A 230,686-nucleotide genomic window follows, 5' to 3' on the forward strand; every position below is an offset into this window, starting at 1 on the left:
CATAATGCGACCCATTGTTTAGACGAGGATGCTTTTAGCGGAATCGTCCCAGTCAGTGTAATTTTGTTTGTACCGTGAGAGCGTTTAAAAGATATTTTCTTCTTTCCACCTTCTGGCACAGTTTTCACTTGATTGACAACTTGAGCGACGTCAGTCTTCGGGATCATCTCATAGCTGGCCTTCTGCCCTGCTTTCTTTCCCGGCTTGACTTCGAGAATGATCGTTCCTGCATCATAATCCTCATTCGGTGAAGCAGTAAGAGCAGATATTTGAGCGCCGTAATATTGATCTTCATCACTCCACGGCAGATCGATGGAATACCTTGTGTCATCAAACCAAGTATCATCAGCTGCAAGCTGTCCACGAATCGTATGTATTCCGGCCTTTTTGACTTGTTTGGCTAATGCGGCAAAATCGCTTTCTAACAATGTCGGGTCTCCAGAGCCTCGGAGATAAAGATTGCCGTGCAATGTTTTTTTGTGAATTGAACCATCTATCCAAACGTCTGTTGGAAAAGTGTGTGTTTCACCCAGTAGATCGAGTGCGATAGCAGATGTGAGTAATTTCATATTAGAAGCAGGAGTCAGACGGATGTCCGCTTGATGTTCATAAAGAAGAGAAGTGTCAGAAGTATCGCGTACGCTGATGCCAGCAATTGCGCCCTCTAAATCAGGTGCTGTTCGAATGAATTCGTCTAAAGAAGTGATCCATTTTGATTGATCATCATGAGCTGTTAGTTGTTCATCTTTCACTGAAAAAGGGAGAAATAACATCGACAAAATACATAGTTGTAAAAACATGACCTGTGAGAAACGTTTCACGCAATCCCTCCTTTTTAGAAAAGCAGCCAAATTTAGCAGATTATGTTCATTATACACAAAAGAACGTTTGTTCTCAAAGGTTTTTTAAACAGAAAAGTCAGCTTTCTTTGACGAAAACTGACAAGCCTCTTTTACCTTTTTTCAGGATTCCAGCCATCGCTTCCGCTAAGCACGGATTGAACGGTGATTTGACTTGCTTCGTTTTTTGTTAATATCGTTGACCACTTCACCCGGTTTGCCACATGACTCCCTGCGCCCGTTGATCCATATTCTTGATATCTAGCCGTTCTTTCGTTGTCTTTGTTCTCCCAGTTATGCCATCCCTCAGCTTTAATATGTTCATCCATTTTTGTTTGGAGGAACGTGACAGCCGAATGAGGTCTCCACGGACGACCTAAGTACACAGATTGGGACGCAGATGTTCCTTTATTTAACATGGAATCAATAAAAACGTAGCCATACTTTTGCGCTTCTGTTGTGGATGCCGCTGTAATATACCCATTTCCAAGACTTTTTATTTCAGCTCTTTTAAATACAGCCGTTGCTGAACCAAAGATGAAGTCAACCGTGCCCTCGATATAGCAATCTTCATAATATTGTCTCCCTGTGCCTGTGGCATATAGTGTATCTTGATAACCGAGAACACGTACGTGTTTAAACACAGCCCGGTCCCCGGATACATAAAGGGCAACCGCCTGCCCTGCGTTTCGGCCAGCTGTATTTTGAAACGTGATATTTTCTGCGTAAAAATGATTTGCCCGAATCATTGTACTAGAGCTATTGGTTGTGCTCCCGCTGCTTGCATTTGTATCATCATACGTCAGAATCGTCTGATACTGATTTTCTCCAATAAAGGACACATACGGCTTATTTTGCGGAAGGAGAATCTTTTCTTTATACACACCATTTTTAATATATATCGTCGTTTGCTGTTGATTGTTCACTGGTATCGCATCAATGGCAGATTGAACCGTTCGAAATGTCCCATTTCCTTTTTGATCGACAATAAGCACGCGGTTTGTTTGATGGTTGTGTCCAGCTGCTTGCGCATAAGCTGAGTCAAAAAGCAGTAAGGCCAATACCATCATCAGCAGTCGTTTTCCATACTTCATCACACATCTCCCCCTTATATTGTGAACGTTTTCATTGACGTATTCTTTTTGATCCTATTCAGTTATAAAACAAAAAAACACAAAAAAACATCCACTGTGTTAGGTTGTGGATGTTTTTTCATATTTCATCGCATAAATTCCTTCATTTTCAATCCATTCACAAAATAGGACGTCTTTATAGGAGGATATGTGCTGCTTTTTCAATTGCTCTCTCAGCCACGCTTCATCAAATCCAGCTTCCTTTAAATCTTTTTTTAAAATCTCTCCGTCGATAATAAACGTTCTAGGCAATGTGACTTCTTTTCCTTTCACGTTCACATCTTCGGCTGTAGCTGGTGCATATTTCATTTTCGGAAGCACACTCACAGACCCATCCGTTTCCAAAATGGCAAATTCAATTTCATTAAGAGCAAAATGCCCTTTCGCTCGAATCAGCGTCTGCAACTGATTTAAATCGAGCATATTTTTCTTTAATCGATTGTAGTGAATCTTTCCTTTATCAATCACAAGAGTGGGTCTTCCCTCTAAAAAAGCGCGAATGGATTTGAATTTTTGTGAAAGCCATTCAACTGTGTAGATTAAAACGCCCCAGACTGCAACTGCAAAAAGGATATGTAGCACGCTGACTTCTGGATCAAAAATGGCGTTACCGACCATCTCCCCTAAAATCAGTGCAGAAATAAAATCAAACGGCGTGATTTGTGCAAATTGTGTTTTCCCTAATAGCTTTGTAATGGAAAATAAAGCGAAAAATCCGATAAAGAGTTCAATCAAAATATTAAAAAATGGCACACATATACCTTCCTTTCTCACTGCATGTACTTACAGCATGTACAGGAAAGGAAGGTTCTAAACCATTTATGAAGGCAGTAAAATAAAGACGTCGTCTCCCTCAACCAATGCTTCATATGTTTTCACGCATCCATGATCTGGTTCTTGAACATTTCCTGATGAAAGATTGATTTTCCAATCATGCATTGGACAGAAGACATGATCTCCGCTCACCATTCCTTCAGCTAGTACACCGCCTTTATGAGGACAGCGATTTTCAATGGCTTTGAACTGCTTGTTAGAGGTTTGAAAAACAGCTAATTCAAGTGGACCGGCTGCGACTGTTTTCCCTAGCTGCAACGGGAAATCTGATATTGTACCAATATGAACTTTTACAATTGAAACTGTCATCTGGTCTCATCCCTTCAATTGATTTAGACGGAAGCAGTTGCCTTTTGAAATAATTGTCTTGTTTCTGTTTCGTTCTCTCGAATCTCTTGCCACGGTTCTTCATAAGTTGAAAGTGCGATGTCCATTCTTTCGATGAGTGCTGCACGCCTCTGGTCATCTAGCAGTACCGTTTGGATATGATTCAATCCAAGCCGTTCAACCCAAGCGGATGTTCTCTCTAAATAATTTGCGGTTTCTCTGTAATATTGAAGGTAGGCTGCGGCCATTTGTTCTACTTCTTCTGCTGTACTTACTTTCATTAATAAGTCTCCAGCTCGTAAATGTGTCCCTCCATTCCCGCCAGCATACAATTCAAATCCCCCATCGATACCTACGATGCCAAGATCTTTAATCCCAGATTCAGCACAGTTTCTCGGACAGGCTGATACGGCCATTTTGACTTTGTGCGGTGTGGCAAGTCCTTCAAATTTCTTTTCAAGTGCGATCCCAAGAGAAATGGAATCCTGCGTTCCGAATCTGCAAAATTGTTCTCCAACACAAGTTTTGACGGTTCTTAATGATTTTCCGTAAGCATAACCAGACGGCATATCTAAATCAGCCCATACTTTTGGTAAATCTTCTTTTTTGACACCTAAAAGGTCGATTCGCTGACCTCCAGTCATTTTCACAAGCGGTATCTCATATTTGTCAACGACATCCGCTATTTTTCTCAGGTCATTAGCATTAGTCACGCCCCCGTACATACGTGGAACGACCGAATAGGTACCATCGTTTTGGATGTTGGCATGCATTCGTTCATTCACAAATCGCGAGCTTTTTTCATCTTTGTAGTCAAGCGGATACATCATCCCTAAATAGTAATTCAGTGCAGGCCGGCACTTTGAACAGCCTTCTTCTGTTTCCCAGTCAAGTACACTCATCACTTCTTTGACATGCTGCAAACCTTTCTCTTTTATTTCATGAATCACTTCATCTCTTGATAAGGTGGTGCAGGCGCAGATGGTTTCTTTTTGCGCAGTGCGGTTTGCATCATCGCCTAAAGTGTGCCATAAAATCTCTTCCACAACAGGTTGGCAGCCTCCGCATGATCTAGAAGCACTTGTACATTGCTTGACCTCTTGTATAGTCGTTAGGCCTTCTTTTTGAATAGCTGCCACTATTTGACCTTTTGAGACACCATTACAGCCACAAACGATATGGTCGTTTGCCATTTGTTCAATCGTGTTTTCTTGCGCCAGCTCATTTGATGTTAAGACAGATACTTTTTCCATATCTGACATATCAACACCTTCTCTAATGTACGAGAATAAACGTGGTCCATCGCTTGTTTCTCCAAACATGACGGCGCCGACTAATCGGTTTTGCTGGAAGACTAGTTTTTGATAAATACCTTGCTGTTCATCAAAAATTTTAATCGCTTGTTTCTCATCGTTTTCGATAAAATCTCCAGCTGAAAATACATCAACCCCTGATACTTTTAGCTGTGTCGATAGTACAGATCCTTCATAAGGCGTCGGGGCCATATCACATACATGCTTCGCAAGCACGTTTGCTTGATCGTATAATGGCGCAACAAGACCGTACGTTTGTCCTCTATGTTCAACACATTCTCCGACTGCGTAAATCCGCGGGACACTTGTTTCCATGAAATCATTGACGATAATCCCCCGGTTCACTTCAATGCCGCTCGTTTCGGCAAGCTTGTGATTCGGTTTAATTCCTGCTGCCATGACCACCATATCTGTCTCTAATGTAGAACCATCTGAAAATGTTAGCCCTTCTACTCTTGTATCTCCTAAAATTTCATTTGTCTGTTTTCCTAATAAAAAGCTCATGCCTTGTTTTTCTAATGCTGTTTGCAGAAGTTGACCTGCCACCGGATCGAGCTGCCGGTCCATTAGATGAGGGCCAAGATGAATGACGGTCACTTCCATACCTAAGTTTAATAGACCACGTGCTGCTTCAAGTCCAAGGAGCCCGCCTCCAATGACGGCTGCTTTTTTGTACATCATAGATGCTTTGACCATTTCCTCTGTGTCTTGTAATGTACGAAAAGCTGTTACCCCTTTTTTATCGCTCCCTGGAATGGGCGGGATGAACGGGAGTGACCCTGTCGCTAAAATTAAACGGTCATAATGCACGGTCCGTCCTTGATCACTCATAACGGTTTGATTGTCTGGATCGATCTTCACAATGGTCTCATTTGTAAACAGCTGAATATGATGTTCCTTGTACCAATTCCAATCGTTTAACGTAATATCCTCTGTCTTTGTATCCCCTTGGAGAACTTTCGATAAAAGAATCCGATTATAGTTAGGATACGGCTCAGTTCCAAATACAGTCATGTCGAATCGTTCATTGTCTGTTTTTAAAATGTTTTCGAGCGTTCGGATACCAGCCATACCATTCCCTACTAATACGAGTTTTTCTTTCATGAAAAACACCCCTCATGTGATCGTTTTTTAGAAAGTACCATAATCTAAACAAAGATGGAAAATACATGTTAAAATTTCTCACATAGTTTTCAATTCTTGTAGGCTGACAGCTGTACAGGACAATATTTAAAACCTGGCATTTTACTGTGTGGATCTAACTGTTTACCAATTAATAGGTTAATTGATTGATGTTTATTCCAGTGAAACGGAACAAACACAGTATCTTTTCGGATGCTATCTGTTATGTGGCACCTCATGATGACACTACCTCGTTTTGACTGGATGGTGACGAGCTCCCCGTGCTGAAGTCCATAAGCTTCGGCTGTGTCAGGATGAAGCTCTACATAAGCTTCAAACTGCCGGGCAACAAGAGAGGTGCTTTTTCTTGTTTGAACGCCCGTTTGGTAATGAGCCATCACCCTGCCGGTCGTTAAATAGAGTGGATATTCTGGACTGACTGGTTCTTTTGCACCCTGTTGTCCATGTGCAACGACTGCAAATTTTGCTAATTGATCAGGATGTGAGAATTGATGCTTAAATAGTCTTTCTGTTCCTCGGTCTTCCAAATGAGAGCAGGGCCATAATATGCCTTGCGTCTTCCTTAACCTGTCATAGGTCATACCGGAATAATCGGCTTTGGCTCCTTTCGTTGCTGTTCTCAATTCCTCAAAGATGTCTTCTGCAGATGAAAAAGAAAAAGAGCCGCCTTTGCCTAATACTGCTGCTATATCACAAATGATTTGCCAATCGTGCTTTCTTTGGTGTTTGAGTGGATAGGTTGCTTCTCTCAGCGTAACGCGTCCTTCTATGTTCGTCATGGTCCCTTCGTCCTCTAAATATGACGAAGCTGGTAAAATAACATCTGCGAGTGCAGCCGTCTCAGAGATAAATAAATCAATTGCGACAAAAAAGGACAGCTGCTCGATGGCTTTTTTGATAAAACTTGCATGCGGACCTGATTGAACGGGATTAGAACACATTAAAAAGAGCGCTTTTATCTCTCCTTTCTGCATTTTTTCAAACATTTCAAAAGCAGATACACCTTTTCCAGGCAGTTCTTTTTCATCGATCTTCCATATTTCAGCCATTTCTTTTCTATGTACTGGGTTTGTGATATCACGGTAACCAGGAAGCTGATCTGCTTTTTGTCCATGCTCTCTTGCACCCTGTCCATTTCCTTGCCCAGTAATCGCGCCATAGCCACACCCAATCCGGCCAATTTTCCCAGTAACAAGCAGAATATTCAGGAAATTGCGAACGGATGCTGTCCCGTCTATTTGCTGCTCAATGCCTCTTGCAGTCAGAATCATGCCTGTTTTTTCGCGGGCGAATTTTCTCGCTATTTTTTGAATGACTTTCATCGATACACCGGTTTGCTGCGTAATGTCTTGCAGGGACATGTGTGAAATATGCTGTTTCATTTCTTGAAAACCTGATGTTCGTTTTTTAATAAATTCTTCGTCTAGTAACTGTTCATGAAGCATGACGTGTAAGATTCCATTTGCGAGTGCAGCATCTGACCCAGGCCTTAAGCTGACATGTAAGTCAGCTAGTTTGGCTGTTGCTGTTTTTCGCGGATCGATCACGATGAGAAATGCCCCGTTCTTTTTAGCTTCTTCCAAGTACGGCATGAGGGTCGGCTGACATTCCGCTATATTGGTTCCAACCAATAGTAAAACCCGGGCATGCTTGATGTCACGAAGCGGAAAGGTTAGACCCCGATCAAGTCCAAATGTTTGGTTAGCTGCTGTTGCTGCTGAAGACATACACAGTCTTCCGTTGTAATCAATGTATTTCGTTTTAAGGGCGACCCTTGCAAATTTTCCGAGTAAATAAGCTTCTTCATTTGTAATCGATGCACTACCATACACACTGATAGCATCGTGTCCATGCGCCGCTTGAAGGGTTTGAGTGCGTTTTTTGATTTCATCAAGAGCCTCCTGCCAAGTCGCTTTGACAAATTGACCGTTTCTTTTGATGAGGGGGTGATTTAATCGTTCCTTGTGCAGTGCGTGCTGGTGGGCATGCTGCCCTTTCATACAGATCCTGCCGAACGTGGTTGGATTATGAATACCTATCGTCTGGTAGCGTGTTCGCCCTTCTGCGTGCTGCTCGACTAATTGCATTTTGCACTGCATACTGCAAAACGGACATTGAGATGGGAACACCCTTTTTCGCTCTTGCTGCTCTGATGTTTGCTGCACATATTGTAAGAAAGATTGATTCATACATTCACACCCTTTTGTCTACTTTGCTCAAATTGTTCGCAGAGCTCTTCTCTCATTTCCTCATCGAGCAATTTTTCTCGGATGGAAATGATGCCGTTTTTTTGGATCCAGTCTCCAATAGATTCTTGAAAATATGCACGTTTTCTATAGTCTTCAAGCAGTGCTTTTAAAAAAGGAATCAGCTCATCCGTTCGGCTCACAGAATAAAAAAGCTGACCTGCCTTAGGTTGACGTATGCTGCCTCCTATATAAATGTCCCATTCATCCAGCTGCTTCTTGATGCAGATGTCATAGATGGGGCTGAAATGACATACGCAGGAAGGACCAGCGATATGAATCGATGTGACTGCAGGTAAAAGCGTGTTTTCTAGTTGTCTTTCGATCTCCATGACAAGTGTTGTGACAGATGGATCGTGACGACAATCACATGAAAGAACATGAGAAAGTCTCTTGCTTTCCTGTGGCATGATGTGTCCATGTTCTTTTACAATATGGGCGGCCTCTTGTGAAATACCGATCAGCCGAATTCGTTTATTCTCCGTTAGTTCTACGTGCTGAATTTGCTTTTGCTCTAATAATCCGGTTATCATCTGTAAAAATGTCAGATCAAGACGGCCACCATATAACTGAGGCATTAGTATGTGCTCATGATCTGATGGGCTGTCTTTTACGAAAAGATCTTGAAACTGCTCAAGATAGTATGGAATGGCTGCTCGGCACTTGTCACAGCCGTTATCTGTCATCCAATTAAATTGTCTTCTTACTTGCTCTTCATTCAGCGGCTGCTGATTTTTGATATACGAAAAAATGGTCTGTTTCTCTACATTTGTGCACGAGCAAAACGTGTCCAGTGCTTCCGTTAGCTGATTTGATGAGACATGGCAGCAGGCACGAACAAGCTCTTGACAGCCTCCGCAGCCCGTTGCGGCCCCTGTCTGTTTTTTTATCTCTTCTAAATTTGTCAGCTGATGGGCCGATATGCTTTTGAATATCGCTCCCTTCGTCACCGTGTGGCATTGGCAGATGAGGTCCTCTGTTTTTAATGAATCTAAAGGGGATATCTGCTCTTCATTCAGTGATTTCATGACTACGCTTTTATCACGCCCCACTTTTACATCCTGCAAAAGCTGCTCAGCTCTCTCAAGTTGACCAACTAATACAACGCCTGTGAGCACATCATGTTCAAACACTAGTTTTTTATATACTTCTTGTTCTTCATCTAAGTAAGTCACCACTGAAGCGGAGGGGGATCGGTTTACAATACTGCCAGCAGAATAAATAGATATGTCATTTGCTTTCAATTTTGTTGAACAAATGGCAGGAGGTAAATTCGTGACCAGTTCATCTAATAAATGATTCGCAAGCACGTTTGCTTGTTCATAAATAGGCTGCACAAGACCGTGCACCATCCCCTTATGCTCTGCACATTCTCCAATAGCATAAATATTCTCAACGTTTGTCTGCATGACATCATTTACAACAATGGCTTTTCTTGTATGAATGCCGTGCTGTTTTGCAAGCTCTATATTCGGACGGACCCCTGTTGTGAAAACCACGAGATCAGCATCCACGATGTCTCCACTTTTTAACAGAACGCCTTCTACTCTCTCGTTTCCTAAACATGCAATCGTATGAGCATTTGTTTTTACCTGAATCCCCTTGCGACTTAATTGTTGAGACAAAAGCCCTGCAGCTGTTTCATCTAATTGGCGTTGCATAAGCCAATCCGTGTGATGAATCAAGGTTGTCTTCAGTCCAGCGATCTGTAAACCAGCGGCCACTTCCACACCAAGTACACCACCTCCAATGACTGCTGCACGTTCATAGCGTAAAGAATCAGCGTAAATGGCTTCATAATCGTCAATCGTACGAAAAGCATAGACCCCTTTTTTGGGTACGCCTTGTATAGGCAGAAAATGAGGCGATGAGCCTGTGGCGATAACCAGTTTGTCATACGGGATATTCCGGCATGCTTCTGTCATGAGCAATTGACGCTTTGTATCGATGTGGACAACTGCTTCGCCTGTTTGGATGGTGATGTCATGTTTGGTGTACCATTCTTTTGGCTTTAGTTCAATTTGAGACAATGATTCACTTTTTTGTAAAACCGATGAAAGTTTTATTCGGTTGTAGGCCGGGTGCTTCTCTTTTCCAATGATTGTGATGGAATAGCGTTCTGGCTGATTCTTTACGATATGCTCGATACATTTCATACTCGCCATGCCGTTTCCGATAAACACGAGTTTACGTTTTGCCATGTGAGATCAACCTTTCTAGCTTTTTGCGCCAAAGCAATGTTTGCCTAGATTATGGCACACATTTGTAAAAAAGTGTTTATCCATGTCATTTTTTCTAACACAATACTTCCATTCCTTCTATCAACTCGCTATCTTTAAGTCAGAAAATTCAAAACAAAGGAGGGGTTTTGTGAAACTCTCAGAATTGACTTCTAGTGGTCATCCTAAGACATTGTTTGGTTCATTTTTATATTTTGACGTGAGTTTCATGATTTGGGTTTTGCTGGGGGCACTCGGTGCTTTTATTGCACAAGATTTTGCCTTATCGACAATAGAAAAAGGCATGATTGTAGCCATTCCGATTTTATCCGGATCTTTTTTTCGAATTGTGCTAGGCCTATTAACAGACCGAATGGGACCTAAAAAAACAGCGATGATGGGCATGATTTTGACCACCATTCCGCTTATATGGGGGTTTTTCGGTGGTACAACCCTTTCAGAGCTAGTACTGATCGGGATTTTATTAGGGGTTGCAGGTGCGAGTTTTGCGGTCGCTTTACCGATGGCAAGCCGCTGGTATCCTCCTCATTTACAAGGGGTAGCGATGGGAATTGCCGGCGCCGGAAACAGCGGAACACTGATCTCGACACTCTTTGGACCAAGGCTTGCGGAGATGTATGGCTGGCATACAGTGATGGGGCTCGCTCTTATTCCTTTAAGTTTCGTCTTTTTGTTTTTTATTTTCACAGCAAAAGATGCACCAAACCAGCCCGCCCCTCAGCCGCTTCGGTCCTATTTTTCAGTCTTTCAAGTGAAAACAACGTGGTTTTTCTGCCTGCTTTATGCGATTACATTCGGTGGTTTTGTCGGCCTTTCAAGTTTCTTGAGTATTTTCTTTGTGGACCAATATGCGATTTCAAAAATTCATGCCGGTGATTTTGTAACGCTTTGCGTGGCGGCAGGCAGCTTCTTTCGACCAGTTGGCGGTTTGATTGCCGATAAAATTGGCGGGATGAAAGTACTGCTCGGTTTATTTGCTTTGATTGGTATCTGCTTAGGGGCAGTGAGTAGTCTACCTGCTTTACCAGTGGTCATTGCGCTTTTATTTGTCGGAATGATGTGTCTTGGTATGGGGAATGGGGCGGTGTTCCAGCTTGTGCCGCAAGTGTTTCATAAGGAAATTGGGATTGTGACTGGAATTGTAGGGGCTGCAGGAGGCATTGGGGGATTCTTTTTACCAAACGTTCTTGGCAGTTTAAAAGAAATGACGGGCTCCTATACGTTTGGCTTTTTGACCATTTCTCTTTTTGTTCTTGCTGTCTTCCTCTGTTTGGTTGTCTCCCAGTTCAAACGTAAAAAAGTCATTATCCAGCCAACCATGTCTGAATCATAAAAAGCCATGACCACTCTTTGGTCATGGCTTTTCTCTATATATGGTAAACACCCTTTGTTTGACCTATTTTGGCAGAACCGAACTCCCCATTAAATAACGGTCTACCTCATGCGCCACTTGTCTGCCTTCGTTAATTGCCCAGACAATCAAGCTTTGACCGCGTCTTGCATCTCCCGCTGCAAATACGCCTTCTACATTCGTTGTATATTCCCCATATTTTGCGTCAATCCGATTGTTTTTGCTGTCCACGCCAAAGTGTTTCACTAGTGGCTGTTCAGTTCCCTCAAAACCAATCGCAATAAAGACTAGCTGAGCTGGCCATACCTTCTCTGTTCCTGGAATCTCATGAAATTCAAACTTCCCTTGTTCGTTTTTCACCTTTTCCATTTGAATGGTATGAAGCTCTTTTAACTTCCCATTTTTATCAGCCACAATCTTTGTGGTTTGAATCGAATATTGGCGCGGGTCTTCTCCAAATTTTGCTTGTGCTTCTTCGTAAGCATAATCTAGAGAGAAGACATAAGGTTGTTCTGGCCACATGTTATCCCCTACACGTGTATCTGGAAGCTTTGGATGCTTTCCGAATTGAACAACACTTTTTGCTTTTTGGCGAAGTGCAGTTGCGACGCAGTCAGCGCCTGTATCTCCTCCGCCAATCACAATGACGTCTTTCCCTTTTGCGTCAATAAAGTTTTTATCTTTGAATCCTGAATCAAGCATGCTTTTTGTTGCGAGTGTTAAATAATCCATTGCCAGGTGAATCCCTTTTGCTTCCCTGCCTTCAATTAACAGGTCACGCTGCTTTTGTGCGCCTGTACAAAGGATGACCGCATCAAATTGCTCTTTCAGTTCATCAGCCGTGATATCCACACCAATTTCTGTATTGGTCACAAAGTCAATGCCTTCTTGTCTTAGCAGTTTAACTCTGCGCTCAACGACTTCTTTGTCGAGCTTCATATTCGGAATACCATAAGTGAGCAGTCCGCCTAGACGATCAGATCGTTCAAACACGGTTACAGCGTGTCCTGCCTGGTTTAGTTGGTCTGCACTTGCCAGTCCTGCTGGTCCTGATCCGACAATGGCGATCTTTTTCCCTGTACGGCTTGAAGGAATTCTTGGTGTAATCCAGCCATTTTCAAAACCTTTATCAATGATCGTCCGTTCGATATTTTTAATCGATACTGCTGGATCATTGATCGCGACGGTACATGAGCCTTCACAAGGTGCTGGACATACTCTTCCAGTAAATTCAGGGAAATTGTTCGTTTTTTGTAGTCTTTCAAGCGCTTCTTTCCATCTGCCCCGGTAGACAAGGTCATTCCATTCTGGAATTAAATTGTAGATCGGGCAGCCAGAAACGCCGCCCCTGATCTCCATCCCAATTTGACAAAACGGTGTTCCGCAATCCATACATCTAGCACCCTGCTGTTTCAATACCTCATCTGTATAAGGAGCTGAATATTCTTTCCAGTCATTTTGACGAGTGAGAGGGTCACGTTCATTTGGCTTTTCTCTTTTATAATCCATAAAACCTGTTGCTTTGCCCATTGTCCTCTCCCCTTTCTTAATGAGCGACGGCTGCTTTTTGCCCGTTTGCCGTTTCTTTATTTTTCGGTTTTGTGTTTGCTTCAAATGCGAACATAACAGCTTCCTCGTGGCTGAGGCCTGCTTGTTTTTGTTCCTCAATGCTTTGGAGCATCATTTTGTAATTTCTCGGAATGATCTTAATGAATTGATTCTTTTCTTGTGCCCAGTTCTCGAGAAGCGCTGCTGCTTTTGAGCTGTTTGTATAATCAAGGTGTTCCTGAATCATTTGCTTCACTTCTTGTTCTTCTTCGTGATCTGTGAGTTTTTCAAACATGATCATTTCCATGTTACACATTCTTTTGAACTGTTTTGCATCGGATGTATGCACGTAAGCGATACCGCCAGACATCCCTGCACCAAAGTTCTTCCCAACGTCACCTAAAATGACAACACGTCCGCCAGTCATGTATTCACAGCCGTGATCACCGATTCCTTCAACGACCACATTGACACCTGAATTACGCACGGCAAATCGTTCACCTGCACGACCGTTAATATACGCTTTTCCGCTTGTCGCGCCGTAAAATGCAACGTTACCGACAATCACGTTCTCATGTCCATTTTGTACAAAGTGATCAGATGTTTTGACAGCAATTTTGCCTCCAGAGAGTCCTTTGCCGATATAATCATTTGAGTCACCTGTTAAATATAAAGACATCCCCTTTGGAACAAATGCGCCGAAGCTTTGTCCAGCTGAACCAGTGAACCGAAGTGTGATCGTATCCTCTGGCAGACCTTCTTCTCCGTAGCGCTTAGACACTTCACTGCCCGTAATCGTTCCAGCTACGCGGTGAATGTTGCGAATGTTTAGTGACAGATCAACTGGTGTTTGATGATCGAGCGCTTCCTGTACATAAGGGAGAATCTCATTCATATCCAGTGATTCATCAATTTTATGATTTTGTGGCGTTCTGAATGTGCGTGGTCCCTCTGGCTGATAAAGCAGGGTTTCAAGGTTCAGCTGTCCTGCTTTCCAGTGTGCTTTTGCTCTTTCACTTACTGATAAGACATCCGTACGCCCTATCAATTCATCCATTGATGTAAAGCCAAGTTCAGCTAAGATTTCTCTTACTTCCTCTGCAATAAACATCATGAAGTTGACAATGTGATCAGGGTCACCCATGAATTTTTTGCGAAGTTCAGGGTTTTGAGTAGCGACACCGACTGGGCAAGTATCTAAATGACATGCTCTCATCATGACGCATCCTAATACGACAAGTGGAGCTGTCGCAAAGCCGTATTCTTCTGCTCCTAAAATCGCAGCCATGACAACGTCGCGTCCTGTCATTAATTTGCCATCCGTCTCAAGAACGACTCGCTCTCGAAGGCCGTTTAAGACAAGGGTTTGATGCGCTTCTGCCAATCCAAGCTCCCAAGGAAGTCCTGTATGTTTAATACTTGTTTTCGGAGAAGCTCCAGTACCGCCATCATATCCACTAATTACGATGACATCCGCTGTCCCTTTTGCTACACCTGCTGCAATCGTACCAACTCCAGCTTTAGAAACTAGCTTGACACTGATGCGTGCATCACGGTTTGCGTTTTTCAAATCATGGATCAATTGAGCCAAATCCTCGATTGAATAAATATCATGGTGAGGCGGTGGTGAGATTAGGCCAACACCTGGCGTAGAACCACGTACGTCTGCGACCCAAGGATATACTTTATTTCCTGGCAGCTGTCCGCCTTCTCCCGGCTTTGCACCTTGCGCCATTTTAATTTGCAGTTCATCTGCATTGACTAAATAATGACTTTTCACGCCAAAGCGGCCAGAAGCAATCTGTTTAATCGCACTTCTGCGATCATCTCCGTGCTCATCTACTGTGAAGCGTGCAGGGTCTTCCCCGCCTTCTCCGCTGTTGCTTTTGCCGCCAATTCGGTTCATCGCAATCGCTAGTGCTTCATGCGCTTCTTTACTTAGTGAACCAAATGACATCGCACCTGTCTTAAAGCGGCGTACAATGGATTCAGCAGATTCAACTTCTTCTAGACGAACTGGCTTTTGTTTTGAACGAAAAGCAAATAGATTTCTAAGGAAACCAATTCGTTCTTCATCCGCCGCCTTCGTATATTGCTTAAATAGATCATAATCTTCGTTGCGGCATGCCCACTGAAGGGTATGAATGGTTTTTGGGTTAAAGGCATGATGCTCTCCATTTTTTCTCCACTGGAACTCACTGCCTGATTCTAGCGTTTGATCAGTTGATGCCTGATACCCAGCCTCATGACGAAGCTTTGCTTCACTTGCAATGGTATCAAGATCAATACCGCCTAGCTGAGAAGCTGTTCCTGTGAAATACGCCTGGATGACATCTTCACTAATGCCGACTGCTTCAAAAATTTGTGCGCCTCGATAGCTTTGGACAGTGGAAATTCCCACTTTAGACATTACTTTAACTACGCCCTCAGTCACACTTTTCCCAAACTTTGTGACAGCTTCATCAAAGCTAATCGCAATCGCTTCTTCAGCAATAAGCTGTTTGTATGTTTCGTAAACGAGGTACGGATGGATCGCATCTGCACCGTAGCCAATCAGTGCGGCAAAATGATGAACCTCTCTTACTTCTCCAGATTCGACGATTAAGCTCACCTTTGTTCGTAAGCCTTGACGCACAAGATGCTGATGAAGTGCACTTAATGCAAGAAGTGGTGGAATCGGCACTTTTTCTTCCGTCATGTCACGATCGGAAAGAATTAGTAAAGATACCCCTTCACGAATGGCTTTTTCTGCCTCTTCAAACATCGCATCAAGGCCACGTTTTAGGTCATCAGTGAAAAGTGTATGAATCGTTTTGCTTTTAAAGGCGTTATGAACAATCGTTTTCAAGCCGTTGAACTGCCCGCTTGTTAAAACGGGTGTATAAAGTTTAATTCTTCGGCATGAATATTCATTTGGATGTAAAATATCTCCCTCAGCACCTAACCAAGTCATGGTCGATGTAACAAGCTGCTCACGAATGGCATCAATTGGCGGGTTCGTCACTTGAGCAAACAGCTGTTTGAAATAAGAAAACAGCGACTGCGCACGATCTGATAACACAGCAAGCGGTGTATCACTTCCCATTGAGCCGATTGGGTCCTTGCCTTCTTCTAGTAAAGGAATTAAATACTTTTGAATGTCTTCGTACGTATAATGGAAGGCACGCTGACGTGTTAACAAATCACTCATTATACTAGAATTTTCTGAATTTTCTTCAGAGCGATTGACGTGAACCATTTCTTCATCGAGCCATTTTTGATAAGGAAGTTCATTCGCAATCGAAGATTTCACTTCTTCATCCGAAATAATGCGTCCTTCTTCTAAATCGATTAACAGCATTTTACCTGGTTCAAGACGGTCTTTATACTTCACATCTTCTTCATTTGTGTCGATGACGCCGACCTCAGATGAGAAAATGATGTGATCGTCATTTGTCACGTAGTATCTCGCAGGTCTTAATCCGTTCCGATCTAAGATGGCGCCGATTTGTTTACCATCCGTAAACGAAATCGCTGTCGGGCCATCCCACGGCTCCATTAACGAACTATGATATTCATAAAATGCCCGTTTCTCTTTAGACATGTGCGTATTCTCCGTCCAAGGCTCAGGAATCAGCATCATCGCTGTATGAGCAGGAGTACGCCCTGCAAGCACGAAAAATTCAAAGGCATTGTCTAAAATGGATGAATCACTTCCGTCTGCATTCAGCACTGGCAAAATCTTGTCTAGATCTTCTCCGAAGGCTTCAGACACGAATTGTTGTTCTCTTGCTCTCATCCAATTGATGTTTCCTCTTAATGTGTTGATTTCTCCGTTATGAATTAAGTAACGGTTTGGATGCGCTCGTTCCCATGTCGGGAATGTATTTGTACTAAATCTTGAATGAACGAGTGAAAATGCAGAAACAAATGTTTCATCCTGTAGATCAAGATAAAAAGCATCAACTTGATCTGATGTTAAAAGCCCCTTATATACAATGGTTTGACTAGACAGACTGACAAAGTAAAATTGTTTTTCCTCTGCTGTTCCCCAGTTTTCAGCCTGCTTACGGATGACGTATAATTTTCGTTCAAATGACAAACGGTCTGTTACGTTGTCGTTTGCTCCGATGAACACTTGCCGGACAACCGGACAGCTCTTCGCTGCAACCGTTCCAATTTTCCCAGCATCAACAGGGACCGTTCTCCAGCCAATTAATGTTTGCCCTTCTTGTTTAATGAAGCCGTTGATCTTTTGTTCGATCGCTTGACGCGATTTGGCATCATCATCTTTTGAAAAGAACACCATTCCTACCCCGTAACGGCCCTTTTCAGGAAGTGCAAAGTCTTGGCAGTTCTTTCTAAAAAAAGCGTCTGGCAGTTGTACCATTAATCCGGCACCATCACCTGTATACGGATCACTGCCTTGCCCGCCGCGGTGATCAAGCTGGCACAGCATTTGCAATCCCTTTTTGACGATGCTATGTGTCGCCTCCCCTTTTAAATGGGCGTACAGTCCGATTCCACATGCATCATGTTCAAATTCAGGACGGTAGAGACCTTGTGGTTGTGGTAGTTGATTATAAGTCATCGTTTCTCTCCCCCGTTTAAAAGATCCGTTTTTTCACAGTAATAAAATCTCACAAACTCTGTAACTTATTTTAAGTTTTCAAATTAATATAAACAATATATAATTTAGATCAAAACAATCTCTTTTTGAGATAGATGGGTGTGAAGTGCAAAAATGGAGCTTCGTCAATTACGTTATTTTGTAGAAGTTGCTGACCGTGAACACGTGTCAGAAGCGGCTGAAAACTTACACGTTGCCCAATCTGCCATCAGCCGGCAGATTGCCAATTTAGAAGAAGAACTTGGAGTGGCTTTATTCGAACGAGAAGGACGAAATATCAAATTAACGAAAATCGGCAGACAATTTTTGGACCATGTCAGAACCGCCCTAAAAGCGATAGATTACGCCAAAGAACAAATTGATGAATACTTAGACCCCCACAAAGGGACAGTGAACATTGGATTTCCTACAAGTCTAGCAAGCCAAGTGCTCCCTTCTGTCATTTCCGCATTTAAGCTGGAATATCCAGAGGTCGATTTTTTACTTCGTCAAGGTTCCTATAAGTTTCTGATTGAAGCTGTCAAAAATCGAGACATTGATCTTGCCTTTTTAGGACCCGTCCCGACAAACGATCCTCAAATAGAAGGAAATATCTTGTTTTCCGAAAGCATTTATGCCCTTTTACCTATTAGTCACCCCTTTAGCGGGCAAAGAAGTATTCATTTAAGTGATTTGAGAAAAGACCATTTCGTTTTATTTCCTGAAGGATATGTGCTGAGACAAATTGCGGTTGATGCCTGTAAGCAGGCTGGCTATGAGCCAACTATCTCATCTGAAGGAGAAGATTTGGATGCCATTAAAGGTCTTGTGTCAGCGGGTATGGGCGTTACTTTATTACCCGAAAGTGCTTTTTATGAAACAACACCGCGATTTACAGTGAAAATTCCCATTGATTTCCCTCAAGTGAGAAGAACGGTCGGAATTATTGCTTCTAAATCGAGAGAGATGTCTCCTTCTGCCCATGATTTTTATATGTTTGTAAAGGACTTCTTTTCAAAAATTGAACAATATAAATAATTCATTAAAACAAGACATTTCATTTGTAGAAATAATCCCTCTTTGTATATGATGAGTTACAGAACAACAGACTATATGGAAGAAAGGTAATCGTATGAAATCAATTTTATCGTTTTTAAAGCCCTATCGGCTATCCGTTGTGTCCATTGTGATTCTCACCTTTTTAAGCAGTATGCTCCAGCTGTATTTACCGACGCTTACGGCAGATATCGTTGATGTCGGGATCGTCCAAGGAGATGTCGCTTATATATGGAAGGTTGGGGGCTGGATGGTGGCTTGTTCTTTACTTGCCATCTTGCTCACGATTTGGAAGTCCTACTTGTCATCTAAGACAGCTCTAGGCTTCGGGCGTGATATGAGAAGACAGCTGTTTGTGCATGTCGAACAATTCTCATTAGAAGAATTTCAAAAAATCGGGACATCTTCCTTTATTACAAGATCAACAAATGATGTGAAACAAGTTCAAGATGTCACGATCATGATCTTACAAATGATGACACGGGCGCCTCTTATGCTCGTTGGTGGAATTATTTTGGCTGTATCTAGAGATGCTGTGTTATCTCTCATCTTTTTAGCAGCTCTTCCCCTTCTTGGCGGGTTCATTTATTTGGTGTCAAGAAAAGCAATCCCCCTCTTTGGCCAGCTTCAGAAAAAAACGGACCGGCTGAACTTGATTATGAGAGAGTCGCTTTCAGGCATTCGGGTCATTCGAGCGTTTAACCGAGTAGATGACGAAAAAGAACGTTTTCAAGAAGCCAATACATCGTATAAGGATACTGGCCTTAAAGTCAATCGATTAATGGCGTACTTGTTCCCTTTTATGCTCATTATCATGAACTTCACGAATATCGGCATTGTCTGGATTGGCGCTAATCGGATTGATGCCGGACAGATGGAAGTCGGGAATCTAATCGCCTTCATTCAATATGCGATGATGATTTTAATGGCACTCATTATGCTGTCTATGAGTTTTATTATGGTGCCTAGAGCTCAGGCATCCGCTAAACGGATGAATGAAGTGTTAAATCTAGAACCAAAAATTAAAGACAAAAAAGAAGCTGTCACTAAACTTGATCAGCCAGCCCAGTCCATTCGCTTTGAGAATGTGTCATTTTATTATTCAAATGCTGAAAAACCAGCCGTTCAAGACATGACGTTTGAAGCCAAAAAGGGTGAAACGACGGCGATCATCGGCAGTACAGGTTCCGGGAAAACGACCCTTCTTCAGCTGATGACACGTTTTTATGAAGCAACAGAAGGAAAAATTACATTAGATGGTGTCGATATTAGAGAATTGCCTCAAGAGAAACTGAGAAGTCAGATGGGTTATGTTTCTCAAAAAGCCATTTTATTTAGCGGAACCATTGCTGATAATGTGCGCTTTGGCAAACGCGATGCAACAGATGACGAGATTTGGCAGGCACTGCGGACAGCACAGGCCGAAGAATTTGTTTTGCAAAAAGATGGCGGAATTCACGCAGAGATAGACCAAGGGGGTTCGAATCTCTCTGGCGGTCAAAAACAACGTCTTTCGATCGCAAGAGCACTCGTAAGAAAACCTGCATTCTACCTGTTTGACGATAGCTTCTCTGCCCTTGATTACAAAACGGATGCAAAACTTCGGTCAGCGCTAGAAGCTGAAAAAGAGCATGCTGCTTTGATTATTGTGGCTCAAAGAATCAGCACAGTGAAGCATAGCGATAAAATCATTGTGTTAGATGATGGAAAAATAGCAGGTATCGGTACACATGAACAGTTACTGAAAGATAACCTTGTCTATCAAGAAATAGTCGCATCACAGGAAGGTCAGGAGGTGGAGCAAGGATGAGTAAAAAAATGTCTTCTGGAATGGGACATAAAGGCGGTCACCCAAGGGGCCCAGTACAAAAACCGAAGGAATTTAAAAAAACACTTCTTCGTTTAACGGGCTATTTAAAACCGAGGAAATTTCAGCTGATCATTGTCCTGATTGCAGCGATCGGTTCAACCGTTTTTAATGTCGTCAGTCCAAAATTACTTGGGGATGCCACCTCTTCCCTATTTGAAAGTTTTACACAAGGAACTGGCGTTCAATTCGATGTCATTTCACGCATTTTATTGCTGCTTGTTCTATTATATGTCGTAGCATCTCTCTTCTCATTCGTGCAGCAATATGTAATGGCGGGTGTCTCGCAGCAGACCATTGCTGAATTAAGGCAAGAAGCAAATGACAAGCTCACACGTCTCCCCCTTCGTTATTTTGATAAAACAACACACGGAGACACGCTGAGCCGGGTGATGAACGACATTGATAATATTAATACTTCTTTACAGCAGGCACTCACGCAAGTGATCACATCTGTTATTACAGTCATTGGAATTGTCGTCATGATGCTTTTCATCAGTCCGCTGCTGACGCTGCTTGTTTGTTTGACGCTGCCTCTTAGTTTGTTTGCGATTCGAGGCATTACATCATTTTCGCAAAAGCATTTTAAAGCACAGCAAAAAGAACTAGGGATGATCAATGGACATATTAATGAAATGTTCACAGGACATCAGACGGTTCGTGCGTATGGCTATGAAAAGAAAGCCATTGATACATTTGATCAATTAAACGAACAACTATATGAATCTTCAAGAAAAGCACAATTTATCTCTGGCTTAATGATGCCGATGATGACCTTTATTGGGAATCTTGGCTATGTGGCGGTAAGTGTTGCTGGCGGAATTCTTGTCATTAATGGGAATATTCGTGTTGGGGATGTGCAAGCATTTATCCAATACACACAACAAATGTCGCAGCCGCTTGTGCAAGCATCCAGTGTTGCAAACTTAGTTCAATCTGCTATCGCTTCTGCTGAACGGGTGTTTGAAATTCTGGATGAAGAAGAAGAACATGCGCAAGAAGATGCAGCGATTGATCTTAAATCCCTTTCCGGAGATGTGGCCTTTGAGCACGTTCACTTCGGTTATGAGAAAGATCAACCCATTATTAAAGATTTGAATTTACAAGTCCGAGAAGGACAAACGGTGGCCATTGTTGGGCCAACAGGCGCTGGAAAAACAACGATTATTAATCTGTTAATGCGCTTTTACGAGCTAGATCAAGGCTCCATTCGCATTGGCGGCGTAAAAACAACCGACCTCAGCCGAGAGCAAGTGCGTGACTTATTTGCGATGGTTCTTCAGGATACATGGCTCTTTGAAGGCACAATTTATGACAACATCGCATATGGCAGACCAAATGTTTCAAAAGAGGATGTGTTGAAGGCCGCTAAACATGCCTATGCAGACGATTTCATCCGCACCCTTCCAGATGGATATGACACACTCTTAACAGAAGATGCCGGCAACCTCTCACAAGGTCAGCGTCAACTGTTAACCATCGCCCGTGCCATCTTATCTGATCCGAAGATATTAATCTTAGATGAAGCAACAAGCAGTGTCGATACACGGACAGAGATGCATATTCAAAAAGCGATGAATGAATTAATGAACGGCAGAACAAGCTTCGTCATTGCACATCGACTTTCAACGATTAAAGATGCCGATCTCATTTTAGTCATGAAAGATGGCACGATCATTGAAAAAGGAACTCATCGTGAGCTTTTGAAAGAAAAAGGCTTTTATGCCGACCTCTATATGAGTCAATTTGCCGAAAACCAAGTCGGTTAAACAGCACCAAAAAGGATAGACAGCATGTAAAAATGCCTGTCTATCCTTTTTGTGATGCCTTAAGCTTCCCGTTTTTTGACTTTCACACTAAGTTTCGTCATGTAATCCGCTTCATTTTTAGACATCAGAGAATGAAGTAAATACTCCTCAAAGACATCTCCATCCAGTATCATATCCTCTGCTTCGATTCGATCTAATAAACGTGAATAGGCAGTCTCCATCTCTTCATATGTTCCTTGTTGATACATGACTGCATATAGACCCGCTGGCTTTTTGACTGCATCCGGCCCTTCCATTCGGCAAAACAGCCTATCAGATTGATGATAATGACGCTGCAAAAACTGCTCCTTGTTTAAAACAGAACCATTTGCCGCGGCACCTTTAATACCAATCCCTTTCAGAAATTCTCCTACAATTCGAGAAATTTCTTCTATAGGTGTGTTTGAATCAATCGGGTTTGATGTACTGAGGACGATCGGTTCTTCTGGCAGTTCTTGAAACAAGACCTCCCCTGTTTTCACTGATGATAATTCATTCGTTGTCTCGATCACACGAAAAAGAAAAGATTGAATATCCTGTAGTTTTTGGATCTCCTCCCCGACCTTTTCTGCTTGCTCAACCGCCAGGCTTTGCAATTTTTCCTGAGAAGGCTCAGTAAAGTATTGTTTTAATTGCTTGATCGGAAATTGAACAGCACGAAGAGATTGAATGGCCATGAAATGATCAAACTGTTCAAATGTATAATAACGGTACCCATTTTCCTGAACACCTGCCGGCTTAAACAAATCGATCTTATCATAATAGAGCAGTGTATCTTTTTTCACTTCAAATAATGCCGCAAATTCTCCAGTTAAAAATGTTTTTTGAACATCGTTCATCATTTTTAGGGCTCCTTTCTTGACTATGGAGTTACTCCATCCTTTATGATAACATGCAGAAACACCACATATGTGGAGAAAGGATTTACACATGAACAAAATCGCACAAGATCAAGTCACATTATCACTTGCAAATCAAGAAGACTTCCCTTTGATGAAAAAAGAACTGCAAGATGCTTTCACAGCTGGCATCATTGATGCATTTGGCGATGCAGAAGGTGGACCAATTCCTCCTGATGAGTCGATTGATGAATCTTTTTATTCGACTGAGAACCTTGTCTATCATATTTTACTAAACGGTCAAAAGGCAGGAGGGGTTGTTTTAAAAATCAACCCTCTCACACACCGCAATTCGGTGGACCTATTATACATTTCTTCATCATCTCACAGCCGAGGCATTGGTCAGGCAGCATGGAAAGCCATTGAGGCGCAATATCCAGAAACGAAGGTGTGGGAAGTTGTCACTCCTTATTTTGAAAAGCGCAACATTCATTTTTATGTGAACAAATGCGGGTTTCAGATTGTTGAGTTTTATCACTTGCACCATCCAGATCCGAGCTTGCCTCATGAGAACGATCAAGAAAATGACCCTTTAGCGCCTGAGACATTTGAATTTTTCAAATTTGAGAAAGTCATGAAAAAAGACCGTTCAAGTTCATAAAAAAACTCCCTCTTATGGGGAGTTTCAGATTGTTGACAAAGGGCTAAAATGGACTTTATTTTAGCCCTTTGTCTTCTTTTTCAAGAGTTGTCAGTGCTTCAGCATCGTTTCCATGTCGTTCCCTTTTTTCTCTCTTCTTTCATCAGTCACTAAAAAACACTACCTCAAGTTAGAAAGGTAGTGTTCTTTACATTCATTCTAGCTTCTAATCTGACCATCACCAGATAGAAGCAGCTTTGTTGTTGTCAGTGCAGGAAGTCCCATTGGCCCTCTTGCGTGCAGCTTTTGAGTAGAAATGCCAATTTCAGCGCCATATCCTAGTGCACCGCCATCTGTAAAACGTGTAGATGCGTTATGATAAACAGCGGCCGCATCGACTTCGTTTAGAAAGATTTGTGCGTTTTTTTCATCCTCTGTTACGATGGCTTCTGAATGTTTCGTTCCGTACTGATCAATGTGGTGAATGGCGTCCTCAATTGAGTCAACGACTTTCACCGCAAGATCAAGACTTAAATACTCATCTGTCCAATCTACTTCCTCCGCAGGAACCGCTTCGGAAAAGAAAGATTGAGCGTCTTGATCTCCATGCACAGTGACATGATGCTGAAGGAGTGCTTCATTCAATGCTGCACCATTTTCTTTCAGCCAATCGCGATGAACGATCAGAGTCTCAAGCGCATTACAAACGGCCGGACGATTTGTTTTCGCATTGATGACAATCTGAATGGCTTTTTCTACATTCGCTGTTTGATCAATAAAGATATGGCAGTTCCCTGTCCCTGTTTCAAGAACTGGAATGGTCGATTCTTCTACAACTGTTTTGATTAACGAAGCCCCGCCTCTCGGAATTAAAACATCGATCCATTCTTTTAGATGAAACATCGCTTGAACCGATGAACGGTCTGTTTGTTCAATAAACTGTACCGCATCACGAGGGATCTTTGTTTGATCCAATGCCTCATGAATGACGCGGACGATGGCTTTGTTGGAAGAAATAGCGGAGGAACCGCCTTTTAAAATCACTGAGTTGCCTGCCTTGAGGGCAAGCCCTGCTGCATCGACAGTGACATTCGGTCTCGCTTCATAGATCATCCCGATCACGCCGAGCGGTACTCTTCGGCTTTTCACATGTAAGCCGTTTTCAAGAGTCCATTCATCCAATATTTCTCCAACAGGATCTGTTAATCTCGTCACAAGCCGCAAACTTTCTGCAAACTCATGAATTCTCTCTTCATTTAACATTAATCGATCCATTAATGCTTCAGAGAAGCCCTTTTCTTTTCCTGCCTCTAAATCCTTTTGATTTTCCTGTAAAATAAAATCACTTTGCTGTTCGAGTGTTCCTGCTATTTTCAGCAGCGCCTCATTTTTTTCCTCTGTTTGAAGTAAACCTAGTTTTTTTGATACGTGCTTTGCTTTTTTCGCTTTTTCTTTGACCGATGTGACAACTTCAGCTGTCAGTGTCATGAAATTCCTCCCTTATGATTAGCAAACTGGTATTGATAAATCTAAATGACAAACAAACGCTTCAAGATCTACGACATGCACCACTTCATCCTGTAGCAAGTCACCGTTCAGTGCGAGTTCGTCGGACGCATAATTGACAATGCCAAGCCCTATTTCTCTTTCATCTTGATCTAAAATACGGACAACATCGCCTTTTTTAAACGAACCCTTTACATCGACTATGCCGTCAGAATCCAGACTTTTCTCACGATGCATGAGAAGCTCCTGTGTTTTCTCTCGAACAACGATTTCGCCTTTTGGGCCAGAATGAAAAGCAATCCACTGTTTTTTATAATTCAGCGGCGCTAAATTTTCGTCAGCTGTAAAATAAGTGCCGTCCTCTGTCCCGTTGATGGCTTTGTCTAAAATGTGAGGTGTATCGGCTTTTCCCAAAAAGCCATTGATGCCTGAGGCCATTGAAATTTTAAAGGCGTCGAGTTTTGATTTCATTCCGCCTGTGCCAACGCTGCTTCCCGCATCTCCAGCGGCTGCTTCGATGTCTTCTGTGATTTCTGTGACTTCTAGAATTCTCTTCGCATTCGGATTTGTATGAGGGTTATCTTCATACAAGCCGTCAATATCAGATAAAATAGCGAGGAAATCCGCATCAATCAGTCCAGCTACTTTTGCAGACAATGTATCATTATCTCCAAATTTCAACCGATTGATCGTCACTGTATCATTCTCATTAATAATCGGGATGATCCCTCGATCTAATAACACATTCATTGTATTTCGCACATTTTGATAGCGCGTTTCATCTGAAAAATCGCTTCTTGTAATTAATAGCTGTGAAGCAATATAACCGTGCGATAAAAATAAAGTAGAATATGACTCCATTAAAAGCCCTTGCCCTATTGAGGCAGACGCCTGTTTTTCTGGCAGTGTTTTCGGTCTATCAATAAACCCTAATTTTCGGTAACCAGCTGCAACCGCACCAGATGAGACCAAAATGACTTCGTGTCCTTCATCTTTGAGTTTTACAATTTGATTGACGAGGTTTTCTAGTTTTTTTAAACTAATCTCACCTTGAAAGCTAGTAAGAGAGCTGCTTCCGATTTTCACAACAATTCGTTTTCTCTCTTTATCTGCGTACACCTTATCACTCCTGTATTGAGGCTCTATTTATATCGTTACTTTTTGTTTTTGCTGTTCACTTATTTCTTTTGATCGATTGGCAGCATGTTTGACAGCCTGTTTGATGGCTTCTCCTCCGCCAAAATCATCTAATGCATCTAGTCCTGCAGCAGTTGTTCCATTAGGTGACGTAATTTTTTCTCTGAGGACAGAAGGATTTTCAGCTGTTTCTTGCAGCATCTTCGCTGCACCGAGAAGTGTCTGTGTACCGATTTGACGGGACATTTCTTTTGATAAGCCAGCTTCTTCTCCAGCCTCTTCGATTCTTTCCATTAAGAAATAAAAATAAGCTGGACCACTTCCGGCAATTCCTGTGAAAATATCCATTTGCTCTTCCTGAATGGTATACACTTCTCCCATTTCAGATAAAAGAGCCCGACTCATGCTTACATGTTCATTTTTCACATAACGTCCAGCAGATAAAGCGGTCGCCGACGCCCCAATCGTACTTGACGTATTTGGCATTACTCGCATAACAGGCTGCCCTTCATGCAGCATGTCTTCAATATACGATGATTTCACACCTGCAAGTACAGACAGGATGAGCTGATCTTTCTGAATATGAGGTTTTAATGATTCAAGTGCTGTTTCAGCATCCTTTGGCTTCATTGCCAGGATCAACATATCCATTTCTTCAAAAGGAAATGAATCCATTGTGGCTGTTTGGATTCCGTAGCGTTTCGTTAGTTCGTTTAATCGCTGCTTATTTTGCTTGTTTGTTGCGTAAATTTGGCTGAGCGGCATCTGACCTGATCGCACAATACCTGCAATCATTCCTTCCGCCATAGAACCTGCTCCAATGAAAGCAACTTTCTTTTGATCAATGATATTGATCCTCTCCCTTGTTCGCTTTTTGTTCGTGTTTTTCGCACGTAAGTTATCGTAACATGATGAAAAATCGTGTCAAGAAAGAGCCAGCGCTTTTCAAAAGTCCCGAATACACGCTGAACAGCTTGCGGTATGTATGTTAGCCGTGTTTTTTTAAATCATCAATTTAGATCAAAAGAACTATTCGGATTTGAATCATAGTACCCTTTCGTTCGACTGAATTCACCATTTTATTTTTGGTTTCGGTGACTTCAATTCTAGTTTTTAGAAAGCGCTATCATTTTGATGACTTTCTATTTTCCTATAGGAAGAATGTGTTTGAATCTTTCGATTAGACTATTGACATATTTTAGAAAACATGTCCGTTGAAATGCGTTTTTCGTGGTGATACCGTGAAAGGGAATCAAGAGAAAAAGGAGCGTTCATAATGAAAGTAAAAGAAAATTACGTCAATGTCATCCCAATGAAAGAAATCCGATCTACAGATGACCTTCTTTTCCCATTCCCTATCTACAATGAATTAAGATCGCAGGGTGATATTCGATACGACGAAACGAGAAAGTGCTGGGATCTCTTTCGATATGCTGATATTCAGTCCGTTCTGAAGCAGCCAAAAGTGTTTTCATCACAGCGAGGAAGAAGTACATCTAAAACGAGTATTTTAACAATGGACCCTCCAAAACATACCAAAATGAGAGCACTCGTCAATAAAGCCTTCACGCCAAAAGCGATCAAACAAATAGAAGAAAAGATCAAAGACTTGACCCATGATCTATTACATCAAGTAAAGGATCAACGGACCTTCGATATTGTGCAAGATCTGGCCGCTCCCCTACCTGTCATGATCATCGCCGAGCTTCTCGGTGCAGAAGTGAAAGACAGAGAGCTGATCAAAAAACATTCAGATGCTCTAGTTGCAGGAGCCAAAGATGATTCAAAAGAAGCTGTTCAAGCCGTTGTCGACATGCAAAAACAAGCAGAAAAAGAGCTATCGGAGTACTTTGCTCATTTGATCCAAAAGCGAAAAGAAACGCCAGCCGATGATTTAATCTCCCTTCTCATCCAAGCGGAAATTGAAGGTGAGCGTTTATCAGAAAATGAACTGCTTGGCTTTTGTATACTCTTACTCGTTGCTGGTAATGAAACAACAACGAATTTAATCACAAATGCCGTACGACTTTTAACAGAGCAGCCGCATATCGCCGAATCAGTGCGGCAAGACCTGTCTCTCATTCCTCAATTGACAGAAGAAACGCTACGCTATTATCCGCCTGTTCAAGCGATTGGGCGAGTTGCAGCAGAGGATGTTCAGATTGCCGGTTCTCACATTGAAAAAGGAGACTATCTTATCAGCTGGGTGGCATCTGCGAATCGTGATGAACGGAAGTTTGACAATCCAGATACGTTTCGTCTTGACAGAAAATCAAATCCACATTTGAGCTTTGGCTTCGGCATCCATTTTTGTCTTGGTGCCCCTCTCGCCCGGCTTGAGGCTCATCTAGCACTTGAGATTTTACTCCGTACGTTTCGAGAAATCACCTGTGCGGCAGATCAGCTGAAACCGATTCAAAGCACGTTTGTGTTTGGGGTCAAGGAATTCCCTGTGCAGGTCACCCGTTTTTAAAAGTCCCTTCCATTAGGGGCTTTTTTTCATATGCTTATCCTTACCTTCCTCGTCTGAACATGCTAAAATAAAATCCATATGTACAGTGATCACGGAATTCGGAAAGGAAGCTAAACGTATGACCGATTACACAGCAATGAAAGACGGAATATTCAAATCAGTTTGTTCGTTAGATTGCCCTGATCAGTGCGGTCTTTTAATACATAAAGAGAACGGAAAGATCGTTAAAGTTCAAGGAGATCCAGATCATCCAGTCACTCAAGGAAACATTTGCAATAAAGTGCGGAATGTCACAGCTCGTTTATATGATGAAAAACGTCTGACAACACCCTTAAAACGTGTAGGTCAAAAAGGTGACCGGCAATTTGCTCCAATTACGTGGGAAGAAGCGATTGAAACGATTCGTCAAAAATGGACAAAGCTGATCGAAGAAAAAGGACCAGAAAGCATTTTGCCTTACAGCTTCTATGGGAATATGGGGAATCTCAATGCAGAAGGAATGGACCGCCGCTTTTTCTATCGACTTGGCTCAAGTCAGCTAGACCGAACCATTTGTCAGTCAGCCGGAACAACTGGCTATAAATATACAATGGGCGCAAGCATCGGGACAGATCCAGAAGATACCATTCATACGAAACTATTTATCTTTTGGGGCATCAATGCGGTTTCAACCAATATGCATCAAATCACGTTGGCACAAAAAGCTCGAAAGCAAGGGGCTAAAATTGTCGTCATTGATGTGCACAAAAACCAAACGGGCCGGATGGCAGATTGGTTCATTCCGCTTCGCCCTGGCACTGACAGTGCGCTAGCTCTTGGGATCATGCATGTCCTTTTTAAAGAAGACCTCACAGATACGTCATTTTTAGAGACTTACACGGTCGGTCACAATGAACTTCGCGAGCATGTGAAGCAGTACGATCCAGAAACGGTTGAACAGATCACGGGTGTCCCTAAAGAAGACATCATCACACTTGCGAGAATGTACGCAGAGACAACGCCGTCTCTCATTCGTATTGGCAATGGGCTTCAGCATCACGATAATGGCGGTATGAGTATTCGAACCATCTCCTGCCTCCCCGCCCTCACCGGTCAATGGTTGCACAAAGGCGGCGGTGCGATGAAATCGAACTCTTCTTTTCTTAGTTATAATGAAATCGCTCTTCAGCGGCCGGAATTATTAAAGGAACGCGAGCCTAGAACATTTAATATGAATCAGCTAGGCAGCGTGCTAACGAACGCAGAACCTTCTATTGATTCTCTTTTTGTCTACTCTTGCAACCCGGCTGTTGTGACACCTGAAGCAAATAAAGTAAGAGACGGTTTGATGCGGGAAGACTTATTTACGGTTGTCCATGACTTGTTCATGACAGAGACAGCCTCTTATGCGGATATTGTTCTGCCAGCGACCTCTGCCTTTGAAAATGAGGATTTTTATACTTCTTACTGGCATCATTACATTCAAATTCAAGAACCTGTTATAGAACGTTATGGAGAAAGCAAATCAAACACAGAAGTGTTTCGTCTTTTGGCTCATGCGATGGGCTTTGAAGATGAAGCCTTTAAAGACACAGATGCGGAACTAATGGAACAAGCTCTTCATCATCCTGAAAATCCGCACTATGAAAACATTTCATATCAAGCGTTAAAAGAGAAAAAGTGGATCAAAGCAAAACGAGGGCCTTTCGAAGATTTAAAGCTCCCTACCCCAAGCGGGAAAATTGAGCTTTACTCTGAACAAATGAAAAAAGATGGATATCCAGCCCTTCCAACCTATGTACCTTTATTCAAGGAAAGTGATTATCCACTAACGTTTATACCGGGACCAAACCATAATTTTCTTAATTCCACCTTCTCTCTTCATGAGAAGCATCAAAAGCTTGAGAAATGTCCGAAGCTTCATATGAATGAACAAGATGCAAAAGAAAGACAGATTGAAGATGGGGACATGGTTCGTGTGCTGAATGATCGAGGAGAATGCGAGCTCATCGTGTCAGTCGGACAAAATGTGTTATCTGGCGTTGTTGTCAGCCAGGGATTATGGGCAGACCAAAAAGGCAAAAAACATTTGGTGAATGGCCTCACACCTGATCGTTTGGCAGATATGGGCGGTGGTGCGACGTTCTTTTCCGGCAGAGTCGAAGTTGAAAAATTATGATAGAAAGAGCCAGGCGTTTTGCTCCCGGCTCTTTTCTTTGACTTTTTTAGTTGCCAATAAACAGCTGATTGGTCATCACATTTGCACTTCCGCTGCTTTGGTAGCCTTCTACAGTAAATGCCGTTTCATACATTTTCCCCATTGGCATCCCTAAGCTTTCCCATTTTTTAAAATGCGCACTGACGGAGACCGTTCCGCTTGTACGTTTCGTTTGACGTACACTCCAATATTGCTTGAAGGTTGCGATCCCGATAATGGAAGGCTGATTGACACGGGTTGTTTCATAAATGTCATATGTGCCCCCGTCTGCATAAAATGTTCCTTTATGTGTGCCTGTTGGACGATATGTGCCCCATGAATCAACAATGTAGTATTCTGCTAATGGAGATTGTGTCCAGCCATAGACACATAAATAGGAATTCCCGACTGGGTTAAAGCTTGCGTTGTAATTGATGGAGATGTTGCCAAGTTGATGGTGAGTTCTAGTGGAATCAAACTTTTTTCCTTTTCGAAATAAAGCATTTCCGATATTGTTCCAGCCTGCACTAAATGCCCCGCCGTTATTGAGTGTCATCGAGGTGTTTCCATAATCCTTCCATAATTCATAATCGTACCCGCTATGGTTACCCATTTCATTATTCGTAATGGTTCTCGCATGGGCTGGTACAGCCGTCAGTATAAGCGTCAGTCCAATACACATCACAAACAACAGTCTTAATTTTCTCAAATTCATCTTCCATTCCTCTCCTTTTTCATCCTTTTGATTCTGTCATCTCTAAGATGAAACGAATTCATCACCTCCTTTCATGCCCCCACTCACTACTAGATTATCGATACTGTGCAAGACCCGCATGAATGTCTCTTGTGTTTGTATAAATGCTTTGATACAAACGAAAGAGATGATCATATACATCGACATGCTGTTGATTTGGTGTAAATACGGCCGCTTGATGGATAAACTGATCCGCGCACGCCTCAAGTGACTCGTACCAGCCGGATCCAACTGCTGCAAGCATCGCTGCACCTAACGCAGGCCCTTGCTCATTTTCAAGCTGAATCACCTTAGCTTGAAAAATGTCTGCCTGCATTTGAAGCCATGTATGACTTCTCGCACCTCCACCAATGGACACAATAGCATCTATTCTTTTTCCGGCCTTCCTGAATAAAGCGATCGATTCATTTAATGAAAAAGTGATTCCTTCGAGCACAGCTCTAACCATATGCGCTTTTTCATGCCGGCTGTCTAATCCAATGAAGCTTCCACGAATGACTGAATCTGCATGAGGCGTTCTTTCCCCAACTAAATATGGCGTAAACAGCAATCCATTTGCGCCTGGCGCTATATCCTTTGCTCCGGCTAAAAGGGCTTTAAACGAATCATTTGGAGCAAGTAAAGATTTAATCCAATCGAGGCTATAACCTGCTGATAAAGTGACTCCCATTGTATAAAAAGCGTCTTTTTTGGCATGATGGAATAAATGCAAGTTTCCATTCAGCTCTCTGTTATGATTTTCTTCATAGGAAAGAATGACACCTGATGTGCCAATGCTGCATAGTGTGTGATCTGATGATAAAATGCCGGCACCAATGGCACCGCAAGCATTATCCGCTCCACCCGCAAAAACCTTCGCCTTTTCTGTCATCCCGGTTTCCTTTGCGATCTGCGGCAAAAGTGTTCCAACCTCCGCCTCCGATGAAACGAGCGGCGGGCAAATACGAATCGGAATATCAAAGGTTTGACAAATCTCCTCACTCCATGTTTGTTCTCCAATATCCAACAGTAACGTACCAGCCGCATCAGAATAGTCCATATGAATAGCGCCGGTTAATCGATATCTGACATAATCTTTTGGAAGTAAAAACAAATGGATTCGCTGATCAATTTCTGGTTCATGTTCCTTTACCCATAACAACTTTGGCAGTGTAAACCCTTCTAACGCCTGATTTTTTGTGATCGCTTGCAGCCTGCCTCCTAGCTTTTCTGTCATGCGCCCGCATTGCGATGTTGTTCTTGTGTCATTCCACAAGATGGCAGGCCTGAGCACCTGAAGGGATTCATCCAATAAAACAAGTCCGTGCATTTGTCCAGAAAAACTGATGCCTTCTACCTGCATTGACTGAACAGGCTTTCTCTCCATAAGTTCTGTCATCGCGGCCATCGTCTGCTCTACCCAGTCTTCAGGATTTTGCTCACAATAACCTGGTTTGCTTTGAATGAGGCGGTAAGATTTAGTCGTCTCGTAGCATACCTTCCCGCTCTCATCTACTAATATCGCTTTGACTCCGCTCGTTCCAAGATCAATTCCCATCACATACTTCATGTGTTCACTCCTTCAAAACAGCAGCTCGCTCAATTAATCTTCTAACAAATATTGATTCAATCTGGCTTTCAGCTGTTCCTCTCTGCCAGATTCGTTTCTGATGAGCGGATGTTTCAGTGCATATTCTTCTAATGTATGAAAATTTGCCGTTCCTTCTGAAATCTCCCGTCCAATTCCTTCAGAAAAACTACGGTACCGGTGCTTGATCACATCTTCAAACACACGGTCTTCTATGAGTCTATGAGCCACCCGCAGCCCTTTTGCGAATGCATCCATCCCCGCAATATGGGCATACAGAAGATCTTCCAGTTCAAAGGAGGCTCTTCTGACTTTTGCATCAAAATTGAGACCGCCTGTTCCAAGTCCGCCATTTTGCAAAATTTCATACATGGCGAGTGTTGTGGCATATAAATCCGTTGGGAATTCATCTGTGTCCCAGCCTAGAAGGGAGTTTCCTTGGTTGGCATCAACGGAACCGAGCAGTCCATGAATTCTTGCTACACGCAGCTCATGCTCAAACGTATGACCCGCTAATGTCGCATGATTGGCCTCGATATTTAATTTAAAGTGTGTATCCAATCCATATTGTTTTAAAAAGGCGATCGATGTCGCTGCATCCGTATCATATTGATGAGTTGTCGGTTCCTTCGGCTTTGGCTCAATTAAAAATTGACCTGTAAATCCAATTTCTTTTGCATAATCGACTGCCATATGCAAAAAGGTCGCCAAATGGTCAAGCTCTCTTTTCATATCTGTATTCAGTAGTGTGTCGTAACCTTCTCGTCCTCCCCAGAAAACATAATTTTCTGCGCCGAGTTCCTTTGCTGTTTCGATGCCCTTTTTCACTTGTGCAGCTGCATAGGCAAATACATCTGCATGACAGGATGTCGCTGCACCGTGAACAAATCTTGGATGCTTAAACATATTAGCCGTGTTCCATAGAAGCCGAACCCCGCTTTGCTGCATGTAATCTTTCATTCTTTCTATGATGATGTCTAACTGCTGATTGGTCTCTTGAAGCGTGTCGCCCTCTGGTGCAATATCACGGTCATGGAATGAAAAATACGGAACATCCAATAGATCAAAGAGCTGAAAAGCCACTTCCAATCTAGCTTTCGCCAAATCCATTCCACTATAAGAATCCCAAGCTCTTTTCATCGTGCCAGTTCCAAACATGTCTGTTCCATCAGCAGTCAGTGTATGCCAATAAGCGACGGAAAATCGAAGGTGGTCTTTCATTGTCTTTCCGCCAATCATTTCGCTCGGATTATAATATTTAAATGCGAATGGGTTCTTTGAATGTTTTCCTTCATATTGAATGTTGCCAATCCCCTGTAAACTACTTAACGAAGTCATATTTGATTTGACCATAAGTGATTCCCCCTATATATTCACTTAGTAAGTTGATTCAACAAACGAACAAACGAGTTTACCAACTAATCTCTTTGAATTTTCCATATTTTTTAGTTTTTTAGAAATATTTTCGTTATAATAAAATAAAAAGCATGTTTTATAGAGAATGAACACGATAAAAAGTGGCTTTTCTTCACTTAATCTAAAGACGAAACAAATGGAGTGGATACAATGGATATTGCGGATCAGAACTTTGTGAAAAAAATAAATCAAAAGCTATTGCTAAACGAAATTCTGCACCATGCACCAATTTCCAGAGCAAAATTATCTGAACGCACTGGGTTAAATAAATCGACCGTTTCTTCTCAAGTGAGTACATTAATGAAAGAACACCTTGTTTATGAAATCGGTCAAGGCGAATCTAGCGGCGGAAGAAGACCCGTGCTTCTCATGTTTAATAAACGTGCAGGTTACTCTATCGGCATTGATGTCGGTGTTGATTATGTCAACGGCATTTTAACAGACCTTGAAGGGTCGATTATTCATGATGAGCAGCTCAAGCTCCCATCCAGCACACCTGATGTGACCGTCCGTATATTAATTGAATTGATTCAGCAGTTACGTTCGCACATTCCTTCTTCTCCATACGGGCTGATTGGTATAGGGATTTGTATACCAGGTCTGGTCGATGCAGATGAACAAATTGTGTTTACGCCTCATTCAAAATGGAAAAATGTCGATCTGAAAACAAGTCTCCAAGACACATTCCAAGTACCGGTTTTTATCGAGAATGAAGCAAATGCCGGTGCGTACGGTGAAAAAATCTTCGGTGCCGCTAAACATTATGACCATCTGATCTATGCAAGTATCGGCACTGGTATTGGAATAGGCATCATTATCAATCATCATTTATATAGAGGCACAAACGGTTTTTCTGGTGAAATGGGACATATGACGATCGACTTTAATGGACCGACATGTAGCTGCGGAAATCGTGGTTGCTGGGAACTGTATGCATCTGAGAAGGCACTGTTCCAATCGCTCCAAACAGATGGTCAGCCATTCACCTATCAAGATATTGAGCGGCTGGCGAAGTTAAATGATATGAAGACACTCAATGCCTTGCGTAACTTTGGCTTTTACATTGGGGTAGGTCTCACAAACGTTCTGCATACCTTCAACCCACAAGCCGTTATTTTACGAAACAAGGTCATTGAATCTGAGCAGGCCGTTCTAAGTGTCATTCAAGATGAAGTATCCTCTAGAATGGATGCACAATTCAGCTCACGGGTGGAGCTGCTCCCTTCGTCATTAGGACAAAACGCACCAGCCTTAGGGATGACATCTCTTGTCACTGAAGCTTTTTTGCGTGATGTCACGCCTTCACCATAATGGAATACATGTTAAAGAGAGACAGCCTTTAAAGTGTTGTCTTTTTTTATTCAGTTGTTTCTTCGTATCGAAAATACTTAAAATCGGCAGGCAGACGTTCGCCGCTTGTGTCTTGGCACTGCATTCCGACAAAAGCCCCTGTAAAGAACCCCCCTCCCCGAATAAAATCATCTGATAAATGGGTCGATTCAAGCGGTACATCTATTTTTTCCCACTCTTGTTGATCAAAAGAATAAGAATACGTGTACGTCTCTCTCTGAACGGTCACTTTTAAATACACATACGGAATCTCGTCTGGGATGATGATTTTTTTGATTAGCGGCTGAGAAAAGGCCAGATTTTCACACACAGATAACTCAAGGATACGGCCAAGCGCCTCGTCATAAGTCACCTGAAGTGCAGTCCAATTTTCCGTATTATAATAATTCACAAGACCTGCCGCTTGCTGAAAGTTTTTCGGAAAGAAGGAAACCGCTGTCTCTGCTTCAAAATAAAAGCTTTGCCAGCGCCTCGCAACAAACGCTTGGGTAAATTTAGACGTTAAAGATTCCTGCCCATACAGCCTTAAATGATGAGGATTTTCCGTCACTGAACCAATCTGATCCGTAAATGGGATTCTTAATGTTTGAAAATGTCTATTTAACGATGAATCTTTAAATTCATCGACTATGTGATAGGTTGGAGAGAACTCTTTTACGCTCATCGCAGGCGCTTCAACCTCTAGGAGCCCCTCTTTTCCGCCTACCACATACGGCCAGCCATCTTTCCATTCAAGCTTTTGTATGGCTGTCTCTCTTCCTAAAGGGCACCAGCCTCTTTGCTGAAAAATGGATTCCTTACTTGAATGAATTGGGCGGCCAGTCAGATGAGCCATATACCATTCATTTGTATGCGTTTGTACAATGGAAGCATGCCCGCATTTTTGTAGTGGATGGCTAGGCGCATGAAAAGCCGTTAAAATTGGGTTGTCAGGATGAACCTCGTACGGCCCATCAATACGCGAGGAACGGGCGATTGTGGCTGCATGTTCGTAACGTGTTCCCCCTTCAGCTGTTAATAAATAATAGACATCATTGATGTAATAAAGATGCGGGGCTTCTGTCAGTTTGATTGGCGTGCCTTTAAAAATGACCTTCCGCTCACCGACCAGTTTTTTTTCAGATACACTATATTCCTGCAAGGCTATACCTGCAAAGGAGTGATGTTTTTCTCGATGGTCCCACAGCATATTCAACACGTATTTCTTTCCGCTTGGATCATGGAACAAGGAAGGATCAAACCCAGAACTATTGAGCCGAACCGGATCGCTCCACTTGCCATCTACTTCGTCAGCTGTGACCAAATAATTATGACCATCCTTAAACGGACCATCTACTACTTTAATATCTGAATAGATGAGCCAAAACTGACCATCCGCATAACTTAAACACGGTGCCCAAACCCCGCCGGAATCAGGATTTCCTTTCATATCGAGTTGAGAAGTTTTTTGCAATGGACGCGCGACGAGCCGCCAATGGACGAGATCCTTCGAATGATAAATTTGCACCCCTGGGAACCATTCAAATGTAGAAACCGCCATGTAATAATCCTCTCCCGCACGGCAAATACTTGGGTCAGGGTTAAACCCTTTGAGCACTGGATTGGTAATATTCATTGAATTTCCTCCTTTTTCAGAGAGCTACATTTTAAAGTCGTCCATATGATCGATATACACCTTGTCTCTATTCTCAAGCTCTCGTATGACTTTTTTATGTTTTTCTTCATCTAGGTTATAAAAATTAATATCAACCATCGCTAAAATTAGTAAGCATACAGGAATCACCGTTGTCGTGATTAAAATGCCCAGTAAAGCTTCTGGTGTTTGCACTTGGTTTGCAATATAACCAAATCGGTCAAGGACAAGCCCTGGAACGATGCCGCCTAAGGCCATCCCAAATTTAAAGAAGAAGCCAATCACTGCGTAGATCAGTCCGCCCATCCTTTTCCCTGTTTTATATTCGCCATATTCAACAGTTTCAGGAATGAGTGCCCACATGTAAGCACCTGCTGTAATACTCCCTGCAGCCGCAACGAGCCTGAAAACAAGTATTAAAGTGATTTGACTCGGCGGGATCACAAGTAAGGCAAGAAGGCCTACAATATTCAGCAATAATGAATAATTCAGCAGCTTTTTCTTTCCTAACAACTTGTGCAGCTTAGGAATAAACGGCAACACCATTAAAGCTGGCAGACTGCCAATCAGGCCGTACCACTTCACTAAATCTTCTCTGCCGAGGTTATATGTCACATAATAGATCCCGACTGAGTTGCTGATCGAGTTCACACCAAAGATAATGATAAAGAAAATGCTTAACACAACAAGCGGACGATTCACTCGTAACTGGACAAAGAGATCACTGAACTTGATCTTTTCCTCTGGCTTTTGAAGCGTGACGCGCTCATTCGTACTCTTAAAACAGAAAATCAGTAATCCGCCCCCAAGTACACCGAGAAATGCCATTGTGATCTGCCAGCCAAGTGCTGTATTTCCTGTTGTATCACTCAAAAACGTCGCAAGAAACGGAACAAAAAAAGCAACAACTAAACCACCGAGATTTGCAAAAAGCATACGAACAGACGTAATACTGACGACCTCTTGGTTATTTCTTGTCATTGCGGAAGTTAAAGCACCATAAGGAACATTGATGAACGTGTATGTAAGCGATAAACCAACATACGTGATGTACGCATAAATGAGTTTTCCCATTTCGGAAAAATCCGGTGTCGTAAAACAAAGAATGGCAAGAACGGCAAAAGGTAATGCACCAAATAACAAATAAGGTCTAAACCGGCCAAAACGGCTGTTCGTTCGGTCAACCATCGCCCCAATAAACGGATCTGCAAGCGCATCGATGGCCCGAACCACCAAAAACATCGTCCCTGCTGCTGCTGCTGATAATCCATAGACATCCGTATAAAAAAATAATAGATACGTAGAGACAGTTGCATAAATTAAATTACATGCGAAATCTCCTGAAGCATACCCCACTTTTTCAGACATACGAATCTTCTTTAAATTCTCACTCACCATGAGTTTTCTCCCTTCTTCACTTAGCCTCTTCTAACGGACAGATGGTGCAGGGCAGCAGCAATCAATAGGTCGAAAATAAAGCGCTTTCAATTCGTTGTAAAAATGAAGCTGAACATCTCTTTCTTTCAGCTTAGCCCACATAGCAGCAAATCATTCGCTTTAAACAATAGATCAATAGATGATCACCATCTTAGTTTATCGATTAAACAAACTAAGATGAATTCATTTTATAAAATATGATCTGACTTTTCAATATTTTTTGAAAAAATAATCCAAATAATTGATTTCTTGTCATTTTTTCTATGATATGAGGATATGAACCTTCTTTTTTTCTTCCAAAAACAAAGAGAACTCAAATAATGGTTGCATTCATACCAATCCCATGCTATATTAATCAAGCGATGAGCTGAATTGTGTAAGTCGGGTAACACGTCTCTTTGAGACACACACGAATGTGGCGTGTGGTTATTCCGCCTCAATACGCAAAAGACATCTTCTGATGAAGATGTCTTTTTTCTTACCCTATTTTGGTGCCATTTTCAACCGGCTCATCAGTGGCAAGCAGGACAACGTCTTCTTTTGACGGCATGCCTCCTAAGACAAGCACCTCTGATTTAAACCCAGCAATTCTTCTTGGCGGGAAATTGACCACTGCAATAATTTGTTTCCCAGTGAGATTCTCAGCCTGATAACGTTTTGTCAGCTGTGCACTAGATTGTTTTATGCCAATCTCATCCCCAAAGTCAATCTTCAGCTTGAAAGCAGGCACTCTTGCTTCTGCAAAAAATTCTGCTTCTACTATCGTCCCAACGCGAATGTCTAACGCTAAAAACTGTTCAATATCTGCCATTAAAATCTCTCTCCCTTTCAATCTTTCATAAAAAAGGTCACATTTTTCTTCTGCTAGATGACCACTTGTTTTCCACTAATTTCTTAATTGTAGCACACCCTACTCTTCTAAAAGAAAGGGTTAAAAAGCCTATTCATTGAAAATCCTTTTTAGTTTACATAATGATTTTATAGTAGTCTATTAAATGTTTGCATCATGAAAATGAATTCGGTAAAATGGCAAATAATCCTACTGCTTCCTCTCGAATATTTCGGGGAGGGTTAACACTTGTTTACATTATCAGATATGTGGACGTTTTGCTGGTCGTTTTTCGTCATTCTTCCTATCGTTGCCATCTTGCATCAGCTGGGTCACATTGTAGTCGCCTGGCTGTTTGGAGCAAAGGTTTCGTTTGCGCTTGGCAGAGGCAAAAAAGTATTGAAAATAGGCGTCGTTGAAATTAGAAGAATCTATTTTCTAGATGCATTTTGCCACTATGAAGAAATGAGGAGAAATAACCGTTTCTCACACATTCTTGTCTACTTAGGCGGATCATTATGCAACCTGCTCAGTGTTCTCATATTGAACACAATGATCGCCAACGATTTCCTGCCAGAACATCAATTTTTCTATCAATTTGCTTACTTCTCAGTCTACTATGTATTTTTTGCTTTACTGCCAGTACAGTATGCAGATCATCATCCGAGTGATGGGCAAGCGATTGTGAACATCATTCGTCACGGTGAACCATGCGACATCATTGATTAAGATGAGTGGCTTTCACTGTCGATTTGATACTGAATCGTTAAAAAAGGAATACCGAATAGCTTCATTTGATGAATTGCTGTGAGACTTTTTTCCGTCTCCGGTTTCATATGAAAGCTTTCTTCCATTGGCAGTTTCATGGTGATGAAAGACGTATGCAAATACAATCCTTCATCACCCGTACTGCCATTTGAACTTTTACTTTTTAATAGAAAATCTTCCTTTTCATTAAAAGGTTTTAAAATAGCCGTAAGCTGTGAAAAAGGAAGCGGCAAAGCAATATTCATATAGACTGTCTCTTCATCATGGTGCTGGGCATAGAGCGCATAAAAGACTTGCTCGCCTTTCTCATTGCGCCTGATCCACACACGTACATTCTTCCTTTCTTCAAGAGGATGTTGAAATCTTGAAAGACTCCCCGGCATTTCATATGGCATTCGTGATGACCCTAAATAGAGCTGTCCTATTTGTCTAAAAACAGGTTGAAGCAAAAAGACAAACGGCCTTACCCACCAATGAAAACAGACGGCTGCTTTTAACGTAAAGGACATCGGGTCCTCATAAAATCTGCGAATAACCGGTGACACACTCTCTGCTGAAAATGCCTTTCCATTTAATTGGTCAAGAGAATCGACTAAACCAATCTTCTCATCATGCTGCATGTCGTCATGTTGAAAAGACATGATCTGAAAACGACCGTGAACTCTCGATACCGGAAAATCCTTCTGTTTCAATCGATCAGCTGGTCTTTCAATCAACCATCCAATGAGGCCTGGTAAAATAACCAAACTTGCATTGATACTGCCATGAAACCAAATCATTTGATCCATGCTGATGTAGGTAACATGTAAAAGCATTCCGGCAGAATAAAGGAATGATAGGACGATCGTTCCCATTAACATGATGCTAGAAAACACAACAAACCCTTTTGCGACAGTTGAACGAAAAGAAGTTTTCATACACAAAATTCCATACAAATAAAGTGCGATCACATACAAAATGACGCTGAACGTATCAAACAGGCGAGAATAGCTGATTCCAACAGCTATCATCACTGGCGACAGTAAAATAACCCAGCCACCCACTTTGTATAGCGTCGTCTCTTTTTTCCGCTGCCTTCCTAATAAGCCATAAAAGATTGGGATAAAAAAAGCCGAATAATGAAAATGAATAGCTGTCAAAAGAACAATCATCGGTGAAAATGTCATCACTTGTATATCTGCTATGTACAGCCAGAACCAAAGCCCACCTAGAGCGATATACATACATGCGCCATCGATCATCAGCTCATGAAGCGGATGAGCCCCTCTTTTCAGCAAACGGGTGAAACCAAATAAAGCCAGAATCATTGTAAAGAAAAGCCATCCCAATGCAAGCCAAAGAGAATGATAGATGAATGCGCCTGTTGCACATAGAGCTGCTACTGGAAAGGCTTTCATTATGAAGCCGATCAGCCCCTCCTGCTGCCGTTTCTTCTCTTCCTGATAAAAAAAGTGTAAGAAAGCGGGAAGAAAAAATAAAATCGCAATCAAAACAAAAAATTCTGGTATGGGAGCTGTCGTCAAACTTGTAAAGAGAAAGCAGGACATCAACACGATGCTACACATCAAATGCCATTTATTCATAAGGTGACACCCTTTCCGTAAACCGGCCCTTATAAGTAAAAAGAGTGCCAAAAAGGCGATTTTTCACTTGAACATCAATCGTATACTCACCTGCACGCTCGTCGTACCCTTCTGTTACATCAGATTCACCGTAAAGCCAAGAAGGCAGTGGCCACTCCCGCCCAAACAGCAAAAACTTTTGCTTACCTGATTGAATGTGCAAGAACCCTTTTTCCGTGACTGTAAAATGAAGCTCTGACACAAGAAGCCTAGGTTTTCCAAAGTAGTCCAGTACTTGATGGCTCTTCTGATCAATGATCATATCTGCATCAAAATGTCTTTCCTTGTCAGGAAAATAGAACGTTCGAAACCAGTGCATCCCTTCTTCTCCCTTACTTGTCGTAAAAGGCTTGTTCACAATTTGGAAGGGAATATTTCGCCCTCTTTCAGGAAAAAAAAAGCGAAACAATGGGCCGATTTTGAATAACAATCGGATGAGCTTTGTCCCGCCTCCTATTTCCTCCATGATGCCTTCGGCCGTAAACGCGCGGTTATAACGTTCTTTTAATGTTGGATGCAGCTTATCGTAGTCCTTTACTTGATGATGATGAACGACCATGTCTACCTCCCCTTTTTCGTTTGATCGAAAACACATCTACACAATCTTTTAAGTTGATCATTCCTGCAACAGATAAAATCAAAAATGCACTCAGCACCAGCGGCTCGTGCAGAGTCGTTTCTGGCGATAAAATCCCTATACCAAGCATCAGCAACAGAAAGATGCTTTGAAGGATGAATATATATTTCTTTGGCAGTTTAGGCATGAGCCATGATACACCTAATAGCGCATAAAACAATCGAAATCCGGTGCTATGTTCAAAAGCAGAAGGTGAAAAAGGAATGATCGCTTGACATAACCAGACGATAGCAAACAACAAACAAATGCCATAATGGGCAAGTGTTCTCTCTAGCAGCAACCGGGGATGCGTGCCCTTTTCAAGCCACGTCTTTAATGCGCCAAAGCTAAAGGCAGTCATAAACCCCATCATTGGTCGAAAAAACAAACGGTCTGCCCATTTCCACCCTTTTCCTTCCTTTGTTTCATAATCAAATTGCGTTTGAAACACAATGTGATCATTCGTTTTCATGTATTTCCAGTACCCTCCGCCTTCTTTGATGAAAGACAAAGGGTGTGATGATTTAAATTGAAGTGAGGATGCTCTTTCATGACGCTCATCCTTCACGCTCGTTCGATACGCTCCTGTCCCAGTTACACTAATGCCGAATCCAAGGTGTTTCTCATACAAAAAGGATTGGGGCTGTTCATCACTAGGTCCATTTAATGAAATGGTCGAAAATCGCAAATCCCATTGTTCATGAAGCTTTGGATTTTGCGTATACTCCCATACTTTTTCAATAGGTGCTTGAATGGTTGTTTCCACATAAACAGGCTTTCTTTTCATCTGCCTCTACTCCTCTATGTGAATTATTTCACATAATAAGCATACCATGTTTCACAAAACTGTCAAATCTTTATTGGTTTTTTGCCCAAAAAATGTTTTGATTTGTTTACGTCTCCTTCATCATATCGGTTCGATACATAAAAAAGACCTGTCAATGAGACAGATCTTCTTGCTCTTTGATGCCTGCAATATAAAGACGGACCGCATAGCTCACACTATCTTCAAGCTGTTCTTTCCGTTGAAATCCTTTTTTGTTTGAAATATCTCCAAAACCGTGCAGTAAGCTTCTGAGCCCTCTCACGACATGCGTCATGTCCTCTTCTTTTACACCAAAACGAGACATGATGGATTGGACAAAATCAGCAAGATTCTCTGCAGCCACACTGACTTCTTTTTCATTCATATGTGAAAAAGCAGCCTCATAAAGACCGGGATGCTGACGAACAAATTGAACATATTGTCTTGCAAATGCTAAAACAGCGTCTTCTTTTTCCAGCCCCGCTGTTACTTGTTTGCCGGCCTCACAAAGCATTGTCAGCCCCTTGACAGCAAGAGCTGCCTGTATTTCATGAAGACCAGATATATGGTTGTAAAGAGATGGTGGTCTGATGTTAAGCCGTTTGGACAATGTAGCAATAGTCAAAGCGGAAAAGCCCTCTTCATCGACAAATTCGATGGCAGATTCAACAATTTTTTCTTGTGTGATACCCATTCTTGGAGACATGGCTTACTGTCCCCCCTTTTGTAGCTGCTGCTTCCTTTTTTCGATAGCGGCTCTGAGCTTTGCCTCAGGCTCTATGATGAGATCACCATGCCCTGCTGCGAGACAAGACAAGGGAAGTGCCAGTAATTTTTCAGCGCTTTTTAGTGCTGTTTCTGCATCCCAAGTGGCAAAAGCCGGGAATGGGAAGGTGAAGCGAAACTCACCCGTTACAAATAAACCGCCTTTTGTCACAACTGCATCACCCGCAATGACAACCCCTGACTTTTCATCGTATAAAGAGATGCTTCCTGGTGTATGTCCTGGTGTGGCAATGACTTTCAGGGACCCAATCTCGTCCCCTTCTTCAACAAGCACGTCTAGTTTTGTGTGAATGTCTTTTGAAAAACTGCCTTTGACTTTTTTCTCTGGCTCACCAGGAAGTAAAGAGAAATCGCCAGCAAACAGGCGAGCATCTCGTTTCGATAAATAAACAACTGCCTCTGGAAAAGCCTTTTTCACTTCATCTAGTGCGCCAATATGATCCATATGACTATGAGTCAGAATAATTTTTTTAATGGGTTTGTTTAATTGATGTGCCAATTCAATTATCGAGCTTGCTGCCATTTTCAAAGCTGCATCAATTAAGATGAGTTCATTCTCTTCCTCAAATACATAACAATTTACCGGAAAAATACGCGGCATTAATGTAAGCTGGTGCAAACGGTCAAATGTTGTCAATCTCATCTTGTTTTCCCCCTAAAACTAATGTCGTTAGTTTTATATTAACTAATATCATTAGTTTTAGCAACTATTTTTTCATCGACAGCAATATAAATATCAATTTGCGCTTCTTTTGGATCAATCGATCGTTCGTCGTACCATTCAAAATCGCCAGTATATGTTCGCAAATAACGCTGATCCCAACTCCAAATCTGCTGCCATGTTTCAAACACAACTTCTTCAATCGGGCCCTTTCTCGTTTGAAATCTTGCGTAGGTGGAGCCTGGAATCTCTTTTGCATCTTGTGCTAGCTGCTGGTCAACCAATTGCCCCGCTGTGAACAAATAAGCGCCATTTTCATCCTTTTCATAATCTGAATACAGCCCTATGACTGGCGCATGTCCTCCGCGAAGCTGCTGCGTGAAAAATTGCTGCCAAAGCGGTGCAATCTTCCGCTCGTTTGTTTGCTCCATTTCGTTTGTTGTTCGAACAGATAATCCCTTGATCCATTGTTTCTGTAAAATCACGATATCGTACATACATTCTCATCTCCTTTTTTCCATCATATAAAAAGAAACCTGACAACATTGTGTCAAGTTCCTTTTGGTTTTTGAAATTGTTTCAACTTGAGATCAAACGCTTCCCGAACGGATGGCGGAGAGACAATCTCGATATCTGGCCCTAAATAAAAAAGAAAGCTATATAACCAATCATCCTGAGGCAACGTGATTGTGGCAAGATACGTACCATCTGCACATACGGTGAATTCATTTTCATCTATCCATTCCTTCACTTTACCAACAGAATCTTCAGTCAACCTGAGCGTTAGTGTACTGACGGAAGGTTCTTCGTGCCAAGAATCATTCCAAGGCTTTTCTTCATTTTTTATTCGTTTAGAAAGAAAGGATACTGAATGCGTGATAAGGTCTGACATTCTTTTGAGTTTAAACAGGCGAAACGCTTTTTTCACGCAGCAATACGCATACAAATACCAGTGTCTTCCTTTTAAGACAAGTGTATAAGGCTCTACTTTTCTAGGAAGTGTTTCGCCTTTTGCATTGCGGTAGGTGAACTGGATATATTGATGCGCTGAGGCAGCGGTATGAATGAGCTGGAGCTTCTTTTCTAAGTAGCTGTCTTTCCCCCAAGAGCTTAAATCAATAAATACATGTTGCTGTTTTTCATTTTGAGACGGAATCAGGGATTTCATTTTCTTTAGTACATGTTCACTTTCTTTAAAGGTGTATGCACTCGTAATGCTTTCAAGAGCTGTTAAAATCAGTTCAATATCATCATCGGTGAATAATTTTTTCTCTAGACGATAGTCGTCAACGAGTGAAATTCCACCCCCTGCGCCTTGTTTTGTGACAACTGGAATCCCCGCTTGATTAATCGTATCAATGTCACGGTATATGGTTCTTACGCTCACTTCATGTAGTTCAGCGAGGTCTTTCGCCTGTACTTGCCGTTTGCTAATCAGTATCATCACAATGGACAAAATGCGATCAATTTTCATGACTTTTCCTCTTTTTCATAAATATAGGTTTTGATTTGATAAAAAAAGAAAGAATGGTAATGATAAGTAACAGCCAGCATTCGTTTACATCCCTGCCTGTGCAGGAGGAGGTTGCATCATGACACATCACGTATGGCAGTTGTTCATGATCGGGATCGTCATGCTCGTCTGGATCATCATTCGAATGAATCGAATGAGACGCTATCAGCTTGTGCGCCCGGTAAATCTTTTCATGAGAATGTATGTATTTAGTCTCACTGCCCTTATTCTCTTATCAGAAGGATGGCAAAATCACAGTATTTTTATCTATGCCGTCATTGGCATGATTTTCGGGAGCAGTCTCGCCGTTCACGCCTATCAGACGATTCAGATGAAATTAGAAAATGGCCGGCTGTATATGAAAACAAGTAAATGGATTGAAAGCTTTATTTTATGTTTGTTTTTATCTAGGCTTGCATTTAAATCGGTCAATCTGACAACACATGCGATCACCAAAATGGATATTGTTGAATTGTATCAGCATATTGTCAGCGATGATGCGCTGACAATACTCAGCTTTTTCCTTCTAGCGGCTTACTATATTGTGTTTTCTTATCAAATGATGAAAGCAAATAAACGATCAACCCAAGTACATCATGCATAAAAAACCTTCCTATATAAAAGTAGGAAGGTTTTTTCTCAATCATGCTGTGCATGGTGTATCATTTGTTCAAGCACTTCCATCACATGCTGATCTTCAGGACTGTAAAAAATCGAGGTCCCTGCTCGTCTAGATTTCACGAGACGAAGATTTTTTAAAAAGCGCAGCTGATGAGATACGGTTGATTGCATAAGGTTTAGTGTTTCTGCTATATCATTTACTGAATGTTCACCTTGAGACAGCAAATGCAGAATACGAATACGCGTCGGATCAGATAAGGCTTTAAATGTTTGGGAGACAAGAAATAGACTTTCTTCGTCCAGCTCCATCCGTTCCTGTTCTTGATTTGTATTCAGTTCTTCCTTCATTTCGCTTCACCTTTCTTGTCAGTCAACTCACGACTTATTCTATGTATCATCATATACCAAAACGTGTAGCATGCAAAGCTTCCACACCTTTTGAAAAAAGATTTATTCAAATAGCATTGACACGTGGTAGCATTCTTTTTAAAATGAGCATTATTTATTCATTTTTTTAGAGGAGCTGATAGGCAAATTGACTGAAGAGCCAAGACTAAAACGCAGCCTGACTGTTTTTCCACTTGTTGTGATCGGGCTTGCTTATATGGACCCACTTGTCGTATTTGATTCATACGGCATTGTTGCTCAGCTGACGAAAGGACACGTTGCTGCAGCTTATATCTTTACTTTACTGGCATTACTATTGACAGCGCTTAGCTATGGGAATATGGTGAAGGCTTTTCCAAAAGCAGGATCTGCATATACATACGCGCAAAAAAGTATTCATCCTCACGTCGGTTTCCTTGTAGGCTGGACACTATTGCTGGACTATTTATTTTTGCCTATGGTGAATTTTGCAATCGGAAGTGCATATTTAACCGCAGCCTTTCCTGATGTACCTCATTACATTTGGATCATCATACTTGCTATCGCCATAACGACTGTCAATGTGATCGGTATACGTCTTACAGCCAACATTACAGCGCTATTTGTGACCTTTCAGGTGATTGTCGCTGTGACATTTGTTGGGTTTATTATTTATGGGCTCACGCAGCATGCAGGCACGGGAGAGATACTGTCAACCCGTCCGTTTTATTCAGCGAGCTTAGATCCCGCCCTTATTTTTTCCGGCGCGACGATTTTATGTTTTTCTTTTCTAGGATTTGATGCGATTTCGACCATGTCTGAGGAAACAATTAAACCAAAAAGAACGATTCCTCTCGCCATATTTTTAACGGTCGCTATTGGAGGTGTGCTGTTTACCCTCACCTCTTATTTTTTACAGCAGGTGTTTCCAAATTTTCAACAGTTCAAGCATCCAGATGCGGCATCACTTGAAATTGCAGAATTTGTGGGCGGCGCGTTTCTCCACTCATTCTTTTTAGCCGGCACCATGGTCGCTGTCATCTCTTCCTCCCTATCATCACATGCGAGTGCCGCAAGACTCTTGTATGCGATGGGAAGAGATCAATCATTACCAAAGCGTTTCTTCGGTTATATTCACCCAACATTGAAAACGCCTGTATTTAATATTTTATTAATTGGTGTTTTTTCGTTAACCGCAGTTGTTGGTGAGCTTGAGGTCATTTACTCGTTTATCAGCTTCGGGGCATTAATTGGATTTACGTTTGTTAACTTGTCTGTTTTCGCTTACTATTTCATCAAACAAAAACAAAGAGGTGTATTAAACACACTGAGGTATGCCATCATCCCTCTTTGCGGAACGGCTTTTTGTATTTGGCTCTTAACAAGCATCAGTACAAATGCATTAATCATCGGCATGGTGTGGCTCATGATCGGTTTTGTTTATTTCTGCTATAGACTGAAAACAAGAACAGAATTTACGTTTGGCTATGATTGAATATAAGGTTTTCACTTGGTATCCTGTGCAGGATATGGCATAATATAAAGGCTGTACTTCCCTTTTAAAAGCGGGGCAAAACAGGGGTGAACTGACCTTGAAAAAGAAAAAAACAGGATGTTTTGCCATTTCAGGCTGTTTCACGATTTTTCTGTTTGTTTGCGTATTAGCGGCCATTGTCATTTCCTTTAATCAAAAGGAGTTAAAAAAGCTGCCGATTGATACGGAATCAATTGTTTTGTCGAGACTGGATGATTACAAACCGCTTGTAGAAACAGAGTTAAGAGATCAAGATTTAGATCAATATACCGCGTTAATTCTCGGTATGATGTATCAAGAATCAAAAGGCAGAGGCGGAGATCCAATGCAGTCCTCTGAATCTCTTGGTTTGAAACGAAATGAAATCAATGACCCTCAGAAAAGCATTAAACAAGGAGTCCATCATTTTTCGACCATGTACAAGCATGGGAAGAAAAAAGGCGTTGATTTGGAAACCATTATTCAAAGCTATAACATGGGAATCGGCTATATTGATTTTGTTGCAAAAAACGGGGGAAAACATTCCGAAAAATTGGCAAAGCAATACTCCAAAAAGCAAGTGAAGCGAAACCCTGAAGTCTATACATGCGGGGGCGACAAAGATAACTTCCGCTATCCGTATTGCTACGGTGATTTCACTTATGCTGAAAAAGTAAAAGAAAAAACGAAAACAGTTGAAGAAAAGATGAAATTGGCTTCATCATCCACACCATCATCGTAAAAAAAGCACTTCCGTTTAGGAAGTGCTTTTCATTTTATGAATGCTCTTTCCCGATTTCCGGCAGGATCGTTTTGGCTAAATGCTGATCCATTTCTTCATATTCATCATAATGAATCGTTTCATATAGCTCCTTTCTCGTTTGCATGTCCTCCAGCATCCCCTGCTGCGTCCCCTTTTCCTTAATCTCTGTAAATAAACGCTCATACGCTTTTGCAGCAACTCTCAGGGATGACACTGGATAAATCACCATTTGAAAGCCAAACATAGAAAATTCGTCTGTATGATAATAAGGTGTTTTTCCAAACTCCGTCATGTTTGCAAGGAGCGGCCCTTTTATATTGTTTGAAGCATACGTGAAATCTTCTGCTGTAATCAGCGCCTCAGGAAAAATGGCATCTGCTCCTGCTTCTAGATAGAGATTCGCCCGGTGAATGACATCCTCCATCCCGTTTACTGACTTCGCATCCGTTCTTGCGATGACGAGAAGTGTAGGTGCCGCTTGTTTGATCGCTTTGATTTTCGCCATCATGTCTTCTACAGAAACGAGTGATTTTCCGTTTAAATGTCCGCATTTCTTCGGCATTTGCTGATCTTCAATTTGAACAGCCGCTACCTTGCTCTCCACCATTTCTTTTGCTGCCCTGGCTGCATTTAATACACCGCCATAGCCAGTATCCATATCAACTAAAAGAGGCAACTGAGAAGCTCGAATGATTTCCTTTGCCTTTTCTGCCATTTCAGTGGAATGAATCATACCGAGGTCAGGAAGCCCTTTGCTTGCGCAAAAAGCGGCACCCGATAAATAAAGCCCTTGAAATCCCATTTTCCTCGCATAGAGCGCAGACATTCCATCATGAACGCCTGGAATTTGAAATAAAGCGGATTTGTGCATTTGCTCTTTAAAAGCTGCGGCTAAGTCAGCTTGATTTACTTCATCATTCACGATCCACACACTAGCTCCCCCTTATATGACAAATAAATCCATAAATGCTGGTACTGTCGTTGTTTTTAACTGATTTGGATTTTGACAAAGTGAAACAATTTGATCGACTTGTTTTTGTGGAAATCTCGTTTTCAAATGATACACCCATTTCTTTTCAAGCAGCGGGATCCCTTCCTGCCTTCTTCTGCGATGACCAAGCGGATATTCAATTTCAATTCGATCTGTCATCGTTCCGTCTTTAAAGAAGATTTGAACACAGTTTGCAATTGATCTCTTTTTCGGATCTAAATAGTCTTCTGTATACCGTTTATCTTCTTTGACGATCATTTGATCACGCAAACGGTCTATGAGCGGATTCTGCGCCGTCTCTTCTTCATAATGATCAGCAGTCAGCTCACCATAGATTAACCCAATGGCCGTAATATACTGCAAGCAATGGTCACGGTCTGCCGGGTTGTAAAGCGGTCCTTTTTTATCAATAATTCGAATGGCTGATTCATGTGTCGTAATCTCAATTCTGTCAATCTCATCTAAACGGTCTTTTACCGCATCATGTAGAATGACAGCGGCCTCAGCGGCAGTTTGCGCATGAAATTCTGCTGGATAGGCAATTTTAAAAAGTACATTTTCGATCACATATGACCCGAGCGGCTGGGCAAGTGTGAGTGGTTTTCCTTTCATTAACACATCTTCAAATCCCCACTTTTCTGCACTGAGGGGCGTCTGATAGCCCATTTCTCCTTTCAATGTCATCATCGCTAGTCTCACCGCACGGCTTGTGGCATCCCCTGCTGCCCACGATTTCCTTGATCCTGTGTTCGGGGCATGCCGGTACGTTCTAAGTGGTGAATTATCCACAAATGCTTGTGATAACACATGCTGCACATCTTCTTTCGTTCCGCCAAGCATTGCACAAACGACTGCACTTGATGCCACCTTGACAAAAAGAACATGATCCAAGCCATTTCGATTCAAACAATTTTCTAAAGCAAGCACACCTTGTATTTCATGTGCCTTTACAATCGCATGCAGTACGTCATTCATCGAAAGCGGTTCTTCTCCGTTTGCAAGCCTCGTTCTGCTGATATAATCGCTTACAGCCAATATCCCGCCCAGGTTATCTGAGGGATGGCCCCACTCCTGTGCAAGCCACGTGTCATTATAATCTAACCAGCGGATCATACATCCTATATTAAAAGCCGCTTGAACAGGATCTAATACAAATGAAGTGCCGGGCACTCTTGCTCCGTTAGGCACAACAGTTCCAGGTACGATTGGTCCAAGATGCTTCGTGCATTCTGGAAAGTTGAGCGCCAGCATACCGCAGCCGAGTGTATCCATGAGTACATACCGAGCTGTTTCAATGGCCTCTTTGCTCGTAATTTCTCCATCCACGGCATAGGCTGCGATATCTTCTAATAGTTGATCTGTTTGATTGGCTACTGCTGTTTTATTCATATTCATTCCCCCGTTTTTCCATCATCATTTGAGACTTTTAATCCTCTTGGTCCTAAATATCTTACTCTCGGTCTAAAAATCCGATTGTGTGAATGCTGCTCGATGACATGCGCTGCTAATCCGCTTGCTCTCGCAGCAAAGAAAATCGGTGTATAAAGTGAAATAGGAATGCCGAGCACGTAATAAATAGGTGCTGCGTAATAATCAAGGTTTGGATAGAGGTTTTTCTTTTCTTTCATGTATGCCTCGCCTGCGACGCACATGTCATAAAGCGTCGTATCTCCTTTTGATTCGGTAAGCGTTTTCAATGATCGTTTTAAAAGAGCCGCTCTTGGGTCCATTTTTCTCATATATACCCGGTGTCCAAAGCCCATCATTTTTTCTTTTGCGGCTAATTTACGTTCGATGAGCGCAAGGAAACCTTCTGTTGTTTTGCCTTCGAGCAGCATGTGCATGACTGCTTCGTTTGCGCCTCCGTGTAAGTCACCTTTTAATGAAGAAATCGCTCCAGTAAAAGCACCATACATGTCAGAATGAGTAGATGCAATGACTCTTGCTGCAAATGTTGAATTCGGCAGCTCATGCTCACTATAAAGCGTGAGCGTTTGGTCAAATGCTTGGATTTCGTCTTGTGCCGGAGTGCGGCCTGTTAACATCGCTAGAAAGTTTTCAGTGTAGGATTTGGTCTGGTCTGGAGTAGGTGTGGTGTCTTGTGTGAGAATATGATAGCTTCCCGCAACAATCGCTGGTAGCTGGCCAAGTAATCGAACGGCACGCGCTTGTTGGCATGCTTCTGATCGATCATTCAGTTGTTCATCGTACCCTGCAAGAGCAGATAAACACGTTCTCATGGCATCCATTGGGTGAGTGGTTTTTGGCAGTTTTGTCAAAATGCTTTGAATGGTTGGATGTAAGCTTGTTTGTGAGGAAATATCTTGCTGAAATTGGTGATATTCCATTGCATCTGGTAATCTTCCATAAATGAGCAGATAGGCTGTTTCTAAGTACGTCTTGTTTTGTGCCAGCTCGATGAGGTCATAACCGCGAATCACAATTTCTTCTTGCTGGACATCTAGGAACGAAATTGACGTTTCGCTTGCCACAATGTCTTCAAGCCCCGGTTTGTACTGCAATTGTTCAGTCATCATATAACCCCCGTTTCGTTCAATTGTGTTCTCCAAACGAGCAAACGGCCAGACATGATGTGATTCTATAGGTGGGAAGATACCGTGCAAGTCGGATACCCAATTCCCATTTTATCCAAAGCACTTCATCTTGTAAATAAAAGAACGTATGTCCAGATGGACATACGTTAGCTGTAGTATGGAGAAATCATAATATATACGATGACACCTGTTAGACTGACATAGAGCCAAAGGGGCATGGTCCATCTGGCAATTTTACGATGACGTTCGACTTGCATTTGTGCGCCTCTAAAGAGAGTGATCAGTGCAAGCGGTACAATGACGGCAGATAAGACGATATGTGTGATGAGAATAAAGAAGTAAATCGGACGAATGATTCCTTCTCCCCCGAAGTGTGTATCAGCTGCCATTGAATGATACGTCACATACGAAATTAAAAAGACAAGTGTTGTTGAAAAAGCCGCAAAGATAAATCGTCTATGGGCTTTAATGTTCTTTTGTTTAATCATAATGAGCGCTGAAAGTAAAAAGATAAACGTAAAGCTGTTCATCACGGCATTCAGTAACGGCAGAAATGTAATATCCAGATGACTAAATTTATCTGTTTTTGGCATGAAAAATAATAAAGCAATTAAGCCGTTTATGGCAATTGTTAAAAAGACAACAATGCCGGTGAAATTTTTCGGTTTTTGATTCTGTTCGTTCATGTTTGAAAACCTCTCTTTATTAGTTCCGACTAAGAGTATGTTATTTAACTTTCTCTCTAAAGTCAATGAATTCGCTGTCTTCGTCGAATTTTAGACAAACTTGCCGATTGCCTGCCTTCTAGCGGCTTGAAAGATCCACTCACTTCCTTTAGAATGGGAATTTGTGTGGTTTTTATCAACTCTTCTATGAAAGGAGCAATAGACTTGTCAATCTTACAGGAAACAACAAAAGATGTGAAGACATTAGAACAAGAATTACAGCAGTTGCAGTTCCAAATGTATCGAATGCAAGAAAATATAAAAGATATTTCAAAAAAAGCAAAGATTATTGGCATTGATCAAGCGAAGGAAGATGAATGGATGATCGTATCTGCAATTGAGAATGCAGATACGTGCAAAATCATGTTAAGCGATTGCGAAAAAGCTTTTCGTGGACAATCTGATTTTTCCTTGATCGTGGAATATCCTGAAGAAGGAAAGATTCACATTGCCGATATTAAAGGCCCGCCTGATAATGGCTATGGATCAATTTGTATGAAGCATTTAAAAGAAATCGCAAGAGAGCAAAACATTCCAGTCATTACTGGGGATCTCGTCAAAAGAGATTGGAACCATGTGGACCGCCTGATTCATTTTTATGAAAAACACCATTTTGATGTCCAAATTAATTGGAAAGAGCAAAGCGGAGAAATTTATTGGGTGGATAGCTAACGACACAAAAACCAGCGTTGAGATGGGCTTATACGCTGGTTTTTGTCGAAAATGCGAATTTTTCAGAAAAATATGTGTATTTCCGGCCAAAAAAAGGTATAATAAAAGCATCAGGCCGCCACCTGATGCTTTCTTCCAAAAACAATAGACTACTAGTTAAGTACTTTCACTTTGACTGATTTTACTCCCCAATTTTTAGCTTGGGATTTGCTTGGTACGTGTACATCAATTTTGTTACCTTTAATTGCGCCGCCAGTATCTGCTGCGATGGCTTCACCGTAGCCTTCAACATAAACCTTACTTCCTAATGGAATGACATTAGGATCTACTGCGATTACTTTTGCATTTGGGTTTTTGTTTAAGTTTACCCCTGTTGCAGTGATACCTGAGATGCCACCATCATTTGCTGTATAAGCCGTAGCCGTTACAGTCATTTCTTTTTGAACACTTTGACTAGCAGAAGATGATTCTGCTTTAGCTGTTTCCTTTTTAGGAGCAGCTTTTTTCGTTGTTTGCTCTTTTTGGACAGGTGCCTGTTTTTGAACAGGTTCTGAGCTTACCGGAGCTGAGCTTTGACCAGCAACACTTAATGTTGAACCAATCATAATTATATCTGAGTTTAAGTTATTCCAAGACTTAATATCGCTAATTGACACATTGAATTTTTGAGCGATTTTCCAGAGGCTGTCCCCCTTCTGGACTTTGTACTGCTCCTGAGTTTTCTCTTTTGAAGAGATTGTCAATTTATCTCCTACATAGATCATGTCTGTAGATAAATTGTTCCAACCCTTTAGGTCCTTTAGAGACACATCATTTTTTTGAGAGATTCCCCAAAGTGTATCACCTTTCTGTACAGTGATTTCCTTTGCAGAAGCTTGCTGTGCTCCTAATGCTGTTGTTGAGATTGCTGCAACAGCAACCAAGGACATAATAGTCTTCTTCATAAAGTAAATCCTCCCTTGTTAGCTTTTTATGGCGGCTAACGAGTGCTATCGTAACATATGTAAATGTCATTTCAATAACAAAACGATATGTTTTAGATTACAGTTCCTTTACATGAAACATCTCTCTCCATTGGTAAATCAGCCCACTAAATGGCTCAATTCCGCATCATATCAAGGTTTTGTAGGGATGGAAATCATCATGATGAAAACGCGTCCAAGTGAAACGAAAAAAATTTATTTTCCTTCTTCAAACTCTTTATTTTTTCTCTTTTTCTATAAATAAACGTATTTCTTCTAAAAAAACATCTCCATATTTCTCTCTTTTTTGTGCGCCGACACCTTTAATATTTAAAAGTTCTTCTTCTGTTTTAGGCTCTACTGCTGACATTTCCTTCAATGTTTGATCAGAAAAGACAACAAATGGCGGAACGCCCTGCTCTCTTGCCAACTTCATTCTGACCATTCTTAACTGCTCAAATAATGCATCATTTTCTTGAATAGCCTCTGCCTTTATCGCCTGCTTTTTATAGACGGTCTCCTGCCCCACTAGCACTTTCTTTCCTTTTTGTGTCACTTTTAGTGTTGGAAAAGCTCCTTCAGACATGTGTAAATACTCTTCTGTAATTAAAAACTCAATGAAATCACTGATATGTTGGGCTGAATGCTGTTTCATTAAAGCATAAGTAGGAAGCCGGTCGAAACCAAAATCAAGCACTTTTTTGTTTTTAGAGCCGGCTAATACTTGAGCAATCATCATTTTTCCGAATCGTTCGTTCATTCTAACGGTACACGACAAAACCATTTGTGCTTCTCTCGTGACGTCTTCACGCTCTCTCTCGTCTAGACAGTTGCTGCATTTTTGACAAGGGGCACTTGATGATTGGTCAAAGTAATCCATCACAAATTGCTGAAGGCACTGTTCCGTATGACAGTAGTCTACCATTTGTCTCAACTTGAGCAATTCATGCTGATACCGCAATTCATCTTCTGTTGATTGTTCAATGAGAAAGCGCTGCACGCGTACGCCTTGCGGTGAAAACAGTAAAATGCATTCACTTTCAAGCCCGTCTCTCCCGGCACGTCCTGCTTCTTGGTAGTAACTTTCAATATCTCTTGGAATTTGATGATGAATGACAAAACGTACATTAGACTTATTAATCCCCATACCAAATGCAGATGTAGCTACCATTACTTGAATATCATCATTTAAAAAAAGATTTTGCTGTTCTTCTCTGACTTCATCATCTAATCCTCCGTGATAAACACCCGCTTTGATCTTTTGCTTTTTTAGACGATGATAAATTTGATCTGCTTCTTTTCGTGTGGCTGTATAAATAATGCCTGACTCAAGACTGTTTTTCTTCATATATTGTGTGATGAATTGGTCGCTGTTTTGCCCTTTCACCACTTGAAAAGACAAATTTTCTCTAGCAAAACCAGTAAAGATTGTTTCTTCTTCGTCCATGCCAAGTTGCTCACATATATCCTGTTGGACCTTCTTTGTAGCAGTGGCTGTTAATGCTACAATAACAGGCCTTTTTGAAAGCTTGTTTACACATTCTTGTATAAAGCGATAGCTCGGTCTAAAATCATGTCCCCACTCAGATATACAGTGCGCTTCATCAATAGCCATTAAAGGAATCGTCAATCGATCAAGCAGCTGAAAAAAACGTTCATTTTGTAAGCGTTCAGGGGTGATATAAAGCAAATCATACTCCCCCTGTTCACATTTTTTCAGCCTTGTATTCATTTCACCTGCTGAAAGTGTACTATTTAAAAAGGACGATCGTATTCCCATCTCATTTAACGCATCAACCTGATCTTTCATTAAAGAAATTAGCGGAGATACAACGATTGTCGTTCCTTCCATCATAAGGGCAGGAATCTGGTAGCAAACCGATTTCCCTCCGCCTGTCGGCATAATGCAGACCGTATCCTTCCGTTTATTCACAATCGATTCAATGGCTTGTTTTTGTCCTTGTCTAAAAGCATCAAAGCCATAATATTGTTTAAGAAGTGCTTCTGCTTGTTGTAACATCCAATTCCCTCTCCGTCGTTTGTTTTGTCTATTTTAACATACATTTGTACATCCACATTCGGTCTGTTCAAAATCGTATTTTGGACAAAATAAAAAGCCATTTTCCAAAAATGGAAAATGGCTTGAATCATCCTAGGAAAAGCTGCGGATGCCGTAATCTAAGTAAGAAAGTTTTAAACCACCACTCCTCAAAGTGGGTGTTTGCAGAAACGTTCCTGTCTTCCTCTCGAAGGAGGCGTGACATTCCGGCTTCAATATAAAACTCCCTATTACAGCTTAAAGGTTAAAACTTAATTAACATTACGCGCATCGCAGCCTTTAAACTATACTACACGAAAGTTTATTAAATTTCAAGATATGTTTTTTCTAAAAAAATACTCATGTATACAAGATTTTTGTCCATGTAGACGTGGGAAAACATTATGGTGAGAAAACATAAATTCCTCTCATCATGTTATTTTTCCTCATCTACATCAACATCTTGCTCTTCTTCTAGCCTTTCATACGTATCTGAATGTAATTGATCCATTGTTTCACTATTTGTTAAATCACGCATTTGCTCAGAGAACGAACGGTCAAATTCATTTGGATCTTGATTGGTTTCTTCATTTTTCTTTGCATCAATTGAATAACGAGTATAGGGTACTGCTTTCAAACGTTCATATGGAATGTCTTTTCCTGTTTTTTCACAAATTCCATATGTTCCGTCTTCCATCCGCTTAAGCGCCGCATCAATTTCACCTTCGAGCTGATCGTCGACTTGATCCAGCGTCTGTTCGGTCATGCGATCTAAATAGATGCTTCCGTGATCTGCGATATGGTTTCCAACACCATTTGAAATCTCATTCGATTCGACCAGCATGGATTCTTCTTTCTTTTTTGATCCTTTCACATCTTCTTTTAATTGAATAAGTCTTTCATATAAATCAGCTTTTTGCTCTTTCGTTAAGCTCACGGTCAATCACTCCTTTCTCTTTACCTTCCCGCTCCATGCGAAATGAAAACATCAAAAAAGCCGCCGCCTTTGGCAGCAGCTTTCTTCATTTAAAGATTACGAAGTGCTTCTTCTACTGGTGTATCACCTTTGATTAAGTCAAAGGCTTTATTTTTAACATTGGATTCCGTTAAGCTTTCCACTAAGACAGTGGCTACATCTTCTCTTGAAATCTCAATGTCACGATAGTCTGGAATATGAGCCGCCGCTTCTATTTTCCCTGTCTTCTCCTCATGCAGCAGTGCTCCTGGCCGCACAATGGTGTAAGAAAGACCAGACTGTTTTAAATGTTCATCGGCTTTTCTTTTCGCTTCATAATAAATCTCCATACTGCCTTGTCCTTTTCCTTGATGAGGATCGTCGGCATTATAAGAACTCAGCATCACAAAATGCTGAATATTTTCTTTTTTGGCTGTATCAACGAGGCGTTTTGCCCCCTCTTGATCAACAGCGATGGTTTTATCTGCACCTGTTTTTGAGCCTGAACCAGCTGCAAAGATGACAGCTTCTGCTTGCTTCACAGCATCTGTCACATCCTTTTCAAGATCACCGATGACAGGCGCTGCACCAAGTTCTTTTAGTGCATCTGCTTGTTTTTCATCTCGAATGAGAGCAAGCGGCTCATGTCCTTTTTCTTTTAAATATCGAATGACAAGTCTCCCTGTATGTCCGTTTGCTCCAGCAACTAATACTTTCATTGTTCATTCTCCTTTCTGTATCTGTTTCATCTTTATCCTTTTTTGATGTGATTCAAACACACGAATAGAAAAAAGCCTTCCCCACTGTGATGGGAAAAGCTCAAGGGATATGCGATAGATAAAAATAAGAACAAAGAATGAGAAAAGTGCATGTGATCTATGTAATCGCATCGTTGATCAGCAAAGATGTTTTGTTAAAATGGCCTGCACGTCACTCAAATCTGTATCTTTAGAAAAATCGAGTTCAAATACTTTTGAGCTTGTAACAAGCAGCATACCAGTGTCCTGATCAAACACGCCAGCTTCTTGAATGGCAAAACTTTCAATTGATCGATACGGCAAGGAGACCCTGACTTTCTTTTTAGAAAATACGCGGTTATCGCCAAAGATCAGTCGTTTATTGGTAAAACAAATTTGGTCGTGACGCAGTCTGTAAACAGCCTCAATTCTTTCTCCTTCAATTAATAAGGATTCGAATTTTTTATGATCATTTTGTTTACTGACAGAAAAAATACCCACGTAAACCCCCTCTTCCTGCATCAAATTCCTTTATGACAAAACGGCCACACGGCTCTGTGGGTACGTTTTATTCTCACTTATAGAATACGCTATAAATCGTCGTTATTCCATTACGAATAGATTAAATTTCATTTAACTTTTTCTTTTTGATCCGATGCTCTTTCCTCTACTTATTTAGACTGTTAAAGCAGGAAAAAAGTTTCAGTTTTTTTCAAGAAATCATTCGTTATGAGACCATAAAAAAACAGTGATTATGTAAAATCACTGTTTTAAATGACTATTCATCTTTCGGGGTATCAATCGTTCCTTCGGCATACACGTCAGAAATTTGCTCAAGTGTCATCGCCATATCAGCATCTTCATTGTCATGCCAAGCATTTTGATGTTTCTGCTCTTCTTGCTGCTGCTTTTTCATCATCATCACCCTTTACTGTTTTTCTTAGTATGAGTGATGACCATCAAAATCATTCAGCAGAATTGTCTTCGAAATACTCTTTGTAGTACCCGCCTACTTTACCCGTATTATCAACAACAAAGAGAAATTCCTCTGTTTCATTTTTCACATCATATGTGTGTCCAACCGTTAATGCCCGGTCAACCATATATTTTTTCGCATTTGTATGTACACATTTTACTTGTTTTACCGTTTCAGCCGTTTGCCAGTTTTGATGGATCATGATTTAAAAACTCCTTTTTTCATCTATACATTTATTGTAGCCAATTTTTCGTGAAATGCAATGAGTGTTATCGATTGCTTTCAAAGATGTCGTGTAATATGATAAATGTATACGTTTACATGCGTGTGCGTATACAAATGGCTTCATGTTCACTTTTTCCACCTAGAACTCGCAGAACAACCCATATCTTTAAGGAGGTTTGTTTATTTATGAGCTCTACAACACTTCAAATCAGTTCAAAACTCGAATCTTTTCTCCAAGGGACGAAAAAACTCTACATTAACGGTCAGTTTGTCACAAGTCATGATAACAAAACATTCTCTACGCCTAACCCTGCCACAGGAGAAACCCTTATTGATGTATATGAAGCAGGTGCAGCCGACATTGATGAGGCAGTAAAAGCTGCTAAAAAGGCGTTCCATGGACCTTGGCGTTCTATGTCTGCAGCCGAACGTGCCCGCTTGATGTTTAAGCTGGCAGATTTAATGGAAGAACACCAAGAAGAACTGGCTCAGCTTGAAACACTTGATAATGGAAAACCAATTAATGAAACAACCAATGCGGATATCCCTCTTGCCATTGAGCACATGCGCTATTATGCAGGGTGGACCACAAAAATGACTGGACAAACCCTTCCTGTCAGTCAGGGATATTTTAATTATACCCGCCATGAGCCTGTGGGCGTTGTGGGACAAATCATTCCTTGGAACTTCCCGCTGCTCATGGCCATGTGGAAAATGGGTGCTGCACTAGCAACAGGCTGCACCATCGTTTTAAAGCCAGCCGAACAAACGCCACTATCTGCTTTATATTTAGCTGAATTAGTGGATAAAGCCGGATTCCCAGAAGGCGTGATTAACATCGTTCCTGGATTCGGCGAAACAGCCGGTGAAGCATTAACCGATCACCCTGATGTCAATAAGCTGGCTTTCACTGGATCAACAAGTGTTGGGAAATTGATCATGGAGAAAGCAGCCAAATCCATCAAGCGTGTTACTTTAGAGCTTGGCGGAAAATCGCCGAATATTATTTTACCAGATGCCGATTTAAAGAAAGCCATTCCAGGTGCATTAAACGGCGTGATGTTTAACCAAGGCCAAGTGTGCTGTGCAGGATCAAGGGTCTTTGTGCACCGGAGCCAATATGATGAAGTCGTCGATCAAATGGCTAAATATGCGACATCATTAAAACAAGGAGCTGGTCTTCATCATGATACCCAGATTGGGCCTCTAGTGAGTAAAGAGCAGCATGAACGTGTGTTAGGTTATATTGAAAAAGGGAAGTCAGAAGGTGCAACAGCCGTAGTCGGTGGTGACTGCCCTTATGAAGCAGGCTATTTCGTCTCCCCTACTGTCTTTAAAGATGTAGAAGATGAAATGACAATCGCAAAAGAAGAGATCTTCGGTCCAGTTCTATCTGCGATTCCTTACGATTCCATTGATGAAGTGGTCGAACGGGCCAATCAATCTGACTATGGGTTAGCGGCAGGACTTTGGACAGAAAACTTAAAGCATGCTCACGATATCGCTGCACGCCTAGAAGCAGGAACCATTTGGGTCAACTGCTATAATGTCTTTGATGCCGCCTCCCCGTTTGGCGGATATAAACAGTCAGGCCTTGGCAGAGAAATGGGATCATATGCCCTTAACAACTATACAGAAGTCAAAAGCGTGTGGATTAATCTGCAAGACTAATCATTTAAGAAAGCCGATGACGATGTCATCGGCTTTTTTTGTGCTGGCATGTGACAGGCCGACTCCTGAATATAGTGATAAAGGAAAGGAGCATGGCCGAATGCAAGATTTTAAAACGAGAGTCAACGAATATATCGATGAACTGCACATGCAGGTAGAACGCAGACAAAGAGAAGATGGCGCATTTATTTTCTGCTTTGAAGGACCTATGATGACAAATGCTTTTTTCATTATGCTGTTAAAAGCCGTTGGTGACCCTGATCAGCAATTGATCCATCAATTGGCCGAAGCAATACATGCCAAACAAAATGAAGATGGTTCCTTTTCTTTGTATCATGACCAGTCGGGACATCTCACAGCTACAGTACAAGGTTATTGCGGCATGCTCGCATCTGGCAGATTTCAAAAAGACGAGCCCCATATGGAAAAAGCAGCACAATATATTCGCTCAAAAGGTGGACTAAAGAGCGTTCATTTTATGACAAAGTGGATGCTTGCCGTAAATGGCATGCACCCTTGGCCCTACTTCTATGCACCTCTTTCTCTTTTACTCATCCCTACTTCTTTTCCGCTGCACTTCTACCACCTTAGTGCCTATGCAAGGATTCATTTTGTACCCATGATGATCGCACTGAACAAACGGTACACCTCTCATGCTACGTTTCCATCATTAGCCCATCTTGATGAAAACATGTCTAAAAATCCATTTGACTGGTTTATGGCAAGAGAAGAACGTTCGACTGATCACTTCCTCATGTATATGCGGTCATATACAGCCCTCGACAGCCGGCTCGACTTTTTCGGATATGAAGCGGCAAAGCGATACATGTTTGACCGTCTTGAAAAAGATGGGACGCTGTATAGTTACTTAAGTGCAACCATCTTTATGGTCTATGCCCTCATGAGCCTTGGGTACTCCCCTGGACATCATCTCATCCAAAAAGCAGTCAGAGGTATGAAAAGGCTCGTCACCTCCTGTCAAGGCAAGATATATGCTGAGAATTCCACCTCGACTGTGTGGGATACAGCGCTTGTCAGTTACGCTTCTCAAAGAACAGGAAGAAAACGAGAAGATCCCATGATCATGAATTCCTTCACCTATTTGCTGGACCGGCAGCAAATGAAGAAAGCGGATTGGGCAGTTCATAACCGTCATGCTGCTCCCGGGGGCTTTGGTTTCTCACATATCAATACGAATAATCCTGATTGTGATGACACGCAAATTGTGTTAAAAGCGATCCCAAAAGAATACGCTCCACTTCAGTGGAAACGAGGATATGACTGGCTTCTCTCCATGCAAAACCGTGATGGCGGCTTTTCTGCTTTTGAAAAAAATCAAGATCACTTTCTACTTCGTCACCTTCCGCTTGAATCTGCGGAGGATGCGGCGATTGATCCGTCAACTCCTGATATTACTGGTCGTGTGCTCCGTTTGATTGGTTTAGAAGAAAAAGATACTGCTTCACCCTCGATTCTCAGGCAAAAAGATCGATGTGTAAAATGGCTCATTGACCACCAAGAGAAAAACGGATCATGGTTTGGCAGATGGGGTGTTTGTTATATTTATGGAACTTGGGCAGCGTTAACAGGACTGAAAGCGGCCGGCGTTCCCTCCTCACACCCTGCTGTGCAAAAAGCGTGCCGTTTTCTAAAGCAGATTCAGCTTGAAGATGGCAGTTTCGGAGAATCGTGTAAAAGTGCAGAACTGAAAACCTATGTCCCGCTTCCCTTTGGCACAGTGGTTCAAACCGCATGGGCGACCGAGGCGCTCCTCCAATATGAGAAAGCAAATAACGCAGCCATTTTGAAAGCTGTCTCCTTTTTAGTGAACCATCACCATACTGAAGAAGCCATGTACTATCCAGTCGGCATTGGACTACCAAAACAATTTTACATCACCTATCATAGCTACCCATTTGTGTTTCCGATGATGGCTTGTTCTACATTTTTAAACGAAATGAGGCGTATACATGAATAAAGAAGAATATCGCTCACAGCTCAAAGAGTGGCTTAGCACCATTCAACATGTGTGGCAAGATGATAAAATTCATCGAAAAGTGGAAAATTTACGACTCAAAATGGAGGAAGATCATTCGAGTGAACAAGAATGGTACGAACTAGCCGAAAGGATTGCAGAAGACATGCAGCCACACGAAGAAGTGCGCGATGTAGCAGCTGGAAATCATCAGTTACCACCACTGCCTTATCGGTATGACGCGCTCGAACCTTATATTTCAAAAGAAATTATGTACTTGCACCATCAAAAGCATCATCAAACTTATGTTAATGGTCTAAATCAAGCTGAACTTGCGCTAAAAAAAGCAAGAAGAACCAACGACTTTACGATGATCAAGCATTGGGAACGTGAACTTGCCTTTCATGGGGCAGGACATTATTTACATTGTATCTTTTGGTTTTCAATGAGTCCTTCAGGAAAAAGAAAACCTACTGGTCAAATGCTTCGTCTCATTGATCAATCATTTGGCAGCTATGAGGCGTTCAAGTCACATTTTTCAGCTGCTGCCAAACAAGTAGAAGGTGTCGGATGGGCGATCCTTGTATGGTCCCCGAGATCTCAGCGTTTAGACATTTTACAAGCAGAGCGCCATCAGTTCCTCTCGCAATGGGACATCATCCCCCTTCTTGCTCTTGATGTGTGGGAGCATGCCTATTACCTCCAATATCGAAATGAGAAGGCGCAATATGTAGACCAGTGGTGGAATGTCGTTGACTGGCGTGAGCCAGAAGCAAGACTAAAACAGGCTCAACAAGTGAAATGGACACCTTTTTGATCGCATACTCCACGTAGTTCATATACTATGTGGTTTTTTTATTAGTTTACATAATAATATTATGAGCGCCAGATGTAAAATCATAGGTTGTTTTTTCAGAAAATTCATTTAAAATAGAAAAGATATGAAAAGAAAGAGAGTTGAATGATAGTATGAAGACCCTTTTACACATTAGTCACTTTGCAGGAAGAACATTTGCTATATGGGTCATTGTCTTTGCTTGTCTAGGCTTTACTTTTCCTGCGACATTTTCTTTGATTGGACCTTATATCCCTTTTTTACTTGGCATTATTATGTTTGGCATGGGGCTGACACTGTCTTCTGAAGATTTTAAAGAGCTTTTTAGAAAGCCTCTTTATGTATTGATAGGGGTTTTAGCGCAGTATACATTAATGCCACTCATTGCATTTTTATTGGCCTATGGGTTACATTTGCCTTCTGAAATCGCTGTCGGTGTCATTCTCGTTGGCTGCTGTCCAGGCGGGACTGCATCCAATGTAATGACCTTTTTGGCGAAAGGAAATACGGCCTTATCCGTTGCCGTGACAACGATCTCGACACTACTTGCTCCCATTTTGACCCCTGTTTTCATTTATATCTTTGCAAAATCTTGGTTATCTGTATCACCGGGTGCTTTGTTTTTGTCGATTGTCCAAGTTGTCTTAATTCCGATTATTTTAGGGGTCATCGTCAAATTGTTTTTTAAAAAACAAGTGACGTATGCTGTACAAGCACTCCCGCTTGTATCTGTTACTGGCATTGTCGCCATCATTGCAGCTGTTGTCAGCGCAAATAAAGAACAGATTCTGCAATCTGGACTGCTTATTTTTGCCGTTGTTGTTTTACATAATGCTCTTGGTCTATTATTGGGTTACCTCATTGCAAAATGGTGTAAAATGGACATTCCTTCTCAACGAGCAATTTCAATAGAAGTAGGGATGCAAAATTCTGGACTTGGCGCAGCCCTTGCAACCGCACATTTTTCTCCACTTGCCGCCGTTCCCAGTGCCATTTTTAGCGTATGGCATAATTTATCTGGCTCTTGGCTGGCAACATTTTGGTCAAAAAGAGGCTACCCAGAAAATAAAGACCAAAAAAGCTAGTACCCTCATCGGTACTAGCTTTTTCTTTCGATTATCCTTCAAGCAATAGCTGTTCAGGATCTTCAAGTAGATTTTTAATCGTGACAAGGAACCCAACAGCTTCTTTACCATCGACAATACGGTGGTCGTATGAAAGAGCTAAATACATCATTGGACGGTTTTCAAAGCGTTCTTCATCAATTGCAACAGGACGAAGCTGAATTTTATGCATACCTAAAATTCCAACTTGAGGACTGTTTAAAATTGGTGTTGAAAGCAGAGAACCAAATGTTCCTCCGTTTGTGATCGTGAATGATCCACCTTGTAATTCATTGAGCGATAATTTGTTATCTCTTGCTTTTTTCGCAAGATGACCGATTTCTTTTTCAATTCCAGCAAATGATAGTCTGTCTGCATCACGGACAACTGGTACCACAAGCCCTTCATTGGCGGCTACAGCAATACCGATGTCATAGAATTTTTTAATGACAAGCTCATCACCTTGAATTTCTGCGTTGAGAAGTGGATATTTTTTAAGTGCTGCTACCACTGCTTTTGTGAAGAAGGACATGAAGCCCAGTTTCACATCGTTTTGTTCAAGGAAGGCATCTTTGCGACGCTTTCTTAGATCCATGACAGCTGTCATATCGACTTCATTAAATGTTGTCAGCATCGCTGCCGTTTGTTGAACTTCAACTAAACGTTTTGCAATGGTTTGTCTGCGGCGTGACATTTTTTCACGCTCAACTGGTTTCCCTGCTTGATCATTTTGCACCGCAGCATTTGCTTTTGGCGCGGCTTTCGGTGCACTTGCAGGAGCTTCATTCTTTTGGTAAGAAGCTACATCCTGCTTTCGTACCCTGCCCAGCGGATCTGCGGTTGGAATCTCAGATAAGTCTAACCCCTTCTCTCTTGCTAGTTTTCTAGCTGCTGGAGAAGCGATCGTTCTGCCATTACCAGATTTCGGCTCTTCTTTTGCTGCCTCTTCTTTTTGTTCAGCTGCTGGTTCTTCTTTCGAAGCTGATGCAGAATCTTGCTCAGGTGCTGGAGCTGCGGACTCGCTTCCGCCAGCTTCACCTGCTGCAATCGTTCCGATGACTTCTCCAACTTGGACAGTGTCACCAGAATCTTTCAGTACTTCTTTTAGAACACCAGATTCTTCAGCTGTCAATTCGACATTGACTTTATCTGTTTCAAGTTCTAACAGGTATTCCCCCTGCTCAACATAATCGCCCGGCTGTTTTAGCCACTGAGCAATTGTTCCTTCCGAGATTGATTCCGCTAATTCAGGTACTTTAATTTCCGCCATTTTTCATTTCCCCCTTAGTTTTTGCGAGTCAAGCTATCAGATACAATTCGTTCTTGTTCTTTTTTATGAACAGTTGGATCACCCTCAGCCGTACTTGAACGTCTTCTGCGGCCGATGTAACGTACTTTCACTTTTTCAGATGCAATTTCACGTAAATATGGCTCAATATATCCCCAAGCGCCCATATTTTGCGGTTCTTCTTGCACCCATACGATTTCTTCTAAGTTCGTCAGTTTTGATAAAATGGCTTTAATATCTTTGGCTGGGAATGGATATAATTGTTCCACTCTCGCAATATGAAGCCAATCTTTTGAGTCTTCCATTTGAGTAAAACGATCACTAATATCGATCGATACCTTCCCGCTCGATAGCACAAGGCGTGTTACTTTTTCATGATCATGCACAAGGCCCGGCTGTTCAAGAACTGGACGGAACTGTCCATCTGTTAGTTCTTGGACTTCGGATAATGTGTTCGGGTTACGAAGCAGACTCTTCGGTGTCATGATGACAAGAGGACGAATCTCTTCACGAAGCAGCATTTTCGCCTGTCTTCTAAGAATATGGAAGTATTGAGCTGCACTTGTCAGGTTCGCAACTGTCCAGTTATTCTCAGCAGCTGATTGCAAGAAGCGTTCTGTTCTTCCACTAGAATGTTCTGGACCTTGTCCTTCATATCCATGTGGCAAGAGCATCACAAGCCCTGACTTTTGTCCCCACTTGGCGCGGCCTGCTGAAATAAATTGATCAAAATACACTTGAGCCGCATTTGCGAAGTCTCCAAATTGAGCTTCCCAAATCACTAATGTTTCAGGAGAATAGACATTATAACCATATTCAAACCCGATGACAGAGCCTTCTGACAGTGGACTATTATGGACTGTAAATGATGCATTTGCATCACTCAGTTCATGAAGAGCAATGAATTCATCTCCCGTTTGACTGTCGTGAAGAACAAGGTTTCTTTGAGCAAATGTGCCTCGCTCAGAATCCTGTCCGGTCATTCGAATTGGTGTACCGTCTTTTAATATAGATGCAAATGCCAGTGCTTCACCAAGTGACCATTCCACTTTGCGATCATCTGTAAACACTTTTGCACGTTTTTCAAGGATCCGCTTTAGCTTACCGAATACTTGGAAGTCTTTCGGCCAGCTAATTAATTCTTCATTCAGCTTTCTTAATACATCAAACTCTACCGATGTATCAACTGCAGGGAAGCCGTTAGATACAGGCTCTGGCAGTTCGATTTCTTGAATCGTATGTTCTTTCTTTGAAGGTACTTTTTTATAAGCTTCTTCAATTTTTGCCGTGACAGCCTGCTCAATTTCTTCTCTTTGTTCTTTTGACAGAAGGCCCTCAGTGACAAGCTTATCTGCGAAGATATTCTTGACCGTTTTGTGCTTTCTGACCGCATCGTACAGCATTGGCTGAGTAGTAGAAGGCTCATCCATTTCGTTATGGCCATATCTGCGGTAGCCAATCAAGTCAATTAAGAAATCCTTTTTAAACCGTTTGCGGTATTCTACCGCCAGCTGAACAGCTGCTAAACAAGCTTCTGGATCGTCTGCATTGACGTGAACAATTGGAATCTCGAAACCTTTTGCAAGGTCACTAGCGTATTTCGTTGAACGAGATTCATTGCTTTCTGTGGTAAATCCAATCATATTGTTGGCAATGATATGGATTGTTCCCCCCACTTGATAGCCGACTAATTGACTTAAATTTAATGTTTCTGCGACAATTCCCTCTCCAGGAAATGCAGCATCCCCATGAATTAAGATGGCTAACGCTTTTTCAACGTCTTGAACTGGATAGCCTTTTTGAGTACGCGATTCTTGAGCTGCACGAGTGCTTCCTTCAATAATCGGGTCAATAAATTCCAAGTGACTTGGGTTATTGGCAAGTGTGACTCTTGCACTCTTTGTATCTTCATCTTTGATTTGGCGGTCAGCACCGAGATGGTATTTTACATCCCCTGTCCATCCGTAGCTGATGCCGATAGAGCCTTCTGATGGTACAAGCTCTTTATTAGGCGCATGCTGGAATTCTGAGAAAATGATCTCATATGGCTTTCCTAACACATGTGCTAATACATTTAAACGGCCTCTATGTGCCATTCCAATGTTAATATTTGAAGTCCCTTGTGTAACAGACTCGGATATAATTTCATCAAGTACTGGAACAAGTGCGTCTAATCCTTCAATAGAAAAACGCTTTTGTCCAACAAATGTTTTATGAAGGAACTGCTCAAATTGCTCGACTTCTGTTAATCTTTTGAGTACAGAAACTAGTTTATCTGCTGGTTTTTTCTTAAATAATTCGCCAGACTCAATAGATTTAGAGAGCCAGTTGCGCTCTTCGAAGTCATGTACGTGATCAAACTCAAATGAAATGGTACGCTTATACGTATTTCTCAAATGGTTAATGGCTTCTATGCCGTTTGAAATGTGTTTAGGTGCATCTGGACTAATAATTGATATTGGAATATTCTTAACGTCTTCTTCAGTTAAACCGTATTCCTTTAATGGAAACAGCTCTTGTAATTCCTTTTCTTTACGAAGAGGATTGACGGAAGCATTTAAATGGCCATACGTTCTGATGTCTTCTGCCAGTTTAACGACTGATGCTATCTTTTGGATTTGTTCAGAAGTAACTACGCTATTTTCTTTTTTCCCAATTTCCTCCTTCATTTCACTCGGTGGTGCACCAAGTTCATCAAATATGCCTCTTATGTCTTCATCAACACTAGTAGGATCCTGGACATATTGATCGTAGAGCTCGAGCACGTAGCCGAGGTTCGGACCATGAAATTCTTCCCAACTCAACGGTTGTTTCACATCATTTTGAAACATTTTGAACACTACCCCCAACTTTGATCATCAAGTGATTGAACACTATCTCGATATAACTTCCAGAACACAATGACCAAATTTATGTAATAAAACGCTTCCAATCATATTCTACCACTGTTTCGGATTACTTTCTACATTCTTTGTTCAATTAAAGATAAAAAATTCAAAGAAAAACAAAAAATTTAAATCATTCCGAAAAATATTTTAAAGAAAGGGGCAAAACCTTATGCCCCAATGCTTTTATGCAGCAATTTCTTGAGTAATGGATATAGCACATCTGGCAATGTATCGACATCCGGTACAAAAATGCTGAACTTGCCATACATATCTTGGATCGTTTTCATCTGCGCCTCTTCAATCGGAGAATTGGATAAAAACACATTGATCACTTCAATTCCCTTTTTTCTCGCTTCGAGAACCGCTTCATGTGTATCCACGATCCCATTTTGTTCGTAGCTGAATGCAGCCGGCTCTCCGTCTGAGAAAACAATGAGGAACTTTTGCTCTTCTCTTCGTTTTAAAATCATTTTTGTCATTTGGCGAATTGCATAGCCATCCCGGTTATCCTCTTCTGGCTCAAGTGACATAATGGATGGGCCTGCGTCAAATAAGGAATCTTTGAACGATACGACGGTGTTAAAGTAGTTCGGCTGACTAGTTTCAGTTGCGTCATTTGTATCTTCCCAGAACCCTACAATTTGATGAGGTACCTGCACTGATTTTAAAGCTTCATGAAACAGAACAATCCCTTTTTTTGTCTCATCCATCTTGTCAAACATACTTGCAGAACAGTCAACTAATAAAGTGAACACAGCATCAATTTGAGAAGATGGCGCTTGTTTTTTATAAAATAGTCGAGGATTGGACTCTGTAAAATAACGAATGAGCTTTTTACTGAGACGTCCTGCATGAAGATCTGTTTTTGGCCATGTTTTTTTATGCTCAAGTGTTTTTTGAATCATTTGTTTTAAGCGTTTCTGATAAGGCTCGATTGCCTTTGCGTGCTGATTGTACACATCTATTTGCTCTGGTGAAGGAGGTTCTGGTGAAATGATGACTGGAAATGCATATTTGTTTTCTTTTCCATTCTCATGCGCATCTGCCCCGCTTTCTTCTCCTTCTGCCTCTTCTAGTGCTTCAAGCTTTGAATAGTCTTTTCGATGGGTTTGTTTGGCTGAACCTTGAACCGTTCCAAGCGCCTGATCTCCATCGTCACCTTCTCTTGCCGCATCTTTACCGAGATCGCTTTTACCACCGTGTTCTAAATCAAATTGAAGGAAACTTTTAGATGGTGCTTCCGTTTCTCTATGCCATACTTCCATATATTCATTATGGATGTCTTCATCCCCCTCTTTTTCCCGATCGACTTTTATATCCTCACTTAATTTTGGCTTTCTTTTGAGGTCATGGAAAAGCGGTTCTTTTGCCGCTTTTTCATAGTCCAATTCTGGGAAGAAAAAGTATGTGTTCAGCATATCCTTTTCAAGGAGCTCATCGAAGCCTTCTGTCAATTCCTTCACAATGATGGCGATATCAGATGTCGAGCGTGCGTCATATACACGTTCAAGACTTGACTCAATAAACGGAATCATTGGATCTATCCGCTCATGAAGGGGTGGAATTTCTTCAAGCGGAGATTCGGCTGTCAGCTTCACGTATATCGCACAAAAGAGTGCATCTGTTAAAATACTGCGCTCTTGGTTAATCGTTAATTGTGTTTTAAAGTGACGTCTGTAAAGCTCTCTTCTCCGTTTAAATACCTTTTTTGTTCCTGGGCGGTCACGTTTAATCCGCTCTTCAATGCGGATATCTTCAAACAGCATAAACAATTGTTTGCACACATCAGGAATGGATAATGTGTGGGCATAGCGAATGATGTCTTCAAATACTGTAAGATCGCTATACACTGTCCCTACTGCTCGCAGGAACACATCACTTTTTAGGCCTGCCATCATATCCTCTTGATGACGATCATCCCAAAAATGGCTGATGAAAATTTTCTTTTCAAACGGTTCATAGTACGATTGAACACCGTATTCAAGCTCCACATCATCACTTTTGGCAAGTGTTTTGGCTAAATCCGTTAATTCCATAAATAGAAATGAATCGATTCTGCTGTCATTAAATTTGATGAATTTCAAAAGTCAGAACCTCACTCGAATAATGTTTGAGCGATATTTCTTACCGCTGCTTTTTCCCGGTCATCTTCTAGCTTCTCTACAATTCCTCGTTCAATTGCACGAAGCGGCGGGATATATTGCGCAAGATCACATGTATCTAACAGTGCGCGAATGGATGCGGCTTCTTCACTGACCTGTCCATTGTGTGCTTGGACGATGAGATCTGATGAGAGCTGTACGAATTGATCGATTAAACGCTCATCCTTTAATACAGATTGAGTGTGCAGTACTTCTTTTAAAATGCCACCGCCAATGTAAGGAACTTCAATGACGACAAAACGGTTTTTCAGCGCTTCATTGAGCGGCACTGTCCCCACATACCCCTCATTGATTGCTGCAATCACGCCAAAGCCTTCTTCTGCTCTAACGACTTCACCTGTAAATGGGTTTGTCATCATTTTTCTGTAATCAAGCACACCGTTTAAAATAGGCAGTGTTTCTGGTTTTGCCATGTTGATTTCATCAATATATAAAAGGTGTCCTTTTTTCATTGCTTTTGTAACGGGTCCTTCAATGAATTCTATAGAAGCAACTTGTCCATCATTATGGATGGTTTTATAGCCAATTAGACTTTCTGCATCAAGGTCAACTGAGCAGTTTACACTGTGCATCGGCTGTTGAAAAAACGCGGATAAAGTTTCTGCTAGTTTTGTTTTACCTGAGCCTGTCGGTCCTTTTAACAGAACATTTTTTCCGAGGGCAAGTGCAATCATGGCATCTTGAATAATAGACGTATCTTGTGATTCATAGCCGCCTGTTCCGATAAGCGGACGAAATTCTTCTTCGAGAACTTTTCCTTTTGCTTCGATCATTGCTTGAATTTCTTCTGGGAGTGCTGGTTGGTTAAACATATATGATTAATTCCTCTCTTCGATCATTTTCCTCACCAAGTATACTAAAAAAACCTTTATGCACTCAATACATAAAGGTTCGTCTTCTGTTATTTTACCATTTCTTTTGTGATGGCTCCGCAAGCAATGCGTTTCCCTGAGTTGCCAGAAGGGTTGCTTAAGTAATCATCTGCTTCTGCATGGATGATGAAACTTCGCCCGTTTTGATCAACCAATTGATTCGGGCCTCCTTTGACCGTCACATTCGGAACATTCACAACGACGTCAATTTGACCATCTGCCCCTACTTCTAAATTAGGCATATCTCCAGCATGATGCCCTTTTGGGTTGTCGAAGCCATGCTCTCTATGGGTCGGATTAAAGTGAGCCCCCGCCGTTTCAAAATCTGGCGTTTCACATATTCCTGTTTCATGAATATGAAAGCCGTGAGGACCTGGCGGCAGTCCTTTCGCTTTCACATGCAGATCCAGCCCATTTTCTGAGGACTCTCTTATTTCAATGCTCCCTATTTTTTGCCCGCTTTCGTTTATGAGTGACGTTGTGACTGGTGCTTGTTTAGGTGCGGCAACTTCTCTTGTTTCTTCTGTCGTTTCTTTTTTCGGCGGTGCATGACATGCTGATGCGGTAAAGATCAAACATATCATGATCATCCACACTGACTTTTTCATTTATGACTGCCCCCTTTTGTTATCAGTATGGACAAACTGATGAGAAGGCAAACAAAAAAAGCCGAAAATCGGCTTTTTTAGAAGAAACGTTTCGCACCTAGATAGGCTTTTTTCCAATAAGGATTGCTTAAGTTTGAAATTCCTACTCCGCTGTCACTTGCATGAAGGAAATCTCCTCCACCTAGGTATAGTCCCATATGAGAAGGACCTGCTTTGTACGTTGTGAAATAAACAAAATCTCCAACTTGTGGTGTGCTGACAGGCGTCATCATATTCCAGTATCCTGCTGTACTCAATCTAGATACTGATGAAACCTTATTAATGAGATAGTAAACAAAGCCGCTGCAATCAAATCCAGCTGGTGTATTGCCGCCCCATCTGTAAGGTATGCCTGTGAGCTTTTTACCTTCTTGAATCATTGTCGTGATTTTCGCATTCATTGGAACGTCATTTTTATTATTGTTGACCGGTGTTGTTGAACCGTTTGACGTAGAACCATTAGATCCAGTTGAACCGGAAGCTGTTCCGTTGATTTTTAATACTTGTCCAATTCTCAGCACATCACTTTTCAAGCTGTTTGCTGTGCGGATTGATTGAACCTGCACCTTAAACTGATTCGCAATTTTCCATAATGAATCACCTGATTTAACCGTATAAGATGTGGTTTTACTACTTGAAGACTGATTGCTGTTTGAAGGCGTGCTAGGTTGAGCAGGTGCTTTCGGCTGACTTGGTTTTGACGTCACCGTTCCTTTTACCTTCAATACTTGATTTGGATAAATCGTATCAGATTTTAGCGAGTTCAATGTTTTAATTTCACCAATCGACATATTTAACGAATTGGCAATTTTCCAAAGTGAATCGCCTAATTTCACTTTATATGTACTAGATGCTGACGACGAACTATTAGAATTCGTTGATTTGTTACTTGAGCTAGAATTAGATGTTGAGTTTGAATTTGAGGACTGGCTGCCGCTCGTTTTCGCTGTTCCAGACACTTTCAGCTTTTGTCCAGGACGAATGAGGTCACTGTTTAAGCTGTTCAAACTTTTCAAACTTGCAACTGACATTTTGTGATTCTTCGCAATCAGCCATAATGAATCCCCAAGCTTGACTGTATAGCTAGATGTTGTTGAAGCACTTGATTTCGTTGCTTTTGAACTTGTTGATGAGCTGGATTTTGAACTTTTTGCACTAGGAATCTTTAAGCTTTGTCCTGCAAAAATCATCGTCGTTTTTAATTGATTAAGAGATTGAAGTTCCGAAATACTTGTGTTGTACTGTTCGGCAATCTTCCAAAGTGAGTCACCGCTTTTCACCTTGATCGTCTGTGCTTCTGCCGGTGCAGCAATAACAGCTGAGCCTGCGATCGCTGAAACTGTGAGGCCGGTTACTACTTTTTTCTTCATAGATGAATCTCCGCCTTTCATGATTTCGTACCATAAGACTTATGTACTAGTTTTGAGTTTAGCATTTAATGGTTCTGCTTCTCTTGCACTATTTTATCTTTATTTCTATAATATTACTCGACATGAAGACGTTGGGCAATACTAAATAGGTTTTAGAGCAGCAAACTCAAAATGCTAAAACAAAGCCATATCGTTTCTATCGGCTGTTTGCTGTATTTATAAACATTTTTTAAGGAATTTTTAAGTTGACGTTTAGAAATTTGTCAAAACAAGCACGTTGCTAGTTTCATAGTTCTATTCTACATGACAAATTTTTCTGTATCAAATGACTTTTTACTTAATTGCCTGTTTTTTCTCCTCAATAAAAAAAGCACCCTTCCCCATGAAGAATGCTGTGTTCATGTTTACTTTCTGATTTCTTGATCTTTTACAGTTAACGGATAGAGGACGCCTTCTTTCGCAAACGACATTTTCCCTGTTTCTTCTGATACAACAAGAACAAGGGCATCAGTCATGCCAGAAAGTCCAATAGCTGCCCGGTGTCTTGTGCCTAGAGAAGGGCTGACTTTTTTCGAGGTGAGCGGTAGGACGTTTGCAGCGGAAACAAGCGTGTTTTCTTTCACTAAAAGGGCGCCATCATGAAGTGGGTTTCCAGGATAGAAAATGCTTTCTATTAATGATGCGCTAATTTTCGCATGGAGGTTTGTCCCTTTTTGTATATAATCCTCCACCTCATCTCTCCTTTGAATCACAATCAGTGCGCCATGCTTTTGTTTTGATAAGTTCTCAATGGCTAAAGAAAATTGAGCAAAACCTGGTGTGAATTCTTCCATATATGCTTGTAAATAAAATGAGGAAGCCTCTGCATGCATTTCATTAAACTGATCATGCAATGATTCGAGTTCACAAAGAAGGCATTGTTCCGTCTGGTCAAGCGAATCGACGATTTTCCTTGCATCCATCATAATTTGCGTTAAATGAGATTTCATTTCTAACTTAAACATCGCTTCTTCATTTGTGCGATTGATCATCTCACCATGTCCCTCCTTCTTTCGCTTGTGTCATAAAATAACAAATTGTGCACATTCTATTTGTATGGAGGTGAATTCAATATGACCATTCAAAAAGTGATTCAATATGCTTGCAGCATTTTAGGTGTTGTCAGTCTTTCTTTTATTTATGCCCAAATGTTCAAAAAAACGAAGCCCTCAAAGAAAAATAATCCGACGGAGAATTGATTTTTTTACATAGCGTGATATAATTCCTCTCGTTATTTCTGTTCAGAGAGGAACTTATGATGAGAGAAACGAATAGTATTCGAGCAAAGTTGGCACAATTTTTAACCATATTGATTCCGATTTTAATTACACAAGCAGGTCTTTCGCTCATCACATTTTTAGACACGGTGATGTCTGGAAAAGTGAGTGCAGAAGACCTAGCAGGTGTAGCCATCGGTTCGAGCATTTGGACACCTGTTTATACTGGTCTCGCTGGTATTTTAATGGCTGTTACCCCTATAGTGGCTCAGCTGATGGGCGGCGGTCGCAGGGAAGACGTTCCTCGTGCAGTCTTTCAGGCCATTTATTTATCTTTTCTTTTAAGTATCGTGGTGATTGTCATTGGATCGTTGTGTGTTCCTTTTATTTTAGGGAGACTTGGGCTTGAACCATCCGTAGAAACCATTGCCCGTCATTTTCTCAGCTTCCTTGCTATTGGGATCATCCCGCTTTTTGGTTATTCAGTCATGAGATCTTTCATTGATGCATTAGGAAAAACACGTGTGACGATGTTCATTACGTTAACCGCACTTCCTATTAATTTTGTTTTAAATTATCTCTTTATTTTTGGAAACTTTGGGTTTCCAAAGCTTGGCGGTGCAGGGGCAGGTCTTGCATCTGCGCTGACGTATTGGGCGATTTTCATCATGAGTATTTGTATTGTCATCAAAGCCGAACCGTTTGCATCCTTTCGGTTGTTTCAGACATTACCTCGTTTTAACGTCTCCCGAATGGGTCAAATACTGAAAATCGGTATCCCTATTGGGTTTGCGATCTTTTTTGAAACAAGTATTTTTGCAGCTGTCACGCTCTTAATGGGTCACTTTGATACCGTGACAATCGCCAGTCACCAAGCAGCGATGAACTTTGCTTCTATTTTATATATCCTGCCGCTTAGTATCTCAATGGCTTTAACGATTGTTGTAGGTTTTGAAGCCGGTGCCATGCGTTATAAAGACGCAAAAAGCTACAGCTATATTGGTATTGCAACAGCTGTTTTGTTCTCATTATGTACCGCAGCACTCATCTTGTTATTTAGACCTGAGATCGCTGGTTTATATACAACTGAATCAGCTGTTTTACAAATGACACAGCACTTTTTGATGTATGCGATCTTTTTCCAGCTGTCTGATGCGATCGCTGCACCCATTCAAGGGGCTCTGCGCGGCTATAAAGATGTGAATTATACACTGATTGCTGCGTTTGTCTCTTACTGGGTCATCGGCCTTCCAGCTGGCTACTTGATTGGCACGTATACCTCATTTGGAGCGTTTGGTTATTGGATTGGTCTGATTACTGGGCTTGCCGCAGGTGCCATCGTCCTATTTGTTCGTCTCAGGTTGATTGAAAGACGTATGCATTCTGATACAACAGGAAAAGGCAGCTGACTGAAGTCAGCTGCCTTTCATTTAGTCATTCCATTGATACGTCCAGAAAATTTCTTCATCAAACCATTTTTGGACAACTGGTTCTTTGTTTTTCAACTTTTGTTCAAGCTCTCTTAGCATGCCTTCTGTTTGTGTTCTATGCGCTCTTAGTGCATTTAATTTGATATCGGCTACATCCGTAATATCAATCACAATATCGGCATTTCCTAGCACTTCTTCTCGATTTTTCGTAATGGCCATGCAGTATGTGACGGGACGGTCTTCTTTTTTCTTGCGGTATAGAGCACGAATAACCGCTTCACCTGTCGCGTCATGATCAGGGTGTACACCATGACCTGGATAAAATGTGACAATAAGTGTTGGTTTCACTTCATCAATAATACTTTCCATCACATCCGCTAAATACTCATCATCTTCAAATTCCAACGTTTTATCCCGAAGACCAAGCATTCGCAAGTCTGTGACATCCATTTCTTTACATGCATTGATTAATTCCTGTTTTCTTAATTCAGGAAGTGTCTCACGGTTAGCATATGTTGGACTTCCCATATTTCTTCCCATTTCTCCAAGTGTCCCGCATGCATACGTCACTGGAATTCCACGTTTTCTGCTTTGCGCGATGAGCCCTGCGACCCCGAAGGATTCATCGTCGGGGTGAGGCAGCATCACAAGTACATGTTCGTTCATCACTGTTCCCTCTCTCCTACACCTGAAATGGTGTTTCACTAATTTGTAATGAGATCGCTAGTTTTCCGTCTGGCAGGTGTCCTGCTAACAGCAGGCGGCCTTGTTCATCAAACACGTAATCGGTTAAACCTTCTGCGTAAATCCAGCCATCTTCTGTTTTCATCCCGACACGGTATGGACCTTGTCCTTTTATTTTTGCCTGTGAATAAACGACTTTTGCGTTGCGGATATACGCCACGACCGTCATATTTTGCTCATTCACATGAGCTGAATAAGAACCAGTTGTCGTTTCAAGATGAACGAAGACTGGCCGATTTAAAAACGATTCAAGATGTGCTGTGACATCTTCCGTTTGAATTGGTTTCATGAGTGGTTCCTTCCTTCATTTTGAATTAGTTCTCGCAGCTTTTTTGTATGTAAGCTGATCAGCTGTAGTTGATGACCCTGCTCAATCGTGCTTTCTAAAATTCTTTCCACAGCGAGTACATACTTTTGATGCAATGACTTTCTTGCGCGAGGATGGGTGCGTGCATCAAGCAAATCATCTCGTATCGCCTCGTGTAATGAAGTCATATCCACTACATCAAGCTGCCGATTTTTCCATAAAGATTGATAAGCGTGTGCAAGCTCATCGACTGATGACATGTGATCACCTCTACAGTTTTGGTAACAACTTATTATGACATGATCCGCCTGCAAAAAAAAGCAAACTGCTTCGTCTCTTTAATGAGAATTCGCTGTTTTTTTCATTCGGAGTTGAGAGGTTGTAAATAGTAAAATCGCCACCCAAATACAGAGGAATGTCACGATTTTTGCTGCAGATAAGTGTTCGTGATACACAAATAGCCCCAAAAAGAGTGTAATGGTCGGTGCAATATACTGCAAAATACCAACTTGGTATAAAGGAATTCTTTTGGCTCCTTCAGAAAATAAAAGAAGCGGTACAGCTGTAAAGACACCTGCAAAAAATAATAGCCCAAGAGAGCCGAAGCTGCTCGGATTCATCGTGACAACAGGTTCTTTTAAGAAGAAGAATAAGTAAACAAGCGCAGCTGGTGCAAGAAGCAGTGTTTCAATGGTTAATCCAATGGCACTCGTAAAACTCATTCTTTTTTTAATCAGTCCATAAAACCCAAAACTAAAAGCCAATACGAAAGCCACGACAGGAAATGAGCCGTACTGAACAGTTGAGATGATGACCCCAGCTGCAGCAATGAGAATGGCGGTGGTTTGCATTTTATTCAGTCGTTCTTTTAAGAAAATGATGCCTAGTAAAACTGATACAAGCGGATTAATATAATACCCTAAACTCGCTTCCAGCATAAGATCGTGATTTACAGCCCAAATGTATACATACCAGTTGACCGAAATTAAAATAGCCGATAAAAGTAATGAAAAAAGTGCTTTTCCATCTATCATCAGACCTTTCACAGTCTGCATCGCTGGACGGACTTGCTTTAAATATAAAAGAATACCGCACATAAAAATAAAGGACCATACTATTCTGTGCGCTAAAATTTCGCCTGACGAAATATGCTCCATCAGTTTCCAATATAATGGGAACAATCCCCATAATGTAAAAGATGCAGCCGTATATAAGGCACCTTTTGATTGTTGTTCGTTCAATCTAACCATTCCTTTCTAAACCTATCGTATATTATAGCACGCACATCACTTTATGGGCATATACTAATTCAGGGCATTTAGAAAGGATGATTTGCATGTTTGACTGGAACCGATTATTTCCTTTTCAAAAGCAATTTTCAAAAGAAGCGTTAAAAAATTCAGATCCTAAAGACGTTGAGCAATATGTCAATCAAGTCATGGAAAGTGTTTTCGGCTCCAATTATTCTGCTCAATTCCCCTTTCAGGATCCGCTGTCTCAGCAGCAGAAAACAAGAGAGACAGACGATAAAAAAAAGAAAGAGCCGAATGTTGAAGTATTTGAGACGACAGATCACGTGTTTGTCAAAATAGAGCTAGATCGTCCGAACACGGAAAAAGTAAAAATCAAACATACAGCCAATCTGCTGTTTATTGATCATTTTCCTGAAGAGAATAAACAAAAGAAGGTTGTCCTGCCTGCTGCTGTGAAAAGAAAAGGAACGAAGGCTTCGTATCAAGATGGTATTTTAGAAATTATGTTTTTAAAGCATGATGATCCAGGCATTTCTGAAATTGATATTCCATTATAAAAAGCCTGCTTTGAAATGGAAGCAGGCTTACTCTTTTTTCTTAATAATATGGTGGATATCCGCCGCCATAAGGTGGTGGAACAGGCGGTGGTGGTGGCGGGTAATATGGACGAGGATAATTAAAAATCGCACTTCCTAGAAATCCGCCAAGCAGTCCGCCGACTAAAGGAGCGCCAAAACCAAAAAACAAAGGGACTCTAGATTCATATGGCGGAATGCTAGGGGCACCGCCTCGAAAATACGGAGTATGAGGGTACATGCTTTTCTCCTCCTTTGTCATGTGCCTAACATCAGCATATTCATTAGGAGACAAAACGTTTGGGCAAACCTAAAACTAGGCTTGCTCCTTTTTTACATGAGATCCAGCATACTCCCCTGCCCAGCGCGATACTTCTCCGAACACACCATGTAATGCACTCCCTTTTTCGGTTAGACAATAGATGACTTTGACTGGCGTTTCAGGAAGTACAGTGCGCTTTATGATTCCTTCTTGCTCAAGCTCTTTTAAGCGTTCTGCGAGCATTTTTTGACTGATGGATGGAATAATGTCCGTCAGGTCTTTAAACCGCTTCGGACCATCAAGCAATACATGAATGATGAGACCATTCCACCTTTTGCCAAGAAGCAAAAAAGCTTGCTGAATGTTTGGACATAATTGAAATTCCATATATTTCAGCCTTTCTTTTCATAATCGTTTGACAAACTAACGGTGTACAATTTAAAATATATCTCTAGTTACAATAAGTAAGTTTCTCACTTTTTTATTTATTGTACCATACTATTTGCAAAAACGGGAGGAAATATCCATATGGCGAGCGATCAAAAAACGATTGACATTTTAAAAGAAAGAGCTTCAGTAAAAGAGTATGATACAACTCATGAAATGACAAAAGAAGAGTTAACAGAGCTTCTTGATATCACAACAAAAGCACCATCTGCTTGGAACCTTCAGCATTGGCATTTCACTGTTTTCCATAGTGCTGAATCAAAAGCAAAACTTCTTCCAATTGCTTACAACCAAAAACAAGTCTCACAAGCATCAGCTGTGATTGCTGTGCTAGGTGACCTTGAAGCCAATCTAAAGGGTGAAAAAATCTACAGTGAGCTAGCAGAACAAGGCTTCATCACAGAAGATATTAAAGAAACACTGATGACGCAAATCAATGGTGCTTACCAAAGCGAGCAATATGCACGTGAAGCTGCGTATTCAAACGCTTCGTTAGCTGCTATGCAGTTAATGATTGCGGCGAAAGCAATGGGATATGATACATGCGCAATGGGCGGTTTCAGCAAAGAAGCGTACGTGAAAGAATTCAATGTGAGTGGTCGATACGAACCAGTGATGTTGATTTCTGTCGGGAAAGCAGCAAAAGAAGCTCACAAAAGCAATCGTTTTGACATCGAAGAAGTATCTGATTTTCTATAAAAAACGGCACAGTCTCAGCGTCATGCTGGGGCTTTTTTATTTGCTCTAAATATTATTTTTCCATACTTATTTTCAAGTCTTCCTTTCTCATTCATCAGTATTTACCTCTTTTTAAAAATGAAAGCGTTATATTAGTATGATATTCATAAAAATGATTGTTTTTTCTGAAAATGGTCTTGTGATCTAATCTGACAACTGCTATTATTATGAAATTACAAAATATTAGAGGAGGAAAACATGAACAAAAAACTGATACTGGCGCTACTCATCGCGATTCCATTCATAGGACAGCTTGCACTGCTCCCCTTTGTGAATCGTATTCATCCATTTGTCATCGGGCTGCCTTTTTTCCACTTCTGGCTCTTACTATGGATTGTACTCACACCCGTTTGCACATTTATCATTTACAGGATGCAACATTCAAATGGAGGAACTGACGAATGCAAGGAAACTTAACAGCTTTATTGATTACTGCAAGTATCATTTTCATCGTCGTGGTCATCGGTTTTGCCGCTGGTCGTGATAAATCATCAAGACAATCAGTCGAAGAATGGTCTGTTGGCGGGAGAAAATTTGGCGGGCTTCTCGTCTGGTTCCTTGTTGGCGCAGACTTATATACTGCTTATACCTTTTTAGGGCTCACAAGTACAGCTTATACAGCAGGAAGTGTTGCTTTTTTCGCTATCCCCTATTCCGTTCTTGCTTATTTTATTGCGTATTTCTTCTTACCAAAACTTTGGACGGTTGCAAAAAATCACAAGCTGACAACACTTGCTGATTATGCACGTGAGCGATTTGACAGTAAACTGTTATCCAGTTTGATTGCCATTGTTGGTGTACTTATGCTCATTCCATACATTTGTCTTCAGCTAAGCGGGATTCAAGATACGTTAACTGTCGCTGGAACGAGTTATATTAATGTGAATGCAGTTGTTATGATTTCATTTATTTTAGTTGCACTTTATACATTTTTCAGTGGTATTAAAGGTCCTACATATACAGCCATTATTAAAGATATTCTTGTTTGGGTGATCATGCTCTTTATGGTCGTTTCCCTCCCGATTATTCATTTTAACGGCTGGACACCAATGATGAATACGTTAGCTAAGGAAGCTCCACAGCTTCTGACGATTCCTGAAAGCGGCCCTAAAGGCATTTTGTGGTTTATTACCGCATCAGGTGTTTCTGCACTCGCATTATTTATGTGGGCTCATGCAGCAACTGGTGTTTTCACAGCCAAAAGCGCAGATGCCATCCGTAAAAACAGTATGTTTTTACCTCTTTACAACATTGTATTGATTTTGGTCATCTTCCTTGGCTTCATTGCCTTTTTAGTCTTACCGGAAGATACAAATCCAAGATTTGCTCTTCTTCATTTAATTCAGACGTCATATGGCGGCGTGATGCAGGGGCTTGCGTATTCAACGATTGCACTTGCTTCTCTCATTCCATGTTCGATCATGGCCATTGGGGCATCGAATTTATTTGCCAATAATTTGTACCGTGATTTAATCCATCCAAATGTGTCACCTAAACGGTTAACGATCATTACACGTTCGATGGTATTTATCGTGATCGGTCTTGCTCTTTTATTCGGAATGCTGTTCCCGACTGCGCTTGTCACGCTTCAGCTGATCGGTGTTTCTGGAATGGTTCAAATTTTCCCAGCCATTGCCATCAGCTTGTTCTGGAAAAAACAATCGAGAGAAGCAACGATTGCAGGGCTCATCGTAGGAATTATCGTGACCTTTACAGCGAATATGACACAAATGACATTCGGCCTTTATGAAGGCTTTCTCGGTTTACTAGCAAACGTTGTGGTCATCCTGATTTTGAATCCATTCTTCCAGAAGAATGTCACATCTAATTCTGTGACAAGTGATTTGTTTGAAAAGAATGGGAAAACAACGGAACCTGTGGCTAACAAAGCGTAACACAAGAAAAAAGCAGTCCCCTGATGAGGACTGCTTTTTCTATTTCATTTCTTTTTTCAACACTTCAATGGCTTTTTTCATTTGCGTATCATTTTTCTTGAGCTTATCTTGGATGTTTGTCATCAGTACCGTCGTTGTGTCCCCTGTCAGAATACCATCAGCCTTCAGATCGTGATCTGATTGGAAACTTTTCACGACCGACTGGAATGCTTGATCATATTCTCCATTGGCTTTTGCTTTGTAGCCAAGCGCTTGGAACATTTTTTGAGCCGCTTTGACTTCATCTCCATCATCATTCAGTTGATACGTCTTTTTCGGACTTAAGTATGGCAGCTTCGCATAACTCGGCAGAGATGCTTTCACCTGTGGCTCAATTCCTTTTTTGTGAATCCAAGACCCGTCTGGTGTCAGCCACTTGGCAATGGTTAATTTCACACTAGAACCATCATTGTAGCTTTGGGCATTCTGAACAGTCCCTTTACCAAATGTCTTTTCTCCAACAAGTTGAATGCTGGAGGATTGGTGCAGAGCTGCCGCCATGATTTCAGCAGCACTCGCTGAACCGCCGTTTACAAGAACAACTGTCGGCTGATGAACTTTGCGTTCTTTTTCCGCTTTGTACACTTGTTTCTTTCCTTTTTCCTCAACCTGCATAATGACTTTTCCTTTATCGATAAAGTCATTGCTCATTTCAATTGCTTCTGTCATAATGCCGCCTGGATTATCTCTCAGATCAATGACAAAACCTTTTGCCCCTTTTTTCTCGAGGTCATCAATCGCTTTATCCAACTCTTTAGATGTCGTTTCAGCAAAAGACGTGATTTGGATTTCGCCAATTTTATCTTTTGTTAATTTAGCATACACCGTTTCAAGCGGGATGGTATCTCTTGTGATTGTCACATCCACATTTCCAACACCTTGTCGGTTCAAATGCAGTTTGACATCCGTTCCTTTTTTCCCTCTGATAAGAGAAACGGCTTTATTCACTGACATGCCTTTTGTACTTTTACTATCCACTTTTAAAATACGATCATGAGGTTTCAAACCAGCTTTTTCAGCAGGAGAGCCTTTAATCGGTGCGACAATTAAAATTTGTCCATCCTTCTCTTCTACTTGTGCACCAATTCCTTCAAATGAAGATGAAATGGTGTTGTTAAACCCTTCGGCTTCCTCCTGATCCATATATGTAGAGTATGGATCATCAAGTGATGCAATCATGCCTTGAATCGCACCGTCTACTAGTTTTTGATCATCCGTTTTTTCGTAATACTCGTTTTTTACCTTCGTATATGCAGCCATGAGTTTACTAAACTTCTCATCTCCTGAAACGCTGACAGCACCTTGTTTTGTGATCACAAATGTAATCGCTGAGGAAAGCGCTGCTGTCACCAGAATGGCTATCACGAACTTGAATTGTTTTTTCAAAAAAACACCACCTTTATCTCCTTTCATTATTATCAAGGACGATTCTTCATCCGTCAACCAAAGGATCAAACTTCTATTTGAAAAGATAAGCCATTTCGCCCTGCAATGCATAATCTTTAGAGAGAAACATGATAAAGAAAGAAGGGATTCCATGAGTGACTATGTAGAAATGCTTGCCTATTTTGGTGTATCAGGTGCCCATCCTGGTGGAATTGAGCTAACTAAAACGATGATTGAGCATCTCAACCTGGCGTCTGACGATCGTATACTGGATGTTGGATGCGGCACAGGACAAACAGCAGCCTATTTAGGACATTTAGGTTATGAAGTAGAGGCGATTGATACACACCCTTTGATGATTGAAAAAGCCAATCTGCGATTCGAGCGGGAACAACTACCTTTCCGTGCACAGCAAGCATCGATCGAACACCTGCCATTTGCGGATGACTCGTTCTCTCTACTGATCAGTGAATCTGTTTTAAGTTTCACCCATTTACCTGCTGCGCTTGCTGAGATAAAACGGGTGCTTGCTCCTGGAAAACAATTGATCGCAAATGAGGCTGTGTTAAAAGTGCCGCTTTCCTCAAAAGAACAGGCAGCCATCCGGGAGTTTTATGGGTTTCACTCCCTCTTTTCATTTTCTGAATGGAAAAGGCAGTTAGCGTCCGCAGGATTCCGTGACATTCAGATTCTCTCATTCGATGAGCACATGGTGCAAGAGGAGCCGACCGAAATGGAATTATCAGATCAAATACCACCTTCTCTTTATGATACATTGCAGACACACTATGACCTGATTCAAACACACCGAGAACATCTGAGTCACCTTGTATTTGAATGTACAGTATAAAATGAGCGAATCTCCTATATGTTTTGTCCAAACTCTATGAAGTCTTTCGCATAGGATAAGAGTGAAAAGAGTTTGTCATAAGGAGGAAAAACATGGAGCGCTACTACAAACTTTGTCAGCAGCATATGGGGAAAGTAGCTAGAATTACTGATCGTCATGGCAGAGTACATGTTGGACGTATTGAGCGGGTGACAAACCGCAAAGTTTATATCCGACCAGTCGGCGGGTCCCGCGGGGGCTTAGGATTTGGCTATTACGGAGGTTATTATGGCTGGGGTCCAGCTTATGGCATTGGACTCGGTTTTATTACCGGCTTCGCATTAGCAGGTTTGCTCTTTTTTTAAAACGGCGTATAAAAGAAGGCCTCCCAGCTTCGGGAGGCCTTTTATTTGTTTATATTTTCTTCACTTTGTTCATGTACTCTTCGAATGTTAAATCATGATCATGCATCGCTTTTGCAGCTTCTTTCCCTACATAGCGCAGGTGCCACGGCTCATATTCATATTTCGTGATGTCTTCTTTCCCTTTTGGATAACGAATGATAAAGCCATATTTATAAGCATTTTTGGCTACCCATTTACCATCAGGTGTTTCACCAAATTTTTCAGAGATTTCAAAGCCGGCACTTTTTGAGGAAATATCCATAGCTAGACCTGTTTGATGTTCACTTTCCCCTGGTAAGGCTACGGCTTCTTGGGCTTTTTCTTTCCCTTTTAGTTTCACTTCACTATCAAAAATGACTTTTTGACGGTCATAGGAACGATAGCCCGATACTGCAGCAAGCTCAAAGTTTTCCTTTTTAGCACCTTTGAATAACTTCGCAAGTGCCTCCGCTGCTTCTTTTCGAATATATCGTTTTTCAATATCCTCTGAAAAAGAGAATTCCACTTTTGGTACAACGAGATCAGAAGGTTTATAGGTTCCTGGCAGTGCATATTCTTTGTTCACTAAAGCAAGCACATTTTCAGGGTTTTGAATGGTCTTCAGTCCGCTCACTACCTTGATGTCATTGAAATATTCACTCTTTAACGTCAGCTCTTGATTAGATGAATCTGCCGTATCGTTTGAGTTTTGCTGGGGTGATGAACTTGCTGCGTTCTTTTGTTCGTTTGTTTTGTTAGATTCAGTGGTACCGCTTTTCTGATCCAGCAACTGGCAGCCTGATAATGCGGCCGTCAAACCAAGAATCGATGCGATTGAGAGTATTTTATAGCTTTTCTTCATGACATACCTTCCTTTTGCTCTACTAAAAAAATAAAGATGCGCTACATCGTAGCACACCCATTATACTATTATAAAACAGAATCTAGTGCAATTAAGATCATTTCGTCAAATGTCGTTTGACGCTCTTCAGCAGTTGTTTCTTCTCCTGTTAGCACATGATCACTCACTGTCAGAATCGACAACGCTTTTCTGCCAAATTTTGCAGCAAGCGTATAAAGAGCCGTTGTCTCCATTTCGATCGCTAGAATTCCATATTGGTCCATCAGCTCAAGTGGTTTTTCATTATAAAATTGGTCTGCTGTAAATACATTCCCAACACGCACAGCTACATTTTTCGCTTCTGCTGTGTCGTAGGCTTTTTTCAGTAAACCAAAATCAGCACATGGTGCGTAATCAATCGGTCCAAATGCCACACGGTTCATTTGAGAATCTGTTGATGATGTTTGAGCTAAGATGACGTCACGTACATTGACATCTTTTTTGATCGCTCCGCAAGAACCGACACGGATTAAGTTTTGAACATCATAGCTTTGGATCAGCTCATTCACATAGATCGAAATAGACGGTACGCCCATTCCAGTACCTTGTACAGAAATGCGTTTTCCTTTATATGTTCCAGTATAACCATACATGCCGCGCACTTCGTTATAGCACACAACATCTTCTAAATATGTATCTGCAATATATTTCGCACGAAGCGGATCGCCTGGCAGCAATACCGTTTCTGCAATTTGTCCTTTTTCTGCTCCAATATGTACACTCATTTTTTAGCCTCCACTTACGTTTAACATGTGTTTAGTCCCATTTATTATAAACGATTGAGATCAAAAAAGAAAATACCAGCTGAAAGTAAAGCTGGCATCGTCGTTTATATTTAACTCATCGTCATTAGCCGTTCACTGCGTTTCCATCCTGCCGGAAAGAGCTGGTAGTAGCACTTCCCTTTTTTCTGGTCATCAATCACAACGATATCCCCTGTTGTGATAAACCGTGCATTGTAATCATTAGGGACTGTATCTTGTACATTAAATGTCGAGAATGCTTTTTCCAGTACATCAAGGTGTGTCCTGCCGCCAATCTTTGTCCGGTACACAGGCTGATGCCCGCTTTCTGCACCATATTCAGGTGTTTGATAAATGGTTAAGTGATAAGCTGAAGGTTTCTTTTGAAAAAATCTCAACGTCAATTGCATTCAAATCCCTCCCCTTTTATATAAAATTGGCTGGGATCTATGAATTTCCTTCTTCTATTTTTGTCGAATGACGGACAATTTTTCGTCAATCTTTTTACATATGAGAAATAAAGCTAGTCCTATCGCAAAGCCCCCTGCTACATCAGTGACATAATGAACACCGATATACATCCTGCTGATGCCGATCATCAGCACACAACACCCTGTCACCATGTAGACTGCTTTTTGTCTCTTTTTCAACCACGGAACCATTTCAATTAATAGATAGGCGATAAATGGATAGATCGTTGCTGCATTCATAGAATGACCGCTCGGAAAGCTGTAATAGGTCTCATTCACTAGATGATCAAAGGCTGGACGCTCTCTAGCAAACAGTCCTTTCAGTTCATGATTGACCGTTTTTTCTGCTATATATAGTAGAAAAAGCAGCATAATAGAGTGGTAGCGTTTATACATAAACAGCACCACGCTAAAGATGAGCATGATTGGGACAAGCAGCGCACTGATACCAAAGTCAGTCAAAGTCAGCATGACATCATTTAAAAAAGGAAGTCTGATGTTCTCAAACGATAAGATGATCTGGTTGTCCAATTCTTGAAACTTACCAGATACCATAAGCGCAGCGATGGCGCCAAACAAAAGGAAAAAAATGATGACATACACGCGAAACAATTCCCCTCCCTTTCTACTCAGAATCTCTTCAAAGTATAGTGCCTACCGCGCCTCTTCTTCAACTATCATTGCTTTCCTCAGCATATATTCAAATGTAATATCGGCAAGCTCAAACGTTTCCAGCTCAGATGGTATGTACCCTCTTTTGACCAGCTCCGTGTAGAAGAATTCTGCAATTTCCTCTGTATCAATCACCAAATCTGCTTCTTTCATTGCTTTCCGCCTCCTTTTTTATGATGTATGAACGCTGCCTTATTTTTATTACAGTTTGTCATAATGGCTTATTCCATACATATAAATGCAGTAAACGAAAAGAAAAGGGGCATGAGGCAATGAAATGGTTAAGCATTTTAGATGGACATACTTTTGATCAGGTGATGGGCCGTATCTTGAGGGGATGGTTTTATGTGATTGCTTTTTTCTGTGTTCCTTACTTTTTATTCGTGTTAGGACAAGTCTTCTTTTAACCAAAATGTTCGTTTAAACTTTCCAAAATAAAGTCCATCATATCCTTATATTCTGGGTCTTTGAAAAATTCATAGAGAATTTTATAATCATTGTAAATATCAAGAAGCTCATCCACTATAGATACAGCTAGAAATTCTAGTGATGCTTCGCTTTCTTGTTTCTCTTCTAACTGTAATAGAGCGGTTTGCACCATATCTTCCTCTATTTCTTTTGAGGTTTCTCCAACGTAATGCACAAAAAGAAGCTGATGAACAAACTGATCCATCTCATATTTCCTTAGGACAAGCGTCAAGTCTTCTTCTTCTGTTTCCAGCCATTCTCCGTCTTTTAACCTTGTCAGTTCATAAATGACATCTTCCCAGCCATCTTCAAGGTAGCGCCATATCTCAGTCCGATGGCCAATGATTTTAAATAGCTCTTTCCCGTAATCCTTTACATATACAACATCGCCAATGAGGAACTCATATTCAATGTCCAGCTTTTCTGTATCTACAATCACCCCGTCGTACTCATCGTAAAGCTGAAGTGATGTTTCAAAATAAAGCACCTCATTATGATTGACCTCATATAGATAATGCTGGTCAATTTGATGGACTTTTGTTATCGTTCCAACTGTGCCGTACATGACAACGACGACAATATCCCCTACTTTATATTTTGGTGCTTTCGCCTTCATTCTGTCTCCCCCTTGCCCGACTTTTGGTCTTAACGTATCGTATGCCGGCGCAAGGAATTCTGCATGGGCAACCACACCATGCAAAACGCCATTTTATTTCTTCATGAAAAAACCGCTTCTTCCATACGGAACAAGCGGTTGTGTGTGTTATTTTTTTTTGACTTCTACTTCGTATTGCTCAAAAGCCTCATCAAATGTCGTCATGGAGCTTAAATAGTCCCCATTTAACTCTAAATAGGCACATAGCTCATGATAATCAGTGGATGCTTTAGGAAAGCTGTGATCTTCATAAGCAGCATTTGCAAAATGACTGATTTCATCCTTCGGTTTTGGATGTCTGTACTTCATTAAATAATGGTAAAACGACTTCACCTGTTTTTCCCTCCGCGACACTCTATTTTGTTGTTATATTATACAGGAATTTGATGACTTGTATAGGCGGAGGTACAACTTATGAAGAAAAATCAAAGTAATTACGCTTTAATAACCGCTCCATGCTCATTAATTCTTCATATGAAATTTTTTCTGGAAGTTTTGTTTGATCGACTAAAATTAATTGATCTTCTATCTCTTTTACTGTCTCATCCTTCTGATACGTCATCCCGCAATGCGTGCAAGAAATCGAAGGCGTTTCCAAAATCTCAATCGATTGTGTGCCCGTGATGAGTTCCCAATAGACTGTGGTCTGTCCTGCGTTCGCTTTCTTCTCCTCACACCAATCACATGTCAGCAACGTTATTTCTCCTCCTTTACGGTTTGTTCTTTTTTGAGCTGGGCTTGATATTTCTTCTCTTTTAATTCATCTCGTTTTTCACGTTTGTTTTTGAGCGTATCATGTTCAGGATTCGTCTCATAAGACTCTCTTCGTTTCATTCGGCTTAAATTTTCAGGCGTAAAGGATCTTGCTTCGTCCTCAAATAGAGCTGTTATGCCAATGGCGGGTTCTTTCTTTTCTTCATAGATTTCATTAAAATACGCATCCGCTTGGCCGGCGACGTAATGTTCCGGCTCTGGATAAGAGGTGATCACACCTTCAAAGTTACGCAGGACCACTTTCTCTGGGCTTTGAGATAATAAATAATTTGGCTGTAAGGTGATCTTACCTCCTCCGCCTGGTGCATCTACAACAAAGCTTGGCACAGCATAACCACTCGTATGTCCTCTTAAGCCTTCAATAATTTCAAGACCTTTTGAAACCGGTGTTCTAAAGTGGCCGATCCCCTCAGATAAATCACATTGATAAATATAATAAGGTCTGACGCGAATCATGACGAGATCATGCATCAGCTTCTTCATAATTGGAACACTGTCGTTAATTCCTGCTAGGATCACCGCCTGATTACCAACAGGCACGCCAGCATTGACAAGTCGCTCACACGCTTCTTTCGCTTCTTTTGTGATTTCAATGCTTGTATTAAAGTGCGTGTTCAGCCAAACAGGATGATATTTTTTTAAAATCTCACACAATTCATCTGTAATTCGCTGTGGAAACACGACCGGCGCACGTGTTCCAATTCGAATGATTTCAACGTGAGGAATGTCTCGTAAGTTTTTCAAAATGTATTCAAGCACTTGATCATTAATTAACAGCCCGTCACCGCCTGAAATTAACACATCCCGCACTTCAGGGGTTTCTCTAATATATCCAATGGCGGCATCTAATTGCTTTTTCGGCACGCCCATCCCGATCTGACCAGAAAAGCGCCTTCTCGTACAATAGCGGCAGTACATGGAGCACTGATTTGTGACAAGAAACAGCACACGATCTGGGTAGCGGTGCGTTAAACCTGGAACAGGTGAATCCTCATCTTCATGGAGCGGATCTTCGAGGTCATATTTTGTTTTATGAAGCTCCTCTGCAATCGGTACAGACTGCATACGAATTGGACATCTTGGATCGTCTGGATTCATCAGTGAGGCATAGTAGGGTGTTATGTTGAGTGGAATGGTTTTCGTAGAAATCTTCACCCCTTCTTTTTCCTCTTCTGTTAAGTTCACGACTTTTTCTAAATCTTCAAGCGTTTTGACCGTATGCGTCAGCTGCCAAATCCAGTCGTTCCACTTTTCCTCGGGTACGTCCTTCCAAAGTTCAATGTCCTTCCAATGTCGCGCAGGTTGATACAGTTTTTGATTCATATCCATTCCCCCTATCAGCATTCACTTTATACTATGCAAGTTATGTGCCAACATGGGAAAATGCCCCTATTCTTTACAAAAGGAGCTTTTCCGTCACATTCACCTGTTTGAAGTGCCTACTTTTCGGCATCTGTATATTTTTTTAGTTTATACTGCAATGTTTGTCGAGGAATTTTTAAAGCGGCTGCCGTTTGCTTAATATTCCCTGCGTGCTGTCTTAAAGCTTCTTGAATCAGCGTTTGTTCAAATGACGTCACTTGACTTTTTAATGAGGACTCTGGCGGATGACTTTCTATCTGATGCGTCCGCAAATGGGCAGGGAGATATGCTGGGGTGATTTCTTCTGCTTCCTTTGGCATCATCAAGACGGCATGCTCGATCGTATGTTTTAATTCTCTGACATTCCCTGGCCACTGATGGGCCATAAATACTTGGACGGTTTCTTCAGAAAGGCGGTTGACGTTTTTAGAAAATTGCTGATGATACGTTTGAATAAAGTGGCGGGATAACAGCTGGATATCATGCTTCCTTGTGCGAAGCGGCGGGATATGAAATGATGACACATGCAGTCTATAAAATAAGTCTTCTCTTAACATTTGTTTTTTAACGGCTTCAAATGGGTCGATATTGAGGGCAGTAATCACTCTGACATTTACTTGTACCGCCTTTGCATCACCTATCCGGCGGACAACACCATCCTCTAACACACGCAGTAATTTTGTTTGAAGCGTAAGCGGCATCGCTTGCAGCTCATCAAGAAAAAGCGTACCGCCATCTGCTAACTCAAACAGCCCCTTGCGATCTATTGCGCCCGTATAACTTCCTTTGACAGACCCGAATAAAAGACTTTCAAGCAGCGATTCTGGAAGAGCAGCGCAGTTTTGCGGGATAAAGACTTGATCTTTCCGATCAGATGCATGAACAATCGCTTGTACGAGTACCTCTTTTCCTGTCCCAGTTTCCCCGAAGACCATAACCGATGAAGGATATGCAGCAGCTTTTTTCGCTTTCTCCAGCATCTCTTTTAAGTGTGGATCATTTGTTAAAAATGAAGAAAAATCGAGCATTTGAGTGGTCTCTGCGGCACCATCCGTTCGTTTTTTTTGATCTAAACGATTCGAAAGCGCCGACAGCTTCGACACATCCTTCGCTACTTCTACCGCCCCAATTAACTTACTGCCTTCCATAATGGGCAGTGTGGTGTTGACGGTCTCAATTTTTTCTCCATTTTTATTCAAATAGGTTTGCAACGAATGATAAATGGGTTTTCCTGTTCTAAGTACATGCATGAGTGTACTTGTCTTTTCAGTTAATGAAGGATACACATCCAGTATGTACTTGCCAATCACCTCTTCTTTCGCTAAACAGTCGAACTTCGCTGCATTATGATTATAAAAGATGGTGACCCCTTGATCGTCTACAACGTGAATCGCTTCATCGATGGCTTCTAAAATTAATTCAAACCAATCCGCTCTTTCGACAACCTTCCCCACTATTTCCCCCTCACTTTCTATGCCGAAAATCCGGCACTGTATTGCCCAATTTTCAGCGGTTTGATGATATTCAACGTGTTCCCCTATCCTTTTCACGTTTCGCTTTTTCCTTTCGATCTCCTGCTTTTTTCGTCAATTCTAAAAAAAGCACTCCTCTTATGAGGAGTGCTTTCGCCCTGACGTTTGATAAAGAGACAAGTCAAATTCCTGAAGTGACTCCATATATAGCGGCACAATTGGCTTTCCTTCTTGAAAAAATGCAAATTGAGAAGGTTGTAGTTTGATTGGCTGATGGTAAAACGCAAATATTTTCACTACCTCAGGGACAATTCGGCAAAAGGTATCATGCACAAATAAATAGACATCTTGTTTCCATTTAAACAGCCGTCTATTTGGCGGGCTGAATATAGGAGATACTTGAATGATCTTGCCATCCTCAAACGTCTCCAGCTGCTGTTTTGTGACCGTGTATATCTCCTTTTGATGAAACTGAAAATATTGCACATCACGTTTTGAAGCAAACCGTCTTTTTGTCTGATGTTCAATATAATAAAATGTTCTGCCGTTATCTGCGGTGACGACTGTATAATTTGGGACTGTCAGCGGCTCGTTCATTTCATATTTCATCGCACATAACGAGGGAACACGAATCGCACGCCTGTTCTTTTCATTCACCCAGCGCTTGTCAATGCGATGAAGATATCCGCTAGCGATTTGATAATAAGCGCCTTCTCTGTCAATCACAGCTCCGTCAATTAAATCGTAGGGCATACTCGCAAACATATGATGGAATGATTGTGGTGTTTTATATGTGGTATCAAGTACTTCTTTTAATGGAAAGAACGCAGCAAAATGATTCAGTCTCATCCAAAACACAGAGTCAGCATGATGCCAATGTTTTGGTTCGTCGGCCCAGTATTGTCCGTATTTTTCATGAATAAGCGGAAGCAGCCGGCTTCTATGCATAACAGAGCAATGGTCGACTTGAAAGGATGCATGCTCCAACACTTGATCTGCTTCTCGAACGAAGCTCGCCGTTTCCACCAAATGCTGATTCACATGCACGACACACTGCGAGGAATAGACGATATCTATGTGAGGCTTCGATTGAAAAACCTCGACCATTTTCTCTAAACGATCTTTTCTGTAGACTGTATCATCAGTTACATAACAAACCAGCTCACCTGTTATACGTGTTAATGCTTCATTAATTAGCGTTGCATAACGTACAGTCTTCAGCCGGTTTGCAGGATGAATTTGATGAGAATACAATTGAATGCGCTTATCCACTAAATAAGGCTGCATCTTTTGGATCGTTTCTTGTTCAGAGCCATCATCCATGATCAAAAGCTCCCAATGCTGATACGTTTGTTCTACCACACTCTTTAGCACACGTTCAATGAAATCAGGTTTGTTGTAGCTTGTTAATATCACTGATACTTTCATGACCATTATCCTTTTTTAAATAGATTAAAAAGCCCCCCAGCTGACAATGTTCACATAAGGAACACTTACTCTTAGTTGATTTGTCGCATTTTTAAAGACTGCTACTGAGTCAAACAATTGTACGACAACCACGTTTTGCAGCACATCTCCATTGACTAAATGAACACGCGGCAGCGGAATGCCGAGCTCAAGCCACGGGCGCAGCAATTCTTTAATCTCTGACGCACTCCCTTCCTCACTTTCCTCTAAAAGATGAAGAAGAAGTATAATCAACACAACTTCAAGTATTCCTTCTGTTTCTAGTAATTCTTCGTTCCAGCCATTTAATAGTTGTTCAAATTCCATTCAGATTCCCTCTTTCTTCTCGTTTGATCTTTACTAGAGTATGAGGATCACTTCATTTAGCATCAGCATTTGAAAACATTTTTCAAAAATGTGTGAAGTCATTAAATGAAAAAAAGAACAAGGAATGAGCATTCTGCTTATACCAAAAAAAGAGAACGGCATATACATAGTGGTGTGTTTGAATGGATGAAGAAAGGATGGGGAAAACATGAGCGAAAAGCGTGCCGAATTAAAAAAAGAGCTATTAAAGCTGTTTTTCAAACCGCTTAGTCATGCGTTAACAGTTAATCTCGAAGAAGGAGGAGTTCAAGTGGAAGAAAAATTGAACGATTTATTTAGTGAGGTAGCTGCTGAAGCATCACCTTCAGATTCTGCTACAACACTCGACGTATCTCAACCAGCAAGATGGATTTTCGCAAGACTTGCACCTGGAACAGTCATTAGCATTGTCATGGACTCAGGTGACTTAATCGGACCCGTTCAATTCGTATCATTCGATGCTTCAACAGGTGTTGTTTTCGTCACACAAGAAAGCTCTGTGACACCTACAGGCTCTGCAACGACTCTATTAGATGTAGATAAAGTAGAAAGTGTTACGTTCACATCTTAATGTGAGAGGGCCATCATGAAGCTTCTTTATATCAGCTCTGGCTACGGTGGAATCTATCGGATGTTCGATCAATGGATAGAAGAGAGCTTCATTGATTCCCCCTTTTCATGCGTCAAGGTGGATAGGGAAACTCTACCCGCTCATATGCACAAAATCCGGACATTTTCTCCGGATTTTGTTTTCATGATGATCGGTGATCATATTCCAACAGAACTGCTTCATCAATTCAAACAAGAAAAGATCCCCATTGTACTGTGGATGACAGAAGACCCTTTTTATATAGATGTGTCAGCTGCATGTGCAAGTGATGCACAGCTGATCTTAACGATTGACGAAGGTGCTTTGTCATTTTACAAACAACTAGGCGCTAATCACACGCACTACTTTCCCATTCCGACCAATACACACGTATTTCAGAAAAAAGAATCACCACATGAGTCGTGCATCTATGACATTGCACTTATTGGCTACCCTTATCCAAACCGCATTAAAGCCATTGATACACTCTTACATCAAAACAAATGGCGCATTCTCGTAGCAGGAAAAGAGTGGCATCGCGTGTTGAATAAATCACGCAGACGATATCGCGATCTCACACTGATGACCCACTGGCTGAGTCCCGAGCAGATGGCAGACATCTATCAAACATCAGCCATTGTTCTGAATCCGCACAGGCCCGCGCAATTTGCCTATAATCAAAACAAAGCCAATGTTCAAAATATGAGCCTCAACAACAGAGCATTTGATATCGCTGCAAGCGGAGGCTTTCAGTTGACAGATCTACAACCGTCACATGCATTTTCAAGCTTCGCTTTTTACACACATGAAAACGATTTGATTAAGCAGGTCGAGCACTATGTAAAAAACCCTCAACAAAGACAAACGGTTGCAGAGAACAATTACGAGCAAGTCGTTCGCTGGAACACATTTGATACGCTGCCTTACAGACTTTATGAAATAGTCAAAAGCGCCCTATGACCGGGCGCTTTTTCTAATTGCCATCATCTTATGCCGTTCCTTCTGCATCTTGTCGAGCCAATAAAATCTTCTCTGCCTTTTTCCGATCTTCCTCACTTTTCACAACAAGCGATTGCGCATGATCCATCATATATGCACCAACAGATCCTTCTAAAAAGGAATGAATGCATTCTTTTGCATATGGAACATGAAACGCATAGACAGTTCCATTTAAACGTCCATACGTATAAGGGTGCTCCTGAGTTGGTACAAAAAAATAATGATTGTCCTTATACAGGCTGGCTTCATTGGTGTCATGAAGTGTCCAAGTTTCATTTGGATTTTCTAACGCCTCTGTAAAAGAAGCCGCACAATCATATCCCCCCTCTACTAGAAGCTGCAAGCAGTTCTCAATATCTGCCGTCTGCCTTAGTGGTGATGCTGGATGCAAATACAAAACAATATCAAACGTCTTTCCCTCTCGTTCTAAATAAGCAAGTGCATGCTTCACAGCTACTAAAGAAGGTGTTTGTTCCGTCACATGTGTGCTTGGCAGTTCAATCACATTTGCTCCGTAGTGAGATGAAATGATTTGAGTATTCACATCCTCTGAAGATACGATGACTTCATCTAATTCAATCATTTGTAATAATGGCTGAATGGTCCAATAGATCAGCGGCCGCTCCGCCAATACGCGAATGTGTTCAGCATGATGTCCCTGCTTGCTGCTAAAAGCTGGTATCATAGCTAAAATACGATTTCCCCTATACATGTATGATCTTCTCCCCTCGCGCAGCTCAGTATCAGAGAATAAATTCTGAGAGCTGAACTGATCACCGTACTGAAGTTCTTCAGGTGCCTCGCTATTCTACTTAATCTTCTATCTCTACATATTCTATTAAGTCGTCAAGCAGATGGTTATAATTGGTTCACCTAATTTATGCATAAAGTGGTTCTTTTCCTCAAACGTCTTCCACTCTTTCACATATGATGCAAAGTAGAGAAATGAGAGTTGGGGGATTAGATATGTCCAAACAAATAGAAACGAGTTTGAAGACCTTTTTTCGTGACAAAATCATCTTGGTCACAGGCGGTACGGGTTCGATTGGCCGGCAGATTGTGAAAAAATTAACAGCCTGCTCTCCTAAAAAGGTCATTGTCTTCAGTAAAGATGACAGTAAACAATACATGATGAAAAACGAATATGCGGCGCATCCAGAGGTCGTATTTGCACTTGGAGATGTGCGGGATGCCAGCCGCGTCAGGCAGCTTGCCAAAGGGGTAGATATCATCTTCCATGCAGCTGCACTCAAACAAGTACCCACCTGCGAAGATAATCCGTTTGAAGCTGTCCAAACCAACATCATCGGCGGACAGCATGTCATTGAAGCAGCACTTGAACATGAAGTCAGTCATGTTGTCAACATTTCAACCGACAAAGCGGTTTCTCCGACAAATGCCATGGGAGCTACAAAATTAATTTCAGAAAAATTGTTTTTTCAAGCGAATGAAAGTATTTCAAATCAGAAAACGAGGTTTTGCTCTGTCCGGTTTGGCAATGTGCTTGGATCAAGGGGTTCCGTCATCCCCATCATGCTTCAACAGTTGTTAAATGAACAACCTCTAACTGTAACTGATCCTAAGATGACACGCTTTTTTATGTCTATCGAAGAAGCTGTATCCCTCACGCTTGAAGCAGCTATCATGATGAAAGGCGGCGAAACATTCATTCTCAAGATGGAGTCATTACAGCTGGCTGATCTATTGAAAGCATTTCATGAATATGCCGGTCAGATTAATGTTCCTTCTCCTGATATTCTCGTTGTCGGAAAAAGACCTGGAGAAAAACTTCACGAGGAGCTCACATTCCCTCACGAGGCAGATGCACTGTTTGAACATGAACAATTTTATGCCATTTTACCAAGACCACATCTTCACCCTCATTTTCAAAAAGTCCATTTGACCCATTACACATCAAACGAAGCACCGCTCATTACAAAAGAGAAACTGTTTCACATCATTGAACAATTACATCATACCCACCATAAAAAATAAAAAAATCGTCACACGGAAGCAGCTGACTTCCATGTGACGATTTTTAAATCAATTATTGAAAGATGTGTTTCAAATGACCGTAGCCTTCTTTTTCAAGATCATCCTTCGGGATAAACTTTAAAGCGGCAGAATTAATACAATACCGAAGACCGTTTGGCCCTGGGCCGTCAGGGAATACATGACCAAGGTGAGAGTCGGCCGTCTTGCTGCGCACTTCAGTCCGCACCATGCCATGGCTCGTATCTACTTTCTCTTCTACCTCTTGATCTTCAATCGGCTTTGTAAAACTTGGCCAGCCGCAATGGGCATCAAATTTATCTAAAGAAGAAAACAATGGTTTGCCTGAAATGATATCTACATAAATGCCCTCTTCCTTATGATCCCAAAATTCATTTTGAAATGGCGGCTCAGTGCCATTATTTTGCGTCACTTCGTACTGCATTCGGTTTAATTCTTTGATGCGCTGCTCTTTTTCGTTAGCCATTATTTATCACTCCAATGAGATTGAATAAAACCTGCTCTGCCCGAACCGACATGGTATCGTTCGTAGTGCATTTTGTTCTTTTTATAATAATGCTGATGATATTCCTCAGCAGGATAAAAAGGACTAGCCTCTAAAATTTCTGTCACGATTGGCTTTTGGAAAATTCCACTTTGGCTCAGCTGCTCTTTTGATGTTTCTGCAAGTTGCCTTTGTTTTTCATTGTGGACATAAATCCCTGTACGGTAGGACTCTCCTCTATCACCAAATTGTCCTCCATCATCTGTTGGGTCTATTTGCTGCCAATATAGTTCTAATAGCTTCTCATACGGAAAAACGTCTGGATCAAAGGTAATTTGAACGGCTTCTCTATGGCCTGTCGTATTTGTACATACTTCCTCATAGGTTGGATTCACTGTATGTCCGCCAGTATACCCTGATTCAACTTTGATAATGCCTGGCTGTTCATCAAAAGGTTTAACCATACACCAGAAACAGCCTCCAGCAAATGTGGCTAATTCTTGTTTTTCAGACATATTAGTGCCCCCTTCATTTAAAAAATGGTATCATCATATTATAACATGATAAAAAATAATGAAAATGATACGACTTGTATACCTAAAAACAAATGAAAGCATTCTGTCGTATCTTAAAATATAATGGGGGTTTAATGATTGGAACAAAGAAAACAAATGATGTATGAAATGGATACTTTACTGAGAACCGTATTTAAGCAAATACGTTATGAAATTAACAGCTTGCTTGAAAACGAATTATCTCGGAATGAATTTCTCATTTTAAATCTGCTGCGTGAACAAGGCGCAAAAAAAGTAACGGAATTCGCCTCAATTCTCGGTGTATCAGCAAGCCATATTACAGCTGTAACCGACACACTTGTAGAAAAAGGCTGGATCACTCGTATCCGTTCAAAAGAGGATCGACGCATCATCAAAATCCACTTAACCGATAAGGGTAAGGAAATTACTGAGCATTTTGAGAAAAAGAAAACAGAATACTTCATGGAACGATTTGAATCATTTGATGATGAAGAACTGAAAACGATGATCAAGTTATTTAAAAAGCTGGATAAAAGTCAAAAGGATTAAGCATAGATTTTAGCGTGGAGGACATGCTACGGATAAAAAGGTGGAATGAACCATGACAAGTCCATATCTTTGTCCGAACTGCAAAACCAACAGAACGCGTTTTAACCTCATCGAGCAGCATTCAGAACCTGTGAAACTTGATCCAGCAACTGGAGCTATTGTCGAAACATATGAAGGAGATCAGCTTTCTCCTTTTCACATGAACTATCAAGGACCGAAAATCAAAGTCCAGTGCGGCGTTTGCGGATTAATTGAGGATGAAAAAACGTTCATTAAGTTGGCTGAATATCATCAATATTCATCTCCTTCTTAATACGAGAGCCTGACACTTTTTGTCAGGCTTTTTTCTATGTTTCTTTTGCCTATACAGATCGTCCCTTTCTTGCATACGCTACAAAAAACACATTGCAGAGAAAGAAGGGATAAAGACGTGCAGCAGCTCTACGAGATGAATCAATTTCTATATCGTCCATTAGCTACCTTCCCCCCATACCATCCGAAAAACACCATTTCCAAAGCTGTTATTCGATTATTTCACGCTGCACCGGATTTAAGTGAGCTTGCTGTATTTGTAAATCAGCAGCCAATCCAAAAAAAGCTGCCATACGGTCAGCTGTCTGCTTATATGGAATGGGATGAGGGTGTTTATGAGATAGAAGTATTTAAGCTGGCTACAAAAGAAAGAATTCTTTCTTCTCGTATGATGATTAATGGAAACGAGACTTACACGCTATGTATCACAGGAGCTCGTACCGGCTTTGCGCTGCTCACAGAAAAGCAAGACTCGCTGATTAAGCAAGATGAGCTATCAGCACTCACGTTTATCCAGCTGTCACCAGACCTCCCTTTCATTGATATATATGAACGAGATCAAGGCATCTTATCAAAGGAGCTCGGATATGTAAACGGCACCCAAACCCACCACTTCTCTCCGAATAAGTATCACTTTGAATTAAAAGCTGCCGGTACTCAAAGTGTACTGCTAGATATTCCGAAAGTTCACCTGCAAACAAAGCGGGCCTATCTTATTTTACTTCATGGATTTGCAAACGGAGAGCCAGAGCTAATGGCAAAAGTCGTCTTGTCTCACCAAATGTAAAAAGAGCCTTTCCAAATGGAAAAGGCTCTCAGCGTGTAGACAAAGCCTCGCATTCGGTGTCAGTCCTGCGTGCCGGTGCTCACGAATGTCACATTCACTCTGCGCCAGTACTCGTCCTTCCTAGAATGCAAAGGTTTTCTATTCCGCTGAAAAGAAGACAAATAGCCTTTCCAAATGGAAAAGGCTATTTACGAGACATCTTCAGCTTTTTCTTGTTTTTGAAAATCAAAAGCAAGAATCATGGTACCTAAAAATAATGCACAATAGGCGATATTTAAGTAAAACTGGTCGATATTTTCTGCTTTTAAATGAGAGGCAGCTGTCATGCCAAAGTATGCAGCAAATAAGAGCGACAGTAAACTAAAATATTGATAGACTCGCTTCATAGTTTCACTCCTGACTTACACGTTCTATTGCTTTGGATGATAATATGAGAATTCAATTTCATCATTCTCAAGATCAATTTTGTTCGCTTTGACATACATATCATTCGTCAGCGGCATTTCTGAAAGGCGCACTTCCACCGTTTTTTGGTCTGGTTTCACATGAACGAAATCAGGCAGTTCATAGAATTGACCCATGTAGCTTAAAACAAAACTGATTGGGATGCTTAATTGTCCAATTGAAAAGTCATCTACTTTCAGCAGAACATCCCCATTATCTTCAACAGATGGTGTAAATGATACATTTGCATTAATCGTTGAAGAAAAAGCTTTGATTGCACCTGTTACTTTCACATCTTGGTCAATCGCAACATGAAAATCGGGCATATCGCTTGATCCTTGGTTTTTCAAATAATCATTGACAAAGCTGGTAAGCGACTCTTTTGAACTAGAAATGTTAAAAGCATACTCGCTGTTTACTTCTTTTTTCGAAGCGGATTGATCGCTCGGCAGCAGCATGAAAATACCGCATACAAGAACAATCAATAGATTAATTGACAGTAAAATAAAAAATAAACTCTTCCATTTTTTCATCTTTTCACCCTATTCCTTCGGCAGTCCTTCTTTTTTCACTTCTGAGAATAAACGATTTGCCATAAGAGAGTACCCCTTTTGGTTTGGGTGGAAATCATCATCTGCCAGTAATTTTTCATCTTTATCATCTTCAAATAAATCTGCTACATCGATCATATCAGCATTGCCGTCTTTTTTTAGTTCTTTTTCGGCAGCAGCATTCCAGTCTTTGACGACCTCATCAATATCTCTCAGCTCAGACAAGCTGAATTTAAAAGGATTGTACATACTGACATACATGATCTTTGCATGGTCATTATGCTCTCTTAATTGAGCAAGAATGGTCTTAAAACGCTCTTCAAAAGGACCTTGCTCTTTTTGAAAAGGAGCAAATGTCAAGTTGAGCACATTTTGACGGACGACATGCATTAAGTCATTTCCGCCGATCGTAAAGAAAATATAATCAGCGTCTTTCAGTCCATCCTGCACTTTTTTTTCTTTTAATCTTTTTAATAAATCTACCGTTCTACTGCCTTTAATGGCATAGTTTTTTAATGTAACAGACTGTACACCGTCCACCGCTTCTATCTTGTCACGGGTGATGCCGGCATATCCTTTTTTATTTTGATCTCCGATTCCTTCTGTTAAGGAATCTCCAACCGCTGCGATCGTAATATGTTCTTTTACGTTTTGTGTGTCTTCTAGTTTATCCTTTATGCCAGCCTCTTGTGCGGAACATGCAGAAAGAACAAAAGCTAGAGACATCACAATCAAAATCAAACGAGCCTTCAAACGATGATGTCCCTCCTTTTTCTGATTAAAAAAGTGTATCATGTTTTCGCTCATTTGAACATCCTTATACTAGCTTCGATTCAGTGTTTTGATGTCCTTGATGATTTCATCATATGGCGTATTTTGAACACCATCATAGTTTTTCATCACTTTTCCTTCTTGATCAACGAGGAAAAACAGAGATTGGTGTATTACTTGGTCTTCGTCTTCAGGTTTTTTCACAATCGTCTTAAAGCTTTTCATTGCAAATTTTTCAATCGCTGACTGCGAGTAACCAGTGAGAAAATCCCAATTTTTAAAGGATAATGGATATGCTTTTGCAAATTCCTTTAGCTTTTTCGGTGAATCCACCTCTGGGTCGACGCTAAATGAAATGATGTGCGCATCCAATTTTTCTTCTTTTAACCGTTTTTGTAGCTCTGTCATATGTGCGGTCATCGGCGGGCAAATCGTTTCACAGCTTGTGAAAATAAAATCTGCCACCCAGACTTTCCCCTTTAAATCGTCGAGCGACACCTTTTGACCATCCTGGTTTTGATACTCAAACGGCTGGATTTGATAATTTAATGCATCCTTGATTTGTCCATTTGAACATGAGACTAAAAGAAGCACGCTTATAATCGTAAGCGCACCAAATAAGGCTCCCCTTTTTGTATACATGACAATTACATCCCCTTTTCAATCAATCGGTATAAAAAGTAAAGCCTATAGCGCCCTTACCAGTATGACAGGAAATAATCGGTGTTGTATAAGCGATGTCAACTAGTGCATCAGGTGTGTGATCAAGCAGTGCTGCTTTAAGCTTTTCTGCAAGTTCTAATGCGTCTGCATGTGCAATCCCAATTGCCTGAACGGTTTTCCCTTTCACCGCCTGTACATACTGTTTTGTCAAATAGCGGACAAGAGCGGAGTAACTTCTCACATTCGCTTCTGGTGTGTATATGCCGTCTGTTAAGCTGGCAATTGGTTTAATATGAAGAAGTGAACCGATCAGCGCCTTTCCTCTTCCAATTCGTCCACCTTTCACGAGATTTTCTAATGTATCGATTGTGACAAATAGCTTTGTTTTAAGACGAATTTTGTCCATTTCTTTGAGGATGTCATCACGGCTTGCCCCTTTTTTTGCAAGCTCTGCTGCTTTGGTGACTTGAAACCCTAAACCATAGGAAATAAAATTCGAATCGATGACAGTAATATTTCCGTCTACCATTTTAGAAGCGCTTTCAGCAGTTTGAACCGTACCACTCATCCCACCAGTTAAATGGATACTAATGACTTCGCTTCCATCTGCCGTCAGTTTTTCATATAATTCGACGAATTGACCGATGGCAGGTTGAGACGTTTTCGGCAGTTCCTCAGCGGCCTCCATTTTTTCAATAAATTCATCTGGCTGTATGTTCACTCGGTCAATATAATCAACCCCAGAAATGGAGATATTGAGCGGAATGACATGAATGGAAAGATCATTGATTTTTTCTTGCGGAAGGTCCACAGTTGAATCTGTTACAATTTTAATTTGTTTCACTATCGTCTCATCCTTGCTGTCTTAGTCTTTACATATGATATTACCTTATTTCGTGCATACTTGAAAACAACTGTCAGAACGTTTTTGAAATTGTCACATTTTCTTCTTTTCATGTAAAAAATCCTTGCCAAGATGAGTAGCCGCCATTTGAAAATGGCCGCTCACTCTCTTTAGCAAAGATTCCAATTTACGCATTGTGTTTTAGTGTAGGCTCTTGGTAGATCTGTTCATATGTGCTCCACTTGACGTTACGTTTCACATCCTCCCTGAAAGAGTACACATGCCTCTTTCCCTTAGATACATAGACTTTTTTCAAGAAAGCTTCAAGTCTAAAGGTGAGCATGAAACCATAGGATTCATCTCCCTTTAAAACAGGGACTTCTGTTACCTTGATCTGAGCTCCATCCATCCGTCTAAAACATATTGTTTTGAGCAGCACAAACGATCAATCCTCTTTTCCAATTATCTGTTAAGCCTAAATAAATAGGTGGAATAAATCTTGATCTTTATTCACTTCAACATAGTGGAAGCCTTTTTTATTCATTCGGTCAATCAGCGCTGCATAGTCATCTCTTTCTTTCAATTCGATCCCAACAAGCGCAGGTCCTTTGCTTCGGTTATTCTTTTTCGTATATTCAAAGCGTGAGATATCATCATTTGGCCCTAACACTTCATCTAAAAATTCCCTGAGAGCACCTGCTCTTTGCGGAAAATTAACGATGAAATAATGCTGGAGTCCTTCATAAATCATGGAGCGTTCTTTGATTTCTTGCATTCGGCCAATGTCATTATTGCCTCCGCTGACAATACAAACGACATTTTTCCCTTTAATCTCCTCACGATGTGCATCTAAAGCCGCGATCGGTAACGCACCCGCTGGCTCAGCTACAATTGCACATTGATTATACAGCTCTAAAATGGTTGTACATACTTTTCCTTCTGGTACAAGACTAATCTTATCGACAACAGACTGAAGCGATGTAAACGTCTTTTCGCCAATCCGCTGAACCGCTGCTCCGTCTACAAACTTATCTATTGAATCAAGTGTGACAACCTCCCCTTTCTCGTGGGAAGCATGAAGTGAGGCGGCACCAAGCGGCTCGACTGCAATAATTTCTGTTTCTGGTGCGATATTTTTAATATACGTGCCAACGCCAGATAACAAACCTCCGCCCCCAACACTTGCAAATAAAAAGTGAGGCTCCACTTCGATATCATTTAATATTTCTACAGCAGTTGTTCCTTGTCCTGCCATGACATCTAAATCATCAAATGGATGGATAAATTCCCGCTTTTCCTTATCTCCGCATTTGACTGCTTCATGATACGAATCATCAAAGGTATCTCCGGTTAAGATAATGTCAACATATTCTTTTCCGAAAAGCTCCACTTGCGATACTTTTTGCCTTGGTGTGGTAGCAGGCATAAAGATTTTCCCGTGGATACCTAAATATTTGCAAGAATAGGCAACGCCTTGTGCGTGATTTCCTGCACTGGCACAAACAATGCCGTTTTCTAGTTTTTCTTTTGGCAACTGGCTCATTTTATTAAAAGCGCCTCTTAATTTAAAAGAACGAACAACTTGCAGGTCCTCTCTTTTTAAGTAGACATTACATTCATATCGTTCAGAAAGTCGCTCATTTTTTTGAAGTGGTGTATGAATCACTACATCCTTCAAATTTTGATGGGCTTTTAAGATGTCTTTCACTTGAATTAGCGTGTTTTCTTTGAGCAACGGTTTCATGTACAAGATCCTTTCTCTTTAACCTTATTTAATTTGTCATTATAACATGAATATTCAAAAAATAAACCAATAGATCATGGATCGGAGATAAATTTCATGAACTTTTTCGTTTTTCTATACATTTGTTCTAATTGGGTGTTATAATAAAACCAATTAGAACCAAAAGAAAGGAATCGCTCGATGACCACACATCCGTTTGCTAATATATATGGAGAACACCAAGATATAAAACACGCCATTCATTTGGCAAAACAATTCACGAAAAACGATCAGCCTGTGTTGATCACAGGTGAAATTGGAACAGGCAAATCACGCTTTGCACAAGAAATGGCCCATTCATTTGCTGCGCAGGCTTCGATGAAATATATCTATTGCCCCATTGTAGATGAAGTGACTTTGCAGGAAGCATTTACTCATGCGGCAAATCATGTGCTTTATTTAGACGAAGTCAGCGCACTCAGTATTCCTATGCAGCATCAGGTCATTCGTTTTCTCGAAGTTTCTCCTGCAACAAAAATTATTGCTTCTTCGTCTTTATCATTAGAGGCGATGAGCGTTTTGTCCAGTTTTTTACCTGAGCTGTTTTATCGGCTCAATGTGCTTCATATCCCTCTCCCGCCTTTAGAAGATCGAAAAACAGATATTCCTATTTTAACCGCTGCTTTCTTTCAAGAACTGAACATGACGCCTGATATCGACTCAAGTGTGTGGGAAGTCTTACAGCAATATTCGTTTGAAGGGAATGTCCAGGAGCTCAAAAATATCGTTCATTATGCAGCCGCGATTCTCGAAGGGCAAACAGTTTTCTTGCATCACTTGCCACCTTTTGTATTATTACCTCAACAAACAGCTGGTAAAGGAAAAAAAGAAGAACACCAGCTCACGCTTATGGAGAAACAAGAATTTGTTTTCTTACTCGAAGCCATTAAGTCTCTAAATGAAAAAGGAGAAGCAGCCAGCAGACGTATCTTGTCTGAGTTAAGCAAACAAGGCGACATCCCGCTGACCCCTCAGCAAGTCAGGAGTCGATTAGATGATCTTGAGAAAAAAGCCTATGTGACAAAAGGGAAAGGCAGAGCTGGAACGAAGATTACACTTGAAGGTCTCTCATTTCTGAAGTCGCTTGATGGTTATATACCGGTTCAATAAAGGAGGACATCCATTGTTTACTGTAAAAGAAGAAATTGCCAACGCAATTACACATGGCATTGGCGTCATTTTATCCATTCCCGCCATTGTTTTTCTCGTTTTATTCGCTGTTCAATACGGCACTGTCACTGACATTATTAGCTTTTCGATATTTGGCGCGTCGATGCTGCTGCTTTATTTAAGCTCTACTTTGCTTCATAGCATTCGGCACAAAAAAACAAAAGATGTATTTGAAATCCTTGACCACTCTGCGATTTATGTATTGATTGCTGGTACATATACGCCATTTTTGCTTGGCCCATTAAAAGGCGCACTTGGCTATACTCTTCTTGCAATCGTATGGGCGCTTGCTGCAGGCGGTATCGTTTTTAAAATCTTTTTCGTCAAACGGTTTATCATTGTATCCACCCTTGTTTATTTATTAATGGGCTGGATGATTATCATCGCAATTAAACCTCTGTACGTTCAATTAACAGGAGCTGGATTCAGCCTCTTACTATTAGGCGGTATTTTGTATTCAGTCGGAACGATCTTTTATATTTGGCGGAAAATTCCCTATCATCATGCGATTTGGCACAGCTTTGTTCTCGGCGGAAGTGCATCCATGTTCTTCTGCATTCTATTTTATTGCGTCAACATCCCAGCATGATCAAAAAACCAGCATCCACACTCGGATGCTGGTTTTTTCTATGCGCGCTTTTGTGCGTAATCACTCATCTTGACCGGTGCTTTTATATGGATATCGACATTAACTGGACGAAGTCTTTTGACGATCTTCCCTGTTAAAAGACGGTCTGTGCCGCTTGTTTCAACCGGAACAAGTGAGCAGTTACATTCTTCAGCAAGCGTTTCTGCCATGACACGATACTGTTCAGAAAGCAACAGACTCTGGCCAGATAGAACTCTTTCTCTTGCTTCTTCTAATAACGCCTCATCAGATTGATTCTGCTTGATCACCGCCATCTTCTTCAACCATTGTTTTAAGATGGGATAGCGAAACAGATGCGGTTTTGCCATAAAAGCAAATGGCTTCTCTAAGTGACCAATCAGCAATGTCGTCGTCACTGGGTGATGTGCTTCTGTGACATAAATAACAGGACCATCTGGCAGCTTTTTTTGCTGATGAATGGTCATGACCGATCCTGATTGATCAATACACCCTCTGGCAAACCTTTTTGCATGCTCATGGATGAGATGCATTCGTTTCGTATAGGAAATGCGTGGATCCGTTAATTCATGATCATACAAATGCCTTATACTTTTAAAAAAGGATACAACAACATAAATCGTTAAAAACCAATAACGAAACAACCGTACTCCTCCTACTCACTTATCCTTCTTTTCTGTCATAGACGACAAATTCATAATTGTAGGGGTTCTTTTCGTCACGATGGCCTTTTTCACGTGATACAACCGTCCAATTCTCTTCATCGTAATAAGGGAAGAAACGGTCGCCTTCAAATGAATGATGGATGTGCGTGATATATAGACGATCTGCGTATGGCATCATTTCCTCATACAGCTTAGACCCGCCAATGATCAATAATTCTTCCTCGGTCTTCGCAATGGTTAAAATATCATCGATTGAATGAACTACCTCGCATCCTTCAGCTTGAAAAGAAGAACTTGTGGTTAACACGATATTCCGGCGGTTAGGCAGTGCTCGTCCAATTGATTCAAACGTTTTTCTGCCCATGACAATGGTATGGCCACTTGTGACTTTTTTAAAATACGCTAAATCAGCGGGTAAATGCCAAGGCATTTGATTATCTTTGCCAATGACTCTGTCTTTTCCTGTCGCCACTATCATGGAAATCATACACTGACTTCTCCTTTAATATGCGGATGTGGATCATAGTTCTCGAGCACAAAATCATCAAACGTAAAATCAAAAATACTTTTGACATCTCTAGTGATGCGAAGCTGCGGAAGTGTGCGCTCCTCACGCTCTAACTGCATTTTGACCTGCGGAAGATGATTTTGATAAATATGAGCATCTCCTAGCGTATGAATAAACTCTCCTGGCTCAAGGTTTGTCACTTTGGCAATCATCATCGTTAGAAGTGCATACGAAGCAATATTGAAAGGCACACCTAAAAAGATATCTGCCGAACGTTGATAGAGCTGGCACGATAATTTACCGTTTGATACATAAAATTGAAACAAGCAATGACAAGGAGGCAGCGCCATCTGATCAATTTCTCCTGGATTCCACGCACTGACAATCAATCTTCTCGAATTAGGATGATTCTCTATATCATGGATCAGCTTGCTGATCTGATCTACTGTCTCTCCGTCTCCACTCGCCCATGATCTCCACTGCGCACCATACACACGCCCTAGCTCTCCATTTTCATCTGCCCATTCATTCCAAATACGGACACCATTTTCTTGAAGATATTTGACATTTGTATCACCTTTTAAAAACCACAGTAACTCATGAATGATTGATTTCAGGTGTAATTTCTTTGTTGTTAATAAAGGAAACCCTTCCTGTAAATCAAATCTCATTTGGTAACCGAACGTGCTGATAGTGCCTGTTCCTGTTCTGTCACCTTTTTCATCCCCGTGCTGTAATACATGACGGCATAACTCTTTGTATTGTTTCATTTTTTTCATCCTTTATTTATGTTCTTGTTGTAGTTTACCTTATTTCTGCTTTTGTTGAAACCAAAAAAACATGTCTGCAAGATGAGCAGACATGTTTTTCTTTTTATGCTTGATTCACTCGATCCTGCTCTTCGTCCTTAATATCTTGGTGTGAGTGAGCTATGCGACTTGCTGCTGCAGCCGCAAGCGCAGCGACAAGGTCATCGAGGAAGGTGTGTACTTCACCAGGACGACCTTCATCTAATTCTCTAATGATACCAAATTTCTCTTTGTCTAGATAACCGAAGTTGGTCAAACCGATTGATCCATATACATTGACAATGGAGAGCGGAATAATCTCATCAATTCCATATAGCGGTTCATCTGTTTCAACTAAATGCTGCAAAGGTTCTGGCAAAAGTTTTTTTTCTGCCAGCTGATCAAGAGCAAGTCCTGTCAAAACTGCGTGGACAATTTCCCTTTTATTCAGCACTTTTTCAACATTTTCAATGCAGACACTAAGTGGAAGATTTGGGTTGTATTTCTCTTGGAGTTTCAGCACAATGTGTGCAATATCTTCTATTTTCACTCCACGCTCGTTTAACATCTGTTTTGTAATGCGAACCATTTCGTTCATTGTATACTTTTTCAATTGGCATGACATCTCCTTCTAGTGGCTCATCCAGCTCGGCGGGGTGTTTTTATCCCAGTAAATATTACCGAGTTCATGATGCGTCTGGAATCCATCTTCTGCTGTATGGTAGTGAAAGTTAAACCAATATCCGCTGTGAGGCGGCTGATCTCTCCTGACATGAAAACGAAGCAAATCTTCTCCAGTCTTTCTATTATAAATGTGGAAGATTTTTTCCCCATTTCCGCTTGAAGGCTGATCAGTTAAAACAACATCTTGAAATTTTTCGTCATCTTTGAAATTTGTTAAAAAGTCGGTTAACACTTGTTCAATTTTTGGTTGAATCTCTTCTCTATACTCGTCCTCAATGACAGGTGTGATTTTACGACCAAATTTGAGAAAGGATTGGTTTTCTGCACTTGATAGAACCTCTTGCTTATATTGCTCAAAGGGGTCTACCCGCTCTTTGTTGTCTTCTTGCGAAAATTCCCAGCTGCGCGTATCATCTGATGTATCATAAACTGCTGTATAAGGTGATTTATCAGATGAAGAAAGTTCAGATGGCTTGTCTGTCATCAAAGCTGATGGAGGAGAGATTAAACCAAAAGTCGCAATCGTAAAGAGTGCAACGAGCGTTTTTCTCATCCACATTTTCATGATATCTAATTCCTTCCATAAGTTATCATACTGCTATTCTAGCATATAATGAATTTTCAGTCATTCAATTTGGTCATTGAGTTGAGACTTTCTTTTTCATGATAAAACGTTTACAATGACAGTAACGACGACTAAAATTTGGGAGGAATGGATATGCTTGAAGGATTTTTCATCACAGCTTCCTTGCTGACGTTATTTTATTTTGTCTATATGGAGATCACCGATTAAAAGCCCTGAAATAGGGCTTTTTTAATTGTTAAGAGTGATTAAAGTTTTGTTGATTTGTCTTCTTCTATTGAGATATATCCGTAATGGAATTGGGCGGTTTTACGTTTCATCACCTGAAATTGATAGGAATCAGTGGTAAATCGTGTGCTTTTCCAATGATCTTTTAAAACCACTCTTTTTCTAGCCACTCTCATTGCTTCTTTCACAGCGGTTTCATGGTCAAAATGATGCTCAGCTGCATGACGAAGCGGCATCATACTAGCAGACTCTTGTATGGTTTCTTCAAACATCGGGTCAAAATAGACGATATCATAGGATCGATCAGGGAGCTTCTTTAACTGCTCAATACTATCCCCGCTGATGACAGATATCCGTTTCATCGCTTCGTCTGCCTCTTTCACACCCGTTTCCCAAGTGCTGAGTCCTTCTCGAACAAGCAATGCCGTCATCGGATTTTTTTCAATACCGGCCACTTTTCCATTGGCTCCTGTAGCGCAGCTTGCGGTAATCGCATCAGATCCTAAGCCAAGCGTACAATCTAAAAAGGAATCGCCCGGCTTTAATTGTGCTGCTTCTATTAACGGATCTTTTTCCCCTCGCAGAACCCGCTTCACCCTAAACATCGCTGAGCTTGGATGGAAAAAGAACTTTTCACCATTTGGCTGATACCATTCAAATCGTTCTTTCCCAACAACCAGTACATCCCCCCGCTTGATCGCAAGCTGTTTGACAGATTGTTTGCGCCGCTCGATATACTCACCATGCAAGTCCTTTGCGAGGGCCTTTGCCGTTTCAATTGTTTGTTCATTTGCTCTAAAGCTTGTTGTAATGAGCATGTCGTTCCTCCATTATAATCAAGAAAAAATGCCCTGATGGATCACAGGACATTTCAACATTTGTATTAGCAATGTTTTTCAAATGCAGATAAGACGTTCTTCATAATATCTTCCATTTCATGACCCTCAATTTCGTCACGCGGGATAAAATGAACAAGTTCATTTCCTTTTAAAAGTGCCATAGATGGAGAAGATGGCTCCTCACCTGTGAAGTATTCTCTCATTTTAGCCGTAGCTTCCCGGTCCTGACCAGCAAAGACCGTCACCATTCGATCTGGTGCTTTTTCTGCTTTCATGACAGCTTGAGTAGCAGCAGGGCGTGCTAAACCGGCAGCACATCCGCATACGGAATTGACGACAACAAATGTTGTTCCTTCTGCTGCCTGCATCGTTTTTTCTACTTCTTCTTCAGTCGTCAATTCTTGAAACCCTGCACTTGTCAGTTCTTGGCGCATTGGTACGACGAGCTGACGCATATATTCTTCATATGCCATTGACATAAAAAAGCCCCCTCTATAATCCTTATGTTGTGAATAAAGGATACTATAGAGAGAGCCAATTTTCAAATGTTCAATTTCACATTAAATTTTCATGATTCCACCTGTATTGGCTGATGTCACAAGTTTTGAGTATCTGGCAAGGTAACCTGTTTTTACTTTTGGCTCAAAGCCTTTCCAGTTTGCTTTTCTTTTTTCCCATTCTTCTTCCGGGACATCTACGCTTAAAATGCGTTTTTCGATATCGACAACGACATGATCACCATTTTCAACAAAGGCAAGCGGGCCACCTTCTGCTGCCTCTGGAGAGACGTGTCCAATAGACAATCCGCGAGAAGCACCGGAGAATCGTCCGTCTGTAATTAAAGCAACCTTTGGACCAAGTCCCATTCCAACAATTTGTGAAGTTGGTGCAAGCATTTCAGGCATGCCTGGACCGCCTTTAGGTCCTTCATAACGAATAATGACAACATGTCCTGCTTCTACTTTTCGATTAATGATTCCTTCAAGTGCTTCCTCTTGGGATTCAAATACGATCGCAGGTCCTTCATGACGCGTAATGCCGTCTTGTACACCGCCTGTTTTAATGATCGCTCCATCTGGCGCAAGGTTTCCAAATAAAACGGCTAAACCGCCCTTTTCAGTAAATGGCTTGTCAATTGGATAAATGACGTTATAATCTTTTACCTCATGCCCCGCGATGTTCTCACCTAACGTTTTCGCTGTGACGGTCATGGTATCTAAATGAAGAGCCCCCTCTTTTTTGGACAATTCATTTAGTGCAGCGGTCACTCCGCCAGCTTCATGTAAATCTTCAATATAAACATCTGAAGCTGGCGCAAGTTTCGATAAATGAGGCACTCGTTCTGCGACTTCATTGATACGCTCAAGTGAATATTCAACGCCTGCTTCATTTGCAATCGCCAATGTATGAAGAACTGTATTTGTTGAACCACCAAGTGCCATATCTAAAGCAAATGCGTTATCAATCGCTTTTTCAGTGACAATATCACGTGGTTTAATGTCTTTTTTGATTAGCTCCATCAATTGTTTTGCTGACTTCTTCGCAAATTCTCTTCGTTCTGGTGAAGTCGCCAAAATGGTTCCATTTCCAGGAAGAGCAATCCCTAGCGCCTCTGCTAAACAGTTCATTGAGTTTGCTGTAAACATACCAGAGCAAGATCCGCATGTTGGACAGCCAAATTGCTCTAATTCGTTTAATTCCTCTTCATTAATTTTCCCTGATTGGTATGCGCCTACGCCTTCAAAGACAGAAGAAAGAGAAATTTTTCTGCCATCACTTGTTCTACCAGCTTCCATCGGTCCACCACTGACAAATACAGTTGGGATATTCACACGCATGGCAGCCATCATCATACCTGGCGTGATTTTATCACAGTTAGGAATACAAACCATGCCATCAAACCAGTGTGCCGACACCACGGTCTCTACTGAATCAGCAATGATTTCACGGCTTGGCAATGAATATCTCATCCCAATATGCCCCATCGCAATACCATCATCTACCCCAATTGTATTGAATTCAAATGGAACACCGCCAGCTTCACGAATGGCTTCTTTCACAATTTTTCCGAATTCCTGAAGATGGACATGCCCTGGGACAATATCAATATAGGAATTACATACGGCAATAAAAGGTTTGCCAAAATCCTCATCTTTTACCCCAGCTGCTCTTAGTAAGCTTCGGTGAGGTGCTCTGTCAATTCCTTGTTTAATCATATTACTGCGAAGTTCTGCCATCTGTTTAAAAAGCCTCCTATACTACTAGTCTTGTTGACTGTATGATTTTGAGTTCATTTTATTTTACAAATTTTCTGTTTATTTAGCCACCTATAATAGATAGTGACTGATTTCTCTGCTGAAGCAAGTGCTCAGCAAGGATTGTGTCATAAAATCTGACCTCCAATATTCTATATTGGTACTACTATATAGAGTTTTTTCTCATATTTCAACAATATTCAAAATAATTTTTCTAAAAAAATTTTTCTGCCAATAAAAAAGCCATTTTCAGAAAACAAGCTGCCTTTTATTGGCAGCCCGCTCGTCTTTCTTATGATTCTGATGCATTTTTTCTACTTTCTGTCATTTGCTTCCACACAGAGCCTTTTGCTTCTTCTCCGTGCTCAATTCGTTCGATGGCCATTTTCACTTGAAGACTCACTTCAAATTCAGGGTCCTGCTCCGCTTCTTTTAAAGCTTCTAGTGCTGTTTCGTCACCTTCTTCATAAAGGAACATGGCCGCACGCCAGCGGACAAGCTTACTTGGGTCCTTTAAGGCTTGGATCATCGCTTCAATCGCACTAGGATCACCAAAATCCGAAATACAATCTCCAGCAGTTCTTCTAACCGTCACTGTTTTATCTTCAAGCCCTTTATACAAAATAGGCAAAATGGCTGGATCTTCAATCATGCCAGCATTCACAACAGCTTGTCTGCGAATCGATGTTTTTGGATCCTCCATCGCTTTCATTAAAACAGGTATATCTTTTTTCTCTGGCTGCATTTGCTCTAAATGAGCAAAACGTTTCTTCCAATCTTCATCGCGCAGCATCTCTTCTGTCACATCATATGCTTTTCGGTTCACTTGTTTATCTACAGCCTCTTGACCTTCCTTCACTGCCTCTGTTAAACGGGATAAACGCTCGTCGTCATATGCAGCTTGCAGCTCTTCTGTGACTTCTTGACCGATATCAGCGAATTCTCCAAAACGTACGCCATGTTCTTTCCACACACGTTCAAATACAACATTATCTGAACTGCTTCTTAGCTTTAAAATCGCTGCCTGGAAACGTTCAGGCATTCCAAATCGTTCTTCTCTTTCACCGTCTGTCAGCTTCACCTGCATCGGAATCCCATTAAACATTTGAACAAACACTTTGACTTCTCCAAATGTGTCATCACCTGACTGCGATTCTCCCTGAAGCCCTTCTGTTTCTTGTCCAAAGGCTTCTCTGACTTGCTGTAAAATACCTTGCCAGTCAAATTTCGCATTGCGCTCAACCGCTAAGAAATCGGCTACATGGTAAACACCTTTTACACCTTCAATGGTTAAAATGCGCTTGATCATCTCTGGCGCTTCATCTTTTTGATCTTTTTTGTAGTTATTGCTTTTACCGCCTGCAAGCGCTTCTGTCAAAATGACTTTCATTGTATTCGGGCTTGGCGTTGGTTCTATGGCAGTTATTTTCATCTATACATCCTCCTTACACACATAAAGACCCTACTCATCTGTAAGGCCGCATTCTTCTTTCCATGTCTTAATAAATAGACACATAAACTCATGTCGCTCATGAGCCAGCTGCTTTCCAGCACGTGTGTTCATCAAGTCTTTTAATTGAAGCAGCTTTTCTTGCATATGCAAAAGTACTGTGCCTTGGTGAGCACCCTCTGTATAGTGAGGCTCCCCTTTTGCACCTGCATATGTAAACACCCTTGCAATTCCGGTTGCACCTATTGCATCCAGTCGATCTGCATCTTGAACAATGGCCCCTTCTAATGTCACTGGCTTATGTTGCATATGCCGGTGACGAAAAGACATCGTTGTAATGATATCCATGATATAGCGAATATCTCGCGTGTCCACTTCCCACAAAAGGAGCTGCTGCTTGAGATCATGCGGTGAAAGCTTCCATTCACTAGACAGCTTGTCATCAATTACATCATGGACAATCGCTGCCATTTCAATGACAAAAAGCGACCCGCCCTCCTGTTGTGCAATATGGACGGCAAGCTGGCGAACACGATTGATATGAGCTTCATCGTGTCCAGTCGGTTCATTCTTTAGCTGTTTTGAAACAAAGGAGGCAGCTGCCTCCAATTGTTCTTGCTGCTTACTCGAATACATGCTTATTTCTCCAAAAGAGCGATAATGGAGCTTTCTAATTCTTTTGGTGGTGTTTTAGGAGAGAATCGTTCAGTCACTTCTCCGTTTTGGTCAACGATAAATTTTGTGAAATTCCATTTCACCGTTTTTGTACCAAGCACACCTTTCGCATGACTCGTTAAGTATTTGAAAAGCGGATGCGCATTGTCACCATTGACATCTACTTTTGCAAACATCGGGAAGGTCACACCATAGTTTAACGAACAGAATTCTTGAATTGCTTCTTCCCCTTCTGGCTCTTGATTCATAAATTGATTGCACGGAAATCCTAAAATTTCAAGGCCCTTTTCATGATATTGATCGTATAACTCTTGTAATTGTTTAAATTGAGGGGTCAGTCCACATTTGCTCGCTGTGTTCACGATGATCAGTACTTTCCCTTTGTAATCTGCCATTGATTTTTCCTGACCGTTAATGGTCTTGACCTGAATATCATAAATTGACATCTCATAGCCTCCTAGGATTCACTTTTTCCTATCGTAACATGCTTCTTTTAGAAAATCGCTTTTTATGCTTCCTGCTAAAAGAGTCCAGTCACACTGCCGTCTTCTAATAAATCCATCTCAAGTGCCGCAGGTTTTTTAGGGAGACCTGGCATGGTCAGAATGCTTCCCGTTAGTGCAACGATAAAACCTGCTCCTACAGATGGTTTTAACTCCCGAATCGTAACGGTGAAGCCTTTTGGTCTGCCGATTAAAGCCGGATCATCCGATAGTGAATATTGCGTTTTTGCCATACAAACCGGCAAATGGGCCCAGCCATTTTTCTCAATTGCAGCTAGCTGCTTTCTTGCTTTTGATGTAAGGTTGACGCCGTCTGCACCATAAACCACTTTGGCGACTTTTGACAACTTTTCTTCAATGGAATCTTGCTCCTCATATAAATAAGAAAAGCTGTTTTCATTCTTTTCAATGAGTGTCGTGAGCTCTTCGGCAAGTGCTACGCCGCCAGCTCCTCCTTCTTCCCATACATTGACGGCTTTGACTGGATGTCCATTCGTTTCGCACCAGTTTTCTATTGCTTGAATTTCTTCTTTTGTATCGGTAATAAAACGGTTCACTGCAACGATGTATGGTAGACCGAAGGCTTGCACTGTTTCAATATGTTTCTCTAAATTATGTATACCTTCTAATACAGCCTGTGCATTTGCTTCCTTGAGCTCTGTTTTCTGCATTCCGCCATGCATTTTAAGCGCCCTGACAGTTGCTACAATGACAACAGCGCCTGGTTTAAAATCACCGGCTCTTGTTTTAATGTGAAGAAATTTTTCCGCGCCGAGGTCTGCACCAAATCCCGCTTCTGTTACGACGTAATCTGCTAGTTTTGCCGCCATTTTTGTGGCAATTAAACTATTGCATCCATGTGCAATATTGGCAAAAGGACCACCATGAACAAGGGCTGGAGTTCCTTCAATCGTTTGAACAAGGTTTGGTTTCAGCGCATCTTTTAAAAGCAAGGTTAATACGCCTTCATATCCTAGATTTCCAACTGTGACCGGTTCACCTTCTTGATTGTAGGCAACAACAATAGAAGAAAGACGTTTTTTTAGATCGTTTAAGTCGTCTGCTAAACAGAGGATGGCCATCATTTCGGATGCAACCGTAATATCAAATCCATCTTCTCTAGGGTACCCATTTAATTGACCGCCAAGTCCTACGACCACTTGTCTTAGAGCACGATCGTTTAAATCTAACACTCGTTTCCATACAATTCGGCGTGCATCGATCCCAAGCTCATTTCCGTGATGGATATGATTATCAATAAAAGCAGATAAAGCGTTATGTGCAGATGTAATCGCATGAAAATCCCCTGTGAAATGAAGATTGATTTCTTCCATAGGTAACACCTGTGAATATCCGCCGCCAGCTGCACCACCTTTAATACCCATTGTGGGACCTAGTGAAGGTTCACGCATGGCAATGATCGCTTTTTTCCCAATTTTCTCGAAGGCTTGACCGAGGCCAACTGTTACGGTGGACTTCCCCTCACCTGCTGGCGTTGGGTTGATCGAAGTCACAAGAATCACATTTCCTTCTTTTTGTTCCTTCAAACGGTCAAAAATAGTCAAAGATATTTTCGCTTTTGTGAAACCATAGCATTCTAATTCTTCGTCATGTATTTGTAATTTTGCTGCGATGTCTTGAATCGGTCTCAGCTTTGCCTTTTGGGCAATGTCAATATCTGATAAATGCTTTGTGATCATGATTAATGGCCTCCTTTTTTGACAGAAACAGCTTTCTTTTTTGCTCTATTTTTCATTGTAACATAATTGAAACATTGAAATATCGCCAGAAAGTTCCTATAATGAAGTGAAATTAGCTTTGGTTCAGGGGGTGGCGAGTTGCCTATTAACATACCAGTTCATCTGCCGGCAAAACAAATACTAGAGAGCGAAAACATTTTCGTCATGGATGAGACAAGGGCATTCAAACAAGATATCCGTCCTTTGAATATCGTGATCTTAAATTTAATGCCAAAAAAAATACAAACTGAAACGCAGCTGCTGAGAATGCTCGGAAATTCTCCTTTGCAAGTGTATTTTACATTTTTGATTCCAAGTACACATACACCGAAGAATACATCGAGAGAGCATCTAGATGAATTTTATACGACCTTTGACTCGATTCGCCATAAAAAATTTGATGGCATGATCATTACAGGTGCACCAATTGAGCATTTAGCTTTCGAAGAAGTTTCCTATTGGAAAGAACTGCAGGACATTTTGGACTGGAGTAAAACGAATGTGACGTCTACTCTCCATATATGCTGGGGGGCACAGGCTGGTCTTTATCATCATTATGGCATTGAAAAAATCAAGCTTCCAGAGAAAAAATTCGGTGTTTTTGAGCATCTTGTCAAAGAGAAAAAAGAAAGATTAGTAAGAGGTTTCGATGAAGTATACTATGTCCCACATTCTAGGCATACAGATATTAATACAGAACAATTAAAAAACACGCCGAATCTAAAAGTATTGAGCACGTCTGAGGAAGCTGGTGTTTGTTTAATTGTTTCAGATGATGATAAACAAGTATTTTTAACTGGACATCCTGAATACGATACAGATACATTGAAGCAGGAATATGAAAGAGATTTGTTGAAACATGATACAGTCAAAAAACCCGTCCACTATTTCATCGAAGATGGAGACACATTAGTTCCAGTGAACCGCTGGAAAGCCCATGCTACTTTGCTGTTTATGAATTGGCTTAATTACTATGTTTATCAAGAAACACCATATGTGTGGGAATAAAATAGACTGTAGTCTGATGATAAATGCTTAAAATGTGTTAAAATACAAATGGCTCTGTCTTCCATTATCAATTTAGTCTGTTTGTTTTTTAAAATTAGTTTAATTCTTTCGTAACGAATGATATGCTCTCGCTGTTTATATGTTATCTTTATGTATATGTAGACCTATGAGATTTATAGTTTCGTACGAAGTTTTGTTGTTGTTGATTACATTTGAGGTGAATATTCTTGAATACCAATAAAAAAATATTAATCTTGACCGCAAATTATGGAAATGGACATATGCAGGTTGCAAAAACACTGTATGATGAATGCAAATCCCAAGGGTTTGAACATGTGATAGTTTCTAATTTGTATCAAGAATCAAATCCCATTGTGTCCGAAGTGACTCAATATTTATATTTAAAGAGCTTCTCCATTGGGAAACAATTTTATCGCTTGTTTTATTACGGTGTAGATAAAATTTACAATAAACGCAAATTTAACATTTATTTAAAGATGGGAAATAAGCGTCTAGATGAATTAATTCAATTACACAATCCGGATATCATCATCATTACATTCCCGATGATTGTTGTACCTGAATACCGAAACAAAACAGGTAAAGTCATTCCAACATTTAATGTGATGACAGACTTTTGTCTTCATAAAATTTGGGTACATGAAAACATTGACCGATACTATGTTGCAACCGATTATGTGAAACAAAAGCTAGTAGAAATCGGCACACATCCAAGCGATGTCAAGGTAACAGGCATTCCGATTAGACCACAATTTGAAGTAGACGTGCCTAAATCGATCATCTATAAAAAATATGGATTATCATCAGACAAAAAAGTCCTTCTCATTATGGCGGGTGCCCATGGTGTACTAAAAAATGTGAAGGAACTGTGTGAAGCACTACTTCTTGACAGTGAAGTACAAATTGTTGTTGTGTGCGGTAAGAATGCAGCGCTGAAGCAATCGCTTAGCGAACTTGAACAAGCACACCCAAATCAATTGAAGGCGCTTGGATATGTGGAACAAATTGATGAATTGTTCAGAGTAACGGACTGTATGATTACAAAACCGGGCGGAATTACATTAACAGAAGCAACAGCAATTGGTGTCCCAGTTATTCTTTACAAACCTGTTCCAGGACAAGAAAAAGAAAATGCTCTTTTCTTTGAAGATTACGGTGCTGCCATTGTCATCAACAGACACGAAGACATTTTAGAATCTGTCACCAACTTGTTGCAAGACGAAGAAAAATTAGAATCCATGAAACAAAACATCAAAAAATTACACTTAAAACAGTCTTCTCAAACCATTTTAGAAGATATCGTCGAACAATCAGATCTGATCATGAGCAACAAATCGTATGCTCAAGCATTATCATAAAAAGGTGTCCGTCATTGACGGACACCTTTCTTCTTTTAACCTTGATTCCCATTCGTTGTATACACTTCTTCAAACGGCTGCACGACAACAAAGCCGCTTCCGCTAAACTTCATTTGAATAGACTCTCCGCTTCCCCTGCCAATAAACGTTTTGAACGATACATCTGTCACAAATTCAGTCTGCAAATCTCCTGACCATGCGACCGTCGCATTCGGATCTGTATAAACAGAATCACCTGGCTGAACAATCAGCGTCAGCGGTTCGTAATGACTTGTGATTGCCACAAGACCTGGTCCTTCAAGTTTGACATTAAATAATCCGCCTGCAAGCATGCCAGACACCTTTTTCATTAATTTAATATCCCACCGAACAGACGGTTCAAATGCGAGCAAGTCGTTTCCATTAACGAAAATAGACTCCCCTTGAGCCAATCGAAGAATCGAGATTTTTTTCCCTTGGTCTGCTACATATAATTTCCCATCACCTGTGGCCTTCATCAAAGAAGTTCCTTCTCCTGATAACATTTTTTTGAACATCTTTGACACACCGTGTTCAAACACACCTTCACGTTCAAACTTTATTTTCCCGCGATATGAAACCATGGAGCCTGTTTTTGCCCAAATGGTATCCGTTAAATTAATTTCTAACAATCTTGGTGTTTCAAGTTCAAAAACCCCTTCCCCTTTGTCTTCTTGCTGCGTATTCTGAACAAACTCCTCAATTGTGTAACGATTCATGACGCACCTCTTTCTGTATTTTTACTATATACGGACAAGTTATACGTTAGGTTTCATGAGATTAGGACGTTTTATAGATAAATGTCATTCACTAAAAAAACAAAAAAATCAAACATTCTGCTCAAAATTTGGCTTGCCTGCTTGACGCTTTACTTTTGATGGTGTATAGTGGAACCATCATTTAACAACTTCTTAAATCGTTAGGTGATGAAAAATTTTTTTTAGTATGCCGAAAGGTGTGCTACAGTACTAGGAGGAAAAAGCAATATGCAAAACGGTAAAGTAAAATGGTTCAATAATGAAAAAGGTTTCGGCTTCATTGAAGTTGAAGGCGGAGACGACGTATTCGTTCACTTCACAGCTATCGAAGGTGACGGTTACAAATCTCTAGAAGAAGGACAAGAAGTTTCTTTTGAAATCGTTGAAGGTAATCGTGGACCTCAAGCTGCAAACGTAACAAAAATCTAATCAACTCAATCAATGATGAAACGACAAAATAAAGAGAGGCATATGCCTCTCTTATTTGATTTTCAGCTGAATTTCAATCGCTAAAATATTTTGCTTTAATCTTTGTTCGATTTCAGAGATATCTTTTTCGAGAAAAGGTCTTCCCTTCTTTGCTACATCTACCAGTTGCTCTAGATCACTGTACACCTCTTGAAATGTCCGATGTAATACCGTTTCAAAATCCTTATTATCCATGCCGGCCTTCCCCTTTTCCTCTATTATCCGTCACTTAGTCAAAAAGTAACTCAACCAAAACTTTCTATAGTTATATCGGCTCATTTTTCAGAATATGTTCTTTTTTTACACATTCTATTCGTTTTTTTTCGTGAACGTATGATACATCTAGGGGAAAAACCGGAGTGTACGCTTATTTTTTGAGTAATTCATTCCCGTATTGTTTGATCTTCTCTCCTACCGTGCATTGCTGTATACAAAAGGAGTGCGCGTATTTTTTGCCAAATTCTTTACGAAAGTGCTTCTTAATCAAGCAATCTGAACAATACGTGTCTTGAAGATCTGTTAATTCTTTTACTGCTGTTTTTTTATCCACTTTATTCAGCTCCGTCTGCTTCTAATTTCAACTTACTTTCGATAGGGACGTCTGCAAGTATCTGTCTGGCAAGCTGATCTGCTTCTGCATTTTGTTTACGATCGATGACTTCATATGTTGGCGTGAGCTTCAGCTCTTTGATCGCAGCCTCAATTCGGTCGAGCCATTTGTTATGTATATCATCATAACAAGGCCATTCTCCTTTGAGCTGATTCATCACCACAAGAGAATCTCCTCTAATCGTAACAGAGTTTCTGCTGGCTCCCAGTTCTTTTAAAGCTTTTACCGCTTCAAATAAAGCCGCATACTCTGCCTCATTGTTCGTGGTGCTCTGAAAAGGCTGATTCTTCCTTAATCGGTATGCATCCTGTCCGAGCTGATAATACACGACAATTCCAAGCCCAGCATCACCTGTTTCTTTGCGAAAACTCGCATCAAAATAGACCTGAAGCTGATCGGGTTCAAGCCTAAGTTCTTCGTTTAGCTTTTCAAGTTCTTTCGTCGACCACATCGCACCCTTTTCATCTTCAAATGATAGAAGTGACTGCGGTTCTTTTTTGTCTATATGTTTTGCTAAAAGCAAGGCCTCTTTGAGCTCCATCCAATCTTCTTGGAAAAAAGCAATGGACCCAATCGATTTCACTTTCATTGTATAGTGCGCTCTTAGTTTCATTGATCACATCGCCTTCCCATACTTTTAAGGTAAACGTTCGTTATGCTATAATCAAAAAGTTACATTTTACATTTAGAAAGGAAGTTCATGTCACTTGTTTAATGAAGGTATTTGGATCTTATTTGCGATCATTAATTTTATCATTGTTCTTCTATTTTATAAAGGATTTGGCAAGATGGGGCTTTTCGTCTGGATTGGTTTTGCAACAGTTGCTGCCAATTTACAAGTGGTCAAAACCGTTGAATTATTTGGCTTAACGGCAACACTTGGCAACATTTTATACGGCAGTGTGTTCTTTGCAACGGACGTCCTAAATGAAAAATATGGACAAACCGAAGCGAAAAAAGCTGTCTGGATTGGCTTTGCCACCCTTTTAACATTAACTGTTGTCATGCAGGAGGCTTTGCTTTTCCATCCCGCTCCATCTGACATTTCCCAATCATCATTAGAAACGATATTTGGCTTTATGCCAAGGGTCGCTCTTGGTAGTCTTGCTGCTTATATCATCAGTCAAATGTTAGATGTTTATGTATATTCGTTTATTCGCCGGATATTTCCTTCAGATGGTGCGCTCTGGCTGCGAAATGCGGGGAGTACAATGATTAGCCAGCTGCTTGATACACTCGTTTTCACAACCATTGCCTTTCTTGGGACCTACCCATTCCATATATGGATCGAAATTTTCATCACGACTTATGTGATTAAATTTATCGTCGCTGCCATTGGCACACCTTATGCCTATGCGGCGAAAAAAATGGTTCCGATTGATGAAAGGGGGAAATAAATTGCCAGCTGAAATATATATTGACGGTGCTAGTGCCGGAAACCCAGGTCCATCTGGCATCGGCATTTTCTTGAAATATGACGGAAAAGCTGAGTCTTTCTCCATTCCTCTTGGCATCATGAGCAATCATGAAGCAGAGTTTTCCGCGCTCATTGAAGGCATGAAAATTTGCGTAGAAAAAGGATTACGGACCGTTTCATTCCGCACTGATTCACAAGTAGTGGATCGTGCAGCCAATGCAGGATTTGCTAAAAATCCATCTTTTCGTCATTTTATCGAAGAAATGCTGCAGCTTCAAAGCGAATTTGATTTATTTTTCATTAAGTGGATTCCGAGCAAGGAAAATCAAGTGGCTGATCAGCTCGCTAGAAAAGCGATTCACCTTTCAAAAGGATGAATCGCTTTTCTTTTGGTTATGCTAATGTGTGAGGTGATACGAATTGGATAAAGAGAACAGAGGCCGTGTCACAAACGGAACGACTCCTCAAGGTGATGCGCAGACAAAAGATAAACAGCCAATATCGCAATTAGAAAATAAGGCGAAAAAAAGCAACACAAAGGGCTAATACATGTAGCCCTTTGTTTCTTTTCTGCATAAGAACAACCTTAACTGATTCCTAATTGACTTAAGCGGTTAACCATTGGTTCGATCCCTTTGATTTGATGCAAGCGAAGCATTGTCGCTGCCCGCTCTGGGTCCATTTTTATTTTTGTTTCGTCAATCGGACAGCTGAGTGGTACATCACATTTAATTTCTGCCAGTATACGAGAAAGCTTCAGATCTTCTAATCCTGCTTGCATTTTCTTTTGCTGAGCTGCCGTTAATGCATGAACATTTTCTAACAGTCGATCAATCGTTTCATACGTTTGAATAAATTTCAATGCTGTTTTTTCGCCGATTCCTTTTACACCAGGGTAATTATCGCTAGCATCACCCATCAGCGCTTTCATATCAATCAGCGCCTTTGGAGATATGCCCATTTCCTCTTCAAAAAGGGCTTTTGTATAATGCTTATAATTCCCGATGCCTTTTTGCATTAAAGCCACGGTCACTTGTTCATTCAAGATCTGCAGCAAATCTTTATCTCCTGTTAAGACGGTCACATGTGCTTCGTTTTGATAGATTGATGCAAGCGTTCCAATACAATCATCTGCTTCAAAACCTTTCACACCAATGTTCATGATCCCCAGTTCTTCTGTCGCCTCTTTTGCTAAATCAAACTGTGGGATAAGCTCAACAGGCGCCTCGCCTCGATTGGCTTTATAATCTTGAAACAATTCGTTCCGGTATGTCTGGCTCCCCATATCCCAGCAGCATACGATATGAGTCGGTTCAAATGTTTGGACAGCTGTTAACAAATGCTTCAAATAACCATTCACTCCATTTGTCGGCACACCACGATCATTTATCATAAAATTACGATGGACAGCTGTCGCATAAAACGACCTAAAAAGAAGTGCCATTCCATCTACAAGTAAGACGTGTTTATTCATTCATCTAAACTCCCTTTTTATAAACAATACTCCTATTCTATCATAGAACATCGAAACGAACATAAAAAAGGCGCCTTCTTCTTTTGATAAAGAAGAGGCAGCCCGATTACTTTTTACCATATTGCATTTTTTTCGTTTCCGCTTCTGCGTAGGATGGCATGCCTTTTTCCTTCGGCATGCGCTCCTTCTGCTGCTTTACGTTTTGCTTTTTTGCCATGATCATTCCCCTTTCTGGTTCATTTGTTAAGATGACCAAAAATGAGAAAGTTACTCTTTAATTCTGTTTACGCTGGGTGTATTCCTCCACCATCTCAATCGTGACATGTTTACGAAGCGGAACAATTCCGCCTCGGGCAAGCTCATTCATTTTAGACGTAATGGCGTTGATCTCATCTGTTGAAAATGGTTCATTGTGTTCACATTTTTTCACAGCCGATTCAATCGCCTGCTCTCTTTTTTGTTCAAGTGCAAGAAAAGATTGGATGTGGGCATGTTGTTTCTGTGAATGTGCAGAAATTTCTTCGTGTACGCTCGTCATCGTCTATCAACTGCTTTCTTTTTTATATAGTCTACCATGAATCATATCGTTTTCAACTGGTTCTTCCATTCATTTGTTTGTTCATAAACTTGTTCAATGACCGCCTGTTTTTCAGCATCTGTTGTAAGGCTCGTCATAAATGTCTGTTTTTGCTCATTGAGCTGTTGGAGAGCATCTTGTTCGTACCTTTCCGTATAGGTCTTCACTAGCTTTTCATATCTGCTCAGCAACTCTTCTTTTTCGTTATCTGCCCAACGTGTTGTCATTTGATATAGAACATCTCGAATGGCTTCAATAAACGTAGCCTTTTCATTTTGTTCAAAGAAGGCTTTCGCTGATTTTTGTTTCTTTAAAAGCGGCTCAAATGGTGTAATCTCTGCTTCGACTTCAATTTGTTTTAGCTCAGCATTTTTCTCCTCAGGGGCTGACAGGCTGAGAGAAAAGTAAGGATCTTCCGCACATGCAGCCTGCATCCCTTTTTCCCACTCCTCCTGGAAATAATGGTGGATAAACGATTCCATTCGGATATCAAGTGCCTTGAGCTCCTGCACAAATTCAAATTCATACTCCTTTAACGCTTTCTCAAGTGCCATTTTTAACTGCTGACCAAAATTCCCTTGAGATATGCCAGGATAAAAAGCCGACTTTAATAGATCATTCGCAAATAATGAAAGCCGCTGTACAATATGATAGAGCTGTTCATGCACGTCTTTTTTTACGCTTTCGGTCACAAGTTTAGACCGTTTCACATCTTGCATTTTTTCGAGAATGGCTTCATAGGATGTCTTGATGTTTTTCTTTTCAGCTTCTTTCTCATCTTCTGATTGATGCAAGGTCGCACGTAGTCTATCGACCGTTGTACATAATGTATTAGCTTCAAAATGCAAAAGTTCAATGGCATCTTTCGTTAATTCTTCCTCAATAAAATAGTCGAGCTGTTTTCTCAGTGTTGCATATTGATTATAAGATGTCGGCTCTTTCCCTTCGATCTCTTCCTTACTAGACACATGATGCAGGTTTGGATTGCGGATGCCTTCTTTTGTGAGCTCGCTTCGTACATAGTCAAATACGGTTTCAAGCTCTGCTTGATCCTTAGCCAAATCAGCCGCATTGATGATAAAGAACATTTTATCCATGCTAAAGGAATCTTTTACGAGTCCAAGCTTCCGTAAAAATGAGCGATCAGCTTTTGAGAAAGAATGCTGATAATACGTTAAATAAAGAAGGGCGTCTGCATCCTTCATATACTGGAAGGCGATTTCTGTATGACGCTTATTCATACTGCTAGCACCTGGTGTATCGACAATCGTCAGCCCTTTATCTGTCAGAGGTGTACTTAAATACACCGTCACTTCCTTCACCACACAAGAAACAGATTCTTCCGCTACATAAGGCTTTAATTCTTGAAGTGTGACATGTAAATTGGTTTGGTTGTCAATGTCATCATGAAACTTGGCATAGGCTTGTAGAAAATGTTCTACAATGATTCGGTGATCCTGTTCGAGCTGCCGTTTTTTCAGCACTCTTTCCAGCTTTGCCTTAAATGAATCTCCTTTTTCTGTTGTGATCGAAAATCCAAGAATCTGATCGAGTTCCTCTAGAATGTCCTGCTTGGTTTTAAACACCACTTTGACACTTTCATGAGGATGATCTTCCGTAGGTCGTGTCAGTTTGTTAATTGTTGCAGTTGTTGGCGTAGGAGATGATGGTAACACCTTCCGTCCAACAAGCGCATTGGCAAAAGAAGATTTTCCAGAACTAAAAGCGCCAAATAAAGCGAGTGTAAATTCTTTTGCCTGTAGCCGTTCTGTTCGTTTTTCAAAGGAATCTCTTTGAGACTTTAGAATATCTAAAGGCGATAAAATGCGGGAAAGCTCTTTAAATTGTGCAATCGATTGTGCTGTTGTTAAATGCTGCGATTGACGGTATTGATCGCGCTTTGTCCGTTCAGCAGCTTGATCGCTCTCTTCAACATGAATTGATGCGCGATTCTTCTCCAGTTGGTCGTGCTGCATCCATTGCTTTTTCGCATAAAACCAGTCACCTGGGATAGGCTCATCCGTTCCGTTTTGCCAAATATCCCATAAATGCTGAATATCCTGTCTTATTTGTTCATTTTTTTCGTTATACCCCTCAAGGCTCTGAAGCTCTTGTTTCGCTTGCTCCCATTTTTTCTCTTGCTTCTCCTGTTCATTTTTGAGCTGGTCTTTCAAGGTTTCAATCATCTGTTCAATCAATTGAAGCGCTTGCTGTTTCGCCTGTCTTTTCAATGCTTCACCAGCATCTTTCGCATATTGAAGAACATATTCGTTAGAAAAAGTTGCCCCTTGGTGAATGACCTTTTCAAGCAGGGATTCTTCAATAGGTGTCTCAAATGCCATGGCTTTGTCTAATAACGCTTCCCCAAGCTGATGCTGTTTTATTTCTTTTTTGAGGAGCTCGGCAATGTGCCAGTCAACTTCCGCTTTCATTCTCTTTTTTACATCTGCTAAGAAATCATTTGCCCGCTTTTCCTTTTCCTGCTCGGTTTTATTTTTGGCAAAAAGTAAACCTACTTTAAAGCCAGGTGCTTTTGATTCGATATAGTCACTTGCAAGCTCTCGCATCTTAAATGGCGTGAGGTTTGCATTTTTTAAGATGTTCTCTACTTCAGAAGACACTTCATCTTCTACCTGCTTTGCACCATTTTCAATAAATCGGCGTTTCTCTTCTAGTTCTTTCACTTCATTCCTTTTTTCTTGAAGCTGCGCGTCAAGGTCCTCTTCATGCAGTTCTTCTTTTAACGAGTCTATATGTTCTTTTAAAACATGTTCGATTTTCTGCTCTGTATAGGCTCGAAGTGATGCTTTAGGCATGGTTTGTAATTCTTGTAGTTTCTTCACTAAACGGATCATTTCGTTTTTTGGGTGTGCCTCATCCGTCACGGAAGTAAAATATAGATGTTCTTCTTCAATGCCTTCTTTTAAAAGCATCTCAACGACTTGTTTTTTGTAGTTTTCAAAAGTTGTCTCTTGTTCATCATGCCGATCCACTTGATTGACGATGAAATAAAGATTGGGCACTTTCTCTTTAATCGAGCGAATGAAGCGAATGTTTTCTTCAGAATGGACATGGTTATAATGAACGACATAAAAAAGAGCATCCGCTTGATGAAGAATAGAAGCAGCGGATAAAAAGTGCGCATGATCCGTTGAATCAATTCCCGGCGTATCAATGAGTGCCACTTTTTCTTCAAGTCCACTATAATCACCGCTAATTTCCACCATCTCAATTTGTTCCCCATCTTTACAAAAACGCTGCACCGCTTCTTTATCATAAGAACCGCTCATTTTTGCAAAACGTCCATCAGACGTATGGAGCTGAACTTCACTGACCCCTTTCCTGACAACAACCAAGTTTGCACTCGTTGGAATTGGGCTTGTGGGCAGGATGTGTTCATGAAGAAGATGATTCACTAGTGATGACTTACCAGCAGAATAGTGGCCGGTAAATGCGATATATACTTCTTCTTCAGCTTCCTTTTTCATAATAGATGCAAGTTTGGCTGCGCGCTCGTGATCATCCCTTTTCAGAAGGCTTTGATATAAAGCACCTGTAGTTTGAACGAGCGAATCTCGAATAGACAAGTCTTTCATGACGATAAACCCCTTTGTTTTTAGAAAAGTCAGTTATGTATGTGTACCATTTTACACAAAATAAAGAGATTTTTCTTCTGATCTGAGGAAATAAAAAAATCTGCTGCCCGATCAGTCGCAATGGACTGCAATCAGGAAGCAGATTTTTTTGAAACACCTTTTAATACGAAGCCAATCAATAAGCTGTATACACAGACCGTACCGAGTAAGAAAATCATTGTCATGTGATCACCGTCCATCCTTCATGATTGAGAATGTTTATCATTAATGAAAGTGTAGCACAATTGATAATGATTTTCAATATTAATTTAGTAAATACTGATTCAGTGCTTTTTCTTCTGTTTGAATTCTGACCATCATCATCCATCCATTTAAACACGTAAACAAAATGGCAGTAATAAATGCGTTAAATAGCAGCGGAATGAACATCAGTTCAATCGCCACCACCACATAGTTAGGATGCTTTAACCAGCGATACGGCCCCTTTTTCACAATCATCGCATTTGGAACGACTAAGATTTTTGTATTCCAAAACGTTCCAAGTGAACATAGTGCCCAGTACCGAATCACCTGGGTAGCAAACAGAAACACAAGCAGCAATAGGAAAAAACGAGACGGTTGACGATGCAGCAGCCATGTCTCTCCAATAAGCGAGAGGAAAAAAGCTGCATGCATAGCGACCATATAAGGATAATGGCTTGCACCAAATTCAATCGCTCCGAGCGCCTTCACTTTCTTTTCATTTCTTTTCGCCACAAGCATTTCAATGAGACGCTGACAAATGAAAATGCCAATCACTATCCAGAAAATCATCACGAGAGCCCCTCCCATTTCATGAGCAATAATTCTGACGAAAAGCCTGGACCAAGTGCTCCGCAAAGCCCCACCTGTCCTGCATCTAGTGACTGATGTTCAAGAAAATGCTTCATGACATATAAAACGGTGGCAGAGGACATGTTTCCATGCTGTTTCAGAACCTCTTTTGAAGAAAATAGCTGATGCTCTTGTAAAGATAGGCTTTCAAGATAGGCATCAATCACTTTTTTTCCTCCAGGGTGAGCAAGAAATACAGATACATCCTCTGTTGAAAACCCTAGCTGATGTAAAAATTGATCCACTTGCTCTTTTAACCACCCAGAAATGATGGATGGAATGTCACGTGAGAAGATGACCCGAAATCCGTCGGCGGTAAAATCCCATCCCATCACATCCTCAGAATCTTTCATGGTCACTGACTGCGTGCCAAGCACTTTAGGTACTGTTTTTAACCGCGTATACTTAGAGGCAGCCTTTTCTCCAGTTAAAAGAACGGCCGCAGTCCCGTCACCGAACAGCGAGGTTCCAATTAAATTGCTTTTTGATTGATCTTGCGGCTGAAAAGTGAGGCTGCAAAGCTCGCAGGCAACAACGAGCACTTTTGCTTCTGGATACGCCCTGATGTATTCATAAGCTCGGGATAAGCCTGCCGCCCCGCCCCCGCATCCTAACCCCCAAATTGGCACTCGTTTCGTATAAGGAGAAAATGGAAGAACATTCATCAGCTTTACATCAAGACTTGGCGTTGATAACCCTGTACTGGAGATGAAAAACAAAGCATCAATCTCATCAAAAGGAATTGGCATTGTAAGGAACGCTGTTTCATGCAGACAGTGAAAAACGGCTTCTTTCGCATGAGCCAATGCTTTTTCGACATAGAGATTATTTTTCTCTTCAAAAGAGTGATGTTCTTGATACCAATCAATAGGCTGTACAAACTGCCTGCTCTCTATTTCGCCATTATTAAAAGCTTTTAATAGCCGATCAATATCTTTAAACGATCGTTTAAATTGAGACCTTGCAAATTGAGCAGCTGCTTGCTGATCCACATGATGTTTTGGCAGACTTGTTCCAACTGAAAGAATGTATGCCATCGGCTTCACCTCTTTTTTCGGTTAATATCCCCAATCAAAAAAAGGATATACATGCCAAAATGACACAATTCAGTCAAAATATTTTCCTCCGTCTAACTTTTTGTCTTGACGACAATTGATAAATATTGGATAATATAGGTGAAAACATGATGTAGTTTTCCTCCTTCACAGGTTCGTTCCAAGCCAAGCGAACCTGCTTTTTTTTATGCAATTTTAATAGAATTAGTTAACATAGCTTTATGCAAAAAAACACCTCTCAAATGAGAAGTGCAGACCGTAGACAAACCCCACCTTTACTTCAAGTAAAAGTGCTGTATGAAAGGAATAAGCAAATGACTTTTCACGTACACCTTTTACATAGTAGCCAATCTCTGATTCAGTTGTACTGACTTTGCTTTATTTTGTACGGTAAGAGCTTTTCTCTATGTATTTCGCGATTGATAGCCTCTATCTCCAATATCCACATGAGCATCCTTTTTTCAATGAAATCGTCATTTTACAACACTTTCATACGGAATCTCCTTTCACTTCGCATTAATGGTCAAATCTGTTGCTATCTTAGCGTATAAATACCAACGTTTCGATCATTATTCAGAATTATTTCATTTAAACATGAATGGATCACCTTTTTTTCTGATCAACACAAACAAATAACCATAAAATGCTAATTTATTTGATGATTATATATAAAAAGGTGTTTTTTTCCTGTATACTTAATCAATATGAACACCATGAAAAACAGTGAAAAAAGACAGAATCTACTACATGATTCGGCACAAAATTTAATTGACTGGAGTGATTGTCATGAAAAAGGTGTCCAAAAAACAAACACCCTACAACACGATATTTCTCTCAAAGATAATTGGTTTAGTGCTTCTTACACTGTTTCTCGTTTTTATCTGGGATATGTCTAAACCCCATTTGCAGGCGACAAATGGGCAAGCAACAATTGTTACTAGCAGTGACTTCCGAGACACAAGTATCAGTCTGAAAGCAAAAGATCATTCTACAAGAACATTGGATCAACAATTTAAGACCAATCCAAACCAACAGGCAACGAATAAAACGGTCTTTTTAACATTTGATGATGGCCCTTCTGCTACATCAAATCAGCTGTTAAATGTCTTAAAAGCACATCAAGTGAAGGCGACATTCTTCATGCTTGGACCGCAAATCCAAGCTCACCAAGCAGCTGTGAAAAGACTTTATCAAGAAGGACATCAATTAGGGCTTCATGGCATGACGCATGATATAAACCGCTTTTATCAAAACAGTGAGTCTCCCGTAAATGAAATGAGAGAAGCTCAGCTCATTCTTGCTTCTGTTACAGGCGTTTACACCCGTCTTGTGAGAACACCTTATGGCAGTGTTCCAAATTTAACATATGATCAAAAAGTACGTTTAAACCAAAATGGCTTTATTTACTGGGATTGGACGATTGATAGCCTTGACTGGAGATATAAAAACTCACAATATGTTCAAGAGGTATTGAATCAACTGCAAATGTTTGAGAAAAATAAACCATGGGAACCAAAAGTTATTTTAATGCATGATCAACCCTCTACCACGAACTATTTAGATAGCCTGATTACACAACTAAAAGCAAGGGGCTATACATTTGCAGTCATTAACGAAACAATGCCGCCGGTACAACATTAATAGCACTAATCACAACAAGCCCGTATCCAAAGGATGCGGGCTTTCACCTCTCCAAGAGAAGTGTTTACATAACAGATTGCTTAGGTTCTTCCATTAGCTCCTGCTCTGTTTCTTTTTTAAAAGGAATCATGTGATAAATAATATGAAGCAAAATAGCGGTAAAGCTTCCGGCGACAATTCCGTTACTTGTTAACAATTTAATCGATTCTGGCAAATGATCAAACATTTGCGGTACCACCGTTACTCCGAGCCCGATGCCAACTGAGCATGCGACAATGAGTAAGTTTTCCTGTTTTGCAAAATCGACGCGTGAGAGCATTTTAATCCCGTACGCAATGACCATGCCAAACATGGCGACCATTGCACCGCCTAGAACGGATTTTGGAATAATCGTTGTAAATGCCGCGATTTTAGGAAAAAGGCCAAATACCATTAATAATACACCTGTCACCACAATGACCTGATTTTTCTTCACACCTGTTAATTGGATCAATCCAACGTTTTGGGAGTAGGCTGTGTATGGAAAAGCGTTGAAGATACCGCCTAATAAGACGGCAATTCCCTCTGCACGATATCCCTTTGCTAAATCCTTCTCTTTTAATGAACGATTCGTTAAATCTCCGAGCGCAAAGTATACACCCGTTGATTCGACTAATGACACAATGGCAACTAATGTCATTGTCATGATTGGTGCAAATTCAAAAGTAGGCAACCCAAAGTAAAAAGGCTCAATGATGCGGAAAACTTGTGCATTCGCCACTTCTGCCGTCTCCACCTTCCCTAAGAAAGCAGCAACTGCTGTCCCAAGTAGAATGCCGATTAAGATGGCAATGGCTTTCATGAATCCCTTTGTAAATCGATAGAGAAGGACAATAATAAACAACACTAGAAAAGCAAGTCCAAGATTCTCAAAAGAACCATAGTCTGCACTTCCTTCACCACCTGCCATATTGTTCATGGCTACCGGAATTAAGGTAATTCCAATGATCGTGACGACGGAACCTGTGACAACGGGCGGGAAGAATTTCACAAGCTTCCCAAAGAAAAATGAAAGAGCAATGACAATACACCCTGCGGCGATAATACTTCCATATATAGATGAAATTCCATATTTAGAGCCAATCGCAATCATAGGAGATACCGCAGTAAATGTACAGCCTAGTACAACAGGCAAACCGATGCCAAAAAAGCGGTTTTTCCATACTTGAAGCAGTGTGGCGGCACCGCACATGAAAATATCTGCCGAAATTAAGTACGTCAGCTGGGCTGGCGTGAGCCCAAGCGCATCTCCAACAATGAGCGGGACAAGAACCGCACCTGCATACATCGCCAGTACATGCTGTATCCCTAGCGAAAGGGTTTTGGCTTTTTTAGTGGCACTCATGATTGTACCTCGCGTACAAACGTGACTTTTCCTTCCTCAAGCGATTCGATACGTGCGAGTGACTCGACTCTATAGCCCATTTGCACAAGCTCTTTTCTTCCAGGCTGGAATGATTTCTCGATAACAATTCCAAAACCAGCTACTTTTGCTTTCGCTTGCTTTGCGATTGCAGCTAGTCCCTTAGCGGCTTCTCCATTTGCTAAAAAGTCGTCGATGATTAACACACAATCATCCTCACTAAGGTGCGTGTTAGAGACAGCGATCGTACTTTCTACTTTTTTGGTAAAAGAATACACACTTGCTGTTAAAAGGTTATCCGTTAAAGTCAGTGATTGCCGCTTTCGGGCAAAAATAACTGGCACATGAAGGGCAAGTCCAGCCATGACAGCAGGTGCAATACCAGAAGATTCGATTGTGATAATTTTAGTAATTCCATCATGCTTAAATAATCTAGCAAACTCTTGACCGATCTCATGCATTAACACAGGATCAATTTGATGATTTAAAAAAGCATCTACCTTTAGCACTTGATTTGACAGAACGATTCCTTCGTTCTCGATCTTTTGACGTAACAATTCCATCATTCTTCCTCCCAGCATATTAGCAACTTTCATTTTTTTGCATAAAAAAAGCATTGCTGTCCATTAAGGAGCAAGCAATGCGAAAACGATCCACGGGATCTTCAGCTCATACAAAAGCTGTTTCATTTTGCTCACTCATAGTCGGACGGTATCGGTGTCCGGTAGAAACTTGCGTGCCTTCATCACGCGATTATATGAGTGTTTCATAGTGTTCAAATTATAACAAGATTTCAGACGCTTGGAAAGCACTTTTCTAGAAAAATACCGAACTTAAATAATCATTAAGCTTTAAACGTTCGTTTTTAGAATATTCAAGCAGCAAAAAAGCACCCTTCTGATTAAAGGGTGCCTCAGATTGTTGACAAAGGGCTAAAATGAACTTTATTTTAGCCCTTTGTCTTCTTTTCAGCGTGATAGAAAACCTTTGCAGTCTAGGAAGGGCGAGCACCGGAGCAGAGCGAATTTAACATTCGTGAGCACCGGCGCGCAGACCCTGACAACGAATGCGAGGGTTTGTCTACACGCTGAAGCACCCTTCTGATCAAAGGGTGCCTTTCATTTATGATAAATATAGTTTCGTGTACTTATCTGTTAAATAATCAATTAAGTATTGAACATTTAATTCTTCACCAGTTGCGTCTTGAATGATCTCAGATGGCTTTTTCCGTTTTCCATGCTTGTGGACATGTTCAGTTAGCCATTCTTTTATCGGTGCAAAAGACCCATTTTGAATCAGTTCATCAAAATTCGGTAAATCTTTGATCATTTGCTGCTTTAATTGCGCCGCATACATATAACCAAGTGCATATGAAGGGAAATAACCAAAACTACCATCTGACCAGTGAACATCCTGCAAAATACCAAGCGCATCGTTAGGCGGCGTAATGCCAAGATATGCTTTATATTTTTCATTCCATAACGCTGGCAAGTCTTCAACGGCTACTTCTTCATTGAAAATGGCTTTTTCAATTTCATAGCGAATAATAATATGAAGCGGATACGTGAGTTCATCTGCTTCAATTCGAATGTAAGTCGGCTTCGATTCATTCACCGCATGCACAAATTCTTCTAAAGTGACATCTTTAAATTGTTCAGGAGATGCCTCTTGCAGCTTTTGATAATACGTTTTCCAGAAATCTTCATGTCTGCCGATAAAATTCTCAAAGAAAAGAGACTGTGATTCATGAATACCCATTGATGTGCCGTCACATAAGAGCGTTCCGCTCAGTGCCTCATCAATATTTTGTTCATAAATGGCGTGGCCGCATTCGTGAATGGTGCCAAAGATCGCCATTCGAAAATCGTGCTCATCATAACGCGTCGTCACACGTACATCCCCTCTGCTTAATGTCACAGCAAATGGATGAACCGTTGTATCAAGTCGTCCTGCGTCAAAGTCATACCCTAACTCTTTTAAGAAAAAGAGACTCAGCTCTTTTTGTTTGTCGATCGGGAAGCTTTTCGATAAAAACGAAGTATCTGGTTTATTTGGCGAAGCTTCAATTTTTTTCACGAGAGGAACGATGGCGTCTCGAAGTGCACCGAATTTTTGATCGAGTTGTTCAACCGTCATATCCGGCTCATAATTATTGAGCAGCACATCATATGGTGTTTTTTTCACGCCCCAGTACTGGATGAAACGCTTGTTAAAATCAATCAGCTGTTTTAAATAGGGTGCAAAGAGTGAAAAATCTGATTTCTCCCTTGCCTCTACCCAAACATGCTCTGCTTTTGATTGTAGAATGGAGTATTCTTTAAATTCTTCTTTTGGAATTTTGCTGTTTTCATCATATTCTTTTTGCGATAATTCGAGTGCCTTCTGCGTGTCTTTTGACAGCTTTTCTTTCTCTTTATTTAATGCTTCAAGAAGATCTCTCATTTCATCAGAAGTCTTCATATTAAAGATATCGCTGGATAATTGACCGATGGTTTCTGCTCTGAAATCAGCGCTTTTTTTAGGCGCTTGTGTTCGAGAGTCCCAATAAAGTAAATGAAGCGCCTCTGTATAATGGGCGATTTTTCCTAGTAATTGATAAAACGCTTTCTCTTTTGATTCAAGACTCATGCGTTCGTTCCCCCAATCAATAAAATATGTATGTACGTTTCAAGGCTACTTCAATAAATGTTCTTTTGTCAATGAAAAAGGAGGATACGCTGATCGTATCCTCCTCTTATTGAATGGTTTTCTATCATTAAGAGATCACTGGCTTTACTGGAAGAACGGATTCAATTTTACTTTGCAGCTCAATATCTTTCTGACTGCCAAAGTAAATATGAATGCTGCCAGCATCTTGGCTTGTCCGAATCAGTCTCCCAATGCCCTGCCTTAGACGAAGCAGCATGTACGGAAGGTCTACTTCAGTAAATGCATCTTTCGCTTCATTCCGTTTTGCTTCAAATACTGGGTCATGCGGTGGATATGGAAGTCCCCAAATGACCACATTTGTTAGAGACTGTCCTGGAATATCCAGCCCTTCCCACAAGTGAACGGAACATAACACAGATGTTTCATCCGCTTGGAACTTTTGAACAATGGTACTGATCTCCTCGTCTCCTTCAAAATACACATGGAAAGGCAGTGATTCATTTGATGCTTCGAGCTGCTTTCTAAATACATGCAGTTCATCAAATGAAGGGAATAAAATAAGAGATCGACCGCCATTTTCTTTTACCTGAGATAGCACGTGCTGACCTTTTACAGCTGACTCTGTCATTGGCTGCTGAATTCCATGGAAATACATTTGCATTTGCTCCTCATAATCATACGGCGAAGCCACACTCATGGATAAATAATCTTTGATCCCAAGGCTTTCAGCTAAATAATCAAATGATTGATTTTCAGACAACGTAGCAGATGAGAAAATATAAGGGATTTTTTGCGAAAATACCTTTTCACCGAGAACTTCTGCTACCGTTTTTGGCATGACGACAAAGGTGGTATCTAATTCCTGCTTCTCCAGCCAGCTAATGGCATTTTTCTGATAAAGCGACAAAGAATACGCCATCTGTTCAATGTACTCTTCCACAACAGACAATTCGTATTGATCAATTGTGTACATCTCTGATTCAAATACGAGCGCTTCTCCAATCTTCTCAAGCAAATCACATAATTCACTTGCTGAACGCTTTACCTCATCTACACGACCAATTTCAAGACGGTGTGATCCTTTGATTTCTTTGGCATTCGTTTTTAAGAGATAAAAGAACTGATCGTTTGTTGCAAGTGCATCTTCAACAAGCTCTGCAAACTCTTCACGAATATCATTTTGCAAAAGACGCTCCAAAAACGTCTCAAGTGTTGATTGTTTCACTCGGTATGTTAGCGCTTTTTGTGCTGCAAACTCAAGAAGATGCCCTTCATCAAATACAACAGAGCTATGCTCAGGAAGGAGCGGCAGCTGTCCTTCACGTTTACGTGACTCCTTTGTCCATACATGCTCCATGTAAAAGTCATGAGAACAAATGATGAGGTCTGTTGCTTTTCGGTAATGGTCTCTTGATAAATTCAAGCCACAGCGATGCCGCATGTCGCACGTTAAGCAGTCCTGAAAAGAGTCATAACCAATTCTTGACCACTCATCATTTGTTAATTCTGGATACTCTTTTCGATCACCATACGGATAAAATGTCTGCATCCCATGAGATTCATGAACAAATGAAGGAAGCGATTCATAAATGTCGAGCCACCTCTCATCATCTTCACGTTGCATCGTTTTCTCTAGTTTCTTTAAGCATAAATATTGATCATGCGATTTACTTAATCTCGCATCTATTTGAATATCAAGGTGATTGGCAATTTTATAGATATCACCTTCTTGTTTGACCAGCTGTTCAATTAACGTTTCGTCTGCACATGCAATGATCGCAGGTTTCCCTGTATATCTTGCATATGTGACCGCAAATAAAAGATAAACGATTGTTTTGCCTGTGCCTACCCCAGCTTCGGCAAACATCACACTTTTTTCTTTAAAGGCTCTTTCTAACTGAAAAGCCATAAATATTTGTTCATCTCGAAGATCAAAGCCCTTTTCTGGCAAAATGTCATAAAACACATCACCAATCCAGTTGCCCAGTTCTTCGTAAAAATTATGTTCTTTTGTTAATGAAAAAGGCAAACGAGATGCTGTCACCTGCTTCAACCCCCAACTTTTGAATCATTCAGACATTCAATAGTAACATTTATGCTGGGGTATGACAATCTTTTTTTAAGAGCGCAGGCGATGCTGGTAGCTTTCCTTCATTAAAAATGCGTGCTCTGAATGGTCTATGTAGTTTTGAGCCATTGCTAAGTTCTCGATGGCTGCCGTAAGTTTAGCAGATTGTCCCGTTTCAATCCCTTCTATTTCTCGGGCTGTTGAAGCGAGTGCTTTTTGAATTAACTGAAATTGATCATAATGAATCATGAAGACACCTCTTTTTTTAAAATCAAGTTCAGTTTATTCCGTCCCGTCAAGACTTATACCTTTTTAGCATAAAAAAATCCACACCTTCTCGTGGTGTGGACATTTGTTACGATTCAGTTGTTTGCTTCCTAGGCCGGCGTTTTCCCCAGTATTGATAATAGTCTGTTTTAATAAATCCATTAAACAGTTTTCTCTTTTTCGTCGCTTTTCTTCCGAAACACTCTTCGAATTTTTCATGTGACGTTAAAATGTAAATGGACCACGTATCTAGGTTTTTCAATGCTTCGCCCATGCCTTGATACATTTTTTCCACAGCTGGCTTATCGCTGAGACGTTCACCGTAAGGCGGATTTCCGACAATCACACCATACTCATCTTTTGTTTGAAAGTCTTTCACTTGCATTTGCTTAAATTGAATCAATTCACTAAGTCCAGCTTCTTCTGCGTTCAGTTTCGCAATCTCTACCATACGATGATCAATATCGCTCGCGATAATGTGAAGCGGCTGATCATAGTTCGCCTTTTCTTCTACTTCAAGGCGTGCTTTGTTCCAAACGTCCTCACCGATCCATTCCCATAATTCAGATGCGAACTCACGGTTAAATCCAGGGGCAATGTTTTGTCCAATCATCGCTGCTTCAATAGCAATTGTTCCTGATCCGCAAAAAGGATCGACAAACGGACGGTCAGGTGTCCAGTTCGTTAATAAGACAAGCGCCGCTGCAAGGGTTTCTTTAATCGGAGCGCCCCCTTGATCTGCACGGTATCCACGTTTATGAAGACCCACACCAGACGTATCAAGCGTCAGCAATACTTTATCTTTTAAAAGGGCTACCTCGATTTTGTATTCAGGGCCTGTCTCTTCTAGCCATTCAGACTGTATGTTGTAAGATGATCTAAGCTTTTGCGCGATAGCCTTTTTGACGATGCGCTGACAATCCGGCACACTGGCAAGCTGAGATTTAACAGATTTACCAATGACGGGAAATGTGCTATTTTTCGGTAAAAATGCGGCCCAGTCAATGGCTTTAGTCTGTTCAAAAAGCTCATCAAATGTCCTAGCCGAAAATTCAGCAACTTGGACTTTGATTCGGTCTGCTGTACGCAGCCATAGATTCGCACGGCAGATGGCAAGCGCATCTCCTTGAAAAATGACTTTTCCGTTATCTACGGTGCACTCATACCCGAGGTCTCTTACTTCTTTTGCAACTATCGCTTCAATTCCCATTGGCGCTGTTGCGATGAGTGTATAGGTTTTCATTTGTTTATCACCTGTTTTCTCGTTCTTTTCTTAATCAAGATAAAAGCTCTCCATATGTAGAAATAGGAGAGCTTTGATTTCATCATGTTTATGATAACGGATATAACGTTCTGTAAGCCATGTTTTGTTCCATCGTACTGCAAACGGCAAAAGCCTCGTACTCAGGTGGTAATCATCTATCTACAGAATTCTCTGTCCTTCTCTCCGTTTGGTTCCTTTGAGAAAGTTCCCCTACCAAGTTTGGGTTTCTCGCTCGAGGGGTTTACCGCGTTCCACTCTCACCATTTCTAGTGAGACTTCGTCACTGTGGCACTTTCAAGGATACTTTGCCATATCCTAAAAGGACGTAGGCATTTTTCCTGCCGTCAGCCTTTCCCAGGCTGCCCTGGCTTATTTTTTCGCCAGGCACGAACACTACGGGCATCTCAGCACCGTGCGAGCATGGACTTTCCTCTGCAATGTCAAAGCATTACAGCGATTACCCGAACGTTAATCAACATGCGTTATTATAAACGACAATGTCATCTGACACAAGCTTTTTTGGTATTACTCAATCATAAAGTTTGCTGCCGAAAACGTGTTTCTCAAGATTAGATAGTCTTTTTAAAATATCAAAGTTTGTTGTATTGGACTGTGCAGGCTGTCTTTTCCCTTGCTCAACCGCTTCTTCAAGCTGTTTTGACAAGTGAAGGTTTTCTTGTTGGAGTTTTTCAATTTCTTGATGGAATGTCTCATAGTCTTTAATGACCATATCTAGAAATTTATCGACTTCTTCTTGTTTATACCCTCGGACACCTGTTTTAAATTCTTTTTCTAAAATTTCTTTCGCAGAAAGCTTTACTTTATCAGCAAGCATCTTTTTCACCTCATATCGTGAATTCATAGTATATTTTTTCAGAAATACGTGACGTTGTCAAATTTTCTCTTGCTTTTAGTCAAAAAACGGATCTTCCGCCTCAACCTGTGCTCTTAAATCATCCATTGTGATATACATAATTGGGTAGTCGGTATAGGTTTCAGCTTCTTTGATCATATATTTTGGCGAGCCTTCGTGCTCGGGATCATATAAGACGAGAAGGCCGTCCGTTTTTTCAATAAAAAAGCGGTTCTTTTGTTTAAATTGTGCCGGACTTTCATACGGTCTATGCGTGACACTTTCTACAAAATCAGCTTGTGCAAGAACGCCTTCATACAGCTCTTTATTTTGTTCATTCCAGCGCTCTTCCTGTTCATAAAATGGTGTAATGACAGCAAGTTTTAAATCTGGAAACTCCTCTTGAAGCTCAAAGACCACTTCAGCTGTCCATATTTCTGCCCCTAACTGACCTGAAATGAGCACCCATTCCAGCCCGTCTTCAATGAGTGCCGTCAGCCTTTTCCGAAGTTCCGCTTTTATGTATTGAAGTGCAGGCTCGTCTTGTTTGAATATCCCAAGCTCAAATGGCTTGTACCCTGTGACAGCAATATTTTTCATTTTTTCACCTGCTTTTAAAAAAAGGGACTTATAAAAGTCCCATTTTCACTTTATCTGTTACAGCAAGGTCCACCGCAGTTAAAGTGTTGATGTGTTGCCGGGTCCACCTGAGAAAACGTATGCGGGAAGTAGTGAACATGTTGGAAATTTTGGTGATGAACATTTGTTACATGCTGCGGGTGGATGTGCGGCACAATTGTAGTTGACTCACTGTGCGTACAGCAGTGATTCGTTGGATGTACAATTGGCTGTGTAACATTTGGATTGCAATGATGATGATGGTACATGTAGCATTCCCCTCTCCTTGATTTTCTTACATTAATAATGTATGAATCAAGAGGTGTACATGTACTAATGCATTAACCTATTTTAAAAGTTTGCAAGAAAAACATCTTTATAGTTTGAAAACACAAAAGCGACCAATATGACAACAAGAAAAAACAAGTAGAAAAGACCCTTATACATGCTCTACGCTCCTCATTCAATATCTAACGTTATTTTACAGGATTCGTGACTTTTCTACAATAAAAGTGCTAAACAATTTTTATTTTCGGCCGAGAGCCGAACGTTGTCATTTTTTGCGCTTTCCCAGGCAATAATTTCATTGCCCAGCTTTTCTTAAGAGCCTCTTTTCTCGCTTGTCAAGTTCCACAATGTCTCGTTCACTTAAAGACGATCGTGATAACAATGTTTGGGTAATGGAAAGGGCTGCTTTTGGATCTTTTTGACGGTGTTCTTCATACTTTGCAAGCTCTACACCCGCTTTTAATCTTAAATGAACATCACTTGATTCAAATAGACGTCTCCATATGCATGCCGCTTCATCCCATTGTTTTAATCGCTTGTACTGTAACGATAGATCATAAGCTGCTTGATCCGCATGCTCAAACGCTGCTCCCGTTAATTCTTGCAGGTGCTTTGTTGCTTCCTGCACATCACGGTGAGCAAGATGCCACTTAGCTAATGCATATTTCTCATCGTCTTCCTTCACCGCATCTTTGGATAAGATTTTTTTAGACAAATGAATGTAGAGACTGATTAATGATAAGACATCAAGTTCATTGTGAGTCAAAATTCCTTCAATCAGTTTCGGGTTTTGTTCCTTTAAAAAGTGAAAATAGATCATTGGTGCGAGGAACCCCGGTGTATCTCCCTCTCGATTGACGTGCAGTTCCTCTTTTTCTACAACCGAAAGAGCCATACGCTCATATTTATGTTTCCACAATCTCCTTGACCCATGCAGAAGGTCAAAATGACCAAATTCAGGTAGAGCAGGTATTTGATCGCGTAATAGTGTATGCCTCGTTTTGACTTGAGGCCAGTCAAATGATTTTCCATTATATGTCACGAGCGATTCGACATCCACCTCACTAAGAAAGCTTTTGTAAAGTGCCGCTTCATTTCCTGGATTCGTGAGCAAATGTTGTTTTACCACCACTTTATCTGAATAAACTCTCGCATGCCCAAGCAGAAAAATCATATTTCCCGTTCCGCCAGATAGTCCTGTTGTTTCTGTATCGAAGAAAAATAGCTCGTGAGGCTTGTAGCCTTTTGCAGAAAGAGAATGCTGAATCTCACTTTTGTTCCATGCACTCACCATCTCCGGCAGTTCTGCAAATGAATATCGCCCATGCTGATGGTCAAGTGGATAGGTCACTTCCCGAATGAGGCAGAAAGAGTCTTCAAAGTAGTAAGGAGCTGCACTTAATTCCCCCCACTCTTTTAGAAATGGTATGGTTTCAGCCGTCACAGTGTGCGTTTTTCCCTCTTTTACTGCCCCACGCTTTTCATCTGACTGATTGTGCGACAGGTGTTTTTTCATTCTGTTTAATTTTCCTTTTAATGACATAAGTAGGTCTATTCCCCCTTCCCTTAAAATCCTGCCATCAATTGAATGATACTGCTTTTTCCATCGATCTCTTTCATTTCCATACCAATACAAGATGGACAGCCGTTTTCGCAGCTGCATCGCTCAATCAGCTGAGTGGCTGCACGGGCAATTTCATCAAAGCGAGCCTGGACCTCTTTACTTAAACCGATTCCACCTGGGTAATGATCATATAAAAATACGGTCGGTTTCCCGGTATGGGCTGCCTTTATTTGAGAAATGACATGAATGTCTGAACGGTCACACATGACAAACGCCGGAACAATATGCTGAAGAACATTGGCAATACCGAGCAACAGCTGTTCAAGTGTTTTTTCTTCAAATGTCCGCTCTGCTTCATGTAATTCAAACCAAGCAGCACTCGTATGAATCTCTTCTTCAGGTAAGTGAATCGGGCCGGAACCGATATTTTCACCGGTTGATAACCGAATTTTTTTGAAAATAGTCGGCATTGCATTGACGGTCACATCACCGTAGTGAACAGATACCGCCTCTTTCTCTGTTGTTTGATCAATTTCAAGCACCTTGAGCTGAACTGCTAAATTCGCATCTGTATAATATTCTACATCGACTTGTTTCACATAAGCCTTAAGATGCTCATAATCTAGCTTATCCACTTGATACTGAACCCCTTCATGTAAATAAATCGCTTCATCATGAAGTAAAGTCATCGCACTGAATCGATCCATCTCCCCAATAATTCGAACATTCGCTACATCGGATTGATCGACAATGACGACATTTTCCTGACTTGCAGATCTCAGACTGATGCCATGAGCCGGGAACGATTGATCTGACCAATAATAACGGTTCCCGCTGAAATGAAGAACCCCTTCTTCATGTAAGTATTGCAAAATTTCTTCTACTTCCATACCGCCAAACTGTTCATCTTCTCGAAACGGTAGCTCGTAGGACGCACATTTTAGATGATCGACTAGGATGATAAGGTTCTCAGGATTGATTCTTGCCGATTCAGGTGGTCTGTTAAAGAAGTATTCAGGGTGTCTGACAATATATTGGTCAAGTGGCGATGAGCTTGCGACCATGATAATGAGTGCTTCCTCATGACGCCTTCCAGCTCGTCCAGCCTGCTGCCACGTACTCGCTACACTGCCAGGATATCCGGTCATGATACAGACTTTTAGCTGTCCAATATCTACTCCTAATTCTAGTGCGTTTGTGCTGACAACACCGAGAATGTCTCCTTCCCTTAAGCCTTTTTCAATCATGCGCCGCTCTTTCGGCAAATAGCCTCCGCGATAACCACGGATCGATTTAGGACCAATTTCTTTTTTCACTAGTTCTTGAATATGACTTAGGATGACTTCAACTCTTACCCTACTTCTAGCAAAAACAATCGTTTGAATTTTTTCTTTTAAAAATGTTTTAGCGAGCTGATTCACAACAGTGGCCGCACTTTGTCTAATATTTAATGGCTTATTGACGACTGGCGGGTTATAAAAGACAAAATTCTTTTTACCGCTAGGTGCTCCGTTTCGTTCAATGAGATGCACCTTGCTTCCGGTCAGCTGCTCTGCAAGCTCTTTCGGATTCGCAATGGTCGCTGATGTACAAATAAAGGTCGGGTCACTTCCGTAAAATGCACAAATTCGCTTTAGTCTTCGAATGACATTGGCGACATGACTGCCAAACACGCCTCGGTATGTATGAAGTTCATCAATGACAATATACTTTAAGTTCTCAAATAAACTGACCCATTTCGTATGATGAGACAAAATCGCTGAGTGCAGCATATCTGGATTTGTGATGACAATATGTCCTGCCTGTCTGACGCGCTGGCGAATCGCTGGGGAGGTGTCCCCGTCATAGGTTTCACTGTGAATTGGAACATCCATCTCATGAATGATTTCGTTTAATTCACTTTTTTGATCTTGCGCAAGTGCTTTTGTTGGAAATAAATAGAGGGAGCGGCTTGTCTGATCTTCTGCGATCGACTGAAGAACTGGCAGATTGTAGCAAAGCGTTTTACCTGAAGCTGTAGGTGTCACAGTCACCACATTCTCACCATCCATCACACGTTCAAAGGCTTCCTTTTGATGAATGTACAGTTCGCTCACACCTCTTTTTTCAAGCGCCACTTTGAGCCTGTCATTTACTCTTTCAGGAATTGGAGAAGTCAGTGCAGGCTTCGCTTCAATTTCATGCCAATGCTCGACCTGTTCGTCTTTTTTTAATTCTTCTATGAGTTCGTTCATTGTTTTCTTCTTCATCTGGTATCCACCTCTCATTCTAGTGTACCGAATATTTGTTTGCATGACTAGGCGGCAATTTTTTGATGCACCGCTTGTGAGCAAATATTTTGATGTGTTGTAACAATATCTATTACACTTCTATAGTGAAATGATTTTATCAAGGAAGAAGATGATCAGATTGAAAAACGAATTTAAGCCTTTATTTGAACCTTTTACATTCCCAGGGGGTGCCTCTATTGATGGCCGTTTAGTCGTTGCACCAATGACACACTTCGGTTCTCATGAGGATGGCACGATCTCAAAGGAAGAAATTGATTTTATTACCGCTAGATCAAGCGAAATGGGCATGGTCATCACCGCATGTGCAAACGTGACGCCAGATGGTAAGGCGTTTGAAGGACAGCCTTCTATTGCAAGGGATGAAGATATACCTGGCCTTCAAAAGCTTGCTTCTGCGATTCAAGCGAAAGGAACAAAAGCCATTATGCAAATTCATCATGGCGGCTCTCAGGCTCTCCCTCATTTAGTCCCAAACGGTGATGTCGTTGCGCCAAGTGATGTATTTAAAGATGGAAAACAAATTGCGAGAGCTTTGACAGAAGAAGAAATTCCTCACATCATCGACTCATTTAAAGAAGCAGCAAGGCGCGCAATCCAAGCAGGATTTGATGGGATCGAAATCCATGGAGCGAACGGATATTTATTACAGCAATTCTACTCCCCGCATAGTAATCAGCGTACAGATCAATGGGGCGGAAGCGAAGAAAAACGTCTCGCATTTCCAATTGCAGTTGTAGATGCGGTGAAAGAAGCAATCAAAGAGCATGTAACAAAACCATTTATCTTTGGGTATCGATTATCACCTGAAGAACCAGAAACACCTGGTTTAACCATGACAGAAACATTTACTTTAGTGGACGTACTTAAGACGAAAAACCTTGATTACTTGCATATTTCTTTAATGGAGATTGACTCTAAGGCAAGACGTGGTGCTGATACAAGTAAGACGCGGATGGAGTTATTAAAAGAGCGCTGTGGTGACACGCTTCCACTCATCGGCGTCGGCAGCGTCATTACAGCTGAGGATGCACTGAATGCATACAATCAAGGGATTCCACTCATCGCTGTTGCAAGAGAAGTCATTGTTGATCCCGATTGGGCAGTAAAGATTAAAGAAGGCAGAGAAAACGAGATTGAGACCGTCATTAAACGCAGTCAAAAAGACAAGTACATGATTCCAGAGGGTTTATGGACTGTCATGGAAGCAAGTAAAGGCTGGGTTCCAATGGAGGATTAATCTCCTCAATAAAAAAACTACCCTATCAACTCAGGGTAGTTTTTTTGGATTATTTCATTTTCACTGTAAAAAGCTTGGACGTCTGCTTTTCTACAGAGCCCTTAGGTTCTTTGTCAAGATGTTCTACTAAATCACCATTCATGATGACAATTGGTGTCACTGTGCTTGCCGCTTTTTCTTCAATCAGCTCTAAATCACACGTAATGAGAGGATCACCTGCTTTCACTTTATCCCCTTCTTTTATGTGTGCTTCAAAGCCTTCACCATTTAATCCAACCGTTTCAAGTCCGATATGAATCAGAAGCTCAAGCCCCGAGAGTGTTCGAATCCCAATTGCATGTTTTGTATGGAAGAGTTGAATAATTTCACCATCTACTGGCGAAACAATGGTTCCGTTTTTTGGTTTTACAGCTACGCCGTCTCCCATCATCTTTTGAGAAAAAACGGGATCTGGTACATCGGTCATATCCATTAACTCTCCATCAACTGGAGAATAAATGACTTCTTCCTTTACATCATCTTGGTTTTTTCCGAAACCGAATAATTTTTTCAGCAATGTTCATTTGCTCCCTTCAAGCTTTGCTTCTAGATCTATTCAGCGTATAAACTTTCACGCCCATACACCTTGCTTCATTCAACACTATTTAATCATAATTTTTTCCTCTCATCAATTGATAACCGCCTGAGCCCCTTTTGCATAGGCTGTAGATGAGAGGTGATTCAAATGAAACATGAAAGTGAAAAGAAACACGAGTTGTTAACAAATGAAGACATTCTATATGAAGCAATTGAACAATTTTTTGCATCATCGCCGTTTCACGACATTTTAAATAGTGCAGAGGCGCTGATGACCACGAGCCATTCACTTGCATCCATTACAACCGATGTGACAGAAGATGATCAATATGTATATATTGAGATTCGATTTCCAGACCATTTTGTCGAAGGTGATATCGCACTAGAAGTGAAAGCGCAATATTTACACTTATCGGTACAGGAAAAAATCAAAACAGACACGACTTCCTCCTATTCAAGCTTTACCAAAACCATTTTAATGCCTGCAAAAATAGATGAAACCAATATGAAGAGCGTTTGGAAAGATCAATCACTTCGTGTGACTGCGCCAAAACAAACAACCCAATAGATGTATATCTATTGGGTTTTGCTATGCTTTAAAAATACTAGTAAATCCTTTCGCCAATGAGCCCACTTGATTCATTGTACTCATCATTTGTCCAGCAGTATCAAACATTTTATTAAAATCGTATTGCCCATTCGTTTTTTTAAATTGTGACAGCACACTTTTAAATTGAGATGATTGCTGTTTTTGCGGCCTTGGCAAAGGATAAGGATTCATAGGCTGCTGCATAGGCATCATGCCCGGCGGCTGCATTTGCGGCTGATTCATTGCTTCAGGCTGCGGCTGATAAGGCTGGAAGTTTTCCTGATATCCAAAAGGCGGCTGATAGCCTGCAGACGGCGGCTGGTTCATTTCACCTTGATATGGGGGCATGAAATATTCTGGAGGCTGCGGAGGCTGCTGCATATCTGGATACGGAAAAGGCCGTTGCTGAAATTGATTCATTTCATAAGATGGCTGGTTTGAATAAGGGAACACGTATCTCGCTCCTCTCGCTCTGAAAACATATTGAAGTCAATGATATATTATGTTCAGGAAGCAGAAGATGTGCCTACAGCAGCCATAAGAAAAACGCAGGCTGTTTCATCAGCTGCGTTTGTTGATTTCTTCTATTAAAAGGTTCAGTGTATAAATCACTGACTCAACTAAATTTTTCACACGAGGTGCATGCTGTTTGCCAAAATAAGATTGCAGCACAACCTCTTTTCCATTTTCTTGGACGGCTTCAAGCTGTTCTTGATGTAAGTATCTAGGTTTGGCCTGATGAATAAATGAGGTAGCAGCAGTAAGCCACTCTTCCATTTGCTGATCAAATTTGACAACGGCCGGTTGAATATCGTTGTAAAAATCATAAACTGGGTATTCCTCTTCTGCCTTTCCCTTTAGGTACTGCTCGTATGCTTCTTCGATCCACGTGATCAACTCTTGTGTATGTTTAAGTAATGTTTGATTATCCAAAGTGTTCACCTCTATGAACCATCCTATCAAACGTTTACTTATTGCTCAAATAGAAAAGCTATCCGGCGTGATATGCGGGTCTTGCCTGCAGCTTATACTCTGCTGCATGAATTTTCAATTCACATTCCTTCACTTCAGATTCAAGACGGTCAATGATTTGTTCTTGCTCCTCTACGGCAGCGTTTTTTGTTTTTTTGACAGCTAAAGACAGTTCTTCTTCCACCGCATCAATCTTTCGCTCAATTTCCTCTAACAACTGCATAATGGATTCTTTTGATACAAATTCGCTCATCATCAGATTCCTCCTTTATCATCTCTCGTTACATTCTCTTTTCTTTTGCTCCCTCCTTCATACATGACAAAACTAGAACTAAATCGCCAATCTAAGTGAAGATAAGCGCAATTTCTTCCATTTCGACACGTGCTTGTCCTTCTTTGTATGATCGCGTCCGATTGTGTAAATTCTAAGGACAAAGGAGGTAGATGTCATGAAAAAGCAGCAAGCACCAAAAGAGCAAAAAACAAAAGGGAAAGAAAATAGTACAGATCAGCTTGATAAAAAGCTCGGCGGCCCTAACCGTCCATCCACGTAAAAAAAGCAGGTACCCCCTGCTTTTTATTTATGCAAAAAATAGTGTTCTAATGAGAAAAGAAAACGAAGCTGCCTTTTTTTATGAAAATACCAGTCGGTCAGCTCAATTTGTTTTGGTAAGCGCTCTGCTTCAAACAAGGATGGACTCAATTTCTTTTGAAACCAATCTTCCCTTTGATCGTCTAATGAATGTGTCATGACTGGATACACCGTTCTGAGGAAAGGGCTTGACCTTCGCGCAATCCCTAAAAACGGTTCAAAATCAAATCGAGATCCCGTATGCGGCACGGTATGCAAAAAGTGATAAAAATCCGAAAACAAATCGGCTCGAAACAATAGTTTTGCTAGCTTTTTCCCTAACGTAATGCGCTCTTTTACTTGGGAAAACTTTCGTATGGTTAACCCATACAAATGCCCGTCTACTGTCGGAAAAACGACGGTTTGAAAATGTGCCCACTCGCTGAAAAGATATTGAATCGAGTGAAAAACATTCTTTTTCAGGAGAGGATTTTGTATAATAGGAGATTGTATAGTATATTGTTCATTTATGATGAGTGCATGCAGCAGTCGCTCTGTGTCACGCGTTTGCCAAAATCGTTCCCACTCAGCGCTCATAAAACGAGACACACCGAAATGGGGCAGCAGATGAAATAAAGGTTTGCGGCACCTTTTTGACCATTCATACAAGAGAAGCTGCGGGTAAGCATCTGAAAAGATCAACCAATTCGCTCTTTCATATGCTGTAAAGAACAGATGCCCTTGCTGATCCGTTAAACCCGGATGGAAGAGCTCGCCTTTTAAATCTGTCATCGACCATCCAGCATTTCTGGAGACAAAAGAAGCAAGCAGAGACCATTTCATCTCTGGATGACGGTCATAAAAGCGCTTGTACGCATTTGTCCTTGTCAGGTTGTCCTTATTTTTCGCTTTCGTTTCATGTAAAATATGCTGGGTAATCATGTGCTCTTGTTGTGACAACATGGTGATCTCTCCAATACAAAATGCATTAAAAGGAGGCTGAAACTTGATGATTCGGTATCCTAACGGAAAATCGTATCAGCCCATTCAACAAATTGGGACAAAAAAAAGAATCAGCGGCGAATCATCTTATAGTAACCGCGGGATGACGCTTGAAGCTGACTTAAATGAAACGAACCAGTACTATTTGGTCAACGGGATCGCAGTCATTCATAAAAAGCCTACCCCTGTTCAAATTGTCAATGTGGATTATCCAAAAAGAAGCGCTGCTGTCATTAAAGAGGCCTATTTTAAACAATCCTCCACAACAGACTACAACGGGGTATACAAAGGGCGTTATATCGATTTTGAAGCAAAGGAAACCAAAAGCACCACCTCGTTTCCGCTCAAAAATTTCCACGACCATCAAATTGAGCATATGAAACAGGTTGAAAAGCAAGGCGGTATTTGTTTTGTTATTATATCCGCATTTGGTTCCGTTTATTATTTGTCCGCTACTGACCTCTTCTTCTTTTGGGAGCGGCAGCAGCAAAACGGCCGTAAATCCATTAGCAAAGATGAATTAATGGAAGCAGGTCACCTCATGACACTTGGATATTCGCCAAGAATTGATTATATTAAAGTAGTGGAGACACTTCATTTTTCGGATGACAGCAAGCAACATTCACGTTCGAAAAAGGTTTAACACGAAAGGTTGAGATGTGATGTCTGATCAATTTACAAGTCGTGAACAGCGACGTAAAGCAAGTCAAGAAAACAATAAGAAGCAAAAGAACAAAAAAGGCAAAAAGAAAGCAGGTCTATTTAAAAAAATATTTTTATCTTTACTCGTGATCGGTCTTCTTTGTTTAGTAGCCGGAATCACAACTTTTGCCGTTTTTGCATCAAGCGCTCCTTCTATTGATGATAGCAAGCTAAAAACGCCGTATTCTTCAAAACTTTACGATAAAGACAAAAAAGTCTTTGCAGAAGTCGGGGCAGAAAAAAGAACGTATGTCTCGATTAAAGATATACCCGATGTGGTAAAAGACGCGTTTATTGCAACTGAAGATGCACGTTTTTATAAACACCACGGGATTGATCCTATCCGTATTGGCGGTGCTCTTGTCGCAAACGTCGAGGACGGTTTTGGAGCAGAAGGTGGAAGTACGATTACACAGCAGGTTGTGAAGAACTCCCTGCTTAACAATCAAAAGACGTTAAAACGTAAAGTACAGGAAGTGTGGCTCTCGATTCAGCTTGAGCAAAAATACTCTAAAGATGAAATTTTAGAAATGTATTTAAACCGTATTTTCTTCTCTCCTTATGCTTATGGTGTTGGGAAAGCGGCTGAACAATTTTTCGGAGTGACAGATTTAAATAAACTAACTGTTGCACAGGCTGCCACACTTGCAGGTATGCCGCAAAGTCCATCTGCCTATAACCCAGTGAAACATCCAGAGGCAGCGGAAAAACGCCGTAATATCGTTTTAGGCCTAATGAAAAAACAAGGCTATATTTCAGAGAAAGAGTATGAGGAAGCAAAAGCAACACCTGTCAGCAAAACCGTTGTTTCAGCTGATAAATATAAGAGTCAAAACTCAAGTAAGTACTCTGCTTATATTGAAGAAGTCATGGAAGAAGTACAGAAAAAAGCCAAAGTAGATGTATCAACAGATGGATTAAAAATCTATACTTCTCTTGATCGAAAAGCTCAGGATCATCTGGATGACATCATCAATGGGGATTCAGCCGGATTTACGAAAGGTATGCAAGCTGGAGTCACCCTGCTGGATACAAAAAATGGTGAAATTCGTGCCATTGGTGGTGGTCGTGATGTGCCAGCCGGCGGCTTTAACTATGCCACTGATGCAAAACGCCAGCCGGGATCTACAATTAAACCAATTTTAGATTACGGTCCTGTAATTGAAAACAAAAAATGGTCAACATATCAGCAAATTGATGATGCGCCTTATACGTACTCTAACGGTACACCTATTAACAACTTTGACAGAAGACACTTAGGGAAAATGTCGATGAGAAGTGCTTTGGCACAATCACGAAACATCCCTGCTTTAAAAGCTTTCCAAGAAGCTGGTACAGATAATGCTGTTCAATTCGCCAATAACTTAGGTTTGGACTTACCTTCTGACATTCCTGAGTCTTACTCAATCGGCGGATTTGACGAAGGTGTCTCATCTCTTAAAATGGCTGGTGCATTTAGTGCATTCGGTAACAACGGATACTATAATGAACCGCATGCCGTAACGTCTGTTGAATTTAATGACGGGACGAAGCTTGACTTAACGCCAGATTCTAAAGCAGCCATGAGTGATTACACTGCATTTATGATCACAGATATGCTGAAAACTGCTGTACAATCTGGAACAGGTACACTCGCACAAGTACCGAATGTTCAAGTAGCTGGTAAAACAGGTACAACCAACTTTACACAAGATGATATTAATAAATACAACATCCCTTCTGGCGGGGCGAAAGATTCATGGTTTGTCGGTTACACGCCGCAATACACAGCAGCTGTGTGGACCGGAATCGGCAACTCAAAAGATGCAGACGGCAAAATGTGGCTCACGGATTATGAACAACGTGTTGCCAAAGTTGTCTTCCAGAAATTAATTTCTCAAATTGATGATGGAAGCGGCTCATTTGAAAAGCCAGACAGTGTCGTTGAAGCAACGGTTGAAAAAGGATCAGATCCAGCGAAGTTAGCTGGACCAAACACACCAAGTGATAAGAAGACAACGGAATACTTCGTCAAAGGAACTGTCCCAACAAAAGTTTCTGACACATATGAAAAGAAAGAAGCTGACAAACCATCTGACTTAAAAGCGGTGTATGATGAAGAGAAAAAATCGATTACACTCACTTGGGGTTATGATGACGATGCAGATGCAACATTTAATGTGAAGCAAGCGGTCGATGATGGCGGCTATAAAGACATTCAAAACAGCTCTTCTAAAGAAGCCGTCATCTCTGATGTGAAGCCAGGATCCACCTATAAATTCCAAGTGACAGCGACTGTAGACGATGTCACAAGTAAAGCTGCTTCTACCTTCCTCACCATTAAAGATGACGAAGAAGAGGAAGAAAAAGCAGATGATGAGAACAAAGAAGAAGAAGAGCCACAGCAACCTGATGATGAGCAGACAGATCAAACAGATGATAATCAAAACCAAGGTGGCACTGATGAGCAGAAGCCTGATGATAAAAAAGATCAAGGCGGAAATACCGAAAATGGTGATGGCTCAGACAGTACAAATGGAAACAGCAACTCACAGAGCGATGCCAATAAAGATAAAAAGAAAGACGACGAGAAAGCCAATTCTCAAAGCTCAAATACTCAGTCAAATTCTACTTCTCGCAAAGAAGACGAGTAATAAAAAAGCACTTGCCCTATGTGGCAAGTGCTTTTTTAACGATTTTGTTTTAACTTTCTGAGTGCTTCGTATTTTCCATACTGCTTTTTGAGCTCTGTGTATAACTCGTCCAATTGAATAAAGCAATGATATTGAGTAGGTTTAAGCAAAATAAACTCTAATCGTTCTGTCCAGTTAATGGGGGCTACTGGAAACGTCTGTTGTTTAATTTCCTCCCAATCAACGGTTTGAAGCTTCTCTCCTTTGATCCAGTAAAACATTGCGATCATACTGACAATGCCTTGCAGCATATCATCCTCTTCACACCGAGATTTTCTCGTTTGAAAGCGAGGAAGCATGTGGTCTTTTAATTCATTCCACAGATCAAACATCAAAGGAACAAATTCTTCCGTTTTCTGCCACGGTTGCTCATCTAGTAAAGGTTCTGAAGATAGATCAAATGCGAGTGGATTGATTCTTAATATATCCTTTTTTTCGTCGCTTATCTCTACCTTTTTCTCTTTTAGCTTTTCGACATATGAGGTAAAAACAGCTGCTCCGCTCATGCCAGCTTCACCAGCCCTTTTTTCAGCCTCTTCTGCCCTTCTCTGCACATATCAAGAAGTGGACAAGATTCACACTGTGGTCGCTGCGCCTTACAGTGATATCTGCCAAAAAAGATGAGACGATGATGGGTCACGGACCAATCCTCTTTTGGCACCTTCTTCATTAAGGTTTGCTCTACCTCAAGAACAGAATCCTTCCAGCGGCAAATCCCAAGTCGTTTGCTGACGCGCTCGACATGTGTATCTACTGCAATGGCGGGAATTCCAAAAGCGACAGACACAACGACATTTGCTGTTTTCCGTCCAACCCCTGGGAGCTTGATTAGCTCATCTCGATCTCTTGGCACTTCACCGCCATAATCTTCAATCAGCATTTGGCTTAATTTTTGAATGTTTTTTGCCTTATTACGATAAAGACCGATCGAACGAATATCCTGCTGCAACTCTTCAAGCGGCACACTTAAATAGTCTTCTGGTGTTTTATATTTTTGAAATAGATGTTTGGTCACTTTGTTCACTAAAACATCTGTACATTGCGCTGAGAGTGCGACAGCAATCACTAGTTCAAATGGATTGGAATGAACAAGCTCACACTCAGCCTCTGGAAACATATCCCCTATAATATCTAAACATTCATTGATTTGTTTTTTTGATAACATGCCTTCTCCTTTATTGGTTATTGTTCCAGCCAATTATAAAAAGGAACTTGTCGTTTATATGAAGATGTTTCTTCTTTTGAAGGTGGGGCTTTTTGCTGCGAACGGAAATGCTGGCTATGCTCTTTCGCTTCTTCCGCTGTTTTCAGCCCTTTCTTTTTCCACTCAAACAATATTCGATCGATATAGCGAAAATTTAATTTTCCTGATAAAACGGCTTCTCTTAGAGCAAGACGAATCATCTCAGCATCATGATGGTCTTGGTCCATCCAGATCGAGAGTGTCTCCCCTTCAAGAGGAGAAAGTGGTCTGCCAAACTCATCTTCAAATAGCGCATATAAAGATTTTTCAGCCTGCACATGATTCTTTTGCAGGTCTTTCGCCTGTTTTGCTTCTAAAAAGTCATACAGCACACCCCATAAGGGTTCTACCGAGTACCGGTCATGCTGAATACCAGACCTGTCTTCAAACGGCTGGATCGAAATAAACCCTTTTTGAATCAAATACTGCACCATATAAGCACATTCTTCGGCCGAAATGGTCATACCATGTGAAAGCTCTTCAAATGTCTGAAAAAAGACGCCTTGTTCTTCATTCATTTTAATCTTTAACATGACCATCATTTGTGATTCATTCAGTCCTAATTGCTCATAATGGGCAATCAGCAAATTAGGCAAACTGGTCGAACCCATTTTCTGCATATCTATAAATTGCTGCCTTTTCATCGGATACACCTCTTCACTTTCAGTATATCACGTTTTCTCATACGTGCTGCCCTTAAGACGTTTGAAAAAGCCTCCATATGTTGGAGGCTTTCACGTCTTAAGGATATAAACGGTTTAATAATCTTGGGAATGGAATTGTTTCACGCACATGCGGCGCTCCGCTAATCCAAGCAACTGTTCGTTCAAGTCCAAGACCAAAACCTGAATGTGGTACAGAACCATACTGTCTTAATTCTGTGTACCATTTGTACGTTTCTTGATCTAACCCATGTTCTTTTAATCTTGCTTCAAGCAGATCTAAATCATGAACACGTTCAGAACCGCCGATAATCTCTCCATAGCCTTCTGGTGCAATTAAATCTGCACAAAGGACGACATCATCACGGTCTGGTGCAGGCTGCATATAAAATGGTTTTAATGAGGTTGGGTAATGAGTGATAAAGACTGGTTTATCATAGCTTTCGGCGATCGCTGTTTCATGCGGCGCACCGAAGTCATCTCCCCATTCAATGTCATCAAATCCTTTATCCTGCAAGAATTTAATCGCTTCATCATATGTGATGCGCGGGAATGGTGCTTTGATGTTTTCTAATTTTGCTGTATCACGGCCAAGTGTGTGCAGTTCTACTTTACAATTTTCAAGTACACTTTGAACAACGTGAGACACATAATTTTCTTGGTACTCAAGGTTCTCATTAAATTCAACAAATGCCATCTCAGGCTCGATCATCCAGAACTCGATTAAATGACGTTTCGTTTTCGATTTTTCTGCTCTAAATGTTGGACCGAATGAGAATACTTTTCCGAGTGCCATCGCAGCAGCTTCCATGTAAAGCTGTCCACTTTGAGAAAGGTATGCATCTTCATCAAAATATTTAGTAGCAAACAGCTCTGTTGTTCCTTCAGGAGCACTTCCTGTTAAGATTGGCGGATCCACTTTCACGAAGCCTTCTTGATGGAAAAACTCATATGTAGCACGAATAATTTCATTACGGATTTTCATAATGGCATGCTGTTTTTTAGAACGCAGCCATAAATGACGGTGATCCATTAAGAATTCTGTTCCATGTTCTTTTGGTGTAATTGGGTAATCTGTTGCTTCGTGAATCACTTCAATGGATTTCACTTGTAATTCAAAACCAAGTGGTGAACGTTCGTCTTTTGTTACTTGTCCTGTGACATAGACCGATGTCTCTTGTGTCACTGATTTCGCAAGCTTAAAGACTTCCTCTTCCACCTCTGCTTTTACAACGACTCCTTGAATAAAGCCTGTCCCGTCGCGAAGCTGCAAGAATGCAATTTTCCCGCTTGAACGTTTATTGGCAATCCATGCGCCGATTGTTACTTCTTCATCGACGTGTTTAAACACTTGATTAATAGTTGTTTTCAACATATTTCCCTCCAAAGCCAGAAAGAAACTCACCTTGTTAGATAGGTGTGATTCTTTTTTCATACATTTTATTATAACCGTTCTAAATCAGCATGGTCAACGCAAGACAGAAGAAACTACGGTGTTAAATTTTTTTCCACTCGTCCTGTCGTAAAATCAACATAGCTGAAACTATATTGGTTGTTCTCATTTAAGTACGTTACTTCCCAAAGGAGGACGTCACCTTCTCGTGCTAATTGAACATTTTTTAGCTTAGAAATGGTGTTCTCCTTTTGAACGGCTTGTACTGCTTGGTTTGAAGTAATGCCTTCTTTTGCTTTTTTAGCAATGACTTTTTCTTTTTTGCTGGCAGGTACCCACACATAGATCGCTTCGTTTTGTTTGTTTTTACCTTCCACAATAAATTGCTTTTCTTTCCCAACAAAGGTATCCACTTGCTCTACTTGTGCTAATGATGCTTGCTTTTTTGCTCGTTCAATCGCTGCCTGATGACCTTCTTCTTTTTGTCCCATGGCAATTTGATAAATCCACGAAAAGCTAATGATGCCAATGAGTAAAACGAGCGCAGCAATGGATGAAATAATCCAAACTATTTTTTTCATGTCAAGCTTCCCCTATGTGCGATATATGGTAAATATCGCTTGATTTTGATCTTCTTGATCTAATGCTAATCCAAACATAAGATCTTCCCTTTTAAGCGTTCTGTTCAGCAAATCGACGATTTTGTATAGGTCTTCTGAATGCTTAATTTGAACAGTTGAAAGTACCTCTATTTTACTTTCCACTTCTAATTCCTCCTCGGTACGTAAATATTGTTAGTCATACTTTTCAATGTGAGAACCGATACTATTTTTACAACGGAACATAAAAAGCCGTTACGATAAATTAACTCCAAACCCACACCAGTGAAAGGCCGCTTATGACAGCGGCTTTTCGTTGTTGAGCTTTTCTATATACGCCTCAAGCGACTCTTTGGACATCTCGTGAACTGGCGCATGATGAAGTGATTCTAAAAATAGTTTTCCATACGAAGCGGTTTTCACTCGGCGGTCTAAAATCAGTAATGTTCCGATGTCTTTTTCCGAGCGCAGCAAGCGGCCTGCTCCTTGCTTAAAGGTTAACACAGCTTCTGGGAGAGCGACGGCTTTAAAGGGATTCTTCCCCTGTTTTTTTGCGGCTTCACATTTTGCTTCAATGAGCGGTGAATCGGGCGGTCGGAAAGGAAGCCTTGCCATAATGACGGTCGTTAGCTCTGAGCCAGGAAAATCCACACCTTCCCAGAAACTCCCTGTTCCTAGCAAGATGGCCTGCTTAGCCAATTTGAACATTTTTGTCAATTTTACAGGGCTCCCGCCTGTCAAACCTTGAGCAAACAAGGCCGATTGCATACCTTCTGATTTCAGCTCTTCATACACTGCTTTTAACATCTCATGTGAATTAAATAATACCAATATTTTCGCTTGATCCTGCTTTTCCATGATCTTAATATATGTTGCAGCTTGCTTCACATATTCGCGTTCATCACGGTTTGTGATCGGCGGCATGTCAGCCGGTACAACGACCTTAAGCTGTTTTTCAAGTTCAAAAGGTGAATCAATTTGGACAAGGTGTGGGTAAAAATCTTGCAGGCCAAATCGTTCCAAGCAATAATCAAAGCGTTGATTGATGGTAAGCGTCCCTGATGTGAGGACAACGCTTTTTTTGTTCATAAAGAACCGATCAGCTAGCAGCTCCCCTGTATCCAGCGGCTGCGCGTGCATAAAGACAGCATTCTTGGCACCCTTTGCATCAATCTCAATCCAAACGGTTTCATCATTGTTTGGTTCAAAGATAAACCGGTACAGCGTACTGCAGAATGTCTGCATAAATGACATCACTTGATCGTATTCTTCTGCTTCAAATGCAAAGTGTTCTATGAACTGATCACTTTTGTGAAGCAACTCATTTTTTTGCTGCTCATACAGTTTCTCACAAGCAATCAATAATGAACAAAGCTTACTCGCTGATTCTTTAATTCGGACCCACTGAGCATGTTTTGAATGATGACGGACTCTATGAATGAGACGATTGATGTCCGCTTTTGGTTTTGTCCTTTTGACAAAAGAATGAACGGTACTAAAAAATGCGTCACTTTCCATCTGAAGCTGCTGAAGATACTCGTCCATTTCAATAAAGGTGTCAGTTGATAAACCTGCCCCATGAAATCTCTTTTTCAATTTCTTAAGCAGCCCGCCATGCAAAGAGCCAAGCTGCGTTAATTTCGCATGAAGCTGGATATAAGACGCACTGTCACCTAGCGTTTCATTGGCTGTTTTTTCAAATTGGTGGGCCTCATCAATCACATAGACATCTGCATGCTGAAAGATAGAAGCTCCTTCTGTTTGAGATAAAAGCAGACGGTGATTCGTCAAAATTAAATCAGCGGTTTGAGCCTTTCGTTTAGCCCGTTCATAAAAACAATGTTCTTTAAAACGGCGTTTTTTCGATGTAAATGGCATGTGCACACAAGAGATACGGTCTTTTATATTTGCAGCTCCTGACGGTAAATTCAGTTCAGACAAATCACCTGTTTCAGTGACAAGAAGCCACATTAAAATTTGCGCTTTTGTTAAGACAACATCATAGTTATCATCTTCCTCATGCAGGACATGCTCAAACTTATCTAAACAAATATAATGTGCCCGCCCTTTAAACACACAGGCGGCTGGCTCAAATGGGAGCAATTGCTTGAGCACCGGAACATCTCGCTGAAGCATTTGCTGCTGCAGTAAAATAGAATATGTACTGATAATGACAGGTTTTCCTGATTTCTTTGCTTCTAAAGCAGCTGGTATAAGATAAGCGAGTGTTTTCCCGATTCCTGGCGCCGCTTCAATTAACGCATACGCTCTTTCATGGAACGCATCTCTTACTTTGTTCATCATCGTGAGCTGGCCTTCTCTTACTTCATAGCCTTCTAATGTTTGAGGAAGCTTCTCTTTTATCTCCTCAAACAGTTGCTCGTCGTCAGCGCCTACTGCATATGTCGATTCAGTGATAGGATTGGTCACATCTTTCACAGCAAAAGATCCTACTTCTACAAGCGAATCATCCTGACTAGAGTGATTGGTTTCAAGCTGCTTAATTAAAAGTCCTATATCACTTAGAAGATAAGAGGATAATCTTCGCAGCTGTTTTAACACATTTGGCGGTGTATTCCTTAATTGATGTAATAAGGTTAAAAATAACATGGCAGTAACTTCCGCATCACTATCCGCCCTGTGCGGGTGGTCATGTGGAAGCATGAGCTCTTCGCTTAATTCAGTTAGCTTATAACCTTCAAGCTCAGGATAAAGAATTCTAGAAATTTCAACCGTATCAATCGCTAGCACATCCAGCTCATTTTTCCCGCATGCTTTTAGTTCATCGTTTAAAAAGTTCAAATCAAAATGAACATTGTGCGCAACAAAATAAGCGCCCTGTATGAGATCATACACCTCTTGGGCAATGTCCTCAAAAAACACCGCGTCATCAACCATGTGCTGCTTAATACCTGTCAGCTGTTCAATAAATCCAGGAATCGTTTTCCCTGGGTTCACATATTTTGAATACCGTTCGACAATTTGTCCATTTTCAATGACCACCGCAGCAATTTGAATGATTTTATCACCTTTTTTTGGTGAATTCCCGGTGGTTTCAATATCAACGACAACAAACCTTTGATCGGTCATAAAATGGACACCTCAATTCCTCGTTCCACTCATAGTGAAACACACTCTGGGCAATATAGCTGAAACAGAACAGCTTCCTTATGATGAAACTGTTCTGTTTCCATGTGAGCGTGCGTTATAAAATCGTTCTCGCAGGCTCTTGCCCAATCATTTGTTCAATTTGATTTTGTTTATTTAACACGACCACTTTAGGTGTGTGCGATTTCGCTTCTTCCTCTGACAACATCCCATAAGCGATAATAATGACTTCATCTCCTGGCTGAACCAATCTTGCTGCCGCACCATTTAAACAAATGACACCGCTCTTTCTTTCTCCAGGGATGATATATGTTTCAAGTCTAGCACCATTGTGATTATTAACAATTTGCACTTTCTCATTTGCCATCATGCCTGCCGCATCAAGCAAATCTTCGTCGATGGTAATACTGCCTACATAGTGTAAGTTTGCTTCAGTCACTGTCGCTTTATGAAGTTTCGAGGTCATAAAAGTTCTATACATGTTTTTCACCGCTTTCAGGAACATGGAAAATCACATTATCAATCAGTCTTGCCCGGGAGAACTTCACAGCAGTGGCAATGATCACTTGGCCCGTTAAGTGCTGAAGAGGTTCAAGCTCTGGGTAGGAGTAAATGTCAATATAATCGATTTCTCCACTCGTTTGAAGAATCTCCTCTTCCACTAATTGATAAATACGATTTACATCATGTTCACCATTTTCTACAGCTGTCTGTCCTTTTTTTAATGCCCGGTATAAAGCAGGTGCTTCTTGCCTTTCTGTTTCAGACAAATACACGTTCCTTGAACTTTTCGCTAAACCGTCTTCTTCTCGAACAGTAGGAACAGACACAAGGTGAAGATCAAAAAAGAAATCCTTGATCATCGCATCGATAACAGCGACTTGCTGTGCATCCTTTAGACCAAAGTATACATTGGTTGGTGCGACAAGGTGAAACAGCTTTGTCAGCACCGTGACAACGCCGTCGAAGTGTCCTGGGCGTTTCTTCCCGCATAAGACGTCTGTACGCTTTTGGACAGTCATCGTAATCGATGGCTCGTCTTTGTACATTTCCTTCACATCAGGTGTAAATAATATATCTACTCCAGTTTCTTCGGCAAGACGCTGGTCTCTTTTCATATCTCTTGGATAGGATTCAAAGTCTTCATTCGGTCCAAATTGCAATGGATTAACAAAGATGCTCATCACTACGATGTCATTTTGATCTCTTGCTTCTTTTGCAAGCGTAAGATGTCCTTCATGAAGGAAACCCATTGTAGGAACAAATCCAATGGAATGCTGCTTCTTTTGATGCTGCTTGATCATTTCTTTTAGTTCATGAATATGGGAGACAACCTTCATTCCTTGATCCCCCCATATAAACCATCAAGGACTTCTTCTTTCATATGAAAGGTATGAGCATCTTCTGGGAATGTGCGTGCTTTTACTTCTTTTGTATATTGTATGAGCGCTTCTTCTAATACAGCATCGATTTGCGCGTATTGTTTCACAAATTTAGGTGTTCTAGACACGCCGTACCCTACCACATCATGGTAAACGAGAACTTGTCCATCTGCTTCAGCCCCTGCCCCAATTCCGATCACAGGAATCTTTAGCATGTCAGTAATCCGTTTTGTCAGTTCACCAGGTACACACTCTAACACAAGAGCGATGGCGCCTGCTTCCTCACATTTCAGACTATCTTCAATCAATTTCTGTGCACTCTCTTTGTCTTTTCCTTGCACTTTATAGCCGCCAAGGACACCGACTGATTGAGGGGTCAGCCCTAAATGGCTTACAACAGGAATACCGCCTCTTGTAAGTGCTTGGATGGATTCAAATACTCCGTCTCCACCTTCAAGCTTTAAGGCATCAGCACCGCTTTCTTGCATAATGCGTGCTGCATTTTTCATCGTTTCTTCTAATGAATAATGATAAGACATAAATGGCATATCCGTCACAACAAATGTGTCTTTTGCGCCTCTTTTGACTGCTTTTGTGTGATGAATCATATCATCCATCGTCACTTGCACTGTGGAATCAAGTCCAAGGACAACCATCCCAAGTGAGTCACCAACTAAGATCATGTCGACTTCCGCTTTTTCCGCTTGCTTTGCAGCTGGATAGTCGTATGCTGTCAGCATCACAATAGGTTCGTTTTGTTCTTTCATTTTGAAAAAATCTAACTTTGTCTTCATTTGTTCCTCCTCATTCTGGAGAGGAGATGGCTTGTCTGATCTCACACGCTTTTATCTCTCATGTGCAGACGAATCATCCCTCTGTCCAAGTCCCTTAGGATCAAGGCAGAAATTTATCAAATTTTTCTTCCTAACAGGTACAGTTCTTTTTCAGATACTGCCCACACGAAGTATATCAAAAATGTGCCGGGTGTTCCACTTAAGTTGACTTGATCTCAATGTCAGCGGAGTAGATGTTTTGGATTCCGCCCTCCGTTTCGAGTAAAAGAACGCCTTCATCATTAATCCCAAGCGCCATTCCAGCATATTGTCCATTGACGGTGCGTGCGATGATACGCTTTCCAATGGTCATCGCATACGATTCCCATAATTGTTTGATCGGAGCAAAACCATATGTCATATATTCATCATACCTTTTTTCAAAGGTGGACATGATGGTTTGAATCAATGCCGCTCTGTCTACCTTTTCACCCAGCTCCATTTGCAAACTCGTTGCAACATCCTTTAATTCTTCAGGAAAATCATTTGCCGTCTGATTCACGTTAATGCCTGGACCAATAATGACTGCGTGAACTTGGTCAGCTTCTGCTTTTAATTCAGTCAAAATACCAACGACCTTTTTTCCGTTTAGCAAAATATCGTTTGGCCATTTGATTGATGGACTGAGACCCGTTTGCTGCGCTATGGCTTCAGCGATGGCGACAGATGCTAAAAGCGTCATTTGCGGCGCTTTGTGCAGCGGTATTTCCGGCCGGAGAATCAAACTCATCCAAATGCCTGTCCCATTTGGTGAATGCCACGTTCTTTGAAGGCGGCCTTTTCCGTTTGTCTGATGATCACTGACAACAAGCGAGCCGTGCGGGGCTCCTTTATTGACGAGGTCATGGGCAATGAGCTGAGTTGAGGCGACTTCTTCTTGAAAGTAAATATGCCTGCCAAACAGCTCTGTTTCCAAACCAAACAGAATTTCGTCTTCACTAATTTTGTCCGGTTTACGAAGCAGCCGGTATCCTTTTCTTCTGACCGCTTCGACCTCATATCCCTCTTTTCGCAAATCCTCTATATGCTTCCATACTGCCGTTCGGGAGCAGCCAAGCTCATCACATATTTGCTGGCTTGAGACAAAATCTTGCTCAGATGCTGTAAATAGTTCAATTAATCGTTTTCTAATCGCTGATCGCACGCTATGAGCCACTCCTCTATGGCTTCTTTTCGGTTTTCAAGCTGGTTTTGCAAAACGGCTTTTTTTACAGAAGAAAGCTCTTCTGCAATCCATTTACCAGCTGGCTTTTGCCGAAAGGCCATTAAATCTTTTCCTGACACTGCAAGGTCTTGAAGCTGTTTAATCGGCAACGCATCATATGAACGTTTCGCCGCCTCCAGCTCATCAAAGAAAATGCGGCGCTCATGTTTGAGCTGCGTGATTTTCATACTAGAAAGCAGGACATGTTCACCAGCTTCATACATTTTTTCCGCATCCCAGTCACAATCAACATATTTGCTAATGGCAACGGCTTCTTTTAAAAGTTTCGTTGATAACTTCCATTCTTTTAAAAAGGACACCGCCTCCGCCTCATCTAGACCAAGTAAATGGATAAAGGCTCCCCACACCTCATCTAACCCATCCAATAAATAATACGGGAAAGCTTGGAACGTTTCATTCAGCTGATCCTTTTTGAGGCCGGGCAATTCTTCATACAATTTGGTGGAGATGAGCACCTTGATGGCTTGCTCACAGTAGCGTCCTTTTAAAAGTTTTTCCATTTCGATTTTTTTGCGTTCAACAGATATATTAGCAAGCAGATGTTTATCTTTTTTCATTGCTTCTTCCGTCTCTTTAGAAAGCTCAAACCCGAGCTGGCTTAAAAACCGCACCGCTCTCATCATCCGAAGCGCATCTTCTTGAAAGCGGCATGCAGGATCTCCAACCGTTTGAATTCGTCTCCGCTTAATATCCCGCTTGCCACCCACATGGTCAATGATGTCACCATGAATATCCATGGCCACTGCATTGATCGTTAAATCTCTTCTTAAAAGATCTTCTTTTAGTGATGAAATAAACGCCACTTCTTTAGGCCGGCGAAAGTCTTCATATTCTGATTCAGTCCGAAACGTAGTGACCTCATAGCTGACCCCGTCAAGTAACACAATAACAGTGCCATGCTCTTTGCCGACATCTACTGTTTTATCAAATAAAGACTCCACCACATCAGGTGTGGCATCTGTCGCAATATCGATATCCCCAATTTCCCTGCCTAAAAGGACATCCCTCACCGCACCGCCGACAAAATAAGCTTGATACCCATGTTCATGCAGTGTATGTAAAATAGGGATCGCATGTGTGAATGGTTCATTCATCTTCAACATCACCTTCGATCAATTCTAAGTAAAGCTCTTCATACTCTCTCACAATTTTGTCAGAAGAGAAATTGGCTTCAACACTAGACTTGGCTGCCATCGATATTTGCTTATGGAGCGCATTGTCTTTCAGAATAGAGATGGCATGTTTTGCTGCTCCATCTACATCACCAAGCGGAACAAGGAATCCTGTCTCTCCATGTGCAATCACCTCTGGAATTCCTCCAACGTCTGTTCCTATACAAGGTACTCCGCATGCCATTGCTTCAAGTAGTACAAGACCAAAACTCTCTTTCTCAGAAAGCAGCAGCTTCAAATCACTAATCGAATAGAGCTCCTCCACCTTCTCTTGCTTTCCTAAAAATAACACGCGGTCCGTTAATCCAAGCTTTTTCACAAGCTCGCAAACAACCGATTTTTCAGGGCCGTCCCCAATCAGTAGCAGTTTTGCATTCACCTGTTCAGAAATCTGTTTAAACACATGGATTACGTCATGCACCCGCTTCACTTTACGGAAATTTGATACATGGATGACGACCTTCTCATCCTGCAGAAGACCATAATGCGTCTTCAGCACTTCGTGATCTTCACGCAAATATACGCGCTCATCGACGAAATTATGGATCGTATCAATTTTTTTATTCGGTTTAATCAGATCGTATGTCTGCGCAGCTAATGAATGTGATACAGCCGTTACGCGGTCAGATGATTCGATCGCAAACCGGATGACTTCCTTTAAAGATGGGTCATAGCCTAAAACCGTAATATCCGTCCCGTGAAGGGTGGTGACGACTTTGACAGACTGTCCAGTCATTTGTTTGGCTAAGAACGCACAGACGGCGTGAGGGACCGCATAATGCGCATGAATAATATCAAGCTTCTCTCGTTTTGCGACTTCTGCGAGTTTACTTGCCAGTGCAAGGTCATAAGGCGGATATTGAAATACAGCATATTGATTGACATCCACCTCATGAAAATAAATATTCGGATACACTTTATTGAGTCTAAACGGAATACTTGAGGTAATGAAATGAACATCGTGCCCTTTTTCAGCTAAACGTTTTCCAAGCTCTGTGGCAATAATGCCCGAACCGCCAACACTCGGATAACAAGTGATTCCGATCTTCAATTTTTTCATAATTACCCCCCAAGTAAGTCATCGTCCATCAAAAGTGGCTTCTTTGTCAAAAACCCTTCTGCAAAAGGTTTATTGACTTCCCTTCCATACATCGACTCTCTCATTTGGACAAAATCAATATAACCATTTACAAGCGGTGTCTCCACTGAACTCTCTGTTTTGACAAATTGGCTTTTATACGCATGTAAGCTATCAATTTTTTGCTTCATCTCGTCTGAAATATCGATCACAAAATCTGGACGATGGTGGCCATTAATCATGTAATAATACATCTGGCTTATTTTATGCGCTGGCTGCTTGTATGAATCTTCAAATTTATGTATACCTGCAGAAAAAGCGGCCTCTTCTACAAGTGAACCCGCATGACCATGATCAGGATGCCGATCTTGGTGGTGCGGGGCAAAAATAAGTCTCGGTTTGTATGTTCGGATGACACCTGCAATTTCTTTCATCGCTTCGTCATTCAGATAAAGTCCTCTATCTGGCAGCGTGAGCTGGATTCGAGTCGTGACGCCTAAAATGGCAGCGGCTGCTCTGGCCTCTTCTTTTCGGCTTTCAACCGTTCCATTTGAAGATAATTCAGCCTGAGTCAAGTCACAAATCCCAACACGTGCCCCTTTTTTTACGTATTTTGCAATCGTTCCCCCCATACCGATCTCTACATCATCGCTATGGGCACCGAATGCAAGGATATCAAGTGGTTTCATGCGTTCCTCCGTTTTTTGCTACATCTCGAAAATCAAACGTACCTTTATTTAAATTCCTGACTAAAATTTCAGCAGTCCCCATATTGGTTGCTAATGGGATGGCATACACATCGCAAAGCCGGATGAGTGCAGATACATCCGGTTCATGCGGCTGTGCAGTGAGAGGGTCTCTAAAAAAGAGCACAAGATCCATTGCATTATCAGCTATCATAGCACCGATCTGCTGATCTCCTCCAAGTGGTCCTGATTGGAAACGATGAATGGGCAGCCCGGTCGCTTCTTTCACTCTTAAACCTGTGGTTCCTGTTGCATAAAGTGTATGATCTGCCAAAAGATCTCGATACGCAATGGCGAATTGAATCATGTCACTTTTTTTCTTATCGTGAGCGATTAAAGCAATGTTCATCAGGGATCCACTCCTTATTAGTCGATAATATTTTCTAAGCCATAGACGAGTTGATCAATATGCATCACCTGTTCAACAGAAAGCTTCACACCTGACATAAAGGATGCACGGTTATAAGAATCATGACGGATCGTGAGCGTCTGTCCGTCCATTCCAAACAGCACTTCTTGATGAGCAATCATGCCTGGAAGCCTTACGCTGTGAAGACGGATGCCATCATAATCTGCTCCTCGAGCACCTTCGATTAGTTCTTTTTCTTCAGGGTGCCCCTGCTTTTTGCTTTCTCTTACTTCAGCAATCATTTCAGCCGTTTTTAGTCCTGTACCGCTCGGAGCGTCCAATTTTTTATCATGATGAAGCTCAATGATTTCAACATCAGGAAAATAATTTGCTGCCATTTTGGCAAACTTCATCATTAAAACAGCACCAACAGCAAAGTTAGGCGCAATAATACAGCCTATCCCTTTTTCTTCTGTTAATTGCTGAAGTTCTTTTAGGTCGTCTTCTGAAAAACCTGTTGTGCCTACGACTGGACGTACGCCATGTTCAAGGGCTTTTTTTGTATGTACTTTCCCGATTTCTGGGGTCGTCAAATCAATTAATACATCCGGTGCTGTTTCTGAAAGACACACGTCAATATCCGTATAAATGGGCGCATCAGATGTTGTATGAAGCACATCTGATAGCTTTTTCCCCTCATGTGTGTGATCAAGTGCTGCTACTAGTTCGAAGTGGCTTGTTTCTTCTGCCAGCTTGACAGCCTCTATCCCCATTCTTCCTCTTGCTCCAGCGATTACTACTTTGATGGTTTGATTCGTCATCTTCTCTACTTCCCTTCTTTTTTCGTCCAGCGGTCTTTGTCTCTTGTATTGAATTTATGCATCACACGATCATGGGCTTCTTCAAGTGATATATTGAGTGAATTGGCAAGGCATGTTAACACAAACAGCACATCGCCAATTTCTTCTTCCATGCTTTTTTCTGTTTCTGATGTTTTTTTCGGCTTTTCTCCATAGTAATGGTTGACCTCTCTTGCCAGCTCACCTAATTCTTCTGTCAGACGGGCCATCATGGCAAGCGGGCTGAAATAGCCTTCTTTAAATTGTCCTATGTAATCATCGACTTCTTGCTGCACGTGACGCAGCGTTTTTTCATTCGTCATGAAGCTCATCCTCCTATCCATCTCTTACATGTTAGCGAAATCATAAATATTTGACAAATGTTTAAAACTCAGTTTGCTTGTTTCTCTTCCATACCATATAATATTATCGCTGTCTAAGCAAAAAAAGGAGTGATCTTTTGCTAAAAGAAATACGTCTTAAAAATATCGTATTTATTTTAATAGGATCTGCGATTTTTTCTTTCGGCCTTGTTCATTTTAATATGCAGAACAACTTGGCGGAAGGCGGATTTACAGGTATCACACTGCTTTTATATTTTCTATTTCACATTGACCCATCTATTTCAAACCTTGTGTTAAACATTCCGATCTTTTTTATCGGCTGGAAAATGCTTGGCAGAACCATGTTTACATATACAATTGTCGGAACCGTCAGTCTTTCTGTCTTTCTAGCCATCTTCCAGCGCTTTCAAATACATATGCCTCTTCAGCACGATTTAGCCTTAGCCGCACTCTTTGCAGGTGTGTTTATCGGAACAGGCCTCGGAATCATCTTTAAATTCGGCGGGACAACAGGCGGCGTGGACATTATTGCAAGACTGATCAACAAACATTATCAAGTCGCAATGGGAAGAACGATGTTTATCTTCGACGCATGCGTCATTACCATCTCTCTCACCTATTTAAATTACAAAGAAGCCATGTATACACTTGTTGCCGTATTTGTTGCTGCAAAAGTCATCGACTTCATGCAAGAAGGCGCTTACGCTGCCAAAGGAGCGATGATTATTTCTGAAAAGGATGACATCATTCAAAAGAAAATCACAGAGGAAATGGAGCGCGGAGTGACCATTTTAAAGGGTGTCGGCTCCTATACGAAACAGGAACGCAACGTCCTTTACTGCGTCGTTCCAAAAAATGAGCTTGTCCACCTCAAGAGCGTCGTAACTTCCGTCGATCCTCATGCCTTTGTATCAGTGAGTGACGTGCATGACGTACTTGGTGAAGGCTTCACATTAGATGAACATAAAAAGCCGCTCAATCCCCACTAAAAAAAGAAGCCCGATAACGGTGCTTCTTTTTTTATGATTTTGGATAATCGGCTTGTCGCTTTTGCTTTTTTTCTTTTTCAGCACGGTATTTCCTAAACCCAACATACGTTAGAGTGAGTAAAATCATACTTCCTGTTGTTAAGATGACCCATAAAAGCGATGGATCCGCTTCATCTTGATCAACGTTCGCAAACACACTTGATAAATCTTCTTCAAGTTTCGTGAGACGCTCAAGCTTTGTCCCACTCGATGCTTTTAAAAATTCACCTTGTTCAATTACTTCCATGTGCTGCTTAATCGTCTGCAGCTTTTCAGGCGAGATATCAATGGTTAAACTCGGATAAATCATATCATACAATGAAACCAGCTCATTCCAAGTTTCATAGAACGTCGTCGATTCTGGATCTTTTACTTCTTTCTTTAATGTCGGAAAAGACCCCATAATCGGCTTCTCGAGCGAACCCCAAAGAGGTTCCGAATTTGATTGTATCGCATCAAGAAGCATTCTAAACTGAGAGGCATACCGAAGTTTTTCGCGCTCATTTAAGTCTTCCTGCGGGAGTCCTTTAATGATATCTTGATAGCCAAGTGTAATTTGCCGAACCTGCGTATTCGTCAGAGTTCCACGCCAATTCTCAGCTTTAAATGTCTTTTCAGCATACAATGCGACTTGTAATGCCTCATCATATTTAGCTTGTCTCGTTAATTGAAAGATTGAATCTGATAGTTCCGTTAATTCTTGCAGCGCTTTAGCAGCTGTTGTTTCCTCACCTTTTGCAGCAGCTGGATGCAAGACGAGAAATAATAATAGAATCATCGCGATTGACTTTCGTTTCATGCAAGTCCCTCCTAGCCTTTCTCCATACAGCGTATGAAGAAAAGGACAAGGTTAGACCAACATTGTTAAGGGAGCTCAAGCTTGACCGATTTTTTCGAGATGACAAGATAATACGAAACAAGAAGAACGGCAATACTTAACCAAAACGTCACGTAGCCGATCTCATTTGAATAGGCAGAAAGCATAGAATAACGCGGCATCATTCCAAATACATAATCAATCACATCATTATGTAAAATCCATATGCCTGCTACAACCAAATGACGCATGTGAAAACGATAATACGGCGCAAATAACACAGCCTGTACCGCCATCGCAAAGTGCGAACCAATTAACATATATCCTTCCCACGGAAAATCATCAACAGAAACGAGCACGAAAAGATTCATCCCTACAGCCCATAATCCATATTTGATCAAGGTGACAAGGGCCAGTGCTTCAAAATAAGGAGCATGGCGTTTCATTAGAAAGGCTAGTAATACAAATAAAAAGAAAAAACTTGCCGTCGGACTGTCCGGTACAAAAGGTAAAAAGACAGCCGGCGTCTCTACGAGCTGCGGAATATACCAGTAATAGCCGTACGCAGTGCCAAGAAAGTTGACAATGAGCACGAGCACAAGCATGTAGCGTGTGGCTAGCAGATATTGAATCCATCTCATATTTCTCTTCACTCACGATCTGTTAAAATCAGAAAAAAGCTGACAGCGCCAGCTTTTTTCTCCTTTTGAGTATATCCTTGTACTTGCATTTAAACAACTGAATTATTTAGATTTGACCTCAGATAAATATTTCGAGAGCTTTTCAAGTTCTTCATCGCTGCCTTTAAAAATGCCCTTAGGCATGTTGCCTTTTCCTTCTACAGCGATTTTCGCAATTTCCTCTGGTGCTAAGCCATTGTCAACAAGTGACGGTCCAGCTGCCCCGCCTTGCATATTATCTCCGTGACAGGAGATACATGTCTGCTCTTGATAAATTTTATACTCTTCAGCTGAGGTATCAATCTCTGCTTCTTTCTTGATTTCACCTTGCTTCGCTGCTGCTTCCCAGTCATGAGTAGCAACAGACTCCCATGTTAAATAGGTTGCTGCACCAACTGCAAGAATCATCATCCCAACTGCAATTGGTCTTCGATATGGCCTGCGTTCAGGACCAGAATCAAGAAATGGTGCGAGTAAAAGAGCACCAAACGCAATTCCAGGCATAATCATTGCGCCAACCACTGTATAGCTCCCTGCAGCAAACTCATATTTTAACAACTGGTATAAAAATAAGAAATACCAGTCTGGCAGCGGAATATAGCCCGTATCTGTCGGATCAGCCATCCGCTCAAGCGGAGGTGCATGAACAACAGTTAGGACAAGAAATCCAATTAAAAAAACAGCACCTACAAGCCATTCCTTTAAAAGAAAGTTCGGCCAAAAGGCTTCGGTTTTTCCCGGATATTCGGAATAGTCTTTAGGTATGTTAGGTTTTCTTTCTGCCGGTATTCTGGAATCTCCGACAAACTTCATCCCTTTTCCCCTATGCAAAGTCATCCCCTCCTCATTGAACATTCATCAAACGCAAAATTTTAAAGCGGTCCAGAAATTCCTTGCTTACGAATCATAATAAAGTGGGCAGCCATCAGCCCAAATAATGCCGCTGGCAAGAAAAAGACATGGATAGCGAAAAATCTCGTCAGCGTTTGTGCACCTACAATGTCAGGATGACCTGCAAGCAGCGTTTTAATCTCTTTCCCGATGAAAGGTGTCGCCTCTGCAATTTGAAGACCAACCTTCGTCGCAAATAGCGCCTTCATATCCCACGGTAAAAGATATCCTGTAAAACCAAGTCCAAGCATCACAAAGAAAATGAGCACACCGACAATCCAGTTTAACTCTCTAGGCTTTTTATACGCCCCTTGGAAAAAGACCCTCAGCGTATGTAAAAACATCATAACAATGACTAGACTCGCACCCCAGTGGTGCATCCCTCTTACAATTTGTCCAAATGCCACTTCATTTTGCAAATAATAGACAGATTCCCATGCGTTTTTAATATCCGGTACATAATACATCGTTAAAAACATGCCCGAAAGGACTTGAATGACCGTCACAAAAAACGTTAAACCGCCAAAACAATACACAAAAGCAGAGAAATGATGTGCTGGATTGACGTGCTCAGGCACTTCATGATCCGCAATGTCTCTCCATATCGGTGTGATGTCCAGCCGCTCATCTACCCAATCGTAAATCTTGTTAAGCATCGTTACCCTTCCCCTTTCGGCACAGCTTTTCCAAGATAGAGGTATCCGTCCTTCACTTGCTGCTTATAATGGTCAAGCGGTGCAAGCGGTGGAGTTCCGGGTACGTTTGTACCATCCTTGTCGTACAGCCCATAATGGCATGGGCAGAAAAATTTGTTTGGATTTTTCGGATCACTGTTCCAGTTCACTGTACATCCTAAATGTTTACAGATTGGCGATAAAGCGACAATTTCATCCCCTTCTTTGTACACCCATGCAGACCTAGATTCCTTTGACTCATACCATGCATCTACTTGATCAATTTTAAAGTCAAAGCGCTTCGGTTCTTTTGTCAGTTCATCTACACTGACAACTTGAACCATATCCTGATCCTCTGTTCCTTTTAGCACAGGGTCAAGCGCAAAGCGAACCATAGGCATGAGCATTCCAGCGGCCATAAATCCCCCCACGCCGGTCAACGTGTAATTCAAAAATTGACGCCTGGACACTCCATGTCTCTTCTCGCTCATTTTTTTCTCCCCCCCTCAGGTCGTCAGCTACTTTATAACTGAATTAGAAAAAATTTCATAAAACTAGGACACCCTCATAATATATCAATCTATTCACAAGGTCAACAGCCTAAAAAGCTATGTACAATGCAAATGTAAGGGTTTTTATGACGGGTTCCATTTTTGTAACAAAAAGTTCAAAATTTGTTCTACACTGTCTTGAATGACTTTTTGCTTTAAATTGACCTTTAAATGCTCAAGCGGAACAGACTGCAATATAAATGCCGATTCGCTCACTTCTAGCTGTTCTTTCCATTTGTTATCAGATGTGATAAACACAACATGCTGAAAATGTTCTTGCAATGATTGTTTTAGTGCAAGTATGTCTTCTTGCTTACGATTATTTACTTCTAAATATGTATATGGAGGAAAAAGAAACACTCTGCCTTTCAGTTGCCTTTCAAGATCCTCTGCCACAAGCATTGTAAACTCACCTAAAGACACGGTTTGTTTGATATGGCTTGCATTTATCCCAACTAATGGAATGATAGCGGTATCAATGTAATCTTTAGATTGTAAAAAGAGATCCGCGTCCTCCGCCTGAAACTTCATCTAGTTCCCCTCTTTCATCACATAAGCCCTGCCTGTATAGGGCAAGGCTTATTGGCTTGGTTTATGATAATAGGCTTAATTCTTTTGCTAACTTATTAAATGTTTCTTGATCATGACGGTCAAGCGCTTCATCGATTTCTTTCATCAGCCGTTCTTTTTGGAAAGTAGCGATAGAATGCTCTAGCACTTTCTCAGCAAGATCTTTATCTTTTTCATTTTCATAAAGATCTTTAGGAATATGAGGATTTGTTTCAAGTACAGCGGCATATTCCGGCGAACGATATGCAGATCGGAAATTCAATTGAATAAACAAATCTTGCTGTTTATTCAAACGAATATCATGAAATGATTTTTCTGCATCTGTCGTCATGATATTTTCTTTATAAAATCTAAAGGGAACTTCATCCACACAGTGTGTTGACATAATAATTCCCCTTGGGCAAAATTCTGCTTGCTCTACAAAATGAACCTTTTCCATCAAAGAGTCGTGACTCATTAAATAATTTAATATCCAAACACACTCTCTTCGCTTTAATTGATAATGGTTTAAGAACCACCGGATAAATTCCTTCTTTTCATTGACAGAAACAGGGGTCTGCATGTTATTCCCTCCTCTATCGTAAATTAAATTGCTATACATGAATTATTCAACAAACCAGTTCTTCATTCCTGCAAACTATAAGGAAATTTCGTCTTCAATTCTTAAAATCGTTTCTTCAATTTCTTCATTCGTGCCATCTTTCTGAAGAACTTTTCGTAATAACGGCAAAGCTTCTTTTTGTCTGCCTTCTTCTAAAAGGAACGAAGCATATTCATATAAAAAGTCACGTTCCTCATCAAAATCAGGCAGAGCAAGTTTGAAATACTCAGCGGCTTCATCGTATTCTTCTCGTCCGACAGAAGCAGAAGCAGCATACCAATTCCATTTTGGATCTTCTTCCCCAAAGCTTTTAACCTCTTTAATCACATCCAGAATTTCATCAAACAGCTCTTCATTTAAATAGATCGCAAGCAGCGTTTGAACCGCTTCAATATATCCTGGATCAAGAGCAAGTGCTTCTTGAAGCAATTTTTTCGCATCTTCCGAATGGCCATTTTTCAAATCAATCTTTGCCCCATATAAATATAACTCTTTGTTATACTCATCCACTTTAATTCCTTCTTTTACTATCTCTAAGGCTTCATGATATAGTCCTTCTTCCTCATAGCTTTTGGCTAAAGGCATATAAAGTGACGAATACGAAGGATCAATATCTTTTAGTTCAGAGAGCTGCTGAATAGCCGTTTTCGTTCTGCCAGCCCTCATCGCTGTAAATCCGTAGCCAAAAAGTGTATTTGGATCCACTTGATCTTTTACAGCCTTTTCATACCATTCAAGGGCATCTTCAAATTCTCCAGCTGTGCTTAATGATTCAGCGAGCCGCTGATATACATTGACACCACCAATTTCATTTTGTTGATCGGCCACTTTGTAGAAATAGTCGGATGCTTTCTTTGAAAGACCTTGAGAAAAATACAATTCCCCTAAAGCAAAATCAATGACGGCTTCATGAGGTAGTAACTCTTTCGCTTTTAAAAGCTTTTGTTCACTAACTTCAAATAGTCCTTGCATTTGATACAAATCTGCCATTAACAATAAACTCTCTGGATACGCATCGTCATCTTCAGGAATCGTTTCAAGAACTGCTATTGCCTTCTCTTCTTCATCAGAGTCTATTAACAGCTCTGCATAAAAACAGGTTAATCCTGTTTCTTCTGGATATAAATCATGTAAATCACTAATGAGATTCCGTGCTTTATCAATATCTCCCCAGTCATAATATAACTGAGCTGCCTGCGCTTTTTCTTCATCATGAAGATGCTTCTCTGCTTGAGCAAGTGTTTGGAGTCCCTTTTCAGTCTCACCCGCCTCAACTAATTTTATGGCTTCTTGTAATGAACTATTCAAATCAAACCGTTCCTTTCTGTTTCCAAAAACCTAAACTGTTGTTACTTCATATCATAATCGACAGCTGCATATCCAGCAAATATGTTGCTCTTTTAACATGAAGCCATTTTTGTGTTTTGAAGACTCTTTTTCAATCAATACTTTACTAAACTGATGATTTGTAAACCGAATACGCTAAAAAATTGTTTTTGAATCAGCAAAATGCTCTTTTTCAAGGTTTCACCTTGAGACAAGCTATGCTATAGTTCTTTCAAATATGCAAAAGGAAAGAAAAAGCCTGAGGAAATCCTCAGACTGTTTGCGTTAAGTATTCAATGTGTTCAAAGAAATTTGGGTAAGATACACGTACTGCATCTGTATCTTCAATCTCGATTGCTTGCTCTGTTATACATGCCGCAATTCCTAACATCATACCAATTCGATGATCTCCGTAGCTTGAGACGACTGCGCCGCCTTTAAGGCTCGTTTTACCATGAATCTTCATTCCATCATCTGTTGCTTCAATATGAGCACCTAGTTTTTTAAGTTCTGAAACGACTGTATCAATCCGATTAGTTTCTTTCACTTTTAATTCAGCGGCATCTTTAATGATCGTTGTTCCTTCTGCTTGAGTAGCTAGGAGCGCAATAATAGGAATTTCGTCGATGAGTCTAGAGATCATATCACCTGAAATGTCGATCCCTTTTAATGAAGAGGTAGAGATCGTTAAATCACCGTACGGTTCTCCGCCTTTAGCATCCACTTCTTGAATGTTGAGGTCTGCACCCATTTGTTTTAGCACATCTATAATACCAGTTCTCGTTTTGTTCAAACCGACATTTCTCAATACAATCCGGCTGTTTGGAACGATAGATCCAGCCACTAAGAAAAATGCAGCTGAAGAAATATCTCCAGGGACAAATACATCTGTTGCTTTTAACGTTTGTCCACCTTCAATTGAAACACTTTGTGCATCTTCATGTAGCGAGACACCAAACATTGATAACATTCTTTCGGTATGGTCTCTTGATTTATGCGGTTCAGTTAACGTCGTTGTTCCTTCTGCCTGCAGTCCAGCTAGAAGGACAGCCGACTTAATCTGGGCACTGGCAACTGGAGACTCATAAGAGATAGCTTTTAAATTACCCCCACGTATAGAAAGCGGTGTATACTCGCCATTTGCTCTACCATCGATCTTGGCTCCTAATTGTCTTAACGGACCTGTTACCCGTTTCATCGGTCTTTTGGCAATACTTTCGTCTCCAATCAGCGTACTGTGGAACTCACAGCCAGCCAAGATTCCCATCATTAAACGAATGGTCGTGCCAGAGTTACCGACATCGAGAATATCACTCGGCTCTTTAAGTCCTTTTAGTCCCTTACCATGAATGACAACATCTGTACCTTTTTGTTCGATGTCGACACCCATCTTTCTAAAACAATCGATCGTGCTTAAACAATCAGCGCCAGGAAGAAAGTTTTTTACTACTGTAGTCCCGTCAGCAATAGCGCCAAACATCACAGATCTATGAGAAATGGATTTATCTCCTGGAATATGAATTTCTCCATTCATAGGAGCACTTTTATGAATTTTCATGTTCCTCACCTCAATCAGCATAAAATGTATCGTAATTTGCTCTATTTTTTATACAGAGTTCTGCCCTCTTTCGATCGTCATCTGTTTGAAAACTGATGCGTAAAATCCCGTTAATGTCTTCTCGCGTTTCAATAATACGGATATTTGTAATACTGATGTTTTCATTTGCTAGATATCCAGTAATTTCCGAAATAACACCTGGATGATCCGGCACATCGACATAAAGATCATAAAAAGCAGGGATCGCTCCTTTTTTCCTCAGAGGCAGGCCGTCGCGATATTCCTTGGCCTCTTGGAAATAAGAGAATAACCCCTCAGCATCTTCTTGTTGCACAAAGGATTCAATGCGGTCAATCTCTTTTTTCCATTCATGAAATCGGTCTAAAATCTTGTTTTTATTGTGCAAAAGGATATCGCGCCACATTGCAGGATTACTTGATGCAATACGGGTAATATCTCGAAAACCTCCAGCAGCAAACCGTTTCACAAGAGGAAATTCTTCTTCAAAATGATGCGCTTGATGCACAAGACTGGCAGCGACGATATGTGGAAAGTGACTAATCACACTTGTCACAGCATCATGTTCTTCGGGTGTCATTTCAATGAAATGAGCATTGGTTCCCTTCAGCAGATCCTTCAAACGGTCAACAGCCTGACGACTTGTTACCTTTGCTGGCGTTAAAATGTAGAATGCATTTTCAAATAAAAAGTCTTTTGCTGCAATGACACCTGACTTATGAGACCCTGCCATCGGATGCCCGCCAATAAATTGGTAATGATCAGGCAACGTTTTTTCAGCAAAGTGAACGACCTTTTGCTTTGTGCTCCCTACATCCGTAATCGTGAGCTCTCTTTCAATACCAGATGCTGCAATATCACTTAACATTTTGACGGTTTGTTGTACTGGCGTTGCCAAAATAATCGTTGCTGATGCTTTTAAGCCTTCCATCAAGGATTCGGCAGTCGCGTCGATGATTCCTAGTTTTGTTGCAGCAATCATTTGTTCTTTAGAGACATCATAGCCTACAATTTTTTTATGTGGAAATTCTTTTTTAATCGACAGTGCAATAGAACCACCAATTAAACCAAGCCCAGCGATTAATATGGTTTCGTTTGCTTCATTCATGTTCATCACCTGATTTTTCGCGTAAATTAAACAAGCTGTTTCAATAGCTTATATGTATATTGGATGAGTTACAACGAAAGCCATATCCCATAAACAGGATATGACTTCATTGTTATGCTACGCACGAATGCCTTGTAATAAATCGGCAAGTGTAGTTAGGATTTCTTCATTTTGCTCCTTTGTTCCAACAGTAATACGTAAAGAAGTTGGGAATCCGAGAGCTTGACCAGATCGAACGATATAGCCCTTTTTCAAAAGTGCATTGAACAGCTCATCTGCATCTCTTTTAAAATCAATCAGCACAAAGTTTGTTTGAGATGGATAGATAAACAATCCAAAACGGTCTGCAAATTCTTGATATTGTTTAAGACCTGCTTCATTTTTTTGTCTGCACGATTGAATGAAGTCTTGATCTTTAATGGCTGCACGTGCAGCTGCCTGAGCGATACGACTTGTATTAAAAGGCTCTCTCGCAGGTTCAATGGCAGTAATCAACTCCTCTGAGGCAACCCCATAACCTACTCGAAGTGCCGCAAGTCCATATGCTTTAGAGAACGTGCGCAGTACAATGACATTTTGATAGGCTTTTAATAGAGATAAACTGTTCGGAAAGTCTTCCGCGCGAACATATTCAAAATATGCTTCATCTAGAACGACAAGCACGTGAGCAGGCACTTGATCTAAAAACGATACGAGCTCAGACTCTGACAAATGATTTCCTGTCGGATTGTTCGGGTTACACACCCAAACGACTTTTGTGTTGTCATCCACCGCATTCAGCATTCCCTTTAGATCATGAGCTCCTCCATTTAGAAGTGGTACTTCTCTAATCTCTGCATGCTCAATCACTGCATTGTGACGGTATTGCGGGAATGACGGAGATGGGATCACCGTATTTGTATGTTGATCAAGGAATGCCCTAGCAATAATTTGCACAAGTTCATCTGAGCCATTCCCGAATATTAATTGTTTTTCATTTACTTGAAGAAACTCAGCCAGTTCCGTTCTTAAACTTGCGCTGTATCCGTCTGGATAAATCGCTAAATGTTCAAGTTCAGCTTGTATGGCCTCTCTTGCATGTGTGGAACATCCAAAAGGGTTTTCATTTGAAGCCAATTTCACAATTTTGTCTAATTGATATTCTTTTTTGACCTCTTCAATTGGTTTCCCAGGTTGATACGGTTTTAGCTGTTTTAATTGATCTTTGATTTGCAAAATGTTTCACCTCATTTGAATGAATAGAGGGGACTAAATGTTTTTGCATATGTTTCAAATTCTCTTAAAGCCTCTTGGCGTGTATCACTTGCTACTAATTGTTCTTGAAGCTCTTCAATTTTTTTGACAAGCGCACTGCCGACAACGACACCATCACTCATTTTATTCATTGAGTCTACTTGTTCTCTTGTTGAAATACCAAAACCTACAGCAACTGGTATTTGACTCAACTGTTTCACTTGTTGAATAAAATCTGTAATCGATGCGTCGAAAGATTGTCTGACACCTGTGACGCCGAGAGATGAAACACAATACACAAAACCTTCTGCCTGCTCTACAATTTTTTCTAATCGTTCCTTGCTTGTTGGTGCAACGAGTGATATATATGAAATGTCGTGTGCTTGACAGTTCTTCTGCAGCTCGCTACTCTCTTCAAAAGGCAAGTCGGGTGTTAAGAGCCCCGAAATATGATTTTTGCGCAGTAAAGCGAAAAAGTATTCTGTGTCTAATTGTAACACAGGATTATAATACGTAAATAGAATTACAGGAATTTTTACGCCGTTTTTTTTCATCTTTCCTGCTAATTCTATCGCTTTTACGATATTCATACCATGATGAAGTGCTCTTTTAGAAGCTCTTTGAATGACGGGGCCGTCCGCTAACGGATCGGAATACGGAACACCTAGTTCAATCGCATGTGCCCCTGCTGCTTGAAGCGCGAGGGCTAAATCAATGGTGATCTCTTCTGATGGATCACCCGCTGTAATAAATGGAATAAATAATTTCTGACCTTGCTCTAATTGAAATGTGATCATTTTGTTTCACCCTCACTTTCAAGCACATTCATTAATGTATGCACGTCCTTATCTCCTCTGCCTGACAAGCAGACAAGAACAATGTCGTCTTCACTCATGTTCTGGCTCATTTCAAACGCTTTTGCTAAAGCATGTGCAGATTCGATCGCTGGCAGGATTCCTTCTTTTTCTGTGAGCAGCTTTAACGCATCTAGTGCTTCTTGATCTGTCGCACTCACATATTGAACCCGGCCGCTCGCATGCAAATACGCATGCTCTGGCCCGATCCCCGGATAGTCTAATCCAGCTGAAATCGAATAAGGCTCAATAATTTGACCAAATTCATCTTGAATCAAGTATGTCAAAGATCCATGTATGACACCTTTTGTCCCTTTCGTGATGGTCGCTGCATGAAGCGGAGTGTCGATTCCTTTCCCAGCAGCTTCTACACCAATGATATCGACCTCTTCATCTAAGAACGCCCGGTACATTCCTATCGCATTGCTCCCTCCGCCAACACAGGCAACGACTTTATGAGGAAGCTGCCCTTCCTTTTCAAGTATCTGCGCTTTCGCCTCATCTCCGATCATCCGCTGAAATTCACTGACGATTTGAGGATACGGATGAGGTCCAACGACTGAGCCGATCATATAAAAGTGGTCACTGCAATGCTGGACCCAATAGCGGATGGCTTCATTGGTTGCATCCTTTAATGTTCCGTTCCCGCTTGTGACAGGTATGACTTCAGCGCCGAGCAGTTTCATTCGGAACACATTGAGTGATTGTCTTTCCACATCTTCTTTTCCCATAAATACAGTGCAGGATAAACCGAATTTTGCGGCCACCGTTGCAGCAGCTACACCGTGCTGACCTGCTCCTGTTTCGGCGATGATATTTGATTTCCCCATTTTTTTCGCTAGCAGTGCCTGCCCAAGCGCATTGTTAATTTTATGAGCGCCTGTATGGTTTAAATCTTCTCTTTTTAAATAGATTTTAGCACCACCGAGATATGCCGATAATTGATCAGCGTATGTGAGTGCAGTTGGTCTGCCTGAATAGTTTTTCAAAAGCGATATATATTCCTTTTGAAAAGCAGGGTCTTCTTTTAATTCACGAAAAGCTTGTTCGATCTCTTCTAGTGGCTGCATGAGCGTTTCAGGAACGAATTTCCCTCCAAATTCTCCATATCTGCCAATCTCATTTGGATATGCGTACATGGTTCAACATCCTTTCTTCGAGCACTTTCATCTTTGTACTGCTTTTCTTTCCGTTTTCTTCTATACCGCTTGAAAGGTCTATGGCGTCTGGACCAAAAGCAAGCAGATCTATTATGGTGTCTGGCGTGATCCCGCCAGCAATGGCGCAAGTTTTCCCCAGTTGTTTTGCATGCTGAACATATGAAGGCACCGCCTCCCATGCAAAAGCTGTTCCAGAACCGCCTCTCATTCCTTTTACTTTCGCATCAATGAGAAAGCCGTCGACACTTGGAGCAAATGCCGTCATATGTTCAAGTGTGTCGTTTACATCGGGCTCGTGATGGAACACTTTCCAAACGAGCGCCTTCGTTTGTTGCTTGATGTCGCTTGCATCTTCTGGCGTCTCATCGCCATGAAGCTGCACAATATCTAAGGGGAGGTTGTTTGTGATCTCGCACACTTTTGGTGTTTTTTCATTCACAAATACCCCCACTATCTCTTTTTTGCATTTTACTTGTGACAGCCAGTGTTTCACTTGATCTGGATCAACTCGTCTTTTACTCGGCGCAAAAATAAAACCGATGGCATCCGCTTGAGATTGCGAGATGCATGCGACATCCTCTTGTGAGACAGCCCCGCAATATTTTAAGTAAGGCTTACTTTTCTTCATTCTCCGAACAATGCCTGAACGGCTTTCTCCTGTGATTGTTCCCTCATTAAAGATTCACCAACAAGAACGGCGTTTGCTCCGTGCTGTTTCACAAAGGTCAGATCATCAAATGTCCTTATGCCGCTTTCACTTACTAGTAATACGTCTTTTGGAACAAGTGGCGCGATCTCTTTTGTTTGTTCAACAGTTGTTGTAAACGTATTGAGATTCCGGTTGTTCACACCGATAATCTCAGGAGTAAATAGGTGTAAGATCTTTTCTAGTGTATGTGCTGCATGTACTTCAACGAGGACATCCAGTCCTTTTTCTTTCGCTTCTGTATAGAGCTCATACAGCTTTTGCGGCTCAAGCACCTCTCCGATTAATAAAATGGCATCTGCCCCTATCCGTTTCGATTCTTCTACTTGTATAGAGTCAATAATGAAATCTTTTCTTAAAATAGGACGTGTGATGTGTTCTTTAATAAGAGACAAATATTCGTTTTTCCCTTGGAAAAACGGTTCATCCGTTAAGACAGATAAACAATCTGCATTTGATGCTTCGTATGCTTTTGCTGTCTGTAAAGGATCAAAATGAGGCTGAATGATTCCTTTGGAAGGAGACGCTTTTTTCACCTCAGCAATCAGTCCGATCGAGCGGTGAGGATTCATAAGAGCTTCTTTAAATGATTGTCTTTCATAATGTCCTTCCTCAGGTAATTGCAAGGTTTGCACATGTTCTTTTTTACGGGCGATAATTTGATTAAGCATAGATCTCTTCCTCTTTCGTTTTTTGTTTTAGACGGGCTAATTGTTCTTTAGCTGATCCGTTTTTGATCGTTTCTAATGCTTTCATTGTTCCTGCCATCAGACTCTCTGCTTTTCCTGCCACATATAATGCGGCACCAGCATTAAGCGCTGTAATATGAAGCGGTGCTCCACCCGCTTGATAATTCAATATATTCTGAATCAATTTGGCACTTTCTTCTGGTGATTGAACCTGAATGTCTGATAAATGCCCTTTTTCAAGTCCGAAGTCTTCTGGGTTTAACGTATATTCTGTCATGACACCTTTTTTGAGTTCAATGATGTATGAATTTGCTGTAATGGTTAATTCATCCAGCCCATCATCTCCGCAAACAAACAGGACATGTTCTGGCTCTAAAGGAGCAAGAGCTTTCGCCATGAGCTTTGCCTTTTCCTTTGCATACACACCGATGATTTGCTTTTTGGCCTGCATCGGGTGGCAAAGCGGTCCTAATAAGTTAAATACCGTCCGAAATCCGAGCTGCTTGCGTACGGCGGCTACTTGTTTCATAGAAGAATGATAGAGCGGTGCAAATAAAAAGCCCATGTTTTTCTGCTGTATTTGCCGTCTTGTTTCTTCAGGTGTGGATTGAATTTGAATACCAAGACATTCTAACACGTCAGCACTCCCGCTTTTAGAGGAGACGGAACGATTTCCGTGCTTGGCGATTTTCGCCCCAGCAGCCGAAGCAACGATGGCAGCGGCTGTTGATATATTAAATGTTGATAAACCGTCGCCTCCTGTCCCGCACGTATCAACAACATCAAGTGACCTTTCTACTGGTGCGGCATGCTGCCTCATGGCTTTCACGAAGCCTGTCATTTCTTCAGCGGTTTCTCCTCGATGCGCTAAAATAGATAGACTAGCAGCGACTTCAGCATCTGTTAACGAGCCGCTCATCATATCATGCATCAGGCCATTCGCTTCTCCTTCTGATAGTTTTCCTCCCTTAACAAGAGCTGATAGTCGTTGATTCATTTGGCACACTCTCCTTTTCTGAGAAAATATGTTCAGCAAGCTGAATGGCTTTTAGAAGTGCTCCTGCCTTATTACATGTCTCTTCCCATTCGTTTTCTGGAACGGAATCAGCGACAATGCCGGCACCTGCTTGTATAGAAGCAGTCTGATGTTTGACGCTCATTGTGCGAATGGTAATACAGGAATCGATATTGCCGTCGAAACCAATATAGGCAATACAGCCGCCATACGTCTCTCTTGGCTCAGGCTCCATTTCGTTTAATAATTGCATCGCCCTAATTTTTGGGGCGCCTGTCAATGTGCCTGCTGGAAAAGCGGACATAAGTGCGTCTACTGGATGTGTATCCTGCTTCAGCTTCCCTGTCACAATAGAAATAATGTGCATGACGTGCGAAAAATTCACGACTTTTGTAAAAGTTGGGACAGACACACTGCCGTATTCTGCCACACGTCCCACATCATTTCGAGCCAGATCCACCAGCATGTAATGTTCTGCTTTTTCTTTTTCATCATCGAGCAACTCTCTTGCTAGTGCATCATCTTCTTCTTTTGTCATTCCTCGTTTTCTTGTACCAGCAATTGGATGGATTTCTAAGTGACCGTTTTTCGCATGGATTAATCGTTCTGGCGAGCTTCCGACTAAGTCTCGATCTTTTAATTTCATAAAATACATATACGGTGATGGATTGACGATCCGAAGCACACGATATAATTCAAATGAGCTCACTGTCACTGGAATGTCAAAACGCTGAGAAAGTACACCCTGGAAGATATCACCCGCTCGAATATACTCCTTGATTTTTTCGACATCCTTTAAAAATTTTGCTTTTTCATAGGTAGACGTCACCTGTTCAAACGAAGGGGGTTCATTCATATTCCCTGAGATAATCAGTTCTTTCATATCAATTTTTGTATGAAGCTGCTGTACCATCAGTTCAAGCTGCTTTTGATTTTCTCGATAAACCAGAATTTTTTCTTCCTCTGTTTCATGACCATTCAGCTGCGTGTACTGAATAAAATGAACTTGGTTTGTTTCGTGATCAAATGCGATCATTGTTTGGCAAACAAATAATGTGCAATTATCTGTTGTTGATGCATTCGGATGCGGCTTGACAGACGGCTCAATGTTGGGAATGAGGTCGTAACTTAAGTACCCTACGGCTCCGCCAGTAAATGGAATATCAATTTCAGGTGTCTTGATTTGATATTGCTCTTTCATCCAGTCAAGCAACTCTTTCAGCTCCGCTTTTTGCATCACTGTCTTTCCCGCAGCGTCACGAGCAATATAATGGTCTTGCTCGTCATGTAATGTTAAAAAAGGATGTAATCCGATAAAGGAATATCTCGACCAGCTAGAAGATTCGTCTTTGCTTTCTAGCAAATACACAATATCCTGTTTCAGTTTCTCAACAATTTGAATGGGTGAGAGCGTATCAACTGTAATGGTTTCAACAATCGGGATGGTTTTGTAAAACTGGCTGTCTCTTAAAAATTGGGTAAGGTTTGATTGGGATTTCATAAGCACACTCCTTAAATGGAATTAAGGAGAATGAGGGGACATCTTGAGGATTTGTTTGAGTATACGAAATAAGCCTAAAAGAGGCTTCGCTCTTTTAGGCAGTATGATTAAATAGAAGTATCGTATCTCTGCTCAACTCTACTCATCTCAACTACCCTAGTCTCATTCTCATCTTCTCTAAGCTTGCAATGCCGTTCACACCTGTGTGTAAACTTCGGCTGTTCATATCGTATTATAATTCCTTGTTTTTTGTCAACTGTAAATCAGGCCGAAGCGTGACAGCCTCTTCCAAGTATACGTGCTGTATGTCTTCCTGCTTGACATCTGTCTGAACGGTCATTAAAACGCGAATACACTTCTTTAGACCTCCATCAATGTCAAGCTCTTGCATACAAGTGACAGGCACATAGGTCCATCCTTCAAACTGCCTGAGTGCTTTTGCTGGAAAAACAGAGTGAATATCTTGTGTAGCTGAAATCAAGATCTGCACGACACGCTCTGGATCTACTTGATTTTTTGAAATGATCGCTTCTAGCAGCTGCTTCGTTTTGGTTAACACTTCTGTTTCTGTATCTTCTGTCACAGTTGTAGCCCCGCGTATCCCGCGAAACATCATAGACAGCCCTCCTCCCGTTTCCATTCTTCGAGCCAGTGATACAGCTCATCTTTTGTGAAAGATTGCAGGGTGACGTCTCCAACTTGTTTTAGCAAAACAAATTGAACACTCCCACCTCTTGCCTTCTTATCACCAATCATGCGATCGACAAATGTTTTGGTTGAAATCGTTTGTGTGACTTGTACTGGGAACCCTAGTTCTTTCATCCACACTTTAAGTTTCTCACGATCTAGGCTGAGTCCTTGCTCTTTTTCACTGACATATAAAGCAAACTGCATGCCAATTGCAATGGCGTCTCCATGCGTGATCGCACCGTATCCATACTCCGCTTCAATGGCATGCCCTAGTGTATGACCTAAATTCAAATATGCCCGCACACCTTGTTCTTTTTCATCTTCTTGAACAATGGATGCTTTCACTTGAATCCCTTGATAAAGCATATGTGCCAGTTCATCCTTTGATAATTCTGTCAACGAACGAATGGACATCAGTTCTGATAAAAAGACTTCACTTGAAATCAGTGCATGTTTTATCACTTCTGCAAAGCCTGATCTCAGCTCTATTGGTGAGAGTGTCTCTAGCATACTTGTATCATAGATGACAGCAGCCGGTTGATGAAACGCACCAATTAAATTTTTGCCGAGCGGATGATTGATTCCGGTTTTTCCGCCGACTGCACTATCATGTGCAAGCAGCGTGGTCGGTACTTGAATAAAATCAATGCCTCTCATATAAGTGGCAGCAGCAAAGCCAGCCAAGTCTCCAATCACCCCGCCTCCTAATGCAATGATACATGAGGAGCGGTCGAGTTGAAATTGGATGGCTTTCGTATGAATCTGCTCAAACTGCGCAAAAGATTTTGATTGTTCTCCGTTTGGCACCACTACTTTTTGTACAGACCATTTCTGTTTAAGTAATTGAACCATTTCATCTCCATAAAGGGCATCGACGGCTGAATCTGTCACGATGAAGAGCTTCGTGTAGGATCGCCCAGTGGAAGTAATCAAGTCTACGATATTTTGTCTAATCCCATCACCGATATATACAGGATAAGTGGCTGAAGACGTCTTCACTTCCAGTTTTTTCATTAAAACTCCCTCTGAAGCTGGCGCATTTTGTCCACATTTTCTTTAATGCGGTCAATTTGATCAAGACCAAACTGCTCAACCACTGCATTGGCGATTTCCCATGCAACGACTGCTTCTGCTACAACACTTGCGGCTGGAACAGCACAGCTGTCAGAACGCTCAATACTTGCAGAGAAAGGTTCTTTTGTTTCAATATCCACGCTTTGCAATGGTTTGTATAAGGTTGGGATTGGTTTCATAACTCCTCTTACGACGATTGGCATGCCAGTTGACATTCCGCCTTCAAGACCACCTAAACGGTTTGTTTTTCTCGTATAGCCTTTTTCTTCATCCCAGATGATTTCATCATGAACTTCACTGCCATTTTTAGAAGCCGCCTCAAAGCCAATACCGAATTCAACCCCTTTAAAAGCGTTGATACTAAGTACTGCACCCGCAAGCTTGCTATCCAGTTTGCGGTCATAGTGTACATAGCTGCCGACCCCAACTGGCATCCCTTCAACGATGACTTCGACAATACCACCAATTGAATCGCCGTTTTGCTTCGCTTCGTCAATGGCATCCATCATTTTTTGACCAGCTTCACTGTCATAGCAGCGAACAGGTGATTCTTCTGTTACTTTTTGCAAATCTTCAATAGATTCATAAGCGGTATGGGAAGCTTTTACTCCACCAATTTCAAGGACGTGACCAGCCACTTTGATTCCAAGGTGAGCCAAAATTTGTTTCGCTACTGCGCCTGCTGCTACACGAACCGTTGTCTCGCGTGCTGATGAGCGCTCTAATACGTTTCTCATATCACGGTGACCATATTTAATCGCACCATTTAAATCCGCATGCCCTGGTCTTGGACGAGAGATTTGACGCTTCATTTCACTCTCTTCTTCTTCAGTAATCGGCTCTGCACCCATGACCTTTGTCCAGTGCTTCCAATCATTATTTTCAACAACAAGTGCAATAGGAGAACCTAATGTTTTCCCGTGGCGGACACCACTTAACACTTTCGCTTGGTCTTTTTCAATCTGCATTCTTCTTCCGCGGCCATGACCTTTTTGTCTTCTAGCCAGTTCATAATTGATGTCATCCTGCTCTATGTAAAGTCCCGCTGGAACTCCTTCAATAATTGTGGTCAGTTGTGGACCATGTGATTCACCTGCTGTTAAGTACCTCATGACTCATTCTCCCTTCATCGCATTAACGCTTTTAAGTAAAACTATGATAACACACTTCCTACTAAAAAGTCAGCTACTACCCCTTCTTTTGATAAAAGAAAGTATCAGCAGAGGTTAATCCAAACTTTTCTGGGTGAAAAATTTGTTCTGTAGAACCAACAAATAATACGCCGTTTTGCTTTAAACTGCTGCTCATTTTTAAGTAAATTTCTTCTTTCGCCTCTTCTGTAAAGTAGATGAGGACATTTCGGCACACGATGAGATCCAGCTGTTTTTCATATGGATCTGCTAAAAGGTTGTGTTTCTTAAATTGAATGTGCTTTCGAATCTCATCCTTCACCGTGTAAAATGAAGAATCTTCTTTGGTGAAATATTTTTGCTTGATTTGATCTGGCACCTCTTGCAAAGATCGTTCATGATATCTTCCTTTTTGCGCGGATTGCAGGACTTTATCATCTATATCTGTTGCAATAATTTGGAAGTCCTTCACAAGCGGATGGCTTGATAGCAACATTGAGAGTGTATACGGTTCTTCTCCAGTAGAGCAAGCTGCACTCCATATTTTTAGGGTGCCGCTGTTTTTTGAAAGCAGCGGCAGGATTTTTTGATCAAGTACTTCCCAGCGCTGATAGTTTCGGTAAAATTCTGACACATTGATCGTCATTCGATCCATCGTTTCATCTAATAGCGCTTTGTCCTTTTCAAGAGCAGACGCAAATGCCTCAAAATCTTTATATCCTTTTTTATCATAAAGAGATGTTAATCTTCGTTTCATTTGTGCTTCTTTATATAAATTCAGATCTACCCCAGTTAGTTTTTTCCATTTTCCAACAAATACTTGATACTGATCCATCAATGTCCTCTCCTGTCTCATCTATCTTTGTCCTAGTATAGCTGTTTTTATCATAAATTTGTATCATCTCATGCGAAAAATCGTATAGAAATCTCAATATAAAAAAGCCAAAGTGATCATTTGATGAACACTTTGGCTTGAACATTAATAAATCCAGCTTGAGATCGTTTGATCCCAGTTTGTCAGTTCTTCTTGTTTGAAGAAAAGGTTGATTTCTCTTTCGGCACTTTCTGGTGAGTCTGAGCCATGGATAATGTTTTTGCCAACAGTTAATCCATAGTCGCCTCTTATTGTTCCTGGAAGCGCTTCCTTCGGATTTGTCTTTCCAATTATCTGCCTTGTTACGTCTACGACTTGTTCACCTTGCCATACCATCGCAAATACAGGTCCTGACGTAATAAAGTCAACCAATTCACCGAAAAATGGTTTTTCTTTATGCTCTCCGTAATGTGTTTCTGCTACTTCTTTTGGAATGCTCATGAGCTTTGCTCCAACAAGCTGAAGCCCCTTTTTTTCGAATCTTGACACAATTTCACCGATTAATTGTCTTTCCACACCATCAGGCTTGACCATAAGAAATGTTTTGTCCATATACGTTTTCCACCCCGTCGTTATGTATGTATAGGCTTACATTGTTACAAAGTGATCGTATCATTTTTTTTTATAATAATCAATTTTTGACAAAAAATTTCACAAAAAAACCAATCAACGAAACGTTGATCAGAATTTTCGTTTACCAATATATTTTGCAATCGACGCTAATGAAGATTTAGCCCGCCCACGCGGAAGTTGATCGAGCTGTTCAAATGCTTTTTTCAAGTACATTTCACTCACTCGAATGGAACGGTCGATCGCATCTGTTTGCTTGAGATGTTCAATCACAGGTTTCAGCTGCTTTTCCGTCGTTTCACTATTGATCAGCTTCAACTGACCTTCTAACGTCGGGTTCTGAAGCGCATATAAAACGGGAAGAGTGACATTTCCTTGTAAAAGGTCCCCGCCAACAGGTTTGCCTAATTCTTCTTCAGTTGATGTAAAATCAAGGACATCATCAATGATCTGGTACGACATACCAACATAGTACCCAAACCAGTAAAGGGCTTTATGTGTTTTTTCATCTGTTCCAGCTGCAATCGCACCTAATTGGCAGCTGCCTGCAATAAGCAAGGCTGTTTTTCGTTTAATTCTTCTTAAATATGTACGAAGGTTTTGGTCCATGTTGTATTTATCTTTGACTTGTTCTATTTCCCCAAGACAGAGCTCGACGACCATTTTTGACAAAATTTCATGTGCCATTGGGTGATTGATTTTCGTCATGTACTCGAGTGACCTTGCAAATAAGTAATCCCCCGTGTACATCGCAATTCTGTTGTCCCATTTTGCTTTAATCGTCGGTTTTCCTCTTCTCAGTTCTGCATCATCAATGACATCGTCATGGACAAGTGATGCCATATGGATTAATTCAAGCGCTACGGCTACATATTTAATTTTATTAATATCATAGTCACCAAACATGCCTGAAAGGAGAACAAAAACGGGGCGGATTCGTTTTCCGCCCGCTTGCAGCAAATGAAGACCGGCTTCACTTAATAATGCATAATCAGAGCGAACAGTTTGTTCAAGCTCTTTTTCAATTATATCGATATCATGATTTAGAAAAGAAATCATTGCTTTTAGTTTCATTATTTTCACCCAAATATCGTTTATTCAAAGCTTCTTTCCGATATGTGTTGCTGCTACACCGCCTGTAAATGGATGATACGTGACATCAGACAGACCGGCCTCTTCAAAAAGAGACGCCAGTTCTTTCATGCCAGGGAACGTTTTGGCTGATTCTTGAAGCCATGAATACTCCTGATAGCTTTTGGCAAACAGCTTGCCAAAGAGCGGCATGATGTATTTGAAATAGACATAATACCCTTGTTTAAACCCAATCATCTCAGGCTGTGATGTTTCAAGGCAGACAACCATTCCACCGGGTTTTACCACTCGTGTCATTTCCTTTAGCACTGTTAAGTAATCAGGGACATTTCGAAGGCCAAAACCGATTGTGACATAATCAAATGAGTTGTCCTCAAAAGGAAGCTCCATTGCATTGCCGTGGAGCAGCTCAATTTGATTGTAGCCACCTGTTTTCACCTTCGTTTCGCCAACACTCAGCATATTTTTACTGAAGTCAAGACCTTTGACCTCGCCTGTTTCTCCAACAGCGTCTGCAAGCGCAATCGTCCAATCGGCAGTTCCGCAGCATACATCTAGTGCTTTGGCTCCTTTTTGAACATTCATGAGCTTCATTGTTTTATCGCGCCATTTTTTATGCTGTTTAAAGCTAATGACAGAGTTCATTTGGTCATAGTTTTTATAAATTTTTTCAAATACACCGTGTACTCGCTGTTCTTTTGATTGCTGCATGACTTACCCTTCTTCCACTTTCTGATGGTACGCAGGTTCATTTTTCATATGATCCAAGCGATTTAATAGCTCTTTTTGAACGATCGGAGATGAAACTAGATGCTCCTTGATTGATCGTTTGGCCTTTTCATAGCCTTCACTTTCAAAGTTGTCAAAACATGTATAGGCGTCCGTATAGCTATCGTTCAAAAAAAGTTTTAAATGTTTGTCGTCTTCTGCTTGTTTCATAAAACGTTTATAAACAAGGAAGCGACTTGCAATTTCATTCCAATGCGTCAATTGAAAATGCTCAGAAATTCTTTGGAATAGCGCAGATTCTACTGTAGCAACACTTTTATAAAAGTGGGCTGCATCTTGAATGGATCGATCATATAGTCTAATTTTATGTTCATTAATCTCTTTGATCGCCGTGGCGAGAGTACGGATCATGTAAATATCTTTCATGTCAGAGAGAAGAGAGTAATAGAGACCGCTGAAATAGTCTCCTGCTAGGATGGTCAACTGACGATTTTTGAACTCGTCTTGTTTGATGGCTGCAGCAGTTGTGACTTCGTCATGGGTATCAAGGGCAATTTGCACAAGCATCGCCGTTAAAATATAATTTTCTTTTTTCTCAGCATCGATTTGAGCTTCATCAAACATTGCATGAAAAAGAAGGAGCTTATCTTCATCGATGAGCGGCGCACGCAAATGCTTCGCCAAATAAGGATGAGAAAGCTTTTTGTTTAATTTTATATTCAGATTAGATAAAATTCCGTAGATGTCTTGCAAAGATATCACCCTTGTCCCAAAAATTACAGTTTCATATGTAGCTCTCTACATTGTATAGAGATTTATTATACCATATCAGGCCTGACTTTCATGCTATCAAGTGCATAGTCGTGCGTTATTTCTTTGCTTCGCTTTGAATTTCACCGAAGCTTGTTTGAATGACAGCATCGCCCCGCACTTTGATGGCTGATGTGTGCTCAGTAAATTGTGCGATAATGACTTCACCTTTATCGAGCTTTTCGGAATGGTGAAATCTTGTATCGGAACCTCTAGTTAAGCCGATCACATTGACACCATTATCAATGGCTTTAATCACCACAAAATCAGATGCTTTATTTTCACTCAATCTGTTCACCTTCCATCTATGGATTAGTCGTTTTTAATAAATGAAAGCACTTCTGCTCTTGCTGCCGCATCATTTGCAAATGTACCGCGTACGGCTGAAGTGACTGTTTTAGCGCCGGGCTTCTTCACTCCGCGCATCGTCATACACATATGCTCTGCTTCAACGACAATCATCACACCATGTGGATTTAAAGTTTCCACCATACTATCTGCAATCGTTGATGTAATGCGCTCCTGAAGCTGCGGGCGCTTTGCCACGGCTTCTACTGCTCTCGCCAGCTTGCTGAGTCCCGTTACTTTTCCGCCGCGCGGAATATAAGCGACATGGGCTTTGCCATAGAATGGCACAAGATGGTGTTCACACATTGAATGAAAAGCAATATCTTTTACAAGAACAAGTTCTTCATGATCTTCACCAAAAATGGTTTTAAAATGTTCTTTTGGATCTTCATTTAATCCCGAGAACACTTCTTCATACATTTTTGCTACTCGTTTTGGGGTATCAAGAAGTCCTTCACGATCTGGATCTTCTCCGATTGCTTTTAATATATCGCGTACCGCGTGTTCGATTAATTCTTTATTTATTTCACTCATGTATTATATCCTCCAAAGGCGATTACATTTCATTCAGATTCTAGCACACTTCAGATCCTAAAAGCAAAGGAGAGCGTTCTAAACAAACCATTTGATTCAAAAGGAAAAGCCCCTTATCAAAGGGGCTTTTCTAGACCAGTGTGAAACTGTATATGTATAACTCCTTCAATAGGATCATTACACATAACGATTATTTACCTGCCACCGCGTCTTTAAGTGCTTTACCTGGTTTGAAAGCAGGTACTTTGCTTGCAGGGATTTCGATCTCTGCACCAGTTTGTGGGTTACGTCCTTTACGAGCTGAACGCTCACGTACTTCAAAGTTACCAAAACCAATAAGTTGGATTTTGTCACCATTTTTAAGTGCATCTAAAATTGTATCAAAAACAGAATCAACTGCTTTTGTCGCGTCTTTTTTAGATAACTCGCTTGCTTCAGCAACCGCGTTAATAAGTTCTGTCTTGTTCATGCCTTTCACCTCCTCCCAAAAATATGCATTCAATAGATTGTTATCATTTCTTCACAATTCATCTTCTTTCTATACACTTTTTTTGAAAAAAAGAGCGTCTAGAAAGCGTCATACATGGCTTTTCATTAGAAAACTTCTCTTTGAAGGAATGTTTGTCCAACAAAGTGAAGATTTTCTGTAAGTAGATTAACACATATGAAATACCATATCAAGCATTTTAAAGGGAAGAATCCTTATTCGTCAAGGATTAAGGGCACTTTTGCGAACGAATATTCCTAATTTCAGCCTGAATCTGACTAATCTTTATACAATTGTCTTTTTATGACTTCACCCGCACGCAAAAAAAGACCCCATCAATGAGAGGTCTCACATCCTATAGAATAATCGCGATCAGACCGCCTGATCCTTCGTTAATAATTCGTTCAAGCGTTTCCTTTAGTTTATACCTTGCATTTTCCGGCATTAGCGAGAGTTTTGCTTGAATGCCTTCTCTGACAAGCGAGCTGAGTGAGCGTCCAAATATATCGGAATTCCAGATAGAAAGCGGATCATCCTCAAAGTCTTGCATTAAGTATCGGACGAGCTCTTCACTTTGTTTTTCTGTTCCGATAATCGGCGCAAACTCACTTTCTACATCTACCTTAATCATATGAATAGATGGTGCGACTGCTTTTAATCTGACGCCGAATCTTGATCCTTGCCTAATGATTTCCGGCTCATCTAAACTCATATCCGACAAAGCTGGTGCCGCAATTCCATAACCAGTCTGCTTCACCATTTTTAAAGCGTCAGACACTTGATCATACTCCGTTTTCGCATGTGCAAAATCTTGCATGAGCTCAAGAAGGTGATCTTTGCCCCTAATTTCCACACCAACCACTTCTTTTAGGATATGATCATATAGATCATCCGGCGCATACAGATCAATTTCTGCGATCCCTTGACCCATTTCAATGCCTGCTAAGCCCGCTCTTTCGATAAAATCGAATTCACTGAACTGACCTACCACTCGGTCAACATCTCTTAATCTCTTAATATCCTTGACGGTTTCTTTCACTGAATCCTGATAACTCTCTCTTAGCCAATGATCTTCTTTTAGTACCATGACCCAGCTTGGCAGGTTCACATTCACCTCAAGCACTGGGAATTCATATAATGCTTCACGAAGTACACTGAGGACGTCTTGTTCTCTCATACTTTCGACACTCATCGCGAGTACAGGAATATCATATTTTTGACTAAGTTCCTGCCTCAGTGCTTCTGTTTCAGGGTGATAAGGTCTCACAGAGTTGATCACCATAATAAACGGCTTTCCAACTTCTTTGAGTTCGTCAATGACACGTTCTTCTGATTCAATATAGTCATGTCTTGGGATTTCCCCAATTGATCCATCTGTTGTAATCACAACACCAATGGTTGAATGCTCTTGAATGACCTTGCGTGTACCAATTTCCGCTGCTTCATGAAACGGGATTGGCTCTTCATACCACGGCGTATTAATCATTCTCGGACCATTTTCATCTTCATACCCGCGTGCACCAGGCACGGTGTAGCCTACACAATCGACAAGCCTAATGTTGACATCCAGGCCGTCACTCACGTGAATGGATGCCGCTTGATTTGGCACAAATTTTGGCTCTGTGGTCATAATGGTTTTTCCTGCTGCGCTTTGCGGCAATTCATCCTGTGCTCTTGCACGGTCTGCCTCATTATTGATATTCGGGAGCACCACGAGCTCCATAAACTTTTTAATAAACGTAGATTTCCCTGTACGAACAGCTCCAACGACTCCTAAATATATATCGCCTCCTGTTCGTTCAGCGATATCCTTGAAAATATCGACTTTTTCCAAGTGATCCCCTCCCGGACTTGCTATCCTCGTTTTCAAATAAAATACTCTATACTTCAATCAAACGGTGCTTGAAAGGTGTCAGGACAATATATGTGTATGACGTTGTCCTATTTGAATATGACACCTTTTTTGTTTTGAGAGTATGTTTAGCCATAAAAAAACCTTTCTCCTCATTTATATGCAGAGGAGAAAGGTTCATTCTTGTTTATGACGTCTTTTTTTCTAAAAAAGCCGGCTCACCTTTTTTGTTGATCGTATATGGAACAGAAAACGCTGGTACAAACGGGGTTTCCTGCCAATAGACATCTTGAATATTTTCACCTGGTTTCAGCTTTTGTTTCGTATTTTTCAAAATCTGGGCAAAATCACTGCGATAGTCAACATAGATTTCGCCATTTGAGGAAATCAGTAATGGAAGTGATTCACCCGTGACAGGGCTCGTCACTGTAGGCGGTGCTTTTAACCCTAGTTTTTTTTCATTTAACGTATATAAATCTTTGGATACTACTTTGCCATATGGCGGATATGTATGTTCATCTTGATATATTTTGATCCTTAGACGTAATTCACTGATCGTTTGTGTCATTTTGACATCAAGCAGTTTCACCGTTGGGTTTTGTTCGACGTCTGTGAGGACATAGATATATTCGCCCCCGCCTTCAAAAGATGTCGACGGTACATCGTGTAAATATCTTGGTGACAGACGCTTAAAGTCAATGACATACTTCTGATAAATAGGTGTGTCGCCTTCTTTTGTTTCAATCGGTAAAAGGCCATTTGTCGCTTTTTGAAAATCTTCAATCGCTGTCTGCACACTTTGCAGCTGCTCTTTATATGGCACGCGGTTTTCAGCTTTGCGATTCTCTGGATAGAGGCACCCCGTAAGTAAAATAAGTGTTAACAGCATGACACTGATTTTTGCTTTGATCATCACATTCTTCCTTTTTCTTTATTCATTGACCGGCCCGCTAACTACAACTAAAAACACAATGATACCTGATATGAGCATTAAGCTGTACGCGACAGTTGAGGCTGTTATTTTCAGAAATCGGCTCTTCAACTTAAACCTACTCAAATAAATGGTTACAACGGCTAAAAACATGAGCCCCATTGAACCAAGCGCAAACCACATCTTGATTAAAGCAAAACTCATCGTGCCTGTCCCCCTTTAATATAAACGAATTGTAAGCGTTTATATTTCATTCTAAACCAAAATTAAGTAAAATATCAATCATTTTTCCAATCATTCAGAAAAAAGTGAATAAAAAAACTGAAGCAAAGAGGGGGACTCTGCTTCAGTCATTAGGTCGACTATTTTTCCTCATTCTGTAGAGGCAAAGCTCTATTCAAACTTCATTGTTATGTTATGCAAGTCTTCCCCTTCTTGCATCCTCTACACGCCTAAGTTCAGTCTTCCAATTACTTTGTTTGGTTTTCGAACATGTTCACAAGGTCTTCCATCTCATGTGTTTTCACACGTGCCATCAAGGATTCTACAGCATCGTCAACCTTTTTCCCTTCAAATAGGACGCCGTAAAGAGCCTCTGTAATCGGCATGCTGACCTTGTATTCTTTGGAGAGCTGATAAGCGCCTTTTGTTGTGCGGACGCCTTCGACAACCATCCCCATTTTTTCAAGCACTTCTTCGAGCTTATATCCTTTACCGAGTAAATTACCGCAGCGCCAGTTACGCGAATGAACACTTGTACATGTGACAATCAAATCTCCAACACCTGTTAATCCGGCAAACGTAAGAGGGTTTCCTCCCATTTTTGTGCCGAGGCGGGCGATTTCAGCAAGCCCCCTTGTGATGAGCGCTGCTTTCGCATTATCGCCATATCCGAGTCCATCTGTGATCCCTGCCGCAAGAGCGATGATGTTTTTCAGCGCCCCGCCAATTTCCACCCCAATCACATCAGGGTTGGTGTACACTCTAAAATGATTGTTCATGAACAAATCTTGAACAAATTGAGCTGCTTCAATATTTTCTGACGAGACAGTCACAGTTGTCGGATGACGCAAGCCAACTTCTTCAGCGTGACTTGGTCCTGACAGGACAACCACTGCTTCCCTTTTCGCTTCTGGGACTTCTTGTTCAATCATTTGAGAAATTCTAAGAAGCGTATCTGGTTCAATTCCTTTACTGACATGAACAAATGGCACCTTTGACGTAATGAACTCATTGGCCTGTTTCAATACTTCTCGAATAGCCTTTGTTGGCACAGCGACAATAATCGCATCTGTCCCTTCTAGTGCCTGTTTCATATCTGTTGTCGCTTGAATAGACGCTGGCAATGCAACATTAGGCAAGTAATCATGATTTTCATGTTTCTCATTGATTTGATCAATTAATTCTTGTCTATGTCCCCACATGTGTACATCATGATGATTATCAGCTAATACAAGCGCAAGAGCTGTTCCCCAGCTCCCTGCTCCAAGTACTGAAATTTTCTTCATCCTGCTCACCCTTTTTATTTTCTCGCTCTCGCAAATATTTTAATTGGTGTTCCTTCAAAACCAAATGCATCTCGAATTCGGTTTTCTAGGAAACGCTCATAAGAAAAGTGCATAAGTTCTGGATCATTTACAAACACAACAAAGGACGGCGGTTTGATCGCCACTTGTGTTGCATAGTAAATTTTCAGACGCTGTCCGTTATGGGTCGGCGTTGGGTTCATTGCTACGGCATCCATGATAATATCGTTTAGAATGTTAGTTTGAACGCGCATCGCATGATTTTCACTAGCGGTAATGATTGTTGGCATTAACGTGTGAATTCTCTTTTTCGTAAGAGCAGACATGAATAAGACAGGTGCATAATCAAGGAATTGAAAATGCTCGCGAATGTTTTGCTCAAATTCCTTCATTGTACGCTCGTCTTTTTCAACAGCATCCCACTTGTTCACAATGATCACAACGGCTTTACCCGCTTCGTGTGCGTAGCCGGCAATACGTTTATCCTGTTCAATAATGCCTTCTTCACCATCAAGAACAACAGCGACAACATCCGATCGATCAATGGCTTTCAACGCACGGAGTACACTGTATTTCTCTGTTGTTTCATATACTTTCCCTTTTTTTCTCATACCGGCTGTGTCGACAATGACAAAGTCACGTTGGTTGTACGTAAACATTGTATCTACAGCATCTCTTGTCGTACCAGCGATGTTGCTGACAATGACACGTTCTTCACCGAGCATCGCATTCACCAAAGAGGATTTCCCTACATTTGGGCGGCCGATTAAGCAGAACTGGACCACTTCTTCATCATACTGTGTATCTGGTAAGTTTTTGAAATGCTCTGCGACAGCATCAAGCAGATCACCTAGACCGAGTCCGTGCGTTCCAGAAATCGGATACGGTTCGCCAAATCCAAGTGCATAAAAGTCATACACGTCGCTTCTCATTTCAGGGTTGTCCAATTTATTGACAGCAAGTACGACAGGTTTTTTCGTGCGATATAAAATTTTTGCGACTTCTTCATCCGCAGATGTGACGCCATCTCTTCCATTGACCATAAAGATAATAACATCCGCTTCATCCATTGCGATTTCAGCCTGATGGCGAATTTGCGCCAAAAACGGCTCATCTCCAATATCAATTCCACCAGTATCTATTAAATTAAAGTCATAATTTAACCATTCAGCAGAGCTATAGATTCGATCTCTTGTTACACCAGGTGTGTCTTCTACAATCGATATTCTTTCGCCTGCGATTCGATTAAAAATTGTAGATTTTCCAACGTTGGGCCTTCCAACAATGGCTACGACAGGTTTACCCATAGTACCCTTCCTTTCAATCCAGCCGCGATTCAATATGTTCATCATCATGTTTCAACCGGGATTTATAATTTTCATTCAGTTTTATGAAATAAACCCTTCAAACATGAAGGGTTCAACTTATATATTATATCAATTTTTAATCAGACCACAATGAATAACTTAAAAATGTTTGACGATCAAGTAAAGATCTTCTCCAATGCCGTGTGCAATTCCATCTAAAATGGCCTCTAAATTCATGGCATACATGTCGAGCTCTTCTTTATTTTCACAGAAAAAAACGGCTGTTCCGCCAATGACCCGCTCTTTATTTGTTGTCGCCACAGCCAATATAAATTGTTCAATGGTGTTCGCCATGCCCTATTACCTCACTTTCTTTTTAATGAAATCTGTCGGCATTCTAATGGCATTTTCTAAAATAGGCACCTCTTCTAATACACGGACAGCTAAATCTTCACGCTGCCATTGCGGTAAAATGAATACGCCAAGTGTGCCATTATTCAGATCACGTTTTGCGAGCGGACAAAGCGATGGTTCACCAGAATCTCGGTATACACCAAGCACGTTGGATAAATCAAATAAGATAGCTTGCCGCTGCCCAAGGTTTGCGATGGTTGTGGCCGAGTTAAAATTCTTCGGAGTCAAGATGAACCCCATTCCATGCTCTAAAATCAATTTTTGCTTTTCAGGCAGCCCGATATTCATAATGTAAATATCATTTACGTAAAGTCCTGCGCCGTCAAAACGAAGTTCCCCTTTTTGAATATTCACGATATCCTTTAATTGGCTCCCTGACATTAATAGTTTTGCCATGAAAAAACAAAGAATACCGACCACGGTCCCAACGACGAGCGAAAAGAAAATACAGGCGGTCGTTGTAATAAGGGCAGTAAGAATGGCAATATAATTTCGACTTTCAAAGGCGATCGCAATGCCTTCGATATATGTACTGCCTCGTGAGACAAGCTCATACGAATCCATTTGGGTCAATGTATTTCTTTCCATATTACGCACATCACGAAATTGCGTGGCTGCAAGCGTCAGAAAGGTAATTGCAGTGAATTCTTCCTGGATCAGTGCAGGCATAATAATAGCACCAAGGCCTGATGCGATAAAACCTAGCGCAATGTGAATCACTTGTCCATGAATATATGTGGGATATTGCCGATAATCAGTTCTTAGCATATAAAGCCTAGCCGCCATCCCAAAGATGACACCAATAATCACAGGAAACGTGTAATCCGTCATGTTGATTTTGCAGCCCCTTTTACTGGTTTTCTAGATGAACGGGTGTTCAAGAGTTTTTCAAGCTGACCTACACCTAATAGAAAGACAGCTCCTTGAACAGCCATGGAAAGAAACGAGAGATCTCCTATGACAATGGAAGATGTGAGGCGATGAATCGTAAGCGCATAAAGGGCTTCCCCCAGACATATAGCCATCATCCATAAAGTGATCCGTTCCGTTAACTGATGCCCATATGTTAAACACATCAAGATCAGCAAGGCAAATACAACCCAGTCCACCTTTATTATCGTGAACCAAACTGGATCATATAATGCAAAAATCATAAAAAAGGCATACGCACTGACCATGGAACCTAATTGCATGATTCGCATGATTCGATGAGCAGGCCGAAAGATCACGAATGACATGCAAGCATATAAAAAGGTCATCAAAAATCCTGCATTGATCCTAATGTCTAAAATAGAAACCATGACATGACTGCATATAATATGAATGAGAACACATACGCCCAGCACATTGCGCCACGTGCTTTTCTCCATGATAAATGTCACCATAATCCAAACGAACCATATTGACCAATAATAGTACAATGCCTCCAACCCTCATCACCTCAATTACATTATGGGAAAATCTCCAGTTTTTAAACGTATGAGAAGGTGCGGGATTTGCATGAAATAAACAAGAGGTGACACCCTAATAGTTGAGGAGGGATGTATGATGGGTAAGGATAGACAGGAAAAACGCCTAAAGGCGTCAAGAAGAGTTGAATCTGATCGCGATCAATCCATTCATCACAAAGGGGCAACAACTTTAGAAGGCCCGGAAGACGCTCGCAAAAGAAATCAATAAAAAAAAGACATGTGATTACCACATGTCTCAGCGTGCAGACAAACCCTCGCATTCAGTGTCAGTCCTGCGCATTGGTGCTCACGAATGTCAAATTCGCTCCGCAAAAAGTAGCTGTCTTTCATAGACAAAAAAAGTTTTCTTTCACGCTGAAAAGAAGACAAAGGGCTACATTTCATTTAGTCCTTTGTCTTCTTATTTCTTAAACTATAGTACGTAGTATCCACGCCTCTTTCTTTCAGCCAATGACTTGTTTCCCCTGTAAGCACAATCGGAGCTTGCCTTAGCTCCTCAATTGTTTTCATGCCAAGTACTGTCATCAACATCTTCACATCATCTTGTAGATCAATGATATCAGAGATGAGGCCCTTTTCTCCTCCACTCGTCAGGGATTTTAAGAAAAAGCCGGCTAATCCAACGGCAGACGCACCAAGAGCAATTGATTTTGTCACATCAAGTGCATCTTGAATGCCTCCAGAAGCTAGGACGGTTTGATCTGGAAAGGCTGTATGTACTTCAGCCAGACTCGCTGCAGTTGGAATTCCCCACTGGTCAAAATAGCGAAGTGCTTTTTGACGGCGCAAGTTCTCGATTTTAGAAAAATTCGTTCCCCCAAATCCACCTACATCAACAGCAGCAACTCCAGCATCAAATAATTTCTTTGCTGTTTCCTTACTCATCCCAAATCCAACTTCTTTGACGACAACAGGCACCTCAATTGATTCAGCAATGGCTGAGATCCGCTCAACAGCACCTCTGAAATCACGATCTCCTTCAGGCATGACAATCTCTTGAATCACGTTTAAGTGAATTTGAAGCATGTTTGCCCCCAGCATGTCAACGGCATCCCGTGCTTGCTGAATTGTCGCCTCACTGCCCAAATTGGCAAAAACGAGTCCATCTGGATTCACCTTTCGAACCACTTCATACGTACGACGTTCGTCTGCATCTTTCAGTGCAGCCATTTGTGATCCGACTGCTACTGGAATATTGGTTTCCTTCGCTGCGATAGATAAAGAGCGATTAATCTCATAGGTCGATTCTCCGCCTCCACCAGTCATTGCATTGATAAAAATTGGCGAACCGAAAGTCAGTCCGCCAATTGTCGTATGTGTATCAATTTGTGATGTCGCAAGATCTGGTAAACTGGCGTGAACGAAGGAAACATCTTGTAAACCTGTTGCTGCATGCTGGCCAGTCGACAAAGCATGCTCAATATGCTGTTTCTTTCTTTCTGCTCGCGTCAATTTTGATCACCAAATTATTTTAGTTTATTGAGTTTATCACCAATCAGGTCACCAAGCTGGAATCCGCTTGTATTTTCTTCTTTCGCCTGATATTGACGGTAATCCTCTTCGATTTGTTTTTCAGGATTCTCTTCTAATTCACGAATGCTAAGTGAAATGCGCTCTTCATCTTCATTGACATCAAGCACTTTCACTTTCACAGTCTGCCCTTCTTCAAGGACTTCTTGAGGAGTACCGATATGTTTGTGTGAAATTTGGGAAATATGCACAAGTCCTTCTACACCTGGCAGAATTTCAACAAATGCTCCAAAGCTCACAAGGCGTTGAACGGTTCCTTCAAGAACATCACCTTGTTTTACCTTTTCGCCAATTTGGCTCCAAGGTCCTGGTAATGTTTCTTTAATAGATAGTGAGATACGTTCGTTATCGCGGTCAACAGCAAGAACTTTGACTTTCACTTCCTGTCCTTCTTCAACAACGTCAGATGGCTTTTCGACATGCGCATGGGATAGTTGAGAAATGTGAACTAATCCATCAATGCCGCCAATGTCAACAAATGCACCAAAGTCAGTCAGGCGCTGCACTTTTCCATCAATCACACTGCCTACTGCAAGCTTTTGCAGGAAGTCTTGCTTCTTGTCTAATTGTTCTTGCTCAACGACTGCACGATGCGATAGAATCACGCGGTTTTTTTCGCGGTCAAGCTCTACCACAACAAGCGAGAGTGTTTTTCCTTTGTAGTCAGTGAAGTCTTCTACATAGTGTGCCTCAACAAGAGACGCAGGAATAAATCCGCGAACACCAATGTCGACCACTAGACCACCTTTGACAACGTCTTTTACTTCTGCTTCAAATACTTCTTTTGTTTCAAACTTTTTCTCTAGGTCTTCCCAAGCGCGGTCTGCATCAACAGCACGTTTCGATAAAATCAAAGCATCGTCTTCGACCTTTGTTACTTTAAGCTCTAACTCGTCGCCATCTTTCACGACATCTGATGCTTTTTCAACGTGAAGACTTGATAATTCACTGATTGGGATGATCCCAGGTTGTTTCACATTGACGATATCTACATTGACATGCTTGTCCTCAACTTTAGAAACAATCCCTTTCACTACATCTCCAACCTCTGGTACCTGAACATCGATTTGATTCATTTCCTCTGTCATTTCGATAACCTCCTTGGTCCAAACCTACACAGCTTAGTTAAAACGACTGGGTGAATATGTGTCCTTAGCATGATGATTGCCAGCCGAATATGTATTATAGAAACATTCAAATCAACAGAATTGCTTGAATGATCAATAAAAATAGTATTAGTATAAACTTCTAATAAAAGACCTTGTTTGTCAAGAGATAAACCTCTAACTTATAAAAGTTTTCTAAAATTTCTTACTGTTTTTCTACACGCTCTGCTGCATCTAAAATTTTACCTGCAACCTCTTGAATAGAAAGGGAAGTCGTGTCAATTTCGATGGCATCATCTGCTTTCTTCAGCGGTGATACCTCCCGCTCAGAATCAAGCTTGTCACGTCTTGCAATCTCTTCGATCAGCTGATCGTAGTTGACATCATAGCCTTTTTTCTGATTTTCTTCAAAACGACGTTTTGCTCTTTCCTCTACTGACGCAAGCAAGAAAATTTTCACTTCTGCATCTGGAAGAACATGCGTGCCAATGTCTCTTCCATCCATGACGACACCGCCTCGGTTCCCCAGCTCTTGCTGCCTGCGGACCATTTCTTCCCTAACAGCTCGATGCTTTGCAACAACAGAGACTTGATTGCTTACGCGGTCTGTTCTGATATCTTCTGTGACATCGATCGTGTCTAAATGTACTTTTTGACCTTCGTCAGTTGACACAAGTTCAATGACTGTGTTTTTCAATAACGCATCAAGTGCCTGTTCGTCTTCAAGGTCTACGCCTTGATTGAGTGCTGCAAGTGTAATTGCGCGGTACATCGCACCTGTATCAATATAAATATATGATTTTTTCGCTGCGACAATTTTTGCCACAGTGCTTTTTCCTGCTGCAGCAGGACCGTCAATTGCGATAGATAATTTCTTTTTCATAATACCTCTCCTTGATTGAATCTCCCTTATGAATTGTAACACGATCACCGCTCAAACGGGGGAATTTTCTATCAATCCTTTTGCTTAAATGTCTCAATCCAATCTTCAATGCTCATGTTATTCACACCCTCGTATTGTACGACTTTTGACAAAAATAGTTCTCCTTTCGTCAAGTGAAGGGTGACCTGAACCGCCAAAAGCAGAATGAGCTGAATGAGCACTGCTTTGAATAGCCATCTTTCCATTGTTTTCATACAAAAAGCCTCCAACGCTAGATTCTTTCTCTCTAGTATGGAAGCTTTTGACAACCTTTATTCTTATACTTTTTTCACACGTGTTAGAAGCTGCTGCTGGAAGCAATACTTCATGATGTGTTGCTGGTGGTCGTTTGTGATTTCAGTAAATTCCATGATCGCTCTTGTTTTCCCCGTCTGTTCATCTTGATAAACGCGATTCATTTCTGCAATCGCTTTAATTTTCACTGGTTCTTTAAGTGAAAGTTCAAACTCTGTGACGACCTCGCCATATTCTTTTAGTGAGACACCTTCTGGAACAGCAATTGCTACACCGCCAGCACTCATATTGACAATAAATGTGTCGAAGGTTTCTTCACCATTTTGCGTAATGGACGCTTTCACCATCGTATCCACTCGAAGATATTCTCTTCGCTGAAGCCGAATCATTTCTTCTTTTGGCGGAATCGAAACGACAATCATCGGGATATCTTCTTTTCTTTTCCCAATGACTTTGCTTGTACATTTGTATGGAATTTGATTTTCATCGAAAAAGAAGACGGTGATTTCTGTTTCTTGATTTAAATAGATCGTGCGCCCCGTTTCTTTATCAGCTGGATAATTAATGCAAATATCATCGTTATTATTTTCCAAAACTTTCGATTTTGCAGTTTTCACTTCTTTGTTCTCATTGACATACTCAATTGTGATTGCATCCCCTATTTGTAACATTCCTCATCACTCTTTTCATCTGTGAAATCGTATCCTCTCTTATATTAAACCATGTATAAAACAAAAGGAAAAGGCTTATTCGCCTTTTCCTCGCTTCCTTTTCTATAGGTCTTTATATATAGGTTCTGCATTTTTTAGTTTATCTACTCTTTCTTCTTTTCCAGTATCTGCATTAATGAACATTCGGTACGTGTCGTTTTTAATGGTTCCTAAAAACTCATAGCAGAGAACTTCCTCTGACATATCATTTTGAACAAGAGCTACATGTGTATCCTCGATCTTCACATGTTTATTTAAGGTCTTTTCAGCTTCTTTTCGAGAAATCTTTGGTGCTTTTATGTCACGTTTTCTGTGATTCATTAAATAGTCTTTCGCTGAGAATCCCACAACCTCACCATCATCTAAAGCGACTTTCATTCGAATACTATCTGGATAAAGCAATACGTTATTCTGTAAAGGCACATAGGTAAATACGCCGATATTATCAAATTGCGCACTCTCATCTAAATGAAATGATTCGGTATCGAATCCATGCTTCTTTAAGAAACTTAGTGCTTTTTCTGAGGCATCATTTAAACTGATTTTTTGTTTTTTCACTTCACGGTTCTGAAGAAGATAGACAGGATGGCCGCCTTTTTCAGTCAAGTCTAAATAAAAGTTTGCCCGGTTGTCTGGGTCAGACATTGACAGGCTGTAGACATCACGGTTCGTTTTACTCCCACTTTTTCTCACCTTAAAATCTTTGTTATGGTCAGGCGCAAATTGCTGGGCGATGCGAATCGCTTCTTTTTTTGAAATCTTTTGCCCTTTTAAGTGATTGTAGCCTTGCGTTTCTGATTCAGTTGACACATTTGTAGGGCCAAGATCAACATCTGCAAACGCATCAGCATTTCTCTCAACGGTTTTTAATCCGTCAATGATGGTGTTGTCGTTTTTTCGATCTCCATCAGCCAGTGCCATTTCAACATCCATCCATTTTAAATTTTTGTTGAGTACGAGATGCTGCACTTGTCTAAGTTCGTTTTGAATATCTGCCGCTTGATCATATAAAGTGGTAATGGTTTTGTGTGTATCTTTGTTTAATGGTTCATCTGATAAAGATTTAAGTGACGATTTGTAGCTAAAGTCACCGACATTCGCTAGAAACTCTTCTGTTTTGTTAAAAGGCATCAATGTGAGCGGAAGCTGACTGACATTGTTATGCGCTTCTGATGACATTCTCCATACATCTGCCAGTGCTGGAGATATAGATGTTTGGCTATTCATCGCAAGTGTTGCGCCAAGTTTATCGTGCAGCTGATCGACTTGATACGTTAAATCATGGAAGGCTCTTTGATAGTTGTTCTCTGCATGAAGCAGTACTGCATCTTTTTCTTGATGCTCTTTATAGCCCCAGTATCCTGTTGAGATGACAGCAATTCCTAAAATAGCAATCAATATTCCTCTGATCATTTATTTACACCTCTTTTTATTCACAGAAAATATGTTTCCCGATTCGTTTAATTTGTGGTCTTCCCCAAATCCATGGGCTTGTTGCTGTATCAGGATTAAAGTAATAAACGGCGCTTTCAGATGGGTCCCAGCCATTAATGGCATCAAATACTGCCTTTTTAGCGGTTTCATTTGGCGCCATATAAAATTGTCCATCTGCTACAGCAGTAAACGCAAGCGGTTCAAAAATGACACCAGCAATAGTGTTTGGAAAGGTCGGGTTGTTTAAACGGTTTAAGATGACGGCTGCGATCGCTACCTGTCCTTCATAAGGTTCACCTCTCGCTTCACTATAAACAGCTTGTGAAAGAAGCTGAATGTCATTGCTTGAAAAACCACCTGGCATGTTGGCTGCTGTTTGTTTCGGCGTTTGATTTGCTTGACCATTTCCTGACTGCTTTCCAGACTTCCCAGTCGAGCTGTTTCCTCCGCTTTGACTTTTTTGATTCTCTTTTGCACCTTGTGCTGTCTTTTTTTGCGTGTTTCTTTGCGCAGGAGCCTTTGTTTGCTGATCAAGAGGTTTCCCGCCATAATGCGTAAACTGATTCCCTTTTTGCAGCTGCTGCTGCACAAACTCTTTATAGTATTTCGTCTTTTGAACTAATAGGTTTTTTGTTTTTTCCCCTACGAGTCCATCGACTTTCTTTACACCAAACTGGCTTTGAAAATTGCGCACGGCCCAGTAAGTTCCCCAGCCATACACCCCGTCTATTTTTCCATTGTAAAAACCATTGTATTGGAGCCTTGCCTGGAGCTCGACGACATCTTCTCCTGTAGCTCCCCGCTGAATCACTTGATTCGTGAAAGCTTCACTTTTTTCAGCTGTCATCAATGAAGACGCGAGCAGAACAATTGAGAAGATAAGGACGATTTGTTTCATGAAACGAGCTTTGTCCATATTTGATCCTCCTGTACTTTTGATGTTTGAATATATGTTTCTTCCGATCCCTATTTTTATACATTCATCACAGGAGGGAATTGGATGGAAAAGACAAAAAACGCCCTAAAGACGTATAGGACGTTTTCCAATTTAAATTTGTACCATCTTCACCGCACGGGCTTTTTTGGCTTTCCGCAGACCAAACCACCATAAAAAAATCATGAACGGCAACATAATATATCCCCAATTTTTCATGCCGAGAAGAATGAAATCATATAAGCCATGAAAAAGGATAGGAAGTATTAAAGAGAGAATCAGCCATTTTCGCTGCTCTTTTTTATCAGAGAAGCGAGCTTTACCTATATAAAATCCCATCACCACACCAAATAAAGCATGGCTTGATACAGGCAGCAAGGCACGTGTAAACGCGTACTCTACCCCATGACCCACTAAGTACAAAATATTTTCAAGTGTCGCAAATCCAAGCGAGACACTTGTTCCATAGACAATCCCGTCATAGTGTTCATCAAACTGTACGTGCGCATAGACACTGACCATTAAAATAAACCACTTTAATGATTCTTCTAAAAAACCCGATGTCACAAATGAAATCACGATAGGATTCGTGGCGATATTTTCCTCTTGGAGGACATACTGAATAAACATGGTTGGAAACACAAGTATGACACCTAGCATAAAAGATCTGATGACCATATGAACCGGCTCATTGTCGTATTGATCTTTCAAATAAAAATAACTTAAAAGTGCGATGCCGGGAGCTAAACCTGCTGAAATGATTGCGATCATAATCAGACCTCTTTCCCTACATTATCCTTTATTATCGTACCACGAATCACCCCTTTTTTATATGACTCGAGCCCATTTTCCCAAAAATAATCTTCTATATAATCCCAATTTACATAAAAAAGAACTGAATCCCTTAGAAGGACCCAGTTCTTTTTTTACCCGTTGATTCTTTTGTTGATTTCTTCTGCAATTAACCCGCCATGAAATCTTCCATTTTCAATGAAAATTTCGTTGGCGTTGTTACCAGCTGCAATGACCCCTGCAATGAAAATACCTTCTACATTTGTTTCCATTGTTTGTTCATCAAATGCTGGGCGGCCTGATTCTGGATCGATTGTTACACCCATTTTTTCTAAAAATGAATGATCAGGATGATAACCTGTCATCGCAAACACATAATCACTTTTCACTCGATCCGTTTGGCCCTGCTGGTTTGTAAAGACAATATCCTGTTCTGTGATTTCCTTCACCTCTGCACCGAACTCCATTCGAATGGTGCCATTTCGAACAAGCGCTTCAAACTCTGGTAAAATCCAAGGTTTGATGCTGGATGAATATTCAGTTCCTCTATATAAAACCGTCACCCTGCTTCCGCATTTCACAAGTTCCAGGGCAGCATCAACACTAGAGTTCTTCCCGCCGATCACCGTCACATCTTTATCAAAGTAGGGGTGTCCTTCTTTAAAATAATGATACACATGAGGAAGGTCTTCCCCTTTTACATTCATATAGTTAGGATGATCATAGTAGCCAGTCGCAATCACAACATAGTCACATGTATAGTCGTCTTTTGATGTATTTACCGTAAAACGGCCATCTTTTTTCGTCACAGCGTTTACCTTTTCAAAAGCATTCACACGAAGGCTTTTTCGTCTGACCACCTCTCGGTAATAGGAAAGCGCCTGAATACGAACGGGTTTCCGATTTTCAGTGATAAAAGCGACGTCACCGATCTCAAGCTTTTCACTTGTACTGAAGAAGGTTTGGTGTGTAGGGTAATGATAAATACTGTTGACCACATTGCCCTTTTCAATCACAAGTGCATCAATCCCAATTTGCTTGAATGCAATGGCAGCTGATAGACCGCAGGGGCCGCCTCCTATTATGATCGCTTTTTCTTGTTTCATTTGTTCCACTCCTGTCGTTTCACTGCAATAACAATTGCTGGGCTGTTTGATTCTTTGCATGATTCCATAAAAAAATCTCCTATTTAAGGATAGGAGATTTTAAGGCGCGATGCAAATAAGTCGCTTAAATCCAGCCTCTGAATCGAGAAGCTTCAGCCATTTTACGTACACCGACCATATATGCTGCTAGTCGCATATCAATACGGCGGTTTTGCGCCATTTCATAAATATTATTAAATGATTTCACCATCATATCTTCTAAACGAGTTTCTACTTCTTCTTCTGTCCAGTAGAACCCTTGGTTATTCTGAACCCATTCAAAGTAAGAAACAGTCACTCCACCCGCACTTGCAAGTACGTCTGGAACAAGCAGTACACCACGATCTGAAAGAATTTTTGTCCCTTCCAATGTCGTTGGTCCATTTGCTGCTTCTACGACAATTTTGGCTTTAATGTTCGCCGCATTATCTTCTGTAATTTGATTTTCAATGGCTGCAGGTACTAAGATATCACAATCTAGCTCAAGCAGCTCTTGGTTTGTAATTGTATCATTAAATAATTTAGTGACGGTTCCAAAGCTGTCACGTCGGTCAAGCAAGTAGTCAATATCGAGACCATCTTCATCATACAAACCGCCGTAAGCATCTGAAATTCCTACGATTTTCGCTCCGGCATCATACATAAATTTAGCCAAGTAACTTCCTGCATTTCCGAATCCCTGAACGACAACACGAGCCCCATTGATGTCAATTCCTTTTTTCTTCGCCGCTTCTTTGATACAGATCGTTACACCTTTTGCCGTTGCAGTATCACGTCCATGTGAGCCTCCAAGAACAATTGGTTTTCCTGTAATAAATCCTGGCGAGTTAAATTCATCAATTCTAGAATACTCATCCATCATCCATGCCATGATTTGAGAGTTTGTAAACACATCTGGTGCTGGAACATCTTTTGTTGGTCCAACGATTTGACTAATTGCGCGTACATAGCCGCGGCTTAGTTTTTCAAGCTCCCTAAATGACATTTCTCTTGGATCACAGATAATACCGCCTTTTCCTCCGCCATAAGGAAGATCCACAATACCACATTTTAAACTCATCCAAATTGAAAGCGCTTTTACTTCTTTTTCAGTAACGTTCGGGTGGAATCGAATTCCGCCTTTTGTTGGACCGACAGCATCATTATGCTGCGCACGATAACCAGTGAAAATTTTCACCGATCCATCATCCATACGTACTGGAATTTTGACCGTTAATAGGCGAATTGGCTCCTTCAGCAATTCATACACTTCTTGCGGATAGCCCAATTTATCAAGCGCTTTATGTATGACGGTTTGAGTTGACTTTAAAACATCTAGCTTATCTTCTGCGTTATGAGCGGCGTTTTGATCGGCTGCCATTAAAATAAACCCCCTAGAAATCTTTCATGATCTACTGCTCCCTTTCAAGCAATAGTATACACCTTCGTACTGGTAAAGCAAAGGTAAAAAGCGTTTTTTATCAAAATAAAATATCAGCGTTTATAAATATAAAAATGGATATAAAAAAATACTGTTGTTTCATCACAACAGTATTAAATATAATAGAAAAAAGTGATTAAAAATACAGTTGAATCGTTTTCACTGCATCTTCCTGCATGATCACTTTTCCGTATTCTTTTAACCGGTGAATGGTTAATGTCGTCGGAGAACCGAACTCCGCTAAAATAGAAATGACCGTATCTGCAGACAGTTCTTCGAAATCATCTAGGCTGAGAAAATATTGACCTTCATAATGGTAAACTGTCCCCCCCAAAAGTCCAATACGACTTAAACTATGGGACAGTTGAATCACATCTTCAAACGAGGCAAATTGATAGAGCACATGCTTGCTCTCGTCGAGCTTGACTTGCATCTCAATGTAATCTTCATCAAACTCATCATCAGCATCTTCCTGCTGACTCTTTGTCACAATGACGACCATCCCCTGCGCCTGAAGAGAAAATACTTCAACAGCAATCGGTCCATTCGCTTCAAAACCGAGCTCCTGATTCGCTTCGTTCATCATGTCTTTAAACAGCTGATGAACTTTGAACGAATCTTTCCAAAGGTCTTCTTTCGTAAGACCTCGGTCTGTCAGATCATCTAGTGTGAGAAAAATTTTGATTTTATTATAATTCAGACGCTCTAGCCGCATAACGTTCCCTCCTGCCTCTTCTAACACACATCATACTGTAGTATATGAGATGATGAGTCATAGGTTCTTAATTTTGTATTCAGTTTACACTGTGTCAAGACGGAAGACAAGCATGAAGCTATGCTTACGGTGACTTTTATGGAAAATATTGATGGGGCATCAACTTAGCGCGTTTTTAGCGGCATTAAATAGATCAGATGGGTTTCTGGTTCTGCTCCAAGACGCATCGGAATCTTTGTTGTTCCGTAACCATTACTAATCAGAAAGAAAGCACCTTTGACTTGGCCTGTTCTTCCTTTTTCATACGGACCAAATTTCCCAATGCGAATTTGACCCCCATGGGTATGACCGCTCAAAACGAGATCAATTCCCTCTTCTTCACTCATCAAGTGATGCACATCTGGGTTGTGTGATAAAAGGATATTCACGTCTTCTTTGACAAACTCCGGCCGTATCGCTTCATAATCTGCTTTTTCAAGCCGGATATCATCAATTCCGCCTATTTTAATGGGCTGTCCTTCAAAATTCCACACAGCCGTCTCATTTTGCAATGTCGTCACCTGATAGGTATGGAGGATGTCTTTGAGTTTTTGCTGATGCAGCTCATGGTCGTTATTCCCCCACACAAAATACACCGGGGCAATCCTTGCTAAACGTTTCACATTTTCTTCGACTCTAGCATATGGGACTCCCTTTTCAGCTAAGTCCCCGCCGATCATAATGACATCAGGCTGCTTCTCTTCCACTTCCGCTAATAAAGTATCACTAATTAGACGGCGATGGGTATCAGAAATAAAGAAAATGACTGCAGGTCGATCTGACTGAAGTCCTTCTATTGTAAAGTAATGCTTTTTGATGTTGTTTTGTTTTGCCGTTTTCACCATTTTCGCTGTTACACACACACCTGTTGTCACAGCCGCTATGGCAGCAGTAAATCCGATGGCATATTTCATTATGAATGACTCCCTTGTATCAGCTTTCTTTTATAGGACGCTTGAATGAAAAAAGACGTTTCAACTGTTTAAACGTCTTTTGCTCATTTATTTACTTTCATAATAGAGGTTGATGTCATATTGCGTCTGCATGAAGTGAAAAACGGCCTCGCGCTCTTTCCACTGATTTGATTGAGGCCATAAATCTGTGCTTTTCTGTATAATTTCACATCTGAGCTTATGATATTCATCCTCAGCCTTTTCTTCTTTTTTCTTATAATAATACGATGCGTAAAAAGCAAACACTTCAGCCATGATCCAAAACAGAAACACCTCATGGCCAAGCAATGTGGAAATCATCGCTTCCGGCTGCAGGGAGCCCCCGCTATTAGCTGTTATCACAAAATAAAACAGAAGAATCGCAAGTGATAAAAGGGCTGTCCATTGCCATCTTTTGCATTGTTTTGCAAATCCCTCGTATTTACGTTTCCTTTTGATCAATGTTTCAATCATTTTCTGTGTCGGCTGATCCATATAGCGGCTGATTGCGTGCAATGTCATCACATACACCCTTGTCCCTTTTTTCTACATATGTATGTGCTTTTCGATTCATTCATGTCAAATATTAATTTTCTAATGGGATATTCAATACTTGTCCGCTGTACACGCTATTTCCTTTTAAATGATTGTAAGCTCGAATTTTCTCTTCCCCTGATCGGTTTTGATAATACTTCATGGAAATTCGATACAAGTTTTCCTCTGGTCCAACAGTATGCTGCACGACACGAACAGGCTTTTCTTCCTGCTTCTTCTTCTCTTCTGCTTCTTTTCGCTTTTTCTCTTCCTGCTGTTTTTGAAGAGCGAGCTGTTGCTGCTCACGCTTTTTTGCAGCTTCGGCCTTTTCACGCTCAGCCTTCTCTTTAGCGGCTTGTTCTTTTTTCTTTTGCTCTGCTTTTTCTTTTGAACGCTGCTTTTCTTTATCAGCATCTTTCTTTTTCTTCTCATCATCAGACGCATCCGCTTTGTCAGCGCTTGAATCATTTTTTGTTTCAACAAGTGCTGACGGGACTGGATCTGTGTCAGCACTCGATGTTTTATCAATATAAACACCTTGATTGTTGTTATCGTTAATTTCCTTTGATGTGTAATAAATCAACAGGAAGAAAACCGTGACGACAATAATAGGAAAGATAATAGCCAGTGTCGTAAACAATGGATTACGCACCTTTTTGGTTCGCTGCTTTTTATATTCATGAAAATCTTCTCGTGTAGGAAAGTGAGAGTCATCTGAAGGATGCACTTTTTCTTCTTCAAGATTTTCCTCTACATCATCATCATGGATGTTTGTCAGCTGCTGCTTTTTTCTCTTCATTCTCGACATTTCTTCCATGTTCATCCCTCCCCCAATATTTAAAACGAATTTGACATGCAAAGACTAGGTCAATGACAAAGTGTGTCATGACAGGAACGAATAAATTCCCTGTCCACTCGTATAAAAGTCCTAAAAAAATACTAATAGAAACCACAAGGATAAACAAGAGTATTTTTGACAAATAGCGAAAGTGAAGAAGTGCAAACACAATGCTTGCAATCTCCAGTCCAAATTGCTGCTGAACGATCCCGCGAAATAAAATTTCTTCTGAAAAGGCAATGAGCAGCGTTAACCAAACAATATGCAGAATGCTGCGGTTTTTGAACATTTTTTCATTTAATCCGCCATCATCATACATATGAGCCGGAAACACCTTCATGACAATAGCGTCGACAATAATCACAAGCAAAGCGCCGCCAATTCCGTAAGTCAGGATACGCATATCTCGGATCTGCCATAAGGCTGTAAAATCAGTCCAATGATCAAACATAAACATCCCTAGTAAAAAAGAGACAATCAGCATGAGCAACTGTGTGAAATACAACTGTTCTACTACTTGTCGATCGGTTAATTTTTCAATAATACGGCGATGTTGTTCAATCAATGCTGCGCCTCTTTTGTCAGGTGAAACAGACGATCCAGCTCGGTCTTCCAGTGTTTCATTTCATTCAGCTCCAATGGTTGATCTTTTTTTTCGTAATCAGACAGGTCAAGTCCGCATGAAGAGCAGCAGTTCCCAAAGGAAGCGTCCTCCGTTAGATCAAGCTGCTCATCAAAGTATGATAACAGAGATTGCCTAAAGCAGCGATGGCCAGTGATATGCTCTTTAAACTGCCACACTTTTTTTAGCTTTTCTGTTTGTCTATCCTGCAGCTTTTCTTTCAGCTTCTTCATGAGCAAACGGGGCTGTTCAGTTTGGTACATCGTGTAATAATGCGAGAGCATTCGCGCGCGCGTCTCCTGGAGCCCTGCTTCCATCAATTGTTCACGTAATTTCTTTTCATCATTTATCGGCATTTGTGATAATCGGGCTAAGAAAAAATCAATTTCTGAATCATCAAAACCTTCTGCTTGAATCAAATGACTTTGAATATCCGCATCCTCTTCTGTATATAAAAGAACGCTCACACTATTTTTCCCGTCCCGTCCAGCTCTTCCAATTTCCTGCATAAATGCTTCAATTGACTGAGGAGGACTCATATGAATCACAAAGCGTATATTTGCTTTATCAATTCCCATTCCAAAAGCACTTGTACAGCAAATGAGATCAATTTGACCACTGATAAATTGCTGCTGGATCAGCATGCGGTCTCCTGACTCCATTCCACCATGATAAAACTCTACACGTTGATTCGTTTTTTGTTTCACCAAACGTGAAATATCTTCTGTCATTTGCCGGGTCGGACAATAAATCAGCCCAGGCCCTTGAAGGGTTTCCACAAGCTCCAGTGCTCGTTTCTCTTTTGCTTCTTTCGTTTCATGCGCCTCTTTTAATAGTGCAATATTCGGCCGGTTGACTGAATGAATATGAACATCTGGATGCTCTAGCCGCAACGTTTGCACAGTATCTTTTAAGGTTTGTTTCGTCGCAGTTGCCGTTAGTGCTAAGGCGACAGGATTGCCGAGCGCTTCCCTCCATTCCCCAAGCTTGGAGTATTCCGGGCGGAAATCATGTCCCCATTCCGATATACAGTGAGCTTCATCTACAACGAATAGACCCACATGCATCGCTTTGAGCTGCTCTAACAATACCTCTGACATAAGCGCCTCAGGTGCGACAAATAAAAATTTATATGATGGCAAATGCCGAATAATATGTCTTCTTTCTTGAAAAGACAGTGTACTGTTAAGCGCAGCCACTCGCTTTTCACCGCGCATTTTCATGCGTTCCACTTGATCTTCCATGAGTGATAAAAGAGGTGAAATGATCAGCACTAACCCGTCTGTCAAATAGCCCGGAATTTGATAACAAAGTGACTTCCCGCCACCAGTAGGAAGCATGGCAACCGTATCTTTTTGTTGAAGTACACTTCGAATAATGTCCTCCTGACCTGTTTTGAAGGCATCATAACCAAAGTATCGCATCAGCGTCTGATGAAGCTTATCCACTTGCTTTCACCATCCTTGTCAATGCCAATCGTATTTGAAAATAAGTAAATGAATGCTCGAGACTTTCTTTGATCAGCTTCATCTTGTTGGTTTGGAGCTGACCGGCTACCTCATGTATCGCCTTTTGAGCTTCACTGCTGACATATGGTTCGATCGAGAAGCTCGGCTCATGTATCGAGAGCTCCACAATATGATCTTCAATTGTCGCTTTTTTTAATGAACGAATATGAGCAATTTGATCAATACTGAACCCTTTTTGTACAAGCTCAAGCGTTTTATGGGTAGAGCTGGTCAGCACACGTTTGAATTGAAGATCATCTATCATTCGCTGGATGATCGGTGCCTCACCTTTTTGTGCACATTGAATAAAATAATGGAGCACATTCCAAAAAAGCAAGTAAACATACCATACATCTTCTTTCATCCATTCCGCCATTTGCTGGTACGTCCGTCCGATTCTTTCATTGGAAGTCAATGAATAAACAAAAAGCAGTGCCTCTTGATCAGTTAAATGAGCAAGAAGTGTTTCAAGCTCATGATGGATATCTTCAGAAAGCTTTTTCTTCTGGTGATATTGAGAGAAGAAGGATTTCGTCCAGTTTTGAACCGATATATCTCTTTGAATCGGCACATAGTGTTGTGACCGCGCTGCATGATGTGAAAGGACCTGCACAAGTAAAGACAGCCTCATCCATAATATTTTTGCTTTATCATGATACTTGGCACCATCAAAATAAACTGGCATCGGTTTTTCAGCAAAACGCTGACTTAGCATACTTATTCCTTCATCTGTGGCAATGAATGTATCCTCTGTCTTTCTGATTAAGTGCTGCTCTAGCAGCCTTTTTACAGAGCGATTCAGCTGATCCCTCGTAAAAGCTGGATAGCAGCCGAAGTAGCTAGAGAGCTGAAACAAACTTGCATCCTGTATCGTTTGTGATGATTTTTTCCCTTTAAAAAGATGGTAGACAGCACTAATGGAGCGTTCGCCGTTCAATTTATGTACGCTGTCCATCAACATGACATCCAAGTAATGAATCGTCATTGACCAAAGCACCTGTCTTCCTGACAAAATTCGAATATTTTCTCCCTTTATTTTAACAGATTTCATTGAAGAAGAAATGTTTAAACTCAATTAATGGGGGAAAGTTATGAACAAACCCTTATGTGATAAGCATTCTCAATCACTTTACAGTTGAAATGTGAATTTAAAATCATTACAATAAGGTTTGAGGAAATTGGTTTTTTATCGGTGAAACTAAAAAGGTTAAACCATTTGTTCCATCGAACAATCTGGGAGGTATTTTTTTAACATGGCAAAATATACAATTGTAGACAAAGACACATGTATTGCTTGCGGCGCATGCGGTGCAGCTGCTCCAGACATTTATGATTATGATGATGAAGGCATTGCATTTGTCACGCTTGATGACAATCAGGGGACTGTAGAAGTTCCAGAAGTACTTGAAGAAGATATGCTTGATGCATTTGAAGGTTGCCCAACTGACTCAATTAAAGTTGCGGACGAAACTTTCGATGGTGATCCACTTAAGCATGAATAGGATAAAAGCCCCTTTAAAAGGGGCTTTTTTTATATTAACTATTTTGAAGTCGGCGTTTATTTTCAAACCATGGACGCATTTTGACAAAAATGAAACTAAAGACGATGGTGATGATGATTCCTTTAATCAGGTTAAAAGGCAAGATCCCTGCTGTAATGGTTGCCTTTAGCACATGATCTGACAGGACGGGTGCATTCAAAAACCATGTATAAGCAGGAAGGAACAAGAAATAGTTTAAGATGCTCATCATGACTGTCATGAGTAATGTTCCGAGAATCATGGACCACGCTAACCCTCTTGCTGATTTAATCTTTTTAAAAATAAAAGCCACCGGTAAGATGAATAGTACACCTGCTGTAAAATTCGCTACTTGATCCACAGGAACACCGGACATGCTACCATGAATGAGGTAGTGCAGTAGATTCTTTAAAGCTTCAACAGCAATCCCAGCACCTGGCCCATAAATTAAAATCGCAATAATCGCAGGAATGTCACTAAAATCAATTTTTAAATACCCAGGAAGCCCAGGGAAAGGGAAATTCAATAACATTAATACAAATGCGATACTGCTAAGCATGCTGATGACAACTAAACGTTTTACTTTACTTTGATTCAATATTCTCTCTCCTTTTCGATCAAATCTTTCGAAAAGAGGATTGTTCAATTTTAGCCACAAAAAAACCGCTCTGAATACATACACAGGAGCGGGAAATTTAGGCTACACAAATAAACGTATAAACAGACATGTTTTCAACGTTTACGAACCTCCATCTTCTCCCATCCAGACTATACTGTCGGCTTCGGAATCACACCGAATCCTGCCAAAAAAGGCTCGCGGGCTTAGAGACTATGCCTCATCACCGCCGGTAGGGAATTACACCCTGCCCCGAAGATTGATCATTATTCAATTCGACATCATTATATATGATATATGAGCATTTGTACAGATAAAAATCCTGAGCAAATTCATCAGTTTTAAGAAATCGTAAAAAACCTAAAATTTATAATGACAAATGCGTAAAAATTGGTTATCTTTTGTTTAAAGGTGTCCATTCTTGATCAAGACACTAAAAAATGTTCGTGTTTTCTTTTTCGCTTTACTGCTTTAATTTGATTGACACAGTGAAAAGGAATATGGTAAATTATCAGATATTTATGACGTTTATTTTAGGAGGAAATCTTACGATGTTTCGAGTATTAGTCTCAGATAAGATGAGCAATGATGGTCTTTTACCACTATTAGAATCAGATTTTGTTGAAATTGTTCAAAAAAATGTAACAGAAGCAGAAGATGAATTACACACGTTTGATGCCTTACTTGTCAGAAGTGCCACAAAAGTGACAAAAGAACTTTATGAAAAAATGACTTCATTAAAAATTGTTGGCCGTGCCGGTGTGGGAGTCGACAACATTGACATTGATGAAGCGACAAAACACGGTGTGATTGTCATCAATGCACCAAATGGGAATACGATTTCAACGGCAGAGCATACGTTTGCGATGATCTCATCTCTCATGCGTCATATTCCTCAAGCCAATATTTCTGTGAAATCAAAAGAATGGAACAGAGGCGCATATGTCGGTGCTGAGCTTTACGGAAAATCTCTTGGGATTGTTGGCTTAGGCAGAATTGGAAGTGAAATCGCCCAGCGTGCAAGAGCATTTGGCATGACGGTCAACGTATTTGACCCTTTCCTCACAAAAGAACGTGCCGAAAAAATTGGTGTTAATGCAAAATCACTTGATGAAGTGCTTGAAGTATCAGATATTATTACGGTACATACACCTTTAACAAAAGAAACTAGAGGACTTCTCAATAAAGAAACAATCGCAAAAACGAAAAAAGGTGTTCGTCTAGTGAACTGTGCACGCGGCGGCATCATTGACGAACGAGACCTTCTTGAAGCACTTGAAAATGGTCATGTCGCAGGGGCTGCACTCGATGTATTTGAAGTAGAACCGCCTACTGAGAATCCACTTGTGGATCATCCAAACGTCATTGCCACTCCGCATCTTGGTGCATCTACAAAAGAAGCACAATTAAATGTGGCGGCACAAGTCTCTGAAGAAGTTCTTCAATTTGCAAAAGGACTCCCGGTTATGTCATCTATTAATCTACCAGCGATGACAAAAGACGAGTTCAAAAAAATCCAGCCTTATCATCAATTTGCGGGAAAACTTGGACGTCTTGTTTCTCAATCGATGAGAGAACCTGTAAAAGAAGTCAGCATTTCATATGAAGGATCTATCGCAAAACTCGAAACATCATTTATTACAAAAAGTCTGCTTTCTGGCTTTTTGAAAGAGCGCGTCGATTCGACTGTAAATGAAGTCAATGCAGGTATGGTGGCAAAAGAACGCGGCATTAGCTTTAGCGAGAAAATTTCTTCAAGCGAATCTGGCTATGAGAACAGCATTTCCATTGAAGTCAAAGGTGACCTTTCCACCTTTACATTAAAAGCAACGTATATCCCGCATCTAGGTGAACGTGTCGTTTCTATTAATGGTTTCAATATTGACTTTTACCCAGATGGACACCTTGTCTATATTCAGCATACTGACGCACCTGGTGTGATCGGTCAAGTTGGAAAGATTTTAGGCGACCACGATGTGAACATTGCGACAATGCAAGTAGGCCGTAAAGAAAAAGGCGGCGAAGCCATCATGATGCTTTCTTTTGACAAGCACCTTGAAGATGAAATTGTCCAAACGTTAACTGAAGTAAGCGATATTCTTTCTGTACGTCTGATTGACCTATAAAAAAATGGTAAACCTCATGCAAAAGCATGAGGTTTATTTTGTTGAAACGATTAAACGTTCACCTGTACGTATGAGATGCGTTGTCAGTGCATTGATTTTCTTCAATTGATCAACGGTCATTTGATGTGCTTTAGCAATGGACCAGAGCGTGTCCCCTTGTTGTATGACATATGTATGTTTCTCATATCCATCTACATGAAGGGCTGGCTCTTGGAAACGATCTCTTGCAATGATTGTGAGCGGATCTACTGCATCTTCTTTACTAACTGACCAATTACCCCTGTGCACCTCAAAATGCAAATGAGTGCCCCTAGAAGCGCCTGTGTTGCCTATGATGCCGATCGGCTGTCCTGTTTGTACATGGTCACCATTCTTCACAAAACGCGCATTTAAATGCGCATAGACGGTTTCATATCCATTTGGATGCCGAATAAATACAACTTCACCATATGTAGCAGATACATAGGAACGAGTGACCACACCTTCGCTAGCAGCTAAAATGGATTCTCCTTCCGGTGCAGCAATGTCTAACCCCTTATGCGAACCACCTCTTGTCCCAAACAAATCAGTGACTTCACCTCTGATTGGTTCCACCCACTCGGTTGTTTTCTCTGCACGGGCAAACGGTGATAAGGTCAAGAACAAGAAACAGCTAGCACATATGTAGCAATACCTTTTCATCAGTGACTTCCCTTCTTTGAAGTTCTTTTCATGACAGCTTAGTATACCTCAAGGAAGCCCTTTTCTATACATGAAAAAAAGAACGCAATAAGTTGCGTCCTTTAGCGTTCTTTGATAACAACTGGGTTTGGCAGTGCCGGTACCTCTAGCGGTTCTTTTAATTCATATGGGCCTACTTGATCTGTTCCTGCATTTTGTATCGTGACATCTGTAAAACCGAAATCTTTCGCTGTGAGCAGCAGTCCTTCAATAAGTAGAATATGATCAATTGAGTCCGTTAATTGTGCTGATGCTCCAAACGTGATGGTTGCATGTTTTCCTTTTGATGTCACCTTTTGAATAGGCTCTTCTTTAATGAGTGGATCGAGTCCTGCATCATTCGCCCGCTTCATCGCCTCTACCGCATCTTTATAAGAAGGATAATCATCTTTTGACGGCACCAAAAATGTCCCGCTCTTATTTTCTAAAACGTAGTAAGCGTGCTTTGTTTGTTTATTAATTGAAATGGTACCAAGACGGCCATTCGTCCCTAATTGAAGGTGCGAGCCATTGACAGACTTGACCTGTACTTGTTTATATTGGCTCCATTTTAACGTTTCTTTGACCATGTCTTTAAAACGGTTGGCTTCTTTTAATGTATCAAGAGACAAATCATTTTTCAGCTGAAAAATCAGTGTGTCCCCTTTTTCACTCACATCCACCATATCCATATAGGCTTGAAGAGGTTTTGTCATTTCAGGCAGCTCCAGTTTTTCATATGTATCAAGAAGCGCCTGCACATCATCATGCTTATTTTCTTTTTGAATACTGATTGGGACAACTTGAGAAGTCGATTCATCTATGTATGAAATCGTCATATACTTTTCTTTGTCAGATGCATAAGCAACATGTGAAGGATCATTTGTGTTTTTTACCGCCTCTAATGTAGCATTCACCTGTCCTTTTTCAGCACTCGAGTCCATTTTCACTTTCTTTATATCTTGAGCAGCCGGCTGAAATAAATGAGGAGAAATCAAAAACGCCATAAATAAGACCACAACGGTTGCGACCGCTGGACCGATCCATCTGGCACTTTTCTTTTTCTTCCCGCTTGCCATCAGCATTTGCTGGTAAATCTGCTTAGATGAACGGTTGTCCTCCACCTTTGGAAGCTGACTGAGTAATACTTTAATTCGTTCTTCGCTCCAATTGGACCTGTTCGTTTTCATTCACTAGCTCCTCCTTCAAAAGCTCCATATGTTTTCGGAGCACTTTCAGGCCTCGGTGCTGCGTTGTTTTGACTTTGCTTTCCGAGAACTTTAGCGCCTTGGCCGTCTCCATGATTGAGTAGCCTTGGATAAACCTTAAAATGATGACGGCTCGTTGATCAATGGTGCAATGATCAAGTGCGGCATAAATTTCTTTGATATTTTCATCCTGTACAGCCAATTCATCTGGGAGCAGGTCTGGATCTTTTACATCCTGTTTATCCCAATCAAACGTGCCAAGCACCCGTTGTCTGATGGTTTGCTGTTTGCGAAACCAGTCAATTGCCACATGCCTTGCAATTGAAAACAGCCATGTTTTCTCGCTGCTTCTTCCTTCAAAAGTTTTATATGAGTGAAGTACCCGAATGTAAACCTCCTGCACGAGATCCTCTGCCTGATTTTTATCTTTTACCATATAAAATAAAAATTGGTACAAATCTTGATGGTACGAATCATATATTTTTTGAAAGGTTTCATGCATAGGAAACCCCTCCGTTCACTTATTTTTGTCGAGTGACTCTCACAAAACGTTACATTACAACTTTATGACAAATATATTACAAGATCGACAATTTGGAAAGGGCTTTTAGTTTAACTTCTCCTTAAAAATATGAAAATAGAAAAAACACTTCATTTTCTTTCGAAAAGAAGTGTTTCTCATGTAACAAGATTCTTCGTCAAGATTAGACGAGTTCCTGCTTTTTTTTCGGAATATAGAAAGTGAAGTGAGTACCTGTTCCAGCTTTACTATGTGCATGAATGGAGCCTTGATGCGCTTCTACGATGTTCTTCACAATCGCAAGGCCCAGCCCCGTACCGGAACGTCCTCTTGTTCTTGCTTTATCTGCTTTATAGAACCGTTCAAAAATAAACGGGAGATCCTCTTCAGGAATGCCGCTTCCCGAATCTTTCACATCCATTTTGAGCCCATTTTCCACCGATTGAACTGAGAAGTGAACTTCTCCGCCTTCTGGTGTATGACGAATGGCATTATCGATGAGATTTGTAAAAACCTGTTCTATTTTATCTGGATCAAATACAAAATACGGTTCTTCTACTTGAATTTCATACGTCAGGTTGATTTGTTTTTCTTTCGCAATTCCAAGGAATTTACGGTAGATTTTTTCAGTCAGCTCTTCTGTATCAGTTGATTCAAGATTCAGTGTAATATGACCAGCTTCCATACGTGCGAGATCGAGAAGATCATTCACAAGACGCCCCATTCGAAGTGATTCATCATAGATAATTTGGGCAATCTCTTTCTTTTCCTCTTCTGATCCGGCAATGTCATCGACAATCGCTTCACTATAGCCCTGGAGCATAGCAATAGGTGTGCGGAGTTCATGGCTGACATTTGCAATGAAGTCTTTTCTTAGCTTATCCAGTCTTCTCTCTTCTGTCATATCGCGAAGTACCGCTACCGCCCCTCTGACATCTTGCTGGTTATAAAGCGGAGACATGAGAAGAACCCAAGTACGCCCTTGCAGCGTGACTTCGATCATTTGCTCTTTTTCCGTACTGACGGCAGTATGAAACAATTCACGTGCTTCTGGCGGCAGTTCATCCCCATCTTTGATCTTCATATTTTGCTCGTAATACCAAGCCTGCAAGAATCTTTCTGCAGGAGGGTTTGTCATGAGGATCGTTCCATCAATATTGATCGTGATGACGCCGTCTGCCATACTGCTGAGAATGTTGGACAAATGTTCTTTTTCTTGATTTAAAGCGGTTATATGAAATTTAAGCTGCTTACCCATTTGATTAAAGGCGATCGCCAGTTCCCCAATTTCATCTTGCGTTAAAATAGGAATCTTTGTATCAAATTTCCCTTTCGCCAAATCTTGTGCTCCCTCTCTCATCTTTCTGAGAGGATAGGTGACACGAGTGGATAAGAAGAAAGCGAAAATCGTCGTCAGCACAATCGCAATTCCGGCTGCGAGGAAGATATAACGCGTCGTATGTTTTGTTGTCTGCTCTACAGCAAGGAGGGATTGAGAAAGAAAGACCATCCCTTTCTTTCCGTTCGCCTCATAAGGAACACCTACTACAATGCGTTCATCCTTCTGATTACCTGTATCAGATTCAGCTCGTTTACTGATTTTTTTTCGTTCTGTCAGTGCTCTGTTCAAATCTTTGTCTGCTTCAATTTGTTCTTTTGTGATCGCAGGAAGCTTCCCGCCTTTTTCAGACGAATACCATTCTAGTCCATCCTCTTGAACAATCGCGATACTTGTCAATTTATCAGCTAGTTCTGATGTAATCGATCTTGCAAGCGATTGATCCTCATGGCTTTCTAAAATGACTGCTACTTTGTTGGCCATTTGTGTTAAATCAGACTTTGCTTCTTCCACATGGTAATTCTCAATGAACTCTAAAAGAAGCACAGTTAAAATCGATAAAACAATGAGCACGAGGAAAAGAATGGTTAACCATAGCTTTCCTACGACACTTTTCCACAGCTTCATTCAGCGCCGACCTCAAATTTGTACCCGACACCCCATACTGTCACGATTTTTTTCGCTGCTTCTGGTGACACTTTATTCAGTTTTTCACGAAGCCTTTTGACGTGGGTATCCACTGTTCTCAGATCCCCAAAGAATTCATACTGCCACACTTCTTTGAGAAGCTTTTCCCTGTCATAGACCTTATCCGGCGTTTTTGCCAAGAAGTACAAAAGTTCGTATTCTTTCGGTGTGAGACTGACTTCTTTTCCATCTGCTGTGACCCGGTGCGCATCATGATCAATAGATAGATGAGAAAACACGAGAACATCTTTTGTGGTTGTTCCAGTATTAAGGTATGACGTTTGAGACGATCTTCTTAGCAGTGCTTTCACACGAAGAACCACTTCACGCGGGCTGAAAGGTTTGACGATATAATCATCCGTTCCTGCCTCAAAGCCTTGCACACGGTTAGCTTCCTCACCTTTTGCTGTCAGCATAATAATTGGTGTGGCTTTTTTATCTCGGATTTGATTACACACTTCAATCCCATCTGTCCCAGGCATCATTAAATCAAGCAAAATGAGGTCATAATCGGTTTGAAGTCCTTTTTGAATGGCTTCATCCCCATTTTCCGCTTCATCAATTTCATAATTTTCCCGTTCTAAATACATTTTTAAAAGGCGACGAATTCTTGCCTCATCATCGACGACTAATATTTTCGTTTGAGTTGTGTGTTCCATTAGATAATCCTCCTGCTTTCTCCGTTGTTACATACATTTTAACAAAAAGCCGAATCGAATCATAAAAGTTGGCCTTTTTCATGCGATTACGCGTAAGAATGAAGCCCCGCAATCACTAGGTTGACAAAGATGAGGTTAAACATAATGATCGCAAATCCGATTACAGCAAGCCAAGCGGACTTTTCACCATGCCAGCCTCGTGATAACCGAAGGTGGAGATAGGCGGCGTAAAATAAAAATGTAATTAAAGCCCATACTTCCTTCGGGTCCCATCCCCAGAATCTCGTCCATGCAATTTGTGCCCAGATCATCGCAAAAATAAGACCGCCTAACGCAAATACAGGGAATCCTATGGAAACAGCCCTGTACCCAATTTCATCGACTAAATCGAGATTCACCTGTCTTACGAGCGGCTGAAGCAGCGCACTTAGTCGTTTGCGAATGATCAATCTTAGCAGTCCATAAATAATCAGCCCAACGCCAAATGACCACAGCACTGTATTCACCTTTCTACCTGAAAAAACAGGCGGCAGATCAACTACAGGCTCTAAACGATCTTTTGTGATAAGTTCTCCTTTATGAGGTCCTACTAAAGCAGGCAGCTCATAGACCATGACGCTCTCTTCTTTATTTTTATCTACCCAATTAAATTTCGCTTCATACCCTGTCATTCTAAAAATGGACGTGACAGCGATAAATGCAAGGGTGACCACAATCATAAACATGACCAGCTCTAAGCCAAAGGTTTTCTTCCCCGGTTTTGTTTGATCGACATGCTTCAAAAGAAAAATCACACCTGCCACAAAACTGATCGCCAAAATGGCTTGACCAAGCGCTGCTGTCGTGACGTGAATATATAGCCAATTACTTTGAAGCGAAGGAATCAACGGTGAAATATCCGATGGAAACATGCTTGCATAAGCAATGATTAATAAAGCGATTGGAAGTGTGAATAAACCTAGCACAGACACTTGATAGACAAAATATAAAATAATAAATGC

At 41.0% G+C, this 230,686-nt stretch carries 239 protein-coding genes, 2 other RNA genes, 1 pseudogene and 2 riboswitches (2 of these 244 cut by a window edge); of the genes and pseudogenes, 50 read left to right on the forward strand and 192 right to left on the reverse strand.

Annotated elements, in window-relative coordinates:
- From dacB to nirB (MHH31_RS09430), 7 genes are all read right to left on the reverse strand, one after another.
- Nucleotides 1–821, reverse strand: the 5' portion of a protein-coding gene (gene dacB, locus MHH31_RS09400; RefSeq protein ID WP_008346599.1) for a D-alanyl-D-alanine carboxypeptidase/D-alanyl-D-alanine-endopeptidase. The gene continues 664 nt to the left of window position 1, outside the view; 821 of the gene's 1,485 nt are visible here — the first part of the coding sequence; its start codon is at nt 819–821; the stop codon falls past the left edge of the window.
- A gap of 131 nt (nt 822–952) precedes the next feature.
- Nucleotides 953–1,933, reverse strand: a complete 981-nt coding sequence (locus MHH31_RS09405) for a pectinesterase family protein (protein ID WP_058336767.1) — start codon at nt 1,931–1,933, stop codon at nt 953–955.
- A gap of 99 nt (nt 1,934–2,032) precedes the next feature.
- Entirely contained in the window at nt 2,033–2,725 is a 693-nt protein-coding gene (locus MHH31_RS09410) for a DUF421 domain-containing protein (protein ID WP_008346595.1), read from the reverse strand.
- Nucleotides 2,726–2,791: 66 nt separating this feature from the next.
- Nucleotides 2,792–3,115, reverse strand: coding sequence for a nitrite reductase small subunit NirD (gene nirD, locus MHH31_RS09415; protein WP_008346593.1), 324 nt, complete (start codon nt 3,113–3,115; stop codon nt 2,792–2,794).
- 23 nt (nt 3,116–3,138) lie between these two features.
- On the reverse strand, nt 3,139–5,550 hold the full coding sequence (gene nirB / locus MHH31_RS09420; RefSeq protein WP_342494778.1) for a nitrite reductase large subunit NirB: 2,412 nt from the start codon (nt 5,548–5,550) through the stop codon (nt 3,139–3,141).
- Between the two features lie 89 nt (nt 5,551–5,639).
- The gene (locus MHH31_RS09425) at nt 5,640–7,778 is read right to left on the reverse strand and encodes a nitrate reductase (RefSeq protein WP_342494779.1); all 2,139 of its coding nucleotides are present in this window, start codon (nt 7,776–7,778) and stop codon (nt 5,640–5,642) included.
- Nucleotides 7,775–10,036 (reverse strand): nitrite reductase large subunit NirB, encoded by a 2,262-nt coding sequence (gene nirB / locus MHH31_RS09430; RefSeq protein WP_342494780.1) that lies wholly within the window; start codon nt 10,034–10,036, stop codon nt 7,775–7,777. Before nirB (MHH31_RS09430) ends, MHH31_RS09425 begins: the two co-directional genes overlap by 4 nt.
- 169 nt (nt 10,037–10,205) lie before the next feature.
- On the opposite strand from nirB (MHH31_RS09430), the gene MHH31_RS09435 reads away from it, so the two are divergent.
- Nucleotides 10,206–11,408: a nitrate/nitrite transporter gene (locus tag MHH31_RS09435; protein ID WP_008346586.1), complete on the forward strand. Its 1,203-nt coding sequence runs from the start codon at nt 10,206–10,208 to the stop codon at nt 11,406–11,408.
- Between the two features lie 63 nt (nt 11,409–11,471).
- On the opposite strand, the gene gltD is transcribed toward MHH31_RS09435, so the two are convergent.
- Both gltD and gltB read right to left on the reverse strand, forming a co-directional pair.
- Nucleotides 11,472–12,956, reverse strand: a complete 1,485-nt coding sequence (gene gltD / locus MHH31_RS09440) for a glutamate synthase small subunit (RefSeq protein ID WP_024718332.1) — start codon at nt 12,954–12,956, stop codon at nt 11,472–11,474.
- 16 nt (nt 12,957–12,972) lie between these two features.
- Nucleotides 12,973–17,544, reverse strand: a complete 4,572-nt coding sequence (gene gltB / locus MHH31_RS09445) for a glutamate synthase large subunit (RefSeq protein ID WP_058336763.1) — start codon at nt 17,542–17,544, stop codon at nt 12,973–12,975.
- Nucleotides 17,545–17,697: 153 nt separating this feature from the next.
- Between gltB and MHH31_RS09450 the strand changes: the two genes are divergently transcribed.
- From MHH31_RS09450 to MHH31_RS09460, 3 genes are all read left to right on the forward strand, one after another.
- Complete coding sequence (locus MHH31_RS09450) at nt 17,698–18,600, forward strand: LysR family transcriptional regulator (RefSeq protein WP_024718330.1); 903 nt, start codon at nt 17,698–17,700, stop codon at nt 18,598–18,600.
- Nucleotides 18,601–18,694: 94 nt separating this feature from the next.
- On the forward strand, nt 18,695–20,428 hold the full coding sequence (locus MHH31_RS09455; RefSeq protein WP_041507104.1) for an ABC transporter ATP-binding protein: 1,734 nt from the start codon (nt 18,695–18,697) through the stop codon (nt 20,426–20,428).
- Entirely contained in the window at nt 20,425–22,254 is a 1,830-nt protein-coding gene (locus tag MHH31_RS09460) for an ABC transporter ATP-binding protein (protein ID WP_024718328.1), read from the forward strand. The genes MHH31_RS09455 and MHH31_RS09460 overlap by 4 nt, the downstream gene beginning before the upstream one ends.
- 59 nt (nt 22,255–22,313) lie before the next feature.
- On the opposite strand, the gene MHH31_RS09465 is transcribed toward MHH31_RS09460, so the two are convergent.
- The gene (locus MHH31_RS09465; protein WP_058336762.1) at nt 22,314–23,135 is read right to left on the reverse strand and encodes a MerR family transcriptional regulator; all 822 of its coding nucleotides are present in this window, start codon (nt 23,133–23,135) and stop codon (nt 22,314–22,316) included.
- A gap of 88 nt (nt 23,136–23,223) precedes the next feature.
- On the opposite strand from MHH31_RS09465, the gene MHH31_RS09470 reads away from it, so the two are divergent.
- Nucleotides 23,224–23,793, forward strand: coding sequence for a GNAT family N-acetyltransferase (locus tag MHH31_RS09470; protein WP_058336761.1), 570 nt, complete (start codon nt 23,224–23,226; stop codon nt 23,791–23,793).
- A gap of 198 nt (nt 23,794–23,991) precedes the next feature.
- On the opposite strand, the gene MHH31_RS09475 is transcribed toward MHH31_RS09470, so the two are convergent.
- Genes MHH31_RS09475 through proC form a run of 3 tightly spaced genes read right to left on the reverse strand, consistent with a single transcriptional unit; the run spans nt 23,992 to nt 27,270 of the window.
- Nucleotides 23,992–25,260 carry a glutamate-5-semialdehyde dehydrogenase gene (locus MHH31_RS09475; protein WP_058336760.1) on the reverse strand — a complete coding sequence of 423 codons (1,269 nt, stop codon included), beginning with the start codon at nt 25,258–25,260 and terminating at the stop codon, nt 23,992–23,994.
- A gap of 18 nt (nt 25,261–25,278) precedes the next feature.
- Entirely contained in the window at nt 25,279–26,397 is a 1,119-nt protein-coding gene (gene proB, locus MHH31_RS09480) for a glutamate 5-kinase (RefSeq protein WP_058336759.1), read from the reverse strand.
- A 27-nt stretch (nt 26,398–26,424) separates the two neighbouring features.
- Nucleotides 26,425–27,270, reverse strand: coding sequence for a pyrroline-5-carboxylate reductase (proC, locus tag MHH31_RS09485; RefSeq protein ID WP_080688171.1), 846 nt, complete (start codon nt 27,268–27,270; stop codon nt 26,425–26,427).
- A 421-nt stretch (nt 27,271–27,691) separates the two neighbouring features.
- On the opposite strand from proC, the gene MHH31_RS09490 reads away from it, so the two are divergent.
- On the forward strand, nt 27,692–28,888 hold the full coding sequence (locus MHH31_RS09490; RefSeq protein WP_058336758.1) for a cytochrome P450: 1,197 nt from the start codon (nt 27,692–27,694) through the stop codon (nt 28,886–28,888).
- A gap of 118 nt (nt 28,889–29,006) precedes the next feature.
- The gene (locus MHH31_RS09495) at nt 29,007–31,046 is read left to right on the forward strand and encodes a molybdopterin oxidoreductase family protein (protein ID WP_058336757.1); all 2,040 of its coding nucleotides are present in this window, start codon (nt 29,007–29,009) and stop codon (nt 31,044–31,046) included.
- 46 nt (nt 31,047–31,092) lie between these two features.
- Here MHH31_RS09495 and MHH31_RS09500 read toward each other — a convergent pair whose 3' ends face one another.
- From MHH31_RS09500 to xylA, 3 genes are all read right to left on the reverse strand, one after another.
- The gene (locus MHH31_RS09500; protein ID WP_008346560.1) at nt 31,093–31,779 is read right to left on the reverse strand and encodes a glycoside hydrolase family 11 protein; all 687 of its coding nucleotides are present in this window, start codon (nt 31,777–31,779) and stop codon (nt 31,093–31,095) included.
- Nucleotides 31,780–31,873: 94 nt separating this feature from the next.
- Nucleotides 31,874–33,367 (reverse strand): xylulokinase, encoded by a 1,494-nt coding sequence (xylB, locus tag MHH31_RS09505; protein WP_058336756.1) that lies wholly within the window; start codon nt 33,365–33,367, stop codon nt 31,874–31,876.
- Nucleotides 33,368–33,400: 33 nt separating this feature from the next.
- Nucleotides 33,401–34,738 (reverse strand): xylose isomerase, encoded by a 1,338-nt coding sequence (gene xylA, locus MHH31_RS09510; protein ID WP_024718319.1) that lies wholly within the window; start codon nt 34,736–34,738, stop codon nt 33,401–33,403.
- A 213-nt stretch (nt 34,739–34,951) separates the two neighbouring features.
- Here xylA and MHH31_RS09515 point away from each other — a divergent pair, with 213 nt between their 5' ends.
- Nucleotides 34,952–36,112 carry an ROK family transcriptional regulator gene (locus MHH31_RS09515; RefSeq protein WP_035703222.1) on the forward strand — a complete coding sequence of 387 codons (1,161 nt, stop codon included), beginning with the start codon at nt 34,952–34,954 and terminating at the stop codon, nt 36,110–36,112.
- 46 nt (nt 36,113–36,158) lie between these two features.
- Here the strand turns inward: MHH31_RS09515 and MHH31_RS09520 are convergent, their stop codons facing one another.
- The 3 genes from MHH31_RS09520 to csaA form a co-directional block, all read right to left on the reverse strand.
- Nucleotides 36,159–37,766, reverse strand: a complete 1,608-nt coding sequence (locus MHH31_RS09520; RefSeq protein WP_058336755.1) for a glycoside hydrolase family 43 protein — start codon at nt 37,764–37,766, stop codon at nt 36,159–36,161.
- 24 nt (nt 37,767–37,790) lie between these two features.
- A complete protein-coding gene (locus MHH31_RS09525; protein WP_058336754.1) occupies nt 37,791–39,182 on the reverse strand; it encodes an MFS transporter in 1,392 nt (463 codons plus the stop codon).
- A 517-nt stretch (nt 39,183–39,699) separates the two neighbouring features.
- Complete coding sequence (csaA, locus tag MHH31_RS09530; protein ID WP_017367427.1) at nt 39,700–40,032, reverse strand: chaperone CsaA; 333 nt, start codon at nt 40,030–40,032, stop codon at nt 39,700–39,702.
- Nucleotides 40,033–40,299: 267 nt separating this feature from the next.
- Between csaA and MHH31_RS09535 the strand changes: the two genes are divergently transcribed.
- Nucleotides 40,300–40,779, forward strand: coding sequence for a hypothetical protein (locus tag MHH31_RS09535; protein ID WP_007500681.1), 480 nt, complete (start codon nt 40,300–40,302; stop codon nt 40,777–40,779).
- On the opposite strand, the gene MHH31_RS09540 is transcribed toward MHH31_RS09535, so the two are convergent.
- The 7 genes from MHH31_RS09540 to MHH31_RS09570 form a co-directional block, all read right to left on the reverse strand.
- Nucleotides 40,776–42,401 (reverse strand): YndJ family protein, encoded by a 1,626-nt coding sequence (locus tag MHH31_RS09540; RefSeq protein WP_058336753.1) that lies wholly within the window; start codon nt 42,399–42,401, stop codon nt 40,776–40,778. The genes MHH31_RS09535 and MHH31_RS09540 overlap by 4 nt on opposite strands.
- On the reverse strand, nt 42,394–42,999 hold the full coding sequence (locus tag MHH31_RS09545) for a DUF4166 domain-containing protein (protein ID WP_058336752.1): 606 nt from the start codon (nt 42,997–42,999) through the stop codon (nt 42,394–42,396). The genes MHH31_RS09540 and MHH31_RS09545 overlap by 8 nt, the downstream gene beginning before the upstream one ends.
- On the reverse strand, nt 42,962–43,843 hold the full coding sequence (locus tag MHH31_RS09550; RefSeq protein WP_058336751.1) for a hypothetical protein: 882 nt from the start codon (nt 43,841–43,843) through the stop codon (nt 42,962–42,964). The genes MHH31_RS09545 and MHH31_RS09550 overlap by 38 nt, the downstream gene beginning before the upstream one ends.
- Nucleotides 43,844–43,994: 151 nt before the next feature.
- On the reverse strand, nt 43,995–44,567 hold the full coding sequence (locus MHH31_RS09555) for a TetR/AcrR family transcriptional regulator (RefSeq protein WP_008346533.1): 573 nt from the start codon (nt 44,565–44,567) through the stop codon (nt 43,995–43,997).
- A 3-nt stretch (nt 44,568–44,570) separates the two neighbouring features.
- Complete coding sequence (locus MHH31_RS09560; protein ID WP_058336750.1) at nt 44,571–45,290, reverse strand: MBL fold metallo-hydrolase; 720 nt, start codon at nt 45,288–45,290, stop codon at nt 44,571–44,573.
- Between the two features lie 38 nt (nt 45,291–45,328).
- On the reverse strand, nt 45,329–45,805 hold the full coding sequence (locus tag MHH31_RS09565; protein WP_046526860.1) for a GyrI-like domain-containing protein: 477 nt from the start codon (nt 45,803–45,805) through the stop codon (nt 45,329–45,331).
- 53 nt (nt 45,806–45,858) lie between these two features.
- Nucleotides 45,859–46,782: a YafY family protein gene (locus MHH31_RS09570; RefSeq protein WP_058336749.1), complete on the reverse strand. Its 924-nt coding sequence runs from the start codon at nt 46,780–46,782 to the stop codon at nt 45,859–45,861.
- A 118-nt stretch (nt 46,783–46,900) separates the two neighbouring features.
- Here MHH31_RS09570 and MHH31_RS09575 point away from each other — a divergent pair, with 118 nt between their 5' ends.
- A complete protein-coding gene (locus tag MHH31_RS09575; RefSeq protein WP_035391760.1) occupies nt 46,901–47,425 on the forward strand; it encodes a hypothetical protein in 525 nt (174 codons plus the stop codon).
- A gap of 35 nt (nt 47,426–47,460) precedes the next feature.
- Here the strand turns inward: MHH31_RS09575 and czrA are convergent, their stop codons facing one another.
- Nucleotides 47,461–47,790, reverse strand: a complete 330-nt coding sequence (gene czrA, locus MHH31_RS09580; protein WP_007500691.1) for a Zn(II)-responsive metalloregulatory transcriptional repressor CzrA — start codon at nt 47,788–47,790, stop codon at nt 47,461–47,463.
- A gap of 187 nt (nt 47,791–47,977) precedes the next feature.
- Here czrA and MHH31_RS09585 point away from each other — a divergent pair, with 187 nt between their 5' ends.
- Together MHH31_RS09585 and MHH31_RS09590 are read left to right on the forward strand one after the other, a co-directional pair.
- On the forward strand, nt 47,978–49,303 hold the full coding sequence (locus tag MHH31_RS09585) for an APC family permease (RefSeq protein WP_017359483.1): 1,326 nt from the start codon (nt 47,978–47,980) through the stop codon (nt 49,301–49,303).
- A 97-nt stretch (nt 49,304–49,400) separates the two neighbouring features.
- On the forward strand, nt 49,401–50,063 hold the full coding sequence (locus MHH31_RS09590) for a lysozyme family protein (protein ID WP_017359484.1): 663 nt from the start codon (nt 49,401–49,403) through the stop codon (nt 50,061–50,063).
- A 34-nt stretch (nt 50,064–50,097) separates the two neighbouring features.
- On the opposite strand, the gene prpB is transcribed toward MHH31_RS09590, so the two are convergent.
- From prpB to MHH31_RS09610, 4 genes are all read right to left on the reverse strand, one after another.
- Nucleotides 50,098–51,015 (reverse strand): methylisocitrate lyase, encoded by a 918-nt coding sequence (gene prpB, locus MHH31_RS09595; RefSeq protein ID WP_058336748.1) that lies wholly within the window; start codon nt 51,013–51,015, stop codon nt 50,098–50,100.
- Between the two features lie 12 nt (nt 51,016–51,027).
- Nucleotides 51,028–52,464: a bifunctional 2-methylcitrate dehydratase/aconitate hydratase gene (locus MHH31_RS09600; protein ID WP_024718585.1), complete on the reverse strand. Its 1,437-nt coding sequence runs from the start codon at nt 52,462–52,464 to the stop codon at nt 51,028–51,030.
- A 2-nt stretch (nt 52,465–52,466) separates the two neighbouring features.
- Nucleotides 52,467–53,609, reverse strand: coding sequence for a citrate synthase (gene mmgD / locus MHH31_RS09605; protein WP_058336747.1), 1,143 nt, complete (start codon nt 53,607–53,609; stop codon nt 52,467–52,469).
- 167 nt (nt 53,610–53,776) lie between these two features.
- Nucleotides 53,777–54,316 carry a DUF420 domain-containing protein gene (locus tag MHH31_RS09610; protein ID WP_008346516.1) on the reverse strand — a complete coding sequence of 180 codons (540 nt, stop codon included), beginning with the start codon at nt 54,314–54,316 and terminating at the stop codon, nt 53,777–53,779.
- Nucleotides 54,317–54,520: 204 nt separating this feature from the next.
- On the opposite strand from MHH31_RS09610, the gene MHH31_RS09615 reads away from it, so the two are divergent.
- Nucleotides 54,521–55,027: a GNAT family N-acetyltransferase gene (locus tag MHH31_RS09615; RefSeq protein WP_082627019.1), complete on the forward strand. Its 507-nt coding sequence runs from the start codon at nt 54,521–54,523 to the stop codon at nt 55,025–55,027.
- Nucleotides 55,028–55,179: 152 nt separating this feature from the next.
- On the opposite strand, the gene MHH31_RS09620 is transcribed toward MHH31_RS09615, so the two are convergent.
- From MHH31_RS09620 to MHH31_RS09655, 8 genes are all read right to left on the reverse strand, one after another.
- Complete coding sequence (locus MHH31_RS09620) at nt 55,180–55,971, reverse strand: 3D domain-containing protein (protein WP_007500712.1); 792 nt, start codon at nt 55,969–55,971, stop codon at nt 55,180–55,182.
- 256 nt (nt 55,972–56,227) lie between these two features.
- Entirely contained in the window at nt 56,228–58,009 is a 1,782-nt protein-coding gene (gene recQ / locus MHH31_RS09625; RefSeq protein WP_024718583.1) for a DNA helicase RecQ, read from the reverse strand.
- A 135-nt stretch (nt 58,010–58,144) separates the two neighbouring features.
- Nucleotides 58,145–58,330, reverse strand: a non-coding RNA gene (ssrS, locus tag MHH31_RS09630) — 6S RNA.
- Between the two features lie 133 nt (nt 58,331–58,463).
- Nucleotides 58,464–58,964 carry a TraR/DksA C4-type zinc finger protein gene (locus MHH31_RS09635; RefSeq protein WP_058336746.1) on the reverse strand — a complete coding sequence of 167 codons (501 nt, stop codon included), beginning with the start codon at nt 58,962–58,964 and terminating at the stop codon, nt 58,464–58,466.
- An 89-nt stretch (nt 58,965–59,053) separates the two neighbouring features.
- Nucleotides 59,054–59,701 carry an SDR family oxidoreductase gene (locus MHH31_RS09640; RefSeq protein WP_058336745.1) on the reverse strand — a complete coding sequence of 216 codons (648 nt, stop codon included), beginning with the start codon at nt 59,699–59,701 and terminating at the stop codon, nt 59,054–59,056.
- A 177-nt stretch (nt 59,702–59,878) separates the two neighbouring features.
- Nucleotides 59,879–60,220: a PH domain-containing protein gene (locus tag MHH31_RS09645; RefSeq protein WP_008346505.1), complete on the reverse strand. Its 342-nt coding sequence runs from the start codon at nt 60,218–60,220 to the stop codon at nt 59,879–59,881.
- A 277-nt stretch (nt 60,221–60,497) separates the two neighbouring features.
- Entirely contained in the window at nt 60,498–60,635 is a 138-nt protein-coding gene (locus MHH31_RS09650; protein ID WP_072368424.1) for a YozQ family protein, read from the reverse strand.
- Nucleotides 60,636–60,684: 49 nt separating this feature from the next.
- A complete protein-coding gene (locus MHH31_RS09655; protein WP_017367443.1) occupies nt 60,685–60,897 on the reverse strand; it encodes a DUF6501 family protein in 213 nt (70 codons plus the stop codon).
- A 209-nt stretch (nt 60,898–61,106) separates the two neighbouring features.
- On the opposite strand from MHH31_RS09655, the gene MHH31_RS09660 reads away from it, so the two are divergent.
- From MHH31_RS09660 to MHH31_RS09675, 4 genes are all read left to right on the forward strand, one after another.
- The gene (locus MHH31_RS09660) at nt 61,107–62,591 is read left to right on the forward strand and encodes an aldehyde dehydrogenase family protein (RefSeq protein ID WP_019743300.1); all 1,485 of its coding nucleotides are present in this window, start codon (nt 61,107–61,109) and stop codon (nt 62,589–62,591) included.
- Between the two features lie 100 nt (nt 62,592–62,691).
- Nucleotides 62,692–64,569, forward strand: coding sequence for a prenyltransferase/squalene oxidase repeat-containing protein (locus tag MHH31_RS09665; protein ID WP_058336744.1), 1,878 nt, complete (start codon nt 62,692–62,694; stop codon nt 64,567–64,569).
- Nucleotides 64,562–65,383 carry a superoxide dismutase gene (locus tag MHH31_RS09670; protein WP_058336743.1) on the forward strand — a complete coding sequence of 274 codons (822 nt, stop codon included), beginning with the start codon at nt 64,562–64,564 and terminating at the stop codon, nt 65,381–65,383. Before MHH31_RS09665 ends, MHH31_RS09670 begins: the two co-directional genes overlap by 8 nt.
- A 152-nt stretch (nt 65,384–65,535) precedes the next feature.
- Nucleotides 65,536–66,486, forward strand: coding sequence for a bile acid:sodium symporter family protein (locus MHH31_RS09675; RefSeq protein WP_061419360.1), 951 nt, complete (start codon nt 65,536–65,538; stop codon nt 66,484–66,486).
- Between the two features lie 31 nt (nt 66,487–66,517).
- Here the strand turns inward: MHH31_RS09675 and odhB are convergent, their stop codons facing one another.
- The 7 genes from odhB to cdaS all read right to left on the reverse strand — a co-directional run bounded on the left by odhB (nt 66,518) and on the right by cdaS (nt 76,762).
- Complete coding sequence (gene odhB / locus MHH31_RS09680; protein ID WP_047946567.1) at nt 66,518–67,774, reverse strand: 2-oxoglutarate dehydrogenase complex dihydrolipoyllysine-residue succinyltransferase; 1,257 nt, start codon at nt 67,772–67,774, stop codon at nt 66,518–66,520.
- A gap of 14 nt (nt 67,775–67,788) precedes the next feature.
- Nucleotides 67,789–70,623 (reverse strand): 2-oxoglutarate dehydrogenase E1 component, encoded by a 2,835-nt coding sequence (sucA, locus tag MHH31_RS09685; protein WP_035391743.1) that lies wholly within the window; start codon nt 70,621–70,623, stop codon nt 67,789–67,791.
- A 224-nt stretch (nt 70,624–70,847) separates the two neighbouring features.
- The gene (locus tag MHH31_RS09690; protein WP_326241561.1) at nt 70,848–72,764 is read right to left on the reverse strand and encodes a VWA domain-containing protein; all 1,917 of its coding nucleotides are present in this window, start codon (nt 72,762–72,764) and stop codon (nt 70,848–70,850) included.
- Between the two features lie 11 nt (nt 72,765–72,775).
- Entirely contained in the window at nt 72,776–73,654 is an 879-nt protein-coding gene (locus MHH31_RS09695) for a MoxR family ATPase (RefSeq protein ID WP_017359496.1), read from the reverse strand.
- 89 nt (nt 73,655–73,743) lie between these two features.
- Complete coding sequence (locus MHH31_RS09700; RefSeq protein WP_008346485.1) at nt 73,744–74,322, reverse strand: superoxide dismutase family protein; 579 nt, start codon at nt 74,320–74,322, stop codon at nt 73,744–73,746.
- 77 nt (nt 74,323–74,399) lie between these two features.
- The gene (locus MHH31_RS09705) at nt 74,400–75,731 is read right to left on the reverse strand and encodes a peptidoglycan endopeptidase (RefSeq protein ID WP_024718576.1); all 1,332 of its coding nucleotides are present in this window, start codon (nt 75,729–75,731) and stop codon (nt 74,400–74,402) included.
- Between the two features lie 404 nt (nt 75,732–76,135).
- Nucleotides 76,136–76,762: a sporulation-specific diadenylate cyclase CdaS gene (gene cdaS / locus MHH31_RS09710; RefSeq protein WP_024718575.1), complete on the reverse strand. Its 627-nt coding sequence runs from the start codon at nt 76,760–76,762 to the stop codon at nt 76,136–76,138.
- A gap of 81 nt (nt 76,763–76,843) precedes the next feature.
- Between cdaS and MHH31_RS09715 the strand changes: the two genes are divergently transcribed.
- Together MHH31_RS09715 and MHH31_RS09720 are read left to right on the forward strand one after the other, a co-directional pair.
- Nucleotides 76,844–76,969, forward strand: a complete 126-nt coding sequence (locus MHH31_RS09715) for a hypothetical protein (RefSeq protein WP_003215647.1) — start codon at nt 76,844–76,846, stop codon at nt 76,967–76,969.
- A 59-nt stretch (nt 76,970–77,028) separates the two neighbouring features.
- Nucleotides 77,029–78,396 (forward strand): MATE family efflux transporter, encoded by a 1,368-nt coding sequence (locus MHH31_RS09720; RefSeq protein ID WP_144679479.1) that lies wholly within the window; start codon nt 77,029–77,031, stop codon nt 78,394–78,396.
- A 21-nt stretch (nt 78,397–78,417) separates the two neighbouring features.
- On the opposite strand, the gene bshB2 is transcribed toward MHH31_RS09720, so the two are convergent.
- The 4 genes from bshB2 to rarD all read right to left on the reverse strand — a co-directional run bounded on the left by bshB2 (nt 78,418) and on the right by rarD (nt 80,718).
- On the reverse strand, nt 78,418–79,083 hold the full coding sequence (gene bshB2, locus MHH31_RS09725; protein ID WP_024718573.1) for a bacillithiol biosynthesis deacetylase BshB2: 666 nt from the start codon (nt 79,081–79,083) through the stop codon (nt 78,418–78,420).
- Between the two features lie 16 nt (nt 79,084–79,099).
- The gene (locus MHH31_RS09730; protein ID WP_008346474.1) at nt 79,100–79,450 is read right to left on the reverse strand and encodes a YojF family protein; all 351 of its coding nucleotides are present in this window, start codon (nt 79,448–79,450) and stop codon (nt 79,100–79,102) included.
- Nucleotides 79,447–79,728, reverse strand: a complete 282-nt coding sequence (locus MHH31_RS09735; RefSeq protein ID WP_008346472.1) for a hypothetical protein — start codon at nt 79,726–79,728, stop codon at nt 79,447–79,449. Before MHH31_RS09735 ends, MHH31_RS09730 begins: the two co-directional genes overlap by 4 nt.
- A gap of 78 nt (nt 79,729–79,806) precedes the next feature.
- Nucleotides 79,807–80,718, reverse strand: coding sequence for an EamA family transporter RarD (gene rarD / locus MHH31_RS09740; protein WP_235683752.1), 912 nt, complete (start codon nt 80,716–80,718; stop codon nt 79,807–79,809).
- A gap of 86 nt (nt 80,719–80,804) precedes the next feature.
- Between rarD and MHH31_RS09745 the strand changes: the two genes are divergently transcribed.
- Nucleotides 80,805–81,278: a spore gernimation protein GerT gene (locus MHH31_RS09745; protein WP_024718570.1), complete on the forward strand. Its 474-nt coding sequence runs from the start codon at nt 80,805–80,807 to the stop codon at nt 81,276–81,278.
- Nucleotides 81,279–81,318: 40 nt separating this feature from the next.
- Here MHH31_RS09745 and MHH31_RS09750 read toward each other — a convergent pair whose 3' ends face one another.
- Both MHH31_RS09750 and MHH31_RS09755 read right to left on the reverse strand, forming a co-directional pair.
- On the reverse strand, nt 81,319–81,537 hold the full coding sequence (locus MHH31_RS09750) for a hypothetical protein (protein WP_217967060.1): 219 nt from the start codon (nt 81,535–81,537) through the stop codon (nt 81,319–81,321).
- Between the two features lie 75 nt (nt 81,538–81,612).
- On the reverse strand, nt 81,613–81,945 hold the full coding sequence (locus MHH31_RS09755) for a winged helix-turn-helix transcriptional regulator (RefSeq protein ID WP_008346466.1): 333 nt from the start codon (nt 81,943–81,945) through the stop codon (nt 81,613–81,615).
- A 141-nt stretch (nt 81,946–82,086) separates the two neighbouring features.
- On the opposite strand from MHH31_RS09755, the gene MHH31_RS09760 reads away from it, so the two are divergent.
- The 3 genes from MHH31_RS09760 to MHH31_RS09770 all read left to right on the forward strand — a co-directional run bounded on the left by MHH31_RS09760 (nt 82,087) and on the right by MHH31_RS09770 (nt 84,638).
- Nucleotides 82,087–82,704, forward strand: a complete 618-nt coding sequence (locus MHH31_RS09760; protein WP_017359679.1) for a nitroreductase family protein — start codon at nt 82,087–82,089, stop codon at nt 82,702–82,704.
- A gap of 237 nt (nt 82,705–82,941) precedes the next feature.
- Nucleotides 82,942–83,160 (forward strand): DUF3311 domain-containing protein, encoded by a 219-nt coding sequence (locus MHH31_RS09765; protein ID WP_017359680.1) that lies wholly within the window; start codon nt 82,942–82,944, stop codon nt 83,158–83,160.
- Nucleotides 83,145–84,638, forward strand: coding sequence for a sodium:solute symporter (locus MHH31_RS09770; protein ID WP_041507073.1), 1,494 nt, complete (start codon nt 83,145–83,147; stop codon nt 84,636–84,638). Before MHH31_RS09765 ends, MHH31_RS09770 begins: the two co-directional genes overlap by 16 nt.
- Nucleotides 84,639–84,677: 39 nt before the next feature.
- Here the strand turns inward: MHH31_RS09770 and MHH31_RS09775 are convergent, their stop codons facing one another.
- Nucleotides 84,678–86,063, reverse strand: coding sequence for a S41 family peptidase (locus tag MHH31_RS09775; RefSeq protein ID WP_017367455.1), 1,386 nt, complete (start codon nt 86,061–86,063; stop codon nt 84,678–84,680).
- A gap of 151 nt (nt 86,064–86,214) precedes the next feature.
- On the opposite strand from MHH31_RS09775, the gene MHH31_RS09780 reads away from it, so the two are divergent.
- The gene (locus MHH31_RS09780) at nt 86,215–86,913 is read left to right on the forward strand and encodes a class I SAM-dependent methyltransferase (RefSeq protein ID WP_146271483.1); all 699 of its coding nucleotides are present in this window, start codon (nt 86,215–86,217) and stop codon (nt 86,911–86,913) included.
- Nucleotides 86,914–87,005: 92 nt separating this feature from the next.
- The gene (locus MHH31_RS09785) at nt 87,006–87,257 is read left to right on the forward strand and encodes a hypothetical protein (RefSeq protein WP_045035000.1); all 252 of its coding nucleotides are present in this window, start codon (nt 87,006–87,008) and stop codon (nt 87,255–87,257) included.
- Nucleotides 87,258–87,306: 49 nt separating this feature from the next.
- Here MHH31_RS09785 and MHH31_RS09790 read toward each other — a convergent pair whose 3' ends face one another.
- The 5 genes from MHH31_RS09790 to MHH31_RS09810 all read right to left on the reverse strand — a co-directional run bounded on the left by MHH31_RS09790 (nt 87,307) and on the right by MHH31_RS09810 (nt 90,214).
- Nucleotides 87,307–88,137, reverse strand: coding sequence for a M15 family metallopeptidase (locus tag MHH31_RS09790; RefSeq protein ID WP_017367458.1), 831 nt, complete (start codon nt 88,135–88,137; stop codon nt 87,307–87,309).
- Between the two features lie 68 nt (nt 88,138–88,205).
- Nucleotides 88,206–88,901 (reverse strand): purine-nucleoside phosphorylase, encoded by a 696-nt coding sequence (deoD, locus tag MHH31_RS09795; protein ID WP_007500754.1) that lies wholly within the window; start codon nt 88,899–88,901, stop codon nt 88,206–88,208.
- Nucleotides 88,902–89,011: 110 nt separating this feature from the next.
- A complete protein-coding gene (locus MHH31_RS09800; protein WP_007500756.1) occupies nt 89,012–89,329 on the reverse strand; it encodes a hypothetical protein in 318 nt (105 codons plus the stop codon).
- A 54-nt stretch (nt 89,330–89,383) separates the two neighbouring features.
- The gene (locus MHH31_RS09805) at nt 89,384–89,992 is read right to left on the reverse strand and encodes a phosphatase PAP2 family protein (protein ID WP_217967982.1); all 609 of its coding nucleotides are present in this window, start codon (nt 89,990–89,992) and stop codon (nt 89,384–89,386) included.
- Between the two features lie 51 nt (nt 89,993–90,043).
- Nucleotides 90,044–90,214: a YozD family protein gene (locus tag MHH31_RS09810; RefSeq protein WP_008346445.1), complete on the reverse strand. Its 171-nt coding sequence runs from the start codon at nt 90,212–90,214 to the stop codon at nt 90,044–90,046.
- Nucleotides 90,215–90,333: 119 nt separating this feature from the next.
- Here MHH31_RS09810 and MHH31_RS09815 point away from each other — a divergent pair, with 119 nt between their 5' ends.
- Complete coding sequence (locus MHH31_RS09815; protein WP_017359686.1) at nt 90,334–90,468, forward strand: hypothetical protein; 135 nt, start codon at nt 90,334–90,336, stop codon at nt 90,466–90,468.
- On the opposite strand, the gene MHH31_RS09820 is transcribed toward MHH31_RS09815, so the two are convergent.
- From MHH31_RS09820 to cgeC, 7 genes are all read right to left on the reverse strand, one after another.
- Nucleotides 90,465–91,145 (reverse strand): hypothetical protein, encoded by a 681-nt coding sequence (locus MHH31_RS09820; protein ID WP_008346441.1) that lies wholly within the window; start codon nt 91,143–91,145, stop codon nt 90,465–90,467. The genes MHH31_RS09815 and MHH31_RS09820 overlap by 4 nt on opposite strands.
- A 147-nt stretch (nt 91,146–91,292) precedes the next feature.
- On the reverse strand, nt 91,293–91,517 hold the full coding sequence (locus MHH31_RS09825; RefSeq protein ID WP_003215834.1) for a YozE family protein: 225 nt from the start codon (nt 91,515–91,517) through the stop codon (nt 91,293–91,295).
- 79 nt (nt 91,518–91,596) lie between these two features.
- A complete protein-coding gene (locus tag MHH31_RS09830) occupies nt 91,597–91,878 on the reverse strand; it encodes a YokU family protein (RefSeq protein WP_024718564.1) in 282 nt (93 codons plus the stop codon).
- Nucleotides 91,879–91,880: 2 nt separating this feature from the next.
- Complete coding sequence (gene ablA / locus MHH31_RS09835; RefSeq protein WP_008346434.1) at nt 91,881–93,281, reverse strand: lysine 2,3-aminomutase; 1,401 nt, start codon at nt 93,279–93,281, stop codon at nt 91,881–91,883.
- A gap of 116 nt (nt 93,282–93,397) precedes the next feature.
- The gene (locus MHH31_RS09840) at nt 93,398–94,774 is read right to left on the reverse strand and encodes a sigma-54-dependent Fis family transcriptional regulator (RefSeq protein ID WP_024718563.1); all 1,377 of its coding nucleotides are present in this window, start codon (nt 94,772–94,774) and stop codon (nt 93,398–93,400) included.
- 156 nt (nt 94,775–94,930) lie between these two features.
- Complete coding sequence (locus MHH31_RS09845) at nt 94,931–96,226, reverse strand: glycosyltransferase family A protein (protein ID WP_342494781.1); 1,296 nt, start codon at nt 96,224–96,226, stop codon at nt 94,931–94,933.
- A gap of 18 nt (nt 96,227–96,244) precedes the next feature.
- Entirely contained in the window at nt 96,245–96,565 is a 321-nt protein-coding gene (cgeC, locus tag MHH31_RS09850) for a spore maturation protein CgeC (RefSeq protein ID WP_007500768.1), read from the reverse strand.
- Between the two features lie 208 nt (nt 96,566–96,773).
- On the opposite strand from cgeC, the gene MHH31_RS09855 reads away from it, so the two are divergent.
- The gene (locus MHH31_RS09855; RefSeq protein WP_007500770.1) at nt 96,774–97,175 is read left to right on the forward strand and encodes a hypothetical protein; all 402 of its coding nucleotides are present in this window, start codon (nt 96,774–96,776) and stop codon (nt 97,173–97,175) included.
- Nucleotides 97,176–97,358: 183 nt separating this feature from the next.
- Nucleotides 97,359–98,153 carry a DUF3880 domain-containing protein gene (locus MHH31_RS09860; protein WP_342494782.1) on the forward strand — a complete coding sequence of 265 codons (795 nt, stop codon included), beginning with the start codon at nt 97,359–97,361 and terminating at the stop codon, nt 98,151–98,153.
- A 28-nt stretch (nt 98,154–98,181) separates the two neighbouring features.
- On the opposite strand, the gene MHH31_RS09865 is transcribed toward MHH31_RS09860, so the two are convergent.
- Entirely contained in the window at nt 98,182–98,904 is a 723-nt protein-coding gene (locus MHH31_RS09865; RefSeq protein WP_058336733.1) for an acylneuraminate cytidylyltransferase, read from the reverse strand.
- Nucleotides 98,905–99,158: 254 nt separating this feature from the next.
- Between MHH31_RS09865 and MHH31_RS09870 the strand changes: the two genes are divergently transcribed.
- Nucleotides 99,159–100,187: an SDR family NAD(P)-dependent oxidoreductase gene (locus MHH31_RS09870; RefSeq protein WP_058336732.1), complete on the forward strand. Its 1,029-nt coding sequence runs from the start codon at nt 99,159–99,161 to the stop codon at nt 100,185–100,187.
- 52 nt (nt 100,188–100,239) lie between these two features.
- Here the strand turns inward: MHH31_RS09870 and msrB are convergent, their stop codons facing one another.
- A complete protein-coding gene (gene msrB, locus MHH31_RS09875; RefSeq protein WP_007500777.1) occupies nt 100,240–100,671 on the reverse strand; it encodes a peptide-methionine (R)-S-oxide reductase MsrB in 432 nt (143 codons plus the stop codon).
- Complete coding sequence (msrA, locus tag MHH31_RS09880) at nt 100,671–101,204, reverse strand: peptide-methionine (S)-S-oxide reductase MsrA (protein ID WP_035391726.1); 534 nt, start codon at nt 101,202–101,204, stop codon at nt 100,671–100,673. Before msrA ends, msrB begins: the two co-directional genes overlap by 1 nt.
- A 138-nt stretch (nt 101,205–101,342) precedes the next feature.
- Here msrA and MHH31_RS09885 point away from each other — a divergent pair, with 138 nt between their 5' ends.
- The 3 genes from MHH31_RS09885 (at nt 101,343) to MHH31_RS09895 (ending at nt 102,873) form a co-directional block, all read left to right on the forward strand.
- On the forward strand, nt 101,343–101,774 hold the full coding sequence (locus MHH31_RS09885; protein WP_007500780.1) for a MarR family transcriptional regulator: 432 nt from the start codon (nt 101,343–101,345) through the stop codon (nt 101,772–101,774).
- 52 nt (nt 101,775–101,826) lie between these two features.
- The gene (locus tag MHH31_RS09890; RefSeq protein ID WP_008346413.1) at nt 101,827–102,087 is read left to right on the forward strand and encodes a hypothetical protein; all 261 of its coding nucleotides are present in this window, start codon (nt 101,827–101,829) and stop codon (nt 102,085–102,087) included.
- Between the two features lie 117 nt (nt 102,088–102,204).
- The gene (locus MHH31_RS09895) at nt 102,205–102,873 is read left to right on the forward strand and encodes a DUF4397 domain-containing protein (protein ID WP_072368233.1); all 669 of its coding nucleotides are present in this window, start codon (nt 102,205–102,207) and stop codon (nt 102,871–102,873) included.
- 188 nt (nt 102,874–103,061) lie between these two features.
- Here the strand turns inward: MHH31_RS09895 and ypmT are convergent, their stop codons facing one another.
- From ypmT to ilvA, 7 genes are all read right to left on the reverse strand, one after another.
- On the reverse strand, nt 103,062–103,259 hold the full coding sequence (ypmT, locus tag MHH31_RS09900) for a protein YpmT (RefSeq protein WP_008346409.1): 198 nt from the start codon (nt 103,257–103,259) through the stop codon (nt 103,062–103,064).
- A gap of 24 nt (nt 103,260–103,283) precedes the next feature.
- Nucleotides 103,284–103,850, reverse strand: coding sequence for a YpmS family protein (locus MHH31_RS09905; RefSeq protein ID WP_024718556.1), 567 nt, complete (start codon nt 103,848–103,850; stop codon nt 103,284–103,286).
- Between the two features lie 9 nt (nt 103,851–103,859).
- Nucleotides 103,860–104,621, reverse strand: coding sequence for an SGNH/GDSL hydrolase family protein (locus tag MHH31_RS09910; RefSeq protein WP_017359696.1), 762 nt, complete (start codon nt 104,619–104,621; stop codon nt 103,860–103,862).
- A gap of 69 nt (nt 104,622–104,690) precedes the next feature.
- Complete coding sequence (locus MHH31_RS09915; RefSeq protein WP_007500791.1) at nt 104,691–105,281, reverse strand: cytochrome c oxidase assembly protein; 591 nt, start codon at nt 105,279–105,281, stop codon at nt 104,691–104,693.
- A 22-nt stretch (nt 105,282–105,303) separates the two neighbouring features.
- Nucleotides 105,304–106,146, reverse strand: a complete 843-nt coding sequence (locus MHH31_RS09920) for a DegV family protein (protein ID WP_017359697.1) — start codon at nt 106,144–106,146, stop codon at nt 105,304–105,306.
- A gap of 187 nt (nt 106,147–106,333) precedes the next feature.
- Nucleotides 106,334–106,585 carry a YpmP family protein gene (locus tag MHH31_RS09925; protein ID WP_008346400.1) on the reverse strand — a complete coding sequence of 84 codons (252 nt, stop codon included), beginning with the start codon at nt 106,583–106,585 and terminating at the stop codon, nt 106,334–106,336.
- Nucleotides 106,586–106,621: 36 nt separating this feature from the next.
- Nucleotides 106,622–107,890 (reverse strand): threonine ammonia-lyase IlvA, encoded by a 1,269-nt coding sequence (gene ilvA / locus MHH31_RS09930; RefSeq protein ID WP_045035067.1) that lies wholly within the window; start codon nt 107,888–107,890, stop codon nt 106,622–106,624.
- Nucleotides 107,891–108,070: 180 nt separating this feature from the next.
- Here ilvA and MHH31_RS09935 point away from each other — a divergent pair, with 180 nt between their 5' ends.
- Entirely contained in the window at nt 108,071–109,039 is a 969-nt protein-coding gene (locus tag MHH31_RS09935; protein WP_340959496.1) for a sigma 54-interacting transcriptional regulator, read from the forward strand.
- A 13-nt stretch (nt 109,040–109,052) separates the two neighbouring features.
- Nucleotides 109,053–109,688: a hemolysin III family protein gene (locus tag MHH31_RS09940; protein WP_039165595.1), complete on the forward strand. Its 636-nt coding sequence runs from the start codon at nt 109,053–109,055 to the stop codon at nt 109,686–109,688.
- Nucleotides 109,689–109,726: 38 nt separating this feature from the next.
- Here the strand turns inward: MHH31_RS09940 and MHH31_RS09945 are convergent, their stop codons facing one another.
- The 12 genes from MHH31_RS09945 to MHH31_RS10000 all read right to left on the reverse strand — a co-directional run bounded on the left by MHH31_RS09945 (nt 109,727) and on the right by MHH31_RS10000 (nt 120,584).
- A complete protein-coding gene (locus MHH31_RS09945; protein WP_035703293.1) occupies nt 109,727–110,350 on the reverse strand; it encodes an acyltransferase in 624 nt (207 codons plus the stop codon).
- Between the two features lie 19 nt (nt 110,351–110,369).
- The gene (folA, locus tag MHH31_RS09950; RefSeq protein ID WP_024718553.1) at nt 110,370–110,858 is read right to left on the reverse strand and encodes a type 3 dihydrofolate reductase; all 489 of its coding nucleotides are present in this window, start codon (nt 110,856–110,858) and stop codon (nt 110,370–110,372) included.
- Nucleotides 110,855–111,649 (reverse strand): thymidylate synthase, encoded by a 795-nt coding sequence (locus MHH31_RS09955; protein WP_017367468.1) that lies wholly within the window; start codon nt 111,647–111,649, stop codon nt 110,855–110,857. Before MHH31_RS09955 ends, folA begins: the two co-directional genes overlap by 4 nt.
- A 103-nt stretch (nt 111,650–111,752) precedes the next feature.
- Nucleotides 111,753–112,280 (reverse strand): phosphatidylglycerophosphatase A, encoded by a 528-nt coding sequence (locus tag MHH31_RS09960; RefSeq protein WP_008346387.1) that lies wholly within the window; start codon nt 112,278–112,280, stop codon nt 111,753–111,755.
- Between the two features lie 18 nt (nt 112,281–112,298).
- Nucleotides 112,299–112,916 carry a YpjP family protein gene (locus tag MHH31_RS09965; RefSeq protein WP_047946652.1) on the reverse strand — a complete coding sequence of 206 codons (618 nt, stop codon included), beginning with the start codon at nt 112,914–112,916 and terminating at the stop codon, nt 112,299–112,301.
- A gap of 266 nt (nt 112,917–113,182) precedes the next feature.
- Nucleotides 113,183–113,980 (reverse strand): class I SAM-dependent methyltransferase, encoded by a 798-nt coding sequence (locus MHH31_RS09970; RefSeq protein WP_017367470.1) that lies wholly within the window; start codon nt 113,978–113,980, stop codon nt 113,183–113,185.
- 65 nt (nt 113,981–114,045) lie between these two features.
- Entirely contained in the window at nt 114,046–114,480 is a 435-nt protein-coding gene (locus MHH31_RS09975) for a BrxA/BrxB family bacilliredoxin (RefSeq protein WP_249855696.1), read from the reverse strand.
- Between the two features lie 81 nt (nt 114,481–114,561).
- Nucleotides 114,562–116,238: a dihydroxy-acid dehydratase gene (gene ilvD, locus MHH31_RS09980; protein WP_007500822.1), complete on the reverse strand. Its 1,677-nt coding sequence runs from the start codon at nt 116,236–116,238 to the stop codon at nt 114,562–114,564.
- Between the two features lie 310 nt (nt 116,239–116,548).
- On the reverse strand, nt 116,549–117,688 hold the full coding sequence (locus MHH31_RS09985; protein WP_342494783.1) for a conserved virulence factor C family protein: 1,140 nt from the start codon (nt 117,686–117,688) through the stop codon (nt 116,549–116,551).
- 30 nt (nt 117,689–117,718) lie between these two features.
- On the reverse strand, nt 117,719–118,342 hold the full coding sequence (locus MHH31_RS09990; RefSeq protein WP_039165605.1) for an HD domain-containing protein: 624 nt from the start codon (nt 118,340–118,342) through the stop codon (nt 117,719–117,721).
- A 2-nt stretch (nt 118,343–118,344) separates the two neighbouring features.
- Nucleotides 118,345–118,827 carry a glutathione peroxidase gene (locus tag MHH31_RS09995; protein ID WP_007500827.1) on the reverse strand — a complete coding sequence of 161 codons (483 nt, stop codon included), beginning with the start codon at nt 118,825–118,827 and terminating at the stop codon, nt 118,345–118,347.
- A gap of 74 nt (nt 118,828–118,901) precedes the next feature.
- The gene (locus tag MHH31_RS10000; protein WP_017359707.1) at nt 118,902–120,584 is read right to left on the reverse strand and encodes a formate--tetrahydrofolate ligase; all 1,683 of its coding nucleotides are present in this window, start codon (nt 120,582–120,584) and stop codon (nt 118,902–118,904) included.
- 138 nt (nt 120,585–120,722) lie between these two features.
- Between MHH31_RS10000 and metA the strand changes: the two genes are divergently transcribed.
- Entirely contained in the window at nt 120,723–121,631 is a 909-nt protein-coding gene (gene metA, locus MHH31_RS10005) for a homoserine O-succinyltransferase (protein ID WP_008346374.1), read from the forward strand.
- A gap of 227 nt (nt 121,632–121,858) precedes the next feature.
- Nucleotides 121,859–123,010, forward strand: a complete 1,152-nt coding sequence (locus MHH31_RS10010; protein WP_007500831.1) for a diglucosyl diacylglycerol synthase — start codon at nt 121,859–121,861, stop codon at nt 123,008–123,010.
- Nucleotides 123,011–123,045: 35 nt separating this feature from the next.
- Here MHH31_RS10010 and MHH31_RS10015 read toward each other — a convergent pair whose 3' ends face one another.
- Complete coding sequence (locus tag MHH31_RS10015; RefSeq protein ID WP_007500832.1) at nt 123,046–123,747, reverse strand: AIM24 family protein; 702 nt, start codon at nt 123,745–123,747, stop codon at nt 123,046–123,048.
- Between the two features lie 267 nt (nt 123,748–124,014).
- On the opposite strand from MHH31_RS10015, the gene cspD reads away from it, so the two are divergent.
- Nucleotides 124,015–124,215, forward strand: coding sequence for a cold-shock protein CspD (cspD, locus tag MHH31_RS10020; RefSeq protein WP_003215784.1), 201 nt, complete (start codon nt 124,015–124,017; stop codon nt 124,213–124,215).
- A gap of 51 nt (nt 124,216–124,266) precedes the next feature.
- Here cspD and MHH31_RS10025 read toward each other — a convergent pair whose 3' ends face one another.
- The 3 genes from MHH31_RS10025 to MHH31_RS10035 form a co-directional block, all read right to left on the reverse strand.
- Nucleotides 124,267–124,449 carry a hypothetical protein gene (locus MHH31_RS10025; protein WP_008346368.1) on the reverse strand — a complete coding sequence of 61 codons (183 nt, stop codon included), beginning with the start codon at nt 124,447–124,449 and terminating at the stop codon, nt 124,267–124,269.
- 172 nt (nt 124,450–124,621) lie between these two features.
- Nucleotides 124,622–124,804, reverse strand: a complete 183-nt coding sequence (locus MHH31_RS10030) for a zinc-finger domain-containing protein (protein WP_008346366.1) — start codon at nt 124,802–124,804, stop codon at nt 124,622–124,624.
- Between the two features lies 1 nt (nt 124,805).
- Nucleotides 124,806–125,477: a ribonuclease H family protein gene (locus tag MHH31_RS10035; RefSeq protein ID WP_007500833.1), complete on the reverse strand. Its 672-nt coding sequence runs from the start codon at nt 125,475–125,477 to the stop codon at nt 124,806–124,808.
- A gap of 94 nt (nt 125,478–125,571) precedes the next feature.
- On the opposite strand from MHH31_RS10035, the gene MHH31_RS10040 reads away from it, so the two are divergent.
- Genes MHH31_RS10040 through MHH31_RS10050 form a run of 3 tightly spaced genes read left to right on the forward strand, consistent with a single transcriptional unit; the run spans nt 125,572 to nt 126,827 of the window.
- Complete coding sequence (locus MHH31_RS10040; RefSeq protein WP_007500834.1) at nt 125,572–126,261, forward strand: queuosine precursor transporter; 690 nt, start codon at nt 125,572–125,574, stop codon at nt 126,259–126,261.
- A gap of 1 nt (nt 126,262) precedes the next feature.
- Entirely contained in the window at nt 126,263–126,658 is a 396-nt protein-coding gene (locus MHH31_RS10045; RefSeq protein ID WP_017359712.1) for a reverse transcriptase-like protein, read from the forward strand.
- Nucleotides 126,659–126,701: 43 nt separating this feature from the next.
- The gene (locus MHH31_RS10050; protein ID WP_008346357.1) at nt 126,702–126,827 is read left to right on the forward strand and encodes a hypothetical protein; all 126 of its coding nucleotides are present in this window, start codon (nt 126,702–126,704) and stop codon (nt 126,825–126,827) included.
- Nucleotides 126,828–126,867: 40 nt separating this feature from the next.
- Here MHH31_RS10050 and MHH31_RS10055 read toward each other — a convergent pair whose 3' ends face one another.
- The 7 genes and pseudogenes from MHH31_RS10055 to MHH31_RS10085 all read right to left on the reverse strand — a co-directional run.
- Entirely contained in the window at nt 126,868–127,755 is an 888-nt protein-coding gene (locus MHH31_RS10055; protein ID WP_045035052.1) for a 5'-3' exonuclease, read from the reverse strand.
- A 274-nt stretch (nt 127,756–128,029) separates the two neighbouring features.
- On the reverse strand, nt 128,030–128,293 hold the full coding sequence (locus tag MHH31_RS10060) for a YpbS family protein (RefSeq protein WP_045035051.1): 264 nt from the start codon (nt 128,291–128,293) through the stop codon (nt 128,030–128,032).
- Nucleotides 128,294–128,334: 41 nt separating this feature from the next.
- The gene (locus MHH31_RS10065; protein WP_342494784.1) at nt 128,335–131,928 is read right to left on the reverse strand and encodes a dynamin family protein; all 3,594 of its coding nucleotides are present in this window, start codon (nt 131,926–131,928) and stop codon (nt 128,335–128,337) included.
- A gap of 131 nt (nt 131,929–132,059) precedes the next feature.
- Nucleotides 132,060–132,167, reverse strand: coding sequence for a Fur-regulated basic protein FbpC (gene fbpC, locus MHH31_RS10070; protein WP_306172627.1), 108 nt, complete (start codon nt 132,165–132,167; stop codon nt 132,060–132,062).
- A gap of 64 nt (nt 132,168–132,231) precedes the next feature.
- The gene (locus MHH31_RS10075) at nt 132,232–132,741 is read right to left on the reverse strand and encodes an isoprenylcysteine carboxylmethyltransferase family protein (RefSeq protein WP_045035049.1); all 510 of its coding nucleotides are present in this window, start codon (nt 132,739–132,741) and stop codon (nt 132,232–132,234) included.
- On the reverse strand, nt 132,741–133,838 hold the full coding sequence (locus tag MHH31_RS10080; protein WP_326242633.1) for a 3-oxoacyl-[acyl-carrier-protein] synthase III C-terminal domain-containing protein: 1,098 nt from the start codon (nt 133,836–133,838) through the stop codon (nt 132,741–132,743). The genes MHH31_RS10075 and MHH31_RS10080 overlap by 1 nt, the downstream gene beginning before the upstream one ends.
- Nucleotides 133,839–134,147: 309 nt before the next feature.
- Nucleotides 134,148–134,280, reverse strand: a pseudogene (locus tag MHH31_RS10085) (IS5/IS1182 family transposase); the annotation flags it as partial.
- A 362-nt stretch (nt 134,281–134,642) separates the two neighbouring features.
- Between MHH31_RS10085 and MHH31_RS10090 the strand changes: the two are divergent.
- Nucleotides 134,643–135,497: a polysaccharide deacetylase family protein gene (locus MHH31_RS10090; protein WP_073414659.1), complete on the forward strand. Its 855-nt coding sequence runs from the start codon at nt 134,643–134,645 to the stop codon at nt 135,495–135,497.
- Between the two features lie 64 nt (nt 135,498–135,561).
- Here MHH31_RS10090 and pbuX read toward each other — a convergent pair whose 3' ends face one another.
- The 12 genes from pbuX to MHH31_RS10150 all read right to left on the reverse strand — a co-directional run bounded on the left by pbuX (nt 135,562) and on the right by MHH31_RS10150 (nt 148,719).
- On the reverse strand, nt 135,562–136,881 hold the full coding sequence (pbuX, locus tag MHH31_RS10095) for a xanthine permease PbuX (protein ID WP_073414661.1): 1,320 nt from the start codon (nt 136,879–136,881) through the stop codon (nt 135,562–135,564).
- Nucleotides 136,878–137,462: a xanthine phosphoribosyltransferase gene (gene xpt, locus MHH31_RS10100; protein ID WP_342494785.1), complete on the reverse strand. Its 585-nt coding sequence runs from the start codon at nt 137,460–137,462 to the stop codon at nt 136,878–136,880. Before xpt ends, pbuX begins: the two co-directional genes overlap by 4 nt.
- A gap of 118 nt (nt 137,463–137,580) precedes the next feature.
- A riboswitch (purine riboswitch) is annotated at nt 137,581–137,680 on the reverse strand.
- A 341-nt stretch (nt 137,681–138,021) separates the two neighbouring features.
- Nucleotides 138,022–139,527, reverse strand: a complete 1,506-nt coding sequence (locus MHH31_RS10105) for a carboxypeptidase M32 (RefSeq protein WP_160757571.1) — start codon at nt 139,525–139,527, stop codon at nt 138,022–138,024.
- Nucleotides 139,528–139,654: 127 nt separating this feature from the next.
- Nucleotides 139,655–141,592: an ATP-dependent DNA helicase gene (locus tag MHH31_RS10110; RefSeq protein ID WP_342494786.1), complete on the reverse strand. Its 1,938-nt coding sequence runs from the start codon at nt 141,590–141,592 to the stop codon at nt 139,655–139,657.
- A 75-nt stretch (nt 141,593–141,667) separates the two neighbouring features.
- On the reverse strand, nt 141,668–141,865 hold the full coding sequence (locus MHH31_RS10115; protein ID WP_017359721.1) for a hypothetical protein: 198 nt from the start codon (nt 141,863–141,865) through the stop codon (nt 141,668–141,670).
- Between the two features lie 106 nt (nt 141,866–141,971).
- Complete coding sequence (locus tag MHH31_RS10120; protein WP_342494787.1) at nt 141,972–143,126, reverse strand: class I SAM-dependent RNA methyltransferase; 1,155 nt, start codon at nt 143,124–143,126, stop codon at nt 141,972–141,974.
- Nucleotides 143,127–143,234: 108 nt separating this feature from the next.
- Nucleotides 143,235–143,616: RNase P RNA component class B (gene rnpB, locus MHH31_RS10125), an RNA gene on the reverse strand.
- 60 nt (nt 143,617–143,676) lie between these two features.
- A complete protein-coding gene (gpsB, locus tag MHH31_RS10130; protein ID WP_008344631.1) occupies nt 143,677–143,982 on the reverse strand; it encodes a cell division regulator GpsB in 306 nt (101 codons plus the stop codon).
- A gap of 75 nt (nt 143,983–144,057) precedes the next feature.
- Nucleotides 144,058–144,600, reverse strand: coding sequence for a DUF1273 domain-containing protein (locus tag MHH31_RS10135; protein WP_045035047.1), 543 nt, complete (start codon nt 144,598–144,600; stop codon nt 144,058–144,060).
- A 50-nt stretch (nt 144,601–144,650) separates the two neighbouring features.
- Nucleotides 144,651–144,887: a spore coat protein CotD gene (cotD, locus tag MHH31_RS10140; RefSeq protein WP_072368252.1), complete on the reverse strand. Its 237-nt coding sequence runs from the start codon at nt 144,885–144,887 to the stop codon at nt 144,651–144,653.
- Between the two features lie 314 nt (nt 144,888–145,201).
- Nucleotides 145,202–146,449 carry a ribonuclease H-like domain-containing protein gene (locus MHH31_RS10145; protein WP_301231530.1) on the reverse strand — a complete coding sequence of 416 codons (1,248 nt, stop codon included), beginning with the start codon at nt 146,447–146,449 and terminating at the stop codon, nt 145,202–145,204.
- Between the two features lie 23 nt (nt 146,450–146,472).
- Nucleotides 146,473–148,719: a DEAD/DEAH box helicase gene (locus MHH31_RS10150; protein ID WP_342494788.1), complete on the reverse strand. Its 2,247-nt coding sequence runs from the start codon at nt 148,717–148,719 to the stop codon at nt 146,473–146,475.
- Between the two features lie 160 nt (nt 148,720–148,879).
- Here MHH31_RS10150 and MHH31_RS10155 point away from each other — a divergent pair, with 160 nt between their 5' ends.
- Entirely contained in the window at nt 148,880–149,998 is a 1,119-nt protein-coding gene (locus MHH31_RS10155) for an NADH-dependent flavin oxidoreductase (RefSeq protein WP_234710323.1), read from the forward strand.
- A gap of 49 nt (nt 149,999–150,047) precedes the next feature.
- Here the strand turns inward: MHH31_RS10155 and MHH31_RS10160 are convergent, their stop codons facing one another.
- Nucleotides 150,048–150,554: a PTS glucose transporter subunit IIA gene (locus tag MHH31_RS10160; protein ID WP_327859433.1), complete on the reverse strand. Its 507-nt coding sequence runs from the start codon at nt 150,552–150,554 to the stop codon at nt 150,048–150,050.
- A 168-nt stretch (nt 150,555–150,722) separates the two neighbouring features.
- Between MHH31_RS10160 and MHH31_RS10165 the strand changes: the two genes are divergently transcribed.
- A complete protein-coding gene (locus MHH31_RS10165; protein ID WP_116307053.1) occupies nt 150,723–151,142 on the forward strand; it encodes an Hsp20/alpha crystallin family protein in 420 nt (139 codons plus the stop codon).
- Between the two features lie 21 nt (nt 151,143–151,163).
- Here MHH31_RS10165 and MHH31_RS10170 read toward each other — a convergent pair whose 3' ends face one another.
- The 3 genes from MHH31_RS10170 to MHH31_RS10180 form a co-directional block, all read right to left on the reverse strand.
- Nucleotides 151,164–151,616, reverse strand: a complete 453-nt coding sequence (locus MHH31_RS10170; protein ID WP_017359729.1) for a YppG family protein — start codon at nt 151,614–151,616, stop codon at nt 151,164–151,166.
- Nucleotides 151,617–151,724: 108 nt separating this feature from the next.
- Nucleotides 151,725–152,096 (reverse strand): YppE family protein, encoded by a 372-nt coding sequence (locus tag MHH31_RS10175; RefSeq protein ID WP_017359730.1) that lies wholly within the window; start codon nt 152,094–152,096, stop codon nt 151,725–151,727.
- A 58-nt stretch (nt 152,097–152,154) separates the two neighbouring features.
- Nucleotides 152,155–152,388 carry a DUF5446 family protein gene (locus tag MHH31_RS10180; protein WP_224558417.1) on the reverse strand — a complete coding sequence of 78 codons (234 nt, stop codon included), beginning with the start codon at nt 152,386–152,388 and terminating at the stop codon, nt 152,155–152,157.
- A 196-nt stretch (nt 152,389–152,584) separates the two neighbouring features.
- Here MHH31_RS10180 and sspM point away from each other — a divergent pair, with 196 nt between their 5' ends.
- Nucleotides 152,585–152,689 carry an acid-soluble spore protein SspM gene (gene sspM / locus MHH31_RS10185; RefSeq protein ID WP_017359731.1) on the forward strand — a complete coding sequence of 35 codons (105 nt, stop codon included), beginning with the start codon at nt 152,585–152,587 and terminating at the stop codon, nt 152,687–152,689.
- Nucleotides 152,690–152,712: 23 nt separating this feature from the next.
- Here the strand turns inward: sspM and MHH31_RS10190 are convergent, their stop codons facing one another.
- Nucleotides 152,713–153,669, reverse strand: coding sequence for a DUF2515 domain-containing protein (locus MHH31_RS10190; protein WP_047945924.1), 957 nt, complete (start codon nt 153,667–153,669; stop codon nt 152,713–152,715).
- 46 nt (nt 153,670–153,715) lie between these two features.
- Here MHH31_RS10190 and recU point away from each other — a divergent pair, with 46 nt between their 5' ends.
- Complete coding sequence (gene recU / locus MHH31_RS10195; RefSeq protein ID WP_342495494.1) at nt 153,716–154,351, forward strand: Holliday junction resolvase RecU; 636 nt, start codon at nt 153,716–153,718, stop codon at nt 154,349–154,351.
- Between the two features lie 19 nt (nt 154,352–154,370).
- A complete protein-coding gene (locus tag MHH31_RS10200; RefSeq protein WP_035702944.1) occupies nt 154,371–157,043 on the forward strand; it encodes a PBP1A family penicillin-binding protein in 2,673 nt (890 codons plus the stop codon).
- A 35-nt stretch (nt 157,044–157,078) separates the two neighbouring features.
- On the opposite strand, the gene MHH31_RS10205 is transcribed toward MHH31_RS10200, so the two are convergent.
- The 17 genes from MHH31_RS10205 to MHH31_RS10285 all read right to left on the reverse strand — a co-directional run bounded on the left by MHH31_RS10205 (nt 157,079) and on the right by MHH31_RS10285 (nt 172,034).
- Nucleotides 157,079–157,588 carry a YpoC family protein gene (locus MHH31_RS10205; protein WP_178930293.1) on the reverse strand — a complete coding sequence of 170 codons (510 nt, stop codon included), beginning with the start codon at nt 157,586–157,588 and terminating at the stop codon, nt 157,079–157,081.
- Entirely contained in the window at nt 157,585–158,247 is a 663-nt protein-coding gene (nth, locus tag MHH31_RS10210) for an endonuclease III (RefSeq protein WP_008344602.1), read from the reverse strand. The genes MHH31_RS10205 and nth overlap by 4 nt, the downstream gene beginning before the upstream one ends.
- A 17-nt stretch (nt 158,248–158,264) precedes the next feature.
- Nucleotides 158,265–158,969: a DnaD domain-containing protein gene (locus tag MHH31_RS10215; protein WP_007500879.1), complete on the reverse strand. Its 705-nt coding sequence runs from the start codon at nt 158,967–158,969 to the stop codon at nt 158,265–158,267.
- Between the two features lie 97 nt (nt 158,970–159,066).
- Nucleotides 159,067–160,359, reverse strand: coding sequence for an asparagine--tRNA ligase (asnS, locus tag MHH31_RS10220; protein WP_024718525.1), 1,293 nt, complete (start codon nt 160,357–160,359; stop codon nt 159,067–159,069).
- A gap of 116 nt (nt 160,360–160,475) precedes the next feature.
- The gene (gene tseB, locus MHH31_RS10225; RefSeq protein ID WP_025207534.1) at nt 160,476–160,961 is read right to left on the reverse strand and encodes a cell wall elongation/penicillin-binding protein regulator TseB; all 486 of its coding nucleotides are present in this window, start codon (nt 160,959–160,961) and stop codon (nt 160,476–160,478) included.
- A 12-nt stretch (nt 160,962–160,973) separates the two neighbouring features.
- On the reverse strand, nt 160,974–161,144 hold the full coding sequence (locus MHH31_RS10230; protein WP_008344594.1) for a YpmA family protein: 171 nt from the start codon (nt 161,142–161,144) through the stop codon (nt 160,974–160,976).
- A gap of 132 nt (nt 161,145–161,276) precedes the next feature.
- Nucleotides 161,277–164,069, reverse strand: coding sequence for an ATP-dependent DNA helicase DinG (gene dinG, locus MHH31_RS10235; RefSeq protein ID WP_342494789.1), 2,793 nt, complete (start codon nt 164,067–164,069; stop codon nt 161,277–161,279).
- Between the two features lie 115 nt (nt 164,070–164,184).
- Nucleotides 164,185–164,568: an aspartate 1-decarboxylase gene (gene panD, locus MHH31_RS10240; protein WP_017359738.1), complete on the reverse strand. Its 384-nt coding sequence runs from the start codon at nt 164,566–164,568 to the stop codon at nt 164,185–164,187.
- Nucleotides 164,561–165,427 (reverse strand): pantoate--beta-alanine ligase, encoded by an 867-nt coding sequence (gene panC / locus MHH31_RS10245; protein ID WP_039165690.1) that lies wholly within the window; start codon nt 165,425–165,427, stop codon nt 164,561–164,563. Before panC ends, panD begins: the two co-directional genes overlap by 8 nt.
- Entirely contained in the window at nt 165,424–166,263 is an 840-nt protein-coding gene (gene panB, locus MHH31_RS10250; RefSeq protein WP_008344587.1) for a 3-methyl-2-oxobutanoate hydroxymethyltransferase, read from the reverse strand. Before panB ends, panC begins: the two co-directional genes overlap by 4 nt.
- A 199-nt stretch (nt 166,264–166,462) precedes the next feature.
- On the reverse strand, nt 166,463–167,446 hold the full coding sequence (locus MHH31_RS10255; RefSeq protein WP_282745205.1) for a biotin--[acetyl-CoA-carboxylase] ligase: 984 nt from the start codon (nt 167,444–167,446) through the stop codon (nt 166,463–166,465).
- Nucleotides 167,419–168,621 (reverse strand): CCA tRNA nucleotidyltransferase, encoded by a 1,203-nt coding sequence (locus MHH31_RS10260; protein ID WP_342494790.1) that lies wholly within the window; start codon nt 168,619–168,621, stop codon nt 167,419–167,421. The genes MHH31_RS10255 and MHH31_RS10260 overlap by 28 nt, the downstream gene beginning before the upstream one ends.
- Complete coding sequence (gene bshA, locus MHH31_RS10265; protein WP_216894619.1) at nt 168,614–169,759, reverse strand: N-acetyl-alpha-D-glucosaminyl L-malate synthase BshA; 1,146 nt, start codon at nt 169,757–169,759, stop codon at nt 168,614–168,616. The genes MHH31_RS10260 and bshA overlap by 8 nt, the downstream gene beginning before the upstream one ends.
- 2 nt (nt 169,760–169,761) lie before the next feature.
- The gene (bshB1, locus tag MHH31_RS10270; protein WP_342494791.1) at nt 169,762–170,466 is read right to left on the reverse strand and encodes a bacillithiol biosynthesis deacetylase BshB1; all 705 of its coding nucleotides are present in this window, start codon (nt 170,464–170,466) and stop codon (nt 169,762–169,764) included.
- Nucleotides 170,453–170,872 carry a methylglyoxal synthase gene (gene mgsA, locus MHH31_RS10275; RefSeq protein WP_035702930.1) on the reverse strand — a complete coding sequence of 140 codons (420 nt, stop codon included), beginning with the start codon at nt 170,870–170,872 and terminating at the stop codon, nt 170,453–170,455. Before mgsA ends, bshB1 begins: the two co-directional genes overlap by 14 nt.
- Nucleotides 170,873–170,889: 17 nt before the next feature.
- Complete coding sequence (gene dapB, locus MHH31_RS10280) at nt 170,890–171,693, reverse strand: 4-hydroxy-tetrahydrodipicolinate reductase (protein WP_017359745.1); 804 nt, start codon at nt 171,691–171,693, stop codon at nt 170,890–170,892.
- A gap of 5 nt (nt 171,694–171,698) precedes the next feature.
- On the reverse strand, nt 171,699–172,034 hold the full coding sequence (locus MHH31_RS10285; protein ID WP_039165700.1) for a nucleotide pyrophosphohydrolase: 336 nt from the start codon (nt 172,032–172,034) through the stop codon (nt 171,699–171,701).
- 137 nt (nt 172,035–172,171) lie between these two features.
- Between MHH31_RS10285 and MHH31_RS10290 the strand changes: the two genes are divergently transcribed.
- A complete protein-coding gene (locus MHH31_RS10290) occupies nt 172,172–173,044 on the forward strand; it encodes a YitT family protein (RefSeq protein WP_003215598.1) in 873 nt (290 codons plus the stop codon).
- Between the two features lie 31 nt (nt 173,045–173,075).
- Here MHH31_RS10290 and ypjB read toward each other — a convergent pair whose 3' ends face one another.
- The 36 genes from ypjB to MHH31_RS10470 form a co-directional block, all read right to left on the reverse strand.
- Nucleotides 173,076–173,882 carry a sporulation protein YpjB gene (gene ypjB / locus MHH31_RS10295; RefSeq protein WP_008344572.1) on the reverse strand — a complete coding sequence of 269 codons (807 nt, stop codon included), beginning with the start codon at nt 173,880–173,882 and terminating at the stop codon, nt 173,076–173,078.
- 65 nt (nt 173,883–173,947) lie between these two features.
- Nucleotides 173,948–174,541 (reverse strand): DUF1405 domain-containing protein, encoded by a 594-nt coding sequence (locus tag MHH31_RS10300; protein ID WP_008344570.1) that lies wholly within the window; start codon nt 174,539–174,541, stop codon nt 173,948–173,950.
- A gap of 102 nt (nt 174,542–174,643) precedes the next feature.
- A complete protein-coding gene (locus tag MHH31_RS10305; protein ID WP_008344567.1) occupies nt 174,644–175,411 on the reverse strand; it encodes a menaquinol-cytochrome c reductase cytochrome b/c subunit in 768 nt (255 codons plus the stop codon).
- Between the two features lie 41 nt (nt 175,412–175,452).
- Nucleotides 175,453–176,127, reverse strand: a complete 675-nt coding sequence (qcrB, locus tag MHH31_RS10310) for a menaquinol-cytochrome c reductase cytochrome b subunit (RefSeq protein ID WP_003215804.1) — start codon at nt 176,125–176,127, stop codon at nt 175,453–175,455.
- A 2-nt stretch (nt 176,128–176,129) separates the two neighbouring features.
- On the reverse strand, nt 176,130–176,636 hold the full coding sequence (locus MHH31_RS10315) for a ubiquinol-cytochrome c reductase iron-sulfur subunit (protein WP_007500911.1): 507 nt from the start codon (nt 176,634–176,636) through the stop codon (nt 176,130–176,132).
- A gap of 144 nt (nt 176,637–176,780) precedes the next feature.
- Nucleotides 176,781–177,227: a YpiF family protein gene (locus MHH31_RS10320; protein WP_024718515.1), complete on the reverse strand. Its 447-nt coding sequence runs from the start codon at nt 177,225–177,227 to the stop codon at nt 176,781–176,783.
- Nucleotides 177,228–177,288: 61 nt separating this feature from the next.
- Nucleotides 177,289–177,828 carry a ReoY family proteolytic degradation factor gene (locus MHH31_RS10325; protein WP_008344562.1) on the reverse strand — a complete coding sequence of 180 codons (540 nt, stop codon included), beginning with the start codon at nt 177,826–177,828 and terminating at the stop codon, nt 177,289–177,291.
- Nucleotides 177,829–177,903: 75 nt separating this feature from the next.
- Nucleotides 177,904–179,175: a tetratricopeptide repeat protein gene (locus MHH31_RS10330; RefSeq protein ID WP_268373056.1), complete on the reverse strand. Its 1,272-nt coding sequence runs from the start codon at nt 179,173–179,175 to the stop codon at nt 177,904–177,906.
- 289 nt (nt 179,176–179,464) lie between these two features.
- Nucleotides 179,465–180,751, reverse strand: a complete 1,287-nt coding sequence (gene aroA / locus MHH31_RS10335) for a 3-phosphoshikimate 1-carboxyvinyltransferase (protein ID WP_342494792.1) — start codon at nt 180,749–180,751, stop codon at nt 179,465–179,467.
- 10 nt (nt 180,752–180,761) lie between these two features.
- Nucleotides 180,762–181,877 (reverse strand): prephenate dehydrogenase, encoded by a 1,116-nt coding sequence (locus MHH31_RS10340; RefSeq protein ID WP_045034315.1) that lies wholly within the window; start codon nt 181,875–181,877, stop codon nt 180,762–180,764.
- 117 nt (nt 181,878–181,994) lie between these two features.
- The gene (gene hisC / locus MHH31_RS10345) at nt 181,995–183,092 is read right to left on the reverse strand and encodes a histidinol-phosphate transaminase (protein ID WP_041507023.1); all 1,098 of its coding nucleotides are present in this window, start codon (nt 183,090–183,092) and stop codon (nt 181,995–181,997) included.
- An 11-nt stretch (nt 183,093–183,103) separates the two neighbouring features.
- Nucleotides 183,104–183,907 (reverse strand): tryptophan synthase subunit alpha, encoded by an 804-nt coding sequence (gene trpA, locus MHH31_RS10350; protein ID WP_017359752.1) that lies wholly within the window; start codon nt 183,905–183,907, stop codon nt 183,104–183,106.
- Nucleotides 183,904–185,103 carry a tryptophan synthase subunit beta gene (trpB, locus tag MHH31_RS10355; protein WP_007500937.1) on the reverse strand — a complete coding sequence of 400 codons (1,200 nt, stop codon included), beginning with the start codon at nt 185,101–185,103 and terminating at the stop codon, nt 183,904–183,906. The genes trpA and trpB overlap by 4 nt, the downstream gene beginning before the upstream one ends.
- Nucleotides 185,084–185,752, reverse strand: coding sequence for a phosphoribosylanthranilate isomerase (locus MHH31_RS10360; RefSeq protein WP_024718510.1), 669 nt, complete (start codon nt 185,750–185,752; stop codon nt 185,084–185,086). The genes trpB and MHH31_RS10360 overlap by 20 nt, the downstream gene beginning before the upstream one ends.
- Nucleotides 185,749–186,501 carry an indole-3-glycerol phosphate synthase TrpC gene (gene trpC, locus MHH31_RS10365; RefSeq protein ID WP_045034319.1) on the reverse strand — a complete coding sequence of 251 codons (753 nt, stop codon included), beginning with the start codon at nt 186,499–186,501 and terminating at the stop codon, nt 185,749–185,751. The genes MHH31_RS10360 and trpC overlap by 4 nt, the downstream gene beginning before the upstream one ends.
- Nucleotides 186,494–187,516, reverse strand: a complete 1,023-nt coding sequence (gene trpD / locus MHH31_RS10370) for an anthranilate phosphoribosyltransferase (protein ID WP_342494793.1) — start codon at nt 187,514–187,516, stop codon at nt 186,494–186,496. Before trpD ends, trpC begins: the two co-directional genes overlap by 8 nt.
- Nucleotides 187,488–189,035, reverse strand: coding sequence for an anthranilate synthase component I (gene trpE / locus MHH31_RS10375; protein ID WP_045034321.1), 1,548 nt, complete (start codon nt 189,033–189,035; stop codon nt 187,488–187,490). Before trpE ends, trpD begins: the two co-directional genes overlap by 29 nt.
- A gap of 232 nt (nt 189,036–189,267) precedes the next feature.
- Nucleotides 189,268–189,651: a chorismate mutase gene (gene aroH, locus MHH31_RS10380; protein WP_008344549.1), complete on the reverse strand. Its 384-nt coding sequence runs from the start codon at nt 189,649–189,651 to the stop codon at nt 189,268–189,270.
- Complete coding sequence (aroB, locus tag MHH31_RS10385; RefSeq protein ID WP_342494794.1) at nt 189,648–190,739, reverse strand: 3-dehydroquinate synthase; 1,092 nt, start codon at nt 190,737–190,739, stop codon at nt 189,648–189,650. Before aroB ends, aroH begins: the two co-directional genes overlap by 4 nt.
- Nucleotides 190,739–191,911 (reverse strand): chorismate synthase, encoded by a 1,173-nt coding sequence (gene aroC / locus MHH31_RS10390; RefSeq protein WP_008344548.1) that lies wholly within the window; start codon nt 191,909–191,911, stop codon nt 190,739–190,741. Before aroC ends, aroB begins: the two co-directional genes overlap by 1 nt.
- 76 nt (nt 191,912–191,987) lie before the next feature.
- Nucleotides 191,988–192,764, reverse strand: coding sequence for a protein-glutamate O-methyltransferase CheR (locus MHH31_RS10395; protein WP_008344547.1), 777 nt, complete (start codon nt 192,762–192,764; stop codon nt 191,988–191,990).
- A gap of 144 nt (nt 192,765–192,908) precedes the next feature.
- On the reverse strand, nt 192,909–193,355 hold the full coding sequence (ndk, locus tag MHH31_RS10400) for a nucleoside-diphosphate kinase (protein WP_003216015.1): 447 nt from the start codon (nt 193,353–193,355) through the stop codon (nt 192,909–192,911).
- A 129-nt stretch (nt 193,356–193,484) separates the two neighbouring features.
- A complete protein-coding gene (hepT, locus tag MHH31_RS10405; protein ID WP_007500951.1) occupies nt 193,485–194,447 on the reverse strand; it encodes a heptaprenyl diphosphate synthase component II in 963 nt (320 codons plus the stop codon).
- Nucleotides 194,448–194,471: 24 nt separating this feature from the next.
- Complete coding sequence (locus MHH31_RS10410; RefSeq protein ID WP_342494795.1) at nt 194,472–195,176, reverse strand: demethylmenaquinone methyltransferase; 705 nt, start codon at nt 195,174–195,176, stop codon at nt 194,472–194,474.
- A 3-nt stretch (nt 195,177–195,179) separates the two neighbouring features.
- Nucleotides 195,180–195,947 carry a heptaprenyl diphosphate synthase component 1 gene (locus MHH31_RS10415; protein WP_024718505.1) on the reverse strand — a complete coding sequence of 256 codons (768 nt, stop codon included), beginning with the start codon at nt 195,945–195,947 and terminating at the stop codon, nt 195,180–195,182.
- Between the two features lie 115 nt (nt 195,948–196,062).
- On the reverse strand, nt 196,063–196,293 hold the full coding sequence (gene mtrB, locus MHH31_RS10420; RefSeq protein ID WP_008344541.1) for a trp RNA-binding attenuation protein MtrB: 231 nt from the start codon (nt 196,291–196,293) through the stop codon (nt 196,063–196,065).
- Between the two features lie 23 nt (nt 196,294–196,316).
- Nucleotides 196,317–196,886 (reverse strand): GTP cyclohydrolase I FolE, encoded by a 570-nt coding sequence (gene folE, locus MHH31_RS10425; protein WP_003215789.1) that lies wholly within the window; start codon nt 196,884–196,886, stop codon nt 196,317–196,319.
- A gap of 190 nt (nt 196,887–197,076) precedes the next feature.
- The gene (gene hbs, locus MHH31_RS10430) at nt 197,077–197,355 is read right to left on the reverse strand and encodes a non-specific DNA-binding protein Hbs (RefSeq protein WP_003215863.1); all 279 of its coding nucleotides are present in this window, start codon (nt 197,353–197,355) and stop codon (nt 197,077–197,079) included.
- A gap of 373 nt (nt 197,356–197,728) precedes the next feature.
- Nucleotides 197,729–199,207 (reverse strand): stage IV sporulation protein A, encoded by a 1,479-nt coding sequence (gene spoIVA, locus MHH31_RS10435; protein WP_008344534.1) that lies wholly within the window; start codon nt 199,205–199,207, stop codon nt 197,729–197,731.
- Between the two features lie 205 nt (nt 199,208–199,412).
- A complete protein-coding gene (locus tag MHH31_RS10440; protein ID WP_007500961.1) occupies nt 199,413–200,138 on the reverse strand; it encodes a hypothetical protein in 726 nt (241 codons plus the stop codon).
- A gap of 18 nt (nt 200,139–200,156) precedes the next feature.
- On the reverse strand, nt 200,157–200,360 hold the full coding sequence (locus tag MHH31_RS10445; protein ID WP_024718503.1) for a DUF2768 domain-containing protein: 204 nt from the start codon (nt 200,358–200,360) through the stop codon (nt 200,157–200,159).
- Nucleotides 200,361–200,626: 266 nt separating this feature from the next.
- A complete protein-coding gene (locus MHH31_RS10450; protein WP_024718502.1) occupies nt 200,627–201,664 on the reverse strand; it encodes an NAD(P)H-dependent glycerol-3-phosphate dehydrogenase in 1,038 nt (345 codons plus the stop codon).
- A 14-nt stretch (nt 201,665–201,678) separates the two neighbouring features.
- Nucleotides 201,679–202,989: a ribosome biogenesis GTPase Der gene (der, locus tag MHH31_RS10455; protein WP_008344528.1), complete on the reverse strand. Its 1,311-nt coding sequence runs from the start codon at nt 202,987–202,989 to the stop codon at nt 201,679–201,681.
- Nucleotides 202,990–203,148: 159 nt separating this feature from the next.
- The gene (locus MHH31_RS10460) at nt 203,149–203,343 is read right to left on the reverse strand and encodes a hypothetical protein (protein ID WP_008344527.1); all 195 of its coding nucleotides are present in this window, start codon (nt 203,341–203,343) and stop codon (nt 203,149–203,151) included.
- A gap of 6 nt (nt 203,344–203,349) precedes the next feature.
- Nucleotides 203,350–204,234, reverse strand: a complete 885-nt coding sequence (locus MHH31_RS10465; protein ID WP_007500964.1) for a YIEGIA family protein — start codon at nt 204,232–204,234, stop codon at nt 203,350–203,352.
- Nucleotides 204,231–204,773, reverse strand: a complete 543-nt coding sequence (locus tag MHH31_RS10470) for a hypothetical protein (protein WP_017359763.1) — start codon at nt 204,771–204,773, stop codon at nt 204,231–204,233. Before MHH31_RS10470 ends, MHH31_RS10465 begins: the two co-directional genes overlap by 4 nt.
- A gap of 178 nt (nt 204,774–204,951) precedes the next feature.
- Here MHH31_RS10470 and MHH31_RS10475 point away from each other — a divergent pair, with 178 nt between their 5' ends.
- On the forward strand, nt 204,952–205,083 hold the full coding sequence (locus MHH31_RS10475; protein WP_008344525.1) for a YpzI family protein: 132 nt from the start codon (nt 204,952–204,954) through the stop codon (nt 205,081–205,083).
- Between the two features lie 176 nt (nt 205,084–205,259).
- Here MHH31_RS10475 and fni read toward each other — a convergent pair whose 3' ends face one another.
- The 17 genes from fni to MHH31_RS10560 form a co-directional block, all read right to left on the reverse strand.
- Complete coding sequence (gene fni, locus MHH31_RS10480; RefSeq protein WP_039165760.1) at nt 205,260–206,327, reverse strand: type 2 isopentenyl-diphosphate Delta-isomerase; 1,068 nt, start codon at nt 206,325–206,327, stop codon at nt 205,260–205,262.
- Between the two features lie 14 nt (nt 206,328–206,341).
- On the reverse strand, nt 206,342–207,493 hold the full coding sequence (gene rpsA, locus MHH31_RS10485; RefSeq protein WP_008344519.1) for a 30S ribosomal protein S1: 1,152 nt from the start codon (nt 207,491–207,493) through the stop codon (nt 206,342–206,344).
- A 223-nt stretch (nt 207,494–207,716) separates the two neighbouring features.
- A complete protein-coding gene (gene cmk, locus MHH31_RS10490) occupies nt 207,717–208,394 on the reverse strand; it encodes a (d)CMP kinase (protein WP_017359766.1) in 678 nt (225 codons plus the stop codon).
- 71 nt (nt 208,395–208,465) lie between these two features.
- Nucleotides 208,466–208,648, reverse strand: a complete 183-nt coding sequence (locus tag MHH31_RS10495) for a YpfB family protein (RefSeq protein ID WP_008344514.1) — start codon at nt 208,646–208,648, stop codon at nt 208,466–208,468.
- Nucleotides 208,649–208,711: 63 nt separating this feature from the next.
- Nucleotides 208,712–209,359 carry a flagellar brake domain-containing protein gene (locus MHH31_RS10500; protein WP_007500975.1) on the reverse strand — a complete coding sequence of 216 codons (648 nt, stop codon included), beginning with the start codon at nt 209,357–209,359 and terminating at the stop codon, nt 208,712–208,714.
- 102 nt (nt 209,360–209,461) lie between these two features.
- Nucleotides 209,462–210,811, reverse strand: a complete 1,350-nt coding sequence (gene ypeB, locus MHH31_RS10505) for a germination protein YpeB (protein ID WP_008344510.1) — start codon at nt 210,809–210,811, stop codon at nt 209,462–209,464.
- Nucleotides 210,812–210,827: 16 nt separating this feature from the next.
- The gene (sleB, locus tag MHH31_RS10510; protein ID WP_144679408.1) at nt 210,828–211,748 is read right to left on the reverse strand and encodes a spore cortex-lytic enzyme; all 921 of its coding nucleotides are present in this window, start codon (nt 211,746–211,748) and stop codon (nt 210,828–210,830) included.
- A 132-nt stretch (nt 211,749–211,880) separates the two neighbouring features.
- Nucleotides 211,881–212,537 carry a glutamic-type intramembrane protease PrsW gene (prsW, locus tag MHH31_RS10515; protein ID WP_008344507.1) on the reverse strand — a complete coding sequence of 219 codons (657 nt, stop codon included), beginning with the start codon at nt 212,535–212,537 and terminating at the stop codon, nt 211,881–211,883.
- Between the two features lie 155 nt (nt 212,538–212,692).
- Nucleotides 212,693–213,664 carry a YpdA family putative bacillithiol disulfide reductase gene (locus tag MHH31_RS10520; RefSeq protein WP_024718498.1) on the reverse strand — a complete coding sequence of 324 codons (972 nt, stop codon included), beginning with the start codon at nt 213,662–213,664 and terminating at the stop codon, nt 212,693–212,695.
- A gap of 124 nt (nt 213,665–213,788) precedes the next feature.
- Nucleotides 213,789–215,063: a Glu/Leu/Phe/Val dehydrogenase gene (locus tag MHH31_RS10525; protein ID WP_007500982.1), complete on the reverse strand. Its 1,275-nt coding sequence runs from the start codon at nt 215,061–215,063 to the stop codon at nt 213,789–213,791.
- Nucleotides 215,064–215,259: 196 nt separating this feature from the next.
- A complete protein-coding gene (locus MHH31_RS10530) occupies nt 215,260–215,838 on the reverse strand; it encodes a genetic competence negative regulator (protein WP_007500984.1) in 579 nt (192 codons plus the stop codon).
- Nucleotides 215,839–216,002: 164 nt separating this feature from the next.
- Nucleotides 216,003–216,791, reverse strand: coding sequence for a metallophosphoesterase (locus MHH31_RS10535; protein WP_144679406.1), 789 nt, complete (start codon nt 216,789–216,791; stop codon nt 216,003–216,005).
- Between the two features lie 87 nt (nt 216,792–216,878).
- Complete coding sequence (locus MHH31_RS10540) at nt 216,879–217,331, reverse strand: YpbF family protein (protein ID WP_342494796.1); 453 nt, start codon at nt 217,329–217,331, stop codon at nt 216,879–216,881.
- Between the two features lie 64 nt (nt 217,332–217,395).
- Complete coding sequence (locus MHH31_RS10545; RefSeq protein ID WP_019744027.1) at nt 217,396–218,160, reverse strand: LysM peptidoglycan-binding domain-containing protein; 765 nt, start codon at nt 218,158–218,160, stop codon at nt 217,396–217,398.
- Nucleotides 218,105–218,746 carry a CPBP family intramembrane glutamic endopeptidase gene (locus MHH31_RS10550; protein WP_017359770.1) on the reverse strand — a complete coding sequence of 214 codons (642 nt, stop codon included), beginning with the start codon at nt 218,744–218,746 and terminating at the stop codon, nt 218,105–218,107. Before MHH31_RS10550 ends, MHH31_RS10545 begins: the two co-directional genes overlap by 56 nt.
- The gene (locus MHH31_RS10555; protein ID WP_286069214.1) at nt 218,743–220,251 is read right to left on the reverse strand and encodes an ATP-dependent DNA helicase RecQ; all 1,509 of its coding nucleotides are present in this window, start codon (nt 220,249–220,251) and stop codon (nt 218,743–218,745) included. Before MHH31_RS10555 ends, MHH31_RS10550 begins: the two co-directional genes overlap by 4 nt.
- The gene (locus MHH31_RS10560; protein WP_096881582.1) at nt 220,244–221,296 is read right to left on the reverse strand and encodes a helix-turn-helix domain-containing protein; all 1,053 of its coding nucleotides are present in this window, start codon (nt 221,294–221,296) and stop codon (nt 220,244–220,246) included. The genes MHH31_RS10555 and MHH31_RS10560 overlap by 8 nt, the downstream gene beginning before the upstream one ends.
- Before the next feature lie 268 nt (nt 221,297–221,564).
- On the opposite strand from MHH31_RS10560, the gene MHH31_RS10565 reads away from it, so the two are divergent.
- A complete protein-coding gene (locus MHH31_RS10565; RefSeq protein ID WP_008344492.1) occupies nt 221,565–221,813 on the forward strand; it encodes a ferredoxin in 249 nt (82 codons plus the stop codon).
- 34 nt (nt 221,814–221,847) lie between these two features.
- Here the strand turns inward: MHH31_RS10565 and MHH31_RS10570 are convergent, their stop codons facing one another.
- Nucleotides 221,848–222,429: an ECF transporter S component gene (locus MHH31_RS10570; RefSeq protein ID WP_008344490.1), complete on the reverse strand. Its 582-nt coding sequence runs from the start codon at nt 222,427–222,429 to the stop codon at nt 221,848–221,850.
- Between the two features lie 149 nt (nt 222,430–222,578).
- Nucleotides 222,579–222,711, reverse strand: a riboswitch (FMN riboswitch).
- A 287-nt stretch (nt 222,712–222,998) separates the two neighbouring features.
- Between MHH31_RS10570 and serA the strand changes: the two genes are divergently transcribed.
- A complete protein-coding gene (gene serA / locus MHH31_RS10575; RefSeq protein WP_017359773.1) occupies nt 222,999–224,573 on the forward strand; it encodes a phosphoglycerate dehydrogenase in 1,575 nt (524 codons plus the stop codon).
- A 33-nt stretch (nt 224,574–224,606) separates the two neighbouring features.
- Here the strand turns inward: serA and MHH31_RS10580 are convergent, their stop codons facing one another.
- The 6 genes from MHH31_RS10580 to ccsB form a co-directional block, all read right to left on the reverse strand.
- Nucleotides 224,607–225,254 carry a M23 family metallopeptidase gene (locus tag MHH31_RS10580; protein ID WP_039165787.1) on the reverse strand — a complete coding sequence of 216 codons (648 nt, stop codon included), beginning with the start codon at nt 225,252–225,254 and terminating at the stop codon, nt 224,607–224,609.
- Between the two features lie 101 nt (nt 225,255–225,355).
- A complete protein-coding gene (locus MHH31_RS10585; RefSeq protein WP_017367519.1) occupies nt 225,356–226,462 on the reverse strand; it encodes a hypothetical protein in 1,107 nt (368 codons plus the stop codon).
- The gene (gene sigX, locus MHH31_RS10590) at nt 226,422–226,982 is read right to left on the reverse strand and encodes an RNA polymerase sigma factor SigX (protein ID WP_007501006.1); all 561 of its coding nucleotides are present in this window, start codon (nt 226,980–226,982) and stop codon (nt 226,422–226,424) included. Before sigX ends, MHH31_RS10585 begins: the two co-directional genes overlap by 41 nt.
- A 202-nt stretch (nt 226,983–227,184) precedes the next feature.
- Nucleotides 227,185–228,966 (reverse strand): ATP-binding protein, encoded by a 1,782-nt coding sequence (locus MHH31_RS10595; protein WP_024718919.1) that lies wholly within the window; start codon nt 228,964–228,966, stop codon nt 227,185–227,187.
- Nucleotides 228,963–229,685 carry a response regulator transcription factor gene (locus tag MHH31_RS10600; protein ID WP_003215596.1) on the reverse strand — a complete coding sequence of 241 codons (723 nt, stop codon included), beginning with the start codon at nt 229,683–229,685 and terminating at the stop codon, nt 228,963–228,965. Before MHH31_RS10600 ends, MHH31_RS10595 begins: the two co-directional genes overlap by 4 nt.
- Nucleotides 229,686–229,771: 86 nt before the next feature.
- On the reverse strand, nt 229,772–230,686 hold the 3' portion of the coding sequence (ccsB, locus tag MHH31_RS10605; RefSeq protein ID WP_216894639.1) for a c-type cytochrome biogenesis protein CcsB. It continues 264 nt past the right edge of the window; 915 of the gene's 1,179 nt are visible here — the last part of the coding sequence; its start codon lies beyond the right edge, outside the window; it ends in the stop codon at nt 229,772–229,774.

This window comes from Bacillus sp. FSL K6-1033 (genome assembly GCF_038630765.1).
Lineage (GTDB): Bacteria > Bacillota > Bacilli > Bacillales > Bacillaceae > Bacillus > Bacillus altitudinis.

What these genes read in the sequence shown, in the direction of transcription:
- MHH31_RS09405 (WP_058336767.1), bottom strand. Translation starts at nt 1,933, where the DNA reads ATGAAGTATGGAAAACGACTGCTGATGATGGTATTGGCCTTACTGCTT.
- nirD (WP_008346593.1), bottom strand. Translation starts at nt 3,115, where the DNA reads ATGACAGTTTCAATTGTAAAAGTTCATATTGGTACAATATCAGATTTC.
- nirB (WP_342494778.1), bottom strand. Translation starts at nt 5,550, where the DNA reads ATGAAAGAAAAACTCGTATTAGTAGGGAATGGTATGGCTGGTATCCGA.
- MHH31_RS09425 (WP_342494779.1), bottom strand. Translation starts at nt 7,778, where the DNA reads ATGAATCAATCTTTCTTACAATATGTGCAGCAAACATCAGAGCAGCAA.
- nirB (WP_342494780.1), bottom strand. Translation starts at nt 10,036, where the DNA reads ATGGCAAAACGTAAACTCGTGTTTATCGGAAACGGCATGGCGAGTATG.
- gltD (WP_024718332.1), bottom strand. Translation starts at nt 12,956, where the DNA reads ATGGGCAAAGCAACAGGTTTTATGGATTATAAAAGAGAAAAGCCAAAT.
- gltB (WP_058336763.1), bottom strand. Translation starts at nt 17,544, where the DNA reads ATGACTTATAATCAACTACCACAACCACAAGGTCTCTACCGTCCTGAA.
- MHH31_RS09450 (WP_024718330.1), top strand. Translation starts at nt 17,698, where the DNA reads ATGGAGCTTCGTCAATTACGTTATTTTGTAGAAGTTGCTGACCGTGAA.
- MHH31_RS09455 (WP_041507104.1), top strand. Translation starts at nt 18,695, where the DNA reads ATGAAATCAATTTTATCGTTTTTAAAGCCCTATCGGCTATCCGTTGTG.
- MHH31_RS09460 (WP_024718328.1), top strand. Translation starts at nt 20,425, where the DNA reads ATGAGTAAAAAAATGTCTTCTGGAATGGGACATAAAGGCGGTCACCCA.
- MHH31_RS09465 (WP_058336762.1), bottom strand. Translation starts at nt 23,135, where the DNA reads ATGATGAACGATGTTCAAAAAACATTTTTAACTGGAGAATTTGCGGCA.
- MHH31_RS09470 (WP_058336761.1), top strand. Translation starts at nt 23,224, where the DNA reads ATGAACAAAATCGCACAAGATCAAGTCACATTATCACTTGCAAATCAA.
- MHH31_RS09475 (WP_058336760.1), bottom strand. Translation starts at nt 25,260, where the DNA reads ATGACACTGACAGCTGAAGTTGTCACATCGGTCAAAGAAAAAGCGAAA.
- MHH31_RS09490 (WP_058336758.1), top strand. Translation starts at nt 27,692, where the DNA reads ATGAAAGTAAAAGAAAATTACGTCAATGTCATCCCAATGAAAGAAATC.
- MHH31_RS09495 (WP_058336757.1), top strand. Translation starts at nt 29,007, where the DNA reads ATGACCGATTACACAGCAATGAAAGACGGAATATTCAAATCAGTTTGT.
- MHH31_RS09500 (WP_008346560.1), bottom strand. Translation starts at nt 31,779, where the DNA reads ATGAATTTGAGAAAATTAAGACTGTTGTTTGTGATGTGTATTGGACTG.
- xylB (WP_058336756.1), bottom strand. Translation starts at nt 33,367, where the DNA reads ATGAAGTATGTGATGGGAATTGATCTTGGAACGAGCGGAGTCAAAGCG.
- xylA (WP_024718319.1), bottom strand. Translation starts at nt 34,738, where the DNA reads ATGGTCAAATCAAATATGACTTCGTTAAGTAGTTTACAGGGGATTGGC.
- MHH31_RS09515 (WP_035703222.1), top strand. Translation starts at nt 34,952, where the DNA reads ATGGATATTGCGGATCAGAACTTTGTGAAAAAAATAAATCAAAAGCTA.
- MHH31_RS09520 (WP_058336755.1), bottom strand. Translation starts at nt 37,766, where the DNA reads ATGAATATTACCAATCCAGTGCTCAAAGGGTTTAACCCTGACCCAAGT.
- MHH31_RS09525 (WP_058336754.1), bottom strand. Translation starts at nt 39,182, where the DNA reads ATGGTGAGTGAGAATTTAAAGAAGATTCGTATGTCTGAAAAAGTGGGG.
- csaA (WP_017367427.1), bottom strand. Translation starts at nt 40,032, where the DNA reads ATGGCAGATATTGAACAGTTTTTAGCGTTAGACATTCGCGTTGGGACG.
- MHH31_RS09540 (WP_058336753.1), bottom strand. Translation starts at nt 42,401, where the DNA reads ATGAATAAATGGCATTTGATGTGTAGCATCGTGTTGATGTCCTGCTTT.
- MHH31_RS09545 (WP_058336752.1), bottom strand. Translation starts at nt 42,999, where the DNA reads ATGGTCGTTCATCATCATCAAGTAAAGGACTACGATAAGCTGCATCCA.
- MHH31_RS09550 (WP_058336751.1), bottom strand. Translation starts at nt 43,843, where the DNA reads ATGAAAAGAAAGCCTGTTTATGTGGAAACAACCATTCAAGCACCTATT.
- MHH31_RS09555 (WP_008346533.1), bottom strand. Translation starts at nt 44,567, where the DNA reads ATGTCTCCAAGAATGGGTATCACACAAGAAAAAATTGTTGAATCTGCC.
- MHH31_RS09560 (WP_058336750.1), bottom strand. Translation starts at nt 45,290, where the DNA reads ATGAGATTGACAACATTTGACCGTTTGCACCAGCTTACATTAATGCCG.
- MHH31_RS09565 (WP_046526860.1), bottom strand. Translation starts at nt 45,805, where the DNA reads ATGTACGATATCGTGATTTTACAGAAACAATGGATCAAGGGATTATCT.
- MHH31_RS09570 (WP_058336749.1), bottom strand. Translation starts at nt 46,782, where the DNA reads ATGAAAATTGATCGCATTTTGTCCATTGTGATGATACTGATTAGCAAA.
- MHH31_RS09575 (WP_035391760.1), top strand. Translation starts at nt 46,901, where the DNA reads ATGACACATCACGTATGGCAGTTGTTCATGATCGGGATCGTCATGCTC.
- czrA (WP_007500691.1), bottom strand. Translation starts at nt 47,790, where the DNA reads ATGAAGGAAGAACTGAATACAAATCAAGAACAGGAACGGATGGAGCTG.
- MHH31_RS09600 (WP_024718585.1), bottom strand. Translation starts at nt 52,464, where the DNA reads ATGAATAAAACAGCAGTAGCCAATCAAACAGATCAACTATTAGAAGAT.
- mmgD (WP_058336747.1), bottom strand. Translation starts at nt 53,609, where the DNA reads ATGACTGAACAATTGCAGTACAAACCGGGGCTTGAAGACATTGTGGCA.
- MHH31_RS09610 (WP_008346516.1), bottom strand. Translation starts at nt 54,316, where the DNA reads ATGAACGAACAGAATCAAAAACCGAAAAATTTCACCGGCATTGTTGTC.
- MHH31_RS09620 (WP_007500712.1), bottom strand. Translation starts at nt 55,971, where the DNA reads ATGAAGAAGACTATTATGTCCTTGGTTGCTGTTGCAGCAATCTCAACA.
- recQ (WP_024718583.1), bottom strand. Translation starts at nt 58,009, where the DNA reads ATGTTACAACAAGCAGAAGCACTTCTTAAACAATATTATGGCTTTGAT.
- MHH31_RS09640 (WP_058336745.1), bottom strand. Translation starts at nt 59,701, where the DNA reads ATGAAAGTATTAGTTGCTGGAGCAAACGGACATACAGGGAGACTTGTC.
- MHH31_RS09650 (WP_072368424.1), bottom strand. Translation starts at nt 60,635, where the DNA reads ATGAAAAAGCAGCAGCAAGAAGAGCAGAAACATCAAAATGCTTGGCAT.
- MHH31_RS09655 (WP_017367443.1), bottom strand. Translation starts at nt 60,897, where the DNA reads ATGATCCATCAAAACTGGCAAACGGCTGAAACGGTAAAACAAGTAAAA.
- MHH31_RS09660 (WP_019743300.1), top strand. Translation starts at nt 61,107, where the DNA reads ATGAGCTCTACAACACTTCAAATCAGTTCAAAACTCGAATCTTTTCTC.
- MHH31_RS09665 (WP_058336744.1), top strand. Translation starts at nt 62,692, where the DNA reads ATGCAAGATTTTAAAACGAGAGTCAACGAATATATCGATGAACTGCAC.
- MHH31_RS09670 (WP_058336743.1), top strand. Translation starts at nt 64,562, where the DNA reads ATGAATAAAGAAGAATATCGCTCACAGCTCAAAGAGTGGCTTAGCACC.
- MHH31_RS09675 (WP_061419360.1), top strand. Translation starts at nt 65,536, where the DNA reads ATGAAGACCCTTTTACACATTAGTCACTTTGCAGGAAGAACATTTGCT.
- odhB (WP_047946567.1), bottom strand. Translation starts at nt 67,774, where the DNA reads ATGGCGGAAATTAAAGTACCTGAATTAGCGGAATCAATCTCGGAAGGA.
- sucA (WP_035391743.1), bottom strand. Translation starts at nt 70,623, where the DNA reads ATGTTTCAAAATGATGTGAAACAACCGTTGAGTTGGGAAGAATTTCAT.
- MHH31_RS09695 (WP_017359496.1), bottom strand. Translation starts at nt 73,654, where the DNA reads ATGTTTAACCAACCAGCACTCCCAGAAGAAATTCAAGCAATGATCGAA.
- MHH31_RS09700 (WP_008346485.1), bottom strand. Translation starts at nt 74,322, where the DNA reads ATGAAAAAGTCAGTGTGGATGATCATGATATGTTTGATCTTTACCGCA.
- MHH31_RS09705 (WP_024718576.1), bottom strand. Translation starts at nt 75,731, where the DNA reads ATGAAGAAAAAAGTAGTAACCGGCCTCACAGTTTCAGCGATCGCAGGC.
- cdaS (WP_024718575.1), bottom strand. Translation starts at nt 76,762, where the DNA reads ATGATCAATCGCACAAATGAAGAAGCGATGTTTAAGTTAGAAATGAAA.
- MHH31_RS09715 (WP_003215647.1), top strand. Translation starts at nt 76,844, where the DNA reads ATGACCATTCAAAAAGTGATTCAATATGCTTGCAGCATTTTAGGTGTT.
- MHH31_RS09720 (WP_144679479.1), top strand. Translation starts at nt 77,029, where the DNA reads ATGAGAGAAACGAATAGTATTCGAGCAAAGTTGGCACAATTTTTAACC.
- bshB2 (WP_024718573.1), bottom strand. Translation starts at nt 79,083, where the DNA reads ATGAACGAACATGTACTTGTGATGCTGCCTCACCCCGACGATGAATCC.
- MHH31_RS09730 (WP_008346474.1), bottom strand. Translation starts at nt 79,450, where the DNA reads ATGAAACCAATTCAAACGGAAGATGTCACAGCACATCTTGAATCGTTT.
- MHH31_RS09735 (WP_008346472.1), bottom strand. Translation starts at nt 79,728, where the DNA reads ATGTCATCAGTCGATGAGCTTGCACACGCTTATCAATCTTTATGGAAA.
- rarD (WP_235683752.1), bottom strand. Translation starts at nt 80,718, where the DNA reads ATGGTTAGATTGAACGAACAACAATCAAAAGGTGCCTTATATACGGCT.
- MHH31_RS09745 (WP_024718570.1), top strand. Translation starts at nt 80,805, where the DNA reads ATGTTTGACTGGAACCGATTATTTCCTTTTCAAAAGCAATTTTCAAAA.
- MHH31_RS09750 (WP_217967060.1), bottom strand. Translation starts at nt 81,537, where the DNA reads ATGTACCCTCATACTCCGTATTTTCGAGGCGGTGCCCCTAGCATTCCG.
- MHH31_RS09755 (WP_008346466.1), bottom strand. Translation starts at nt 81,945, where the DNA reads ATGGAATTTCAATTATGTCCAAACATTCAGCAAGCTTTTTTGCTTCTT.
- MHH31_RS09760 (WP_017359679.1), top strand. Translation starts at nt 82,087, where the DNA reads ATGGCGAGCGATCAAAAAACGATTGACATTTTAAAAGAAAGAGCTTCA.
- MHH31_RS09765 (WP_017359680.1), top strand. Translation starts at nt 82,942, where the DNA reads ATGAACAAAAAACTGATACTGGCGCTACTCATCGCGATTCCATTCATA.
- MHH31_RS09770 (WP_041507073.1), top strand. Translation starts at nt 83,145, where the DNA reads ATGCAAGGAAACTTAACAGCTTTATTGATTACTGCAAGTATCATTTTC.
- MHH31_RS09780 (WP_146271483.1), top strand. Translation starts at nt 86,215, where the DNA reads ATGAGTGACTATGTAGAAATGCTTGCCTATTTTGGTGTATCAGGTGCC.
- MHH31_RS09785 (WP_045035000.1), top strand. Translation starts at nt 87,006, where the DNA reads ATGGAGCGCTACTACAAACTTTGTCAGCAGCATATGGGGAAAGTAGCT.
- MHH31_RS09790 (WP_017367458.1), bottom strand. Translation starts at nt 88,137, where the DNA reads ATGAAGAAAAGCTATAAAATACTCTCAATCGCATCGATTCTTGGTTTG.
- deoD (WP_007500754.1), bottom strand. Translation starts at nt 88,901, where the DNA reads ATGAGTGTACATATTGGAGCAGAAAAAGGACAAATTGCAGAAACGGTA.
- MHH31_RS09800 (WP_007500756.1), bottom strand. Translation starts at nt 89,329, where the DNA reads ATGCAATTGACGTTGAGATTTTTTCAAAAGAAACCTTCAGCTTATCAC.
- MHH31_RS09810 (WP_008346445.1), bottom strand. Translation starts at nt 90,214, where the DNA reads ATGAAAGAAGCAGATTTGGTGATTGATACAGAGGAAATTGCAGAATTC.
- MHH31_RS09815 (WP_017359686.1), top strand. Translation starts at nt 90,334, where the DNA reads ATGAAATGGTTAAGCATTTTAGATGGACATACTTTTGATCAGGTGATG.
- MHH31_RS09820 (WP_008346441.1), bottom strand. Translation starts at nt 91,145, where the DNA reads ATGAAGGCGAAAGCACCAAAATATAAAGTAGGGGATATTGTCGTCGTT.
- ablA (WP_008346434.1), bottom strand. Translation starts at nt 93,281, where the DNA reads ATGAATCAAAAACTGTATCAACCTGCGCGACATTGGAAGGACATTGAA.
- MHH31_RS09845 (WP_342494781.1), bottom strand. Translation starts at nt 96,226, where the DNA reads ATGGTCATGAAAGTATCAGTGATATTAACAAGCTACAACAAACCTGAT.
- cgeC (WP_007500768.1), bottom strand. Translation starts at nt 96,565, where the DNA reads ATGGAATTTGAACAACTATTAAATGGCTGGAACGAAGAATTACTAGAA.
- MHH31_RS09855 (WP_007500770.1), top strand. Translation starts at nt 96,774, where the DNA reads ATGAGCGAAAAGCGTGCCGAATTAAAAAAAGAGCTATTAAAGCTGTTT.
- MHH31_RS09860 (WP_342494782.1), top strand. Translation starts at nt 97,359, where the DNA reads ATGATGATCGGTGATCATATTCCAACAGAACTGCTTCATCAATTCAAA.
- MHH31_RS09865 (WP_058336733.1), bottom strand. Translation starts at nt 98,904, where the DNA reads ATGTATAGGGGAAATCGTATTTTAGCTATGATACCAGCTTTTAGCAGC.
- MHH31_RS09870 (WP_058336732.1), top strand. Translation starts at nt 99,159, where the DNA reads ATGTCCAAACAAATAGAAACGAGTTTGAAGACCTTTTTTCGTGACAAA.
- msrB (WP_007500777.1), bottom strand. Translation starts at nt 100,671, where the DNA reads ATGGCTAACGAAAAAGAGCAGCGCATCAAAGAATTAAACCGAATGCAG.
- msrA (WP_035391726.1), bottom strand. Translation starts at nt 101,204, where the DNA reads ATGTCTGAAAAACAAGAATTAGCCACATTTGCTGGAGGCTGTTTCTGG.
- MHH31_RS09890 (WP_008346413.1), top strand. Translation starts at nt 101,827, where the DNA reads ATGACAAGTCCATATCTTTGTCCGAACTGCAAAACCAACAGAACGCGT.
- ypmT (WP_008346409.1), bottom strand. Translation starts at nt 103,259, where the DNA reads ATGAAGCGAGTCTATCAATATTTTAGTTTACTGTCGCTCTTATTTGCT.
- MHH31_RS09905 (WP_024718556.1), bottom strand. Translation starts at nt 103,850, where the DNA reads ATGAAAAAATGGAAGAGTTTATTTTTTATTTTACTGTCAATTAATCTA.
- MHH31_RS09915 (WP_007500791.1), bottom strand. Translation starts at nt 105,281, where the DNA reads ATGTATACAAAAAGGGGAGCCTTATTTGGTGCGCTTACGATTATAAGC.
- ilvA (WP_045035067.1), bottom strand. Translation starts at nt 107,890, where the DNA reads ATGAAACCGTTGCTCAAAGAAAACACGCTAATTCAAGTGAAAGACATC.
- MHH31_RS09935 (WP_340959496.1), top strand. Translation starts at nt 108,071, where the DNA reads ATGACCACACATCCGTTTGCTAATATATATGGAGAACACCAAGATATA.
- folA (WP_024718553.1), bottom strand. Translation starts at nt 110,858, where the DNA reads ATGATTTCCATGATAGTGGCGACAGGAAAAGACAGAGTCATTGGCAAA.
- MHH31_RS09955 (WP_017367468.1), bottom strand. Translation starts at nt 111,649, where the DNA reads ATGAAACAATACAAAGAGTTATGCCGTCATGTATTACAGCACGGGGAT.
- MHH31_RS09965 (WP_047946652.1), bottom strand. Translation starts at nt 112,916, where the DNA reads ATGAAAATGTGGATGAGAAAAACGCTCGTTGCACTCTTTACGATTGCG.
- MHH31_RS09970 (WP_017367470.1), bottom strand. Translation starts at nt 113,980, where the DNA reads ATGCTCATTACAACAAGCTTTAGAGCAAATGAACAAACAATTGAAACG.
- MHH31_RS09975 (WP_249855696.1), bottom strand. Translation starts at nt 114,480, where the DNA reads ATGTCAATGGCATATGAAGAATATATGCGTCAGCTCGTCGTACCAATG.
- ilvD (WP_007500822.1), bottom strand. Translation starts at nt 116,238, where the DNA reads ATGGCAGAACTTCGCAGTAATATGATTAAACAAGGAATTGACAGAGCA.
- MHH31_RS09985 (WP_342494783.1), bottom strand. Translation starts at nt 117,688, where the DNA reads ATGAAAATAACTGCCATAGAACCAACGCCAAGCCCGAATACAATGAAA.
- MHH31_RS09990 (WP_039165605.1), bottom strand. Translation starts at nt 118,342, where the DNA reads ATGTATTCGAGTAAGCAGCAAGAACAATTGGAGGCAGCTGCCTCCTTT.
- MHH31_RS09995 (WP_007500827.1), bottom strand. Translation starts at nt 118,827, where the DNA reads ATGTCAATTTATGATATTCAGGTCAAGACCATTAACGGTCAGGAAAAA.
- MHH31_RS10000 (WP_017359707.1), bottom strand. Translation starts at nt 120,584, where the DNA reads ATGATCACAAAGCATTTATCAGATATTGACATTGCCCAAAAGGCAAAG.
- MHH31_RS10015 (WP_007500832.1), bottom strand. Translation starts at nt 123,747, where the DNA reads ATGAATCGTTACACAATTGAGGAGTTTGTTCAGAATACGCAGCAAGAA.
- cspD (WP_003215784.1), top strand. Translation starts at nt 124,015, where the DNA reads ATGCAAAACGGTAAAGTAAAATGGTTCAATAATGAAAAAGGTTTCGGC.
- MHH31_RS10025 (WP_008346368.1), bottom strand. Translation starts at nt 124,449, where the DNA reads ATGGATAATAAGGATTTTGAAACGGTATTACATCGGACATTTCAAGAG.
- MHH31_RS10035 (WP_007500833.1), bottom strand. Translation starts at nt 125,477, where the DNA reads ATGAAACTAAGAGCGCACTATACAATGAAAGTGAAATCGATTGGGTCC.
- MHH31_RS10055 (WP_045035052.1), bottom strand. Translation starts at nt 127,755, where the DNA reads ATGAATAAACACGTCTTACTTGTAGATGGAATGGCACTTCTTTTTAGG.
- MHH31_RS10060 (WP_045035051.1), bottom strand. Translation starts at nt 128,293, where the DNA reads ATGACGAGCGTACACGAAGAAATTTCTGCACATTCACAGAAACAACAT.
- MHH31_RS10065 (WP_342494784.1), bottom strand. Translation starts at nt 131,928, where the DNA reads ATGAAAGACTTGTCTATTCGAGATTCGCTCGTTCAAACTACAGGTGCT.
- fbpC (WP_306172627.1), bottom strand. Translation starts at nt 132,167, where the DNA reads ATGGACGGTGATCACATGACAATGATTTTCTTACTCGGTACGGTCTGT.
- MHH31_RS10075 (WP_045035049.1), bottom strand. Translation starts at nt 132,741, where the DNA reads ATGATTTTCTGGATAGTGATTGGCATTTTCATTTGTCAGCGTCTCATT.
- MHH31_RS10080 (WP_326242633.1), bottom strand. Translation starts at nt 133,838, where the DNA reads ATGGCATACATTCTTTCAGTTGGAACAAGTCTGCCAAAACATCATGTG.
- MHH31_RS10090 (WP_073414659.1), top strand. Translation starts at nt 134,643, where the DNA reads ATGAAAAAGGTGTCCAAAAAACAAACACCCTACAACACGATATTTCTC.
- pbuX (WP_073414661.1), bottom strand. Translation starts at nt 136,881, where the DNA reads ATGAGTGCCACTAAAAAAGCCAAAACCCTTTCGCTAGGGATACAGCAT.
- xpt (WP_342494785.1), bottom strand. Translation starts at nt 137,462, where the DNA reads ATGGAATTGTTACGTCAAAAGATCGAGAACGAAGGAATCGTTCTGTCA.
- MHH31_RS10105 (WP_160757571.1), bottom strand. Translation starts at nt 139,527, where the DNA reads ATGAGTCTTGAATCAAAAGAGAAAGCGTTTTATCAATTACTAGGAAAA.
- MHH31_RS10115 (WP_017359721.1), bottom strand. Translation starts at nt 141,865, where the DNA reads ATGATTCATTATGATCAATTTCAGTTAATTCAAAAAGCACTCGCTTCA.
- MHH31_RS10120 (WP_342494787.1), bottom strand. Translation starts at nt 143,126, where the DNA reads ATGAAAACCTATACACTCATCGCAACAGCGCCAATGGGAATTGAAGCG.
- gpsB (WP_008344631.1), bottom strand. Translation starts at nt 143,982, where the DNA reads ATGCTTGCTGATAAAGTAAAGCTTTCTGCGAAAGAAATTTTAGAAAAA.
- MHH31_RS10135 (WP_045035047.1), bottom strand. Translation starts at nt 144,600, where the DNA reads ATGAAAAATATTGCTGTCACAGGGTACAAGCCATTTGAGCTTGGGATA.
- cotD (WP_072368252.1), bottom strand. Translation starts at nt 144,887, where the DNA reads ATGTACCATCATCATCATTGCAATCCAAATGTTACACAGCCAATTGTA.
- MHH31_RS10145 (WP_301231530.1), bottom strand. Translation starts at nt 146,449, where the DNA reads ATGTCATTAAAAGGAAAATTAAACAGAATGAAAAAACACCTGTCGCAC.
- MHH31_RS10150 (WP_342494788.1), bottom strand. Translation starts at nt 148,719, where the DNA reads ATGAAGAAGAAAACAATGAACGAACTCATAGAAGAATTAAAAAAAGAC.
- MHH31_RS10165 (WP_116307053.1), top strand. Translation starts at nt 150,723, where the DNA reads ATGAAACATGAAAGTGAAAAGAAACACGAGTTGTTAACAAATGAAGAC.
- MHH31_RS10180 (WP_224558417.1), bottom strand. Translation starts at nt 152,388, where the DNA reads ATGAGCGAATTTGTATCAAAAGAATCCATTATGCAGTTGTTAGAGGAA.
- sspM (WP_017359731.1), top strand. Translation starts at nt 152,585, where the DNA reads ATGAAAAAGCAGCAAGCACCAAAAGAGCAAAAAACAAAAGGGAAAGAA.
- MHH31_RS10190 (WP_047945924.1), bottom strand. Translation starts at nt 153,669, where the DNA reads ATGTTGTCACAACAAGAGCACATGATTACCCAGCATATTTTACATGAA.
- recU (WP_342495494.1), top strand. Translation starts at nt 153,716, where the DNA reads ATGATTCGGTATCCTAACGGAAAATCGTATCAGCCCATTCAACAAATT.
- MHH31_RS10200 (WP_035702944.1), top strand. Translation starts at nt 154,371, where the DNA reads ATGTCTGATCAATTTACAAGTCGTGAACAGCGACGTAAAGCAAGTCAA.
- MHH31_RS10205 (WP_178930293.1), bottom strand. Translation starts at nt 157,588, where the DNA reads ATGAGCGGAGCAGCTGTTTTTACCTCATATGTCGAAAAGCTAAAAGAG.
- nth (WP_008344602.1), bottom strand. Translation starts at nt 158,247, where the DNA reads ATGTTATCAAAAAAACAAATCAATGAATGTTTAGATATTATAGGGGAT.
- MHH31_RS10215 (WP_007500879.1), bottom strand. Translation starts at nt 158,969, where the DNA reads ATGAAAAGGCAGCAATTTATAGATATGCAGAAAATGGGTTCGACCAGT.
- tseB (WP_025207534.1), bottom strand. Translation starts at nt 160,961, where the DNA reads ATGAAAAAAATAGTTTGGATTATTTCATCCATTGCTGCGCTCGTTTTA.
- dinG (WP_342494789.1), bottom strand. Translation starts at nt 164,069, where the DNA reads ATGACCGATCAAAGGTTTGTTGTCGTTGATATTGAAACCACCGGGAAT.
- panD (WP_017359738.1), bottom strand. Translation starts at nt 164,568, where the DNA reads ATGTATAGAACTTTTATGACCTCGAAACTTCATAAAGCGACAGTGACT.
- panC (WP_039165690.1), bottom strand. Translation starts at nt 165,427, where the DNA reads ATGAAGGTTGTCTCCCATATTCATGAACTAAAAGAAATGATCAAGCAG.
- panB (WP_008344587.1), bottom strand. Translation starts at nt 166,263, where the DNA reads ATGAAGACAAAGTTAGATTTTTTCAAAATGAAAGAACAAAACGAACCT.
- MHH31_RS10260 (WP_342494790.1), bottom strand. Translation starts at nt 168,621, where the DNA reads ATGAATGAACCATTCACACATGCGATCCCTATTTTACATACACTGCAT.
- bshA (WP_216894619.1), bottom strand. Translation starts at nt 169,759, where the DNA reads ATGAAAAAATTGAAGATCGGAATCACTTGTTATCCGAGTGTTGGCGGT.
- bshB1 (WP_342494791.1), bottom strand. Translation starts at nt 170,466, where the DNA reads ATGAAACCACTTGATATCCTTGCATTCGGTGCCCATAGCGATGATGTA.
- mgsA (WP_035702930.1), bottom strand. Translation starts at nt 170,872, where the DNA reads ATGAACATTGCTTTAATCGCTCACGATAAGAAAAAAAGTGACATGATT.
- dapB (WP_017359745.1), bottom strand. Translation starts at nt 171,693, where the DNA reads ATGACGAATCAAACCATCAAAGTAGTAATCGCTGGAGCAAGAGGAAGA.
- MHH31_RS10285 (WP_039165700.1), bottom strand. Translation starts at nt 172,034, where the DNA reads ATGACGAATGAAAAAACGCTGCGTCACGTGCAGCAAGAAGTCGATGAT.
- ypjB (WP_008344572.1), bottom strand. Translation starts at nt 173,882, where the DNA reads ATGAAACGAAAGTCAATCGCGATGATTCTATTATTATTTCTCGTCTTG.
- MHH31_RS10300 (WP_008344570.1), bottom strand. Translation starts at nt 174,541, where the DNA reads ATGAGATGGATTCAATATCTGCTAGCCACACGCTACATGCTTGTGCTC.
- qcrB (WP_003215804.1), bottom strand. Translation starts at nt 176,127, where the DNA reads ATGCTTAACAAGATTTACGATTGGGTAGATGAGCGGCTGGACATCACA.
- MHH31_RS10315 (WP_007500911.1), bottom strand. Translation starts at nt 176,636, where the DNA reads ATGAGCGAGAAGAGACATGGAGTGTCCAGGCGTCAATTTTTGAATTAC.
- MHH31_RS10320 (WP_024718515.1), bottom strand. Translation starts at nt 177,227, where the DNA reads ATGAAGTTTCAGGCGGAGGACGCGGATCTCTTTTTACAATCTAAAGAT.
- MHH31_RS10325 (WP_008344562.1), bottom strand. Translation starts at nt 177,828, where the DNA reads ATGCAGACCCCTGTTTCTGTCAATGAAAAGAAGGAATTTATCCGGTGG.
- aroA (WP_342494792.1), bottom strand. Translation starts at nt 180,751, where the DNA reads ATGAAAATTCATAAAAGTGCTCCTATGAATGGAGAAATTCATATTCCA.
- MHH31_RS10340 (WP_045034315.1), bottom strand. Translation starts at nt 181,877, where the DNA reads ATGAATGAAGCAAACGAAACCATATTAATCGCTGGGCTTGGTTTAATT.
- trpA (WP_017359752.1), bottom strand. Translation starts at nt 183,907, where the DNA reads ATGATCACATTTCAATTAGAGCAAGGTCAGAAATTATTTATTCCATTT.
- trpB (WP_007500937.1), bottom strand. Translation starts at nt 185,103, where the DNA reads ATGTACGCATATCCAAATGAGATTGGCAGATATGGAGAATTTGGAGGG.
- MHH31_RS10360 (WP_024718510.1), bottom strand. Translation starts at nt 185,752, where the DNA reads ATGAAGAAAAGTAAGCCTTACTTAAAATATTGCGGGGCTGTCTCACAA.
- trpC (WP_045034319.1), bottom strand. Translation starts at nt 186,501, where the DNA reads ATGCTTAATCAAATTATCGCCCGTAAAAAAGAACATGTGCAAACCTTG.
- trpD (WP_342494793.1), bottom strand. Translation starts at nt 187,516, where the DNA reads ATGAATCAACGACTATCAGCTCTTGTTAAGGGAGGAAAACTATCAGAA.
- trpE (WP_045034321.1), bottom strand. Translation starts at nt 189,035, where the DNA reads ATGAAATCCCAATCAAACCTTACCCAATTTTTAAGAGACAGCCAGTTT.
- aroH (WP_008344549.1), bottom strand. Translation starts at nt 189,651, where the DNA reads ATGATGTTTCGCGGGATACGCGGGGCTACAACTGTGACAGAAGATACA.
- aroB (WP_342494794.1), bottom strand. Translation starts at nt 190,739, where the DNA reads ATGAAAAAACTGGAAGTGAAGACGTCTTCAGCCACTTATCCTGTATAT.
- aroC (WP_008344548.1), bottom strand. Translation starts at nt 191,911, where the DNA reads ATGAGGTACTTAACAGCAGGTGAATCACATGGTCCACAACTGACCACA.
- MHH31_RS10395 (WP_008344547.1), bottom strand. Translation starts at nt 192,764, where the DNA reads ATGGATCAGTATCAAGTATTTGTTGGAAAATGGAAAAAACTAACTGGG.
- ndk (WP_003216015.1), bottom strand. Translation starts at nt 193,355, where the DNA reads ATGGACAAAACATTTCTTATGGTCAAGCCTGATGGTGTGGAAAGACAA.
- hepT (WP_007500951.1), bottom strand. Translation starts at nt 194,447, where the DNA reads ATGAAACTAAAAGCAATGATTTCTTTTCTAAATCATGATATCGATATA.
- MHH31_RS10410 (WP_342494795.1), bottom strand. Translation starts at nt 195,176, where the DNA reads ATGCAGCAATCAAAAGAACAGCGAGTACACGGTGTATTTGAAAAAATT.
- folE (WP_003215789.1), bottom strand. Translation starts at nt 196,886, where the DNA reads ATGAGTGAAATAAATAAAGAATTAATCGAACACGCGGTACGCGATATA.
- hbs (WP_003215863.1), bottom strand. Translation starts at nt 197,355, where the DNA reads ATGAACAAGACAGAACTTATTAACGCGGTTGCTGAAGCAAGCGAGTTA.
- MHH31_RS10440 (WP_007500961.1), bottom strand. Translation starts at nt 200,138, where the DNA reads ATGATCAAAGCAAAAATCAGTGTCATGCTGTTAACACTTATTTTACTT.
- MHH31_RS10445 (WP_024718503.1), bottom strand. Translation starts at nt 200,360, where the DNA reads ATGAGTTTTGCTTTAATCAAGATGTGGTTTGCGCTTGGTTCAATGGGG.
- MHH31_RS10450 (WP_024718502.1), bottom strand. Translation starts at nt 201,664, where the DNA reads ATGAAGAAAATTTCAGTACTTGGAGCAGGGAGCTGGGGAACAGCTCTT.
- der (WP_008344528.1), bottom strand. Translation starts at nt 202,989, where the DNA reads ATGGGTAAACCTGTCGTAGCCATTGTTGGAAGGCCCAACGTTGGAAAA.
- MHH31_RS10460 (WP_008344527.1), bottom strand. Translation starts at nt 203,343, where the DNA reads ATGGCGAACACCATTGAACAATTTATATTGGCTGTGGCGACAACAAAT.
- MHH31_RS10465 (WP_007500964.1), bottom strand. Translation starts at nt 204,234, where the DNA reads ATGACGGATTACACGTTTCCTGTGATTATTGGTGTCATCTTTGGGATG.
- MHH31_RS10470 (WP_017359763.1), bottom strand. Translation starts at nt 204,773, where the DNA reads ATGGAGAAAAGCACGTGGCGCAATGTGCTGGGCGTATGTGTTCTCATT.
- MHH31_RS10475 (WP_008344525.1), top strand. Translation starts at nt 204,952, where the DNA reads ATGGGTAAGGATAGACAGGAAAAACGCCTAAAGGCGTCAAGAAGAGTT.
- rpsA (WP_008344519.1), bottom strand. Translation starts at nt 207,493, where the DNA reads ATGACAGAGGAAATGAATCAAATCGATGTTCAGGTACCAGAGGTTGGA.
- cmk (WP_017359766.1), bottom strand. Translation starts at nt 208,394, where the DNA reads ATGAAAAAGAAATTATCTATCGCAATTGACGGTCCTGCTGCAGCAGGA.
- MHH31_RS10495 (WP_008344514.1), bottom strand. Translation starts at nt 208,648, where the DNA reads ATGAAAACAATGGAAAGATGGCTATTCAAAGCAGTGCTCATTCAGCTC.
- MHH31_RS10500 (WP_007500975.1), bottom strand. Translation starts at nt 209,359, where the DNA reads ATGTTACAAATAGGGGATGCAATCACAATTGAGTATGTCAATGAGAAC.
- ypeB (WP_008344510.1), bottom strand. Translation starts at nt 210,811, where the DNA reads ATGATCAGAGGAATATTGATTGCTATTTTAGGAATTGCTGTCATCTCA.
- sleB (WP_144679408.1), bottom strand. Translation starts at nt 211,748, where the DNA reads ATGGACAAAGCTCGTTTCATGAAACAAATCGTCCTTATCTTCTCAATT.
- prsW (WP_008344507.1), bottom strand. Translation starts at nt 212,537, where the DNA reads ATGATCGCAATCATTTCAGCAGGTTTAGCTCCCGGCATCGCACTTTTA.
- MHH31_RS10520 (WP_024718498.1), bottom strand. Translation starts at nt 213,664, where the DNA reads ATGAAACAAGAAAAAGCGATCATAATAGGAGGCGGCCCCTGCGGTCTA.
- MHH31_RS10525 (WP_007500982.1), bottom strand. Translation starts at nt 215,063, where the DNA reads ATGGCAGCCGATCAAAACGCCGCTCATAACGCAGAAGATAAGCTAGAT.
- MHH31_RS10530 (WP_007500984.1), bottom strand. Translation starts at nt 215,838, where the DNA reads ATGCGGCTAGAGCGTCTGAATTATAATAAAATCAAAATTTTTCTCACA.
- MHH31_RS10535 (WP_144679406.1), bottom strand. Translation starts at nt 216,791, where the DNA reads ATGAAATATGCCATCGGATTTACTGCTGCCATAGCGGCTGTGACAACA.
- MHH31_RS10540 (WP_342494796.1), bottom strand. Translation starts at nt 217,331, where the DNA reads ATGACATTGCACGCAATCAGCCGCTATATGGATCAGCCGACACAGAAA.
- MHH31_RS10545 (WP_019744027.1), bottom strand. Translation starts at nt 218,160, where the DNA reads ATGGAAGAAATGTCGAGAATGAAGAGAAAAAAGCAGCAGCTGACAAAC.
- MHH31_RS10560 (WP_096881582.1), bottom strand. Translation starts at nt 221,296, where the DNA reads ATGACGATTCATTACTTGGATGTCATGTTGATGGACAGCGTACATAAA.
- MHH31_RS10565 (WP_008344492.1), top strand. Translation starts at nt 221,565, where the DNA reads ATGGCAAAATATACAATTGTAGACAAAGACACATGTATTGCTTGCGGC.
- serA (WP_017359773.1), top strand. Translation starts at nt 222,999, where the DNA reads ATGTTTCGAGTATTAGTCTCAGATAAGATGAGCAATGATGGTCTTTTA.
- MHH31_RS10580 (WP_039165787.1), bottom strand. Translation starts at nt 225,254, where the DNA reads ATGAAAAGGTATTGCTACATATGTGCTAGCTGTTTCTTGTTCTTGACC.
- MHH31_RS10585 (WP_017367519.1), bottom strand. Translation starts at nt 226,462, where the DNA reads ATGAAAACGAACAGGTCCAATTGGAGCGAAGAACGAATTAAAGTATTA.
- sigX (WP_007501006.1), bottom strand. Translation starts at nt 226,982, where the DNA reads ATGCATGAAACCTTTCAAAAAATATATGATTCGTACCATCAAGATTTG.
- MHH31_RS10595 (WP_024718919.1), bottom strand. Translation starts at nt 228,966, where the DNA reads ATGAAGCTGTGGAAAAGTGTCGTAGGAAAGCTATGGTTAACCATTCTT.
- MHH31_RS10600 (WP_003215596.1), bottom strand. Translation starts at nt 229,685, where the DNA reads ATGGAACACACAACTCAAACGAAAATATTAGTCGTCGATGATGAGGCA.